Annotated in this window: 230 protein-coding genes, 2 tRNA genes and 2 pseudogenes (1 of these 234 running past the window's edge); 110 read left to right on the top strand and 124 right to left on the bottom strand. The window is 64.7% G+C overall.

All coding sequences use genetic code 11. From position 1 onward, the window contains the following. Positions 1 to 227, bottom strand: partial view of a hypothetical protein gene (locus CK215_RS18850; RefSeq protein ID WP_095831795.1) — the 5' portion only. It extends 247 nt beyond the left edge of the window; only the first 227 of its 474 coding nucleotides appear in the window; its start codon is at positions 225 to 227; its stop codon lies off the left edge, out of view. A gap of 247 nt (positions 228 to 474) precedes the next feature. Between CK215_RS18850 and CK215_RS18845 the strand changes: the two genes are divergently transcribed. Further along, entirely contained in the window at positions 475 to 828 is a 354-nt protein-coding gene (locus CK215_RS18845) for a hypothetical protein (RefSeq protein ID WP_095779929.1), read from the top strand. Here the strand turns inward: CK215_RS18845 and CK215_RS18840 are convergent. Both CK215_RS18840 and CK215_RS18835 read right to left on the bottom strand, forming a co-directional pair. Further along, a pseudogene (locus CK215_RS18840) lies at positions 812 to 2,012 on the bottom strand (GGDEF domain-containing protein). The gene CK215_RS18845 and the pseudogene CK215_RS18840 sit on opposite strands and share 17 nt — an antisense overlap. Before the next feature lie 114 nt (positions 2,013 to 2,126). Beyond that, entirely contained in the window at positions 2,127 to 3,320 is a 1,194-nt protein-coding gene (locus CK215_RS18835; RefSeq protein ID WP_095831794.1) for a GGDEF domain-containing protein, read from the bottom strand. Positions 3,321 to 3,446: 126 nt separating this feature from the next. Here CK215_RS18835 and CK215_RS18830 point away from each other — a divergent pair, with 126 nt between their 5' ends. Continuing rightward, the gene (locus CK215_RS18830) at positions 3,447 to 3,761 is read left to right on the top strand and encodes a hypothetical protein (RefSeq protein ID WP_066991843.1); all 315 of its coding nucleotides are present in this window, start codon (positions 3,447 to 3,449) and stop codon (positions 3,759 to 3,761) included. Between the two features lie 60 nt (positions 3,762 to 3,821). On the opposite strand, the gene leuC is transcribed toward CK215_RS18830, so the two are convergent. The 5 genes from leuC to rplS form a co-directional block, all read right to left on the bottom strand. After that, positions 3,822 to 5,231 carry a 3-isopropylmalate dehydratase large subunit gene (gene leuC / locus CK215_RS18825; RefSeq protein ID WP_066991840.1) on the bottom strand — a complete coding sequence of 470 codons (1,410 nt, stop codon included), beginning with the start codon at positions 5,229 to 5,231 and terminating at the stop codon, positions 3,822 to 3,824. Between the two features lie 280 nt (positions 5,232 to 5,511). Next, on the bottom strand, positions 5,512 to 6,147 hold the full coding sequence (locus CK215_RS18815) for a class I SAM-dependent methyltransferase (RefSeq protein WP_095831793.1): 636 nt from the start codon (positions 6,145 to 6,147) through the stop codon (positions 5,512 to 5,514). 57 nt (positions 6,148 to 6,204) lie between these two features. After that, positions 6,205 to 7,017: an amino acid ABC transporter permease gene (locus tag CK215_RS18810; RefSeq protein ID WP_095799636.1), complete on the bottom strand. Its 813-nt coding sequence runs from the start codon at positions 7,015 to 7,017 to the stop codon at positions 6,205 to 6,207. A 266-nt stretch (positions 7,018 to 7,283) separates the two neighbouring features. Next, positions 7,284 to 8,081, bottom strand: coding sequence for a transporter substrate-binding domain-containing protein (locus CK215_RS18800; RefSeq protein ID WP_095831792.1), 798 nt, complete (start codon positions 8,079 to 8,081; stop codon positions 7,284 to 7,286). 343 nt (positions 8,082 to 8,424) lie between these two features. Then, positions 8,425 to 8,943 (bottom strand): 50S ribosomal protein L19, encoded by a 519-nt coding sequence (gene rplS, locus CK215_RS18790; protein WP_040974610.1) that lies wholly within the window; start codon positions 8,941 to 8,943, stop codon positions 8,425 to 8,427. Between the two features lie 321 nt (positions 8,944 to 9,264). Between rplS and CK215_RS18785 the strand changes: the two genes are divergently transcribed. Beyond that, positions 9,265 to 10,017, top strand: coding sequence for a sulfite exporter TauE/SafE family protein (locus tag CK215_RS18785; RefSeq protein WP_067323718.1), 753 nt, complete (start codon positions 9,265 to 9,267; stop codon positions 10,015 to 10,017). Here CK215_RS18785 and trmD read toward each other — a convergent pair. Together trmD and rimM are read right to left on the bottom strand one after the other, a co-directional pair. Then, on the bottom strand, positions 9,999 to 10,700 hold the full coding sequence (gene trmD / locus CK215_RS18780) for a tRNA (guanosine(37)-N1)-methyltransferase TrmD (RefSeq protein WP_095831791.1): 702 nt from the start codon (positions 10,698 to 10,700) through the stop codon (positions 9,999 to 10,001). The two genes, CK215_RS18785 and trmD, sit on opposite strands and share 19 nt — an antisense overlap. Continuing rightward, positions 10,697 to 11,293, bottom strand: coding sequence for a ribosome maturation factor RimM (gene rimM / locus CK215_RS18775; RefSeq protein ID WP_095831822.1), 597 nt, complete (start codon positions 11,291 to 11,293; stop codon positions 10,697 to 10,699). Before rimM ends, trmD begins: the two co-directional genes overlap by 4 nt. 98 nt (positions 11,294 to 11,391) lie before the next feature. Here rimM and CK215_RS18770 point away from each other — a divergent pair, with 98 nt between their 5' ends. Then, complete coding sequence (locus tag CK215_RS18770) at positions 11,392 to 12,330, top strand: tyrosine recombinase XerC (protein WP_095831790.1); 939 nt, start codon at positions 11,392 to 11,394, stop codon at positions 12,328 to 12,330. 186 nt (positions 12,331 to 12,516) lie between these two features. Here the strand turns inward: CK215_RS18770 and CK215_RS18765 are convergent, their stop codons facing one another. After that, the gene (locus CK215_RS18765; RefSeq protein ID WP_095831789.1) at positions 12,517 to 13,122 is read right to left on the bottom strand and encodes a DUF1236 domain-containing protein; all 606 of its coding nucleotides are present in this window, start codon (positions 13,120 to 13,122) and stop codon (positions 12,517 to 12,519) included. Positions 13,123 to 13,186: 64 nt separating this feature from the next. Next, positions 13,187 to 14,281, bottom strand: a complete 1,095-nt coding sequence (locus CK215_RS18760) for a putative zinc-binding metallopeptidase (protein ID WP_095831788.1) — start codon at positions 14,279 to 14,281, stop codon at positions 13,187 to 13,189. A 467-nt stretch (positions 14,282 to 14,748) separates the two neighbouring features. On the opposite strand from CK215_RS18760, the gene CK215_RS18750 reads away from it, so the two are divergent. Then, on the top strand, positions 14,749 to 15,546 hold the full coding sequence (locus CK215_RS18750; RefSeq protein ID WP_066991813.1) for a lytic transglycosylase domain-containing protein: 798 nt from the start codon (positions 14,749 to 14,751) through the stop codon (positions 15,544 to 15,546). Between the two features lie 112 nt (positions 15,547 to 15,658). On the opposite strand, the gene CK215_RS18745 is transcribed toward CK215_RS18750, so the two are convergent. Together CK215_RS18745 and CK215_RS18740 are read right to left on the bottom strand one after the other, a co-directional pair. Further along, positions 15,659 to 16,150 (bottom strand): hypothetical protein, encoded by a 492-nt coding sequence (locus CK215_RS18745; protein WP_245418733.1) that lies wholly within the window; start codon positions 16,148 to 16,150, stop codon positions 15,659 to 15,661. A 258-nt stretch (positions 16,151 to 16,408) separates the two neighbouring features. Next, positions 16,409 to 17,632: an argininosuccinate synthase gene (locus CK215_RS18740; RefSeq protein WP_095831787.1), complete on the bottom strand. Its 1,224-nt coding sequence runs from the start codon at positions 17,630 to 17,632 to the stop codon at positions 16,409 to 16,411. A gap of 180 nt (positions 17,633 to 17,812) precedes the next feature. Here CK215_RS18740 and CK215_RS18735 point away from each other — a divergent pair, with 180 nt between their 5' ends. After that, on the top strand, positions 17,813 to 18,454 hold the full coding sequence (locus CK215_RS18735) for a LysE family translocator (protein ID WP_095799628.1): 642 nt from the start codon (positions 17,813 to 17,815) through the stop codon (positions 18,452 to 18,454). A 14-nt stretch (positions 18,455 to 18,468) separates the two neighbouring features. Here CK215_RS18735 and CK215_RS18730 read toward each other — a convergent pair whose 3' ends face one another. Both CK215_RS18730 and rlmN read right to left on the bottom strand, forming a co-directional pair. Next, on the bottom strand, positions 18,469 to 18,930 hold the full coding sequence (locus CK215_RS18730) for a hypothetical protein (protein ID WP_095831786.1): 462 nt from the start codon (positions 18,928 to 18,930) through the stop codon (positions 18,469 to 18,471). After that, on the bottom strand, positions 18,927 to 20,162 hold the full coding sequence (gene rlmN, locus CK215_RS18725) for a 23S rRNA (adenine(2503)-C(2))-methyltransferase RlmN (protein ID WP_095831785.1): 1,236 nt from the start codon (positions 20,160 to 20,162) through the stop codon (positions 18,927 to 18,929). Before rlmN ends, CK215_RS18730 begins: the two co-directional genes overlap by 4 nt. A 225-nt stretch (positions 20,163 to 20,387) precedes the next feature. On the opposite strand from rlmN, the gene CK215_RS18720 reads away from it, so the two are divergent. Then, positions 20,388 to 20,687 carry a hypothetical protein gene (locus CK215_RS18720; RefSeq protein WP_067323700.1) on the top strand — a complete coding sequence of 100 codons (300 nt, stop codon included), beginning with the start codon at positions 20,388 to 20,390 and terminating at the stop codon, positions 20,685 to 20,687. Between the two features lie 181 nt (positions 20,688 to 20,868). After that, positions 20,869 to 22,215: a chloride channel protein gene (locus CK215_RS18715; RefSeq protein WP_095831784.1), complete on the top strand. Its 1,347-nt coding sequence runs from the start codon at positions 20,869 to 20,871 to the stop codon at positions 22,213 to 22,215. A gap of 98 nt (positions 22,216 to 22,313) precedes the next feature. On the opposite strand, the gene CK215_RS18710 is transcribed toward CK215_RS18715, so the two are convergent. The 4 genes from CK215_RS18710 to CK215_RS18700 all read right to left on the bottom strand — a co-directional run bounded on the left by CK215_RS18710 (position 22,314) and on the right by CK215_RS18700 (position 23,871). After that, on the bottom strand, positions 22,314 to 22,820 hold the full coding sequence (locus tag CK215_RS18710) for an invasion associated locus B family protein (RefSeq protein ID WP_066991787.1): 507 nt from the start codon (positions 22,818 to 22,820) through the stop codon (positions 22,314 to 22,316). Positions 22,821 to 22,879: 59 nt separating this feature from the next. Next, positions 22,880 to 23,089 (bottom strand): hypothetical protein, encoded by a 210-nt coding sequence (locus CK215_RS30800; protein ID WP_127214559.1) that lies wholly within the window; start codon positions 23,087 to 23,089, stop codon positions 22,880 to 22,882. Beyond that, on the bottom strand, positions 23,086 to 23,448 hold the full coding sequence (locus tag CK215_RS18705) for a YkvA family protein (protein WP_066991933.1): 363 nt from the start codon (positions 23,446 to 23,448) through the stop codon (positions 23,086 to 23,088). The genes CK215_RS30800 and CK215_RS18705 overlap by 4 nt, the downstream gene beginning before the upstream one ends. A 129-nt stretch (positions 23,449 to 23,577) precedes the next feature. Beyond that, positions 23,578 to 23,871: a 4a-hydroxytetrahydrobiopterin dehydratase gene (locus tag CK215_RS18700; protein WP_095831783.1), complete on the bottom strand. Its 294-nt coding sequence runs from the start codon at positions 23,869 to 23,871 to the stop codon at positions 23,578 to 23,580. 49 nt (positions 23,872 to 23,920) lie between these two features. Here CK215_RS18700 and CK215_RS18695 point away from each other — a divergent pair, with 49 nt between their 5' ends. Further along, a complete protein-coding gene (locus tag CK215_RS18695; RefSeq protein WP_095831782.1) occupies positions 23,921 to 24,439 on the top strand; it encodes a low molecular weight protein-tyrosine-phosphatase in 519 nt (172 codons plus the stop codon). On the opposite strand, the gene thpR is transcribed toward CK215_RS18695, so the two are convergent. Beyond that, complete coding sequence (thpR, locus tag CK215_RS18690) at positions 24,343 to 24,939, bottom strand: RNA 2',3'-cyclic phosphodiesterase (RefSeq protein WP_066991784.1); 597 nt, start codon at positions 24,937 to 24,939, stop codon at positions 24,343 to 24,345. The genes CK215_RS18695 and thpR overlap by 97 nt on opposite strands. 121 nt (positions 24,940 to 25,060) lie before the next feature. Then, positions 25,061 to 25,702 carry an arylesterase gene (locus CK215_RS18685; RefSeq protein ID WP_067323694.1) on the bottom strand — a complete coding sequence of 214 codons (642 nt, stop codon included), beginning with the start codon at positions 25,700 to 25,702 and terminating at the stop codon, positions 25,061 to 25,063. A gap of 83 nt (positions 25,703 to 25,785) precedes the next feature. Between CK215_RS18685 and CK215_RS18680 the strand changes: the two genes are divergently transcribed. From CK215_RS18680 to CK215_RS18665, 4 genes are all read left to right on the top strand, one after another. Continuing rightward, entirely contained in the window at positions 25,786 to 26,484 is a 699-nt protein-coding gene (locus tag CK215_RS18680) for an ABC transporter ATP-binding protein (protein ID WP_095831781.1), read from the top strand. Continuing rightward, on the top strand, positions 26,484 to 29,024 hold the full coding sequence (locus CK215_RS18675; protein ID WP_095831780.1) for an ABC transporter permease: 2,541 nt from the start codon (positions 26,484 to 26,486) through the stop codon (positions 29,022 to 29,024). The genes CK215_RS18680 and CK215_RS18675 overlap by 1 nt, the downstream gene beginning before the upstream one ends. A gap of 244 nt (positions 29,025 to 29,268) precedes the next feature. Next, positions 29,269 to 30,009 carry a Bax inhibitor-1/YccA family protein gene (locus CK215_RS18670; protein ID WP_067323688.1) on the top strand — a complete coding sequence of 247 codons (741 nt, stop codon included), beginning with the start codon at positions 29,269 to 29,271 and terminating at the stop codon, positions 30,007 to 30,009. Between the two features lie 113 nt (positions 30,010 to 30,122). Further along, positions 30,123 to 30,698: a GNAT family N-acetyltransferase gene (locus CK215_RS18665; RefSeq protein WP_067323686.1), complete on the top strand. Its 576-nt coding sequence runs from the start codon at positions 30,123 to 30,125 to the stop codon at positions 30,696 to 30,698. On the opposite strand, the gene CK215_RS18660 is transcribed toward CK215_RS18665, so the two are convergent. The 4 genes from CK215_RS18660 to acnA all read right to left on the bottom strand — a co-directional run bounded on the left by CK215_RS18660 (position 30,695) and on the right by acnA (position 35,996). Further along, a complete protein-coding gene (locus CK215_RS18660) occupies positions 30,695 to 31,081 on the bottom strand; it encodes a DUF2794 domain-containing protein (RefSeq protein ID WP_095779977.1) in 387 nt (128 codons plus the stop codon). The genes CK215_RS18665 and CK215_RS18660 overlap by 4 nt on opposite strands. 439 nt (positions 31,082 to 31,520) lie before the next feature. Further along, positions 31,521 to 32,102 carry a GNAT family protein gene (locus tag CK215_RS18655; RefSeq protein WP_095779952.1) on the bottom strand — a complete coding sequence of 194 codons (582 nt, stop codon included), beginning with the start codon at positions 32,100 to 32,102 and terminating at the stop codon, positions 31,521 to 31,523. A gap of 64 nt (positions 32,103 to 32,166) precedes the next feature. After that, positions 32,167 to 32,955 (bottom strand): thioredoxin family protein, encoded by a 789-nt coding sequence (locus tag CK215_RS18650; RefSeq protein ID WP_095831779.1) that lies wholly within the window; start codon positions 32,953 to 32,955, stop codon positions 32,167 to 32,169. Between the two features lie 350 nt (positions 32,956 to 33,305). Next, positions 33,306 to 35,996, bottom strand: a complete 2,691-nt coding sequence (acnA, locus tag CK215_RS18645; protein ID WP_095831778.1) for an aconitate hydratase AcnA — start codon at positions 35,994 to 35,996, stop codon at positions 33,306 to 33,308. A 283-nt stretch (positions 35,997 to 36,279) separates the two neighbouring features. Between acnA and ccmA the strand changes: the two genes are divergently transcribed. From ccmA to CK215_RS18625, 4 genes are all read left to right on the top strand, one after another. Beyond that, positions 36,280 to 36,882 carry a heme ABC exporter ATP-binding protein CcmA gene (gene ccmA, locus CK215_RS18640; protein ID WP_095831821.1) on the top strand — a complete coding sequence of 201 codons (603 nt, stop codon included), beginning with the start codon at positions 36,280 to 36,282 and terminating at the stop codon, positions 36,880 to 36,882. 40 nt (positions 36,883 to 36,922) lie between these two features. Next, positions 36,923 to 37,588 (top strand): heme exporter protein CcmB, encoded by a 666-nt coding sequence (ccmB, locus tag CK215_RS18635; protein WP_095779955.1) that lies wholly within the window; start codon positions 36,923 to 36,925, stop codon positions 37,586 to 37,588. 128 nt (positions 37,589 to 37,716) lie between these two features. Next, positions 37,717 to 37,890: a heme exporter protein CcmD gene (gene ccmD / locus CK215_RS18630; RefSeq protein WP_095779956.1), complete on the top strand. Its 174-nt coding sequence runs from the start codon at positions 37,717 to 37,719 to the stop codon at positions 37,888 to 37,890. Then, positions 37,887 to 38,468 (top strand): DsbE family thiol:disulfide interchange protein, encoded by a 582-nt coding sequence (locus tag CK215_RS18625; protein ID WP_095831777.1) that lies wholly within the window; start codon positions 37,887 to 37,889, stop codon positions 38,466 to 38,468. The genes ccmD and CK215_RS18625 overlap by 4 nt, the downstream gene beginning before the upstream one ends. Positions 38,469 to 38,548: 80 nt before the next feature. Here CK215_RS18625 and CK215_RS18620 read toward each other — a convergent pair whose 3' ends face one another. After that, entirely contained in the window at positions 38,549 to 38,716 is a 168-nt protein-coding gene (locus CK215_RS18620; protein ID WP_082953829.1) for a hypothetical protein, read from the bottom strand. 229 nt (positions 38,717 to 38,945) lie between these two features. Here CK215_RS18620 and CK215_RS18610 point away from each other — a divergent pair, with 229 nt between their 5' ends. Beyond that, positions 38,946 to 39,863 (top strand): SMP-30/gluconolactonase/LRE family protein, encoded by a 918-nt coding sequence (locus CK215_RS18610; protein ID WP_095831776.1) that lies wholly within the window; start codon positions 38,946 to 38,948, stop codon positions 39,861 to 39,863. 12 nt (positions 39,864 to 39,875) lie between these two features. On the opposite strand, the gene CK215_RS18605 is transcribed toward CK215_RS18610, so the two are convergent. The 8 genes from CK215_RS18605 to CK215_RS18570 form a co-directional block, all read right to left on the bottom strand. Beyond that, entirely contained in the window at positions 39,876 to 40,409 is a 534-nt protein-coding gene (locus CK215_RS18605; protein WP_095831775.1) for an NADPH-dependent FMN reductase, read from the bottom strand. A 39-nt stretch (positions 40,410 to 40,448) separates the two neighbouring features. After that, the gene (locus CK215_RS18600; RefSeq protein ID WP_066991742.1) at positions 40,449 to 41,069 is read right to left on the bottom strand and encodes a pyridoxamine 5'-phosphate oxidase family protein; all 621 of its coding nucleotides are present in this window, start codon (positions 41,067 to 41,069) and stop codon (positions 40,449 to 40,451) included. A gap of 24 nt (positions 41,070 to 41,093) precedes the next feature. Next, entirely contained in the window at positions 41,094 to 41,759 is a 666-nt protein-coding gene (locus tag CK215_RS18595) for a septation protein A (RefSeq protein WP_095831774.1), read from the bottom strand. Positions 41,760 to 41,801: 42 nt separating this feature from the next. Next, entirely contained in the window at positions 41,802 to 43,712 is a 1,911-nt protein-coding gene (gene ftsY, locus CK215_RS18590; RefSeq protein WP_095831773.1) for a signal recognition particle-docking protein FtsY, read from the bottom strand. A 13-nt stretch (positions 43,713 to 43,725) separates the two neighbouring features. Further along, the gene (gene mtaB, locus CK215_RS18585) at positions 43,726 to 45,054 is read right to left on the bottom strand and encodes a tRNA (N(6)-L-threonylcarbamoyladenosine(37)-C(2))-methylthiotransferase MtaB (RefSeq protein WP_095831772.1); all 1,329 of its coding nucleotides are present in this window, start codon (positions 45,052 to 45,054) and stop codon (positions 43,726 to 43,728) included. Continuing rightward, positions 45,054 to 45,938: a diaminopimelate epimerase gene (gene dapF / locus CK215_RS18580; protein ID WP_095831771.1), complete on the bottom strand. Its 885-nt coding sequence runs from the start codon at positions 45,936 to 45,938 to the stop codon at positions 45,054 to 45,056. Before dapF ends, mtaB begins: the two co-directional genes overlap by 1 nt. A gap of 116 nt (positions 45,939 to 46,054) precedes the next feature. After that, a complete protein-coding gene (locus CK215_RS18575; protein WP_066991727.1) occupies positions 46,055 to 46,216 on the bottom strand; it encodes a DUF1328 family protein in 162 nt (53 codons plus the stop codon). A 59-nt stretch (positions 46,217 to 46,275) separates the two neighbouring features. Beyond that, positions 46,276 to 47,289, bottom strand: coding sequence for an MBL fold metallo-hydrolase (locus CK215_RS18570; RefSeq protein ID WP_095831770.1), 1,014 nt, complete (start codon positions 47,287 to 47,289; stop codon positions 46,276 to 46,278). A gap of 133 nt (positions 47,290 to 47,422) precedes the next feature. On the opposite strand from CK215_RS18570, the gene CK215_RS18565 reads away from it, so the two are divergent. From CK215_RS18565 to lpdA (CK215_RS18505), 13 genes are all read left to right on the top strand, one after another. Next, the gene (locus CK215_RS18565; RefSeq protein WP_245418732.1) at positions 47,423 to 47,866 is read left to right on the top strand and encodes a VOC family protein; all 444 of its coding nucleotides are present in this window, start codon (positions 47,423 to 47,425) and stop codon (positions 47,864 to 47,866) included. Positions 47,867 to 48,054: 188 nt separating this feature from the next. Next, positions 48,055 to 48,594 carry a protease inhibitor Inh/omp19 family protein gene (locus tag CK215_RS18560; protein WP_095779966.1) on the top strand — a complete coding sequence of 180 codons (540 nt, stop codon included), beginning with the start codon at positions 48,055 to 48,057 and terminating at the stop codon, positions 48,592 to 48,594. Between the two features lie 78 nt (positions 48,595 to 48,672). Next, positions 48,673 to 49,869 carry a cell division protein ZapE gene (gene zapE, locus CK215_RS18555; RefSeq protein ID WP_095831769.1) on the top strand — a complete coding sequence of 399 codons (1,197 nt, stop codon included), beginning with the start codon at positions 48,673 to 48,675 and terminating at the stop codon, positions 49,867 to 49,869. A 410-nt stretch (positions 49,870 to 50,279) separates the two neighbouring features. Continuing rightward, on the top strand, positions 50,280 to 51,248 hold the full coding sequence (mdh, locus tag CK215_RS18550; RefSeq protein WP_040996351.1) for a malate dehydrogenase: 969 nt from the start codon (positions 50,280 to 50,282) through the stop codon (positions 51,246 to 51,248). A gap of 25 nt (positions 51,249 to 51,273) precedes the next feature. Beyond that, positions 51,274 to 52,467 carry an ADP-forming succinate--CoA ligase subunit beta gene (gene sucC, locus CK215_RS18545; protein WP_095779968.1) on the top strand — a complete coding sequence of 398 codons (1,194 nt, stop codon included), beginning with the start codon at positions 51,274 to 51,276 and terminating at the stop codon, positions 52,465 to 52,467. Between the two features lie 5 nt (positions 52,468 to 52,472). Beyond that, complete coding sequence (locus CK215_RS18540) at positions 52,473 to 52,844, top strand: cupin domain-containing protein (protein WP_066991712.1); 372 nt, start codon at positions 52,473 to 52,475, stop codon at positions 52,842 to 52,844. A 4-nt stretch (positions 52,845 to 52,848) separates the two neighbouring features. Then, positions 52,849 to 53,346: a DUF1579 family protein gene (locus tag CK215_RS18535; protein ID WP_066991709.1), complete on the top strand. Its 498-nt coding sequence runs from the start codon at positions 52,849 to 52,851 to the stop codon at positions 53,344 to 53,346. 12 nt (positions 53,347 to 53,358) lie between these two features. Continuing rightward, positions 53,359 to 54,261, top strand: a complete 903-nt coding sequence (gene sucD, locus CK215_RS18530; RefSeq protein ID WP_095779971.1) for a succinate--CoA ligase subunit alpha — start codon at positions 53,359 to 53,361, stop codon at positions 54,259 to 54,261. 127 nt (positions 54,262 to 54,388) lie between these two features. Further along, positions 54,389 to 57,376, top strand: coding sequence for a 2-oxoglutarate dehydrogenase E1 component (locus CK215_RS18525; RefSeq protein ID WP_095782743.1), 2,988 nt, complete (start codon positions 54,389 to 54,391; stop codon positions 57,374 to 57,376). 51 nt (positions 57,377 to 57,427) lie between these two features. Continuing rightward, complete coding sequence (gene odhB, locus CK215_RS18520; RefSeq protein WP_095827415.1) at positions 57,428 to 58,714, top strand: 2-oxoglutarate dehydrogenase complex dihydrolipoyllysine-residue succinyltransferase; 1,287 nt, start codon at positions 57,428 to 57,430, stop codon at positions 58,712 to 58,714. A 34-nt stretch (positions 58,715 to 58,748) separates the two neighbouring features. Continuing rightward, on the top strand, positions 58,749 to 59,261 hold the full coding sequence (locus tag CK215_RS18515; protein WP_095831819.1) for a hypothetical protein: 513 nt from the start codon (positions 58,749 to 58,751) through the stop codon (positions 59,259 to 59,261). Beyond that, positions 59,258 to 60,013, top strand: a complete 756-nt coding sequence (locus tag CK215_RS18510; protein ID WP_095831768.1) for an SDR family oxidoreductase — start codon at positions 59,258 to 59,260, stop codon at positions 60,011 to 60,013. The genes CK215_RS18515 and CK215_RS18510 overlap by 4 nt, the downstream gene beginning before the upstream one ends. Before the next feature lie 24 nt (positions 60,014 to 60,037). Further along, positions 60,038 to 61,444, top strand: coding sequence for a dihydrolipoyl dehydrogenase (lpdA, locus tag CK215_RS18505; protein WP_095831767.1), 1,407 nt, complete (start codon positions 60,038 to 60,040; stop codon positions 61,442 to 61,444). 546 nt (positions 61,445 to 61,990) lie between these two features. Here lpdA (CK215_RS18505) and CK215_RS18495 read toward each other — a convergent pair. After that, positions 61,991 to 63,055 carry a TraB/GumN family protein gene (locus tag CK215_RS18495; protein ID WP_095831818.1) on the bottom strand — a complete coding sequence of 355 codons (1,065 nt, stop codon included), beginning with the start codon at positions 63,053 to 63,055 and terminating at the stop codon, positions 61,991 to 61,993. A gap of 258 nt (positions 63,056 to 63,313) precedes the next feature. Between CK215_RS18495 and CK215_RS18490 the strand changes: the two genes are divergently transcribed. The 5 genes from CK215_RS18490 (at position 63,314) to rpsP (ending at position 68,065) form a co-directional block, all read left to right on the top strand. Continuing rightward, positions 63,314 to 64,255, top strand: coding sequence for a CPBP family intramembrane glutamic endopeptidase (locus CK215_RS18490; RefSeq protein ID WP_095831766.1), 942 nt, complete (start codon positions 63,314 to 63,316; stop codon positions 64,253 to 64,255). A 67-nt stretch (positions 64,256 to 64,322) separates the two neighbouring features. Continuing rightward, complete coding sequence (locus tag CK215_RS18485) at positions 64,323 to 65,264, top strand: glycosyltransferase (protein ID WP_095776703.1); 942 nt, start codon at positions 64,323 to 64,325, stop codon at positions 65,262 to 65,264. Between the two features lie 374 nt (positions 65,265 to 65,638). Beyond that, positions 65,639 to 67,222, top strand: a complete 1,584-nt coding sequence (ffh, locus tag CK215_RS18475) for a signal recognition particle protein (RefSeq protein ID WP_095831765.1) — start codon at positions 65,639 to 65,641, stop codon at positions 67,220 to 67,222. Between the two features lie 7 nt (positions 67,223 to 67,229). Then, complete coding sequence (locus CK215_RS18470) at positions 67,230 to 67,556, top strand: chorismate mutase (RefSeq protein WP_066991680.1); 327 nt, start codon at positions 67,230 to 67,232, stop codon at positions 67,554 to 67,556. A 107-nt stretch (positions 67,557 to 67,663) separates the two neighbouring features. Further along, entirely contained in the window at positions 67,664 to 68,065 is a 402-nt protein-coding gene (rpsP, locus tag CK215_RS18465; RefSeq protein ID WP_066991677.1) for a 30S ribosomal protein S16, read from the top strand. A 77-nt stretch (positions 68,066 to 68,142) separates the two neighbouring features. Here the strand turns inward: rpsP and CK215_RS18460 are convergent, their stop codons facing one another. Beyond that, positions 68,143 to 68,406 (bottom strand): YMGG-like glycine zipper-containing protein, encoded by a 264-nt coding sequence (locus CK215_RS18460; protein WP_066991674.1) that lies wholly within the window; start codon positions 68,404 to 68,406, stop codon positions 68,143 to 68,145. A 235-nt stretch (positions 68,407 to 68,641) separates the two neighbouring features. Further along, on the bottom strand, positions 68,642 to 69,052 hold the full coding sequence (locus CK215_RS18455; RefSeq protein WP_095831764.1) for a DoxX family protein: 411 nt from the start codon (positions 69,050 to 69,052) through the stop codon (positions 68,642 to 68,644). Between the two features lie 141 nt (positions 69,053 to 69,193). Here CK215_RS18455 and CK215_RS18450 point away from each other — a divergent pair. Then, positions 69,194 to 69,600, top strand: a pseudogene (locus CK215_RS18450) (ACT domain-containing protein). A 250-nt stretch (positions 69,601 to 69,850) separates the two neighbouring features. Here the strand turns inward: CK215_RS18450 and CK215_RS18445 are convergent. Continuing rightward, on the bottom strand, positions 69,851 to 70,885 hold the full coding sequence (locus tag CK215_RS18445) for an aspartate-semialdehyde dehydrogenase (RefSeq protein WP_095831763.1): 1,035 nt from the start codon (positions 70,883 to 70,885) through the stop codon (positions 69,851 to 69,853). A 285-nt stretch (positions 70,886 to 71,170) separates the two neighbouring features. Further along, entirely contained in the window at positions 71,171 to 72,580 is a 1,410-nt protein-coding gene (locus tag CK215_RS18440) for a glycosyltransferase (RefSeq protein ID WP_095831762.1), read from the bottom strand. Between the two features lie 147 nt (positions 72,581 to 72,727). Between CK215_RS18440 and CK215_RS18435 the strand changes: the two genes are divergently transcribed. After that, a complete protein-coding gene (locus CK215_RS18435) occupies positions 72,728 to 73,435 on the top strand; it encodes a DUF805 domain-containing protein (RefSeq protein ID WP_095831761.1) in 708 nt (235 codons plus the stop codon). On the opposite strand, the gene CK215_RS18430 is transcribed toward CK215_RS18435, so the two are convergent. From CK215_RS18430 to leuD, 6 genes are all read right to left on the bottom strand, one after another. Next, the gene (locus tag CK215_RS18430; RefSeq protein WP_095831760.1) at positions 73,425 to 73,922 is read right to left on the bottom strand and encodes a GNAT family N-acetyltransferase; all 498 of its coding nucleotides are present in this window, start codon (positions 73,920 to 73,922) and stop codon (positions 73,425 to 73,427) included. The genes CK215_RS18435 and CK215_RS18430 overlap by 11 nt on opposite strands. Positions 73,923 to 73,927: 5 nt before the next feature. Further along, the gene (gene leuB / locus CK215_RS18425) at positions 73,928 to 75,031 is read right to left on the bottom strand and encodes a 3-isopropylmalate dehydrogenase (protein WP_095831759.1); all 1,104 of its coding nucleotides are present in this window, start codon (positions 75,029 to 75,031) and stop codon (positions 73,928 to 73,930) included. Between the two features lie 137 nt (positions 75,032 to 75,168). Continuing rightward, positions 75,169 to 75,522, bottom strand: a complete 354-nt coding sequence (locus tag CK215_RS18420; RefSeq protein ID WP_095831817.1) for a VOC family protein — start codon at positions 75,520 to 75,522, stop codon at positions 75,169 to 75,171. 62 nt (positions 75,523 to 75,584) lie between these two features. Then, on the bottom strand, positions 75,585 to 75,968 hold the full coding sequence (locus tag CK215_RS18415) for a RidA family protein (protein ID WP_066991649.1): 384 nt from the start codon (positions 75,966 to 75,968) through the stop codon (positions 75,585 to 75,587). Positions 75,969 to 76,095: 127 nt separating this feature from the next. Beyond that, positions 76,096 to 77,040: a hypothetical protein gene (locus CK215_RS18410; protein WP_095831758.1), complete on the bottom strand. Its 945-nt coding sequence runs from the start codon at positions 77,038 to 77,040 to the stop codon at positions 76,096 to 76,098. Between the two features lie 72 nt (positions 77,041 to 77,112). After that, positions 77,113 to 77,718 carry a 3-isopropylmalate dehydratase small subunit gene (leuD, locus tag CK215_RS18405; RefSeq protein WP_066991643.1) on the bottom strand — a complete coding sequence of 202 codons (606 nt, stop codon included), beginning with the start codon at positions 77,716 to 77,718 and terminating at the stop codon, positions 77,113 to 77,115. 158 nt (positions 77,719 to 77,876) lie between these two features. On the opposite strand from leuD, the gene CK215_RS18400 reads away from it, so the two are divergent. The 5 genes from CK215_RS18400 to CK215_RS18380 all read left to right on the top strand — a co-directional run bounded on the left by CK215_RS18400 (position 77,877) and on the right by CK215_RS18380 (position 80,519). Next, positions 77,877 to 78,302, top strand: coding sequence for a GNAT family N-acetyltransferase (locus tag CK215_RS18400; RefSeq protein ID WP_095776711.1), 426 nt, complete (start codon positions 77,877 to 77,879; stop codon positions 78,300 to 78,302). A gap of 75 nt (positions 78,303 to 78,377) precedes the next feature. Next, the gene (locus CK215_RS18395; RefSeq protein ID WP_095809696.1) at positions 78,378 to 78,698 is read left to right on the top strand and encodes a metalloregulator ArsR/SmtB family transcription factor; all 321 of its coding nucleotides are present in this window, start codon (positions 78,378 to 78,380) and stop codon (positions 78,696 to 78,698) included. Further along, positions 78,695 to 79,144: an SRPBCC family protein gene (locus CK215_RS18390; RefSeq protein ID WP_095831757.1), complete on the top strand. Its 450-nt coding sequence runs from the start codon at positions 78,695 to 78,697 to the stop codon at positions 79,142 to 79,144. Before CK215_RS18395 ends, CK215_RS18390 begins: the two co-directional genes overlap by 4 nt. Positions 79,145 to 79,178: 34 nt before the next feature. Then, positions 79,179 to 79,679: an SRPBCC domain-containing protein gene (locus CK215_RS18385; protein ID WP_095831756.1), complete on the top strand. Its 501-nt coding sequence runs from the start codon at positions 79,179 to 79,181 to the stop codon at positions 79,677 to 79,679. Positions 79,680 to 79,709: 30 nt separating this feature from the next. Continuing rightward, on the top strand, positions 79,710 to 80,519 hold the full coding sequence (locus CK215_RS18380) for a DUF72 domain-containing protein (protein ID WP_095831755.1): 810 nt from the start codon (positions 79,710 to 79,712) through the stop codon (positions 80,517 to 80,519). On the opposite strand, the gene CK215_RS18375 is transcribed toward CK215_RS18380, so the two are convergent. From CK215_RS18375 to CK215_RS18365, 3 genes are read right to left on the bottom strand one after another with little or no spacing between them, the layout of a single operon-like run. Then, on the bottom strand, positions 80,438 to 81,604 hold the full coding sequence (locus tag CK215_RS18375; protein WP_095777063.1) for an FAD-binding oxidoreductase: 1,167 nt from the start codon (positions 81,602 to 81,604) through the stop codon (positions 80,438 to 80,440). The genes CK215_RS18380 and CK215_RS18375 overlap by 82 nt on opposite strands. A gap of 23 nt (positions 81,605 to 81,627) precedes the next feature. Next, positions 81,628 to 83,199 carry a HAMP domain-containing sensor histidine kinase gene (locus CK215_RS18370; RefSeq protein ID WP_095831754.1) on the bottom strand — a complete coding sequence of 524 codons (1,572 nt, stop codon included), beginning with the start codon at positions 83,197 to 83,199 and terminating at the stop codon, positions 81,628 to 81,630. Beyond that, entirely contained in the window at positions 83,187 to 83,885 is a 699-nt protein-coding gene (locus CK215_RS18365) for a response regulator transcription factor (RefSeq protein ID WP_095782764.1), read from the bottom strand. The genes CK215_RS18370 and CK215_RS18365 overlap by 13 nt, the downstream gene beginning before the upstream one ends. A 537-nt stretch (positions 83,886 to 84,422) precedes the next feature. Here CK215_RS18365 and CK215_RS18360 point away from each other — a divergent pair. Beyond that, a complete protein-coding gene (locus CK215_RS18360) occupies positions 84,423 to 85,304 on the top strand; it encodes a CoA ester lyase (protein WP_245418731.1) in 882 nt (293 codons plus the stop codon). 55 nt (positions 85,305 to 85,359) lie between these two features. Next, complete coding sequence (locus CK215_RS18355; protein WP_095831752.1) at positions 85,360 to 85,566, top strand: DUF1737 domain-containing protein; 207 nt, start codon at positions 85,360 to 85,362, stop codon at positions 85,564 to 85,566. A 25-nt stretch (positions 85,567 to 85,591) separates the two neighbouring features. On the opposite strand, the gene CK215_RS18350 is transcribed toward CK215_RS18355, so the two are convergent. Then, the gene (locus CK215_RS18350; RefSeq protein WP_066991616.1) at positions 85,592 to 86,029 is read right to left on the bottom strand and encodes a metallopeptidase family protein; all 438 of its coding nucleotides are present in this window, start codon (positions 86,027 to 86,029) and stop codon (positions 85,592 to 85,594) included. A 183-nt stretch (positions 86,030 to 86,212) separates the two neighbouring features. On the opposite strand from CK215_RS18350, the gene CK215_RS31830 reads away from it, so the two are divergent. The 3 genes from CK215_RS31830 to CK215_RS18335 are packed head-to-tail and all read left to right on the top strand — an operon-like array spanning position 86,213 to position 92,059. Continuing rightward, a complete protein-coding gene (locus tag CK215_RS31830; protein ID WP_095831816.1) occupies positions 86,213 to 87,313 on the top strand; it encodes a hypothetical protein in 1,101 nt (366 codons plus the stop codon). Further along, complete coding sequence (locus tag CK215_RS18340) at positions 87,255 to 88,730, top strand: DUF6504 family protein (protein WP_095831751.1); 1,476 nt, start codon at positions 87,255 to 87,257, stop codon at positions 88,728 to 88,730. Before CK215_RS31830 ends, CK215_RS18340 begins: the two co-directional genes overlap by 59 nt. Continuing rightward, complete coding sequence (locus CK215_RS18335) at positions 88,727 to 92,059, top strand: error-prone DNA polymerase (protein ID WP_095831750.1); 3,333 nt, start codon at positions 88,727 to 88,729, stop codon at positions 92,057 to 92,059. Before CK215_RS18340 ends, CK215_RS18335 begins: the two co-directional genes overlap by 4 nt. Positions 92,060 to 92,083: 24 nt before the next feature. Here the strand turns inward: CK215_RS18335 and CK215_RS18330 are convergent, their stop codons facing one another. From CK215_RS18330 to CK215_RS18315, 4 genes are all read right to left on the bottom strand, one after another. Then, entirely contained in the window at positions 92,084 to 92,329 is a 246-nt protein-coding gene (locus CK215_RS18330; protein ID WP_066991609.1) for a Trm112 family protein, read from the bottom strand. An 80-nt stretch (positions 92,330 to 92,409) separates the two neighbouring features. After that, positions 92,410 to 93,081, bottom strand: a complete 672-nt coding sequence (locus tag CK215_RS18325) for an LON peptidase substrate-binding domain-containing protein (RefSeq protein WP_095777066.1) — start codon at positions 93,079 to 93,081, stop codon at positions 92,410 to 92,412. A gap of 196 nt (positions 93,082 to 93,277) precedes the next feature. Continuing rightward, positions 93,278 to 94,273: a thioredoxin gene (trxA, locus tag CK215_RS18320; protein WP_095777067.1), complete on the bottom strand. Its 996-nt coding sequence runs from the start codon at positions 94,271 to 94,273 to the stop codon at positions 93,278 to 93,280. 86 nt (positions 94,274 to 94,359) lie between these two features. Continuing rightward, entirely contained in the window at positions 94,360 to 94,857 is a 498-nt protein-coding gene (locus CK215_RS18315) for a prolyl-tRNA synthetase associated domain-containing protein (protein ID WP_066991899.1), read from the bottom strand. Positions 94,858 to 95,065: 208 nt separating this feature from the next. On the opposite strand from CK215_RS18315, the gene CK215_RS18310 reads away from it, so the two are divergent. Then, a tRNA-Gly gene (locus tag CK215_RS18310) sits at positions 95,066 to 95,140 on the top strand. A 7-nt stretch (positions 95,141 to 95,147) separates the two neighbouring features. On the opposite strand, the gene CK215_RS18305 is transcribed toward CK215_RS18310, so the two are convergent. Both CK215_RS18305 and CK215_RS18300 read right to left on the bottom strand, forming a co-directional pair. After that, a complete protein-coding gene (locus tag CK215_RS18305) occupies positions 95,148 to 95,501 on the bottom strand; it encodes a hypothetical protein (RefSeq protein WP_095831749.1) in 354 nt (117 codons plus the stop codon). A gap of 227 nt (positions 95,502 to 95,728) precedes the next feature. Then, positions 95,729 to 96,169 carry an Lrp/AsnC family transcriptional regulator gene (locus CK215_RS18300; RefSeq protein WP_095831815.1) on the bottom strand — a complete coding sequence of 147 codons (441 nt, stop codon included), beginning with the start codon at positions 96,167 to 96,169 and terminating at the stop codon, positions 95,729 to 95,731. A 132-nt stretch (positions 96,170 to 96,301) separates the two neighbouring features. Here CK215_RS18300 and rocF point away from each other — a divergent pair, with 132 nt between their 5' ends. After that, the gene (rocF, locus tag CK215_RS18295) at positions 96,302 to 97,234 is read left to right on the top strand and encodes an arginase (RefSeq protein WP_095827391.1); all 933 of its coding nucleotides are present in this window, start codon (positions 96,302 to 96,304) and stop codon (positions 97,232 to 97,234) included. 2 nt (positions 97,235 to 97,236) lie between these two features. Beyond that, positions 97,237 to 98,295 carry an ornithine cyclodeaminase gene (locus CK215_RS18290; RefSeq protein WP_067323575.1) on the top strand — a complete coding sequence of 353 codons (1,059 nt, stop codon included), beginning with the start codon at positions 97,237 to 97,239 and terminating at the stop codon, positions 98,293 to 98,295. A 170-nt stretch (positions 98,296 to 98,465) separates the two neighbouring features. Here the strand turns inward: CK215_RS18290 and CK215_RS18285 are convergent, their stop codons facing one another. The 5 genes from CK215_RS18285 to CK215_RS18265 all read right to left on the bottom strand — a co-directional run bounded on the left by CK215_RS18285 (position 98,466) and on the right by CK215_RS18265 (position 104,311). Further along, positions 98,466 to 99,467 (bottom strand): substrate-binding domain-containing protein, encoded by a 1,002-nt coding sequence (locus tag CK215_RS18285; protein ID WP_095776728.1) that lies wholly within the window; start codon positions 99,465 to 99,467, stop codon positions 98,466 to 98,468. 16 nt (positions 99,468 to 99,483) lie between these two features. Beyond that, on the bottom strand, positions 99,484 to 100,500 hold the full coding sequence (locus tag CK215_RS18280) for an ABC transporter permease (protein ID WP_095776729.1): 1,017 nt from the start codon (positions 100,498 to 100,500) through the stop codon (positions 99,484 to 99,486). Then, complete coding sequence (locus CK215_RS18275; RefSeq protein ID WP_095776730.1) at positions 100,497 to 101,999, bottom strand: sugar ABC transporter ATP-binding protein; 1,503 nt, start codon at positions 101,997 to 101,999, stop codon at positions 100,497 to 100,499. Before CK215_RS18275 ends, CK215_RS18280 begins: the two co-directional genes overlap by 4 nt. 105 nt (positions 102,000 to 102,104) lie before the next feature. Further along, on the bottom strand, positions 102,105 to 103,076 hold the full coding sequence (locus CK215_RS18270; RefSeq protein WP_095781989.1) for a sugar ABC transporter substrate-binding protein: 972 nt from the start codon (positions 103,074 to 103,076) through the stop codon (positions 102,105 to 102,107). Positions 103,077 to 103,219: 143 nt separating this feature from the next. Continuing rightward, positions 103,220 to 104,311: a helix-turn-helix domain-containing protein gene (locus tag CK215_RS18265; RefSeq protein ID WP_095831748.1), complete on the bottom strand. Its 1,092-nt coding sequence runs from the start codon at positions 104,309 to 104,311 to the stop codon at positions 103,220 to 103,222. 204 nt (positions 104,312 to 104,515) lie between these two features. Here CK215_RS18265 and CK215_RS18260 point away from each other — a divergent pair, with 204 nt between their 5' ends. From CK215_RS18260 to CK215_RS18250, 3 genes are all read left to right on the top strand, one after another. Then, the gene (locus CK215_RS18260; RefSeq protein WP_095831747.1) at positions 104,516 to 105,592 is read left to right on the top strand and encodes a class I SAM-dependent methyltransferase; all 1,077 of its coding nucleotides are present in this window, start codon (positions 104,516 to 104,518) and stop codon (positions 105,590 to 105,592) included. A gap of 112 nt (positions 105,593 to 105,704) precedes the next feature. Then, positions 105,705 to 106,148 (top strand): carboxymuconolactone decarboxylase family protein, encoded by a 444-nt coding sequence (locus CK215_RS18255; RefSeq protein WP_095831746.1) that lies wholly within the window; start codon positions 105,705 to 105,707, stop codon positions 106,146 to 106,148. A gap of 70 nt (positions 106,149 to 106,218) precedes the next feature. After that, entirely contained in the window at positions 106,219 to 106,452 is a 234-nt protein-coding gene (locus tag CK215_RS18250; RefSeq protein WP_095781991.1) for a hypothetical protein, read from the top strand. 100 nt (positions 106,453 to 106,552) lie between these two features. Here CK215_RS18250 and CK215_RS18245 read toward each other — a convergent pair whose 3' ends face one another. Continuing rightward, positions 106,553 to 107,572: an LLM class flavin-dependent oxidoreductase gene (locus CK215_RS18245; protein ID WP_095781992.1), complete on the bottom strand. Its 1,020-nt coding sequence runs from the start codon at positions 107,570 to 107,572 to the stop codon at positions 106,553 to 106,555. A gap of 164 nt (positions 107,573 to 107,736) precedes the next feature. Further along, positions 107,737 to 109,230 carry an aldehyde dehydrogenase family protein gene (locus CK215_RS18240; protein WP_095831745.1) on the bottom strand — a complete coding sequence of 498 codons (1,494 nt, stop codon included), beginning with the start codon at positions 109,228 to 109,230 and terminating at the stop codon, positions 107,737 to 107,739. 204 nt (positions 109,231 to 109,434) lie between these two features. Between CK215_RS18240 and CK215_RS18235 the strand changes: the two genes are divergently transcribed. Then, complete coding sequence (locus CK215_RS18235) at positions 109,435 to 110,196, top strand: COG4280 domain-containing protein (protein ID WP_095831814.1); 762 nt, start codon at positions 109,435 to 109,437, stop codon at positions 110,194 to 110,196. Between the two features lie 91 nt (positions 110,197 to 110,287). Next, positions 110,288 to 110,506, top strand: a complete 219-nt coding sequence (locus tag CK215_RS18230) for a hypothetical protein (RefSeq protein ID WP_095831744.1) — start codon at positions 110,288 to 110,290, stop codon at positions 110,504 to 110,506. A gap of 44 nt (positions 110,507 to 110,550) precedes the next feature. Here the strand turns inward: CK215_RS18230 and CK215_RS31345 are convergent, their stop codons facing one another. Together CK215_RS31345 and CK215_RS18225 are read right to left on the bottom strand one after the other, a co-directional pair. Next, positions 110,551 to 110,691, bottom strand: coding sequence for a hypothetical protein (locus CK215_RS31345; RefSeq protein ID WP_156752598.1), 141 nt, complete (start codon positions 110,689 to 110,691; stop codon positions 110,551 to 110,553). 148 nt (positions 110,692 to 110,839) lie between these two features. Further along, entirely contained in the window at positions 110,840 to 111,472 is a 633-nt protein-coding gene (locus tag CK215_RS18225) for an isoprenylcysteine carboxylmethyltransferase family protein (RefSeq protein ID WP_095831743.1), read from the bottom strand. A gap of 200 nt (positions 111,473 to 111,672) precedes the next feature. On the opposite strand from CK215_RS18225, the gene CK215_RS18220 reads away from it, so the two are divergent. Genes CK215_RS18220 through CK215_RS18210 form a run of 3 tightly spaced genes read left to right on the top strand, consistent with a single transcriptional unit; the run spans position 111,673 to position 114,171 of the window. Then, on the top strand, positions 111,673 to 112,350 hold the full coding sequence (locus CK215_RS18220) for a winged helix-turn-helix domain-containing protein (RefSeq protein WP_095831742.1): 678 nt from the start codon (positions 111,673 to 111,675) through the stop codon (positions 112,348 to 112,350). A gap of 56 nt (positions 112,351 to 112,406) precedes the next feature. Continuing rightward, positions 112,407 to 112,787 carry a YkvA family protein gene (locus tag CK215_RS18215; RefSeq protein ID WP_095781995.1) on the top strand — a complete coding sequence of 127 codons (381 nt, stop codon included), beginning with the start codon at positions 112,407 to 112,409 and terminating at the stop codon, positions 112,785 to 112,787. Positions 112,788 to 112,791: 4 nt separating this feature from the next. Then, the gene (locus CK215_RS18210; RefSeq protein ID WP_095831741.1) at positions 112,792 to 114,171 is read left to right on the top strand and encodes an ATP-binding protein; all 1,380 of its coding nucleotides are present in this window, start codon (positions 112,792 to 112,794) and stop codon (positions 114,169 to 114,171) included. A 10-nt stretch (positions 114,172 to 114,181) separates the two neighbouring features. On the opposite strand, the gene CK215_RS18205 is transcribed toward CK215_RS18210, so the two are convergent. Beyond that, positions 114,182 to 115,048, bottom strand: coding sequence for a helix-turn-helix domain-containing protein (locus CK215_RS18205; RefSeq protein ID WP_067323547.1), 867 nt, complete (start codon positions 115,046 to 115,048; stop codon positions 114,182 to 114,184). A 106-nt stretch (positions 115,049 to 115,154) separates the two neighbouring features. Here CK215_RS18205 and CK215_RS18200 point away from each other — a divergent pair, with 106 nt between their 5' ends. The 5 genes from CK215_RS18200 to CK215_RS18180 all read left to right on the top strand — a co-directional run bounded on the left by CK215_RS18200 (position 115,155) and on the right by CK215_RS18180 (position 121,564). Then, positions 115,155 to 116,423 carry an ABC transporter substrate-binding protein gene (locus tag CK215_RS18200; RefSeq protein ID WP_095831740.1) on the top strand — a complete coding sequence of 423 codons (1,269 nt, stop codon included), beginning with the start codon at positions 115,155 to 115,157 and terminating at the stop codon, positions 116,421 to 116,423. Positions 116,424 to 116,689: 266 nt separating this feature from the next. After that, positions 116,690 to 117,550 carry a sugar ABC transporter permease gene (locus CK215_RS18195; protein WP_066991535.1) on the top strand — a complete coding sequence of 287 codons (861 nt, stop codon included), beginning with the start codon at positions 116,690 to 116,692 and terminating at the stop codon, positions 117,548 to 117,550. After that, positions 117,547 to 118,383: a carbohydrate ABC transporter permease gene (locus CK215_RS18190; protein ID WP_095776742.1), complete on the top strand. Its 837-nt coding sequence runs from the start codon at positions 117,547 to 117,549 to the stop codon at positions 118,381 to 118,383. Before CK215_RS18195 ends, CK215_RS18190 begins: the two co-directional genes overlap by 4 nt. Positions 118,384 to 118,395: 12 nt before the next feature. Beyond that, positions 118,396 to 119,481, top strand: a complete 1,086-nt coding sequence (gene ugpC / locus CK215_RS18185) for a sn-glycerol-3-phosphate ABC transporter ATP-binding protein UgpC (protein WP_095831739.1) — start codon at positions 118,396 to 118,398, stop codon at positions 119,479 to 119,481. 55 nt (positions 119,482 to 119,536) lie between these two features. Next, positions 119,537 to 121,564 (top strand): aldo/keto reductase, encoded by a 2,028-nt coding sequence (locus CK215_RS18180; RefSeq protein WP_095831738.1) that lies wholly within the window; start codon positions 119,537 to 119,539, stop codon positions 121,562 to 121,564. A gap of 132 nt (positions 121,565 to 121,696) precedes the next feature. Here CK215_RS18180 and CK215_RS18175 read toward each other — a convergent pair whose 3' ends face one another. Next, positions 121,697 to 122,125 (bottom strand): Lrp/AsnC family transcriptional regulator, encoded by a 429-nt coding sequence (locus CK215_RS18175; RefSeq protein ID WP_066991894.1) that lies wholly within the window; start codon positions 122,123 to 122,125, stop codon positions 121,697 to 121,699. A 119-nt stretch (positions 122,126 to 122,244) separates the two neighbouring features. Between CK215_RS18175 and CK215_RS18170 the strand changes: the two genes are divergently transcribed. Continuing rightward, entirely contained in the window at positions 122,245 to 123,348 is a 1,104-nt protein-coding gene (locus CK215_RS18170; RefSeq protein WP_095776745.1) for a saccharopine dehydrogenase family protein, read from the top strand. Positions 123,349 to 123,519: 171 nt separating this feature from the next. Here CK215_RS18170 and lpdA (CK215_RS18165) read toward each other — a convergent pair whose 3' ends face one another. The 4 genes from lpdA (CK215_RS18165) to CK215_RS18150 all read right to left on the bottom strand — a co-directional run bounded on the left by lpdA (CK215_RS18165) (position 123,520) and on the right by CK215_RS18150 (position 128,770). Next, entirely contained in the window at positions 123,520 to 124,917 is a 1,398-nt protein-coding gene (gene lpdA / locus CK215_RS18165) for a dihydrolipoyl dehydrogenase (protein WP_095831813.1), read from the bottom strand. 276 nt (positions 124,918 to 125,193) lie between these two features. Then, the gene (locus tag CK215_RS18160) at positions 125,194 to 126,507 is read right to left on the bottom strand and encodes a dihydrolipoamide acetyltransferase family protein (RefSeq protein ID WP_095831737.1); all 1,314 of its coding nucleotides are present in this window, start codon (positions 126,505 to 126,507) and stop codon (positions 125,194 to 125,196) included. 13 nt (positions 126,508 to 126,520) lie between these two features. Continuing rightward, the gene (locus CK215_RS18155) at positions 126,521 to 127,534 is read right to left on the bottom strand and encodes an alpha-ketoacid dehydrogenase subunit beta (protein WP_095831736.1); all 1,014 of its coding nucleotides are present in this window, start codon (positions 127,532 to 127,534) and stop codon (positions 126,521 to 126,523) included. A gap of 3 nt (positions 127,535 to 127,537) precedes the next feature. Then, positions 127,538 to 128,770: a 3-methyl-2-oxobutanoate dehydrogenase (2-methylpropanoyl-transferring) subunit alpha gene (locus CK215_RS18150; protein WP_095782005.1), complete on the bottom strand. Its 1,233-nt coding sequence runs from the start codon at positions 128,768 to 128,770 to the stop codon at positions 127,538 to 127,540. 521 nt (positions 128,771 to 129,291) lie between these two features. Between CK215_RS18150 and holA the strand changes: the two genes are divergently transcribed. Next, a complete protein-coding gene (gene holA, locus CK215_RS18145; RefSeq protein WP_095831735.1) occupies positions 129,292 to 130,335 on the top strand; it encodes a DNA polymerase III subunit delta in 1,044 nt (347 codons plus the stop codon). Between the two features lie 187 nt (positions 130,336 to 130,522). On the opposite strand, the gene CK215_RS18140 is transcribed toward holA, so the two are convergent. The 5 genes from CK215_RS18140 to mnmE form a co-directional block, all read right to left on the bottom strand. Beyond that, positions 130,523 to 131,413 carry a ParB/RepB/Spo0J family partition protein gene (locus CK215_RS18140; RefSeq protein ID WP_095776750.1) on the bottom strand — a complete coding sequence of 297 codons (891 nt, stop codon included), beginning with the start codon at positions 131,411 to 131,413 and terminating at the stop codon, positions 130,523 to 130,525. A 56-nt stretch (positions 131,414 to 131,469) separates the two neighbouring features. Further along, positions 131,470 to 132,267 carry a ParA family protein gene (locus CK215_RS18135; RefSeq protein WP_066991504.1) on the bottom strand — a complete coding sequence of 266 codons (798 nt, stop codon included), beginning with the start codon at positions 132,265 to 132,267 and terminating at the stop codon, positions 131,470 to 131,472. A 17-nt stretch (positions 132,268 to 132,284) separates the two neighbouring features. Next, on the bottom strand, positions 132,285 to 132,926 hold the full coding sequence (rsmG, locus tag CK215_RS18130) for a 16S rRNA (guanine(527)-N(7))-methyltransferase RsmG (protein ID WP_095831734.1): 642 nt from the start codon (positions 132,924 to 132,926) through the stop codon (positions 132,285 to 132,287). Next, positions 132,923 to 134,797 (bottom strand): tRNA uridine-5-carboxymethylaminomethyl(34) synthesis enzyme MnmG, encoded by a 1,875-nt coding sequence (gene mnmG, locus CK215_RS18125; protein ID WP_095831733.1) that lies wholly within the window; start codon positions 134,795 to 134,797, stop codon positions 132,923 to 132,925. Before mnmG ends, rsmG begins: the two co-directional genes overlap by 4 nt. A gap of 387 nt (positions 134,798 to 135,184) precedes the next feature. Next, complete coding sequence (gene mnmE, locus CK215_RS18120; RefSeq protein ID WP_095831732.1) at positions 135,185 to 136,498, bottom strand: tRNA uridine-5-carboxymethylaminomethyl(34) synthesis GTPase MnmE; 1,314 nt, start codon at positions 136,496 to 136,498, stop codon at positions 135,185 to 135,187. A 110-nt stretch (positions 136,499 to 136,608) separates the two neighbouring features. Between mnmE and CK215_RS18115 the strand changes: the two genes are divergently transcribed. Beyond that, positions 136,609 to 138,627, top strand: coding sequence for a thioredoxin domain-containing protein (locus tag CK215_RS18115; RefSeq protein ID WP_095831731.1), 2,019 nt, complete (start codon positions 136,609 to 136,611; stop codon positions 138,625 to 138,627). Between the two features lie 112 nt (positions 138,628 to 138,739). On the opposite strand, the gene rho is transcribed toward CK215_RS18115, so the two are convergent. From rho to hemE, 3 genes are all read right to left on the bottom strand, one after another. Next, complete coding sequence (gene rho / locus CK215_RS18110) at positions 138,740 to 140,005, bottom strand: transcription termination factor Rho (RefSeq protein ID WP_082953824.1); 1,266 nt, start codon at positions 140,003 to 140,005, stop codon at positions 138,740 to 138,742. Between the two features lie 167 nt (positions 140,006 to 140,172). Next, complete coding sequence (hemJ, locus tag CK215_RS18105; RefSeq protein ID WP_095831730.1) at positions 140,173 to 140,709, bottom strand: protoporphyrinogen oxidase HemJ; 537 nt, start codon at positions 140,707 to 140,709, stop codon at positions 140,173 to 140,175. Next, on the bottom strand, positions 140,706 to 141,734 hold the full coding sequence (gene hemE, locus CK215_RS18100) for a uroporphyrinogen decarboxylase (RefSeq protein ID WP_095831729.1): 1,029 nt from the start codon (positions 141,732 to 141,734) through the stop codon (positions 140,706 to 140,708). The genes hemJ and hemE overlap by 4 nt, the downstream gene beginning before the upstream one ends. Before the next feature lie 402 nt (positions 141,735 to 142,136). On the opposite strand from hemE, the gene CK215_RS18095 reads away from it, so the two are divergent. The 5 genes from CK215_RS18095 to dnaQ all read left to right on the top strand — a co-directional run bounded on the left by CK215_RS18095 (position 142,137) and on the right by dnaQ (position 145,880). Continuing rightward, positions 142,137 to 142,958, top strand: a complete 822-nt coding sequence (locus tag CK215_RS18095) for a pyruvate, water dikinase regulatory protein (protein ID WP_067323508.1) — start codon at positions 142,137 to 142,139, stop codon at positions 142,956 to 142,958. Between the two features lie 107 nt (positions 142,959 to 143,065). Next, complete coding sequence (locus tag CK215_RS18090; RefSeq protein ID WP_095831728.1) at positions 143,066 to 143,665, top strand: Maf-like protein; 600 nt, start codon at positions 143,066 to 143,068, stop codon at positions 143,663 to 143,665. Further along, on the top strand, positions 143,658 to 144,491 hold the full coding sequence (locus CK215_RS18085; protein ID WP_095831727.1) for a shikimate dehydrogenase: 834 nt from the start codon (positions 143,658 to 143,660) through the stop codon (positions 144,489 to 144,491). Before CK215_RS18090 ends, CK215_RS18085 begins: the two co-directional genes overlap by 8 nt. A 1-nt stretch (position 144,492) precedes the next feature. Then, positions 144,493 to 145,098: a dephospho-CoA kinase gene (gene coaE, locus CK215_RS18080; protein ID WP_095831726.1), complete on the top strand. Its 606-nt coding sequence runs from the start codon at positions 144,493 to 144,495 to the stop codon at positions 145,096 to 145,098. 74 nt (positions 145,099 to 145,172) lie between these two features. Beyond that, positions 145,173 to 145,880 (top strand): DNA polymerase III subunit epsilon, encoded by a 708-nt coding sequence (gene dnaQ, locus CK215_RS18075; RefSeq protein WP_067323502.1) that lies wholly within the window; start codon positions 145,173 to 145,175, stop codon positions 145,878 to 145,880. A 137-nt stretch (positions 145,881 to 146,017) separates the two neighbouring features. On the opposite strand, the gene secB is transcribed toward dnaQ, so the two are convergent. Together secB and CK215_RS18065 are read right to left on the bottom strand one after the other, a co-directional pair. Continuing rightward, entirely contained in the window at positions 146,018 to 146,518 is a 501-nt protein-coding gene (secB, locus tag CK215_RS18070) for a protein-export chaperone SecB (RefSeq protein ID WP_067323500.1), read from the bottom strand. A 167-nt stretch (positions 146,519 to 146,685) separates the two neighbouring features. Beyond that, entirely contained in the window at positions 146,686 to 147,183 is a 498-nt protein-coding gene (locus CK215_RS18065) for an FxsA family protein (RefSeq protein ID WP_066991469.1), read from the bottom strand. Between the two features lie 202 nt (positions 147,184 to 147,385). Here CK215_RS18065 and CK215_RS18060 point away from each other — a divergent pair, with 202 nt between their 5' ends. The 4 genes from CK215_RS18060 to CK215_RS18045 all read left to right on the top strand — a co-directional run bounded on the left by CK215_RS18060 (position 147,386) and on the right by CK215_RS18045 (position 150,240). Continuing rightward, positions 147,386 to 148,093 carry a Tim44/TimA family putative adaptor protein gene (locus CK215_RS18060; protein ID WP_066991466.1) on the top strand — a complete coding sequence of 236 codons (708 nt, stop codon included), beginning with the start codon at positions 147,386 to 147,388 and terminating at the stop codon, positions 148,091 to 148,093. 131 nt (positions 148,094 to 148,224) lie between these two features. Further along, complete coding sequence (locus CK215_RS18055; protein ID WP_095831812.1) at positions 148,225 to 149,331, top strand: murein transglycosylase A; 1,107 nt, start codon at positions 148,225 to 148,227, stop codon at positions 149,329 to 149,331. Next, positions 149,328 to 149,852, top strand: coding sequence for a Smr/MutS family protein (locus CK215_RS18050; RefSeq protein WP_095831725.1), 525 nt, complete (start codon positions 149,328 to 149,330; stop codon positions 149,850 to 149,852). The genes CK215_RS18055 and CK215_RS18050 overlap by 4 nt, the downstream gene beginning before the upstream one ends. Positions 149,853 to 149,877: 25 nt before the next feature. Further along, the gene (locus CK215_RS18045; protein WP_066991880.1) at positions 149,878 to 150,240 is read left to right on the top strand and encodes a helix-turn-helix transcriptional regulator; all 363 of its coding nucleotides are present in this window, start codon (positions 149,878 to 149,880) and stop codon (positions 150,238 to 150,240) included. Positions 150,241 to 150,250: 10 nt separating this feature from the next. Here the strand turns inward: CK215_RS18045 and CK215_RS18040 are convergent, their stop codons facing one another. The 3 genes from CK215_RS18040 to CK215_RS18030 all read right to left on the bottom strand — a co-directional run bounded on the left by CK215_RS18040 (position 150,251) and on the right by CK215_RS18030 (position 152,962). Continuing rightward, entirely contained in the window at positions 150,251 to 150,868 is a 618-nt protein-coding gene (locus tag CK215_RS18040) for a transglutaminase-like cysteine peptidase (protein WP_066991460.1), read from the bottom strand. A 220-nt stretch (positions 150,869 to 151,088) separates the two neighbouring features. Continuing rightward, positions 151,089 to 152,366: a polyhydroxyalkanoate depolymerase gene (locus tag CK215_RS18035; RefSeq protein WP_066991457.1), complete on the bottom strand. Its 1,278-nt coding sequence runs from the start codon at positions 152,364 to 152,366 to the stop codon at positions 151,089 to 151,091. A gap of 233 nt (positions 152,367 to 152,599) precedes the next feature. After that, on the bottom strand, positions 152,600 to 152,962 hold the full coding sequence (locus tag CK215_RS18030; protein ID WP_066991454.1) for a septal ring lytic transglycosylase RlpA family protein: 363 nt from the start codon (positions 152,960 to 152,962) through the stop codon (positions 152,600 to 152,602). A 945-nt stretch (positions 152,963 to 153,907) separates the two neighbouring features. Here CK215_RS18030 and CK215_RS18025 point away from each other — a divergent pair. From CK215_RS18025 to CK215_RS18000, 7 genes are all read left to right on the top strand, one after another. Continuing rightward, complete coding sequence (locus CK215_RS18025) at positions 153,908 to 155,344, top strand: pyridoxal-phosphate dependent enzyme (RefSeq protein WP_095782019.1); 1,437 nt, start codon at positions 153,908 to 153,910, stop codon at positions 155,342 to 155,344. Next, on the top strand, positions 155,341 to 156,507 hold the full coding sequence (locus CK215_RS18020) for a PLP-dependent aspartate aminotransferase family protein (RefSeq protein WP_095831724.1): 1,167 nt from the start codon (positions 155,341 to 155,343) through the stop codon (positions 156,505 to 156,507). The genes CK215_RS18025 and CK215_RS18020 overlap by 4 nt, the downstream gene beginning before the upstream one ends. Before the next feature lie 138 nt (positions 156,508 to 156,645). Further along, positions 156,646 to 157,755, top strand: a complete 1,110-nt coding sequence (locus CK215_RS18015) for a hypothetical protein (RefSeq protein WP_141245491.1) — start codon at positions 156,646 to 156,648, stop codon at positions 157,753 to 157,755. A gap of 158 nt (positions 157,756 to 157,913) precedes the next feature. After that, positions 157,914 to 158,099 carry an FAD-dependent oxidoreductase gene (locus tag CK215_RS31825; RefSeq protein WP_245418730.1) on the top strand — a complete coding sequence of 62 codons (186 nt, stop codon included), beginning with the start codon at positions 157,914 to 157,916 and terminating at the stop codon, positions 158,097 to 158,099. Between the two features lie 5 nt (positions 158,100 to 158,104). Further along, positions 158,105 to 159,154, top strand: a complete 1,050-nt coding sequence (locus CK215_RS18010; RefSeq protein ID WP_245418729.1) for an FAD-dependent oxidoreductase — start codon at positions 158,105 to 158,107, stop codon at positions 159,152 to 159,154. Between the two features lie 40 nt (positions 159,155 to 159,194). Continuing rightward, complete coding sequence (locus CK215_RS18005; RefSeq protein ID WP_095831811.1) at positions 159,195 to 160,031, top strand: aspartate/glutamate racemase family protein; 837 nt, start codon at positions 159,195 to 159,197, stop codon at positions 160,029 to 160,031. A 102-nt stretch (positions 160,032 to 160,133) separates the two neighbouring features. Further along, complete coding sequence (locus tag CK215_RS18000) at positions 160,134 to 160,316, top strand: hypothetical protein (RefSeq protein WP_170950325.1); 183 nt, start codon at positions 160,134 to 160,136, stop codon at positions 160,314 to 160,316. A 48-nt stretch (positions 160,317 to 160,364) separates the two neighbouring features. On the opposite strand, the gene CK215_RS17995 is transcribed toward CK215_RS18000, so the two are convergent. Then, complete coding sequence (locus CK215_RS17995; RefSeq protein ID WP_245418728.1) at positions 160,365 to 160,880, bottom strand: GNAT family N-acetyltransferase; 516 nt, start codon at positions 160,878 to 160,880, stop codon at positions 160,365 to 160,367. Continuing rightward, on the bottom strand, positions 160,865 to 161,110 hold the full coding sequence (locus CK215_RS17990; RefSeq protein WP_210201676.1) for a DUF1778 domain-containing protein: 246 nt from the start codon (positions 161,108 to 161,110) through the stop codon (positions 160,865 to 160,867). The genes CK215_RS17995 and CK215_RS17990 overlap by 16 nt, the downstream gene beginning before the upstream one ends. Before the next feature lie 414 nt (positions 161,111 to 161,524). On the opposite strand from CK215_RS17990, the gene CK215_RS17985 reads away from it, so the two are divergent. After that, positions 161,525 to 161,716, top strand: coding sequence for a Flp family type IVb pilin (locus CK215_RS17985; RefSeq protein WP_095782025.1), 192 nt, complete (start codon positions 161,525 to 161,527; stop codon positions 161,714 to 161,716). Between the two features lie 100 nt (positions 161,717 to 161,816). Here CK215_RS17985 and CK215_RS17980 read toward each other — a convergent pair whose 3' ends face one another. The 12 genes from CK215_RS17980 to CK215_RS17920 all read right to left on the bottom strand — a co-directional run bounded on the left by CK215_RS17980 (position 161,817) and on the right by CK215_RS17920 (position 174,014). Continuing rightward, positions 161,817 to 162,122, bottom strand: a complete 306-nt coding sequence (locus CK215_RS17980) for a UBP-type zinc finger domain-containing protein (RefSeq protein WP_095831722.1) — start codon at positions 162,120 to 162,122, stop codon at positions 161,817 to 161,819. After that, the gene (locus CK215_RS17975) at positions 162,122 to 163,807 is read right to left on the bottom strand and encodes a cyclic nucleotide-binding domain-containing thioredoxin-disulfide reductase (protein WP_095831721.1); all 1,686 of its coding nucleotides are present in this window, start codon (positions 163,805 to 163,807) and stop codon (positions 162,122 to 162,124) included. The genes CK215_RS17980 and CK215_RS17975 overlap by 1 nt, the downstream gene beginning before the upstream one ends. Positions 163,808 to 163,894: 87 nt before the next feature. Then, the gene (locus tag CK215_RS17970) at positions 163,895 to 164,614 is read right to left on the bottom strand and encodes a hypothetical protein (RefSeq protein WP_095831720.1); all 720 of its coding nucleotides are present in this window, start codon (positions 164,612 to 164,614) and stop codon (positions 163,895 to 163,897) included. 123 nt (positions 164,615 to 164,737) lie between these two features. Further along, positions 164,738 to 164,822 (bottom strand) — tRNA-Leu (locus tag CK215_RS17965). 394 nt (positions 164,823 to 165,216) lie between these two features. Then, positions 165,217 to 165,837 carry a 2,3-bisphosphoglycerate-dependent phosphoglycerate mutase gene (locus CK215_RS17955; RefSeq protein WP_067003230.1) on the bottom strand — a complete coding sequence of 207 codons (621 nt, stop codon included), beginning with the start codon at positions 165,835 to 165,837 and terminating at the stop codon, positions 165,217 to 165,219. Positions 165,838 to 165,936: 99 nt separating this feature from the next. After that, the gene (gene dapB, locus CK215_RS17950; protein WP_095831719.1) at positions 165,937 to 166,758 is read right to left on the bottom strand and encodes a 4-hydroxy-tetrahydrodipicolinate reductase; all 822 of its coding nucleotides are present in this window, start codon (positions 166,756 to 166,758) and stop codon (positions 165,937 to 165,939) included. After that, on the bottom strand, positions 166,755 to 168,620 hold the full coding sequence (locus CK215_RS17945) for an ABC transporter ATP-binding protein (RefSeq protein ID WP_095831718.1): 1,866 nt from the start codon (positions 168,618 to 168,620) through the stop codon (positions 166,755 to 166,757). Before CK215_RS17945 ends, dapB begins: the two co-directional genes overlap by 4 nt. Before the next feature lie 131 nt (positions 168,621 to 168,751). Next, entirely contained in the window at positions 168,752 to 169,771 is a 1,020-nt protein-coding gene (locus CK215_RS17940; protein ID WP_095776772.1) for a glucokinase, read from the bottom strand. A gap of 242 nt (positions 169,772 to 170,013) precedes the next feature. Further along, the gene (gene mepA, locus CK215_RS17935; RefSeq protein WP_170950326.1) at positions 170,014 to 171,096 is read right to left on the bottom strand and encodes a penicillin-insensitive murein endopeptidase; all 1,083 of its coding nucleotides are present in this window, start codon (positions 171,094 to 171,096) and stop codon (positions 170,014 to 170,016) included. Between the two features lie 163 nt (positions 171,097 to 171,259). Then, positions 171,260 to 172,165, bottom strand: coding sequence for an SDR family oxidoreductase (locus CK215_RS17930; protein WP_095831717.1), 906 nt, complete (start codon positions 172,163 to 172,165; stop codon positions 171,260 to 171,262). 3 nt (positions 172,166 to 172,168) lie between these two features. Then, entirely contained in the window at positions 172,169 to 173,341 is a 1,173-nt protein-coding gene (gene queG, locus CK215_RS17925; RefSeq protein ID WP_095831716.1) for a tRNA epoxyqueuosine(34) reductase QueG, read from the bottom strand. After that, the gene (locus tag CK215_RS17920; RefSeq protein ID WP_067003220.1) at positions 173,322 to 174,014 is read right to left on the bottom strand and encodes a glutathione S-transferase family protein; all 693 of its coding nucleotides are present in this window, start codon (positions 174,012 to 174,014) and stop codon (positions 173,322 to 173,324) included. Before CK215_RS17920 ends, queG begins: the two co-directional genes overlap by 20 nt. A 160-nt stretch (positions 174,015 to 174,174) precedes the next feature. On the opposite strand from CK215_RS17920, the gene CK215_RS17915 reads away from it, so the two are divergent. Then, positions 174,175 to 174,981, top strand: coding sequence for an undecaprenyl-diphosphate phosphatase (locus tag CK215_RS17915; protein WP_095831715.1), 807 nt, complete (start codon positions 174,175 to 174,177; stop codon positions 174,979 to 174,981). A gap of 34 nt (positions 174,982 to 175,015) precedes the next feature. Here CK215_RS17915 and CK215_RS17910 read toward each other — a convergent pair whose 3' ends face one another. Together CK215_RS17910 and rsmI are read right to left on the bottom strand one after the other, a co-directional pair. Next, entirely contained in the window at positions 175,016 to 175,393 is a 378-nt protein-coding gene (locus CK215_RS17910) for a YraN family protein (RefSeq protein WP_067003215.1), read from the bottom strand. Beyond that, on the bottom strand, positions 175,386 to 176,282 hold the full coding sequence (gene rsmI / locus CK215_RS17905; RefSeq protein ID WP_095831714.1) for a 16S rRNA (cytidine(1402)-2'-O)-methyltransferase: 897 nt from the start codon (positions 176,280 to 176,282) through the stop codon (positions 175,386 to 175,388). Before rsmI ends, CK215_RS17910 begins: the two co-directional genes overlap by 8 nt. A 153-nt stretch (positions 176,283 to 176,435) precedes the next feature. Here rsmI and CK215_RS17900 point away from each other — a divergent pair, with 153 nt between their 5' ends. Both CK215_RS17900 and CK215_RS17895 read left to right on the top strand, forming a co-directional pair. Continuing rightward, positions 176,436 to 176,633 carry a hypothetical protein gene (locus tag CK215_RS17900; RefSeq protein ID WP_095831713.1) on the top strand — a complete coding sequence of 66 codons (198 nt, stop codon included), beginning with the start codon at positions 176,436 to 176,438 and terminating at the stop codon, positions 176,631 to 176,633. Between the two features lie 7 nt (positions 176,634 to 176,640). Next, complete coding sequence (locus CK215_RS17895) at positions 176,641 to 176,829, top strand: hypothetical protein (RefSeq protein ID WP_095831712.1); 189 nt, start codon at positions 176,641 to 176,643, stop codon at positions 176,827 to 176,829. Between the two features lie 82 nt (positions 176,830 to 176,911). On the opposite strand, the gene CK215_RS17890 is transcribed toward CK215_RS17895, so the two are convergent. The 5 genes from CK215_RS17890 to rph form a co-directional block, all read right to left on the bottom strand. After that, the gene (locus CK215_RS17890) at positions 176,912 to 177,235 is read right to left on the bottom strand and encodes a low molecular weight protein tyrosine phosphatase family protein (protein WP_095831711.1); all 324 of its coding nucleotides are present in this window, start codon (positions 177,233 to 177,235) and stop codon (positions 176,912 to 176,914) included. Further along, the gene (gene hemW / locus CK215_RS17885; RefSeq protein ID WP_095831710.1) at positions 177,232 to 178,410 is read right to left on the bottom strand and encodes a radical SAM family heme chaperone HemW; all 1,179 of its coding nucleotides are present in this window, start codon (positions 178,408 to 178,410) and stop codon (positions 177,232 to 177,234) included. The genes CK215_RS17890 and hemW overlap by 4 nt, the downstream gene beginning before the upstream one ends. Continuing rightward, positions 178,407 to 179,084: an RdgB/HAM1 family non-canonical purine NTP pyrophosphatase gene (gene rdgB, locus CK215_RS17880; RefSeq protein WP_095831709.1), complete on the bottom strand. Its 678-nt coding sequence runs from the start codon at positions 179,082 to 179,084 to the stop codon at positions 178,407 to 178,409. The genes hemW and rdgB overlap by 4 nt, the downstream gene beginning before the upstream one ends. Further along, complete coding sequence (locus CK215_RS17875) at positions 179,085 to 179,495, bottom strand: VOC family protein (RefSeq protein WP_067003201.1); 411 nt, start codon at positions 179,493 to 179,495, stop codon at positions 179,085 to 179,087. A gap of 76 nt (positions 179,496 to 179,571) precedes the next feature. Beyond that, on the bottom strand, positions 179,572 to 180,288 hold the full coding sequence (gene rph, locus CK215_RS17870) for a ribonuclease PH (protein ID WP_067003199.1): 717 nt from the start codon (positions 180,286 to 180,288) through the stop codon (positions 179,572 to 179,574). Between the two features lie 167 nt (positions 180,289 to 180,455). On the opposite strand from rph, the gene hrcA reads away from it, so the two are divergent. The 6 genes from hrcA (at position 180,456) to CK215_RS17840 (ending at position 186,203) form a co-directional block, all read left to right on the top strand. Further along, on the top strand, positions 180,456 to 181,538 hold the full coding sequence (gene hrcA, locus CK215_RS17865) for a heat-inducible transcriptional repressor HrcA (protein ID WP_067003197.1): 1,083 nt from the start codon (positions 180,456 to 180,458) through the stop codon (positions 181,536 to 181,538). Between the two features lie 31 nt (positions 181,539 to 181,569). Beyond that, positions 181,570 to 181,767: a hypothetical protein gene (locus tag CK215_RS17860; RefSeq protein ID WP_067003314.1), complete on the top strand. Its 198-nt coding sequence runs from the start codon at positions 181,570 to 181,572 to the stop codon at positions 181,765 to 181,767. Positions 181,768 to 181,877: 110 nt separating this feature from the next. Further along, positions 181,878 to 183,227 (top strand): sorbosone dehydrogenase family protein, encoded by a 1,350-nt coding sequence (locus CK215_RS17855; protein WP_095831708.1) that lies wholly within the window; start codon positions 181,878 to 181,880, stop codon positions 183,225 to 183,227. A 112-nt stretch (positions 183,228 to 183,339) separates the two neighbouring features. Continuing rightward, positions 183,340 to 183,957, top strand: coding sequence for a LysE family translocator (locus CK215_RS17850; RefSeq protein WP_095776782.1), 618 nt, complete (start codon positions 183,340 to 183,342; stop codon positions 183,955 to 183,957). Positions 183,958 to 184,145: 188 nt separating this feature from the next. Further along, a complete protein-coding gene (gene cysK / locus CK215_RS17845; protein WP_095776783.1) occupies positions 184,146 to 185,126 on the top strand; it encodes a cysteine synthase A in 981 nt (326 codons plus the stop codon). Between the two features lie 447 nt (positions 185,127 to 185,573). Beyond that, positions 185,574 to 186,203, top strand: a complete 630-nt coding sequence (locus CK215_RS17840; RefSeq protein ID WP_095831707.1) for a glutathione S-transferase family protein — start codon at positions 185,574 to 185,576, stop codon at positions 186,201 to 186,203. Between the two features lie 22 nt (positions 186,204 to 186,225). Here CK215_RS17840 and CK215_RS17835 read toward each other — a convergent pair whose 3' ends face one another. After that, complete coding sequence (locus tag CK215_RS17835; protein ID WP_095831706.1) at positions 186,226 to 187,473, bottom strand: DUF6596 domain-containing protein; 1,248 nt, start codon at positions 187,471 to 187,473, stop codon at positions 186,226 to 186,228. Positions 187,474 to 187,477: 4 nt separating this feature from the next. Continuing rightward, a complete protein-coding gene (locus CK215_RS17830; protein ID WP_067003312.1) occupies positions 187,478 to 187,840 on the bottom strand; it encodes a YciI family protein in 363 nt (120 codons plus the stop codon). Between the two features lie 252 nt (positions 187,841 to 188,092). Between CK215_RS17830 and CK215_RS17825 the strand changes: the two genes are divergently transcribed. From CK215_RS17825 to CK215_RS17815, 3 genes are read left to right on the top strand one after another with little or no spacing between them, the layout of a single operon-like run. Then, positions 188,093 to 189,052 carry a TAXI family TRAP transporter solute-binding subunit gene (locus CK215_RS17825; RefSeq protein ID WP_095782044.1) on the top strand — a complete coding sequence of 320 codons (960 nt, stop codon included), beginning with the start codon at positions 188,093 to 188,095 and terminating at the stop codon, positions 189,050 to 189,052. A gap of 38 nt (positions 189,053 to 189,090) precedes the next feature. Beyond that, entirely contained in the window at positions 189,091 to 191,217 is a 2,127-nt protein-coding gene (locus CK215_RS17820) for a TRAP transporter permease (protein WP_095831705.1), read from the top strand. Continuing rightward, entirely contained in the window at positions 191,214 to 191,591 is a 378-nt protein-coding gene (locus CK215_RS17815; RefSeq protein WP_095831704.1) for a DUF1850 domain-containing protein, read from the top strand. Before CK215_RS17820 ends, CK215_RS17815 begins: the two co-directional genes overlap by 4 nt. Positions 191,592 to 191,782: 191 nt before the next feature. Here CK215_RS17815 and CK215_RS17810 read toward each other — a convergent pair whose 3' ends face one another. Together CK215_RS17810 and CK215_RS17805 are read right to left on the bottom strand one after the other, a co-directional pair. Then, on the bottom strand, positions 191,783 to 192,235 hold the full coding sequence (locus tag CK215_RS17810) for a DCC1-like thiol-disulfide oxidoreductase family protein (RefSeq protein WP_067003179.1): 453 nt from the start codon (positions 192,233 to 192,235) through the stop codon (positions 191,783 to 191,785). A 194-nt stretch (positions 192,236 to 192,429) separates the two neighbouring features. After that, positions 192,430 to 192,576, bottom strand: coding sequence for a hypothetical protein (locus CK215_RS17805; protein ID WP_082980733.1), 147 nt, complete (start codon positions 192,574 to 192,576; stop codon positions 192,430 to 192,432). Positions 192,577 to 192,974: 398 nt separating this feature from the next. Here CK215_RS17805 and CK215_RS17800 point away from each other — a divergent pair, with 398 nt between their 5' ends. Next, entirely contained in the window at positions 192,975 to 193,481 is a 507-nt protein-coding gene (locus tag CK215_RS17800) for a ferritin-like domain-containing protein (RefSeq protein WP_067003177.1), read from the top strand. 154 nt (positions 193,482 to 193,635) lie between these two features. Next, the gene (gene ligD, locus CK215_RS17795; protein WP_095831703.1) at positions 193,636 to 196,149 is read left to right on the top strand and encodes a DNA ligase D; all 2,514 of its coding nucleotides are present in this window, start codon (positions 193,636 to 193,638) and stop codon (positions 196,147 to 196,149) included. Positions 196,150 to 196,173: 24 nt separating this feature from the next. Here the strand turns inward: ligD and CK215_RS17790 are convergent, their stop codons facing one another. Continuing rightward, a complete protein-coding gene (locus CK215_RS17790) occupies positions 196,174 to 196,848 on the bottom strand; it encodes a winged helix-turn-helix domain-containing protein (protein ID WP_095831702.1) in 675 nt (224 codons plus the stop codon). A 186-nt stretch (positions 196,849 to 197,034) separates the two neighbouring features. On the opposite strand from CK215_RS17790, the gene CK215_RS17785 reads away from it, so the two are divergent. Both CK215_RS17785 and CK215_RS17780 read left to right on the top strand, forming a co-directional pair. Continuing rightward, positions 197,035 to 197,403 carry an NIPSNAP family protein gene (locus tag CK215_RS17785; protein WP_067003171.1) on the top strand — a complete coding sequence of 123 codons (369 nt, stop codon included), beginning with the start codon at positions 197,035 to 197,037 and terminating at the stop codon, positions 197,401 to 197,403. Beyond that, positions 197,400 to 197,744, top strand: coding sequence for an antibiotic biosynthesis monooxygenase (locus tag CK215_RS17780; RefSeq protein ID WP_095831701.1), 345 nt, complete (start codon positions 197,400 to 197,402; stop codon positions 197,742 to 197,744). Before CK215_RS17785 ends, CK215_RS17780 begins: the two co-directional genes overlap by 4 nt. Before the next feature lie 70 nt (positions 197,745 to 197,814). On the opposite strand, the gene mbfA is transcribed toward CK215_RS17780, so the two are convergent. Beyond that, positions 197,815 to 198,798 carry an iron exporter MbfA gene (mbfA, locus tag CK215_RS17775; RefSeq protein WP_067003167.1) on the bottom strand — a complete coding sequence of 328 codons (984 nt, stop codon included), beginning with the start codon at positions 198,796 to 198,798 and terminating at the stop codon, positions 197,815 to 197,817. Between the two features lie 175 nt (positions 198,799 to 198,973). Here mbfA and CK215_RS17770 point away from each other — a divergent pair, with 175 nt between their 5' ends. Together CK215_RS17770 and CK215_RS17765 are read left to right on the top strand one after the other, a co-directional pair. Further along, on the top strand, positions 198,974 to 199,297 hold the full coding sequence (locus tag CK215_RS17770) for a hypothetical protein (RefSeq protein ID WP_067003166.1): 324 nt from the start codon (positions 198,974 to 198,976) through the stop codon (positions 199,295 to 199,297). Between the two features lie 314 nt (positions 199,298 to 199,611). Next, positions 199,612 to 200,589, top strand: a complete 978-nt coding sequence (locus CK215_RS17765) for a threonine/serine dehydratase (RefSeq protein ID WP_095831807.1) — start codon at positions 199,612 to 199,614, stop codon at positions 200,587 to 200,589. Between the two features lie 15 nt (positions 200,590 to 200,604). On the opposite strand, the gene CK215_RS17760 is transcribed toward CK215_RS17765, so the two are convergent. Genes CK215_RS17760 through CK215_RS17745 form a run of 4 tightly spaced genes read right to left on the bottom strand, consistent with a single transcriptional unit; the run spans position 200,605 to position 204,321 of the window. Then, positions 200,605 to 201,741 carry an ABC transporter permease gene (locus tag CK215_RS17760; protein WP_095831806.1) on the bottom strand — a complete coding sequence of 379 codons (1,137 nt, stop codon included), beginning with the start codon at positions 201,739 to 201,741 and terminating at the stop codon, positions 200,605 to 200,607. Between the two features lie 8 nt (positions 201,742 to 201,749). Continuing rightward, positions 201,750 to 202,670, bottom strand: a complete 921-nt coding sequence (locus tag CK215_RS17755) for an ABC transporter ATP-binding protein (protein WP_095776790.1) — start codon at positions 202,668 to 202,670, stop codon at positions 201,750 to 201,752. Beyond that, positions 202,667 to 203,620, bottom strand: coding sequence for an HlyD family efflux transporter periplasmic adaptor subunit (locus CK215_RS17750; protein ID WP_095776791.1), 954 nt, complete (start codon positions 203,618 to 203,620; stop codon positions 202,667 to 202,669). Before CK215_RS17750 ends, CK215_RS17755 begins: the two co-directional genes overlap by 4 nt. Then, entirely contained in the window at positions 203,617 to 204,321 is a 705-nt protein-coding gene (locus CK215_RS17745; protein ID WP_095782052.1) for a DUF1956 domain-containing protein, read from the bottom strand. Before CK215_RS17745 ends, CK215_RS17750 begins: the two co-directional genes overlap by 4 nt. An 89-nt stretch (positions 204,322 to 204,410) precedes the next feature. On the opposite strand from CK215_RS17745, the gene CK215_RS17740 reads away from it, so the two are divergent. After that, positions 204,411 to 204,884 (top strand): CYTH domain-containing protein, encoded by a 474-nt coding sequence (locus CK215_RS17740; RefSeq protein WP_095776792.1) that lies wholly within the window; start codon positions 204,411 to 204,413, stop codon positions 204,882 to 204,884. Beyond that, entirely contained in the window at positions 204,881 to 205,819 is a 939-nt protein-coding gene (locus CK215_RS17735; protein ID WP_067003154.1) for a CHAD domain-containing protein, read from the top strand. The genes CK215_RS17740 and CK215_RS17735 overlap by 4 nt, the downstream gene beginning before the upstream one ends. A 3-nt stretch (positions 205,820 to 205,822) precedes the next feature. Here CK215_RS17735 and CK215_RS17730 read toward each other — a convergent pair whose 3' ends face one another. Continuing rightward, positions 205,823 to 206,617: a helix-turn-helix transcriptional regulator gene (locus CK215_RS17730; protein ID WP_067003152.1), complete on the bottom strand. Its 795-nt coding sequence runs from the start codon at positions 206,615 to 206,617 to the stop codon at positions 205,823 to 205,825. A 110-nt stretch (positions 206,618 to 206,727) separates the two neighbouring features. Between CK215_RS17730 and CK215_RS17725 the strand changes: the two genes are divergently transcribed. Both CK215_RS17725 and CK215_RS17720 read left to right on the top strand, forming a co-directional pair. Further along, a complete protein-coding gene (locus tag CK215_RS17725) occupies positions 206,728 to 207,588 on the top strand; it encodes an ATP/GTP-binding protein (RefSeq protein ID WP_095831700.1) in 861 nt (286 codons plus the stop codon). 106 nt (positions 207,589 to 207,694) lie between these two features. Next, complete coding sequence (locus CK215_RS17720; RefSeq protein ID WP_095831699.1) at positions 207,695 to 208,624, top strand: DMT family transporter; 930 nt, start codon at positions 207,695 to 207,697, stop codon at positions 208,622 to 208,624. A 23-nt stretch (positions 208,625 to 208,647) separates the two neighbouring features. On the opposite strand, the gene CK215_RS17715 is transcribed toward CK215_RS17720, so the two are convergent. From CK215_RS17715 to CK215_RS17700, 4 genes are all read right to left on the bottom strand, one after another. Then, entirely contained in the window at positions 208,648 to 210,348 is a 1,701-nt protein-coding gene (locus CK215_RS17715; protein ID WP_095831698.1) for a SulP family inorganic anion transporter, read from the bottom strand. A 79-nt stretch (positions 210,349 to 210,427) separates the two neighbouring features. Next, on the bottom strand, positions 210,428 to 210,697 hold the full coding sequence (locus tag CK215_RS17710; RefSeq protein ID WP_067003144.1) for a helix-turn-helix transcriptional regulator: 270 nt from the start codon (positions 210,695 to 210,697) through the stop codon (positions 210,428 to 210,430). A gap of 94 nt (positions 210,698 to 210,791) precedes the next feature. Continuing rightward, positions 210,792 to 211,493, bottom strand: a complete 702-nt coding sequence (locus CK215_RS17705; RefSeq protein WP_095831697.1) for a phosphatase PAP2 family protein — start codon at positions 211,491 to 211,493, stop codon at positions 210,792 to 210,794. Between the two features lie 16 nt (positions 211,494 to 211,509). Then, positions 211,510 to 211,848 (bottom strand): hypothetical protein, encoded by a 339-nt coding sequence (locus tag CK215_RS17700; RefSeq protein ID WP_067003308.1) that lies wholly within the window; start codon positions 211,846 to 211,848, stop codon positions 211,510 to 211,512. A gap of 349 nt (positions 211,849 to 212,197) precedes the next feature. Here CK215_RS17700 and CK215_RS17695 point away from each other — a divergent pair, with 349 nt between their 5' ends. Beyond that, positions 212,198 to 214,192, top strand: coding sequence for a PhoX family phosphatase (locus CK215_RS17695; RefSeq protein WP_095831696.1), 1,995 nt, complete (start codon positions 212,198 to 212,200; stop codon positions 214,190 to 214,192). A 61-nt stretch (positions 214,193 to 214,253) separates the two neighbouring features. Here the strand turns inward: CK215_RS17695 and CK215_RS17690 are convergent, their stop codons facing one another. Both CK215_RS17690 and CK215_RS17685 read right to left on the bottom strand, forming a co-directional pair. Beyond that, positions 214,254 to 214,934, bottom strand: a complete 681-nt coding sequence (locus CK215_RS17690; RefSeq protein ID WP_095831695.1) for a GNAT family N-acetyltransferase — start codon at positions 214,932 to 214,934, stop codon at positions 214,254 to 214,256. Next, a complete protein-coding gene (locus tag CK215_RS17685; RefSeq protein WP_067003136.1) occupies positions 214,931 to 215,437 on the bottom strand; it encodes a MarR family transcriptional regulator in 507 nt (168 codons plus the stop codon). Before CK215_RS17685 ends, CK215_RS17690 begins: the two co-directional genes overlap by 4 nt. A gap of 235 nt (positions 215,438 to 215,672) precedes the next feature. On the opposite strand from CK215_RS17685, the gene CK215_RS17680 reads away from it, so the two are divergent. Beyond that, a complete protein-coding gene (locus tag CK215_RS17680) occupies positions 215,673 to 216,710 on the top strand; it encodes a phosphatidylglycerol lysyltransferase domain-containing protein (RefSeq protein WP_095831694.1) in 1,038 nt (345 codons plus the stop codon). A gap of 15 nt (positions 216,711 to 216,725) precedes the next feature. Here the strand turns inward: CK215_RS17680 and CK215_RS17675 are convergent, their stop codons facing one another. Both CK215_RS17675 and CK215_RS17670 read right to left on the bottom strand, forming a co-directional pair. After that, positions 216,726 to 217,487, bottom strand: a complete 762-nt coding sequence (locus tag CK215_RS17675; RefSeq protein ID WP_067003307.1) for an ABC transporter permease — start codon at positions 217,485 to 217,487, stop codon at positions 216,726 to 216,728. A gap of 14 nt (positions 217,488 to 217,501) precedes the next feature. Next, positions 217,502 to 218,428, bottom strand: coding sequence for an ABC transporter ATP-binding protein (locus CK215_RS17670; protein ID WP_095831693.1), 927 nt, complete (start codon positions 218,426 to 218,428; stop codon positions 217,502 to 217,504). A 262-nt stretch (positions 218,429 to 218,690) separates the two neighbouring features. On the opposite strand from CK215_RS17670, the gene CK215_RS17665 reads away from it, so the two are divergent. Together CK215_RS17665 and CK215_RS17660 are read left to right on the top strand one after the other, a co-directional pair. Then, complete coding sequence (locus tag CK215_RS17665; RefSeq protein ID WP_095831692.1) at positions 218,691 to 220,052, top strand: cytochrome ubiquinol oxidase subunit I; 1,362 nt, start codon at positions 218,691 to 218,693, stop codon at positions 220,050 to 220,052. Positions 220,053 to 220,239: 187 nt separating this feature from the next. Further along, positions 220,240 to 221,244, top strand: a complete 1,005-nt coding sequence (locus CK215_RS17660) for a cytochrome d ubiquinol oxidase subunit II (RefSeq protein WP_067323390.1) — start codon at positions 220,240 to 220,242, stop codon at positions 221,242 to 221,244. Positions 221,245 to 221,456 lie beyond the last annotated feature (212 nt).

The following is a 221,456-nucleotide window of genomic DNA, read 5'->3' as shown; positions in this document are numbered from 1 at the left end:
GTCAAGTCGGTGGTGATTTTGGTTGCGGGTGGCGAAGTTGTTGCCAATGCCTTGGGCGTTGCGGCAGCTCCAGCCCCGGGAGCGACGGGTTGGCTGGTTGGAACGGGCGAGACTGTTGGCGATAAAGTATTCGCCGCCTTCGGCACGCCGTCCTGCGGCACGCAGGCCGTAGCCGCAAGAAGCAGCGGAACAACGAGCGACACCCAAATCGCGCGGCCAAACATCATGTGCTGCCCCTTTCGTGCGCGGCACGCTAGCCACGCAATGCGCCAAAGATCAAGCTCGCCTGGGTCAGCTGGGCCGGGGCGGGGCGATGGACGGAGTGGAGCCAAGGCGCCGAAATTAACCATGTTCATTAAGTTCCCCTCCTGAAGCCTGTCTGCCCCTTAACAAAGGTTAAGAAAGGGTTAATTTCCGATTCGCACGACGTTTGCAGGGCGATCCCGAGGGTCGCACCGTCCAAGGGAGAGCGACATGCGTTCGAATTCAGTGCGGGCAGGCCTGGCGGTCGCGACGCTGGCTGGACTTGCCACCGCCATTGCTGTGCCGGCCGAAGCCGGCCTGCGCCATCATGACCGCGTCTATGCCGATTCCTTCGGCAATCTCGTCATCGACAGCGCCGCCGGCTATAAGCGCATCATCGTCGGCGAGGGCCGGCACGCCAAGCAGCTCTCGAACTTCACCGGCGCCGGCCAGCCCGACGTCATCTACGATTCCGACGCAGCCGGTGCCCCGGGCTGCTACCAGCCGCCGGTCTTCATCAAGGGCCGTTCCTATATGTACGGCCTCTCCGACGGCGAGATGCCCAACCTCAGCCCCTGCCGCTGACCGCCGCCGGGAACTGCCGGCGCGCGGTCCCGAGCGAGACGCGCACGCAGTCGCGGCCGGCATTCTTGGCCGCGTAAAGCGCTTCATCGGCGCGCCGCAGCAGATCTGAAAAATCCTCAGCCACGGCACTCGGCGACGCCGAAGCTCGCGCTGCAGCGATGCTCGGCGGGCAGGCCCTCGATCGGCAGCCCGCCAAACGCGCTGCGCGCGCCTTCCGCGAACAATCGCGCGGCAGTGAGGTTGGTACCGGGCAGGATGATGGCGAATTCCTCGCCGCCGATGCGGCCGGCGACGTGATGCTCGGCCGCCGCCTCGCGCAGCAAGCCTGCGAACGTCTCGATGACACGATCGCCGCAGGCATGGCCGTAGCTGTCGTTGATCCTCTTGAAGTGGTCGAGGTCGGCGATGACCAGCGCCACCGGTACGCCCCGGCGCACCGCATCGCGCAACGCCAGCTCGGCATGGCGTTCGAAACCGCCGCGGTTGAGGAGCCGCGACAGCGTGTCCGTCTCCGATTTCGACATCGCCTCGGCCAGCACGTCGCGCACCAGGATAGCGAGCGCGAGCAGCGCCAGCGCCAGACCGAACACGGTGCCAAGCGACTGCGACACCAGCGCATAACCCGTCTGCACATAGGATTGCGGATTGACGCCCCAGCCGCCCAACGCGCCGGCGATGAAAGGCTTTGATGCGAACTGCAGGGCGCTTGCCGCGAGCACGAGCATCAGGAGGTGATCGAGCCGCTCGAGCCGCTGCCTGGAGGACAGCACGATGCCAAGCGCGGTGCACTGCATGGCCGCATAAGGAAGCTGATAGGCCAACATGCGGGTGAGCGAGTATCGCGGCAGGTCCTGCACCAGATAGACGGCGGCCGAGGCCACGGCCAGGAAGACCAGCATCGGCGCCCAGGGCGGCGTCACGCCATATTTGTGGGCAACCCCGCCGTTGAAGGCGATGGTCGCGCCGAGGAAGACAGCGAAGGCCATGACAACCGGCAGCCGGGCATCGGCAAAAGCGGGGATACTGAACTCGATGGCGAAATAGGCCATGCCGAGCAAATAGCCGAAAGCCAGCCAGCGCGCCGACACACGCCCGACGTCGTGGACGGCGATCGCCACGAAGGCCGCGGCCAACAGCCCGGCGACGACGAGATTGATCATCAGGATGAAATCAGCGCTGCCCATGTTCCCTTCGAAGCCCCCCGGGCAGAAAACCATCGACGGGCGAAAAACACGTTAACGCCGCATGCCTTCGGGCGGGGATGCTGGCTGTTGTCAGGTGCTCTGGAGTCTCCGATTTCAGCCGACGCTCACCGCTTCGGGCACGAAGGCGGTTTCGGGGCGCTCGTAGGAAAGGCGGACGCTGTCACGGCCATTCCTCTTGGCCTTGTAGAGCGCCTCGTCGGCGCGCCGCATCAGCGGCGCCAGACCTTCCGCGCCGCTGCGGGCCGCAACGCCGAAGCTCGCTGTCACCCTGGTGCCGGGCGGCAGGCCGTCGACGGCTCCGGCCGAATAGAAAGTGCGGATCGCTTCGGCGAAAAGGCGCGCCGCGGCGAGATCACTGAGCGGCAGAAGCACGGCGAACTCCTCGCCGCCGATGCGCCCCGCTGCGCCGCGCGCACCGGTGGCAAAGCGCAGCTTGGCAGCGAAATCGGCAATCACTCGGTCGCCCGCCTCATGTCCGTGCTGGTCATTGAGCGCCTTGAAGTGATCGAGGTCGGCAAGCACCAACGCGACGGGAAACCCGGCCTTGGCGCATTGATCGAGCAGAAGTGCTGCCCGGTCCTCGAAGCCGCGCCGGTTGAGAAGGCCGGACAACGGGTCGGTGTGCGTCTCGGCCTTCAGTGCCTTCAGCACATCGAGGGCGGCCGCCGTGAACAGGCAGAGCGCGATCAAAAGCGACAGAAGCGCGTGCGAGAGCAGCGCCGTCGTCCAGTAGGACGAGCCGTAGAAGCCGTCATAGCTTGGGAACGGTCCATGCGCGATGACGACGATCAGGGTACGGGCGGTGAAGTTCAGCGCGGAAAGCAGGGCCAGCGCGAACAGGATTTTCTCAGGGCCATTGTTGCGCACTGTCCTGAGCTCGACGGCGACGAGCAGGCTCAGGCCGCCGAAGCCGAAATTCATGCTGAGCACGCGCCAGGTAAGATCCGGCTCGACGAACATGAACCATGCGAAGGCGGCGAGCCCGCCGCCGGCCATGAGCCCGATGCCGAAATAGGGCACGCGCCGGCCGTAGCGGGCGATGATCGCGCCGGAAAGGCAGCAGGCGGCTATCGTGAAACATATGTTGGAGATCAGCTTGGTCGCCACGATGCCGAGCGGCAGCGTGAAATATTGCAGCAGGAAACCCGACGCCGACAGGCAGTAGCTCGCCGCCAGCACCGCCAGATACGGACGATGGCGCTGATAGAACCACAGCACGAGGAACGCAGCGCCGAGCGCCAGCGCTATCGTCGGATTGAGCAGCGCTATGAGCAGACCGGTGTCCAACGGACCGTGACTTCCCCAAGTTACCCAGGGGGAGATGCTAGTCCGGAAGCACAAACAAGCGGTTAAGCGACGGCACGGAACAGCTCCGGGAGGCCGGCGTTCTCAACACAAAACAGGAGAACGCCTATGGCCGGTACAATCACCCTGACCGAGCACGATGCGATCCGTTCCTGGGCGGCGGCGCGCGCCGGATTTCCGGCCATTGTCGACATTTCGCCCGAGGCCGGCACGCAACCCATGCTGCGCCTGGTTTTTGGCCAGAACGCCTATGAGGACGACGACCGCCCGGAGCGGCCTCCCAACGCCGGCGGCTACGAGCTGGTCGAATGGGACGAGTGGTTCAAGATTTTCGACGAGCAGCAACTGGCGCTGATCGTCGCTGCCGACGAGCCTGGCCGACGTGAGGAGTTCCACGAGATTATCCGGCTCGGCGACCGCTGAGCGACAAAAGGCCCGGAACGCGGTGCGCTCCGGGCCTTTGATCGCCTCCGCGGCAGGCCGTTACTTCCAGTCGCGGATATCGACGAAATGGCCGGCGATTGCCGCCGCCGCCGCCATGGCCGGCGAGACCAGATGGGTGCGGCCCTTAAAACCCTGCCGGCCCTCGAAATTGCGGTTCGAGGTCGAGGCGCAGCGCTCATGCGGCTTCAGCCGGTCGTCGTTCATCGCCAGGCACATCGAGCAACCGGGCTCGCGCCAGTCGAAGCCCGCGGCGACGAAGATCTTGTCGAGCCCTTCGGCTTCGGCCTGCTCCTTCACCAGGCCGGAGCCCGGCACGATCATGGCGTTCACGCGCGGATTGACCTTCTTGCCCTCGACCACCTTGGCGGCGGCGCGCAGGTCCTCGATGCGGCCATTGGTGCAGGACCCGATGAAGACGCGGTCGAGCGTGATGTCGGTGATCTTGGTTCCGGGCGTCAGCCCCATATAGTCGAGCGCGCGCAGCTTCGAGGAACGCTTGTTCTCGTCGGCGATGTCGGCCGGATTCGGCACGAAACCCTGCACCGAGACGACATCCTCGGGCGAGGAGCCCCAGGAGACGATCGGCGGCAGTTTTTGCGCATCGAGCACGACCACCTTGTCGAAATGCGCACCTTCGTCGGAATGCAGCGTCTTCCAGTAGGCAAGCGCGGCGTCCCAGGCGGCGCCCTTCGGCGCGCGCGGCTTGTCCTTCACATAGGCGAAGGTGGTCTCGTCCGGCGCGATCAAGCCGGCGCGCGCACCGCCTTCGATCGACATGTTGCAGATCGTCATGCGGCCTTCCATCGACAGCGAGCGGATCGCCTCTCCGGCATATTCGATGACGTAGCCGGTGCCGCCGGCGGTGCCGATCTCGCCGATGATGGCGAGGATGATGTCCTTGGCGGTGACGCCTTCCGGAAGCTGGCCGTCAACGCGCACCAGCATGTTCTTGGCCTTGCGCTGGATCAAAGTTTGCGTCGCCAGCACATGCTCGACTTCCGAAGTGCCGATGCCGTGCGCCAGCGCGCCGAACGCACCGTGCGTGGAGGTGTGGCTGTCGCCGCAGACAATGGTCATGCCGGGCAGCGTGAAGCCTTGCTCCGGCCCGATGATGTGGACGATGCCCTGGCGGACGTCGTTCTCCGAATAATATTCGATGCCGAAATCCTTGGCATTCTTGGCCAGCGCCTCGACCTGGATGCGGCTTTCCTCGTTCTTGATGCCGAACTTGCGCTCGGGCGAGGTCGGCACGTTGTGGTCGACCACGGCGAGCGTCTTCTCAGGATGGCGAACGTCTCGGCCGCTCATGCGCAGGCCTTCGAAGGCCTGCGGGCTGGTGACCTCGTGGACGAGGTGGCGGTCGATATAGAGCAGGCAGGTTCCGTCGTCCTGGCGGTCGACGACATGGTCGTCGAAGATCTTGTCGTAGAGGGTGCGCGGTGCGCTCATGTGCGTAAATCCGTCGATATGAGAATGGCAAAAGCTGGCGCCGGGGCTTCTGACCGGCGAAGCGATCGGATAAGTCGCCTCAGCTAAGTCGGCTGGTGAGCGCGCCGCAGACGCGCGCGGCAAATCGCGACGGCAGGCGCTTCCTGTCCTGCAGCACGAAACCCTTATAGGCCGGATCGCCGAAAAGCTCTTCCATGGCGCTGCTCATATCAACGTTTTGGCTTTTCGGCAATTGCGGTAGCTTTGCCTTCTCCCCTTGTGGGAGAAGGGGAAGCCGCGCTCACAGCACCTCGAACACAAAAGTCTTCACCAGCGCGCCCGGGTCGCCGATCGCATAGCAGCGGAACCACGGGCTTTCCTCGGCCAGCCGCCATTTCCTTGCCTGCCTGAGTGCGTCGAACACCGCCTGGAAGCCGCCGCTCTCAAAAACCTGGTCGCGCACGGTGAAGATGGCGTGGCCGCCGCTCTTCGTGATGCGCACCAGCTCATGCAGGCCCTCGGCCGGCGCGTGGCCGATGGTGAAGACGCCGGTCGAGAAGAAGGCGCGGAAATGACTGTCGGGCCAGGGCAGCGGACCGCCGAGCATCGCCTTCTTCAGCTCGCTGTATGCATTGCGGCTGCCTGCGATCTTCAGCATGTCGTCGGAAAGGTCGAGGCCGGCGATGTCGCCATAGCCCAGCGCTTTCAATGACGGCCCGGACAGGCCGGTGCCGCAGCCGGCGTCGAGCAGCGGGCCTTCGCCCGCCGGCACATGCCGCGCCACCCAGGCGGTGATGAGGAAGGGCAGCAGATAGCCGAGCGAGGCGGTCTCGCCGTCATAGGTCGCCGCCCATTCGGCATAGGCCTTGGCGAGCGCCTCCGGCGTCTCGGCTGAATAGACGGAGTCCAGCGCCATATTGGCCTTGTCGAAATTCATGGGTCAGTTCCTGGACGTTACCAACCCAGCAAGCGTAGCGCGCTCTTGGCCCGGGGGCTATTGCTCATGCTGCCGTCGCAGCCGTTTCTCGAGCGCCCGCAGCGCCAGCGACAGGCCGACCGTCAAGATCAGATAGATATAGGCGACGATCGAATAGGTCTCGAAGAAGCGGAACGAGCCGGCGGCATAGACCTTGCCGATCTGCGTGATGTCTGCAACGCCCAGCACCGAGACCAGCGAGGAGTCCTTGACCATGGCGACGAAGTCGTTGCCGAGCGGCGGCAGGATGGTGCGGATCGCCTGCGGAAAGACAATCAGCCGGAAGCGCTGCACGCGCGTCAGCCCGAGCGCCTTGGCCGCCTCGATCTGACCCTTCTCGACCGAAAGGATGCCGGCCCGGAACACTTCCGAGATGAAGGCCGAATAGCCGATGGTCAGAGCCATGATGGCGCGCCACAGAAGCGAGATGTCGCGCACCAGGAGCTCGCCGATCCAGCCGGCGCTCTGCAGCGGTGCCGTCAGCGCGTTCCACGCCGCGACGAATGCCGGCGCCCCGGCAAAAGCGATCCAGAACAGCAGCACCAGGATCGGCACGCCGCGGATGATCTCGACGTAGAAGCGCGCGATCTGGCGCAGCCATTGCGACCCCGACAAGGCCATCAGCGCGATGCCGAGTCCAAGCGCCGAGGCCAGCGCGAAGCCGACCACGGTGACGAAGACGGTGATGCCGATGCCCTTGGCGACGGTGGCGAAGACCTCGGCATAAAGGTCGCTGGCGGCGATGGCCAGCGCCGCGGCGAGCGCCAGAACGGCCGCTGCGGCCAGCCACCAGGGGAATTCGGATTTGGCGGTGGACGTCGTGGCGGTCATCAGGATGTGCCGCCAGCATCGTTTCGAAGGCCGCGTTCCGGTACAGCCCCCTCTGCGCTGCCGGGCATCTCCCCCGCAGGAGGGAAGATCAGCAGCTTTGTCGCCGGCGCTCTTCTTGCAACGTCGGCAATTTGCGAAAGCGAAGGCGACAGCCAATCTCCCCCCTTGCGGGGGAGATGTCCGGTAGGACAGAGGGGGGTGGGAAGGAATGAGACTTTCGCGGTTTTCCGCCCGCCGCCGTCGCCGATCATTCGCAGCAAAGGAGCCTACTGCCCCATCTTGTAGTCGAGGAACCACTTCTTGTTCAGCGCATCGAGCGTGCCATCGGCCTTGAGCGCGGCGATCGCGGCGTTGACCGGCTTCACCAGGTCCGAGCCCTTGGGGAAGATGAAGCCGAAATCCTCGCTGCCGAGCGGCCCGCCGATCAGCTTCAGCTTGCCCTCGGAGGCGTCGACATAGCCCTTGCCGGCGGTGCCGTCGGTCAGCACCACGTCGACATCGCCGGACTTCAGCGCCTGCACGCTGGCGCCGAAGGTCTCGAACAATTTTATGCGCGGGTTCTGCTCATTGCCGTCGAGCACGCTGTAGACGGCGGTGTAGAAGGGCGTCGTGCCGGCCTGCGCGCCGATCAGCCCGTCCTTGAAGGCGGCAAAGCTCTTGGCGTCGGCGAAGCGGCTCTCGTCGCCGCGCACCAGCATGAACTGCTCCGAGCGCATGTAAGGGTCCGAGAAGTCGACCTTCGCCTTGCGTTCGTCCTTGATGGTGATGCCGGTCATGCCGATATTGTACTGGTTGTCGGAAACGGCCTGGATCATCGCGTCCCAGGAGGTGTTCTGGTACTCAACCTTGAAATTCAGCCGCTTGGCGATCTCATCCATCGCGTCATATTCCCAGCCGATCTGCTTGCCGGTCTTCTTGTCGATGAACTGCAGCGGCGGGTAAGCGTTTTCGGTCACCACCACGACCTTTCTGGCGCCGAGATCGGGCAGCGTGTCGGCGAGCGCCGCAGCGGGCGCGAGAAGGCAGGCCAATAGGCCGGCCAGCAGCAGTTTCGACTTGATCATGACGAACTCCCGAACGTGACTGGCGGCGCTACGCTCGCCCCAAGAGAAAAACCGGCGCCGACTTTAGCTTTCCGCAAGCGCCTTGCAAGCCGATCCGCTGCACCGATGAGCGCCAAAGCGGATTCCCATGCTCTGATCGGCACGCTTCCCGAACCCAGCCTGCGACGGACCATCCGCGGAATCCGCAACCGCTTCGCGCAACCCGGCGACCAGCCGGGTCAGCGTGCCATGCAGGGCTTTCAGCTCGGCGCGTTCCGGCGGCATGCTGCAGGCAAGCGCCGCTTGCACATCCAAACGAAAAAGGCGGCCGAAGCCGCCTTTCCAAACAATCTGCGGAAGCGCCTTATTCGGCCGACGCAGACTCCGCAGCCTTCTTCTCGGCGGCGTCCTGCGCGGCTTTCTCAGCAGCCAGCGCCTCGGCGGCGGCGACCTTCTCGGCCTCGATGCGGGCGCGTTCGGCGTTCAGCGCATCACGCTCTTCATCGTTCAGCTTGCGGGCGCGCACGCCGGTGTTTTCCGAAATGCGGGCCGACTTGCCGCGACGGTCGCGCAGGTAATAGAGCTTGGCGCGGCGCACCTTGCCACGGCGCACGATCTCGACGCCTTCGACCATCGGCGAGTAGACCGGGAACACGCGCTCGACGCCTTCGCCGTAGGAAATCTTGCGGACGGTGAAATTCTCCTGGAAGCCGGAGCCGGAACGGGCGATGACGACGCCCTCATAGGCCTGGACGCGGGTGCGGCTGCCTTCGGTGACGCGCACCTGGACGCGCACGGTGTCGCCAGGCTGGAATTCGGGCAGCTTGCGCTTGGCTTCGATCTTGGCGGCCTGCTCGGCCTCGAGCTGACGGATGAGATCCATCTCAAATATCCACTTCTTGTTCTTCCGACAGCCAGAGCGTCCTCGACTTGCCTTGCAGTTCCAATGACCGCTCGGCTATGTCCTTTGCCCAGACATTCAAATCGGGGGCATCGGACAGGGACGGCTACACCGCCATTTGTTGACGGGTCCGGAAGATCGTTCTTCCGGTTCGGGCGGCGACATACAGCTATTTCGGCGCTTTGTCACGCCTTTGACGCCTAATTTTTGAAAACTTGGGCCCATCATATTGCCGCCGTGCCGGGTTGCGCGCGCCATGCAAGCTTTCTAAGTCGGAGAAAGCTATTTCCCAGGCCTCCCTCGATGACATTCTTCGATGCCGTCCTGCTCCTCTTCGCGGGCTTTGTCTCGGGCGCGGTGAACGCCGTCGCCGGCGGCGGCACTTTCGTCACCTTCGGTGCCATGACGCTGGTCGGCCTGCCGCCGATCGTTGCCAACGCAACGTCCTCGGTGACACAGTTTCCGGGCTACATCACCTCGACGCTCGCCTATCTCGACGACATCAGGCATTTCTGGCGCCAGGCGCTTGTGCTCTGCGTGATATCAGGCTTTGGCGCGCTGGCCGGTTCGCTCATTCTGCTGGCGCTCTCCAACACGTCCTTCCGAGCGCTTGTGCCCTGGCTGCTGATCGCCGCGACCGCCCTGTTCGCGGCCGGTCCGTGGCTGAAGCCGGCGGCCGGACCGGACCACGAGGCCTCGGTCGGCTCGCTCGCGGGGTCGCTGGCGCAGTTCCTGACTTCGGTCTATGGCGGCTTCTTCGGCGCCGGCATGGGCGTGATGATGCTTGCCACCCTCGGCCTGACGCAGGCCGGCGACTACCACAAGCTCAATGCGTTGAAGAACATGCTGGCGGTGGTCATCGCGGCTATCGCCATCCTGGTTTTCGTTTCGGGCGGCGTCGTCGCCTGGCCGCAGGCGATCGTCATGATCCCCGGCGGGGCGCTGGGCGGCTATGCCGGGGTGTGGATCGCCAGGCGCGTGCCGCAAGGTGTCGTGCGCGGCTTCGTCGTCGCCGTCGGCCTGTTTCTGGCCTTTTATTACTTCACCAAGGGCTGAGCACCGGCCAGCAGATCGGGCCGGCGCTCCCGCGTCAGCTTCTCAGCCTCGGCGCGACGCCACGCGGCGATCTTCTTATGATTGCCGGAGGTCAGCACTTCGGGGATTTGCCTGCCCTCGAACTCCTGCGGCCGCGTGTAATGCGGATGCTCGAGCAGGCCGTTCTCAAAGCTTTCTTCCTCGCCCGAGACGGCGTTGCCCATCACCCCCGGCAGCAGCCGCACCACCGCATCGAGCAGCACCAGCGCGGCCGGCTCGCCGCCCGACAGGATGAAATCGCCGATCGAGACTTCCTCCAGACCGCGCGCCTCGATCAGCCGCTGGTCGACGCCCTCAAACCGGCCGCACAGGATGACGGCACCCGGCCCGGCGGCGAGCTCGCGCACCCGGGCCTGCGTCAGCGGTTTTCCACGCGGGCTCATCAGCAACCTTGGACGTTCATCGCCCTGCGGCGAAACGTGGTCGATCACCCTGGCCAGCACGTCGGCGCGCATCACCATGCCGGCGCCGCCGCCGGCCGGCGTATCGTCGACGGTGCGATGCCGGTCAGTGGCGAAATCGCGGATCTGGATCGCTTCCAGCGACCAGGTGCCGGCTTCCAGCGCCCGGCCGGCGAGCGAAAGCCCAAGCGCACCCGGAAACATCTCCGGATAGAGCGTCAGCACCGAGGCGGCAAAGCTCACCGGTTGCCCCCGGCGTCCTTCGGTCCGCGCGGCCGGCCCTTCGGGTCGAAACCGGGCCGCCCGGCGGCTTCGCTATCCTCGTCCTCGACCAGCCCCGCCGCCAGGGGATCGACCTGAACGAAGCCGTCGGCGATCGACACATGCGGCACCGCGGCTTGCGTGAACGGGATCAGCACGCCCTTGCGGCCCGCGAGCGTGACGTCGAGTATGTCGCCGCCGCCGAAATCATGCACGGCGACGACCCTGCCGATGACGCCGGTATCGTCCCTCACCTCAAGGCCGATGAGGTCGGCATGGTAGAACTCGTCCTCCTCGCCGTCGTCCGGCAGCACCGAACGGTCGACGAACAGCTCCGTGCCGGCAAGCGCCTCGGCCGTGTTGCGGTCGCTGACGCCCTTGAAGCGCACCACCACGACCGTGCCGGCCGGCCGGATGTCGAGGATCTGGAAGGCTCGGCCATCCTTGGCATGCAGCGGCCCGTAGTCGGCCAGCGCCAGCGGATCGCCGGTGAAGGTTTTCACCCGCAACTCGCCCTTGATGCCGTGCGCGGCGCCGATCACGGCCATCTGTACAGGGTTCTCGAGCTTCGACATCGGCATCACTTCCTTTGCCCTGCTCTAACCCTCTGAAGCCGCCATTTCAATGATCGGCTCTTCACCGCTTCCTAACCTGACTGCCCGAAAATGCCGGCATGCAGGAATTCCTCATCCCGGCAAAACCCGACCTCCAGGCGGCGCGCGAGAGCTGGCTCAAGATGCTGGCGCGCGAGCGCCGGCTGTCGCCCGAAACGGTCGAAGCCTATGAGCGCGACACGCGCCAGTTCCTGCATTTTCTGACCGGGCATTGCGGCGGCCCGCCCGGCATCTCCGATATCGCGGACCTGCGGCCGGCCGACCTGCGCGGCTTCCTCGCCGCGCGCCGCCATGGCGGCGCCGGCGCCCGCACGCTCGGCCGCGGCCTGGCCGGCATCCGTTCGCTGCTGCGCTTTCTCGAAAAGCGCGGCTTCGTCAACGCGGCGGGCGCGGCCGCCCTGCGCGCGCCGCGCCAGCCGAAATCGCTACCGAAACCGCTGACGGCGAGCGATGCCAAGCAGGTCGTGACTGTCGAGGGCCAACTGGCGGAGGAACCCTGGATCGCCGCCCGCAACGCCGCCGTGCTGACGCTGCTCTACGGCTCCGGCCTGCGCATCTCGGAAGCGCTGGGCTTGGCCGGGGCCAATCTCGCCACCGAGGCTGACACGGTCCTGCGCATCACCGGCAAGGGCGGCAAAACAAGGCTGGTGCCGGTGCTGCCGGTGGCGCTCAGGGCGGTCGCCGAATACCGGCGGCTGTGTCCCTTCCACATCGATCCGAAAGAGCTGCTGTTCCGCGGCGCTCGCGGCGGCCCGCTCAATCCGGCCATCGTCCAGCGCGAGATGGCGAAGCTGCGCTCGGCCCTCAACCTGCCGGAAACCGCGACGCCGCATGCCTTGCGCCATTCCTTCGCCACGCATCTGCTCGGACGTGGCGGCGACCTGCGCACCATCCAGGAACTGCTCGGCCATGCCAGCCTGTCGACCACCCAGGTCTATACCGGCGTCGATACGGCAAGGCTGCTCGACATCTACGACCGGGCGCATCCAAGGGCGTGAAGCGTTTGGCGAAGCCGCCCGCCTTCCTCGTGCCAAGACGGAACAACGAGCGGAGCGTATCCTGAAATGGTGGCTGCAGGTCGAAATCGGCGGCTGTCGAACAGGTGCAGGTGGCCTGACCCAACCTTGACATTCTTCGAAAGGCGGCCGCCCGTTTCCCGGCGGCCGCCTCTCGAATACCCTAGGTCAGCGCATCACGTAGACAATGCGCCGCGTGCCCGGATCGACCAGCGCCGGCTGGTTGTTCACATAGACATAGCGGTAGTTGTAATCTGGGATCTCGCGCAGCTCGACCGTATCGGGCAGCACCGCGCCGGTCACCACTTCGCCCTCGAGATAGACCGGATCGACCCGGTGCGTGGTGACATAGGTGCCGACCTCGGCCGGCGGCCTGGCGATCGGCTCGATGGCATTGTCGCCGGAAACGATGGCGCCGGTGTAGGTGTCAGTGGTGTAGATATCATCGGTCGGCGGAGCCACGACGGCAATGCCGGCGTCGGCCGGCCGGCGCGTCACGACAACACGGCTGCCGCCGAATTCGGCAGTCACATAGTCGGAATAGACCCAACCTTTGCCGCCGGCTTCGGCGATGGTGCACCATTTGCTGCCTTCGATGCAGCCTCTGAGCGTCGCCGACTGGCCGGCAGCCAGCACGCCGATAACGGGATATTGCGGGCCGGGGCCGGCGCGGACATTCAGATCCGTCACTGCCGAGACGGGCGTGTCGGCAAGCGCCGCGCCCGACATGGCAAGCAGCGCACCGGCAAGTGCCGGAAACAATAGACTTTTCATGATTTCTCTCCGTTCTCAACGCTCCCTCGGGCTCGAAAACGAACCAGAACCTTATGCGTTCCGGCTAAAGTGCCGTCGCCTGCTCACGAATTGTTCCATTTGTTTTGGGCAAGTCGGTCAAAAGCTGGTGAACGAAGGCCAGTTTTTGCGCCGTCACCTCCGAAATGACGAAGGGATAAAGGTCGGGCAGACCCATGCAGCGGTTGATCGAATTGGAGGCCTCCGACAGCACCAGCCAGCGGGCGAGGATCCTTTCGAACGGTTCCGGCGCCGGATCGGGTTCGGCGGGCTCCCGCAGCGGATCTCCCCCTGTATCGCTAGGCGGCAGGTCGTTGGCTTCCACTGTCTCCAGCCGGCCGAGCGGAAAATTCAGCGCATGCACCATCTCCAGCGTGTCGGTGATGTGCAGGTGGTGCGCCCAGGTCTCGGCCCAGTCTTCCCAGGGGTGGGACGCCGCATAGGCCGAGATGTGGCGCTGCTCCCAGTCCGGCGGCGCGCCGTTGGCGTAGTGGGCCTTCAGCGCTTGCTCGTAGTCGACCCGCTCGTCGCCGAACAGAGCGCGAAAGCCCGAAAGTCGCTCGGGATCGTCGCGGATCAGCCGATCCCAGTAATAGTGGCCGAGCTCGTGGCGGAAGTGGCCGAGCAAGGTGCGGTAGTTCTCGCCCATCTCGACGCGCCGCCGCTCGCGCTCGGCGGAATCGGCCTCGGCGACGTTGAGGGTAATCCTGCCGTTGTCGTGGCCGGTCAGGATGCGCTCGCCGCCTGGTCCGCCGCCGATCGGATCGGCGAGGAAGTCGAAAGCGAGCCCGGCCTCGTCCTGCGGTCCGGCCTTGGGCGCGACCGGCAGGCCGAAGGCGAGCAGCGAATAGACGGCGCGTTTCTTGGCCGCCTCGACGCGGATCCAGCGCCGGCGGTTGCCGTCCACCGAAAGGTCGGGGATCAATTGGTTGAGCGCGCAAGCGCGGCAGAAAATCCTGCCCGGCTCGGCCCGCCAGTTGCAGGCGCACTCGTCGGCATTTCCGCATGGAACGGCGTCGCCGCCGGAAAGCACGAAACACGCCCGCCCCGGATCGTAAAGCACCAGGCTTGAACAGTTCAGGCATTGCGCGTTCTCGAAATAGAGACGGTGGCCGCAATGAGGGCAGTCGAACAGCTTCATCGGTCATCGAACCGCGGGAAAAGGTCACCGGAGTTGGGCATCGCCCAAACGCCCGTCGCCGGCCCTCGTTCCGTTTCTATTTCGTCGCGAGCAGGGCGACGCCCCGCCTGGCCACGCTTTCGCCTGACAATGTCGCGCCGCAACAAAGCCTGGGTGAGCGGTCCGGCGACATGCTCGCCGGCGCAGAAGATCTTCTCCGCTACCGCCTGCATCAGTGTGGCGCGCGCTTCGGAACGGCCGGGATGGGCAGCCGCATAGGCGAGCCTGCGCCAATGATCACAATATCGACGTCTTCCCTCAAGACACGCCACAATAAATCCTTGCGCCATAATTTATGCTTGATCGTGGGCAAATTCCCCGGCATTCGCCAGCTTCAAGCGCCGCGCAGCCCGCGCGGGCGGTGACAACCGGGCGCTTCACTGGCAGATTTGCAGCCGGGACGTGATTCAGGCAACCAGGAGAACGATATGGCATTTTTTGCCAAGGGAAGGATTTTCATGGCCGCCGTTGTGGCGGCTTTCGGGCTGGCGACAGGCGCGCAGGCCGCGGCCAGCTGCGGCAAGAACGGCGCCGGCTTCGACGCATGGAAACAGCAATTTGCCGCGGAAGCACAAGCCGAGGGCGTGGGCCAGAGGGGTCTGTCCGCGTTGGCCGGGGCGACTTACGCGACAAGGACGATCGCTGCCGACCGCGCGATCCACAAGGCTTTCAGCGGCTCGGTGGAAGCGTTCATGCAGCGTCGTGGCGGGGCCGCGATCATTTCCAAGGGCCGTGCGTTGAAGAAGCAGAATGCGGCGATGTTCGACAGAATCGAACAGACTTACGGTGTGCCGCCGGGCGTCCTGCTCGCGATCTGGGGCATGGAGACCGGCTTCGGCGCGTCGATGGGCAACCAGAACACGGTCTCCGCCATTCTGACGCTGGCCTATGATTGCCGCCGCCCGGACTATTTCACCCCCCATGCCATCGCCGCCCTGAAGCTGGTCGATCGCGGCGCGCTGACCGCCTCCTCGGTCGGCGCCATGCATGGCGAGATCGGCCATACGCAGTTCCTGCCCGGAAATGTTCTGAAGTATGGCGTCGGCAACGGAAATCTGCGCGACAGGAACACGGCGCTGGCTTCCACCGCCAACTTCCTCAAAGCCCATGGCTGGCAGGCCGGCGCGGGATATGAGGCGAATATGGGCGCCATCGCCGGCTGGAATTCGGCAAGCGTCTATCAGCAGGCCATCGCCCGCATCGCCGAGGCGATCGACGCCAACTGATGCAAAATCTCCATTCCGAGGAGAAGCCCGGCCTGCGCCGGGCTTTTTGTTACGGAGCAAGGATCAAACCCAACCACCCGGAACGACCAGGTTCGATCTCATCACCTAACTCTCAATCATTCGCGTAACCGCTCAATGGACATTTCCGGGAAACGGGAATCTGGAAGGTACCGGTAGTGCCGTTGCATGTACGGAATTTGGGGTTCCGCGGCGCTGGAGTAGCCGCCTTTGGCCTGTCCTCGATCACCGTCGGGACTCCGGCAGCTTGCGAGTAGCTGCCGCCTAAGGGGCATTTCTCGGAAGCGGCAACCTCGAAGGAGCCGGTGATAACATTTGAGCAGGTACGGAATTTAGAGTTCCGCGGCGCCGGTGTGGCCGCAGCAGCCGCCTTAGACTTGCCCTTGATGACCAACCAGATTTCGGTCGGCTGGTCGAGCTGCAGCCTGTTTATGTCGGAGTAGCTGATGCGGCCGCTGCGTATCCCCTCGGCTATGCGCTGGCAGAACAAGGCCGGCATGCGCTCCTGCGAGACGCCCATGAAGGAGGCGATTTCGTGCTTGAACGTGATGCTCCATAAATGGACAGCGGAGATGCACCCGTCCAAATTAGCCGCAGACGCCTGCTTCGTGGCTGCTTGCGAGCGCACGTCATCAAGGTCAACGCCGTCGCGACCAGAAGAGAAATACTACTTTTCACTGTTAAAACCCCCCGCATCCCGCTAGCGAACTTAATTGGAGCGGCGGAAAGGTCAAACGATAATTTCTCTGAAGTAGTCTGAACCTTTCTAGATTAGATACGCGAAATTAAAACCCGGCGTCTCCGCCGGGTTTTCCCGCTTATCTCAACTTTCGACGTTCGGATATCAGCCTTCGCGGTTCCTTGCCGCCAGCGTCCGCAACCGCAGCGCATTGAGACGGATGAAGCCGGCGGCGTCCTTCTGGTCGTAAGCGCCGCGGTCGTCCTCGAAGGTGACCAGCGCGTCGGAATAGAGCGTCTTCTTCGACTTGCGGCCGGTGACGATGACATTGCCCTTGTAGAGCTTCAGCCGCACCGTGCCTTCGACGTCTTCCTGGCTCTTGTCGATCATCGCCTGCAGCATCACGCGCTCGGGCGAGAACCAGAAGCCGTTGTAGATCAGCTCGGCGTAGCGCGGCATGAATTCGTCCTTGAGGTGCGCGGCACCGCGGTCGAGCGTGATCGATTCGATCGCCCGGTGGGCAGCGATCAGGATGGTGCCGCCGGGGGTCTCGTAGACGCCGCGCGACTTCATGCCGACGAAACGGTTTTCGACAAGGTCGAGGCGGCCGATGCCGTTGTCGCGGCCGAGGTCGTTAAGCGTGGCCAGCATGGTCGCCGGCGACAGCTTCTTGCCGTTGAGCGCAATCGGATCGCCCTTCAGGAACTCGATCTCGATCTCGGTGACGACGTCCGGCGCGTCCATCGGCGAGACGGTACGCTGGTGGACGAATTCCGGCGGCTCGCTCCACGGATCCTCGAGCACCTTGCCTTCCGAGGAGGAATGCAAAAGGTTGGCGTCGACCGAGAACGGCGCATCGCCGCGCTTGTCCTTCGGCACCGGGATCTGGTGCTGCTCGGCGAAGTTGATGAGATCGGTGCGCGACTTGAACGACCAGTCCCGCCACGGCGCGATGACCTTGATGTCGGGGTTCAGCGCGTAAGCCGAAAGTTCGAAGCGGACCTGGTCGTTGCCCTTGCCGGTGGCGCCATGCGCGATGGCGTCGGCACCGGTTTCTTTGGCGATCTCGACCAGGTGCTTGGAGATCAGCGGCCGGGCGATCGAAGTCCCGAGCAGATATGTACCTTCATAGACGGCGTTGGCGCGGAACATCGGGAAGACGAAGTCCGAAACGAATTCCTCGCGCACGTCGACGATGCGGATGTCCTTGATGCCCATCATCTCGGCCTTGCGGCGCGCCGGCTCCAGCTCGCCGCCCTGGCCGAGATCGGCGGTGAAAGTGACGACTTCGGCGCCGAGGTCGGTCTGCAGCCATTTCAGGATGATGGAGGTGTCGAGGCCGCCGGAATAGGCGAGCACGACTTTCTTGACGTCTTTGGTCTTGGACATTTTGGCGGTTCCGCGGGAGATGGGCTTTGCGGGCGAGGTATCACGGCCCTTCCGGGCGGCGCAAGAGACGAACAGATGCCTGCCGGTGGCACAGGCTGGGCCAGATGTTTGCCTGAACAGACGCTGGCGACGCAAAAATCGCCGCGTTATAGAGCTGCGCGATCCACTCCGAGGCGACCCATGTCCTTCATTCCCGACACTTCGACGCTCATCCAGTTCGCCATCGCCACGGTCATCCTGGCGATCACGCCGGGACCGGACATGACGCTGTTCGTGTCGCGTACGCTGAGCCAGGGCCGCGCCACCGGCTTCGCCTCGATGGCAGGCGCGCTATGCGGCACGTTGGTCCACACCACACTGGTGGTGGTCGGCGTCTCGGCGCTGATCGTGGCCTCTCCCATGGCCTTCTTTGCGCTGAAGATTTTCGGCGCCGGCTATCTGGTGTTTTTAGCCTGGCAGGCGGTGGCCAAAGGCTCGGCCTTTTCGCCGGAGAAGAAGACGGGACCGCAAATCTCGCTGTTCCGCAGCTGGGCGGCCGGGCTCGGGGTCAATCTCCTCAACCCGAAGATCATCCTGTTCTTCATGACGTTCCTGCCGCAATTCGTCTCCGCGCATGACCCGAACGCACCCGGCAAGCTGTTCTTCCTCGGCATCACATTCATCGTGCTGTCGATCCCGGTGACGGCGCCGATGGTGCTGGCGGCGGAGAAATTCGCGGCGGCGATGAAGGCGAGCCCGCGCGTCACGCGCGTGGTCGACTATCTGTTCGGCGGCGTGTTCTCGGCCTTCGCGCTCAAGATCCTGACGGCACAGGCGAAGTAGAGCCCGCGCCGAGTTCAGGGCTCCGGCAACGGCTCGCGGCGCCAACTGCCGGCAGATCGGCCGGCGGAGAGCCAGTAGAAGATGCCGCCGACCATGCCGCTGCCGATCAGCGCGAGCCTGACATTGTTGTCGGCGACATCGAAATCGCCGTCGCCGATGTTATGCGCGAAGCCGAGGAAGACGACGGCGATCACGGCGCCGCCCAGCGCATAGAACAGCCAGTCGCGGCGGCCGAGCACTTCCGCGATCAGGATGACGATCGCCGCCGGCATGAAGCCGAAATAGGCGACGAACAGTGCCAGGAAAGGCACCGAAAAATAGAGCGCGGGCGCGATCGTCTGATGTCCGGGCTCCGGCGCATAGCCGAAATAGCCGAGGAACAGCACGTTGAGAAAGGCGCTCGCCGCCAGCGAGGCGATGACATAGCCGATCAGGATGGCGGCGAAGCGGACGAGATAGGCGATGATACGCCTCACGCTTCGCCGTGCCCCGCGATCATCATCGCTTCAAGCGCCAGCCGGTCCACCTTGCGCATGCGTTCCGATTCCGACTTGAGCTGGCCGCAGGCGGCGAGGATGTCGCGGCCACGCGGCGTGCGGATCGGTGAGGCATAGCCGGCACTGTTGATGTAGTCGGCGAACTTCTCGATCGTCTCCCAGTCCGAGCACTGATAGTTGGTGCCGGGCCAGGGGTTGAACGGGATCAGGTTGATCTTGGCCGGAATGCCCTTGAGCAGCTTGACCAGCGCCTTGGCGTCCTCGAGGGAATCGTTGACGTCCTTCAGCATCACATATTCGAAGGTGATGCGGCGGGCGTTGGAGAGACCCGGATAGGCGCGGCAGGCAGCGATCAGCTCCTTCAGCGGATACTTCTTGTTGATCGGCACCAGCAGGTCGCGCAGGTCGTCATTGGTGGCATGCAGCGAGATCGCCAGCATAACGCCGATCTCCTCGCCGGTGCGGGCAATCTCCGGCACGACCCCCGAGGTCGACAGCGTGATGCGTCTTTTCGACAGGGAAAGTCCGTCGCCGTCGGAAGCGATCAGCAGCGCCTTCTTCACCGCCTCGAAATTGTAGAGCGGCTCGCCCATGCCCATCATGACGATGTTGGATACCTTGCGGCCCTCGGCCGGCACGATGGCGCCGTCCGGCGTGTCGCGGTCGGGGAAGTCCCCGAGCCGGTCGCGCGCGGTAAGCAGCTGCGCCAGGATCTCTTCCGTCGTCAGGTTGCGCACCAGCTTCTGCGTGCCGGTGTGGCAGAAAGAGCAGGTCAGCGTGCAGCCGACCTGCGAGGAGATGCAGAGCGTGCCGCGGCCTTCCTCCGGAATATAAACGGTCTCGATCTCGACCGGACGGCCGGCGCCGCGCGGCGGAAAGCGAAACAGCCATTTGCGCGTGCCGTCGGAAGAGATCTGCTCCTCGACGATCTCGGGCCGCGCGACGGTGAAATGCTTGTCGAGCTCGGCGCGCAGATCCTTGGAGATGTTGAACATATGGGCGAAGTCGGAGACCCCGCGCACATACATCCAGTGCCAGAGCTGCTGGGCGCGCATCTTCGCCTGGCGCTCCGGCACGATGCCGGCCTCAACCAGAGCGGCGCCAAGCTCGGCACGCGTCAGACCGATCAGCGACGGCTTTTCGGCCGGCGTGGCGCGGGCGCGCAAGGCGTCGCGAGCGCCTTCGGCGGTCAGATCGAATGAAAGGGTCATGGTTGCGCCAATATAAGCGGTTTGCGGCCGATTTCAGCATCGTGCCTGAAATGAAACGCGCGCATAGCACAGCTTGCGACCGGAGTCATGTCGGCGGCACAGGCGGCCGGTGTCGCTATTCCCGCCCCGGCTGAGATCACAAATTCGTGTTGACGTAACAGCTCGAAGCGCACCCGCGAACCTGAAAGGGGCGAGCATGCCCTTGCAGAAATGGGAGTACGCGGAATGCATTCGATCAAGCTTGTTGCCATCGCCGGTCTCGCAAGCCTTTTTGCCTCGCAGGCGTTTGCCGAGGATACGATGGGCACGATGACCATGATGAAGGGTGGGCAAATGACGGCGATCATGCCCGACGGCCATATGGGCACCATGATGCCTGACGCCAAGATGAGCGCCGAAATGATGAAAATGGCGAAGCCGATCAAGCATTGCATGATGATAATCACCGACGCCAAAGGCAAAGCCTACATGATCGATACGTCGACCAAGAAGGCCCAGGCCGAATGTGAAAAGATGGCGATGTGAGAGTGGTCGGACTCGCCAACCCTGCTGCCCGCCGGCGCAGGCCGGCGGGATATCCAAACCGCGGTCCTGCCCTGGCTCCTCGATCTCCGATTTTCGTCGCTCGCCTCGACCTGACCTGACCTCGCAGGCTTGATCCTCCCTCTCAGTGTGCTAGGGGCGGGTCATCACCCAGAGGACAGGCATGGCCGGCATATCGCGTAGATACCCGATGCTGCGGCGCTCGCAGGCTATGTGGGCGTCGCGCCGCGTCTGGCAGCCGCGCCTTGTGTTCTGGGCCGGCGCCATCTCGATCGGGTTGATCAGCGTGCTGTTCGCCATGCTGGCCGACCGGGCGCAGGCGCTGTTCCACGTCGTCACCGGCGGCGATAGCGGCAGCTGGCGCTTTTATTTGCCGCTGGTCATGACGCCCGCGGGCTTCGTGATTTGCGCCTGGCTTGCCCATTCCTTCTTTCCGGGATCGCAAGGCAGCGGCATTCCGCAGGCGATCGCTGCCCGTCACCTGCGCGATGACGAGGATCGCGGCCATCTTCTTTCGCTGCGCCTGGCAGCGGGCAAGGTTGCGCTTACCGTCATCGGTCTCGCCTGCGGCGGATCGATCGGCCGCGAGGGCCCGACGGTGCAGGTCGGCGCCTCGCTCATGCTTCAGGCGGCGCGCTGGGGCGGCATGGCGCAGGCGCGCGGCCTGATCCTGGCCGGCTCGGCTGCCGGCGTCGCCGCCGCCTTCAACACGCCGCTCGCCGGCATCGTCTTCGCCATCGAGGAGATGGGTCGCGCCTATGAGTCGCGCACCAACGGGCTGGTGCTGACGGCGGTGATCCTCGCCGGCCTCGCCTCGCTCGGCCTGCTCGGCAACTACACCTATTTCGGCGTCGCCAGGGACACGGTGGCCTTCGCCACCGACTGGCCGCTGGTGATTGCCTGCGGCGTCATCGGCGGCGGCTTCGGCGCGCTGTTTTCGCTGTTGGCGCTGAAGATCACGCGACGCGTCCGACGCTGGAATGGCCTGCAGCCATTGTGGCGCGCGCTGCTCGTGGCAGGCATCTGCGGCCTGGGGGTTGCCGCGATCGGTCTCGTCTCGGGCGGCCTTACCTTCGGAACCGGCTACGCTCAGGCCCGCGGCGCCGTCGAAGGCGCGCCGCTACCGGCGTTCTTCTTCCTGGAAAAATTCGCCGCCGGCGTGCTGTCGATGGTGTCGGGCATTCCGGGCGGCATCTTCGCGCCGTCGCTGGCGGTGGGCGCCGGCCTCGGCAGCACGCTTGGCCTGGCGTTCGGCGCAGGCACAGGCCTCGCCGCGCTGCTCGGCATGGCCGGCTATTTCGCCGGCGTCGTGCAGGCGCCGATGACGGCCTTCGTCATCATCCTCGAAATGACCGGCAACCACGACAACGTCATCGCGCTGATGTGCGCGGCGATGCTGGGCTACGGCACGGCGCGGCTGATTTCCAACGAGCCGCTCTATCACGCGCTGTCACGCGTGTTCATCGCCGAGGCGATCAGGCGGCGCAGGGCCGTCGAGCAGCAAGGCTGAATGGCGAGCTTGGCGCTGTCGCCTTAGTCGCTTGTCCCTGGCCGCATTTGCGGAACACGGACTTCGATATTGCTATCCTCCGCCAAGGGAGCCTCAGCCTATTTGCACTTGGCGATCGAGGCCAGCGCGGCCGAGATGCCCTTCAGCGAAAAGACGTAGGAAGTCGGGTTGCCGCGGCCGGACTTCGCCTGCACCTTCATGTCGGTGCCCGTCTTCATGGCGGCGATCAGCACCGGCTCTTCAGCGGCGTTCTCGACCCAGGCCGACTTGCCGCGGGTGAACATCGAGAAGGACTTCTTGTCGATGGTGACGGTGGCCTTGGAGCCTTCCTGGAAGTTGTAGCCGGCGATGAACTGCGGCTCATAGGACACCTGCTGCCCGGGCCGCTGGCTGACGAAGAAGAACATGTCGCCATGGTCGAGCTTCGGCGGCTGCTTGTCGGTCGGCACCGTCAGCACATAACAGACCTTGCCGCCTGCCGACTGATAGCTGTAGGTGCCCCACGCGTTGTGCTGGCCGATCTTGGTCGCCTGCTGCGCCAGCGCCGGCGCCGCGAAGGCGGCCGCCAGGACCAGGCTGGAAACTGTAGCAATCAATCCGCGCATCGTTCTTCCCGTATTCCGAAATGGTGCGGAGGCCGGCCGCATGGCGTCCTGCCGTCGCTTCATTTTGATTTAATCAGGGTTACCAAACGGTGAATTTTTCCCAACAAAAGGAACTCACCCCAGGAAACCGCCGCCATTCGCGCCGCCGCTTCCACGCGGCGGTCGCGATGTCCCGGCGCGAACTTGGAGGGCACGAAAGCGGCAAGAGTTTGTCTTTTCGCGCGGGCGGTTTCGCGGTTTCGTTGTGGCGAAAAGTCAGCCAGGATCAACCTTTGTCGGCGAGGGCGTCCCTGGCGGCCTGCCGGTGCGCCGGCGTGATATGGGCGCTGACGGCGGTGATCGCCGCGGTAAGCACGGCAAGGTCATCGGTGAACCCGAGACCGAGTACGAAGTCGGGGATGAAATCCACCGGCAGCACGAAATAGCCGAGCGCGGCAAGCAGGGTACCCTTGGTGCGCAGCGGCGTGTCCTTGTCCATGGCGCAATAGTAGGCGGCGACCACCTCCTCCATGAACGGTATCTGCCGGGCAGCCTTCTTGGCGGTGCGCCAGAACTTCTCGCGCACCTCGCCTTCGCCGGCGAGCCTGTCGCCGAAGCCAAAGAAATCGAAACGGGATTCCTGCGCCATCAATCTCTCCTCGGCCACGCGCCAGCTTGCGTTGCGGCCACCGCGGAAGATGTGGTGAAAGCGGCACCCCCCTGCAAGAGTCTCCACCGTTGCCGACCCGGAAAATCGGAACGGACTTATCGGCAGTCGTTAGCCGAAATAGCGGTTCATTCGCTTCGCCAGTTCGATGTCTAGCGCCGTGACGCCGCCGGCGTCATGCGTGTTCAGCGTGACGTCGACGGTCTTGTAGACGTTCGACCAATCGGGGTGGTGGTCCATCTTCTCGGCGGCCAGCGCCACGCGGGTCATGAAGGCGAAGGCCTCGGAGAAGTTCTTGAAGCGGAAGCTGCGCTTGATGGAGGCGCCGTCGGCGGCCATCGACCAGCCTTCGAGTTCCGCCAGCGCTGCAGTGATCGCTTCCTTGTTGAGTTTTTCCCTGGTCATGTCGGGTTCCCGTGCTATTCGGAGGTAATCCAACCATAGCGCCGGATCGATGAGCGCAAAGCCCATAAAATCCATTCTGTTCGTCTGCCTCGGCAACATCTGCCGCTCGCCCTTGGCCGAAGGCGTCTTCCGCGCCGTGTGGACCGAGCGCGGGGAAGGCCGGGACATCCTGCTCGATTCGGCCGCGACCAGCGGCTGGGAGGTCGGCTCCGCGCCCGATCCGCGTTCGATCGCGGTTGCCACAAGGCACGGCATCGACATTTCCGCGCAAAGGGCGCGCAGGATAGCGCTGGACGATTTTTCGCGCTTCGACCTGATTCTCGGCATGGACCGGACGAATGTGCGCGATCTGAAGGCGTTGGCGCCGCTGGCCGCGCGCGACCGCATTCATCTCTTCCTGGACTTTGCCAGCGGAAATGCGCGCGACGTGCCGGACCCTTACTACGAAGACCAGCAGGCCTTCGTTTCGGTCTACCGCATGATCCGCGAGGCGTCGGAGGCGCTGGCGAAGCGGCTGGAAGCGAGCGGATCGGCGCCGACCAGCGGCCAGGCTTCCTCGACGATGTAGGGGCCGCCGCCGACCGAATCGCGCGACGACATCAAGACGAAGCGGCCGACCCGGAAGGGCAGCGTGGAAAAGTTGCCGCGCGCCGACAGATATTGCGCGACGTCCGCCGGGCTCGAATTGCGCAGGCGCGCGAGCGTCACATGCGGCGAGAATTTGCGCGGATCGGCCGGCAGGCCGAGCCGCTGGCAGATGCGGTCGATCTCGCCCTGCAGCGCCACCAGGTCCGGCGAGGCGGACACGCCGGCCCATACGGCGTGCGGCTTCTTGCCGCCGAAAGCGCCCACGCCGGAGAGCGCCAGGGGGAAGGAGGGACGGTTGACGCGATCGAGCGCATTGGCGATGTCGTCGGCGATATGGCCCTCCACATCGCCGATGAAGCGCAGCGTCAGATGATAGTTTTCGACGTCGATCCAGCGGGCTCCGGGCAGGCCGCCCCGGAGCAGCGAGAGTGAAAGCGCGGCATCACGCGGAATTTCGAGGGCGGTGAAAAGACGTGGCATGGGAAGCCTCCTGTCCTCGAATCGAAACTCTCGCCCCTAGCGAATCATCGATAGCCATGCGGGGCAAGCGGTTTGTTGTCCACAAGCTTTCCCCTGGGGAAACCGTGGCGTTTTGGTCTCATCACGCGCCGCCCTTGGCGGCGATGGCCTTTTCCACGACCGGTAGAATGCCTTTGACCATGACGTCTATTCCCTTCGGGTTGGGATGAAGACCGTCCTCCAGCTGCATGGCCGGGTGGCCGGCGACCCCGTCAAGAAAAAACGGATAGAGCGGAACGGCGTATTTCGCGGCAAGCTTCGGGTAGATGGCGTCGAAGGCCTTCTGGTACTCGGCGCCGAGATTGGGCGCTGCAAGCATGCCTGCCAGGAGCACCGGGATGTTCCGTTGCTTCAACTTGGCCAACATAGCGTCGAGATTTTTCTCGGCGATCTCGGGCGAGACGCCGCGCAGCATGTCGTTGGCGCCGAGCTCGAGGATGACGAGCCCGGTGCCGTCGGGCACCGACCAGTCGAGCCGCGCGAGGCCGCCGCTTGTGGTGTCGCCGGAAACCCCGGCATTGCCGACGGCGACGTCGAGGCCTTTTGCCTTCAAGGCCGCCTGCAATTTATCGGTGAAGCCCTCATCGGGACCAAGGCTGAACCCCGCCATCAGGCTGTCGCCGAAGCCGACGATCTTGAACGTATCGGCGCGCGCCGGCGAAATGGCACCGCAAACCACCAGGAGAAGAGTGAGGGCTGCGGCAGCTGAGTGTTTGAAAGCCATGCGGCGAGCCCCATATGACCGACACGATTCATGCAAAGGAGACATTTTTGCCTCCTTCTTCCACCATATAGGGCGCATTCATTGTGACAGAAGCCGTCATCGCATTGAGGGATGTCTCGCTGACGCTCGGCGAGGGCGCTTCCTCCGTCCATGTACTGAAGGGTGTCAGCCTCGATGTGGCCGCCGGCGAAGCCACCGGGATCGTCGGCCCGTCGGGATCCGGCAAGTCCACCTTGCTGATGGTTCTGGCCGGGCTGGAAAGGGTCGATTCGGGCACGGTTCGGATCGCCGGAGAATTGCTCAACGGCAGAAGCGAGGACCAGATTGCTTCATTTCGGGGGCGAAACATCGGCATTGTCTTCCAGTCCTTCCACCTTATCCCCAACATGACGGCGCTTGAGAATGTCGCGGTGCCGCTGGAGCTCGCCGGGCACAACGACCCGTTCGGGGTGGCCGCGCAGGAGCTCGCGGCGGTCGGCTTGAGCGACCGCGTGACGCACTATCCGGGAGAGCTTTCGGGCGGCGAGCAGCAGCGCGTGGCGATCGCCAGGGCCCTGGCGCCTTCGCCGCGCATCCTCATTGCCGACGAGCCGACCGGCAACCTCGACCAGGCGACGGGAAAGCAGATCGCCGACCTCCTCTTCGCCAAGGCGACGGAGCGCGGCATGACGCTGGTGCTGGTCACGCACGATCCGGCGCTTGCGGCCCGCTGCTCGCGCCAGGTGTCGATGCGCTCGGGACGCATCGAGGACGCGCCAAAACAGGCTAAGGTGCCGGCCTGATGCGGACTTTGAGACTGGCCCTCCGCTTCTCGCTGCGAGAGATGCGCGGCGGGCTGTCCGGCTTCATGATCTTCCTCGCCTGCATCGCGCTTGGCGTCGCGGCGATCGGCGGCGTCAATTCGGTGGCGCAGGCGATTACCGCCGGCGTCGCCAACCAGGGCCAGACGCTGCTCGGCGGCGACCTGCGCTTCCAGATCAACCAGCGCAGCGCTTCGGACGCCGAGCTCGGCTTCATCAAGAGCCTCGGCACGGTCTCGCTGAATTCCGGCATGCGCTCGATGGCGCGGCTCGAGGACGGCTCCGACCAGGCGCTGGTCGAAGCCAAGGCGGTCGACGACGCCTATCCGCTTTACGGCACGCTGGAGACCGATCCGCAGCTGCCCAGGAATGAGTTGTTCGGCGAGAGATCCGGCATCTTCGGCGCCGCCGCGCCCGATCTCTTGTTCGATCGCCTCAATCTGCATATCGGCGACCGCTTGAAGCTTGGCGGCACAACGTTCGAGCTGAGGGCCCGATTGGTCAGCGAACCCGACGCGATTTCCGACGGTTTCGGCTTCGCGCCGCGGCTGATGATTTCGCACGACGGGCTGGTCGCGTCAGGGCTGGTTCAGCCCGGCAGCCTGGTCGAGAACGCCTATAAGATCCGACTGCCCGATGGCGCGAGCGAGGCGCGCATCAAAGGCATTCAGGCCGAAGCGGCGAAGGATTTTCCGCAGGCCGGCTGGTCGATCCGCACGCGCAGCAACGCAGCGCCGGCGCTTTCCGCCAACATCCAGCGCTTCTCGCAGTTCCTGACGCTGGTCGGGCTGACGGCGCTTGTGGTCGGCGGCGTCGGCGTGGCGAATGCGGTCCGCGCCTATCTCGACGGCAAGCGCGGCGTCATCGCCACCTTCAAGAGCCTCGGCGCCTCCGGGGGCTTCGTCTTCACCATCTATCTCGTGCAGATCCTTTTGATTGCCGGCCTCGGCATCGTGCTTGGCCTGATCCTGGGTGCGGCAATGCCGTTCGTGGCGAGCGCGCTCCTGCAGTCGGTCATTCCGGTGCCGGCGCAAGGCGGCTTTTATCCCGGCGCGCTTGCGATCGCGGCCCTGTTCGGCCTTTTGGTGACGCTGGCCTTCGCGCTGCTGCCGCTCGGCCGCGCCCGCGACGTGCCGGCAACGGCGCTGTTTCGCGAAATGGGGTTCGAAAGCCGCGGCCTGCCGCGCCTGCCCTATGTCGGCGCCGCGCTGACGATCGTGCTCGCGCTGGCGGCGCTCGCCATCCTTTTCGCCGACGCTCGGCGCATCGCCTCGATCTTCGTCGGCGCCACCGCCTTTGCCTTCCTGGTGCTGCGGCTGGTGGCTGCGCTGGTCCAATGGCTGGCCCGGCGAAGCCCGCGGCTGCGCTCGGTCTCTCTCAGGCTGGCGCTCGGCAATATCCACCGGCCCGGCGCGCTGACGCCATCGGTGGTGCTGTCGCTCGGGCTCGGCCTGACGCTGCTGGTGACGCTGGCGCTGATCGACGGGAATCTCAGACGCCAGATCTCCGGCAGTCTGCCGGAGCGGGCGCCCAACTTCTTCTTCGTCGACATCCAGAGCAGCGATGTCGATGCCTTTGCCGGCCTGGTCGAAAAGGAAGCGCCGCAAGGGATGCTGGTCAAGGTGCCGATGCTGCGCGGCCGCATCATGGCGCTCAACGGCATCGACGTCGACAAGGTGAAGGTCCCCGCCGACGGCGCCTGGGTGCTGCGCGGCGACCGCGGGCTGACCTATGACGCAAAGCAGCCGGAAAACGCTACGCTGACCGAAGGCAAATGGTGGCCGCAGGACTATTCCGGCGAGCCGCTGGTGTCGTTCTCGGCCGAGGAAGGCAAAGCGATCGGGCTGAAGCTCGGCGACACGGTCACGGTCAACGTGCTCGGCCGCAACGTGACGGCAAGAATAGCCAGCTTCCGCCAGGTCGAGTGGGAAACCATGGGTATCAATTTCGTCATGATCTTCTCGCCCAATACGTTCGCCGGCGCGCCGCATGGCTGGCTGGCGACGCTGACCGACAGAAAGGCCACCACGGCCGACGACGCGCGGCTGCTCAACGCTGTCACCCGCGCCTTTCCGGCAGTGACGACGGTGAGGGTCAAGGACGCGCTCGACATCGTCAACCGGCTGGTCGCGCAGCTGGGCACTGCGATCCGCGCCGCAGCCGGCGTGGCGCTGATCGCCTCCGTGCTGGTGCTCTCCGGGGCTTTGGCCGCCGGCAACCGGGCGCGCATCCACGACGCGGTGGTGCTGAAGACGCTCGGCGCGACAAGGAGGACGCTGATTGCGGCCTTCTCGCTGGAATATGTGCTGATCGGTCTTGCAACCGCGCTGTTCGCGCTTGCCGCGGGCGGCGTCGCGGCATGGTTCGTGGTGGCCCGCATCATGACGCTGCCGTCGCACTTCATGCCGGAAGTTGCGGTGGCGACGATCCTCGTCTCGCTCGCCGTCACCGTCGGCATCGGCCTTGCCGGCACCTGGCGGGTGCTTGGCCACAAGGCGGCGCCGGTGCTGCGCGAGCTTTGATCCGGCAGCGCCCTTCGGTGGCCTGTCTGCGTTAAATCTTGGTAAGAATGCCGGCGGGAAAAGGCTGAAAATCGGGCTTTTGCCTTCTCACGAAGCGTTACCGCTCGTTACCGTCTTGTTCTTGAGGTCGAGAACGCTCATATTTCGCGCTAGGCATGCTGGAGTCCCGCCAGCGGCGCCTGGTCCAAGGAGGTCGCTCCAAGGACCTGTCACCGGACGGGGCAGAAGCAATAGAGGATTTCCAATGGCTGATCCCATTCGCAACTACCAGACGTCCGCCGCCTCCGGCGCGCGCGTCGATATCGATCAGGGCCTGCGGGCCTATATGATCAAAGTCTATAACCTGATGGGGCTTGGCCTGCTCATCACAGGCATTGCCGCCTGGGGCGCATTCCAGCTTGCCGTCACCGGCGACGGCCAGCTCACCGCCTTCGGCCAGCTCATCTATGCTAGCGCGTTCCGCTGGGTCGTTATCCTGGCGCCTCTCGCTGCCGTGATGTTCCTGTCCTTCAGGATCCAATCGATGAGCGTGGCTGCGGCGCAGACCACGTTCTGGGTTTATGCCGGCCTTGTCGGCCTGTCGCTGTCGACGATCTTCCTCGTCTACACCGGCACCAGCATTACCCAGACCTTCTTCGCCACGGCCGCGGCCTTCGGGGGCCTGTCGCTCTACGGCTACACGACCAGGCGCGACCTGAGCGCGTTCGGCTCGTTCCTGATCATGGGCGTGATCGGGCTGCTGATCGCGATGGTCATCAACATCTTCCTGGCGTCGTCGGCGCTGGCCTTCGCCATTTCGGCGATCGGCGTGCTGGTGTTCGCGGGCCTCACCGCCTACGACACGCAGCGCATCAAGGAGATGTATTTCGAGGGTGACGTCGCGGATGTCGCCGGCCGCAAGGCGATCATGGGCGCCCTGCAGCTCTATCTCGACTTCATCAACCTGTTCATGTTCCTGCTGCAGTTCATGGGCGACCGCCGCTAAACGGTAGCCGTCCGGCTGGACCATAGACTTCGGAAAGGGCGGCCCAACGGCCGCCCTTTCCTTTTGTGCGCTCCTCTGCTGATATTGAGGCAACAGGAAGAACTGCACAAATTATGAGCAATCTGGCGATCAGAGCCGCTACTGCGGCCGACCTCGACCGAATAACCGAAATCTATGCGGACGCGGTCACGCACGGCACCGCAAGCTACGAACTGGAGCCGCCCAGCCGCGCCGAAATGGGCGATCGATTCGACAGTTTGGCACGAGGCGGCTTTCCCTATCTTGTGGCTGAAAGGGAGGGCGTCGTGCTCGGCTACGCCTATGCCGGACCGTTCCGGCCCCGGCCCGCCTATCGCTTCACCGTCGAGGACTCGGTCTATGTGGCGCCCGAGGCCAAGGGCCAGGGCATCGGCCGCCTGCTGATGCTGGCGCTCATCGAGGCGGCACGCCTGGCCGGCTTTCGCCAGATCGTCGCGGTGATCGGCGACGGCCATGCCGACAGCGCCTCGGTGCGCCTGCACGAGAAGCTCGGCTTTCGTCACTCCGGGCGCCTGGAAGGCTCCGGCTACAAGCATGGGCGCTGGCTGGACACCGTGTTCATGCAGCTGCCGCTCAACGGCGGCGCGGAAGTGCCGCCGGATCCGGAGTCACTGCCGGAGCGGAGATTTCGCGGCAAATTGGATAGTTAAGCTTCGACCAGCTTCAGCTTGGGATCGAATACGCCGAGCACGCGGCCGAGTTCCTGACCGCGCTTGAGGATCCGTCCGCCGGCGGCGATGACGGCGAAGGCGCCCTGTCGGCGCGCCAATTTCGGGTCCTTGACGATCTGGAACAGCGGCACTTCGCTGGCGCGGCGGAAGACCGAAAAGACAGCGCGATCGGAAAGATGGTCGATCGCATAGTCGCGCCATTCATTGGCCGCCACCATGCGTCCGTAAAGCCTTAGGATCTGGTCGAGCTCGCGCCGGTCGAAGCGCACCGGCTGGTCGAGGCGTGCGCTGCGCGCCTCATGCAGCGGGATCAGTATTCCGGATGCTTCCCCATCCTCCGTCCCGCTGCTGTGATCGGTCATGCCGCGATCCTTCGATTGAATCTTGCGCCGGCCAAGGTTCGCGCTTTCGCGGCCGAATTGCAAGGGCCGGCGAAGCAGGCTTGCGGTCCGCCGTTTCCGAAAGGTCCAGTCACGTTTGCAAAACGCGTGTTGGAATTGGTGATGCTCTGCCACATTGTCGCCACAAATTATCCGCGCTCATGCCCCAATGTCCGACGAGTTTACCCGCGTTGCCTGAGACGGTTCGGTCCGGCACCGGCTCGTAAACCCCAAGCCCCCCGCCCACGGGTCAGCGTCGGATCGAACCAACCTCGGTTTTTCCTTGGAAAAATCAGGTGCGACGATCCCAAAACCTGAATACCGGCGTCAGAAGCAAGCTGACGCCGGTTTTTTCATGCCTGTCCGCTCTGGCCCGCCGGCCCCTGTCTCGCGGCCAGACGGGCGTCATCACAATGCACGATCAGGGAATGAGAGCTGGAACCGCTGCGCTGGATGAGCGACCAGTCCTAAGGAGCGCATACAGGATCTCATCGCGCCAGATGCCGCCGACACACAGATGATCGCGCAGTAGGCCTTCGCGCCCGAATCCGAGTTTCTCGACCAATTTGCGCGACGGGGTGTTGTTGGGATCGATGAACGCCTGCAGACGGTGCAGGCCGAGATCGTCGAAACAGAAGTCGAGCATCGCCGAGACAGCCTCGGTGGCCATGCCCCGGCTCTGATATGCGGGGTTGATGAAATAGCCGATGGCCGCACGCTTGTTGCGGATGTGGCCATCGTGATAGCTGACGAGGCCGAGGCAGCGGTCAGTCTCAATGTCGGCGACCGCCCAGTGCCGATGGTAGGACGGAGTGCAGGCGACATATCTGAGCACGGTGCGCTCGGTCTCGGTCCGCTTGGTGTGGACTGGTGCGTTCCAAAACCGCATCGCCTCCGGGTCGGCAAAGCATTCGTGCATCGCATCCGTGTCCTCAGCCCTGAACTGACGCAGGCGTAGCCGCGTCGTCAGGAGAATCGGGTGCGGCTCGGGTCGCTTTGCCATGGATGCTCTGCTTCGTGGGCCCCGGCCGGCTTTCGTCGGCGATCAGGTTTTGTCAGCGGAGCCGTCAGAGCCGGTCAGGCTTGCGGATGAGCGCGGCGCCGAGAATCGGTCCCGGGACGCCGTCCTTGCCGACGGACTGCAGCAGCACGGCACAGCCGCCCTTCTTCGCAATCTCCGTCATCGGCAGCTCGTAGCGCTGCGCCTTGCCGTTCCACATGCCAGCGATCTGGATGTCGGAAACGGCGTTCCAATAGGTCATGTTGCGGCCGCTGTTTTCGCCCTGGCCGATCTTCACCATCTGCGGCGGATCGAAATAGACGATCACCACATGGGCGTCGGTCGGCCCATTGCCGGCATCGCCGGCGTCAATCATGACCCGATCGCTGGTGCGGCTCACCTTGATGCCGACCCGCATGCCCTCGCCGGTCCTGTCCATGCGGACCAGCGCGCCGTCTATCTCCTTGCGGTTGGCGCCGTTGACATGGCTGCGGCCGTTGATGACGGCTTGCGGGGTATAGACCGAACGGCTGCCGAAGGCGCGCATATAGTCATACTGCCGCTCGGTGTTCTCTTTGTTGCTCAGCGTGTCCTGCCAGCCCAGATAGTCCCAGTAATTGACGTGATATGCGAGCGCGACGACATTTTCCTTCGCCGCCAGCTCGGCGAAGAATTCATCGGCCGGCGGACAGGAGCTGCAGCCCTGGCTGGTGAACAACTCGACGACGCCCAAAGGCTTTTCAGTCTGCGGCTTGCCGGTCGCGACTTTCTCAAGCTCGGCTGCTGAGGCCACGCGGCTCAACGCCGTGAGGACCAGCGCAACTGCCGTAAGCCGCAATGGTCCTCGCAATGCCATGACCGTTCCAATTCCCGCCGGTCACGCCGGCCTTGTTCTGGTTGCTAAAATATGTGGCAGAACGGACAGTCAACGGGAAGTCACGTTGCGGTGAAATTTTGTCGCCGACCGCAGGTAAGGCGGCGACAGGAGGGGCCACTGCATTCTTCGACCCGGTTCGATTTCGGGACCGCATCGCCGCGAAGGGGTAAGTTTGCTGCTCCGGAGGATTTCTATTGCGCGCCAATCGGACTTGGACTTTGAGCCGGGCCGGAGAATGCTTGGCCTGCCGCAGTTTAACTAGGACGTCAGCAGGCACCAGGCAGTGGGAAAATCTCCCCCTGCCTATGCCTACCGCCTATTCCCTGTCGCTACGCAGCCAAATCGCGCAGCACGTATTGCAGGATGCCGCCGTTCTTGAAGTAGTCGAGTTCGTCCAGCGTATCGATGCGACAGATGATCGGCACGTTCTTCAGCGTACCGTCGCCATAGGTGACCTTGGCCGTCATCTTCTGGCGCGGCTTGATGGCATCCAGGCCGTCGATCTCGACCAGCTCGTCGCCTTTGAGGTTGAGGGAAGCCCATGAGGTGCCGTCCTCGAAGACGAAGGGGATGACCCCCATGCCGACCAGGTTCGAGCGGTGGATGCGCTCGAAGGACTGGGCGATGACGGCGCGGACACCAAGGAGGTTGGTTCCCTTGGCTGCCCAGTCGCGCGAGGAGCCGTTGCCATATTCGACGCCGGCGAAGATGACCAGCGGCACGCCTTCCTTCTTGTATTCCATGGCGGCATCGTAGATCGACATCTCCTCCTTCGAGGGATAGTGGATCGTGTAGCCGCCTTCGCGGCCGTTCTCGCCCAGCATGTGGTTGCGGATGCGGATGTTGGCGAAGGTGCCGCGCATCATCACCTCATGATTGCCGCGCCGCGTGCCGTACTGGTTGAAGTCGGCGACGCCGACGCCGTGCTCGGTGAGGTACTTGCCTGCCGGCGAAGCCGCCTTGATCGAGCCGGCCGGCGAGATGTGATCGGTGGTGATCTTGTCGCCGAAGAGACCAAGCACGCGCGCGCCCTTGATGTCGCCCACTTTGCCGAAGGCGCGGCCCATGCCGGCGAAATAAGGCGGGTTCTGCACATAGGTCGAATGATCGTCCCAGGCATAGGTCTGGCCTTCCGGCGCCTTCACCTTCTGCCAATATTCGTCGCCCTTGAAGACGTCGGCATATTTGCGGGCGAAAAGCTCGCGCGTGACGTTCTTCTCGATGAACTCCTGGATCTCGGCCGAGGTCGGCCAGATGTCCTTGAGATAGACCGGCTTGCCGTCGCTGCCCTCGCCGAGCGGCTCGGTAGTGAGGTCCTTGGTGACGGTGCCGGCCAGCGCATGCGCCACCACCAGCGGCGGCGAGGCGAGATAGTTCGCCTGGACGTCCGGAGAAACGCGACCTTCGAAGTTGCGGTTGCCGGACAACACCGCGGCAGCGATCAAGCCTTTGTCGTTGATGGTCTTGGAGATCGGCGCCGGCAGCGGGCCGGAATTGCCGATGCAGGTGGTGCAGCCGAAGCCGACCAGGTTGAAGCCGATCTGGTCGAGTTCCTTCTGCAGGCCGGATTTCTCGAGATATTCGGCGACCACCTGGCTTCCGGGCGCCAGCGAGGTCTTCACCCACGGCTTCTGGTTCAGGCCGCGCCGGTTGGCATTGCGAGCCAACAGGCCGGCGCCGATCAAGACGCTCGGGTTGGAGGTGTTGGTGCACGAAGTGATGGCGGCGATCACGACGTCGCCATGGCCGAGATCGTGAGCGGTGCCTTCGACGGCGTAGCGCTTCGAGATCTCGACGGCCTTTTTGTACTCGGTCTCCATCGCCTTGGTGAAGCCGGCGGGAATGTCCTGCAGCGCGACGCGGCCTTCCGGGCGCTTCGGGCCGGCCATCGACGGCACGACGTCGCCGAGATCGAGCTCGAGCAGATCGGTGAAGACCGGATCGGCCGAGCCGGCGTCGCGCCACATGCCCTGCGCCTTGGAATAGGCCTCGACCAGCGCGATGCGGCTTTCCTCGCGGCCGGACATCGTCAGATAGCGGATGGTCTCGCTATCGACCGGGAAGAAGCCGCAGGTGGCGCCATATTCCGGCGCCATGTTGCCGATGGTGGCGCGGTCGGCCAGCGTCATGTTGGAGAGGCCTGGGCCGAAGAACTCAACGAACTTGCCGACGACGCCCTTCTTGCGCAGCATCTGGGTGACGGTGAGCACCAGGTCGGTGGCGGTGACGCCTTCCTTGAGCTTGCCGGTGAGGCGGAAGCCGATCACTTCCGGCAGAAGCATGGAGACCGGCTGGCCAAGCATTGCGGCCTCGGCCTCGATGCCGCCGACGCCCCAGCCGAGCACGCCCAGGCCGTTGATCATGGTGGTGTGCGAATCGGTGCCGACGCAGGTGTCGGGGTAGGCTGTGGTCTCGCCCTCTTCCGCGTTGGTCCACACGACCTGTCCCAGATATTCGAGATTGACCTGGTGGCAGATGCCGGTGCCCGGCGGCACGACGCGGAAGTTGCGGAAGGCCTGCTGGCCCCACTTCAGGAACTTGTAGCGCTCCTCGTTGCGCTCATATTCGAGCTCGACATTGCGGGCGAAGGCCATCGGCGTGCCGAATTCGTCGACGATGACGGAGTGGTCGATGACGAGATCCACCGGCACCAGCGGGTTGATCTTCTCCGGATCGCCGCCGAGCGCCCTGATACCGTCGCGCATGGCCGCGAGATCGACAACGGCCGGAACGCCGGTGAAATCCTGCATCAGCACGCGGGCCGGGCGGTAGGCGATCTCGACACCGGCAGTGCCCTTGTCGGTGAGCCATGCCGCGACCGCCTGGATGCTTTCCTTGGTGACCGAGCGGCCGTCTTCGTTGCGCAGCAGGTTCTCCAGCAGCACCTTCATCGAATAGGGCAGCTGGGCAATGCCGCCAAGGCCGTTTTTCTCCGCCTCTGCGAGGTCGAAATAGACATAGTCCGCGCCACCCACGGTCAGGGTGCGGCGGCAGTTGAAACTATCGAGGGATTTCGTCACGGCGATCCGTCCTTGTCTGTTCAGCCTGAAAGGGAACGGACGCCGTTGGCATGCAATCACGCGCAAAGGTGCGGGTACGGCCATTTCCGCTGTCCGCTCCCGAGCAACCCGAGCCGTTGAAGGCGGCGCGTGCGCTGGTTCGGCGCTAATTCTGTTCCCGCGCCGACCGCTGGCACGGATGAACCGCATATAGAGAATTTTCTGGAATAGTTCTAGACAGTCGAAAAGCAAATTTGTGCGATGCGGCGGCGGCCGCGAAACGGTGCTTTCGGGACGGGCAAGGATGCGGCTGATCGCCGAAAATCTGGGCGGCGAGCGCGGCGGCGAGACGGTTTTTTCCGGTATCGAATTCGCCCTCGACAGGGGCGAGGCACTCGTCGTCACCGGGCCGAACGGCGCCGGCAAATCGACCCTTTTGCGGGTCATCGCCGGCTTGCTGCCGCCGGCCGAAGGCAAGGTGAATGTCGAGGGCGGCGGCGACGAGTTTCCATCGGTCGCTTCGGCCTCGCACTATCTCGGCCATCTCAATGCGATGAAGACCGCCCTCAGCGTCGAAGAAAACCTGGGCTTCTGGCGCGCCTTCCAGGGCGAGGCTGGTTTGAGCGTGGGGCAGGCGCTGGAGACGGTCGGACTGGATGGGCTCGGGCACCTGCCGTTCGGCTACCTTTCGACCGGGCAAAGGCGGCGCGCCTCGATCGCGAAGCTCCTGGTCAGCCGCCGGCCGGTCTGGCTGCTCGACGAACCGACCGCAGGGCTGGACAAGGCTTCGGAGGAACGATTCGCGGGATTGATGAGAGGGCATTGCCGAGAGGGAGGCATCATCGTGGCGGCCACGCATTTGCCGCTCGGGCTCGAGGGAGCCAAGACGTTGAGGATGGGTGACTGATGTCGGCGCGAGGCACCCCTGGGCGAAGGCATACCAAGTCATGCTAGCCCTCTTCCTCCGCGATATCCGCCTCTCCATCCGCGCCGGCGGCGGCGCGCTGATCGGCGTCATCTTCTTCCTGGCGGTGATTGCCACAATCCCGTTCGGCGTCGGGCCCGACCTCAACCTGTTGTCGCGCATCGGTCCGGCGATCCTGTGGATCGCCGCCCTGCTCGCCTGTCTGCTTGGGCTCGATCGCCTCTTCCAGGCCGACCGCGAGGACGGCTCGCTCGATCTTCTGGTGCTCAACAGCGACCGTCACATGCTGGCGTTGACGGTGCTGACCAAGTGTCTGGCGCATTGGGCGGGCAGCGTGCTGCCGCTGGTGATCGCGGCACCTTTGCTCGGCCTGTTCATGAACATGGAGCCGCTCGGTATCGGCGCGACGGCATTTACGCTTCTTGTCGGCACGCCGGCCATAACCTTCATCGGCGCCGCCGGAGCGGCCGTGGCTGTGGCGCTGCCGCGCGGCGGGCTCTTGATCTCCGTGCTGGTGCTGCCGCTCACCATTCCGGTGCTGATCTTCGGCGTCTCGGCGAGCTATGGCGCGGTGGCCGATCCCGCGCCGTTCCTGCAGCCCTTCCTCATTCTTGCCGCGCTGACGCTGTTTCTTGCCGTGGTCGGACCGCTGGCCGCGGCGCTGGCGTTGCGGCACGGGACGGATTGAGGCGCTGGGGCGTTTCTCAACTGCGGCGCCGCGCCTGATTGCGCGGCATGTGACGCAGAGTTAAGGGAAGGCATGGTCGAACGGATTGGCATGGCAGGCGCGGAAGGTGCGCAGATGGAGCGGCTGATATGAGCGCGCATGCTCTCTATGTCGCCGCCGCCTATGCCATCAGCGCGATCGTGCTCGTCGGGCTGATCGGCTGGATCCTGATTGACCGGCGGGCGCGCAAGCGTGAGCTCGCGGCGCTCGACGCGGCCGGCGTGCGGCGGCGCTCCGACAAGGCCGGGACGGCGAAGCCGTGAGCGCCGAAACCGGAGTCCCGGCGTCGCCCCGTCGCCGCCTGTTCGTGCTGCTTCCGCTGCTGGTTTTCCTGGGCTTGGCGGGGTTGTTCCTGTCGCAGCTTTTGTCCGGCCGCGACGAGTCTGAAATTCCCTCGGCCCTGATCGGCCTGCCGGCGCCGCAGACGAACCTGCCGCCGCTCGAAGGCTCGAACCTGCCGGGGCTGGACTCCAAATACTTCGCCGGCAAGGTGACGCTGGTCAACGTCTTCGCATCATGGTGCGCGCCGTGCCGGGAAGAGCATCCGGTGCTTTTGGCGCTGTCGCAGGACAAGCGGTTCACGCTTGCCGCGCTGAACTACAAGGACGAGCCGGCAAACGCCCGTCGCTTCCTTGGCGATCTCGGCAATCCCTACCAGGCGATCGGCGTCGATCCGGCCGGGCGCGCGGCGATCGACTGGGGCGTCTACGGCGTGCCGGAGACCTTCGTCATCGGCAAGGACGGCAAGATTGCCTACAAGCATGTCGGGCCGCTGACGCCGGAATCGGCGAAGGATTTGCTGTTGCCGCAGATCGAGAAGGCCCTGGCGGTTTCGGGTTAGGCGCCCCTTGCGTCGTCATTCCAGTGCGAGGCAAGGAGCGAAGCGACGCGGCGCAAAGGCCGGCTCGACCGGCCTCGGACTCAACCGTAAATCTGCTTGTGGATCTGGTAGAGCATCTCGGAGCGGTCGGCACGCAGATCGGCGAGATCGCGGCTCGACAGGTTCTCGATTTCTGCGACGAGACGATTGTAGTGGCGGCGCTTGGCGAGGTTGGTGCGAGCGCGGGTGACGAGGTTATCGAAGATCATGACGAGGTTCCTTCTGAGTTATTCCTCCCTGATCGATTGCGAGAATGACATAGGAATGGTGCATTGCAAAAGAAAGATGTTGCAATGCACCATTGCAAGCAGCGCATAGCCGGTTAATGGCGTCTTAGCCCCTCCACGCGTCAACATGCCGTGAGAGGCATCCGCGATCTTGCCTTCTCCGCTCTGTGCTGGCTTGATCGCGCGTCTTTTGATTGCCGGGAGGGAAAGCATGACGGCCGCTGACTATGAACTTCTCGATCCGCGTTTCTCGCGGCTGTTCAACGCCAATGAGCGGGTTGAGAAGCTGTTCACCGGGTGCCGCTGGGCGGAAGGCCCGGCCTGGTTCGCCGCCGGCCGCTACCTCATCTGGTCCGACATCCCCAACAACCGCATGCTGCGCTACGACGAGACCGATGGCAGCGTCAGCGTCTTCCGCCAGCCGTCCGGCAATTCCAACGGCAACACCGTCGACCGGCAGGGCCGGCTGATCACCTGCGAGCATTCGGGCCGCCGCGTCAGCCGCACCGAGCATGACGGTTCGGTCACCACCATCGCCGACAAATGGCGCGGCAAGCGGCTCAACTCGCCCAACGACGTCGTCGTCCGTTCCGACGGCTCGATCTGGTTCACCGATCCCGCCTACGGCATCGACAGCGATTATGAAGGCGACCACGCCGAGAGCGAGGTCGGCGCCTGCAATGTCTACCGCGTCGACCCCGGCACGGGCGAGATCGATGCCGTCATCACCGACATGGTCAGGCCCAATGGGCTCGCCTTCTCGCTCGATGAAAGCCTGCTCTATGTCGCCGACACGGGCCGCACCCATGGCGCCAAGAACCCCGCGCATATCCGCGTCTTCAATGTCGGCAAGGCCGGCAAAAAGGTCTCGGGCGGCAAGGTCTTCGCCGACTGCACGGCCGGCCTGTTCGACGGCTTCCGGCTCGACGAAAGCGGGCGCATCTGGACGAGCGCCGCCGACGGCATCCATTGCTACGATCCGGACGGCACGCTGATCGGCAAGATCAAAGTGCCGGAAGTCGTCGCCAATTGCGCCTTCGGCGGCGCCAAGCGCAACCGCCTCTACATCTGCGGCACCACCTCGCTCTATGTGGTCTGGCTGATGGTGAATGGGGCGAAGACGTATTGACCGGCAACGGCGTCAGCGGGGGCGGATAAAGCCGGCGAAATCCTGAAGTGCTTTGCGCATCGCCTGTCGGTTCGACGGCTCAGCCAGGATTTCTTCCACCTCCGGCGGCTTCTTGCCGAGCAGCGCGATCTCGAGCGCGGCCTTTTCGTAGAGCGCGAAGGACATCGTGCGCATGATCTCGGCAAGGGCGGCGCGGGCAAAGAGCGACCGCGGCGAGGCGTGCACCAGCATCGCCGGCTTGCCGACGGCGGCATCGCGCGACACCAGCCAGTCGAGCGCATTCTTCATGCCGCCCGGCACGCCATGGGCGTATTCGGGACAGGAGACGACGACGCCATCGGCGCGGCTGACGGCCTCGATCAGGTATCTTGCCTCACACGGCGTGCGCTCGCCCTCTTCATCCGGGTTGAAGATCGGCAAGCGGCCGAGACCGTCATAGACGGTGACGCGGCAATCCGCGGGCACGTTGGCGGCAAGCGCCGCGACAAGGGCCGAATTGGTCGAGGCGGCGCGCAGGCTGCCGGATATGGCGAGGAGGTTCAGCAAGGGTGACGGGGGCGGTTCGGACGAATCGTGCCCGGGAGCCTACCACATGGTCTGCCGGTAATCGTCGTCCAGTTCGCGGTCGATCTCGCCGGCGCTCTCTGTAAGCGCCAGCTGGTCGCGGATGATCTGGCCGAGCGTCGGCAGGCTCGCGCGGTCATACCAGGTCTCCGGCTCCCACAGCTCGGAGCGCATAAAGGCCTTGGCGCAGTGCATGTAAGCGGCCTTGACCGTCACCACGATGACGCTCAGCGGCTCCTTGCCGTCGACGGCCAGGCGGGCGCGCAGTCCGGCGTCGATGGTTATGTGGGCTTCGCCGTTGACGCGCAGCGTCTCGTTCATGCCGGGAATGAGGAAGAGCAGCCCTACCGACGGGTAACGAACGATGTTTTCCAGCGTGTCCAGCCGGTTGTTGCCTGGACGGTCAGGGATGGCGATGGTGGAACTGTCGAGGATGGCGGTGAAGCCGGGCTTGTCGCCCTTCGGGGTCACGTCGGCATTGCCGGCGCCGTCGGAGGAGCCGATCAGCACGAATGGGCTCTTGCCGATGAAGGAACGGCAGTGGCCATCGAGCGCCTTGAGTTCCTTGCGGATCGACCCGTCGGTCGGCCGCGGCGTCTTGTAGATCGTCCTCAGCTCATCGCGCGTGGTGAGGAATTCCATGCCGCCCCCTCCCCGGAACCTGCTCTATTTACTCGCCTGCTCTTCCTTGGTTTTTTCCTCCAGCGAGTGGCGCATGATCAGCGGCATCTGGCTGAAGGTGAAGAGAAGCGTGATCGGCATGATGCCCCAGACCTTGAAGGTAACCCAGGCATCGGTTGAAAAATTCCGCCACACGACTTCATTGACGAGGGCCAGGAAGAGGAAGAACAGGCCCCAGCGGAAGGTGAGCTTGCGCCAGCCTTCGGCATCGAGGCTGAAAGCCGAGTCGAAGACATAGCCAAGCAGCGACTTGCCGAAGAAAAGGCCGCCGAGCAGCACGCCGCCGAACAGCGTGTTGACGATGGTCGGCTTCATCTTGATGAAGACGTCGTCCTGCAGATAGAGCGTCAGCGCGCCGAAGATAAGGACGACGACGCCCGACACCAGCGGCATGATCGGCAAGGTGCGGGTGAGCAGCCACGAGGCGATCAGCGCCAACGCGGTGGCGGCCATGAACAGGCCGGTGGCGACGAAGATCGGGCCGCCGAGCTCGGCCAAGGCCGGAAATTTCTGCGCCAGCCATTCGCCGCGCGCATTGGCGAAGAAGAAGACCAGCAGCGGCCCGAGCTCGAGCACCAGCTTGAGCGGCGGGCTGATGCCCTCCTTCTTCTGTTTCTGCGGGTCGGACGGGTCGCGTTCGAGGATGTTCATGAAAGTCCTTGTTGTCCCGAAAGTCGGCGCTTTTGGGATCGTTCAAGCAACGCCGGCGATCGCTCTGGCGAATTCGCTGGCCGAGAAGGGTTCGAGGTCGTCGACCTGCTCGCCGACGCCGATGAAATAGACCGGCAATCTATGCTTGGCGGCGATCGCCACCAGAATACCGCCGCGCGCCGTGCCGTCCAGCTTGGTCATCACCAGGCCGTTGACGCCGGCGACGTTGCGGAAGATCTCGACTTGGCTGAGCGCATTCTGGCCGGTGGTGGCGTCGACGGTCTGCAGCACGGTGTGCGGCGCCTCCGGATCGAGCTTGCCCAGCACGCGCACGATCTTTTCCAGCTCCGCCATCAGCTCGGTCTTGTTCTGCAGGCGGCCGGCCGTGTCGATAATCAGCACGTCGGAGCCTGCCTCCTTCGCCTTCTCGAAGGCATCGTAGGCGAGGCCGGCGGCGTCGGCGCCAAGCTTGGTGGCGATGACCGGCGACTTCGTGCGTTCGCCCCAGATCTTCAGCTGCTCGATGGCGGCCGCGCGGAACGTGTCGCCGGCCGCCAGCATGACCGAAAGCCCGCCTTCGGTCAGCTTGGCCGCCAGCTTGCCGATGGTCGTGGTCTTGCCGGTGCCGTTGACGCCCACGACCAGGATGACATGCGGCTTGTGGCTGAGATCGAGCTCGAGCGGCTTGGCGACCGGGGTCAGGACTTTTTCGACTTCCGCCGCCATCACGGCGCGGACCTCCGAGTCGGAAACGTCCTTGCCGTATCGGCTTGAGGCGAGAGAATCGGTGACGCGCAGCGCCGTCTCGACGCCAAGATCGGCGCGGATCAGCACATCCTCCAGATCCTGCAGCGTGTCTTCGTCCAGCTTGCGCTTGGTGAAGACGCCGGCGATGTTGCCGGTGAGCTCGCGCGAGGAACGGGCAAGCCCGTCGCGCATGCGCTGGAACCAGGAGCGCCGCGGCGCCGGCTCCGGTGCCTTCTGCGGCTCGGCCTTCTGCTCGACCTTTTTGGCGACCGTCACCTTGCCGGCAGAGGGGGTCGGCGGCGGCGCGGGGACAGCTTCCGGCTCGGGCGCGATCTCGGCAAGGATCCGCCCCGGCTCGACCGGCGCAGCCTGGCGAATGGGAGGCAGGGCTTCCGCCGGCGGAGCCGGCTCCGGTGGCGGCAAATCCTCCGCAGGCTGACGCTGCGCCTCACCCTCATCCTCTCCCCGTGAAGAACGGGGAGAAGGGGGCGTCGGCGTTGGCGCTTCTTCCTTCTCCCCGGCACTATACGGGGAGAAGGTGCCGGCAGGCGGATGAGGCGCGGCGCCGACCTCTAAAGATGGCTCGATAGAAGGTGCCTCGCCCGGTGGAACTTCGATCGGCGCTGGCGCCTCGGCCGGGACTTCGCTGGGCGTCGTCGGCACTTCGACGGGCCCCGGCACCGGCTGCGGCTCCGGACGCGAAGGCTCGATCTCCGGCTCGGCCGGCGCGGGTGCAGGCACCTCCTGCGGTGCCGGCGCGGGCACCGGCTCAGGTGCAGGTTCGGGCGGAGCGGGCACTTCCACCGGTGCCGGTGGCTGCGGCTGCTCCGGGGCGGGCCGCGGCTCTTCTTCCGGCTGGGGCTGCGGCAGCGGCTCCGGCTCGGATGGAACGACCGGCTCCGGTGCCGGCGGGATGACGGGTTCCGGCGCCGGCGGAATGTCCGGTGCGGGTTCGGGCTTCGGCTCCTCAGGAACCGGTTGGGGCGCAGGTCCTGCCTCCCCCTCGATGGGGGAGGTCCCGAGCGCAGCTCGAGGGTGATTGGCGCCGGCGTCGGCGCTGCGGGACGCAGGCTCCTGCTCGGTTTCCGGTTTCACCGCCTCGAGCGCGTCCCATTTGATCGGCGGCAGGGGCGCGGTCTCGTCGACGCGCTCCTCGACGACTTCCTTCTTGCCGAACGAAAATATTTTCTTGAAGAAACCAGCCATACGTCTTGCAGTCTCAGGCGGCTTGCGCGGCGAGCGGCGCCGCGATCAGCCGGGCGCCGTCATGGCCGGTGACAACCGCCTCGACGATCTCACCCGGCTGTCCAACGCCAATCGCGGCAAGCGTAAAACCTTCGGTGCGGCCGAGCCCGTCGCGCTCGATCAGGATCGACTGCCGCGTGCCTGCAAGGGCAGCCAGATGGCGGCGATAGGCGGCCTCGCCGGCGGCACGCAGCCGTGCGGCGCGCTCTTTCACCACCTCGCGGCGCAGTTGCGGCATGCGCGCGGCGGGCGTGCCCTCGCGCGGGCTGAACGGGAAGACGTGAAGATGCGTCAGGCCGCATTCCTCGACGATTTTCTCCGAGTTTTTGAACATCGCTTCGGTCTCGGTCGGGAAGCCGGCAATGATGTCGGCGCCGAAGACGATGCCGGGACGGAGCTTCCGGACCTCCTCGCAGAAGCGGATCGACTGATCGCGCAAATGCCGGCGCTTCATGCGCTTCAGGATCATGTCGTCGCCCGATTGCAGCGACAGATGCAAATGCGGCATCAGCCGCGGCTCGGTGGCAATCGCGTCGAGCAGCTCGTCGTCGGCTTCTATGGAATCGATCGACGACAGCCTCAGACGCTTCACCTCGGGCACCTGGCGCAGGATCGTCTTCACCAGCTTCCCAAGCTTCGGGCTGCCCGGCAGGTCGGCGCCGAAGCTGGTCATGTCGACGCCGGTGAGCACGATCTCGGCATAGCCGTTGCCTGCGAGACGCTTGACCTGCTCGACCACGGCACCCATCGGCACCGAGCGCGAATTGCCGCGGCCGTAAGGAATGATGCAGAAGGTGCAGCGATGGTCGCAGCCATTCTGCACCTGCACGAAGGCGCGCGCCCGGCCCTCGATGGCGTCGACCATGTGGCTCGCCGTCTCGCGCACCGAGAAGATATCGTTGACGCGCGCCTTCTCGGTATCGTTGACGCCGAAGTCCGGCAGCGCGCGGTAGGAGTTCGCCTTGAGCTTCTCCTCATTGCCGAGCACCAGGTCTACCTCGTCCATGGCGACGAAGTTCTGCGGCTCGGTCTGCGCGGCGCATCCGGTGACGATGATGCGCGCTTCAGGGTTCTCGCGACGGGCCTTGCGGATCGCCTGCTTGGCCTGGCGCACGGCTTCGGCGGTGACGGCGCAGGTGTTGAAGATGACGGCGCCGCCTTCCAGCGCGCCGAGGCCGGCGCTTTCGGCCTCGCGGCGCATCACCTCCGATTCATAGGTGTTGAGGCGGCAGCCGAACGTGACGACGTCGATACCGTTGCCGATAGGCCCTTCGGGCGCCGGGCCCTTTTGAAGAGCGGACATCAGGCGGCGCTTTCGGTGTCGCGGGCCCAGGCGCCGGTCGAAGGGTCGAAGCTGCCGGAAAACTCCCATTCGGCGGCGCCGGTCAAAATGACGTGATCGTCGTCGCGCCACTCGACATTGAGCTCGCCGCCGCCGGGCGTGATCAGCGACACGCTGCGGCCGGTGCGCTTGGTGCGGGCGGCAGCCACCACGGCGGCGCAGGCCGCGGAGCCGCAGGCCTTGGTGAGACCCGCGCCGCGCTCCCAGGTGCGGATGATCATCGTCTCGGGCGAGGTGACCTGAGCGATGGTGATGTTGGCGCGCTCGGGAAAGATCGGATGGTTCTCGAGCAGCGGACCGAATCGGTCGAGCTCGTAGGACCAGACGTCGCGGTCGACCCAGAAGATCGCGTGCGGATTGCCCATCGAGACGACCGAAGGCGAATGCAGCACCGGCGCATCGATCGGGCCGATCTGCAGTTCGATCATGCGAGTGTCGCGGAACTCCTCGGCAAGCGGGATTTCCTGCCAGCCGAAACGCGGCTTGCCCATATCGACCGAGATCGAGCCGTCGGCATGTTGCTGAGTATTGAGAATGCCGGCGCGGGTTTCGAAGGTGAAGGTCTTTTGGCCGGTCTCGGCCGCAAGCGCCTGCACGACGCAGCGCATGCCATTGCCGCAGGCCTGCGCACCGGTGCCGTCCGAATTCAAGATGTCGACATAGTAAGCGGTGCCGGTCGTGCGCGCATCATGGATCGCCATGATCTGATCGAACTTGGTCGCCGCGTCGGCATTGAGGGCAATCGCCGCGGCTGCGGTCACCTTGTCGGCACGGCCGCGCATATCGGCGACGATGATCTCGTTGCCGATGCCGTTCATCTTGGCGAATGGGGCAGTGCCTGCCATCTAACCGGTCGTTCCAATTCCGTTTGGCGCTATATGGCGGAAACGGGCGGGAATTACCAGTGCAACGCGACGCCCGGCCAGGACGCGGCTCTGGCCTGCCGCGGCGAATATGCGAGCTAAGTCACGGCGAAGACGCCGAGCACGATCAGCAGGAAGATGATCAGCACAATACCGATCAGGATGCGGGCACCTGTGGCGGCGGCGCCGGCGAGCGCGGGCATGCCAAGCAGGCTTGCCGCAGCGGCAACGATAAGAAGGATGATGATCCACTTGATCATGGAAGGCTCCGAGGCGGATTTGCGTTGTGCAACCAACGCGTTTGCCCGGGCTGGGTTCCTTAGCCAGGCGGCGGCACATCCCATGCTTCGCCCGGGCGCATGGCGCGAAAACGCTCCGGCGAAATGCCTTCGGCCGCCAATGCCTCGGCGAGCTTTTGCGCCGGCTCCTCGATCGGTTCGTCGGTGAGCTGAAAGGTGCCCCAGTGGCAGCCGGCAGCATGGACGGCGCCGCACAGCCTCATGCCCTGGACGGCTTCCGCCGGATTCTGGTGCTGCGGGGCCATGAACCAGCGCGGCTCATAGGCGCCGATCGGCAGGATGGCCAGCCGAAACCCGCCATGCTTTTCCGCCATTCGGCGGTAGTTGGTGCCGCCGTGGAAGCCCGTGTCGCCGGCGAAATAGACCTTGCCGCCCGCCGTATCAATGACGAAGCCCGCCCACAGCGCCATGCAGCGGTCGCGCCCGCCGCGCGCCGACCAGTGATGCACCGGCTCGATGTGGATGATGCCGCCGCTGGCGACTTCGACGCTGTCGCCCCAATCATGTGCCGACACGCGCATGCCGGGCACGGCAGTGCCGATGATCGCATCGTTGCCGAGCGGCGTGATCACCATCGGGTCGTGGCTTTGCTTCAGCCGCTTGAGGGTCGCGAGGTCGAGATGGTCGTAGTGGTTGTGACTGAGCAGCACCACGGCGATCGGCGGCAAGTCGGAAAAGGCGATGCCCGGCGCGTTGACCCGCTTCGGTCCGGCGAAGCCGAAAGGCGAGGCACGCTCGGACCAAACCGGGTCGGTCAGGATATTCCGGCCGGCTGTCTGGATGAGCAGCGAGGCGTGACCCACCATGGTGAGCCGAAGCGCGGCGCCTTCGATCCGTTGTTCGGGCTTCGCCTGCGGATATGGGCTCGGCCAGGCCGCCGGCCATTTCGAGCGCCCACCGCTCAATTGCCATTTCAGCAAATCGGTGAAGCGCGCCGGCGGCCTGCCGTCGGGATTGAAAAAGAGCCTGCCGTCGAAATGATCGCTGAGTGGGCCGCTATAGTAGCGATTGGCTGCTCTTGTTCTTGCGGCCATCGTTTCTCCGCCCACTCCCTGTCGCTTGTCCTGAAATAAGGACGCCGCCACCTGGCGCAAGCATTTTGCTGGGGGAATGCCAAGGGCCAACGGTCGGCTTCGACTAGGATCGACGATGTGGAGGGTCAAGACCGTGGCCAAGAAACGGACCGGGACACCGTGGATGAAGGCCGATGATTTCGGCCGCTCGCTGCCGCATGGGCTGGGCGTCAACTTGCTTGTCACCGACATGGCGGCGATGGAGGCTTTCTGCCGCGATGTGCTAGGCGCGTGCATCATCTATGCCGACGAGGATTTCGCGGCCATCGAGCTGCTGGGCTCGATCTTCATGCTGCATGCCGACCATTCCTATCTCGACAATCCGATGACCGGCGTCTTCGCCGGAGCCGAAACGCGTGGCGCCGGCATCGAGCTGCGCCTCTATGGCGCCGATCCGGATGCGGTCGAAAAAAAGGCGGCAGCACTCGGCCACATCGTGCTGGCCGGCTCGATCGACAAGCCGCATGGCTTGCGCGAATGCTATATCGTTGGTCCGGACGGGTATGTCTTCGTGCCCAGCGCGCGGCTGCAAGCCTGACATTTCAAGAGGTTACGGTCCAACTCTCGGTTGGCGCCCCGCTGAGGAAGCCGTCGCGACAAATTTGCAACACCAGCTCCGAAAACCCTATTTTAACCATATCGGGTTGAAATTCTGCCACCTTCGCCATCTTGGTGAAGCGAGTGTTTACGCGGACGGCGCCCCCACCGGATCCGACGGAGGTTGGAATGACTTTTTCGAAGACTGGCCTTTTGGCCGTATCGCTGGCCGCGCTCGTTGCGAGCGGCTGCTCGACCTCGCGCTTCTCATCGATGGACGATCAGCAGCCGGCGCCGCTCACGCCGGCGCCCTCCGGCACGGTGACGCAGAACCAGCTGCCGCCGCCGGCTGCTCCGGGCACCACCGACCCGTCGCAATTCCCCACCGCGCCGAAGAACAGTCAGATGGCTTCGCTGCCGCCGGACGGTTCGGCGCCCACGGGCGCCGCGGACCTGACCGCGGCCAGCGTCGCCGGCGTCTGGAATGTCAGTGTCTCCGGCCAGAGCTGCAAGGTGGCGACGCCGCAGACCAAGTTCGGCGCCGGCTACCGCGCCGGTCCGCTGCATTGCCCGGCTCCGATCGACGGCATCAAGTCGTGGAATGTCGCCGGCAAGCAGCTGACGCTCTACGACGAAAACGGCGGCACGCTGGCCAGGCTCTATTCCTCCGGCGGCGAAAAGTTCGACGGCCAGACTTCCAACGGCCAGCCGATCTCGCTTACAAGGTAGGGCGGACCCTCCCCTATTGTTTCACGCAGTTTCGGATGGCAAGCCGCTTTCCGAAATTGCCCGAGAACGACGTGACCTATGCACCTGCGTGACGGCCTTCAGACGCATGCGACCGTCAGGCAGCGCTACGACCACCTGGTGGAAACCGGCGTGGTCGAACGCGATCCGGCGCAGGAGCGCGTCGTCGCCGCGCTCGACCGGCTGACCGACGAGATCTCCGCAAAAAGGCTGGCGCAGAAATCGAGCGCGCTGGGCTGGCTGTTCGCGCGCAGCAACAAGCCGCGCGAGGCCGTCAAGGGCCTTTACATCCATGGCGGCGTCGGGCGCGGCAAGACGATGCTGATGGACATGTTCTTCGATCTCCTGCCGGTCAGGCGAAAGCGCCGCGTCCATTTCAACGATTTCATGGCCGACGTGCAGGACCGCATCCAAAAACACCGGGCGGCGCGCAAGAACGGCGATGTCAAGGAAGACGATCCGATCCCGCCGGTGGCGCGGGCGCTGGCCGAGGAGGCCTGGGTGCTGTGCTTCGACGAGTTTTCGGTCACCGACATTGCCGATGCCATGATCCTGTCGCGCCTGTTCTCGGCGCTGTTTTCCAAAGGCGTCGTGCTGGTCGCCACCTCCAACGTCGCGCCTCATGACCTTTATCGAGACGGCCTCAACCGGCAGCTTTTCCTGCCCTTCATCGGCCTGCTCGAACGCAATGCGCATGTGCTGACGCTGGATGCCGAAAAGGACTACCGGCAGGAAAAGCTCAACCGCCTGCCAATCTATGTCACGCCGGCCGACGCCGCGGCCGACCGCGCGCTCGACGACGCTTGGAAGACGATGACACATGGCAGGCCGACCGAGGCGATGACACTGACGCTGAAAGGGCGTCAGCTTGTGGTGCCGCGCGCTGCCGGCGATGCCGCCCGTTTCTCCTTCGCCGATCTCTGCGAAAAGCCGCTCGGCGCGCGCGACTATCTGGCCATCGCCGACCGCTTCGCGACCGTCTTCATCGACCATGTGCCGGTGCTCGGCGAAGGCAAGCGCAACGAAGCCAAGCGTTTTATTCTGCTCATCGACACGCTTTACGACCACCACATGCGGCTGGTTGTGAGCGCCGCCGCGCCCCCCGAGGGGCTCTACACCGCCAGGCGCGGCACGGAAGTCTTCGAATTCGAGCGCACCGCCTCGCGGCTGATCGAAATGCAGAGCCGCGACTGGCTGGAAGGCTGGGCGGAGAGGCGGCAAGTCGGGTCGGAGCCCGCGGAGGCGCGGCAGGCGTGAACGTAGCCGCGTCCAGTCCTCATCCTAGGCGGAGCGAGCCGCGGAGCCAAGACCTGGGATGAGCAAGCGATAAGCACTTCCTCGCTTGAATGGGCACCTCCCGAACCGCTCAGCCGCCCCACTTGGCTCTGTCCGCCCCTCCTAAAATCACAACGGCGTCATCGCCGGGATGAAGGCCTTCTGATTTCATCGTTTATTGTATAAATTCTGTTCAGTTAGCTCGAAAATTTTGACGTTTACGTAATTCCCAATGCATCTAACCGATTGAAAACACTGGGCGCAAAATAACCGTTTGAATTTTCTCCATGCCGGAGCTATTGGGTTCGGCGAAATCCCGCGGTTTCCCGCATTCCTTCCGGCCCCCGGCCCCCGTCACGGCACCGTCACAGACAAAGGGAAAACATCCTGACATGGCACGCAACAAGATAGCGCTCATCGGCTCGGGCATGATCGGCGGCACGCTCGCCCATATGATCGGCCTGAAGGATCTCGGCGACGTGGTGCTGTTCGACATCGCCGAGGGCATTCCGCAGGGCAAGGGTCTCGACATCGCCCAGTCCTCGCCGGTCGACGGATTCGACTCCAGACTGACAGGCGTCAACGACTATGCCGGCATCGAGGGCGCGGATGTCTGCATCGTCACCGCCGGCGTCCCGCGCAAGCCTGGCATGAGCCGCGACGATCTTCTCGGCATCAATCTCAAGGTCATGGAACAGGTCGGCGCGGGTCTCAAGAAATACGCGCCGAAGGCGTTCGTCATCTGCATCACCAACCCGCTCGATGCCATGGTCTGGGCGCTGCAGAAGTTTTCGGGCCTGCCGACCAGCCATGTCGTCGGCATGGCCGGCGTGCTGGACAGCGCCCGCTTCCGCTACTTCCTGGCGGAAGAGTTCAAGGTCTCGGTCGAGGACGTCACCGCCTTCGTGCTCGGCGGCCATGGCGACTCGATGGTGCCGATGATCCGCTATTCGACCGTGTCGGGGATCCCGCTGCCCGACCTCGTCAAGATGGGCTGGACCTCCAAGGAGAAGCTCGACCAGATCGTGCAGCGCACCCGCGACGGCGGCGCCGAGATCGTCGGCCTCTTGAAGACCGGCTCAGCCTATTACGCGCCGGCGGCCTCGGCCATCGCGATGGCGGAATCGTACCTGAAAGACAAGAAGCGCGTGCTGCCCTGCGCGGCGCACCTGTCCGGTCAGTACGGCGTCAAGGGGACCTATGTCGGCGTCCCGGTGGTGATCGGCGCCGGCGGTGTCGAGCGCGTCATCGAGATCGACCTCTCCAAGGCCGAGCAGAAGATGTTCGACAATTCGGTGGCGGCCGTGCAGGGCCTCACCGAGGCCTGCACCAAGATCGCCCCGCATCTCGCCGGCAAGTAATCGTCCCTCTCCGGAGACCAAGCGCATGAACATCCATGAATATCAGGCCAAGGCGCTGCTGAAGTCGTTCGGCGCGCCCGTCGCAAGCGGCGTCCCGGTGTTCAAGGCAAGCGAGGCGGAAGCCGCCGCCAAGACGCTGCCCGGCCCGCTCTATGTGGTGAAGAGCCAGATCCATGCCGGCGGCCGCGGCAAGGGCAAGTTCAAGGAACTGCCTGCCGACGCCAAGGGCGGCGTTCGGCTGGCGAAGTCGGCGGCGGAAGTGGTCGCCAACGCCAACGAAATGCTCGGTCATACGCTGGTCACCAAGCAGACCGGACCCGCCGGCAAGCAGGTCAATCGCCTCTATATCGAGGACGGCGCCGATATCGACCGTGAGCTCTATCTGTCGATCCTGGTCGACCGTTCGGTCGGGCGCATCGCCTTCGTCGTCTCGACCGAGGGCGGCATGGATATCGAGGCGGTCGCGCATGACACGCCGGAGAAGATCCTCACCGTCGCCATCGATCCGGAAAAGGGCGTGACGGCCGATGATGTGAAGAAGCTCAACGCCGCGCTGAAGCTCGACGGCGATGCGGCGCAAGACGGCGGCACGCTGTTCCCGCTGCTCTACAGGGCCTTCGTCGAGAAGGACATGAGCCTGCTCGAGGTCAATCCGCTGATCGTCATGAAGAACGGCCGGCTGCGCGTGCTGGACGCCAAGGTGTCGTTCGACAACAACGCTCTCTTCCGCCATCCCGACGTGATGGAGCTGCGCGACACCACCGAAGAGGACGAGAAGGAGATCGAGGCGTCGAAATACGACCTCGCCTATGTCGCGCTCGACGGCAATATCGGCTGCATGGTCAACGGCGCCGGCCTCGCCATGGCGACGATGGACATCATCAAGCTCTACGGCGCCGAGCCGGCCAACTTCCTCGATGTCGGCGGCGGTGCCTCGAAGGAGAAGGTGACGGCGGCCTTCAAGATCATCACCAAGGATCCGGCGGTCGAAGGCATCCTGATCAACATCTTCGGCGGCATCATGAAGTGCGATGTCATCGCCGAGGGCGTGATCGCCGCGGTCAAGGAAGTCGGGCTGAAGGTGCCGCTGGTCGTGCGGCTGGAAGGCACTAATGCCGAGCTCGGCAAGAAGATCATCAACGAAAGCGGCTTGAACGTCGTCTCGGCAGACGATCTCGACGACGCGGCCAAGAAGATCGTCAAGGCGGTGAAGGGCTAAAGCGGATGCCTCCGCGCAAGATAAATCTGGTCGAGGCGGCGGATGCGAAGATCGCCAAGGTCTTCGATCCGCACATCGCCGGCGACGTCAACGACAGCCAAGCCAAGGTCGCCAAGTTCGGCGAGGTCTTCGACTGGCACGCGCATGATGACGAGGACGAGGCCTTCCTCGTGCTGCGCGGCAAGATCGCCATCGATTTCCGCGATGGACCGGTCGAGCTCGGCGAGGGCGATTTCATTGTCGTGCCGCGCGGCGTCGAGCATCGGCCGCGGTCGCTGACGGTCGAGCCGGTGGTGCTTATGTTCGAGCCGGCAACGACTCTGAACACCGGCAATGCCCAAAGCGACCTCACCGTCGCCGATCTGAAGCGGCTCTGAACCAATGAACGCGACGCCTTTCTCATCGCTTTCGGCCGGTCACCAGCGCCTGCAGGCGCTGGTCGGCGCGTGGCGTGGCGAGGAAGATGTCGCGGCGACGCAATGGACCGATGCCGGCGCCGCGACTTCGGAAGTGCTTGCGGACGCGCAGTTCGGCGGCCAGTTCGTGGTCCAGCGCTACCGCCAGCGCCGCGACGGCACGATCTCGTTCGGCGCGCACAATGTGTTCGGCTTCGACCAGCCGAACGACGTCGTCACCATGCATCAGTTCGACTCGATGGGCTTTGTGCCGGCCTCACCGGCTACGGGCACATGGAACGGCAACGAGCTTGTGCTGGAACGGTCGTCGCCGCGCGGCTCGGCTCGCGTGACTTACAGCTTTGACGGCACTGATACTTACCGCATGCGATTGCACTACAAGCCCGCCGGCAGCGACGCCTGGCAAGACATGGTGAGCGGCCTCTACCGGCGCGTTTCGCCTTCCTCGATCAACGGTTTTTAGAAGAGGGCCGCGATGTCCATTCTCGTCGACAAGAATACCAAGGTGCTGGTGCAGGGCCTGACCGGCAAGACCGGCACCTTCCATACCGAGCAGGCGCTGGCCTATCACGGCACCAAGATGGTTGGCGGCGTCCATCCGAAGAAGGGCGGCGAGACCTGGACCGGCGCGAAGGGCGAGACCCTGCCGATCTTCGCCACCGTCGCCGAGGGCAAGGACAAGACCGGCGCCAACGCCTCCGTCATCTATGTGCCGCCGGCAGGCGCGGGCGATGCGATCATCGAGGCGATCGAGGCCGAGATCCCGCTGATCGTTTGCATCACCGAAGGCATCCCGGTTATGGACATGGTCAAGGTCAAGGCGCGGCTCGACCGTTCCTCCTCGCGGCTCATCGGCCCGAACTGTCCGGGCGTGTTGACCCCCAACGAATGCAAGATCGGCATCATGCCCGGCAACATCTTCCGCAAGGGCTCGGTCGGCGTTGTTTCCCGCTCGGGAACGCTTACCTATGAAGCGGTCTTCCAGACCAGCAATGTCGGCCTCGGCCAGACCACTGCTGTCGGCATCGGCGGCGACCCGGTCAAGGGCACCGAGTTCATCGACGTGCTCGAGATGTTCCTCGCCGACGACGAGACCAAGTCGATCATCATGATCGGCGAGATCGGCGGCTCGGCCGAGGAAGACGCCGCGCAGTTCTTGAAGGACGAGGCAAAGCGCGGCCGCAAGAAACCGATGGCGGGCTTCATTGCCGGGCGCACGGCGCCCGCCGGCCGCACCATGGGCCATGCGGGCGCGGTGATCTCCGGCGGCAAGGGCGGCGCGGAAGACAAGATCGCGGCGATGGAATCGGCCGGCATCAAGGTTTCGCCGTCACCGGCGCGGCTCGGCACGACGCTGGTCGAGGCGATCAAGGGTTAAGGGAGTAGGGAGTAAGGGAATAGGGCAGCAGGGAAAGATCAGCGGCAAAAAATGCCCTACTCCCCTACTGCCTTACTCCCCTACTCCCTTCCATAAAAGGAGACGGAGCCAGGCTCCGCAGACGAAAATGGCAAGACAAGATCAGGCCAACGACCAATTCTCGCTCACCTCATTCCTCTATGGCGGCAATGCCGACTATATCGACGCGCTCTATGCCGCCTATGAGGACAACCCCGGCTCCGTCGATCCGGAATGGCAGGACTTCTTCGCCGCGCTGAAGGACGATGCGGGCGACGTGCGCAAGAACGCCAAGGGCGCGTCCTGGGCGAAGCCTTCCTGGCCGATGCAGGCCAATGGCGAGCTGGTTTCGGCGCTCGACGGCAATTGGGGCCTGGTCGAAAAGCACATCGAAAAGAAGGTGAAGGAAAAGGCGGTCGTCAACGGCGCGGCCCTTTCCGATGCGGACGTTCACCAGGCGACGCGCGATTCCGTGCGTGCCATCATGATGATCCGCGCCTTTCGCATGCGCGGCCACCTGCACGCCAATCTCGACCCGCTGGGCATCGCCAAGCCGCTCGAGGACTATAACGAGCTGTCGCCGGAGAATTACGGCTTCACCGAAGCCGACTACGACCGGCCGATCTTCCTCGACAATGTGCTGGGGCTCGAGTTCGGCACCATCCGGCAGATGCTGGATATCCTCACCCGCACCTATTGCTCGACGCTCGGCGTCGAGTTCATGCACATCTCCGACCCTGAGGAAAAGGCTTGGATCCAGGCGCGCATCGAGGGCGCCGACAAGGAGATCACCTTCACCGCCACCGGCAAGAAGGCGATCCTGTCGAAGCTGGTCGAAGCCGAAGGCTTCGAGCAATTTATCGACGTCAAGTACAAGGGCACCAAGCGCTTCGGCCTCGACGGCGGCGAGTCGCTGATCCCCGCGCTGGAGCAGATCATCAAGCGCGGCGGCCAGCTCGGTCTGAAGGAGGCCGTGCTCGGCATGGCCCATCGCGGCCGCCTCAACGTGCTTTCGCAGGTGATGGCCAAGCCGCACCGCGCTATCTTCCATGAGTTCAAGGGCGGCTCGGCCGCTCCCGACGACGTCGAGGGCTCGGGCGACGTGAAGTACCATCTCGGCGCCTCGTCGGACCGCGAGTTCGACGGCAACAAGGTGCACCTGTCGCTGACCGCCAATCCTTCGCACCTGGAAATCGTCGACCCGGTGGTGATGGGCAAGGCGCGCGCCAAGCAGGACCAGCTCGCCGGCCGCGAGCGCGGCGAGATCGTGCCGCTGTCCGAGCGCGCCAAGGTGATGCCGCTGCTGCTGCATGGCGACGCAGCGTTCGCCGGCCAGGGCGTGATCGCGGAGATGTTCGGGCTCTCCGGCCTGCGCGGCCACCGCGTCGCCGGCACGCTGCACTTCATCATCAACAACCAGATCGGCTTCACCACCAATCCGCGCTTCTCGCGTTCCTCGCCCTATCCGTCGGATGTGGCCAAGATGATCGAAGCGCCGATCTTCCACGTCAACGGCGACGATCCGGAAGCGGTGGTGCATGCCGCGAAGGTGGCGACGGAATTCCGCATGAAGTTCCACAAGCCGGTGGTGGTGGACATGTTCTGCTACCGCCGCTTCGGCCACAATGAAGGCGACGAGCCGTCCTTCACGCAGCCGATCATGTACCGCAACATCCGCAGCCATAAGACGGTTGTGCAGGTCTATGCCGACCGGCTGATCGCCGAGGGTCACATCACCCAGGCCGAGGTCGACAAGATGCGGGCCGACTGGCGCGCGCATCTGGAACAGGAGTGGGAAGTCGGCCAGTCCTACAAGCCGAACAAGGCCGACTGGCTGGACGGCGCCTGGTCCGGCCTGCGCACGGCCGACAACCAGGACGAACAGCGGCGCGGCAAGACCGCGGTGCCGGTCCGCACGCTGAAGGAAATCGGCAAGAAGCTGACCGAGGTGCCGAAGGATTTCGAGGCACACAAGACGATCCTGCGCTTCCTCGAAAACCGCCGCCAGGCGATCGAATCCGGCGACGGCATCGACTGGTCGACCGCCGAGGCGCTGGCCTTCGGCGCCATCCTGCTCGACGGCAATCCGATCCGGCTCTCCGGCCAGGATTCGGAGCGCGGCACCTTCTCGCAGCGCCATTCCGTGCTCTACGACCAGCGCGACGAGACGCGCTACATTCCACTCAACAATCTGTCGGCGGCACAGGCCGGCTACGAAGTCATCAACTCGATGCTCTCGGAAGAGGCGGTGCTCGGCTTCGAATATGGCTACAGCCTCGCCGAGCCCAAGGCGTTGACGCTTTGGGAAGCGCAGTTCGGCGATTTCGCCAACGGCGCCCAGGTGGTGTTCGACCAATTCATCTCGTCCGGCGAGCGCAAGTGGCTGAGAATGTCGGGTCTCGTCTGCCTCCTGCCGCACGGCTATGAAGGTCAGGGGCCGGAGCATTCCTCGGCCCGCCTCGAGCGTTTCCTGCAGCTCTGCGCCGAGGACAACATGCAAGTGGCGAACGTCACGACGCCGGCTAACTATTTCCACATCCTGCGCCGGCAGTTGAAGCGTGACTTCCGCAAGCCGCTGATCCTGATGACGCCGAAGTCGCTGCTGCGCCACAAACGGGCGGTGTCGACGCTGTCGGAAATGGCGGGCGAAAGCTCGTTCCACCGGCTGTTGTGGGACGATGCGCAGCTCTTGGCCGACCAGCCGATCAAGCTGGTGAAGGATTCCAAGATCCGCCGCGTCGTGCTCTGCTCCGGCAAGGTCTATTACGACCTGTATGAGGAGCGCGAGAAGCGCGGCATCACCGACATCTACCTGCTGCGCGTCGAGCAGCTCTACCCGTTCCCGGCCAAGGCGCTGATCACCGAGCTGTCGCGTTTCCGCAACGCCGAGATGGTGTGGTGCCAGGAGGAGCCCAAGAACATGGGCGCCTGGTCGTTCATCGATCCTTATCTCGAATGGGTGCTGGCGCATATCGACGCCAAGCATCAGCGGGTGCGCTATACCGGCCGGCCGGCCTCGGCCTCGCCGGCCACCGGGCTGATGTCGAAGCATCTCAGCCAGCTTTCCGCCCTGCTCGACGACGCGCTGGGCGAATAAGCAGACCCGGACCAAACAGACCTCAAGAAGACAAGAGAACGGACAGGCATAATGGCTACCGAAATCCGCGTCCCCACTCTCGGCGAATCCGTCACCGAGGCGACCGTCGGCAAGTGGTTCAAGAAGGTCGGCGACGCGATCGCCGCCGATGAGCCGCTGGTCGAGCTCGAAACCGACAAGGTGACGGTGGAGGTGCCCGCCGCGGGCGCCGGGACGCTCTCCGAGATCACCGTCAAGGAAGGCGAGACGGTCAATGTCGGGGCGCTGCTCGGCTCGATTTCGGCCGGCGGCGCAGCCTCCGCTCCCGCCACCAAGCCGCAGGCGGTGGCGCAGGCGTCCAGTCCGGACGCCGCATCCACGACCAAGCAGGCTGCCGCCGAAACCGCCAAGATGGCCGGCGACGCCGGCCCGGTCGAGCCGCGCACCATGCCGCCGGCGCCGGCCGCGGCCAAACTGATCGCCGAGCACAATCTCTCGGTCGAGCAACTGACGGGCTCCGGCAAGCGCGGCCAGGTGCTGAAGGGCGACGTCCTTGATGCCATCGCCAAGGGCGCGCCCTCGCAGCCGGCCGAGACGCCGAAAGCGGCTCCTGCTCCCGCACCGGTCGCGGCCCGCGCGCCGTCGACGGCCGACGATGCTTCGCGCGAGGAGCGCGTGCGCATGACCAAGCTGCGCCAGACGATCGCGCGCCGGCTCAAGGAGGCACAGTCGACGGCCGCCATGCTCACCACCTTCAACGAGGTCGACATGAGCGCGGTGATGGCGCTGAGGGCCAAGTACAAGGACGTGTTCGAGAAGAAGCATGGCGTGAAGCTCGGCTTCATGGGCTTCTTCACCAAGGCCGTCACGCATGCGCTGAAGGAGATCCCGGCGGTCAACGCCGAGATCGACGGCGCCGACATCATCTACAAGAACTTTGCCCATGTCGGCGTCGCCGTCGGCACCGACAAGGGCCTGGTGGTTCCGGTGGTGCGTGACGCCGACCAGATGTCGATCGCCGAGATCGAGAAGGAGATTGGCCGGCTGGGCCTCGCCGCGCGCGACGGCAAGCTCTCGGTCGCCGACATGCAGGGCGGCACCTTTACGATCTCCAACGGCGGCGTCTACGGATCGCTGATGTCGACGCCGATCCTGAATGCGCCGCAGTCCGGCATCCTCGGCATGCACAAGATCCAGGAACGGCCGGTGGTGGTCGGCGGCCAGATCGTCATCCGGCCGATGATGTATCTGGCGCTGAGCTACGACCACCGCATCGTCGACGGCAAGGAAGCGGTGACCTTCCTCGTCCGCGTCAAGGAAAGCCTGGAGGATCCCGAGCGGCTGGTGCTCGATCTCTGAGGTGGAGCATGAAGGCTCGCGGGCGGGGCGGCGAGTGAAGGCCCGTTGGCTCAGCACCGCGAGACCGGTCGCGCTTGCCGCCGGTGCGGCTCTCGTATCAGCCGATGCCCAGGCCGCCTGCCCGATCCAGCTCGCCGTCTATGGCGAGGCGAAAAGCGGCGCCGAGATCGATTTCAGCCCGACGGGTACCTCGGCGACGATCACCAACACATTCCGCATGATACTCGACAACAATACCGTGCTCGATGGCATCGCCATGTGGACCGAGGGCTCCGCCGGGCGGCCGCATGGCTCGCTGATGTACAAATGCCCGACCGGCGACGTCACCGGCGAGGAGCTCGCCGCCTGCACGGTCTGGGAAGGCGTGATCTATAGCGCCGATGAGAAGGGCGTCGTGGGTCTGCTGCCGTCCGAGGGCGCGGATGCACCGAACAGCCTGATCTTTCCCGATCTCGGACCGTCGCTCGAAATGTCAGCCCCTTACGGTCCGGCGGGCTTCTCAAAAGTACCGTGGGACGTCTTTGCCCTGAAAGGCTGCCAGGAATGAATGCCGACAAGAAGACGCTGCTGGTCACCGGCGGCAGCCGTGGCATCGGCGCCGCGATCTGCCGGCAGGCCAGTCGGGCCGGTTACCGGGTAGCGATCAACTATGTCTCCAACCAGGACGCTGCCGGGGCGCTTGCCGCCGAGCTCGAATCCGTGGGCGGCGAGGCCTTCGCGGTCAGGGGCGATGTCGGCAACGAGGCCGATGTGGTGGCGATGTTCGAGGCGGTGGACAAGGCTTTCGGCCGGCTCGACGCCTTCGTCAACAATGCCGGCATCGTCGACGTCAAGGCGCGCGTCGACGAGATGAGCGCCGAGCGGGTCGAGCGCATGATGCGCATCAACGTCGTCGGCTCCTTCCTCTGCGCCCGCGAGGCCGTCAAGCGCATGTCGACACGACAGGGCGGCAAGGGCGGCGCCATCGTCAATCTGTCCTCGGCGGCGGCACGACTGGGCTCGCCCGGCGAATATATCGACTACGCCGCTTCCAAGGGCGCGATCGACACGCTGACCGTTGGTCTGGCGCGCGAGGTGGCGCTGGAAGGCATCCGCGTCAATGCCGTCAGCCCAGGCATCACCGAAACCGACATCCATGCCTCCGGCGGCCAGCCCGAGCGCGTGGCGCGGATGCAGGATCTGCTGCCGATGAAGCGCGCGGGCACGGCCGACGAGGTCGCGAGCGCGGTTGTCTACCTTTTGTCGGACGCGGCCTCCTATATAACGGGCGCGATCCTGAATGTGAGCGGCGGCCGCTGAAGGCCAGACCAGAAGGACACCATCATGGCTTATGACGTCGTAATCATCGGATCGGGACCGGGCGGCTATGTCTGCGCTATCAAGGCGGCACAGCTCGGCCTGAACACAGCGGTGGTCGAGAAGAGCGCCACCTTCGGCGGCACCTGCCTCAATATCGGCTGCATCCCGTCGAAAGCCCTGCTCCACGCCTCCGAGATGTTCGCCGAAGCCGGCCATGCCTTCGATACGCTCGGCATCGAGGTCGGCGCGCCAAAACTCAATCTGAAGAAGATGCTGGCGCATAAGGATGCGACCGTGGCCTCCAACGTCAACGGCGTCGCTTTTCTCTTCAAGAAGAACAAGATCGACTCTTTCCGCGGCACCGGCAAGGTGATCGGCGCCGGCAAGGTGTCGGTCACCGGCGAGGACGGCAAGGTCGAGGAGATCGAGACCAAGAACATCGTCATCGCCACCGGTTCCGATGTCGCCGGCATTCCGGGTGTCAAGGTCGACTTCGACGAGAAGGTGATCGTGTCCTCGACCGGCGCGCTGTCGCTGGCCAAGGTGCCGGGCAGTCTTGTGGTGGTTGGCGGCGGCGTCATCGGGCTCGAGCTCGGCTCGGTCTGGGCCAGGCTCGGCGCCAAGGTTACCGTCGTCGAGTTCCTCGACACCATCCTCGGCGGCATGGACGGCGAAGTCTCGAAGCAATTCCAGCGGCTGCTGTCCAAGCAAGGGTTCGAATTCAAGCTCGGCGCCAAGGTCACCGGCGTCGCCAAATCCAAGAAGGGCGCCGGCGTGACGTTCGAGCCGGTCAAGGGCGGCGCGGCGGAAACGATCGAGGCCGATGTCGTGCTGGTCGCGACCGGACGGCGCCCCTACGCCGACAGCCTTGGATTGAAAGACGCCGGCGTCGAGATGGACGAGCGCGGCCGGGTCAAGACCGACGGGCATCTGAGGACCAACGTGCCCGGCATCTATGCCATCGGCGACGTCATTGCCGGGCCGATGCTGGCGCACAAGGCCGAGGACGAGGGCGTGGCGGTAGCCGAGACGATCGCCGGCCAGGCCGGTCATGTGAACTACGACGTTATCCCGAGCGTCGTCTACACCAGCCCCGAAATCGCCTCGGTCGGCAAGACCGAAGAGGAGCTTAAAAAGGCCGGCATCGACTACAAGGTCGGCAAGTTCCCTTTCAGCGCCAATGGCCGCGCGCGGGCCATGCTGCACACCGACGGCTTCGTGAAGATCCTCGCCGACAAGACGAGCGACCGCGTGCTCGGCGTTCACATCGTCGGCTTCGGCGCCGGCGAGATGATCCACGAGGCGGCGGTGCTGATGGAGTTCGGCGGCTCCTCGGAAGACCTCGCCCGCACCTGCCACGCCCACCCGACCATGTCGGAGGCGGTCAAGGAAGCGGCATTGGCCACGTTCTTCAAGCCGATCCATATTTAGGTGCTCGTCACGGCCGGCGCCGAACGCCCGAGGATGGCGAAGGTTGTAGTTAAACAAAAACGGCCCGCCTTTCGGCGGGCCGTTCGTCGTGGAGCTATAGCCTGATCACGGAGACGGCGCAGGTGCCGGAGCCGGGGCAGGCGTCGGAGTCGGCGCGGGCGCCGGGGCTGGCGTCGGAGCTGGAGCAGGCGTTGCGGGCGCAGGTTCAGGCGTTGCAGGCGCCGGGGCCGGCGTCGTCGCGGCCGGCGGCTCGGAAGTCGCGGGGGCGTGCTCGCCGCCGGTTCTGCCAAAAACATAATACGCAACAATGGCCAGGATGATGACAACTAGGGCGATCAGCCACCCGCTGCCGCCACCACCGCCCCTCGAGGGCGGCGTGCTCGACGGGGTGTAGGGGTCGTTAGGGTTCGCCATGAAACGTGTCCTCCTTGGAATGAAAGGCATCAAATAGCAGCCATCAACGCGCGGATCCCCTAATGGGTTTCACGCAGGCGGACGGAAAGCGCTGAAAAACCGGCATTTTCCGCTCCCCAGCCGCCAGACGACTCAGTTGACGGCGGTAACACTATACCCCGCTTTGCGGAAATCTTCGACCAGTCCGTCAGGGCCGGGCAGATGCAGCGCGCCGACCGCCATGAAGGCATTGCCCCTGGCCAGGATAGGCATGGCATGCGCGACCATGACCTTGTTGCGGCTGGTGATCATGGTCTGCTCGAAGGCGGCGTAGCCGGCCTGGTCATCCGCCGTGTCGGGCAGCACGGTGCGAAACAGCGGCCAGAACATGCCGACCTCGCCGCGTTGGTAGAGCACGATCATGGTTTCGTTGACGTCGTTCACCTTGTCGCCGAGCTTCAGCGTCTCGACCAACCCCTTCATGTGGTAGGCGAGCGGCAGCGAAGCCATGGCGCGCAGTTGGTCGACGGCGGTTTCCAACCCCTCGACGTCCTTGCCGGATGCTTTGGCGTCGGCGGCCAGCTTGACGTCCAGCACCGGCGCGCCGGCGCTCTGGCGCGCCACCTCGCAGGCCGGTAGCGCCACCATGGCCGACAGGATCCACGGCTTCATCTTGGCCACCGTCAGAGGCGGAATGCCGCGTGCATCGAGCCCCTTGTTCAGTACTGCCGCATCCTCGGGCGACAGCAGCGAGGACAGCGTCGTGTTGTCCGTGAACATCATCAGGCCAGGCTCGGCGGCCATGGCGGCCATCATCTTGGCCTTGTCGAGGGCGTCGGTGGTTTCGATGATGATGGTGTCGGCGCCGTCATAGGCTTTTTGGGCCGCGGCAGGCAGCGTGGTGACGCGCGCGTCCGTCATGTGCATGGTGCCGAAGAGATAGGACGGCTTCTCGCCCGGTTTCTCGAGCTTCCACAACAGCCCCCGGCCGTTCGGAACGGCTGCGGCTTCGGTCTGGACCTTCTTGAAGGCGGCGGGATCGCTCTTTGCAAGACCTGCCAGCAGGTCGCTGCCGCCGCAGGCGGGCGCTTCGGCATGCGCGCGGCCGGCCAGCAGCAGCACGAGCAGGAACGAAAGGAAAAGCAGCACGTTGAGCGCTGCGAGCAGCTTCAACGAGACGAGGGCCGCGCGGTCGGCGATGGCGATAACGCGTTTCATGGCAAGCGTCTTACGCGCAAAAAGCGGCAAAACGGTTAATCGAGAGCCGAAATTGTTGTCGACCGGCTCGGATTCGCGGCAGCAGCGTTAGACGGGTGGCCCTGCGCCGGTGGAAGGCGTGGCTGATCTGCCGCCAGTTTCGATGATCCCCGCGGTCGAGCGGCCCAACTGGTTGCTGGATCTGACGGGAGCGATTGCGCCGAAAACGCCGATCCCCTAGATCATGCGACCGTAAAGCGCCCGGCAGGGGACCCCCGTGTGATCATCGACAACGCCGCCTTCGAGCGCTACCGGCGCTCGCCGAACGAGAAAACCACCCTGCTCCGGCTCCTGCTCGGAACGGCGATCGTCGTTCTCTTCTGGCTCGCCGTGACGCTGGTCGTGCTCGTCGCCGGCACCGCCGCCTTCATCGTCTTGCGCCTCCCGGGTCCGGCGACCGGACAGCCGATCCAGGATTTCCTTGCCTCTCCCGCCGGCATCCTCACCGCGCTGGCGTCCTTTGCCGGCATCTGGATCGGTCTTTGGGCCGCGATGCGCTTCGTTCATGGCGAGCCGCTCTCGGCGCTGATCGGCCCAGACCGCCGCATCTCGCGCGGCGGGTTTCTCAAAGGCCTGGTCGCGGTTCTGACAACCTCCTTGTTCTCCGAGGTGCTGCTCTATTGGCTACAGCCGGAGATCGTCCGCGGATCGATCGCGTTCTCGTCCTGGCTGCTCTTGCTTCTCGCGATCGTGCCGCTCGCCTTTCTGCAGACCTCATCGGAGGAGGCTCTGTTCCGTGGCTATCTGCTGCGTGGCCTCGCCAGCCGCTTTGGCAGCCCGCTGATCTGGGCCGCGCTGCCGGGCCTTCTGTTCACCGCCTTGCATTGGAGCCCGGCCTCGACGCTCGCCATCAATGCCAGCGTGCTGGTCTCGATCGCCGCCTTCGCGCTGCTGCTGACGCTGCTGGTCTATGTGACCGGCAATCTCGGCGCTGCATTCGGCGCCCATCTCGGCAACAATCTGATCGGCTTCCTGCTGATCTCGCACCAGCAGAGCTACAATTCCTTCGCCCTGTTCAACGCCAAGCCGCTGGAAGGCCCCGGCTGGACCAATTGGGACGCCGTTCTCATCGCCGCGATCGGCATCGTAAGCACGCTGCTGACGATGCTCCTGCTTCTGCATCGCCGCTCCCCCCTGACGGTCGGGCCGGACGAGCCATGATCCAAAAAAGCGGAAACCGGTTTCTTGATCGGATCGTGGTCAGGCGGAAAACCGACGGGCTCGCCTGATGCGCATCACGCTGGTGGCGGAACGCACCATTCCCTGCAAAGGCTATGGCGGCACTGAGCGGCAGGTCGACTGGCTGGCAACAGAGCTTTCGCGTCTCGGCCACAAGGTGGTCCTGATCGCCGGTCGCGGCTCGAGCCATCCGCTGTGCGAAGTGCGGCAGGCCTCTTCGGCCGCCGAATGCCGCGCTGCGATCCCGGCCGACACCGACATCGTGCATTTCAATGGCTGGTACATCGAGATTTCGCGGCCGGCGCTCTATACGATGCACGGCTTCGACCCGGAATTCACGCAAAACAGGCCAAACTGGAACTTCGTCAGCGCCAGCCATGCGCGCAACCACGGGCGGGAAACCTTCGTCCACAACGGCTTTCCGGTCGACGCCTATCGGCTGTCCGTCGGCAAGACGGACAGGCTTCTGTTTCTGGCCGGCATCGCCCGCGCCGGCAAGAACCTCAACCGGGCTGTCGATCTCGCCCGTGCCTTCGATTTCCAGCTCGATATCGCCGGCGGCTCGCGCTGGCAGCTCCTGCAGCGCACCAAGGTTCGCCGCCAGGGTGTCTTCTTCAAGAGCCTCGGCCGCCGCTTCCGCTACCACGGCATCGTCGACGGCGACGAGAAGCTGCGCCTGCTGGGAGAGGCCAGAGCTTTTCTCAACCCGATCGCCTGGGAAGAGCCGTTCGGCATGGCGCCGGTCGAAGCGATGCTCTGCGGCACGCCGGTGTTGACGACACGGCGCGGCGCGCTGCCCGAAATCGTCGACGACGCCACCGGACGCCTCTTCGACACCGATGCCGAGTTCGCCAAGGCCTTGGCCGACATCGCCGGCTTGTCGCCTGAGCAGTGCCGCGCATCCGCCGCCGCGCGATTTCCCATCGCGAGGACGGCAAACGGCTATCTCGATCTCTATACGCGCATCCTGGATGGCGAAAAGCTGCCCTGAACCGCCTCTTTTGCTCTTGAAAACCGCCCCAGCCTTGACTCTGCCGCCGATTTGCTGTCTAGACGCGCACGAATTCCGCGACGAGACCCTCTCCGCGAAAGCCGACCAGGACGCCGAAGCCTCTTTGAGGCGAGAGCTGTAAACCGATCCTGGAGGCCAACACCCGGCAGCGCGATGCGCCCCCGGGTGCTTTTTGGCTTTGCGCTTTGGCTTGGCGACCCGGCGCGAACGCACTACCTCTCGGGTCGAATGAACCGAGATCGAAGGAAGCAAGATGTTTGAATCACTGCAGGAGCGCACAAGAGGCGTGGAGGGCCGCAGGGCCGACAGGGATCGGCATGAATCCAAGGCGCTCTCGCACGGCGGTTTGATCAATGTTTGAGTCCTTACAAGAGCGCCTTGGCTCCATCCTGAACGGCCTGACCGGCCGCGGTGCGCTGTCGGAGGCGGACGTCTCTGCGGCGTTGCGCGAGGTGCGCCGGGCACTGCTTGAGGCCGATGTGGCGCTCGAGGTGGTTCGCTCTTTCACCGACAAGGTGCGCGAGAAGGCGGTCGGCGCCGCGGTGCTGAAGTCGATCAAGCCCGGACAGATGGTCGTCAAGATCGTCCATGACGAGCTGGTCGATATGCTCGGTGCCGAGGGCGTCGCTATCGACCTCAACGCGCCCGCGCCCGTCGTCGTCATGATGGTCGGCCTGCAGGGTTCCGGCAAGACGACGACCTCGGCCAAAATCGCCAAGCGCCTGACCGAGCGTCAGAACAAGAAAATTCTGATGGCCTCGCTCGACACGCGGCGTCCGGCCGCGCAGGAGCAGCTGCGCCAGCTCGGCGAGCAGACCAAGGTCGCCACGCTGCCGATCATCGCCGGCCAAAGCCCGGTCGATATCGCCAAGCGCGCCGTGCAGGCGGCAAAGCTCGGCGGCCACGACGTCGTCATCCTCGACACGGCCGGCCGCACCCATATCGACGAGCCGCTGATGGTCGAGATGGCCGACATCAAAAAGGTGTCGTCGCCGCACGAAATCCTGCTGGTAGCCGACTCGCTGACCGGCCAGGACGCGGTCAACCTGGCGAAAAGCTTCGACGAGCGCGTCGGCATCACCGGCCTGGTGCTGACCCGCATGGACGGCGACGGCCGCGGCGGCGCCGCGCTTTCGATGCGCGCCGTCACCGGCAAGCCGATCAAGCTGATCGGCACCGGCGAAAAGATGGACGGGCTGGAGGAATTCCACCCCAAGCGCATCGCCGACCGCATCCTCGGCATGGGCGACATCGTCTCGCTGGTCGAGAAGGCCGCCGAGACCATCGACGCCGAGCAGGCGGCGGCGATGGCCAAGAAGATGCAGTCAGGCAAGTTCGACCTGAACGACCTTGCCGCGCAGCTTCAGCAGATGTCGAAAATGGGCGGCATGGGCGGCATCATGGGCATGATGCCCGGCATGGGCAAGATGAAGGACCAGCTCGCCGCAGCCGGCTTCGACGACAAGATGTTCCGCCGGCAGCTCGCCATCATCTCCTCGATGACCAAGGCCGAGCGCGCTAACCCCGATATCTTGAAGCACTCGCGCAAGAAGCGCATCGCCGCCGGCTCCGGCACCGACGCGGCCGAGATCAACAAGCTCTTGAAGATGCATCGCGGCATGGCCGACATGATGAAGGCGATGGGCGGCAAGGGCAAAGGCGGCGGCATGATGCGCGGCATGATGGGAGGCCTGGCTTCGAAGATGGGCCTTGGCGGCATGATGCCCGGCGGCGGCATGCCCGACCTTTCCAAGATGGATCCGAAGCAGCTGGAGGCCTTGCAGAAGCAGGCCCAGGCTGCCGGTCTCGGCAAAGGCCTGCCGGGTGGACTGGCCGGCGGACTTCCCGGCGGCGGGTTGCCGGGCCTGCCCGGCGGCATGAAACTGCCGGGCCTTCCCGGTCTCGGCGGGCTGCCTGGCCTTGGCAAGAAGAAGTGAGGGGGCGATGAACGAGGAGAAGGATATGGCCGAGGCACGCGCCGTTCTGGCGGGCTACCGCGCTTCGATCGACAACATCGACGCCGCCCTCATTCATATGCTGGCCGAGCGCTTCCGCTGCACCAAGGCGGTCGGCGTGCTGAAGGCCGAGCATGGCCTGCCGCCAGCCGACCCGGCGCGCGAGCAGCAGCAGATCGCCCGCCTGCGCCAACTGGCGAAGGATGCGCATCTCGATCCGGATTTCGCGGAGAAATTTCTGAACTTCGTCATCCGCGAAGTCATCCGGCATCACGAACAGATCGCCGCTAACAACGGCGTGACGAAAACCGGCTGAAGCTGGTGCATGTCGCCCAAACTGCGCAGCGGTCTTGGGATTACGACTTGCACAAGGCCAAAGCCGCAACCCAATCAACGAACTCAGAGCTTGTTAGGAGATAAAGAATGGCACTGAAGATCAGACTGGCCCGTGCGGGCTCGAAGAAGCGTCCCTATTATCACGTCGTCGTCGCCGACGCCCGTTCGCCGCGCGACGGCCGTTTCATCGAGGCGCTCGGCTCGTGGAACCCGCTGCTGCCGAAGGACGGCGAACGCGTGAAGGTCGATGCCGACCGCGTCAAGCACTGGCTCTCGCACGGCGCCCAGCCGACCGACCGCGTGCTGCGCTTCCTCGACGAGGCCGGCATCGCCAAGCGTCCGGCCCGCTCGAACCCGAACAAGGCCCTGCCGGGCAAGAAGGCGCAGGAGCGCGCAGCCCTGCTGAAGAAGGCCCAGGAAGACGCCGCCGCTGCCGTTGCGGCCGCGTCCGCAGCACCCGCCGAGGCGGAAGCCGCGACCGCCGAGTAATCTCGGCCCCCGGTCAAAACAGGTCAAAAGAACGGCGGGCCAACCCCGCCGTTCTTTTGGTCGGGCCTGTTGATACCTCAATATCCCGACGGGCAACGAGCAATATAAACGCGCCCGTAGCGGTCCCGATAACGGCACTTGCCGCTTTCGCTGGCACGGCCGATCAACGCGCCGGCCACGGCGCCGACAGCGCCACCGACCACTGCGCCCTCGACCGGGTCATTGGCAACGGCCGCTCCGACCGCAGCACCGCCCAAGCCGCCGATCGCCGCTCCTTTTTCCGTCTGCGAACAGGCGCCCAGCGCCACCGTCAGCACCAGAATGGTAATCGCTTTCTTCATTTCAGTTCCTCTCTCACGGGATCGCCGTCCTCGCCGCCAAGCTTTAACTCGCAAACGGCTAATTTGATCCCGAAGGGAACGAATATTGCTGTTTCGAAGGCAGGCGCGGGTTGCGCCAACCGGCCTCGACAGCATTGAGAGTGCTCACGAATTAGCGTTCGGTAACGCAGCTTGGCAACCCGGCTTCGAAGCCTTGCGGTCGCCGCAGCCGGTGGAATCACCAGAACGAACCACCTCAGCGGCTGAACGGGATCAGCGCGCGCACTCTGGGGTCGCGCAGATAGAGCCCGCCCCACAGGACAACAGCGAGATAGACGCCGAACAGCGTGTGCGAGAGCAGCGGGTTACCGATGCGCACATGCGTGGAAATGGCGCCGCCCATATAGGCGGTGAGCAGGATGGCTCCGAGCACGGACGTGCGCGGCAGCGCATAAAGCACAGTCGAGATCAGGCCGACGATGCCGAGCAGCCGCGCGGTGTTTGGGTCATCTGGCCAGCCGAGCTGCGTCATCGTCTCGGTGACGATCTGCAGCGGCGGCAGCTTGATGACGCCGTCGAAGATCATGAAAAGGATGACAATGGCGCTAAGCGCGCGCCCGGTCCGCAAGGCGCCGTTCGAGACGGGAGCGGCTTCTGAAATGCTCATTGGTGTTCCCTCCTTGGCTGGAGCCTGGCTGTTTTGCCAGCTTCGAGCCAAGGACGGGGGGCAGGGCGGCGATCCGACAAGGGTCGGTGCGCTTTTTTCGAACGCATGATTGAGTGAGAATGCATGACCGAAGGAGAGAGAATGACCGGCGAGACCAATCTCCAAAGACTACTGGCGTCGATGACGCCGCAACTGCTCCCCGATGTCCATGTTTTCGCGACGCTGGCGCCCGGTACAGCCGTACCGGACGGTCTTGATCCGGTCATGCAGTTTCGCGAGCGGAAGGTCTGACGTTGATCGTGTCGGAGGACCAAGCGAAGCTAGCCGGCCTCGCCGGCACGTTCCGCTGCCGGATGATCACGCTCGACATCCATTCGTCGCTCGACGCCGTCGGCTTTCTGGCCGCGATCACGACGCGGCTCGCCGCTGCCGGCATGGGCGTCAATCCGGTCTCGGCCTTTTACCATGACCATCTGTTCGTCCCGGCGGAGCGGGCGGACGAGGCGCTCGGCCTCCTGCGGCAGCTGGCTGCGGAGAGCAGTGGCTAGCGCCTCAGCACATGGAAGCAGCGGGCATCGCTCGTCACACCTGGATATTCCGGCGCCACCCTCATCCTCCTGCCGCGACCTCTCCCGTGAACGGGGAAAAGAGAGCTATCGGCGGAAGGCCGCCCGCGACGCGCGGCCCGTGAGCGAGAGCCCAACGGCCGAAGGCCGAGCCCGCGACCGCGGGCCGCCGGTCGTCCGGCGCCCTCGCGGAGGGCCAGCCGCGAAGCGGCGGTGCGGCCCGTGAGCGGAACTAAGCCGCCTTCTTCTTCGGCTGGATCAGGCCCCGCTCGACCAACAGCTCGGCGATCTGGACGGCGTTGAGCGCCGCGCCCTTGCGCAGATTGTCGGAGACGACCCACATCGACAGGCCGTTATCGACGGTCGAATCCTCGCGGATGCGCGAGATGAAGGTGGCGTCCTCGCCGGCCGACTCGAGCGGCGTGATGTAGCCGCCGTTCTCGCGTTTGTCCAAGACCTGGCAGCCGGGAGCCTCGCGCAGGATCTCGCGCGCCTCGTCGGCGGTGATCGGCTTCTCGAACTCGATGTTGACGGCTTCCGAGTGGCCGATGAACACCGGCACGCGCACGCAGGTCGCCGTCAGCTTGATCTTGGGATCGAGCATCTTCTTGGTCTCGGCGACCATCTTCCACTCTTCCTTGGTGAAGCCATCGTCGAGGAAGACGTCGATATGCGGGATGACGTTGAAGGCGATGCGCTTGGTGAACTTCTTGACGTCGACCTGGTCGGCGACGAAAACCGCGCGGGTTTGCGTGAACAGCTCGTCCATGCCTTCCTTGCCGGCGCCGGAGACCGACTGGTAGGTGGCGATGACGACGCGCTTGATGGTGGCGACATCGTGCAGCGGCTTCAGCGCTACGACGAGCTGCGCCGTCGAGCAGTTCGGATTGGCGATGATGTTCTTGCGCGAGAAGTGTTCGACCGCGTCCGGATTCACTTCCGGCACGATCAGCGGCACGTCAGGGTCGTAACGGAAGGCCGAGGAATTATCGATGACGACGCAGCCCTGCTTGCCGATCGTGGGCGACCACTCCTTGGAGACATTGCCGCCGGCCGACATGACGCAGATGTCGGTGTCGGAAAAATCGAAGGTGTCGAGCGCCTTGACCTTCAGCGTGCGGTCGCCGAAGGACACTTCGGTGCCCTGGCTGCGCCGCGAGGCCAATGCCACCACTTCGCTCGCCGGGAAGCCGCGCTCGTCCAGAATGTTGAGCATTTCGCGGCCCACATTGCCCGTGGCGCCGACTACCGCAACCTTGAAACTCATCGAAATCTCCTGTCCCTCTCCGCTCGGTTGTTGGAGAAAACCCGCCGGCCTCATGCGGGTTCTGTCCCCCGGGCCGAACCCGGGAGAGGGTGGTTAGGCCAAGGGAATCACACCGTTTTGGTGGTGGTTTTGGCCGTAGTTTTGCGAGAACGGACGGACGCGTCGAAACGCCCGGCCCGATGCTGTGCATCGTGGCTGGGGGCATCGAATGCCAGAAGAGCCAAATGGCCGCGCATTGAAGACGATCCCGTTCGCTGCCGGCTTTTACGCGCTTTGCGTAAAGAGTCAATTGGCGCAGGCTGCTGCCGCCTTGAGCCCGGCCTTTATCGCCGCCCAGCTTTCGGCAGGCGATGTCGGCCTGTGCTCTTCGGCGATACGGCCGGCCAGCAAATCGCGCCAGGCATCGTCGTCTGTCATCCGTCGGATTGCGCCATACCAGCCGATCTGATCGGTCGAACCGACCGCGGGCATCAGGCCGCCGGTCGCTTCGATCAGCGACGGCGTGGTCGATACGATGACCGGGACCCCGAAATCCAGACACTCCGAAGCGGCATAGCCCCAGCCTTCGATATGCGAGGGGAAAACGCCGAAGCTGGCACTTCGATAATAGCCGATAAGCTCCTCGTCGCTGACCGGACCCGCGAAGACGATCTGCTCTTTCAGCCCCGGATGAGCCTTGAGATAGGCGCTGAGCTCCTCGACCATCCAGCCCCATCGGCCGACGCAGACGAGCTTCGGCAACCGAACGCCTTCGTCGAGCGCCTGCTGCCAGATGCGGGCGAGCATGATGTGGTTCTTCCGGATCTCGACGGTCGAGCAATAAAGGATGTAGGGCTCGCCAGCCTCGAGCCGCGACGTCATCCTCAGCCGCGCGGCCTTCTCATGCAGCAGCGACGGCATCGGGAAGCGATGGACGACCGGCAGATCTATGCCGGCCTTGCGCATGTGATCGCCAAGCATCGTCGCCGCGGTGTCGGAGGTGCAGAAGGCCGCCGCGCCGGACCGCACCAGCCGTTCGAGATTGGGCCCGAAGGCGGCCTGCCATCTGTTCTTGGCGACAAGGTCGGGCCGCATGGTCGGGATCATGTCGTGGCAAAGAAAGGCTATATTGTCGGGGCCGGCGCAAACCGCCGCTAACTTTTCGCCGACCAGCAGCTGGTTGCTGATCAGCACCGTTCGAGGCCCGACATCCTTCGTCGGCTGCGCCGCATCGCCGCGAAGCAAACCCGCCCGGAGACCGGCTCGCCTAGAGAAGCGATAGGCCCGCAGCAACACCTTCGACACCGTGAAGGTGAAGCCGGGACGGCCGTTCGTCACCATTCCCGCAAGCTGGCGATCGGCTTCACTCTTGGCCATTGGATGGCGCCGCACCGATTGGAACCCCTGTCGCAGCGCGGCAGCGGCTTGCAGTCGTGGCCGCTGCCGGAACGGCGCGATCTCGCTGACATCCAACTGCTCCATCTCGAATTTTTCGAGCACCCGGAAACGATGGCTGGAGAGATCGAGCGTCACCACCTCGACATCCGGGTCGGGATCGGTGAGCGCTGCCCTGACCATGAAGTCTTCCAGCCGCTGGATGCCGGCCAGCGCGCCGCGCCAGGCGAGCAGGCCGGTCGCGTCGATGCAGATTTTCCGTCTTTGGCCGCCGGGAGCGTCGGCCGCTTCTGGCAGCAGTGTCGAGTCCTTCTGGGCCATTGCTTCGCGGTCTGTGAGGCGACTTGCGGCTTCTATCCCGATTTGCCGCCCCTAAGATAGCCGGCTGAACGCCATCGCTCTTGCCCGCCGGCCGGCGCTCATGTCAAATCGAGCAAAGGGAAAGAATTCGACGCTCGGGGGGATCTGATGCATGGCGAAGTTCTTCACTATGACGAGCACCAGGGCTTCGGCTTCATCAGCGGCGCCGACGGCAGGCGCTACAGTTTCGCGCGCGAGGACCTGCGTCGCGAGACAACGCTTGCCAGGGGAGCCCAGGTCGAGTTCCAGCCGAACGGCGAACGTGCCGGCAATGTCTTCTCGGTCCGCGGCCGGATGATCGATCCGGTTGACAACGCCGTTCCAGTTCCTGCCCGTCCGCTGCCGGGTAGCTCGCCTGCGGGGCAGCCGCATTTCGGCCGCAACGCCGAGGCCGAAACGGTGGAATCGACCGGCCTCTGGAGCTATTTCTGGCGTGGCGTGACGACGAACTACGTCAACTTCTCCGGCCGCGCCCGGCGCAAGGAGTTCTGGGGCTTTTGCCTGTTCTGGACGATCGGTCTTGTCGTCGCCATCGGCGTCGGCTTCTCCGCGGACCTGTCGCGCGGCAACGTCGAGGGCGGCGGCGATGAGCCGGTCGTCATGTTCAGCCTGCTCGGTCTTTCCGTCCTGCTCACGTTCCTGCCGTGGGTCGCGCTCGTCGTGCGCCGCTTGCATGATCTCGGCCTGACCGGCTGGCTCGCCATCCTCTGCTTCGTGCCTTATGTCGGCTGGCTCGCCACCCTGGTCTTCGGCCTGATCCCGACCCAGGCCGGCGACAACAAGTGGGGGCCGGTGCGGGGCGGAGTCAGATTCTAGCCGCCGCCGTCCTTAGTGCCTCGCCCGACAGCCTGAGGAAGATCTTCTGGCCATGGCGTTCGGCGCCGAGCCGCTCGTAGAAGCGCAGCGCACCCTCGTTCCAGTCCTCGGCGGTGAGGTCGATGCGGCCAATGCGCTTGTCGAGGCAATAGCCGGCGAGAAAGCCGATCAGCGCCTCACCCACTCCCGCGTTTCGTGCCTCTTGGCGTACGAACAGGTCTTTCAAGAACATCAGCCGGTCGAGATCAATGCCCGGATGCGCGATCGCGACCGAGGCCAGGCCGGCCACCTCGCCACCGGCGAAGGCCAGCGCGAAATGCGGATAGGCCGGGCTTTCCTCGCCGAGCCACTGCTTTGCCGTGGCCGTCGCCCGGGCATGGTCGAGCGGTGACTGCCGATAATGCGCCGCCCTTGCGCAAAGCACGGTGGCGAGCGCCTCGGCGTCTTCGGTCGTCGCCCAGCGGACGTCGACCGCCGCCTCTGCCATGGGGATCAGCCCAGGAACTTGGCGATGATGGCGTCGCCCATCTCGGTGGTGCCGACCTCGGTCATGCCCTCGGACATGATGTCCTTGGTGCGCAGGCCGTCGTCGAGCACGGCGGCGATCGCCGCTTCGAGCTTGTCGGCTTCCACCGTCATGCCGAAGGAATAGCGCAGGCACATGGCGAAGGAGGCGATCATGGCGATCGGATTGGCGACGCCCTTGCCGGCGATGTCGGGCGCCGAGCCGTGCACCGGCTCGTAGAGCGCCTTGCGCTTCTTGGTCTTGACGTCCGGCGCGCCGAGCGAGGCCGACGGCAGCATGCCGATCGAGCCGGTGAGCATGGCGGCGATGTCCGAGAGCATGTCGCCGAACAGATTGTCGGTGACGATGACGTCGAACTGTTTTGGCCAGCGCACCAGCTGCATGCCGCCGGCATCGGCCAGCATGTGGTCGAGCTTGACGTCGGCATATTTCGCCTGATGCGTCTGGGTGACCACCTCGTTCCACAGCACGCCCGACTTCATGACGTTGCGCTTTTCCATCGAGGTGACATGGTTCTTGCGCGTGCGTGCCAGCTCGAAAGCGACGCCGGAGATACGCTCGATCTCGAACGTGTCGTAGACCTGGGTGTCGATGCCGCGCTTCTGGCCGTTGCCGAGGTCGATGATCTGCTTCGGCTCGCCGAAATAGACGCCGCCGGTCAGCTCGCGCACGATCAAGATGTCGAGGCCCTCGACCACCTCCTGCTTGAGCGAGGAGGAGGCGGCCAAAGCCGGATAGCAGATCGCCGGACGCAGGTTGGCGAACAGCTCCATGTCCTTGCGCAGGCGCAGCAGGCCGGCCTCGGGGCGCACCTCGTAGGGCACCTTGTCCCATTTCGGCCCGCCGACGGCGCCGAACAGCACGGCATCCGCCACCATCGCCTTTTCCATGTCGGCATCGGAGATCGCCGCGCCATGCGCGTCGTAAGCGCATCCGCCGACCAGCCCCTCGTCGGTGGCAAAGCCGCTGCCGAGCTTCGCGTTCATGGCCGCAATCAACTTCTTCACTTCGGCCATGGCCTCGGGGCCGATGCCGTCGCCGGCGAGCAGGAAGAGATTTTTCGAAGCCATGGAGAACCGTCCTGGGGAGAGATTGAACCGCGGCCTTGCTAAACGCCGGGCGGGCTGTGCGCAAGGGGACGAGCCTCGAGATCCTTCACACCCCCTCTGCCCTGCCAGCGTCTCGCAAGAGGCCGGTAGGCGCGCCATCACCGATGCGACAGGATATTCACCAGCCGCCCGAACGGATCGCGCACATAGAAGCGCCGCACGCCCCAGGGCTCGTCGGCCGGGCCGTATTCGACGGCAAAGCCAGCCTTGCGCATGCGGTCCAGCGCATCATCGACATCGTCGACCTCGATCGAGAGGTCCGGCACCGGCGTGCCCGACCCGCCTTGCGACATGAAGCTGATCTGGACGGCCATGGTCTGCTGGGAGCCGTACGTGGCGATCCAGCCCATATCCATGAGCAGATCGAGGCCAAGCACGCCCTGATAGAAGCGCTTTGCCGCCGCAATGTCGGGCGTTGCGATATTGGCGACGATGCGTCTGACCTTGACCATGGGCCGCTCCTCGCTCCACGCCGTCGTTGTGCCCAGCCGCTTCGCAGCCTGGGCGACAGGCATCAGACAGTGCGCCTGAGCGCCGTCACCTCGATCTCGATCTTCATCTCCGGCTTGTTGAGCTGGCAGACGATCATCGTCGCCGCCGGGCGGATGTCCCCGAACGCCTCGCCGAGGATCGGGAAGACCACGTCAACATAGGCCTGGTCGGTAATATAGTAATGCGCCCGCACCACATCGGCCATGTCGAAGCCGCCGTCGGCAAGGGCCTTGGCGATGGTGGCAAGACAATTGTGCGTCTGCGCCTCGACCGTGTCGGGCATCGTCATCGTGGCATAGTCGTAGCCGGTCGTTCCGGAGACGAAACACCAGTCGCCCTGCACCACCGCGCGCGAATAGCCGGCGGTTTTCTCGAAGGGGGAACCGGTGGAGATCAGCTTGCGCATGGGGGCCTCGCAGGATTTGTTCGGTAATTCTGAAACGCATCCACAGCCCAGTCGTGAGCCAGACAACGCGATGCTGGCGGGACAGAGGGGAGGCGCGAAGGACGCAACCTGGCAATTGACGCTCGGGCTAATTCCCCTGCGCGTCGTCATACGCCTTCTTGATATCCGCCGGCCAGTCCTTCACCGGCGGCCAGGCATTCGGCTCGCCATTGTCGCCGCGGCGGGCGAAATAGACCTTGTGCTTGACCGGGTCGACCGCCATGAAGCCGTCATTGCCGCCGCAGTCATGCGGCACGCAGCCGGTAGCATAGAAGGCGCCGGAAGCGGTCTTTTCGGTGCCGCCGCCGACCAGCAGGCTGGTCGCCATGTCGGGCATATCGTCGCCCAGCAGCGCCTGCGCCGCCTTGTAGACCCCTTCGTTATGGAACGCGTCGATGATGTTGTCGTATTTCGACGCATCGACGTCCTTCCAGGCGGTGCCGGGTTCCGGCGTGTAGGTCAGGTTTCCGGAGGTCGTCAGCCCCTCGGTCGGCGACCATTGCAAGGCCGGCTTGGTTGCTCCGGGCAGCAGGAAAGGCACGAAATAGATGGCGTCGTCGGAAACCGCGGCCGGTGGCGCGCCGCATTCGTCCTGCTCGACCGTCGTGGTCCGGATCTCGCCGTCCTTCGGCTTCCAGACGATGACCTTGGCCGGGCCGCACTGGTTGCCGCCGTCGCCGACATCGACCAGCGCCACGTTGACGTCGCCGATCTTGACGATCCTGTCGAAGGAGACGTCGTAATTGCTGGCCAGCTGCTTGCCGTCATAGGCCAGCACCTTCTCGCCGTCCTGCTCCGGCTGCGTGATGGTGAGCTGGCCGCCCTCGAACGGGATCGGCGCCTGTTTGTCAGCGTCGGCGGGAGCGGCGTCGGAAGTGCTCGATGCGCCTTGATCGGCCGCCCCTTGATCGGCGGCGGGCTGGTCGGAAGGCGCGGGGGCCTGCGGCGCCGTCTGGCTCTGCGCGGTCGGCCCGGACACCGCCAGAAGGATCGCCGCCAAGGCGCAGGCGCCGGCCAGAAGCGGGCGTGTCATGACTGTCCCTCCGTTCAGCCACACGAACCCGGCCGCTTGCGGCCGGGCTATCTATCACCGTGCCTCAGCCGTTCAGGCCCAGGGGCGCAGCTCGGCGTTCTTCTTCTCGAAGGACGCGATGGCGCCGGCCTTCTCCATGGTCAGCCCGATGTCGTCGAGGCCGTTCAAGAGGCAATGGCGCTTGAAGTCGTCGAGATCGAACTTGACCACGCCGCCATCCGGGCCGCGGATCTCCTTGGCTTCGAGGTCGATCGACAGCGTGGCGTTGGAACCGCGCGAGGCGTCGTCCATCAGCTTGTCCAGGTCTTCCGGGCTGACCGTGATCGGCAGGATGCCGTTCTTGAAGCAGTTGTTGTAGAAAATATCGGCGAACGACGTCGAGATGACGCAGCGAATGCCGAAATCGAGCAGCGCCCAGGGCGCGTGCTCGCGGCTCGAGCCGCAGCCGAAATTGTCGCCGGCGACCAGGATCTGCGCCTTGCGATAGGCCGGCTTGTTGAGCACGAAATCCGGGTTCTCCGAGCCGTCGTCCTTGTAGCGCATCTCGGCGAACAGGCCGGTGCCAAGCCCGGTGCGCTTGATCGTCTTCAGATAATCCTTCGGGATGATCATGTCGGTATCGACGTTGACGATCGGCATGGGCGCCGCGACGCCGGTGAGCTTGGTGAATTTGTCCATGGTCCTTACCCGTCTTCTCTCCGCGGGGAATTTTGCGCACGCTTTACACAAAGCCGGCGGCAAATGAAAGGCAACTGTTGTCGCGTGGCTTGGGCGATCGAACACAAGATCGGGATCGGCTGCTTTCAAAATCCCGGCCGATCGGGCACCTTGGCTGCATGGCGCCGACTTCGAAGGTCCTCTACGCAAGCGAGCCCACGCTCGATGTCGGCGAATTCCGCCGCGTGCTGGTGGAATCCGGCCTCGGCGAAACACGGCCGGTCGACGACGAAACTCGGCTGAAGGCGATGCTCGGCAATGCCAATCTGGTGCTGACGGCTCGGCTCGATATCGACGGCAGTCCGCTTCTCGGCGTCGCGCGCGGCGTCACGGACTTCTCCTGGGTGTGCTACATCTCCGAGCTCGCCGTATCGGCTTCGGCGCAGGGGCTCGGCATCGGCAAAGGCCTGATGGACGAGGCACGCCGCCAGCTCGGCACGTCCGTCGCCATCAGCCTGATCTCGATGCCTGACGCGGTCGGCTTCTACGAGCGCATCGGCATGAAACGCATGCCCGACGCCTTCTGGTTCTCCCGCAAGCGCTGATGCCATTCACTGGCAAGTGATCGGTCGATCTGTCGCGACGCTTGACATGCAACCAAATGGTTGCATATTAAGGCCATGAGCATGGATGCCGTCTTTCGCGCTTTGGCCGACCCGACCCGCCGCCAATTGCTGGACAGCCTCTATGCCAGGAACGGACAGACGCTGAACGCGCTCTGCGAGCGGATGGACATGACGCGCCAGGCGGTGACCAAGCACCTGGCAATTCTCGAGGAGGCGAACCTCGTCACCACCGTTCGCCGTGGCCGCGAGAAGGAGCATTACCTCAACCCCGTTCCGATCAACGAGATCGCCGAGCGCTGGATCGGCAAATTCGAGCGCCATCGGCTGGATGCCTTGAGCGACCTGAAGAAACGACTTGAAAGGGAAGAGCCGTGAGCGACAACACTTTCGTCTACGTCACCTACATCCGCACCACGCCCGAAGAGCTTTGGACGGCGCTGACCGATCCGGAGTTCAACCGGCAGTTCTTCCTCTGCTCCTACCAGGAGAGCGACTGGAAGGTGGGTTCGAGCTGGAAGCTGATCTTCCCGGACGGCCGCGTGGCAGACTCGGGCGAGATCCTCGAGATCGATCCGCCCCGGCGTCTGGTCATCAAATGGCGCAACGAATGGCTGCCCGAAGTGAAGGAAGACGGCTACACGCGCTGTACCTTCACCATCGAAAAGGACGGCGAGCTGATGAAGCTTGCCGTCACCCACGAGGCCGACGGCCCGCACCGGCTGATCCCGAACGTGTCCAAGGGCTGGCCGCTGGTGCTGGCGAGCCTCAAGAGCCTGCTGGAGACCGGCAAGGGTTTCGAGCGCCCGCCATCGAAGGGCTGAACGACGCATCGAACGGCCGCGGAGGAGGTTGGCAATGATACTGCCGCATAGCTGGCCGCGCGCCATGGCGAACACCAAGACGGTCATGGCTTCGGCGGAACTTCCCGCTTCGCCGCAACAAGTCGTCACCGCGCTTCTTACCAGCGACGTCGAGCGCTGGTGGGGGTCGGCCGAGACCTACCGGATGATCGGCTGGGCCGCCGATCTGCGCGTCGGCGGATCGTGGCGCGTCATCGTGAGGACGGCCGACGGCAGGACCCTGCCCGCCAGCGGCAGCTTCCTCGAGATCGCGACGGGGCTCAGGGTCGTGCAGACGAGGCGCTACGATTGGGATCACCCGACGCTCGGCCGTCACGAAACGACGGTTGCCTATCTGCTGGAGCCGACCTCTGCCGGCACGCGGCTCACCGTGTGCCATGGCGGCTTCGCCGGCTTCCCGGACGCCGCGGCGGAGCACGCCGAAGGCTGGGCGCGCGTGCTCGGCTGGCTACAGGCACATCTGGGCTGCCGCCTCGCCGCCCGAGCCCCGCCTTGACCTGCAGGCGCGCCTGTCCAGATTGTCGACATGGCCGAAAACAAACCTTTTGTCGGAACAGCCGGATGGACCATACCGGCAGCGCACAGGTCCTCTGTTCCGGCGACGGGCTCGCAATTGGAGCGTTACGCTTCGCGTCTTCCTGTCGTGGAGATCAACTCCTCCTTCTACAAACCGCATCAGCGCGAAACCTATGAGCGCTGGGCGTGCTCGGTCCCGGATCTTTTTCGGTTCTCTGTCAAAATCCCCAAAGCCGCGACCCATGAGCGCCGCCTGGTAGATTGCCATGATCTTCTGGATGCTTTCATGGGTGAGGTCGGAGGTCTAGGTGAAAGGCTGGCCGCGCTCTTGGTCCAGCTGCCGCCCAGTCTGCAGTTCGACAGGCAGATAGCCAAAAAGTTCTTCGCCTTGTTGCACGACAAGATCGACTGCCGCTTGGTCTGCGAACCGCGTCACGCCAGTTGGTTCGAGCCGGGGGCGGATGCTTTGCTGAGCCGCCTCCATGTCGGGCGCCTGGCGGCCGACCCTGCCTCAGTTCCCGCCGCTTCCGCGCCCGGTGGCTGGCATGAGCTCGCCTATTTCCGCTTTCATGGCGCGCCGCATGTCTATTTTTCGGACTACGACGCCGGCCGGCTGTTGGAGATCAGCGCCCAGCTCGCCAGCGCGGGCGCGTCAGCCACCGAGGTATGGTGCATTTTCGACAATACGGCGCGCGGGCATGCGCTCGGCAACGCGCTGGCGGTCGATGCGATTATGCGTCAGATGACGTTCAATTCCCTGAACGCCCGCCCCGCCGCGACGCGCTCATATCCGAACGCCGTGCAATCGATCGTCCGATAGCCGCCATGCACGATGAGTTCCGAGAGCGCCTTGCCCACCGCCGGCGCCTGCTGCAGGCCATGGCCGGAGAAGCCGTTGGCGAAGAGGAAGTTTTCCACCTCCGGATGCGGCCCGATCACCGCGTTCTGGTCGAGGGTGTTGTAATCATAGTGCCCGACCCAGGCGCGTGTCGGCTTGATTGCCTCGAAGGCCGGGACGCGGGTGGCTAAAGTCGGCCAGATCACGTCCTCGAACAGCGGCCACTCGACCTCGAAATCCTTGGGATCGGGTGCATGGTCGCCTTCCTCCGGCTCGGCGCCGCCGGTGAGATAGACCGAGCCTTCCGGCCGCACATAGATGCCGGAGGGATCGACCAGCAGCGGCATGTCGGCATATTTTTCCCGTGCCTCGAAGACGAAGACGTTGCGCTTGCGCGGCTCGACCGGCAGTGCGAGCCCGGCAAAGGCCGCCACCTTGCCGGCGTTCGGGCCGGCGGCGTTGACGATGATGCCCGCTTCCAGCGTCTCGCCATTGTCGAGGGCGACGCCGGTGACCCGACTGCCCTGGCGCGTGATACCGGTGGCCGACGCGGTGATGAAGTCGATCCTCCTCTCGCGCAGCGCTTTGCGGAACAGCATCAGCAGCGCATGCGCGTCGAACCAGCCCTCGCCGCCGCGGCCATAGGCGCCGGCGGAAATGCCTTCGGTCGAAAGCCAGGAGAAGCGGCGGGCGAGCTGGCCTGCATCCTCCAGCACGATATCGGCGCCCTCGGCGATCTGCGCCTCGTGATTGGCCTTGAGGATCGGCAGCCCCGCCTCGCCGGCGAGGATCAGATAACCGCCCTCGCGAAAGCCGATGTCGGCATCGGCGCCGAAAGTCTCTTTCAGCCGCCGGAACAGCTTCAGCGTGAATTGCGACAGGCGGATGTTTTCAGGAATGGAAAATTGCTGGCGGATCGAGGCCAGGGACAGCGTCGTCGCCGCTTGCGAGAATTGCGGATCGCGCTCGATCAGCGCGATGGAGCCGGTAAAACCTTCTTCGCGCAGATAGTAGGCGACCGAGGACCCGACGATGGCGCCGCCGATGATGACGATGTCGTAACGCACTTTGTTCTCCGATTCGCCGGTCCTCACGCGACCGGCAAATTGATCTCGAAGCGCGCGCCGCGTTCGGAGTCAACCAGCGTTATCGTGCCATCATGCGCTTTCAGGAGGGCCAGCACGATGCCGAGGCCCATGCCGGTGCCGCCGGCCTCGCGCCTTGTGGTGAAGAACGGCTCGAAGATTTTTGCGCGATTGGCCGCCGAAATGCCGCCGCCGTCGTCGCCGACATGGAGAGCCACCCTTTCGCCCGCCTTTTCGGCGCCGACCGTCACCTGCTTCGCGCCGTGCCGTGCGGAATTGTCGACGAGGTTGGCGAGCACGATCGCGAGATTCTCGCCCGAGATGCCGAGGCCGATATCGCTGCCCGATTCGACTCGTACCTCCAGCCTGGCGTCGACCGGCAGCAGCGCCAGCGCCGCGCCGATTGTCGTGCTTTCGCCGCTCGGCGCCAGGTTTTCCGCGCGCGCCAGTTCGAGCAGCCGGCGCACCAACAGATTGAGCCGTCCGGCATCGGTGACGATGTTGTTGGAAAAACGCCGTCGCTCGGCCTCGTCCATCGTCCCGCCGGAATCCCTGAGCAGCTCGGCCGCGCCCTGGATCGCCGTCAGCGGCGATTTCAGCTCATGCGAGACATGGGTGGCGAAGGTCTGGATGCTGTCGGAGCGCGCCTGGAGTTTTTGCGCCATGTCGAGGAAGGCGGCCGACAGCGCCGCCATCTCGCGCGTGCCGTGATGGGCGAGCGGCCGCATTGCCTCGCGGTCGCCGGCGGCGATGCGTTTGGTGCGCTCGATCAGCGCATAGATCGGCCGGCTGACGGTGCGGATGAACACCAGCGCGATCAGCAGCGTGCCGCCGAGAATCGCGATCGCCGCGAGCGTGACCTTGCCGCGCTCGCCATAGAGATGTTTCACGATGTTGTTCGGCGTCCGCGACATATAGACCACGCCGGCGACCCTGCCGTCGAGCTCGACCGGCAAGGCGACGAAGACGCGCACCTTGGTGCCGCGACTCACCGAATAGAGCGGCGGCGGCGGCTGGTCGGGAATCCGCAGGCGAAGCTCGCTTGCATAGGCGCCTGCGAGCGCCTGCCGCACCTCCTCGACCTCACCGAAAGACTGTCCGACCTCACCGCCGCCGGCAATCACCACGCCATGCGGATCGAGCAGCCGGAAGCCGGCAAGCGTTGTCTTCTGCGCCTCGTCCAGAATGCCGTCGAGCTTTGCGCCTATGGCCGCGAAGTCCGGATCGGCGGTGGCGGGAACGGCCGCGGGTCGCGACGGCATGACATTGTCGGAGGCAAGGTCGAGCTGCGGCTCGATCGGCTGATAGGGGTAATTATTGTCCTTTGCCGGATCCGCCGAGATCGGCGTTCCCAACCGTTCCGGTGCAATGCCGGCCGCGCGCACCGCATCGGCATAGACGGCGGCAATCACCGCGCCCTGTGCGATGAGCTCGCCCTCGGTCTGGCGGATCAGCTGGTTTTCATAGAGCCGGAAGAAGAACAGCCCGACCAGCGGCAGCGCCATCACCACGATCAGGATGGCGACGACCACGGTGGCGAGCCTGGGCCGCCATTTCTCCTTGCTCAGCCACCGCATCGGCCGAGCCGGAAGCCGACGCCATGCACGGTCGCGATCGCATCCGAACAGCCGACCGCCGCCAGCTTGGCGCGGATGTTGCGGATATGGCTGTCGACGGTGCGTTCCGAGACATGGATGTTGGACTGGTAAGCATTGGCCATCACTGCATCGCGGCCAAGCACATGCTGCGGGCGGCCAAGAAAACCTTTCAGAATCGCGAACTCGATCGCTGTTAGGGTGAGCGGCCTGCCTTCAAAGCTCGCCGCATGGCTTGCCGGAACCAGCACCAGCTTGCCATGCGCGAACCGACGGTCGTCAGCGTCTTCCTCCACCACCGCCGGGCGCGCCCGCCGCAGGATGACGTTGACGCGGGCAACCAGCTCGCGTGGGCTGAACGGTTTCGTCACATAGTCGTCGCCGCCCATTTCAAGGCCGAGGATGCGGTCGATTTCTTCATCGCGGGCCGACAGGAACAGCACCGGCACGTCGGAGCGCTGCCGCAGCCTGCGGCAGACCTCCAGCCCGTCCATTTCCGGCATGCCGATGTCCAGCACGATGAGGTCGGGCGCGCGGCGCTCGACCGCTTGCAGCGCGGCGGCGCCGTCAGCGACGGCGGCCGTCTTCATGCCGGCCTTTTCCAGCGCGAAGCAAATGATCTCGCGGATATGCGGATCGTCGTCGGCGACGAGGATGTTGTGCGGCATGGAATCGGCAGCTCGCTGAATACGGTTTTGTCATGACAGGATTAGCAAGCGGGCCGTGCTTGTCGAGAGCGCGCAAAGGCCGCCAGTCGTGAAAGCTGGCGTCAAGACCGAACCGTCCCGAGCGCCGCCGCTCGCATGGCATGCCGCAGCCGTGATCTTGGGATGAAAGGAAGCATGACCGCCGTTATGCGCGGCCTCTGCGGCTCGACCAACCACCAGCCTTCGTTGCGGAGGCGCCGGGGCAGGGACCAGCGGGATCTGTGATGTGTTCGCATGCCGCCTGTTTCGCCGGCGGCTGCGGAAAGCGCGCGGCGGATTGGAGGAGGTTTTCCGCAAGGATTTGCAGATTTCGTGCAGGAGCAAAGTCGTTTCAGGCTGGCGCCGCCCCTCACCTGCCTGCCGGCATCCTCTCCCCGTATAGTGACGGGGAGAGGGGCGCTGCCATCGCCGGCTTCGCTTCGACAATTAGCCAGAACGCAAATGAGTTCTATGGTGCCGCGCCTTGCCTCACTCGTCTCCAGCCTGCATAGATCGGCCATGACCTCTGACACCTACCGCCCGCGCCGCTCGGTGCTCTACGTGCCCGCTTCAAACGACAAGGCGCTGGCCAAGATCGCCTCGCTCGCCTGCGATACCGTCATCATCGACCTCGAGGATGGCGTGGCGCTGGCCGACAAGGTTTCCGCCCGCCACAAGCTTACCGGCATCCTCGCCGCGCGGCCGGCGCGCCGCTGCGAGATGGTGGTGCGCATCAATCCGCTCGGCAGTGAATGGGGCATCGACGACCTGTTAACCGTCGCCAAGGCAGAGCCCGACGGCATTCTTTTGCCCAAGATCGGCACGCCGCGCGACATCCTCGAGGCCGGCGACCTGCTCGACGACAATTTCGCGCCGGATATCGTTAAACTGTGGGCAATGATCGAGACGCCCAAGGCGCTGCTCAACGTCGGCGCCATCGCCGAGCTTGGCCGCGATCAGGCGTCTCGCCTGGCTTGTTTCGTTGCCGGAACGAACGATCTGGTGAAAGCGACCGGCATTCTGGCAACGCCCGACCGACGCTATCTCACGCCCTGGCTGCTGCAGCTTGTGCTCGCCGCCCGCGCCGGCGGCCTCGACGTGATCGACGGCGTCGCCAACGACTTTCGCGACCTGGACGCCCTGGCGCGGGAATGCGCCGAGGCGGCCGCCATGGGTTTCGACGGCAAATCGCTGATCCACCCCGCCCAGATCGAGCCCGCGAACCGCGCCTTTGCGCCGGCGCCGGAGGCGCTGGCCAGGGCGCGCGCGATCAGGGAGGCGTTCTCACGGCCCGAAAATGCCGGCAAAAGCGTCATTGCGCTGGACGGCCGCATGGTCGAGCGGCTGCATCTGGCGGAAGCCGAGAAACTTCTGGCGAAGGCCGCAATCATCGGCGCATGATACGCTCGAGCGATTCCAGGAAGATAGACAAGCATTGGTCACGACAGGGTCGAAAATGAAACTCTACCGCTTTCTGTCCGGTCCGGACGATTCCACTTTCTGCCATAAGGTGACTTCGGCCCTGAACAAGGGCTGGCACCTGTTCGGCTCGCCGACCTATGCCTATGACAAGACGACCAAGTCGATGCGCTGCGGCCAGGCCGTGGTGAAGGATGTCGAGGGCCAGGAATATACGCCCGACACCAAGCTCAGCGATTGGTAGGAAAGGGCGGCAGCCCTCTCAGTCGTCACCCCGCCGCTGCCTGCTCCGCCGCTTCCTCGATCCGCTCCATGTCGTCGTCCGACAGGCCGAAATGGTGGCCGATTTCGTGGATCAGAACGTGGGTGACGATGTCGCCCAGCGTCTCCTCGTTCTCGGCCCAATAGTCGAGGATGGCGCGGCGGTAGAGCGTGATGCGGTTCGGCCCCTCGCCGGTCTGCGGGTTCCAGCGCTCGGCGATGCCCCGCCCCTCGAACAGGCCAAGCAGGTCGAAGGGCGTCTCCAGCGACAGGTCGTCCATGATCTCGTCGGTCGGAAAATCGGCGATCTGGATGATGATCTCGCCGGTGAGCTTGCGGAACTCCTCCGGCAGATGGGCGTAGGCCTCCAGCGCCAGAAGTTCCATCTCATCCATCGATGGCGAGAGTTGGTCGTGCCAGATGCGGGTCTTGTAGATGCGGGCCATGAGGTTTCCTTTGACCTCGGCATATAGGCTTTCGCGCCGGTCGAGGCAAATGGACCTGGCTGGCTGGGTCTTGGAAGCTGAAAGCCGAAGGAATAAATTCCTTGCGACTCCGCTTGACTCTTCCAGGCCCCTCTGGAATCTATAAGAACATAACAGGAACAACTGCTGCCGGAAGTGAACGTCATGGCGATAAGCGCCGTGGCGCGGGAAACTGTTTTTGCCCTGCGCCGCCAGATCGCGAAGATCGAGGGAACGCTGCCCGAGCGCCTGGAAGCGCCGGCTTCCGGCGCGCCAAAAGCCATTCCAGGAACAGTGCGAAGCGGTTTTCCGTCCGGACTTGCAAAAAAACAAATAGCTGGCGATGCCGCGGGATCGGACGCTACCCCCGAAATCACCATCGTCCGGCGCGGCCTTGCTGTGGCCTCGCCGGATGCCTTCCTGCACACCGGCATAGAACGCCTCGACACCGCCCTCGGCGGGGGCGTGCCCAAGGCGGCGCTCAGTGAAATCCATGGGCTGGAGACCCGCGATGCCGGCGCCGTGGCCGGCTTTGCGCTGTCGCTCGCCAGCCTGATCCTCAAACAGAAGCAGGGCCTGCCGGTCCTCTGGATCGGAACGGCGGAGATTTTCCGCGAGGCCGGCTTTCCCTATGCCAGGGGCCTCCACGCCTTCTTCGGCATCGAGCCCGAACAATTGCTGTTTTCCGAAGCGCCGAAACTGGTCGACGCGCTGTGGATCGCCGAGGAGGCCGCCCGCATGACGGCCTTCGCCGCCGTCATCCTCGAGATCCGCGGCAGCCCCCGGCTTCTCGACCTTACCGCGACGCGGCGGCTGCACGCCCGCGCCCAGAGCGCCGGCCGGCCAGTATTTTTGCTGCGTCAGGCCGGCCAGGCCGAGCCCACCGCGGCGCCCGTGCGCCTCATTGTTTCGGCAGCGCCCGCGGCGAGCCGCGAAACGCTCGCCGGCGCGCTGGCCGGCTCGATCGGCCGCCCCGCCTTCACCGTCGATATCGGCAAGAGCCGCACGGCCCTGCCCGGACAATTCACACTGGAGTGGAACCCCGATGAGCACGCTTTTGCCGAAAGAAGGCCCGAGGAAGAGCGGGCAACGAATTCTGTCGCTGTGGTTCCCCTATCTTTGCGCGGAGCGGATCCTGCGCCAGCGTCTGGGGCGGTCCTGGCGTTCCCGGCCCTCGCATCACCTGCCCTCATCTTACCCACCGCTTGTGATCAGCCATCGCGACAGCAACGCCCAGCGCATCGCAGCCCTCGACGAGCGGGCTGAGGCGCTGAAGCTGAAGCGCGGCATGGGCATTGCCGACGCCCGCGCCATGCATCCGTCGATCGATGTGGTGGAGGCCGATCCGGAGGCCGACCGCCGTCTGCTCGAAGGCCTCGCCGACTGGTGCGACCGCTACACGCCGCTGGTGGCGATCGACGGCGAGGACGGGCTGTTTCTCGACGTCACCGGCTGCACGCACCTGTTTGGTGGCGAGCGGGCCATGCAAGACGAGATCCTCACCCGTTTCTTCCAGCAGGGTTTCGATGTTCGCGCCGGCCTCGCCTCGACGCCGGGCGCCGCCTGGGCGGCGGCGCGCTTCCACGGCGACCGCATTGTTGCCGGCGGCGAGGAGGCGGCGCTGCTTTCGCCCCTGCCGCTTTCGGCGCTGCGCATCGCGCCCGAAACCCGCGCCAGCCTGGAAAGCGTCGGCCTGCGCACGGCGGGCGCGGTGATGGCCGCACCCCGCGCGCCGCTCGCCCGCCGCTTCGGCGCCACCTTGCTTCTGCGCCTCGACCAGGCGCTCGGCCGGCTCGACGAGGCGGTGTCGCCGCGCCTTCCCGTGGCACCGCTCTCGGTCGAGCGCCATCTTGCCGAGCCGATCGTGCTCACCGACGACATCGAGCGGCTGGTGAGCCGGCTTGCCGTTGCCTTGAAGGCCGACCTCGAGCGCCGCGGCGAAGGCGCGCGGGCGCTCGCCCTTCTCCTCTTTCGCGTCGACGGCCTCGTCAGCCGCATCGCGGTTGGCACCTCGCGCCCCATGCGCGAGCCGCAGCTGATCCGAAAGCTGTTTCACGAACGGCTGACCGCGCTGGAACAGACCATCGATGCCGGCTTCGGCTTCGACCTCGTGCGGCTGTCGGTGCTTTCGGTCGCCGCCTTCGACATGCTGCAGGGCGACCTTGCCGGCGAGACAAGCGACGATGACGCCGACATCGCTTTATTCGCCGACCGCGTGCGTGCCCGTCTCGGCGAAGCCGCCGTGCTGAAGCCGGTCATCGTCGATAGCCACCTGCCGGAGCGCGCCGTTACCACGGTTCCTTTCGCGGAGGCGCCGCAAAGGCGCATGCCGCCGAAGCCCGACCGGACAGCACCTCCGATGACCATCTTCCCGCCGGAGCGGCCGGTACGGCTGTTCCGCTCGCCCGAGCCGATCGAGGTGCCGGCGACCGAGATCCCCGAGGGCCCGCCGATGAATTTCCGCTGGCGGCGCGCGCTTTACCGCGTCGCCCGCGCCGAAGGGCCGGAGCGCATCGCCGCCGAATGGTGGCGGCAGATGCCCGGCGAGGAAGAGGCGCCGACGCGCGACTATTACCGCATCGAGGACAGCGAGGGGCGCCGCTACTGGCTCTACCGCCAGGGCCTCTACAGCAGCGCCTCGCAGGCCGCGCCGCGCTGGTTCATGCACGGCGTCTTCGCATGAACGCGCTGACCGCCATCCCCTATGCCGAGTTCGGCATCCAGTCGAACTTTTCCTTCCTGCGCGGCGCCTCGAAGCCCGAGGAGCTGGTGGTCACGGCGAAATTCTATGGCTTTTCCTCGATCGGCCTTGCCGACCGCAACACGGTCGCCGGCGTCGTGCGGGCCTGGCAGCAGGCCAGGGTCGAGAAGCTGCCCTATCATCCCGGTTGCCGCCTGGTTTTTTGCGACGGCACGCCGGACATTCTGGCTTACCCCCGCAACCGCAAGGGCTGGGGACATCTCTGCCGCATGCTGACGCAGGCCAATCTGCGCGACGAGAACGAGAAGGGCGCGACGCTGCTCGAACTCAACGACCTTCTCGAATGGGGCGATCTGATGTCGCTGGCGATCCTGCCCAACCTGTCGGGAGGCGCGGAAGACAATCTGACGCTCATTAGCCGGCTTAAGGATCGTTTCGGCGCCGCGCTTCGGCTTGCCGTGGCGCCTGATTACGGCGGCAACGACCGCTTCCGCATCGAGCAGGCGGCGGCGATGGCCCAACATCTGCACATCCCGCTGATGGCGACCAACGACGTGCTCTATCATGCCGCCGACCGCCGCCCGCTGCAGGACGTGCTGACCGCGATCCGCCTCAACACGCCGGTTTCCGAGGTCGGGCTGGAGCTGACGGCAAATGCCGAGCGTCATCTGAAGACGCCGCTGGAGATGGCGCGGCTTTTCCGCCGGCACCCTGAAGCGCTGGCGGAGACGCTGCGCTTCGCCGACGAGCTCACCTTCTCGCTCAGCGACCTCGAATACAATTATCCGGACGAGCCGACGGAATCCGGCCTCGGACCGCAGGCCGAGCTCGAACGCCTAGCGCGGGAAGGAGCGGCCGTGCGCTATCCGGCCGGAATCCCGGAAGAAGTGCTGCGGCGCATCGGCAGCGAGCTCGCTCTGATCGAGCGGCTGAACTATGCGCGCTATTTCCTGACCGTCTATGACATCGTGAAATTCGCCCGCAGCAAGGGTATCCTTTGCCAGGGGCGCGGCTCGGCCGCCAATTCGGTCATTTGCTTCTGCATCGGCATCACCGAGGTCGGCCCTGACCGGATCGATGCCCTCTTCGAGCGCTTCATCTCCGAGAAACGTAACGAGCCTCCCGACATCGACGTCGACTTCGAGCATGAACGGCGCGACGAGGTCATCGCTTATATTTACGAGAAATACAGCGCCAAGCGCACGGCGCTGGCCGCCGCCGTCATCAGCTATCGCGGCCGCTCCGCCCTGCGCGAGGTGGCGAAGGCCATGGGCTTGTCCGAAGACGTCAGGAGCGCCCTGTCGAGCACCATCTGGGGCTGGTCGACCTCGGAGCTCGGCGAAAGGGAAGCCAATGCCGGCGGCCTCGACCGCGCCGATCCGCTGTCGCGGCAGGTGCTGGAACGCGCCAACGAGATCATCGGCTTCCCCCGCCATCTCTCCCAGCATGTCGGCGGCTTCGTCATCACCCGCGACCGGCTCGACGAGGTCGTGCCCATCGTCAAGACGGCGATGGAAGAGCGCAAGATGGTCGAGTGGGACAAGGACGATCTCGACGCGGTCAAGATCCTCAAGGTGGATGTGCTGGCGCTCGGCATGCTGACCTGCCTGAAGCGAGCCCTGACCTTGCTCACGCATCATTATCCGCAGGCGCGTGACAAATACGGCCGGCCGCATCAGTTGAGCTCGCTGCCGCCGGAGGACCCTCGCGTCTACGACATGATCTGCCGGGCCGACACGCTGGGCGTCTTCCAGATCGAATCGCGCGCCCAGATGTCGATGCTGCCGCGGCTTCAACCGCGTGAATTCTACGATCTCGTCATCGAGGTGGCGATCGTGCGGCCCGGCCCGATCCAGGGCGACATGGTGCACCCCTATCTGCGTAGACGGCAGGGCAAGGAGAAAGCCGAATACCCGAAGCCGGAATTGAAGGAGATTCTCGGCAAGACGCTGGGCGTGCCGCTGTTCCAGGAGCAGGCGATGAAGATCGCCATCGTTGCCGGCGGCTTCCAGCCGGGCGAGGCCGATGAGCTGCGGCGCGCAATGGCCACCTTCAAGCGCACCGGCACGATCGGCAACTACCGCCAGCGCATGATCGACGGCATGGTCGACAAGGGCTACCAAAAGGAATTCGCCGAGCGTTGCTTCAAGCAGATCGAAGGCTTTGGCGAATATGGCTTTCCGGAAAGCCACGCCGCCTCCTTCGCGCTGCTGGTCTATGCCTCCTGCTGGTTCAAGACCTTCTATCCCGACGTGTTCTGCGCCGCGATTTTGAACTCGCAGCCGATGGGGTTCTATCAGCCGGCCCAGCTCGTTCGCGACGCGCGCGACCATGGCGTGGAGGTGCGTGAGGTCGATATCAACCATTCCCTCTGGGATTGCACGCTGGAGAAGTCCGGTTTCGATCCTTCGCGCATCCTCGAACGCCATGCCTCGATGCGCGGCGTCATCGAGACGGCTCATGCGGTGCGGCTTGGCTTCCGTCAGATCAAGGGGCTTTCGGAGGAAGGGATGGAGGCCGCCGTCGCCCGGCGCGGCGACGGCTATCGATCGGTCAGGGATGTCTGGCTGCGTTCAGGCCTCGATGTCGGCGAGATCGAAAGGCTGGCCCAGGCAGACGCCTTCCGCTCGCTCGGCCTCGACCGACGCGCGGCGCTCTGGGAGGTGCGCGCGCTGGACGGCAGGAGCGCTGCCGAGAAACTGCCGCTGTTCGACCAGCCCACGCTCCGACTGCGCGAGCTGGAGCCCGAGACGAAGCTGCCGAAAATGCCGCTCGGCGAGCATGTCGTCCACGACTATCGCTCGCTCGGCCTGTCGCTGAAGGAACATCCCGTCGCCTTCCTGCGCGAGCGGCTTGACCGCGCCGGCATCACCCCTAATGTCCGCCTGCCGTCGGTGCGCGACGGCCGCCGCGTCACCGTCGCCGGCCTGGTGCTGGTGCGCCAGCGCCCCGGCAAGGGCAATGCGATCTTCCTAACGCTGGAGGACGAAAAGGCGATCGCCAATGTCATCATCTGGCCGCGCGTCTTCGACCGCTTCCGCTCTATCGTGATGGGCGCACGCTTCATCCGCGTCACCGGCAAGCTGCAGCAGGAATCGGATGTCATCCACATCGTCGCCGACAGGATCGAGGATTTGACGCCCTGGCTGAGCGTCCTCCTGCAGGAGCCGCCCACCATCGAGCATCAGCCCGCCGGGTCATCGAATGGACCGGAGCGCTCCGCGAACCGCGGCCTGCCGGGGCGGCAGCATGTCGACGCCCTGTCGGGCGCGGCGCAACAGGTCATGCCCAAGGGGCGCAATTTCCAGTAGCGGCAACCGGTCCGCCAGCGCGATTCACGACGGCCCGCCGAGCCGCGGCGGCGGCTTGAGCGCGTCTTCGGCCGAGATCGTGCGTGCTTCCGAAGGCAGCATGATCGGGATGCCGTCACGCACCGGATAGGCAAGTTTCGCCACGCGCGAGATCAGCTCGCTGCGCTCGGCGTCCCAGGTCAGCGGTCCTTTGGTCAGCGGGCAGGCGAGCAGTTCCAGCAATTTCGGGTCGACCGTGGCTTTGCGCCCGTCACGTCCGTCCGCCGCCATCGCACTTTTCCATTGTCCAACTGCCGCCGGCCTAAGTGTTGAGATTCAGGTCAGGCCGATTTTCACCTGAATCATTACGCTTACTGCAGGCTCGAGCCAAAATCCTCATCCTCGCGCGCCAGCGTAATTTCGGTGATGGCGATCAGCGTCTCGGCGCGCGTCTTCAGATCCGCCGCCTCGAGCAGGGCCTGCTTCTCGGCCGGCCCATAGGGCGCCATCATCGACAGCGCGTTGACCAGCATGGCGTTCTCGGCGCGGCTCACGCTTTCCCAGTCGGCCTCAAGGTCATTGGCCTGCAGATAGGCGCGGAACGCCTTGAGCAGGGCAGGGCGGTCGACCTCGGCACCGGCCGGATCCTCCTCGAGATCGGCGAGGAAGGGCGCCATCCGGCATTGCCGGAACGGCGTCTTGACCGCCAGCTCATCTGTGACGCGGAAGCGGCAGACGCCTTGCAGCGAGATCAGGTAGCGCCCGTCGCCGGTCTCGGCAAGCGAGATGATGCGCCCGGCACAGCCGACGCTGCAAAGCTCGGGCTCGCCGTCGTCGCGCAACGCGCCGTCGAGGCTGGGCTGGATCATGCCGATCAACCGCGGCCCGGCCATCGCCTCATCGATCATCTCCAGGTAGCGCGGCTCGAAAATGTTGAGCGGCATGCGGCCGCCGGGCAGCAGCAGCGCCCCGGCGAGCGGAAACACCGGGATCCTCGACGGCAGATCCCTGGCGAGCCGGTAGCGGGCGTTTCCGACCTGCACCTCAACCCTCCGCCTGCGCTTCAACTCTCGAAAGCGTCGCCGGGCAGCGTATCAATCTGCGATCTCCTCTTACGCAACCCAGCCTGTTTAAACCCTTAACCGGCAGGGGCAAGCCGCTGCCGCCTATCTGGCGCAGTCGCCGCCTTGCGCAAGACCCTCCTGGCAAAAGGGGCCGGCAGCAAAGCCGGCAAAACGCTCAGGAGAACAACAGCGACGACAGCTTGCGCCGCGCCGACAGCGTCGCCTCGTCGGTCATCCCCCATGCCTCGAAGAACTTCAACAGCTGCGCACGCGCGCCATCGTCGTTCCACGTCCGGTCGGCCCTGACGATCGCCAGCAGGTTGTCGGCGGCCTGCATCCGCTCGCCGCGCGCATTCTGCACCATCGCCAGGTCGAACCGCGCCTGGTGATCGTTTGGATTGGCGGCGAGCCGGCGTTCGAACTCGGCCGGATTGCCGAGCGCGGCGGCTTCCGCCGCGAGCGTCATCTTGGCGCGCAGCGCGGCAAGCGCCGGCGCGTCCTTCTTGTCCTCCGGCGCCTTGGCAAGCACCGTCTCGGCGCCTTGGCTGTCGCCGGCCTCGAACAGGATCTCCCCGAGCCCGGCGATGGCCTCGATGGTTTCGGGCGACTGCTCGAGGATCGCATCATAGATGTCGGCCGCGGTCTGGGTGTCGCCTGCCTCGCGCGCCTCGGCGGCCGCGGCCAGCGCTTCGGTGATCTGCGGCGCGCCGCCGCCGCCCTTGCCGCCGACCTTCTGGATGAACTGCGTGATCTGGCTTTCCGGAATGGCGCCCATGAAGCCGTCGACCGGCTGGCCGTCCTTGAAGGCGATGACCGCGGGAATCGACTGGATGCCGAGCTGGCCGGCGACTGAGGGATGGTCGTCGATGTTCATCTTGACCAGCTTGACCTTGCCGCCGGCAGCCTTGACCGCCTTTTCGAGCTGCGGCGTCAGCTGCTTGCACGGCCCGCACCAGGGCGCCCAGAAGTCGACCAGCACCGGCTGGCGGCGCGATTCCTGGATGACGTCGGCCGCGAACGTCGCGGTCGTCGTATCCTTGACGAGATCCGCGGCCGCAGGCGCCTCGCCGAGCGATACCTTGCCGCGGTCGCCCCCGCCATATTGCACGGATTGGGCGTACTGGCCGGCATTGCCGCCAAATGAGCCGCTGAACGGATTGTTGTCACTCATGTCGTCGCCCTTTCGGTCGCGTCGTCGCCGGCTTCGGGGGTGCGGCGCGTTATTGTCGGATTTCGGTTTCGCCATCCATGTGGCGATCAGCCCGAGACTTTCAAGATAACAGGATCGTGGCCGGTTGCCTCGACGAATTTGACGAGATCGGCAGCGGCGATGGCCGTCGTCGCCTCATTGGTCAGGGGATGGCCGTTGATGACCTCGTGGCTCATCAATTCCTGGTCCAGAACCACCTTGATCCGCCCGGCCGTGTCGTTGATCAGGCCGAAGATGGTAACCGCGCCGGGAATGACGCCGAGCAGCTCCATCAGCATTTCCGGCTTGCCGAAGGAGACGCGGCTGGCGGCGCCGATCAGATGGTGGATCTGCTTGAGATCCACCACGGCCTCCTCGCCGACGGTGACGAGAAAGTAATTGTCCTTCTTGTCCTTGAGAAAGAGGTTCTTGGTGTGGCCGCCCGGGATCTCTCCGCGCAGCGCCTGCGAATCGGCGACCGTGAACAAGGGCGGGTGGCGCACCGTCGAGACGGAAATGCCGAGATCGGCAAGAAAGGCATAAAGCTCGGCTTCGGTCTTCGGCATCGGTCCTCGCATCATCTGGAAAGCTTGTGCCGTTTACGGCGAACGATGCCCTTGGGGCAAGATCGCCCGGCTGGGCCAACGCAATCCGCCGGTTCGAAACCAACCTTCCCTATAGGAAGAGCTAGCTCCAAAAAGACCGTCATTTCCCTGTTGCAATCGCCGCGCTCTTCGGCCATATAGGCGCGGCTTGCGGCCCAAGGCCGCGCGAGCGGGTGTAGCTCAGGGGTAGAGCACAACCTTGCCAAGGTTGGGGTCGGGCGTTCGAATCGCCTCACCCGCTCCAGTTTCCTTCAGGGAATCAAGCAAACGAAAAAGCCGCGGTTCGCCGCGGCTTTTTCGCGTTTGTAGCCTTCAGAACAAGATTCCGTTCTCCCCATCCCCCATACCGTGGCGGCGCAGTGAACGATCCCGATCGGCAGCGCCAGCAACGGCTTGGAGCGGATCAGAAGGATATAGATCGTGAATTGGGCGCATGCGGCGAGCAGCCCAGGCAAAGCGCCAACGCCTGCCATCATCAGCAGCATCATCCAGGGGACCACGATGAAACCGGGAACGTTCGTTCCGTGCCCTGCGCCCATCGTGAAAATCGCGATGAGGAACCCGACAAGGCCCAGGCCTACCCCGGCCGCGATCGTCTTCAGCATTGCGCTGCTCTCCGCGATTTGTGGCTCGGCTCATGCTGGCCGGGCAAAATAGGTCGCGACGGAAAGGAAGCGCCCTGCCGCCTGATCCTGACGGTTTGGCGCCTTTGCTGGAACAATTCCAGGAAAGTCCCTAACGGCTCGCCGCTCTCGCCGAAGCCTCAGTCCGGAATTGCGCAAAAACAAGAAAAGTCGAGCGGTTCGGCGTTTCCATGAAACCTTGAACCGCGCTACCCCAACCTAGCCCTCGTCGTCCTCGGCGTCGCCAGCAGCAGGCTCGTCTCGCTGCCAGTGATCCCGGCGATCAGCCTTATCCGCCGCAGCACGGCGTCGAAGTCCGTGAGTGAGGCGGTGCCGAGCTCGACCACCAGGTCCCAGCGGCCGTTGGTGGTGTGGATGGTCGACACCTCGGGAAAACCGCCAAGCGCCCTGATCACGCGGTCCGCGGCATGGCCCTCGATCTCGATCATCATCACGCCGCGGATGCGCTGGTCGACCGCATCGGCGCGCAGCACCACCGTGTAGCCGATGATCTCGCCGGATTTCTCCAGCCGCTCCATGCGCGCCCGGACCGTCGCGCGCGAGACGCCGAGATCGAGCGCGAGATCGGAGACGCTGCGCCGCGCATCGTGCCTCAGAAGCGTCACCAGTCTCTCGTCGAGCGCGTCCATTTTGACCATTTCGAGCAGCCGATATGCCCACTATGATAAATCGACCTTTTCGAAATGCCAATTTATCCTGTTCAAACCGCCAGGCAGCGGTGGTTCACTTCGGCAAATCAAACGCAAAAGCGGAAAGAAGTGATGCGCTGCAGGATCGTCGGCGCGCCGGTGCAGGACGGCGCGGGCAGGATGGGATGCGAGATGGGGCCGAGCGCGCTGCGCACAGCGGGGCTTGTCGCGGTGCTGTCGGAGCTCGGCCATGAGGTCGAGGACTGGGGCGCGGTTGAGAAGGCGGCGGCGCGCCCTGTCGCTCATGGCAATCTCGCCCTGAAGGCGCTGCCCGAAATCTCCGCCTGGACGGCGGCGATTTCCGAGACCGCCTACGCGGCGTCGAGGGATGCCATGCCGATCTTCCTCGGCGGCGACCACTCGATCTCCGCCGGCACCGTCTCCGGGGTGGCGCGCCGCGCCGCCGACCGCGGCCGGCCGCTCTTCGTGCTGTGGCTCGACGCCCACCCGGATTTCCACACGCTCGACACCACCACCAGCGGCAATCTGCACGGCGTGCCGCTCGCCTATGCCAGCGGCCGCCCCGGCTTCAACGGCTATTTCCCCGACCTGCCCGCCGCAGTCGACCCGGCCCGCGTCTGCACCATGGGCCTGCGCAGCGTCGATCCGGCCGAGCGCCGCGCGCTGAAGGACGCGGGTGTGACCGTGCATGACATGCGCGCCATCGACGAGCACGGCATCGCCCCGCTGCTGCGGGCTTTCCTGGCCAGGATCGAAGAGGCAAACGGGCTGCTGCATGTCAGCCTCGACGTCGACTTCCTCGACCCCTCGATCGCGCCGGCCGTCGGCACCACGGTTCCGGGCGGCGCCACCTTCCGCGAGGCGCATCTGGTGATGGAGATGCTCTCCGACAGCGGCCTGGTCTCCAGCCTCGACCTGGTCGAACTGAACCCGTTCCTCGACGAACGCGGCCGTACCGCGACCCTGATGGTCGACCTTACCGCCAGCCTGATGGGCCGCCGCATCATGGATCGCCCGACCCGCAGCCATTCCGGAAGCCTCTGATCATGACCCAGCCGTCCCGCCTTGCCATCGTCCCCTTCGTCAGCGTCGACCGCATGATGAAGCTGGTGCTCGCCATCGGCCTCGAGCGCTTCCTCACCGAGCTTGCCGGCTATATCGAGGAGGATTTCCGCCGCTGGGAGCTGTTCGACAAGACGCCGCGCGTCGCCTCGCACAGCCATGACGGCGTCATCGAGCTGATGCCGACCAGCGACGGCCGCCTCTACGGCTTCAAATATGTCAACGGCCACCCGAAGAACATGCGCGAAGGCCGCCAGACCGTCACCGCCTTCGGCGTGCTCGCCGATGTCGGCTCCGGCTATCCGATGCTCTTGACCGAGATGACGATCCTGACGGCGCTGCGCACCGCCGCGACCTCGGCGGTTGCCGCCAAATATCTGGCACCGAAAGGCTCGCGCGCCATGGCCATCATCGGCAACGGCGCCCAGTCCGAGTTCCAGGCCGTCGCGTTCAAGGCGCTGCTCGGCATCGACCGGCTGCGGCTCTACGACATCGACCGCTCTGCTTCCGAAAAATGCGCCCGCAACCTCGCCGGCAAGGGCTTCGACATCACCATCTGTTCGACCGGGCAGGACGCGGTGGAAGGCGTCGACATCATCACCACGGTGACCGCCGACAAGCAGTACGCCACCATCCTCACCGACAACATGGTCGGTTCCGGCGTCCACATCAACGCCGTCGGCGGCGACTGTCCCGGCAAGACCGAGCTGCACCGCGATATCCTTTTGCGCTCCGACATCTTCGTCGAGTTTCCGCCGCAGACGCGCATCGAGGGCGAGATCCAGCAGCTCGATGCCGATCATCCGGTGACCGAGCTGTGGCAGGTCATGACCGGCCAGGCCGAGGGCCGCAAGACGAAGGAGCAGATCACGCTGTTCGATTCCGTCGGCTTTGCAACGGAGGATTTTTCCGCGCTGCGCTATGTCCGCGACCAGCTCCAGGCGACCGGCCTCTACGAGGAGCTCGACCTGCTCGCCGACCCCGACGAGCCGCGCGACCTGTTCGGCATGCTGCTGAGGGCCGCCATGCAACCGGCGGCGTGAGGGAATGAGCGCGTAATCTCCCCCCTTGAGGGGGAGATGGCCGGCAGGCCAGAGGGGGTCGCCTCGCGTGGAGAGCCAACCTCCATCTGCCGCAGCAGGCCGAGCCCAGTCGGACCGACCCCCTCTGTCGCCTTCGGCGACATCTCCCCCTCAAGAGGGGAGATTACACGCTACTTCTGCACCGCCGCGCAGCTTTCCCTCTCCACCAGCACTGGCGCCAGCACCTCGCGGCGCGACGGCGCCTCGGGCTCGCCGACGCGCTCGAGCAGCAGGCTGACCGCCCGCGTTCCGATCTTTTCGACCGGCTGCGCGATCGTCGTCAGCGGCGGCCATGTGGTGACCGCATAGGGGATGTCGTCGAAACCGATCAGCGACATGTCGTCGGGCACCCGCAAGCCGCGCGTGCGCAGCGCGGTGATGGCGCCCATGGCCATCAAATCGTTGCAGGCGAACACCGCCGTGATCTCCGGCGCCTGCGTCATCAGCCGCTCCATCGCCAGGCGTCCGCCGGCGAAATGATAGTCGGAATCGACCACCGACGAAGCAGGCAGGTCGATACCTGCCTCCGCGAGTGCCCGGGTAAAACCGCGCAGGCGGGCCGGGCTGGAGCTCGAATCGCGCGGACCGCCGATGACGCCGATTTTGCTGTGGCCGAGCCCGACCACATGGCGCCCGGCGAGATAGCCGCCGTGATCGTGGTCGACCAGCACGGAATCGACATGGACAGAATGGATCTCGCGGTCGAGCAGCACCGCCGGCAGGGCGGCGGACAGGTGCGAGAACACCCGCGCATGGTCTGACGAACCGGCGAAGATCAGTCCGTCGATCTGCTTTGCCATCAACACCGACAGATAGCGCTCTTCCTTCTCGGCGCTGCCATCCGAGTTGCACAGGATCACCGTATAGCCGGCCACGAAGCCGGCATCCTCGATCTGGCGCGCCACGCTGGCGAAGAACGGGTTGGAATTGTCCGGGAGCAGCAGGCCGATGGTCTTGGTCTCCCCGCGCCTCAGACTCCGCGCCAGCGAGTTCGGGCTGTAGCGCAGGGCGGTGATCGCCGCGCGCACGCGCTCGGCCGTCTCCGGCTCGACATGGCGCGTGCGGTTCATCACATGCGAGACCGTTGCGACGGACACCCCCGCATAGCGCGCGACATCGGCAATTGTGGTCATGGTTCCCTCTGACCCTCTAGCGGATCCTCCGCAACAGCCTCTCCCGATAAGCGTCTAGGATGACGGCGAGCACGATGACAAGGCCAATCACGATCGGTTTGAAATTGTCGCCGACGCCGAGCAGCTGCAGCCCGGTGCTGAGCACCTGCAGGATGCAGGCGCCGACCAGCGTGCCGATGATCGAGCCCTTGCCGCCGCTGAGGCTGGTGCCGCCGATGATGACGGCGGCGATTGCATTGAGCTCGTAGCCGACGCCGGCGATCGGGCTGCCGATGTTCAAGCGCAGCAGATAGACCATGGCCGCGATGCCGGCCGTCAGCCCGCTGATGGTGAAGGCCGCGACCTTGTAGAAATCCGGATTGTGGCCGGAGAGGCGCACCGCCTCGTCATTGGTGCCGACGGCGAAGATCATGCGGCCGAACACGGTGAAGCGCAGCACGAACCAGCCCGCCGCGATCACCAGCACCGCGACCAGGAAGATCGACGGCAGGAAGCCGCCGATGATCAGATTGCCGAAATCGACGAAACTCTGCGGCAGCCCGGTGATGGTCGAATTGTCGCTGACCACGCGCGCGGCGCCCGCCGCCATGTTGAGCATGCCGAGCGTGACGATGAAGGACGGGATCTTCCAGCGCGTCGAGATCCAGCCGTTGAGGAAGCCGCAGGCAGCACCGGTCGCCATGCAGGCGAGCAGCGCCAAAGTGATCGCGACGGCCGGCGACAGGCTTTCGTCGATCATGACGGTGGCGCCGACCACGGTGCAGAGCGCCAGCACCGAGCCGACCGAAAGGTCGATGCCGCCGGTGAGAATGACGAAGGTCATGCCGGCGGCGAGCACCGTGTTGATGGCGATCTGCACGAAGATCTTCAGCGCGTTGCCGGGCGTGGCGAAGTAAGGCGCTGTGAGCGAGAAGAACAGCGTGATCAGCACCAGCGCCAGAAGCACGCCGGCGTCGCGGATCAGGAAGCGCAGGAACTTCGCCCTGCCGGGAGAAACAGGCGCCGACACGAGGGTTTCGGACGTCTCGCTCATGGTCGCACATACTCCTGGTAGGCGAGCGACAGGATGCGCTCCTGGTCGAATTCGGCTCGCGGCACCTCGCCGACGATCTTGTTCTTGGAAAAGACGATGATGCGATGGCACATGCCCATCAGCTCCGGCAGGTCGGAAGACACCATGATGATGCCTTTTTGAGCCGCCGCCAGCATCCACAGAAGCTGGTAGATCTCGCGCCGCGCGCCGATGTCGACGCCGCGCGTCGGCTCGTCGAGGATCAGCGTCGAGGTGCCGCGGAACAGCCATTTGGCCAACACCACCTTCTGCTGGTTGCCGCCCGAGAGATTGCGCACCGCCTGCTCGATCGAGCTTGCCTTGACGCGCAGCTGGCCGATGAGATCGTTCGCTGCCGCGGCTTCGGCCCGGCGGTTGACCAGCCCGTGGCGCGACACCTTGCCGAGATCGGTGATGGTGATGTTCTTGTCCACGGCCAGATCGAGCAGCAGGCCCTGGCCCTTGCGATCCTCGGTAAGCAGGCTGAGCCCATGCCGCACGGCATCCTTGGGCGCCGTGATCGCCACCGGCTTGCCGTCGATCTCGACGACGCCGTCGAGCCTCGGATCGGCGCCGAACAGGGCCCGCATGGCTTCGGTCCGGCCGCTGCCGACCAGACCGGCGACGCCCAAGATCTCGCCGTGGCGGACGTTGAAGGAAATTTCGGGCGTCACGGCGCTGCGCTTCAGATTGGTGACGCTGAGCGCGACCTTGCCCGGCACGATCGAGGCGTCGAAGCCGAATTCGTCGGCGATGTCGCGGCCGATCATCATGCGCACGACATCCGGCACGCTGAGGCCGTGGAGGTCGCGGGTCGCGACCAGCCTGCCGTTGCGCAGGATGGTCACCCGGTCGCCGATCTCGAACACTTCGTGCAGCCGGTGCGAGATGTAGATGATGGTGACGCCCCTGGCCTTCAGCCGCTTGATGATGGCGAACAGCCGCCCGATCTCCGGCGGCGTCAGCGTCGCCGTCGGCTCGTCGAGCACCAGCAGCTTGCTGTCGTAGCTCAGCGCCTTGGCGATCTCGACCAGCTGCATCTGCGCGAGGCCGAGCGCTTCGACCCGCGTCCTCGGATCGACGTCGAGCCCGACCTCCTTGAGCAGCGCGACGGCGCGCCGGTTGAGCGCCTTGCGGTCGACGATGCCGAAGGCGCGGCGCGGCAGGTTTTCCAGCATCAGGTTCTCGGCGATGCTGAGATAGGGCAGAAGGTTCAGCTCCTGGTGCACGATGCGGATGCCGCTTAGCTGCGCATCATGCGGCGTCTTCGGCTGATAGGGCTGGCCGTTGAAGGCGATCGTGCCGCTGTCCGGCTGGTAAATGCCGGCCAAGAGCTTGATCAGCGTCGATTTGCCGGCGCCGTTCTCGCCGAGGACGATATGCGTCTCGCCGCGCGCGAACGACAGCGAGACGTCGCTCAGCGCGACCACGCCGGGAAAGATCTTTCCTACCCCTTCAAGGGAAAGAACCACATCGTCCATGCAGCAATCCTGAACGGCGCTCATCGCCGCCGGCTGCTTGCCGGCGGCGATGATGAGACAAGCGAATGGATGGCGCCAGAGGGAGTCCCGGCGCCTCTGCTCGCCTCAGGCGGTGATCAGCTTGACGTCGGTCTTGACCCAGCCGGAGAACTTCTCGCCGGCAAGCTCGCGCAGGCCGTAGTCGATGCCCATGGCCGCCATCTGCGCGCCATACTGCTCGACCGTGGCGAGCATCTTGCCTTCCTTGAGCAGCGGGCCGACCGCCGGTATGTTGTCGAAGCCGACCACCTTGATCTGACCCGACTTGCCGGCCGCGTCGATCGCCTTGACGACGCCGAGCGCCATCGAATCGTTCGCCGCCATCACGCCCTGGATGTCGGGGTGCTGGGTGAGGAAGTTGGTCATCAGCGTGTTGGCTTCCTCGGTCTCCCAATGCGCGGTCTTCGAATCGAGCAGGTCGAGGCCGTGCTCCTTCACCGAATCGTCGAAGCCGAGCTTGCGCTGCTTGGCGTTGTCGGCTTCCGGATTGCCTTCGAGGATGACGACCTTGCCGCCCTTGCCCAGCGCCTTGCCGAGCGCGTCGCCGGCGAGCTTGGCGCCGGCGCGGTTGTCCGGCCCGAAGAAGGCAAGGTCGATGCCGGCCTTCTTCTTGGCCTCATCGTCGAGCGCGACGTCGATGTTGATGACCTTGATGCCGGCCTTCAGCGCCTTGGCGATCGGCGTGACCATCGCCTTCGAATCGGCCGGCGCCACGACGATGATGTTGTAGTTCTGGGTGATGAAGTTCTCGATCGCATCGACCTGCGCGGCGAAATCGCGCTCGTCCTTCATGCCGACGGCGGCGAAATCGAACTTGTCCTTGTTCTTGGCCGCATAGTCCTCCGCGCCGGCCTGCATCTGCTTGAAGAACTCGTTGGCCAAAGACTTCATGACCAAGCCGACCTTCGGCTTGTCGGCCGCAAACGCCGGACCGAACGGCAGCGCCAACGCGCCGGCCGCCAGCGCGCCGGTCTTGAGAAACTTGCGCCTGGAGACCCGGCCTAGATCGAGCCCATGCGAATTTGAAACCTTGCTCATGCTTTCCTCCTCCTGAAGAGCGTAATCGGTTACGTAACCGATTACGCAAAAACTACTGCTTGTCTTCGTCGGATGTCAACACGCTCGCGGAGGAAGCGTACCCGAGCAGCCTGCCGGGCGGATATCGCAGCGTCGGCCCCGGCTTAGGTCTGCCGCTGGCTATTTCCCAGCCGGAGTTCGACGCTCTCGTCGGGCAAATGCCTTTGCGCATAGGCGGGGATCTTGAACCGCTTGCGGTATGCGCCGGGCGCCAGCCCCGTCACACGTTTGAACAAGCGACGGAAGAACGCAGGCTCTTCGTACCCGACCTGCCAGCTCACGTCGTCGATTGACGCGTCGGTGCGCTCCAGTCGGCGCTTGGCGTCCTCGATCCTCAAGCGCTGTACATAGGCGATCGGGCTCAGGCCGGTTGCGCTCGTGAACCGGCGTTTGAAGGTGCGCTCCGTGAGCTGGGCGCAGCGGATCATCTCTTCTATGGGATTGGCGACCGAAAATCGGGTGGCGATCAAGTCCTGCGCCGCCTGAACGGCAAGATCGCCATGATCCTTGCGACCCTCAAAGATGATGTAGGGCGCAAGACCGTCCTGATGCCACTGCAGCGCGAATGAGCGCGCCACGGCCTGGGCTGCGGTCGCGCCGGCGTGTCGGGCGATCAGGTACAACACCAGATCATGCCAGGTCATGGAAGCACCCGAGGAGATGAGCTCCTCCCGCTTGCCCGACACCACCAGCACACGATCCGGGTGGATAGGCACTTGTGGAAACGTCCGGCCGAAGTCGCCGGCGTAGCCATAATGCACGGTCGCGTCCACGCCATCGAACAGACCGGTTTCGGCAAGCAGGAAGATGCCTGAGCACGCCGAGCACAAGATCGCGCCGCGGCCATGCATGGCGCGGAACCAGTCGATCAGTTCCGGATGCAGGTCCTTTCGCCAGCCGTTCGGCCCAAGCAGGATCGAAGGAACAATGACGATGTCGGTCATATCCACCTCCGCCACACTTCGCTGAACCATGACCGGCACGCGGCTGGCCAGTTCCAGAGCGCCCGTTTCTAGGCCGACGATCTCAATCTCGAAGGGCGGAGCCTGGCGCGGCTCGCTGCCCGGCAGCGGCATTATTTTGAAAGCATTCATCACGTCGAAGATGCCCGACAACGTGGACACCACGGCCTCTGGAATGGCCACCAGACTCACGTGAAGCGGCTCGGATGCGGCAGTGGTGAAGTGACGATGCATGTCGGCTAATCCATGTCGCAGGCGCCGCAACCATAGCGCCCGGCGCGCGCGGCCGCCAGTTTCTCTCCTGTTTCTCTCCTGACGACGGGCCAGTGGCACAAATGGCCCGATTCTGGAGAGTCGCGCTCTCCCGTTTCTTCCCTGTTCCTGCGATTCAGCCGCTGCCTCGGGGGTTGCCCGAGCGATTGGACAGGAGACTTGGACATGGAGCATACCCACAACCATAAGATCGATCCGGCAAAACTCTATGCGCTCGTCGCGCGAGCGATCGGTGATATTTCGGCCGGCTACGGCGGAGTCATGATCAGCCTCGGCCACCGTCTCGGTCTTTACAAGGCCATGGCGGGCCTCGGACCCCTCAGTGCCCGCGCGCTCGCGGGGCGCGCCGGCTGTGCCGAACGTTACGTACGCGAATGGCTCAATTCCCAAGTGGCGGGCGGCTATATCGTCTACCACCCGGTCAGCGACACCTACGAGTTGACAGCCGAACAGGAAGTCGTGCTCGCCGACGAGGACAGCGCCGTCTTCATTCCCAACGCTTGGGCGGTGCCCGCTTCGATGTGGGCCGACGAAGAGAAGGCCGTGGAGGCTTTCCGCACCGGCAAGGGCATCGCCTGGGGAGATCATGACGGACGCCTGGCCTGCGGCGTGGCCGCCTTTTACCGGAACGGCTACAAGGCCAGTCTCGTCAGCGAATGGCTGCCATCCCTGGAGGGCGTCGTCGAGAAGCTCAGGACTGGTGCGCTTGTCGCCGACATCGGGTGCGGCCACGGCCATTCGACGGCGCTCATGGCAAAGGCCTTTCCGGCTTCCCGCTTCCATGGCTTCGACAATCACGAAGACTCGCTGGTGGAGGCCCGTCGCGGCGCCGCCAAGCAGAGCTTGGAAGGGCGCGTGGCGTTCGAAAAGGCGCGGGCCGACGACTACCCGGGCAGCGGCTACGATCTGATCTGCTTCTTTGATGCCCTGCATGACATGGGCGATCCTGTCGCCGCGGCAGTGCATGCATCAAAGGCGCTGGCGCCGGACGGGACGGTGATGCTGGTCGAGCCTTTCGCCAATGACCGGGTCGAGGACAACATCTCGCCGGTGGCGAGAATGTATTACGCGGCCTCCACCACCATCTGCTGCGCCCACGCTATTTCGGACGGCGGCCGCCTCGTGCTGGGCGCCCAGGCCGGCGAGGCACGGCTGGCGGAAGTGTTCCGCAAGGCCGGGTTCACCCGTTTCCGTCGTGCCTTCGAGACGCCGTTCAACTTGGTCCTCGAGGCCCGGCTCTGACCTTCGAAAGCTAACACCCGTCGGTCGCAGCGGACGACTTCCGGCCTCGCGGCGCAAAGGGGGCGCGGGGCGGGTGGCAATCCCTTCGATCCCAACAAACAGGAGACTGATCATGAAAAACATTCTCGCAGGCATAGGCTTCGCCATCGCTACCGTACTTGCCGCACCGCTCGCCGTTGCGCAGGAACTGCCGGCGGCCGAGCAGACCTACAAGGAAATCGAGGCGACGCTCGGCATCGTGCCGAGCCATATCAAGGCCTATCCAAAGTCGGCAGTCGCCGGCGCTTGGACGATGTTCAAGGGTCTCGAGCTTCAACCCAAGAACAACGCTCTCGAACCGAAGGTAAAGTCGCTCATCAACGTCGCGGTGGCGGCGCAGATTCCGTGCCGTTACTGCATCTGGCTGGAAACCAAGATGGCCAAGGACCGCGGCGCCACCGACGAGGAGGTCGCCGAAGCCGTGGCCCATGCCGGCTACGTCCGGCACTGGAGCGCCGTGCTGAATGGCCTGCAGATCGACTTCGAAACCTTCAAGACCGAATTTGGCGGCGACTGACGGCAGGCGGTGCCCGGCGTTTCAACCGGGCACCGCCCCTTCCTGCACGCCCCACCACATGGGAACTCTCATGGAACTGCTCATCAACGCGGCGAACATTCTTTACGTGATTGCCTACTTCACGATGGACATGCTGCGCCTGCGAATACTCACCCTGACGGCGGCAACCTGCCTGGCAGTATACTTCTACGGCCAGCCCGTCCCGATGTTGAACGTCGTGGCATGGAACGTCTTCTTCATCGGCCTGAACGTGGTCCACATCACCCGGATCGTGCGCGCGCGGTACACTGGCGCAGCGACCTGATTGCCGGTGGCAGTGCCTCAAAGCATCGGGTGCACCGATTCGATCATGGCCCCGAAATCGAGTTTGGTCTCGCCTCGCGGCCGTCGAATCGCTCGATTGATCACCGCCAGCCGAGTGCCGGCGCGACGTGCTTCAGGATCGCCTCGATGACATGGGCATTGTAGTCGACGCCGAGCTGGTTGGGCACGGTGAGCAGCAGCGTGTCGGCCTCGGCGATCGCCTGGTCTTGCCTGAGCTGCTCAACCAGCACATCCGGCTCGGCGGCGTAGGTACGGCCGAACACGGCGCGCTTTTCCGGCTCGATATAGCCGAAATGGTCCTCGCCCTCGCTGCCGCCGAAATAGGCGCGGTCCATGTCGTTGACCAAGGCGAAGATGCTGCGGCTGACCGACACGCGCGGCTCCCTTGCGTGGCCGGCTTCCTTCCAGGCGGCGCGGTAGGCGCGGATCTGCTCGGCCTGCTGGATGTGCAGCGGCTGTCCGCCCTCATCGAATTTCAGCGTCGAGCTCTGCAGGTTCATGCCGAGCTTGGCCGCCCATTCGGCGGTGGCGTTGGTGGCCGCGCCCCACCAGATCCGTTCGCGCAGGCCCGCCGAGAACGGCTCGAGCCTGAGCAATCCAGGCGGATTGGGAAACATAGGCCGCGGATTGGGCTGGGCAAAGCCTTCGCCGCGCAGCAGATCGAGGAAGATCTCGGCGTGGCGGCGCGCCATCTCGGCATCGGTCTTGCCCTCTTCCGGCACGTAGCCGAAATAGCGCCAGCCATCGATCACCTGCTCGGGCGAGCCGCGGCTGATACCGAGCTGCAGCCGGCCGCCGGCGATGAGGTCGGCCGCACCCGCATCTTCGGCCATGTAGAGCGGGTTCTCGTAGCGCATGTCGATGACGGCGGTGCCGAGCTCGATACGCTTGGTCTTCGCGCCGGCCGCGGCAAGCAGCGGAAACGGCGAGGCGAGCTGGCGGGCGAAATGGTGGACGCGGAAATAGGCGCCGTCGGCGCCGAGCTCCTCGGCCGCGACGGCAAGGTCGATCGACTGCAGCAACGCGTCGGCGCCCGAGCGCGTGCCCGATTGCGGGGCGGGCGACCAGTGCCCGAACGACAGAAACCCGATCTTCTTCATGCGCTCCGTTCCGAGTCAGGCGGCCCGCTGAACCGCTCGTGTTCTTGTGTTGCTCCAGCGCAATACCAGCAAAAAACGTGCGACCGCTTTCTGCTCGGAATTGGCGCAACGCAAATAGTTGAAGCCGTGCGGCTATTCAACGAAACGCGACCGGATACAGACCGTCAATCGATCCGGATCCAGACGCCCTTGGTGTTGAGATATTCGTCGAGATGCTCGGCGCCGCCCTCGCGGCCGTAACCGCTCATCTTGTAGCCGCCGAAGGGCACGGCCGGGTCGATCGCGTGATAGGTGTTGACCCAGACCGAGCCGGCGCGCAGTCGGTTGGCGAGCTGGTGCGCCTTGCCGACATCCTTGGTGAACACGCCGGCGCCGAGACCGTAGGGCGTGTCGTTGCCGCGCCGCGCCGCTTCCTCCAGCGTGTCGAAGGGCAGCGCCGAGATGATCGGCCCGAAGATTTCCTCGCGCGCGATGCGCATGCCGTCGGTGACGCCGGAAAACACGCCGGGCGTCATGAAATTGCCTGCGGCCAGCGCGCCCTTGGTGATGCGCTCACCACCTGTCACCAGCCGCGCGCCCTCGCGCGCGCCGTCCGCGATGAAGCCTGAGACGCGCTCGAGCTGTCTTGGCGAGATCAGCGGTCCGATCTCGGTCTCGGGGTCGGCGCCGTCGCCGATCCGCAGCTTTGCCGCGAAGGCCGCGACGCGTTCGACGAATTCGTCATAGATCGGCCGTTCGACGAAGAGCCGGGAGCCGGCGATGCAGACCTGGCCGGAATTCGCGAAGACCGACATGGCCGCCACCGACACGGCGCGCTCGATGTCGGCATCGGCGAGCACGATCACCGGCGATTTGCCGCCCAGCTCCAGCGACACGCGCTTCATGTTGGCGGCCGAGGCGCGCAGAATCTCCTGGCCGGTGGCGGTCGAGCCGGTGAAGACCACCTTGTCGACATCCATATGCGCCGCGAGCGGCGCCCCGGCTTCCGCGCCCGTGCCGGTCACGACGTTGACGACGCCCGGCGGCACGCCGGCCTCCTGCATCAGGTCGGCGATCAGGAGCGGCGTCAGCGGTGCCTCTTCCGACGGTTTCAGCACCATGGTGCAGCCGGTGGCCAGGGCTGGGCCGATCTTCCAGATCGAGGCGGCGGTGGGCGCATTCCACGGAATGATCGCGCCGACCACGCCGACCGGCTCCTTGCGCGTGTAGGAGACGATCTCGCCGGGCAGCGAATTGCCGATCGTCTGGCCGTGGATCGACGTCGCCATGCCGGCATAGAAGCGCAGCATGCCGAGCACGCGGTTGCGGTTGGCCAAAGTGCGGGTGATCGGCATGCCCATGTCGGTGGTGTCGGAAAGCGCCAACTCTTCCCAATGCCGCTCCATGAGATCGGCGATCTTCAACAGCAGCAGCTGGCGCTCATAGGGCTTGAAGCGGCTCCACGGTCCCTCGAAGGCGCGCCGCGCGGCGGCCACCGCCAGGTCGACGTCCTCGGAATCCGCAAGCGGCACGGTGCCCAGCACCGCGCCGGTGGCGGGGTTGCGCGTCTCGAAAGTCCGGCCGCTCACCGCATCGCGCCACTCACCGTCGATCATCATCTGCCGGTGCCGGCCGTCGATCGGCGTGCGCAGGGGAAGGTCTCTCACCGATAACGTCATCTGAAGCCGCTTTCTCTGATGAGCATGGCCTTATGCCACCGGCCTGCGCACGGGCGCAAGTTCGCCGCGGCGGTGGAGAATGTGCAGCCGGCGACGGCTGATTTGTCCATCCGCCATACTTTGTGCGTCATCGCCTGTTGAACAAGGCTGGACCGGCCCCGCCTTCCCAAAAGGGCGGCGAAACACGGACCTCGGTGCCCATTGATGCACGAACTGACGCCCGTTCTCTCCACCGTGGCCGCTTCCTTCCTGGCGTCCTTTGTCGAGGTGGTCGAAGCCTTCACCATCGTGCTGGCCGTCGGCGTGACGCGCGGCTGGCGGCCGGCGCTGACAGGCGCCGTCTCGGCGCTCGCCGTGCTGGCGGCGCTGGTGCTGGCTTTCGGACCGCTGCTGCAGCTGATCCCGATCACGCTCCTGCAATTCGCAGTCGGCGTGCTTCTTATCCTGTTCGGCATGCGCTGGCTGCGCAAGGCGATCCTGCGCAGCGCCGGGATCATCGCGCTCCGCGACGAAGAGGCAGCCTTTTCCAGGGAAACCGACGCGCTGACCCGCCATGCCAACGACCGTCGCGCCGGCTATCTTGCCGGCGTGGCGGCCTTCAAGGCGGTGCTGCTCGAAGGGGTCGAGGTGGTGTTCATCGTCATTGCGGTCGGGACCGCGCATGGCCAGACGCTCTATGCCGGTCTCGGAGCGCTGGCCGCATTCGTGCTTGTGATGCTGATCGGCCTCGCCGTGCACCGGCCGCTGGCGCGCGTGCCGGAAAACGCGCTCAAATTCGTCGTCGGCCTGATGCTGACCAGTTTCGGCGTGTTCTGGACAGGCGAAGGCCTCGGCGCCGAATGGCCGGGCGAGGATTTTGCGCTGCTTGCCATCTTCGTCGTCATCGCCGCGGCATCCTTCGCCATGGTGCGCTGGCTGCGCAACGCCCACGTGGCTGCTGCCAAAGCAATTCCAGGAAAAGTGTGAAACGGTTTTCCGTCCGGAATTGCGGTCAAAGAAGAAACAGAGCGGCTTGCCGTTTCCGTGAAATGGTGAACCGCTCGAAGGGAATTGCCCGATGAAAATCGTCCGCCTCGTCCTGAAGGAGCTCGTCTGCATGTTCGTCGACGACGGCAGCCTTGCGCTTCTGGCGCTGCTTCTGATCGCTTTGGTCGCCGGCGCCGTGAAGCTTCTGGCGCTGCCGCCGGTCGCCGGCGGCGTCCTGATCCTGATCGGCTGCCTGGCGATCCTTTGGGAAAGCACGAGGCGCGGCGCGCGCGGCGGAGGCAAAGGCTAAGCCGGCCTGATGGGTGGCGCGGGCCAAATTCGACGCGACGCGCTTTAGGCTCGGAGGGCGCGACTTTTCTTGCCGATCGCGCGTTTGACGAAAAGCTCGGCGTGCTCGGCCCACCGGATTTCCGTGACGTTGTTCTCGCGCACCGATCGCTTGAAAGCTTCTCGCAACGCGTCGAGTTCAAACACCGACAACCGTCCGAGCGTATCGTGTTTCGATCTGCGAACGTCCATCACGCAGCCCCCAACTCATAAAGAGGTATATGCTTCGCCAGCTCGGACTCAAGGCGTTGCCGCTGACTTCTTTTGGGTGCAATCGGCAAACGCCCAATCGGAATCAGTAGATTGTGAACAAGGTCGGCAGCATGCCGATCAGACGGAAATGCTCGACCGCCTCGATAAGCGGAAACAAGGCCAGGAAATAAAGCCCGTCGCGGAACGTGCTTTTCAGCGCGCTGGTGGAAAAGATCCTTTGGTCCTGGTCGCGGTAAATCATCGGATTCGGCCAGAAGCGCGGCGTCCGCTCGGCATAGGCGGTGTAGGCGGCGCCGAACTTGCCGGACAGGAACTCGGCCTCCCGGGCGGCGGTGAAGCGGAAAACGAGGAAGCTTGCAAGACCAAGCATGGCGGCGGCCAGCACCGATCCGAACATCAGCCCGATGCCGACCACTCCGATGGTCGAGAAGAAATAGAGCGGGTTGCGGGTCATCGAGAACGGACCGGAGACGACCAGTTCGGCGTTCTTCTTGCCGCCGACATAAAGGATGCTCCATAGCCGGCCGAGAAAGCAGACGAGCACGAGGCCGAAGCCGGTGGTCTCCATCAGCTCGTGTCCGATCGAGCCCTCACCGAGGAACGGCTTGGCAAACAGCAGCAGGACGATGGCCGTCACGGCGGCGACCTGGACGACGATCAGGCGCTTGCGCTGGTCGAAGGCTTTTGGCGCTGGCTTGAGCGATCTGTAAGCCATTCGGTCTCAGTCACTCCGGCCCGGGGCGTCGCGCTCGCCTTAGCCCTTCTCGTGCCCGGCGGCGAGGCCTTCCCAGTATTTTCGATCATTCTTACGAATTTGTAAGGACGCGGACAGGCCTGCGTAAGTCCGGCTTGTGGGAATGGGTCCGCGCCGATGCTACCGTGCCGCTTGAACTCGACACCGGACGATAGGCCAAGATGCGACTGCTGCTGGTTGAGGATGACCCAAGGACTGCCGACTACATCGTCAGGGGACTGAGCGAGGCTGGGCACGCCTGCGATCTCCTGCGCAATGGCCACGAAGCGCTCGCCGCGGCAACCCGCAATGCCTATGACGTCATCGTGGCCGACCGTATGGTCCCCGGTCTCGACGGCCTGTCGATGATCAAGGCGGTGCGAGCGGCGGGCATCAACACGCCGGCCATATTCCTGACCTCGATCGGCGGCGTCGACGACCGGGTGGAAGGGCTGGAGGCCGGCGGCGACGACTATCTGGTCAAGCCCTTCGCCTTTTCCGAACTGCTTGCCCGCATCAACGCGCTCGGCCGGAGGCCGGCGGCGCAGGAGCAGAAGACCAGCCTTCGCGTCGCCGACCTCGAAATGGACCTGATCATGCGGCGCGTGACCAGGCAGGGCCGGACCATCGACCTGCAGCCCCGGGAGTTCAGCCTGCTCGAAGTGCTGATGCGCGGCGAGGGCCGGGTGATTACCCGCACCATGCTTCTGGAGCGCGTCTGGGACTTCCATTTCGACCCCAAGACCAGCGTCGTCGAGACCCATATCAGCCGGCTCCGGGCCAAGGTCGACAGGCCGTTCGACGTGCCGCTCATCCATACCGTGCGCAACACCGGCTACAGCCTGCACGCGCAGGGTTGACGATCCATGCCTGATCGCATCTCGCGCCTCCCGCCGGCTCTCCGTATATAAGCGACATGGCGATGCTGGACTCCGCAAGGCAATGGGCGCTTCGCATGAAGCGCGACGTCGTGGCGCTCTGGCTTGCCGCCCGCGATCCACGCGTCCCGTGGTACGCGAAGGTCGTGGCCGGCGCGGTCGCGGCCTATGCGCTGAGCCCCGTCGACCTCATTCCGGATTTCATTCCGATCATCGGCTATCTGGACGATCTTGTGATCGTTCCGCTCGGCATCCTGCTTGCGGTAAAGCTGGTTCCGGCCGGGCTCATGCGGGAATTCCGCGACACCGCCACGCGCAGCACCAAGCCGGTCAGCCTGGCCGGTCTGATCTTCATGATTGCCCTCTGGATCGTGGCGGCCCTGGCCTTGCTATGGCTGTTCTGGCCGAACCCCGCCTGAAACGATGAAGGACGCACGCCCAAGCCTGCTGCGCAGCACGCCTTTCCGCCTGGCACTGACCTTTGCCTTCCTTTTCGTGCTCGCCTTCATCCTGTCCGGGGCGGTCGTCTACCAGCTGATGAGCGCCGATCTGGCGAGACGTCTCGATAAATCCATCAAGGAGACCTATTCGGTCGTTGCCCTGACCTATGCCGCCAACGACAAGGAAGATCTTGTCGCCTCGGTCAACAACAACGCCGACCTCAGCCCCGACAAGGACCAGCTTTTCTCGCTGACCGACCCCGCCGGCAACCGTCTGGCAGGCAATTTCACCGCCTCCGGCCTGCCCGACGGTTTCTCGATGTTCGCCGCCAGATTGCCGGGCGTGCCGCCCGACACGATGTACCGCGCCTATACCGGCGAGGTCGGCGGCAACAATCTGACGGTTGCCTTCTCGCTTGCCGAGACGGACGAGTTGAAGACCATCGTGCTGATGAGCTTCGGCTGGGGCACGCTGTTTATCACCGGGCTCGCCATTGCCGGCGGCGCCCTGCTCGCCTCGCGCGTCCAGCGGCGGCTCGACGGCATTGCCGCCACCATGGTCGACGTCTCGCACGGACGGCTCGACGCGCGCATCCCGTTGACCGGCAATGGCGACGACATCGACGCCGTGTCCACCCAGGTGAACGCAGCCCTCGACCGCTTGTCGGGCCTGGTCGACGGCATGCGGGAGGTGAGCGCCAACATCGCGCACGACCTGAAGACGCCGCTCAACCGCCTGCAGATGATCCTGGAGCAGGCTGCCGACAAGACCGCCTCCGGCGAGACCGTTTCAGCCGAGCTGGCCGATGCGCGCAGCGAAAGCCGGCAGATCAACGACACCTTCGATGCGCTGCTGCGCATCGCTCAGATCGAGGCCGGCGCGCGCAAGGCCCGCTTTGTCGATCTCGACGTCGGCAGTGTCGTCGACACCATCGGCGAGGTCTATGCCGACGTCGCCGAGGACGACGGAAAATCGTTGTCGACGACGCTCGTTCCGGACACCAAATGGTACGTCCACGGCGACCGCGACCTGCTGATGCAGATGCTCGCCAACCTGGTCGAGAACGCGCTTAGGCATTGTCCCCCCGGCACAGCGATCGAGCTGTCGGTGACAAAGCAGGGCGACCGTGTCCTCGTCCATGTCCGCGACGATGGGCCCGGCATTCCGGCCGGCGAGCGCGAAAAGGTCTTTCAGCGGCTTTACCGGCTGGATTCCAGCCGCACGACGCCGGGCAGCGGCCTCGGCCTAAGCCTCGTCAAGGCGGTCGCGGACCTGCATGGCGCGTCGATCACGCTGGAGGACAACCATCCAGGGCTCGCCGTCATCGTCGACTTCCCCGCGGTGAGGGAGCCGGCCGCTTGACGGGCAGGTTTCAGCGCACGCCCGCCCTGCGGAAGTCGGAGGGCGACATGCCGGCAAGCTTGCGGAACGACTTGTTGAAGGCGCTGAGCGAGCCGAAGCCCGAGTCCATGGCGACCTTCAGCACATTGGCGCCCTCATGCATCAAAAGCGCCTGCGCGTAGCTCAGTCGCAGCAGATTGACATATTCGTTGAGCGTCATGCCGGTCGATTTCTTGAACAGGCTCATGGCGTATTTCGGATGGATGTCGGCCGCCGCCGCGATGTTCACGCAGTCGATGTCGTAGAGGAAATTCTCGGCGATGAAATCGCACATGCGCCCGACATTGCGCGAGGACTGCTGGTCGAAGGCGCTGCCGGCCCCGTGTCCGGACGCGGTTGCCGGCACCAGCCGGTACGGCTCGAAGCGCACCCGCTCCAACCGCAAGAGCAGCTCGTTGACGGCGTGTTCGGCCTTGGCCGCATCGCCCGAGCGCGCATACTCGTTCCAGCGCTTGAAGTTGTCGTTGTCGGACTGGTCGGTGGCATTCGTCACCAGCGTCGCGCCCGTCATCAGCCGGTGCCGGACATCGGCCGGCAGATGCAGCCTGAAGAAATGCACCAGCGGCAGATGCGCGCCGGCATAGATCGCGTCGTCCGTGAGATCATCCATCTGGTGCGGCAGCCCGCCCCAGAACAGGCACATCTCACCGGCCGAGAGCGCGATCTCATGCTCGGCCATGCGGTAATGCACGCTGCCGCGCACGATGAAGTTGACCTCGACCTGGGCGTGCCAATGCGGCTTCAGCATCACCAACGGCTGGTTGTGGAACATCTGCAAGGCCAGCGGCAGGCCTTCGACGCTGCTTGCGCCTGGCTGGTAGAACGGACGCTCCGGCATCTTACTTTCCGCCAATTTCTTATTCCCTTTGTCGGGGACAAGCCTTCCGCGCCGCATAATCTAGCCAGGCTCACGGTGAGAGAGCAAACGAAATGGGAGGATTTCAATGCGCACCACACTGACCTGCGCCGCGCTTTTGCTTGCCCTGGGCTCCGGCCCCGCTTTGGCGCAATCCGGCGAACTCACGATCTGGAGCTGGAACATCGCCGCTTCGTCGCTGAAGGCCACCGTCGCGGGCTTCAACAAGAAGTACCCCGACATCAAGGTCACCGTTCAGGACCTCGGCAACCAGCCGACCTATGACAAGTCGATCGCCGGCTGCGCCGCCGGTGGTGTCGGCCTGCCCGACATCGTCTCGATCGAGAACGGCGAGGCCGAGAACTATTGGAGCCAGTTCCCGGACTGCTTCGTCGACCTGCACACGCTGGGCTACAGCGCGGAAGACCAGAAGAAATTCCCCGATTTCAAGCGCACCGAGCTCGAAGTCGGCGACAAGGCCTATGCCATGCCCTGGGATTCCGGCCCGGTCGCCGTCTTCTACCGCCGCGACTTCTACGAGAAGGCCGGTGTCGACCCCGCATCGATCAAGACCTGGGATGATTTCATCGCCGCCGGCAAGAAGATCCAGGCCGCCAACCCCGGCGTCACAATGACCAACGCCGACTTCAACGGCGATACCGAATTCTTCCGCATGATCTCCAACGAGCAGGGCTGCGCCTATTTCGCCGAGGACGGCCAGTCGATCACGGTCAACCAGCCGAAATGCGTCGACGCCATGACCAAGGTCAAGGAAATGAAGGACGCCGGCATCGTTTCGTCGGCCGACTGGTCGACCAAGATCACCAACAACACCGCCGGCACGGTCGCCACCCAGGTCTATGGCGGCTGGTATGAGGGCACGATCCGCACCGAATCGCCGAAGGAAAGCGGCAAATGGGGCGTCTACCTGATGCCGAGCCTGACCGCCGACGGCCCGCGCGCCGCCAATCTCGGCGGCTCCTCTTTGGCCATCACCTCGGCCAGCAAGAACAAGGAAGCGGCCTACGCCTATCTGAAATACACGCTGGAGACCAATGAAGGCCAGATCACCATGCTGAAGGATTTCGGCCTGGTGCCGTCGCTGATTTCCGCGCTCGACGATCCTTACGTTGCGCAGGGCCAGCCCTATTGGGGCGGGCAGGCGGTCTGGAAGGATATTCTCGCCACGCTGCCGAAGGTCGTGCCGAGCCGCGGCACGCAGTTCCAGAGCGATGCCGAGATCATCGTGCGGGCCGTGCAGACCAAGTATCTTGCCGGCGGCTATCCCGATGCCAAGGCCGCGCTCGACGACGCCGCCAGCCAGATCGCCTCTGCGACCGGCCTGCCGGTTAAGTGAGCGTCGCTTTTCCTTCTCCCCTTGTGGGAGAAGGTGGATTGGCGCGTAGCGCCAAGACGGATGAGGGGGGTTGGACGGATTGCCGTCGTTGCCAAGCTGGAACACCCCTCATCCGGCCGCTTCGCGGCCACCTTCTCCCACAGGGGAGAAGGCAAGACAGGGCAGCGCCTGCATCGACCATTGGCACTGCTCCAGCAATTCAACACATGATCAACACCGCGCCCGCTAGGAAGGCGCGACCCGAAACTGGAAGGAGGAGGAACACGATGCGCTACCGCAACGCCACCGCGTATCGCTTCCTCACGCCTTATCTCCTGATCTTCGCCATCTTCTGGATCTGGCCGATCATCAGCTCCTTCCTGATCTCCTTCCAGGCGACCCGCACCGTGCCGTGGCGCTTCGCGCCGGCCTTCAACTGGGGCCGCCTGATCGGCGACCCCGCCTTTTTCAACGCGCTGAAGAACACGCTGCTGATTCTCGTCATCCAGGTGCCGGTGATGATCTCGCTGGCGGTCGTGATGGCGGTGCTTTTGAATTCGCCGCTGCTCAAGGCGCGCGGCCTCTATCGCTTTGCGTTCTTCGCCCCGGTCGTGGTCGGCGAGGTCGCCTATTCGGCGGTGTTCCGGCTGATGTTCAGCCTCGATTTCGGCATCGTCAACAAGCTGTTGAACAGCGTCGGCCTGGAGAAGATCGACTGGTTCTCCAACGTCACGCCGGCCATGGCGCTGATCATGATCGCGGTGACCTGGCGCTGGGCCGGCTATAACGCCATCATCATTCTTGCCGGCCTGCAATCCATTCCCGATGACGTCTACGAGGCCGCCACGCTCGACCGCGTCAGCAAGCTGAAGCAGTTCTTCTACATCACCCTGCCGCTGTTGAAGCCGGTCATCGTCTTTTGCGCCGTGCTGTCGATCATCGGCACCATGCAGCTCTTCACCGAGCCCTTCCTGATCACCGAACGCGGCGGGCCGGGCGGCGGCACTGAAACCCTTGGCCTCCTGCTTTACCGCCAGGGCTTCCGCTCGCTCAATTTCGGCTATGCCTCGGCGATCGCCTACACCATGGCGGGCCTCGCCATCGCCATCACGTTGGTGCAGCTCTGGCTGACGAGGGAGCCGAAATGACCTCACGCTCGCAAAGGCGGCTCGGACGCAGCATCCTGCTGCATCTCGTCCTGACGCCGCTGGCGCTGATCTGGCTGTTCCCGCTGTGGATGATGGTGGTGTTCTCCACCATGCCCGACAACGGCATCTTCAGCCCCGGCATCGAGCTTCTGCCGCATGACAGCTTCCTCGACAATTTCAACAATCTGCAGCGCGACACCAATTTCGTCGGCGCGATCGGCATCTCGGTCTCGGTGGCTGTGACCTACACTTTTCTCTCGGTGCTGCTGACCTCGATGGCCGGCTGGGCGCTGGCGCGCTACGACTTCCTCGGCAAGGGCGTGGTGGTGGCGATCATCTTCGGCACCATCACGCTTCCCTACGCCGTGGTGCTGATCCCGCAATTCATCATGGTGGCGCGCGACTTCCAGCTCGCCAACACCTGGATCGCGCTGATCGTGCCGCCGCTGTTCAATTCGCTCGGCGTGCTCTTCATGCGCCAGGCCTTTTCGATGATGCCGGCCGAGCTGTTCGACGCGGCGAGGGTCGAAGGCGTGAAGGAATGGCGCATCTTTCTGTTCGTGGCGCTGCCTTTGGCGCGGCCGATGCTGGCGGCCCTCGCCATCATTCTCTTCCTCGCCTCGTGGAATAACTATCTCTGGCCGCTTTTGATCAACAGCCAGCCCGGCGCGATGACGGCGCCGGTGGCGCTCGGCACCCTGATCGGCCTGACCAAGGTGTCCTGGGGCGGCATCATGGCCGGCGCCGTCATGCTGACCGTGCCGATGCTGATCGTCTTCGTGCTGCTGCAGCGCCATTTCATCGCCGGCATCGCCGCCGGCGCGGTCAAATAGGATAGGAACGAGATGGCGGCCGTCACCCTCACCAATGTCGTCAAGCGTTTCGGCACCTTCGAGGTCGTCCATGGCGCCAATATCGACATTACCGATGGCGAGTTCGTCGTCTTCGTCGGCCCCTCGGGATGCGGCAAGTCCACGCTTCTTCGCATGGTCGCCGGGCTGGAGGACATCAGCGGCGGCGAGATCGCCATCGGCGGCAAGGTGGTGAACGATGTCGAGCCGGCCGACCGCGGCATCGCCATGGTGTTCCAGTCTTACGCGCTCTATCCGCACATGACGGTGGAGCAGAATCTAAGCTTCGGCCTGCGCATGAACGGCAATCCAAAGGCCGACACCGAACGGCGGGTCAAGCGCGCCGCCGAAATCCTTTGCATAGACGAGCTGATGCAGCGCCGGCCGAAGCAATTGTCCGGCGGCCAGCGCCAGCGCGTCGCCATCGGCCGCGCCATCGTGCGCGAGCCGCAGGTCTTCCTGTTCGACGAGCCGCTTTCGAATCTCGACGCCGAACTGCGGGTGCAGATGCGGGTCGAGATCTCGCGCCTGCACAAGGAGCTCGGCGTCACCATGATCTATGTGACGCACGACCAGACCGAGGCGATGACGCTGGCCGACCGCATCGTCGTGCTCAAGGCCGGCAATGTCGAGCAGATCGGCGCCCCGCTCGACCTTTACGACGATCCGGCCAACCGTTTCGTCGCCGGCTTCATCGGTTCCCCGAAGATGAATTTCATCGCGGCGAAGGTCGTCGATTTGTCCAACAGCGCCGCGACCATCGAGCTCGTCAATCATGGCGGCGCCAGGCTGCGCAAGCCGCTCTGCGGCCCCTTGCCGGCGCCCGGCGCGGAAGTCGTGCTCGGCGTCAGGCCGGAGCATTTCTTCGAGGCCGGCGAGGGCGACTGCGACATTCCGGTGAAGGCCGACGTCGCCGAGCATCTGGGCTCGGTCAGCTATGTCTACGCCGATGCCGGGCCGGAGGAGCTGATCATCGAGCGCGAGGCCAGGCGCCAGCGCGCCGGCAGCGACCACTTCACCGTCTCGATCAAGGCCGAGCGCTCGCTGCTCTTCGACAAGACAGGCGCCAGGATTCGCTGACTTTCCTTTCTGCCCGATCGCGAAGGCGTGGCGGCGACCGCATGGAGAATTCGACATGACATTCGGAAAAATTCGCTGGGGCATTCTCGGACCCGGCAGCATCGCCAAATCCTTTGCCGGCGGCCTGGCGCAGTCGCGCACCGGCGAACTGGTCGCGCTCGGCGCCCGCGACCCCGGCAAGCTGGGCCTTGCCGAGACTTTTCCGGGCGCGCGCATCCTCGACGGCTATGACGCGCTGCTTGCCGACGAGGACGTCGATGCGGTCTATATTTCGATCCCGCATCCAGGCCACGTCGAATGGGCGATCAAGGCGGCAGAAGCCGGCAAGCATGTGCTGTGCGAAAAGCCGCTGGCGCTCACCGCCTTCGAGGCCGACGCCATGATGCATGCGGCGCGAAAAGCGGGCACCTTCCTGGGCGAAGCTTTCATGTACCGGCTGCATCCGCAGACGCTGCAGCTGGTCGAGCTGATCAAATCGGGCGCCATCGGCAAGGTCCGCATGATCAAGTCGAGCTTCGGCTTCGCCATGCCGGGCTTCATGCCGGAGCACCGACTCTACGCCAACGAGTTGGCCGGCGGCGGCATCCTCGACGTCGGCGGCTACCCGGTCTCGATGGCGCGGCTGATTGCCGGCGCCGCGGCGGGAAAGCCTTTCCTCGAGCCGGACAAGGTCGTAGGTGCGGGCCATCTCGGCCAGTCCGGCGTCGATGAATGGGCCTCGGCGCTGCTCCATTTCCCCGGCGGCATCGTCGCCGAGGTCTCGTGCAGCATCTCGCTTAACCAGGACAATGTCCTGCGCATTTTCGGCACCAACGGCCAAATCGAGGTGCCGGACTTCTGGTTCGCCGGTGGCAACCGCGATGTCGGACCGGGCCGGATCGAACTGATCCGGTCCGGCGGCACGCGCGAGGTGATCAGTGTCAACGAGACTCGCCACCTCTATTCCTTCGAGGTTGACGCCGCCGGCGAGGCGATCCTGGCCGGCCGCCAGGAATTCGCCTGGCCGGGCATGGGCTGGGCCGACAGCCTGGGCACATTGCGCGTTCTCGACAAATGGCGCGCCGCCGTTGGGCTGGAATACGAGATCGAAAAGCCGGCTAAGCGCGTCAACACCGTCTCCGGCCGGCCGCTCGGCGCCAACGGCACAGCCATCGGCAAGCGCGCGATCCCGGGCCTATCGAAGCCCGTCTCGCGCCTGGCGCTCGGCTTCGAGGATTTCCGCACCTTCTCCTCGGGCTCGATCCTGCTCGACGCTTATTTCGAAGCCGGCGGCAACCTGTTCGACACCGGCTTCGTCTATGGCGCCGGCTACACCGAGACGCTGCTTGGGCAATGGCTGAGCAATCGCGGCGTGCGCCAGCAGTCGGTCATCATCGCCAAGGGCGCGCACACGCCGCTCTGCTACCCCGACGTGATCGGCAAGCAGCTTGCCCAGTCGCTCGACCGGCTGCAGACCGACCATGTCGACATTTATTTCATGCATCGCGACAATCCGGACGTGCCGGTCGGCGAGTTCGTCGATGCCATGGACCGCGAGGTCAAGGCCGGCCGCATCCGCGGCCTGTTCGGCGGCTCCAACTGGACGATGGAGCGTATGGACGCGGCGATCGCCTATGCCGAACGCACCGGCAAGCAGAAGCCCGGCGCGCTTTCCAACAATTTTTCGCTGGCCGAAATGCTGGAGCCGATCTGGGCCGGCTGCATCACCTCTTCCACCGACGATTGGAAAGCTTGGCTGACGGCGCGGCAGATGCCCAACTTCGCCTGGTCGAGCCAGGGCCGCGGCTTCTTCACCGACCGCGCCGGCCGCGACCGCACCGACAATGAAGAGCTGGTGCGGGTCTGGTATTCGGAAAAGAACTTCGGCCGCCGCGACCGCGCCATCGAACTTGCAAGCAGGCTCGGCAAAAGCCCGATCCATGTCGCGCTCGCCTATGTCCTGGCGCAGCCCTTCCCGTCCGTTCCCCTGATCGGCCCGCGCACGCTGGATGAGCTGGAGGACAGCCTCAAGGCGCTGGATATTGCGCTGTCGCCGGACGATCTGGAGTGGCTGGACAACGGGCCGGAGAGACGGAGGGCGTAGCGCCAGAGGGGGTCGGTCCGACTGGGCTCGGCCTGCTGCGGCAGATGGAGGTTGGCGCTCCACGCGAGGCGACCTCCTCTGGCCTGCCGGCCATCTCCCCCACTTGGGGGGAGATCACCAGTTTCGCTGCCCTCAGCGATCAACCCGCGTCGACAAAATAATCGACGACGACGTCCGCTCCACTCCCTCCATTGCCCCGATCTGGTCGAGCAGCGCGTCGAGATCCCGGATCGACGGCGCGTCGACGATGACGATCATGTCGAAATTGCCGCTCACCGAATGCACCGTCCGGACCGGCGGCATTGCCTCCAGGCTACGCACCACCTTGTCGGCGAGTTTCGGCGTGACGGTGAGCAGCACATGCGCCTTGACCAGACCCTGCTCATAGTCGGGCGACAGCCTGACGCCGTAGCCGGCGATGATGCCGCGCTGCTCCAGCCGCTCGATCCGGCTCTGCACCGTGGTGCGCGACACGCCGAGCTTTCTCGCCAGCTCGGCGGTGGAGGCGCGCGCGTTGGCGCGCAGCAGCGTCAGCAGGGCCTGTTCAGCTTCACTGATCATTTCGACGAAACCCTTCGGCAAATTGCACATATTCAGCTTCACTTTGTCAGATTCCGAGCTTCCTTTCGACAGGCAAGCTGCGATGATTCCTGCCAATTCGAACTGGCAGGGGTATCGTCATGAAAAACATTGTTGTCGTCGGCGCCGGCAAGATCGGCTCGACCATCGCTGAAATGCTTACCACCACGGGCGACTACCGCGTCACGGTGGTCGACCGCTCGGCGGCCCAGCTCGCCGCAGCCGAATTGCCGGCCGGCGTCGAGAGCAAGGAACTCGACATCGCCCTGCCCGGCGCGCTTGAGGCAGCGCTTGCCGGCAAATTCGCCGTGCTGAGCGCCGCGCCCTTCCACCTCACCACCCGCATCGCCGAGGCTGCGGCGAAGGCGGGCGTGCATTATCTCGACCTCACCGAGGACGTCGCCAGCACCCGTCGGGTCAAGGAGCTGGCGCGTGAGGGCAAGAGCGCCTTCATCCCGCAATGCGGCCTGGCGCCGGGCTTCATCTCGATCGTCGCCAACGATCTGGCCAGCCGCTTCGACACGCTCGAAAGCGTGCGCATGCGCGTCGGCGCGCTGCCGCAATATCCGTCGAATGCGTTGAACTACAATCTCACCTGGAGCACCGACGGCGTCATCAACGAATATTGCGAGCCTTGCGAGGCGATCGTCGAGGGCGAGCTGGTCGAGGTGCCGCCGCTGGAGGAGCGCGAGGAATTCTCGCTCGACGGCGTCACCTATGAGGCTTTCAACACCTCCGGCGGTCTCGGCACTCTGGCCGAGACGCTGAAGGGCAAGGTGCGGACGCTGAACTACCGCACCATCCGCTATCCCGGCCATGCCGCGATCATGAAGGCGCTGCTCAACGACCTCGGGCTGCGCCACCGCCGCGACGTGCTGAAGGACATTTTCGAGAGCGCCCTGCCGGCGACGCTGCAGGATGTCGTCATCGTCTTCGTCACCGTCTCGGGCCGCCGCAACGGCCGCCTGCTGCAGGAGACCTACGCCAACAAGATCTATTCGCACCGCGTCGGTTCCGTCGTTCGCAGCGCCATCCAGATCACCACCGCCTCCGGCATCTGCGCCGTGCTCGACATGCTGGCCGACGGCACGCTGCCGGCGAAAGGTTTCGTCCGGCAGGAAGACATCGCGCTCGACGCATTTCTGGCCAACCGCTTCGGCCGCGCCTACGCCCAGCACGAGACGGCGAGCCGCCTGGCGGGCTGAGCTGTGTGATCTCCCCCCTTGAGGGGGAGACGTCGCCGAAGGCGACAGAGGGGGTCCTCTCAGCCAGTGCAGCGCATGTAAAAGCCAAAGAGGGAAGTCGGCGCTTCACGCGCGGCGACCCCCTCTGGCCTGTCGGCCATCTCCCCCTCAAGAGGGGAGATCACGCTCCCTCTAAACATGCAGCGCGTGCCCGAGCGCCTTCAGCGCCGCTTCCTGGAAGCCCTCGCCCTGGGTCGGATGCGCATGAATGGTGCCGGCGATGTCTTCAAGCCGCGCGCCCATTTCGAGCGCCAGGCCAAAGGCCGCGGCCAGCTCCGAAACGCCCTGCCCGACCGCCTGGATGCCCAGCACCAGATGATTGTCCGCGCGGGCGACGATGCGCACGAACCCATCCTCGCCTTGCTTGGTCATGGCGCGGCCGTTGGCTGCGAACGGAAAATGTCCGATCTTGATCTCGCCGGCGAGCGCCTTCGCCTCGTCCGGCGACAGGCCGGCGGTGACCAGCTCGGGATCGGTGAAGCAGATCGCCGGGATCGCGCGCTTGTCCCAGCCTCGTTTGTGGCCTGCGACGATCTCGGCCACCATCTCGCCCTGCGCCATCGCCCGGTGCGCCAGCATCGGCTCTCCGGTGACATCGCCGATAGCGTAGATGCCCCGCATCGAGGTGCGGCACTGGTCGTCGATGCGGATGAATCTTCCGACCATGTCGAGGTCGATCTGCTCCAGCCCCCAGCCCTCGGTGAGCGGCTTGCGCCCCACCGTGACCAGGACCTTGTCGGCGGCGACCTTGGCGTTCTTGCCATCTGCCGTCTCGACCAGCAGCGCATCGCCCTTGGTCGACAGCCCCTTGGCCTTGGCACCCAGCATCACCTCGATGCCGAGCTCGCCGAGCCGCTTCAGCACCGGCCGCGTCAGCTCGGCATCATATTGCGCAAGCACGCGCGGCAGGGCTTCGACCACGGCGACCTTGGCGCCCATCTTGGCGAAGGCCATGCCGAGCTCGAGCCCGATATAGCCGCCGCCGACGACGGCGAGCTTGTCCGGCACCTCGCTCAGCGCCAGCGCTTCGGTCGACGAGATGACTGGGCCGCCGAAGGGCAGGAACGGCAGTTCGGCCGGCACCGAGCCGCTGGCGATCACCACCGCCTCGGCGCGGATCACCTGGCTTCCCGTCTCGGTCTCGACCTCGACGGTCTTGCCGTCACGGAACGTCGCCCAGCCCTGCACGGTCTTGACCTTGGCCTTCTTCAGCAGGCCAGCGACGCCGCTGTTCAGCCGGCTAACGATGCCGTCCTTCCATGCGACCGTCTTGGTCAGGTCGAGCGTCGGCGGGGCGACCGCGATGCCGAGCGGCCCCTTGCCGCCGGCCATGTGCGCGATCTTCTCGAACTCTTCCGCCGCGTGAATGAGCGCCTTGGACGGGATGCAGCCGACATTGAGGCAGGTGCCGCCCGGCTTGCCGAACTCGACGATCACCGTGTCGATACCGAATTGCCCGGCGCGGATGGCGCAGACATAGCCGCCCGGACCGGCGCCGATGACGAGCAGCTTGCAGGAGATCTCTTTCATGGGCTTCTCGTTGCTGAGCACGGGGATTTTGGCAGAGGGTTAGGGCCTGGCGAACGCAGACCGTGGCGATTGGCCGATATCCTTGGAATCTCGTCATCCTGGGGCGGAGCAAGGAGCGTAGCGACGCGCGTAGATCCCAGGATCCATGCCGTGACGTGAAGGCGTTGCAACGCTCCAGAATTCTGGTCCGCCGCGCCCTTCGGGCGAGGTCGCGGCATGGATCCTCGGGTCAAGCCCGAGGATGACGAGGGGGCAACGTCGTCCGTATCCATACGACTAATCCACGAAGATCAGCGCCGGCGTCTCAAGCAACGTCTTGATCCGCTGCACAAACACCGCGGCATCCCAGCCGTCGATGACGCGATGGTCGAAACTGGACGACAGGTTCATCATCTTGCGCGGGATGAACTGCGTGCCTTCCCACACCGGCCGCACCATGATCTTGTTGACGCCGACGATCGCCACTTCCGGATAATTGATGACCGGCGTGGTCGCCACGCCGCCCATCGCCCCGAGCGAGGTGATGGTGATGGTCGAGCCGGAAAGCTCATCGCGCGTCGCCGTGCCGGACTTGGCCGCGTCGGCAAGCCGGTTGATCTCGGCGGCGCTTTCCCAGAGGTCGCGGGCCTCGGCATGCTTGACCACCGGCACGACGAGCCCGGTCGGCGTCTGGGCGGCGATGCCGACATGGATGCCCGCGTGCTGGTGGATAACGCCGGCCTCGTCGTCGAACAGCGCGTTGAGGTTCGGCTGGTCGGCGATCGCCTTGACCATTGCCCGCATCAGGAACGGCAGCAGCGTCAGCTTCGGCCGGTCTTGCCGCTTCTCTTTGTTGAGCGCGGCGCGCAGTTCTTCCAGCGCCGTGACGTCGATCTCCTCGACATAGGTGATATGGGGAATGTGCGACTTTGCCAGCGCCATCTTCTCGGCGATCTTGCGCCGCAGCCCGACGACCTTGATGTCCTCGACGCCCTCCTTGCGCGCAAGGCCGGTCGCGCGCGCAAGCTGCGGGCCGCGCGCCAGGAAGGCCTCGATGTCCTCATGGCTGATGCGCCCGGCCGGACCGCTGCCTGCAACCTGGCGCAGATCGATGCCGGCTTCCTTGGCGCGCAGCCGGACCGCGGGGGAAGCCAGCGGCTTTTCGCCTTCCGCGCGCGGCGCGCCGATGACGGACGCCGGGCGCCCAGCCTTCGGTGCCGCGACGGAATGCTGGGCCGGGATCTGTGCCGGTTTCGGCGCCGCTTTCGAGGCGTCCGACAGCGGTTGGGACTTTGCCTGCACAGGCTCGGCCGGCGCTTCTGCCTTCGGCGCGGCCTTGGCACCGCTGCCTGCTTTCACATTGCCTTCGCCGGCTATTTTAAGCCGCACGATCGGCGAGCCGATCGCCACCGTGTCGCCGATCTCGGCGCCGAGCCAGAGGATCTCGCCATCGACCGGCGAGGGGATCTCGACCGTCGCCTTGTCGGTCATGACGGCCGCCAGCACCGCATCCTCGCGCACCAGGTCGCCGATCTTGACATGCCATTCGACAAGCTCGGCCTCGGCGACGCCTTCGCCGACATCGGGAAGCTTGATGACATATTCGCCCATCGTCCGGCCCCCCTCAGGCTTCCATGGTCTCGACGAGCGCGCGCCCGACTCGCGCGGGACCGGGGAAATACTCCCACTCCTGCGCATGCGGATAGGGCGTGTCCCAGCCGGCGACCCGCGCCACCGGCGCCTCCAGATGGTAGAAGCAGTTCTCCTGCACCAGCGCCGCGAGCTCGGCGCCGAAGCCGGAGGTCAGCGTCGCCTCATGCACGACGACGCAGCGCCCGGTCTTCTTCACCGAGGCGACGATCGTGTCGAGGTCGAGCGGCAGGAGCGTCCTAAGGTCGATGATTTCGGCATCAATGCCGGTTTCCGCGGCCGCGGCCTGCGCGACATAGATCATGGTGCCGTAGGCGAGCACGGTGACCGCCGAGCCTTGCCGGCGGATCGCCGCCTTGCCGAGCGGTATGGTGTAATGGCCATCCGCCACCTCGCCGAGCTCGTGCTTCGACCAAGGCGTCACCGGGTTGTCATGATGGCCGTCGAAGGGGCCGTTATAGAGCCGCTTCGGTTCCAGGAAGATGACCGGGTCCGGATCCTCGATCGCGGCGATCAATAGCCCCTTGGCGTCATGCGGGTTGGACGGCACCACCGTCTTAAGGCCGGAGACATGCGTGAACAGCGCTTCCGGGCTCTGGCTGTGCGTCTGGCCGCCGAAGATGCCACCGCCGGTCGGCATCCTGACGACAATCGGGCAGGTGAAATCGTTGTTGGAGCGGTAGCGCAGCCGCGCCGCCTCCGAGACGATCTGGTCGTAAGCGGGATAGACATAGTCGGCGAACTGCACCTCGACGCAGGGCCTCAGCCCATAGGCGGCCATGCCGATGGCCGAGCCGACAATGCCGGATTCGCTGATCGGCGCATCGAAGCAGCGGTTCTTGCCGTATTTGGCCTGCAGACCCTGCGTGCAGCGGAACACGCCGCCGAAGAAGCCGACATCCTCGCCATAGACGATGACGCGCTCGTCTCGCGCCATCGAGACATCCATGGCGTCGCGGATCGCCTCGATCATGGTGCGTCTGGGCATCGATCAGACCCCCGCCTGCTGGCGTTGACGCCTGAGATGCGGCGGTGTTTCGGCATAGACGCCCTCGAACATGTCGCGCGTCGACGGCTTGCCGCCGGCATGCAGCGTGCCGTGGCTTTCGGCTTCCTTCTGCGCCGCGATCACGGTTTCGAGGATCTCGGCTTCCGCCTGGATGTGGCGCTGTTCCGTCCAGACTTGCTTGTGGATGAGATGGTTCTTCAGCCGGATGATCGGGTCGCCGAGCGGCCAGGCGTCCGATTCCGCCTTCGGCCGGTAGGCCGACGGATCGTCCGAGCTCGAATGCGCGCCGACGCGATAGGTGACATATTCGACCAGGGTCGGCCCGAGATTGCGACGCGCCCGCTCGATCGCCCATTTGGCTACCGCATGGACGGCGAGATAGTCGTTGCCGTCGACGCGCAGCGACGGGATGCCGAAGCCGAGACCGCGCGCGGCGAAAGTGCCGGAGCCGCCGCGGGCAATGCCCTGGAAGGTGGAGATGGCCCACTGGTTGTTGACGACATTGAGCACGACCGGCGCCTTGTAGGTCGAGGCGAAGACCAGCGCCGCATGGAAATCGGACTCCGCGGTCGAGCCGTCGCCGATCCAGGCCGCGGCGATGCGGGAATCGTTGGAGATCGCCGAGGCCATCGCCCAGCCGACCGCCTGGATGTACTGCGTCGCCAGATTGCCGGAGATCGAGAAGAAGCCGTGCTCCTTCGAGGAGTACATGATCGGCAGCTGCCGGCCTTTCAGCGGATCGGCCTCGTTGGAATAGATCTGGTTCATCATCGCAACCATCGGGTAGCCGTCGGCGATGAGCAGGCCGGCCTGCCGATAGGTCGGGAAGTTCATGTCGCCAGGCTGCAGTGCCTTGCGGAAGGCGCAGCTCACCGCCTCTTCGCCCAGATGCTGCATGTAGAAAGAGGTCTTGCCCTGGCGCTGCGCCATCTGCATGCGCGCATCGAAGGACCTGAGCGTCATCATATGGCGCAGGCCTTCGAGCAGTTCCTCGTCGGTGAGCAGCCCGGCCCATGGCCCGACCGCTTCGCCGGCGCGGTTAAGCACGCGGATGATGGAGAAGGCCATGTCGCGGATGGTGCGCGGATCGACATTGACCTCCGGCCGCGGCACCGATCCGGCCTTGGGAATGGTCACATTCGAGAAGTCGGGCGTGCCGCCGGGCCGAACCTCGGGCTCGGGGACATGAAAGCGCAACATTCCAGCATCGGCCATGACCTTCGTCCTCCAATGTTGCCGGTGCGATACTTGCACATCCGCGCCGCCATTTCATCGGGCGAGATGGCGGCCGCCCTCCCGGTCATCAGCCTCGTCGAGCCGATGCGGCACATGGCCGACAAGATGCAGATATGGCGCTGAAATTTCTTGTCGATGTTTGCAAGCGTCGCGCAATTTGGCGGAAGTTTGCGGAGCGTTTGCCGCCACAAAAGACAACCAAGGCATGCGCGCCGGCCGACGCAGCTAATCTCCACCCTCGTGGGAAGATGCTCGGCAGGGCAGAGGGGCGTGACAGACTCTGCTTCAGGGTCGTCATTCTAGGGCGGAGCAAGGAGTGGAGCGACGCGCGCAGACCCTGGAATCCATGCCGCGACGTTGACGCGTTGCGGCGGTTGGAGAATATTCTGCACCCCGGCAAAAGTCACGGCATGGATCCTGGGGTCAAGCCTGAGGATGACGAAGAGAGGCCGGCCGCTTCTCCGTTCACTCCGTCTCCGCCTCATGCTAACTCACCCCGCATGGCACAGAAGAAGGGATACGAGGTCGATTCGTGGCTGGCGCGGCCGGACCCGGCCATGGCCATCGTCCTGCTTTACGGCCCCGATCGCGGCCTGGTCGCCGAGCGGGCCAAGACCTTCGCGTTGAAGACCGGGCTGCCGCTCGACGACCCTTTCTCAGTGGTCAAGCTGGATGGCGCGGAAGTCGACCGCGACGAAGGCCGTCTGCTCGACGAGGCGCGCACTGTGCCCATGTTTTCCGACCGGCGGCTGCTTTGGGTCCGCAACGCCAGCGGCCAGAAGGCGCTGGCCGACGACATCAAGGCGCTGACGGCGGAGCCGGCGCCGGATGCTCTCATCCTCATCGAGGCGGGCGACCTGAAGAAGGGCACTGGCCTGCGGGCCATCGTCGAGGCAGCCGGCAATGCCATCGCCTTGCCCTGCTATGCCGACGAGGCCCGCGATCTCGACACGGTGATCGACGACGAGCTGCGCAAGGCCGGCATGTCGATGGCGCTCGACGCCCGCCAGGCGCTGCGCCGCAATCTCGGCGGCGACCGTCTGGCCTCGCGCGGCGAGATCGACAAGCTGGTGCTCTACGCCCATGGCAAGAAGGAGATCGACCTCGACGACGTCAACGCCTTGTCCGGCGATGTCTCCGGCGCCTCCTTCGACGGCGCGGTCGACGCGATGCTCGACGGCAAGGTCGGAGATTTCGACATTGCCTTCACCCGGCATTGTGCGTCCGGCGGCCATCCTTTCCTGGTGCTGTCCTCGGCGATGCGGCAATTGCAGGCGATTCAGGTCATGCGCGGCCAGATGGAATCGGGCGGCCGCAATGCCGCCTCGGTCGTGGCGGGAGCGCGTCCACCGGTCTTCTTCTCGCGCCGCAAGCTGGTGGAGAAGACGCTCGAGCGCTGGAACAGCGAAGCCCTCGGCCGCGCGCTGAACCGGCTGCAGACGGCTGTGCTGCAGACGCGCAAGCGGCCCGATCTGTCGGAGGCGCTGGCCCGTCAGGCGCTGCTCGGCATCGCGGTGGAAAGCGCGAGATTGGCGCAGAGGTAGGCGATCAGCCAACCTCCCCTTGTGAGGCGATTGGCCGGCGCCTTCGGCTTTCGCCTATCGCGGGCGCCGCAAAAAAGAAGAGGCCGGCGCAGCGGCCGGCCCTGGTGTGCCTATCACCAATATATCAGCCTAGATCTAATCTTAAGCGAGAACTTTATTAGTCGGCTAATTCCACCTAATCAGCAACTTATCGCTCATCCTTCAGCCGCCGGCACAACTCGTCGAGCTGATCCAGCGAGCGGTAGTCGACCCGGAGCGTCCCGCCCTTGGCTTTATGCTCGATCGAGACGATCATGCCGATTGTGTCTGTCATCAACTTTTCCAAGGCCAGCGTGTCGGGATCCTTTTCCGGCGGGCTCGGCGCAGACCTTACTTTGGCCGGTGTCGGTCCGGCGGGCATTTGCGCCAACGCCTCGGCCTGGCGCACCGAAAGCCCTTCCTCGACGATCCGCTTGGCGAGCCCCGCCGGATCGCCGGCCGTGACCAGCGTGCGGGCATGGCCGGCCGACAACGCGCCGTCGACCAGCATGTCGCGGATGACGTCAGGCAGCTTAAGGAGCCTCAGCGTGTTGGCGACATGGCTGCGGCTCTTGCCGATCACCTGGCCGAGATCGGCCTGCGTGTAGCCATGCTCGTCGATCAGCTGCTGATAGCCTTGCGCTTCTTCGACCGGGTTGAGATCGGCGCGCTGCACGTTCTCGATGATCGCCAGCTCCAGCGCGGTACGGTCGTTGACATCGCGCACGATGAGCGGGATCTCGGTCAGCCCCGCGCGTTGCGCGGCGCGCCAGCGCCGCTCGCCGGCGATGATCTCATAGCGGCCGGGCTGCGACGGCGAAGGCCGCGCCACCACCGGCTGCACCACGCCATGCTCGCGGATCGACTGGGCGAGGTCGGTGAGTTCGGCGTCGCCGAAATGCCGGCGCGGGTTCTTCGGGTTCGGGCTGACGAACTCGATCGGCACCTTGCCATCCGCCGCGACCGCGCTCGGCTTTTCGGGCGCGACGGGACGATCGATCTCGCCGATCAGCGCGGCCAGGCCGCGGCCCAGTCTTTTTCTCGATTGGTCTTCACTCATTCTTCTGTCCAGATCGTTTCGGAATCGAATCGGCTATTGGAAATTGCCTGGGCTATTCAGGCGGCGCGCAGCTTGCGCTCGCGGCGGATCACTTCCGAGGCAAGCTGCAAATAAGCCTGGCTGCCGGAACATTTAAGATCGTAAAGGATTGCCGGCTTGCCGTAAGACGGTGCTTCGGAAACGCGCACGTTGCGCGGGATGATCGTCTCGTAGACTTTGTCGCCCATATGCGCGCGCACATCCTGCACCACCTGGTTGGCGAGGTTGTTGCGGCCATCGAACATGGTGAGCACGATGCCCTGGATGGTGAGGTCCGGATTGATCGTGCCGCGCACCTGCTCGACCGTTTCGAGCAATTGGCTAAGGCCTTCCAGTGCGAAGAACTCGCATTGCAGCGGCACCAGAACGGAATCGGCCGCCGCCATTGAATTCAAAGTCAAAAGATTGAGCGAAGGCGGGCAGTCGATCAGCACATAACCGAACGGCGCCGCGCGCGCGGCTGCCGCACGCAGCGCATTGCGCAGGCGCAGCACCCGGTCTGGCGCCGAGGCGATCTCCATTTCGATGCCGAGCAGATCGAGGGTTGAGGGCACGATGGACAAGCCCGGCACCGCCGTCGGCACCGCGGCCGCCTCAAGCTCGAGTTCGCCGGTCAGCACGTCATAGGACGAGACGGTGCGATCCTTGCGTTCGATGCCGAGCCCGGTGCTGGCATTGCCCTGCGGATCGAGGTCGACGATCAGCACGCGCTCGCCGATTGCGGCCAGCGCCGTCGCCAGATTGATCGCCGTGGTCGTCTTGCCGACGCCACCCTTCTGGTTGGCAACGGTGATGATACGCGGTCCAGTTTTCATGGGTCGATGCCAGTGATTCATTGCGGGGTCGCCGGGTGCAGATCGGTGATTTCCAGAATGACGCCATGAGCGTCGGTCATGCTTGGATGTTCTACCAGATCGAAGGTCCAGCGGTGAGCGCTTTCTTCCACTTCGGCCCGGTAATCCCGGCCTTTGTGAAAAAGCGAACGCGCGCCCTTGGTCAGCCAGGGCGCGGCAAGATCGAGCAGGTCCGGAAGCGCCGTCAATGCCCGCGCGGTAACGACTTCCGGTGCAGAAACAAGTGGATAGCTATCATCAATGCGTCGCGCCAGCACGCGCGCCGGCAGGCCGAATTGGCCGACGACCGATTGCAGGAACGACGCCTTCTTGCGGTTGCTTTCAACCAGATCGATCGTGGCGCCCGGCCGCTCTGCAAGCAGAAAACCGAGTACCAATCCGGGAAAGCCACCGCCCGAGCCGAGGTCGACCCAGCGCATTGCGGTCGGCGCGATGCGCACAAGCTGGGCGCTGTCCAGGATGTGGCGGCGCCAGACGTCGTCTAACGTCGATGGCGCCGCCAGATTGATGCTGCGGTTCCATTTTTGAAAATGCCGCTCGAAGGCCTGCAGCCGCTCGAATGTTTCACGTGAAACCGGACCCGCTGCCTTCTGCAGGTCCGCCCAGGCATCGCCACTCACGCGACCGACCTTCGTGCAGCCAGCTCGGCATTGCGAACATGCGCGACAATGATCGCCAGTGCCGCTGGCGTCATCCCTTCCATGCGCTGCGCGTCGGCAATCGAGCGCGGCCGGCGTGCCTTCATCTTCTGCTTCAGCTCATTGGAAAGGCCTGGCACGTCCGCGAAGTCGATGGTCTCCGGAATGAGCCGCGATTCCTCGTGCCTGATCTGCGCCACGTCAGCCTGTTGGCGCTCGAGATAGACGGAATATTTCGCCTCGGTCTCAAGCCGCTCTGCCGTGTTGGGGTCGAGTTCGCCAAACCGTGGCTCGATCCGCGTCAACCAGACCATATCGACGCCGGGATAGGCGAGAAGGTCGTAGGCGGAACGCCGAACGCCGTCCCGGTTGATCTCCAGTCCATGCCGCGCGGCTTCATTCGGCGTGAAGGCGATCGACTTTGCCAGCGCGCGGGCAGCGTCGAGCTTCACACTGATCGCGCCGAAACGTTGCATCCGCTCGGAGGAGACGATCCCCAAGCGGTCGGCCAGCGGCGTCAGCCGCTCGTCTGCATTGTCGGCGCGCAGCGAAAGCCGGAACTCCGCCCGCGAAGTGAACATGCGATAGGGCTCGGCAATGCCGCGGCTGGTGAGGTCGTCGATCATCACGCCGATATAGGCTTCGGTGCGGCTGAGCACGACCGGCTCGCTTGACGATGCCCTGCGCGCGGCGTTGATGCCGGCAAGCAGGCCTTGCGCGCCGGCTTCTTCGTAGCCCGTGGTGCCGTTAATCTGCCCCGCCAGAAAAAGCCCGGCGACGCGCTTCGTCTCCAGCGTCGGCTTGAGCTCGCGCGGGTCGACGTGGTCATACTCGATGGCGTATCCCGGCTGCAGCATCGTCGCCCGTTTCAGCCCGGGGATCGTCTTCAACATGTCGAGCTGCACCTCTTCCGGCAGCGAGGTCGAGATGCCGTTCGGATAGACGGTGTCGTCGTCGAGGCCCTCCGGCTCGAGGAAAATCTGGTGACCCTCGCGATCGCCGAACTTGACGATCTTGTCCTCGATAGATGGACAATAGCGCGGCCCCACGCCTTCGATCGAGCCGGAATACATCGCCGAACGCTTCAAATTGAGGCGAATCAACTCATGTGTCGCCTGCGTTGTGCGAGTAATACCGCATTTGATCTGCGGGTTCACGATGCGGTCTGTCATCAGCGAGAACGGCACCGGGTGATCGTCCGCGGCCTGACTTTCCAGCGACGCCCAATCGATGGTACGGCCGTCGAGGCGAGGGGGCGTCCCGGTCTTCAGCCGCCCGAGCTTGAAACCGGCACGCGTCATCGTCGCCGAGAGCCCATGGCTCGCCTGCTCGTTCATCCGGCCGGCGACGATCTTCTTCTCGCCGATATGGATCAGCCCTCGCAGGAATGTACCGGTCGTCAGCACCACGGCGCCGCAGGCGAGCCGCCTGTCACCGGAGACCAGCACGGCCGCAACCCGACCGTTCTCGATCTCGAAGTCCAGGACTTCGCCTTCTACCACGTCGAGATTGGCCTGCTCGCCGATCGCCGTCTGCATGGCAAGACGATAGAGCTTGCGGTCGGCCTGGGTCCGCGGCCCACGCACCGCCGGGCCCTTGCGGCGGTTCAGCAGGCGGAATTGGATGCCGGCAGCGTCCGCAATGCGGCCCATCAACCCGTCCATGGCGTCGATCTCGCGCACGAGATGACCCTTGCCGAGGCCGCCGATGGCCGGATTGCAGGACATGACGCCGATCGTCTCGAAGCGCAGCGTCACCAGCGCCGTCCTGGCGCCGGCGCGCGCAGCCGCGCCCGCCGCTTCGCATCCGGCATGGCCGCCGCCCACCACCACCACATCATAGTGATTGGTCATTGCAAGAATCCGTTTCAAAGATGCTTTGACACATGTCCCCGCCAGCCTCCGCTGTCAAGGATGCAGTCCCCGTTGCGAAGGTGGGATGGGCTGCGTGCCAGTGATTTTGGGAGACGGCGCTGCCCCTTACTGCCTGTCCGTCCTCGTCCCGCAAAGAAGCGGAGGCGGTTAATTCACGGACGATTTTTCACCAATCTCAAGCGCTGCGAATCCGCGCTGTTGCTTTGGTGGCCAGCCGGCAATCAGGGGCAGTGCTGTTGGCGCTTGATCAAACAGGCCACGTAGCTGTAGCCGGGACTCGTTTCACGTGAAACACCATCCGCCGCATCCTGCCGTTGTTTCACGTGAATCATCTGGCGCGCACAGCCGCCCCGCGTTTCACGTGAATCACTTGCCGATGCAGAACTGGGAAAAGATGACGTCGAGCATATCCTCGACATCGACAGCGCCGATAATTCGCCCAAGCCGGTCCGTGGCCACCCGCAACTCTTCTGCACGCAGCTCCAGGCTTTGCCCCGACAGCGCCGCCAAGAGAAAATCCTTCGCCTCCTCCAGCAGCTCGACATGGCGGAGCCTCGACGGGAAGATATCACCGGCCCCTCCGACTGCGGCAGCGGCGCGACCCGCAATCTCGTCCAGCAGTTCCGAAATTCCGGTACCTTCCTTGGAAGAGATGGCCAAATCATAGGCCCCTCTGCGCGCTCCCTTGAGATCGGTTTTGGTCCCGATCCTCAGGAGCGGAACACCTGTCGGAACCGCGCCGACGGGCTGTGGATCGACCATATCCTCCAGCAGCAAAACCAGGTCGGCGCCACCGGCCTTGGCACGCGCTCGTTCGATGCCGATCGTCTCCACCTTGCCGGCCGCCTCGCGCAGGCCTGCCGTATCGACGACCCGAACTCTCATCCCGTGGAGGTCCAGCACCACCTCCAGCAGGTCGCGCGTGGTGCCCGGCTCGTCGGTGACGATTGCCGCCTCGCGTTGGGCCAGGGCGTTGAACAGACTGGACTTGCCGGCATTCGGCGCGCCGAGGATGACGACCTCGAAGCCATCGCGAATGATCTCGGCCGCCTTGAACCCCTGAATGTGGCGTTCGATCTCGTCGGCCATCGTCGCCACATCGGTCCAGACCGCCTTCGAGACCGAACCCGGCACATCCTCCTCGTCAGCGAAGTCGATTTCCGCCTCGATCATTGCTCGAGCATGGATCAACCGCCGGCGCCACCCCGAATAGAGCTCGCTCTGCGCGCCCTCGGCGTTACGCACGGCAAAGCGCCGCTGCGCCTCCGTCTCGGCATTGACAAGGTCCGCCAGCGCCTCGGTCTCGACCAGATCGAGCTTGCCGTTGAGAAAGGCGCGCCGCGTGAATTCGCCAGGCTCGGCATGTCTGACGCCGGCAAAGCCGGTGAGCGTTTCCAGCATTTTTGCCGCAACGGCGCGGCTGCCGTGTACATGGAACTCGCCAACGTCCTCGCCGGTGAAGCTGCTAGGTCCGGGAAAGAACACGACAAGCCCGTGATCGGTGACCGAACCGTCCGGTGCCATCAGCTTGCGCAACGTGGTAAAGCGATCCTTAATACCGCCGCCGGCAATCGTTTCGAGTACGAATCGAGTCTTGGGGCCGGAGATGCGAATTACGGCGATGCCGGCGGGCAGGCGACCGCTCGAAAGCGCTACGATAGAATCCTTCGAGGTTGCCATTTGCCCGACCTGCCGAACCACCCTAGGTATCTTCTTTCAGGCGCCGTTCCGGACGTCAGCCGTAGCTTTCCCGGAATTGCCTGCTCATCAACGAAGCCGAGCCGCTCATTGTGACCTTGCCCGCGCGAAACCTGCTTGCCGAAGAGGCCAGCCCCTATCTGCAGCAGCACAGCGAAAATCCCGTGCATTGGCGGGGATGGTCGCCGGACGCCCTTGCCGAGGCGAAGGAACTCGGACGGCCGATCCTGCTGTCCATCGGCTATGCCGCCTGCCACTGGTGCCATGTCATGGCCCATGAAAGCTTCGAGAACGATGCCGTCGCCGCCGTCATGAACCGCCTCTTCGTCAATATCAAGGTCGATCGCGAGGAGCGCCCGGATATCGACCAGATCTACATGGCGGCACTCCATGCCATGGGCGAGCAGGGCGGCTGGCCGCTGACCATGTTCCTCACGCCCGATGGCAAGCCTTTCTGGGGCGGCACCTATTTTCCGCGCGACGCGCGCTATGGACGGCCGGGCTTTGTCCAGGTGCTGGAGGCGGTCGACAAGGCCTGGCGCGAGAAGCAGGAGAGCCTTGGCCAAAGCGCCGACGCGCTGACCACCCATGTCGAGCAGCGGCTGGCCGGCGCGAAGGGAAAGGCGGTGCTCGACCGCGGCACGCTTGCCGATTTTGCCGGCCGCATCGAGGGCATGATCGACCGCGATCTCGGCGGCTTGCGCGGCGCGCCGAAATTCCCCAACGCGCCCTTCATGCACAGTCTGTGGCTGTCCTGGCTGCGCGAGGGCCAGACCGCCCATCGCGACGCCGTGCTCATCAGCCTGGAAAAAATGCTCGCCGGCGGCATCTACGACCATGTCGGCGGCGGTCTCAGCCGTTACTCGACCGATGCCGAATGGCTGGTCCCGCATTTCGAGAAGATGCTTTACGACAACGCCCAGCTCATCCGCATGTGCAATTGGGCCTTTGCAGCAACAGGCAATGAGTTGTTTCGGAAGCGAATCGAGGAAACTGTGGCCTGGCTGCTGCGGGAAATGCGCGTCGAGGCGGGCGCCTTTGCCGCCAGCCTCGACGCCGACAGCGAAGGCGAGGAGGGGTTGTTCTACACCTGGAGCGGGGAAGAGGTTGAAGCCGCACTCGGTGCTGATTCCGCTCGCTTCTTCCAATATTTCGAGCTCGCCGCTCCGCATGGCTGGGAAGGCAAGCCCATCATCCGCCAAAGCGAGGCACAGCAGCGCCAGGGGATCAGCCATGACGCTCAGCTCGCAGCGCTGAAGGCGAAATTGCTAGCTGCCAGAGAAAATCGCGTCAGGCCCGGCCGCGACGGCAAGGCGCTTACCGATTGGAACGGATTGATGATTACGGCCCTCGCGGAAGCGGGCCGCTCCTTCGGGCGAGCCGACTGGGTGGACGCCGCCGTCAAGGCCTTCGCCCACATCGTCGAAGCCAGCAAGGACGGCCGCCTGCCGCACTCGATGCTCGGCGACAAGAAGCTTTTCCCGGCGCTGTCGAGCGACTATGCCGCCATGACCAACGCGGCGATCGCGCTGTTCGAGGCAACCGGCAGTTCTGCCTATATGGACCATGCCCGGCAGTTCATCGATCGGCTCGACCGCTGGCATCAGGATCCTGAAAAAACCGGCTATTATCTGACGGCGTCCGACAGCGTCGATGTGCCGATCCGTATCCGCAGCGATGTCGATGAGGCAATCCCCTCCGCCACGGGCCAAATCATCGAGGCGCTGGTCCGGCTCTCGTCCCTTACCGGCGATCACGGTCTTTGGGCAAAGGCATGGACGACAGCCGAACACGCCATGGGTCGCACCGCGCAGCAAGCCTACGGCCAGGCCGGCATCATCAACGCCTGCGCGCTGGCGCTCGAACCGCTGAAGCTCGTCATCATAGACAAGCTTGATTCCTCAAGCCTTGTTCCGGTGGCGAATCGAAATCCGGATCCACGCCGGGTCGATATCGTACTGCCCATCGGTACGGAAGCGAATCAACCGCTTTTGCCGGGCGGCGTGCTGCCGCCGACGGACAAGCCTGGAGCCTGGTTCTGCAGCGGACAGACATGCCTGCCGGCGGTTACGGATGCGGGCGAGTTGGAGAAGCTGTTGCGGCGGGAATAAACAGCTTCGTCTCCTCGGCAACAACGGCATGGACTTAGGGTTCTGCGCAGCGTCGCCTCGCTCCTTGCTCCGCCTTGTATGCCGAGGAAAGGACCGGTCCCTCGGCGCCCGATCAGGTATTCATCGAATCGAAGAAATCCGCGTTGGTCTTGGTCTGCTTGAGCTTGTCGATGAGGAATTCGATCGCATCGGTCGTTCCCATCGGCGCAAGGATCCGGCGCAGCACGAAGATCTTCTGCAGATCCGAACGCGGCACCAGAAGGTCTTCCTTGCGGGTCCCGGACTTGAGGATGTCGATCGCCGGGTAGATGCGCTTGTCGGCCACCTTGCGGTCGAGCTGGATTTCACAGTTGCCGGTGCCCTTGAACTCTTCGAAGATGACTTCGTCCATGCGGCTGCCGGTGTCGATCAGCGCGGTGGCGATGATCGTGAGCGACCCGCCTTCCTCAATGTTGCGGGCGGCGCCGAAGAAGCGCTTCGGACGCTGCAGCGCGTTGGCATCGACACCGCCGGTCAACACCTTGCCGGATGACGGCACCACGGTGTTGTAGGCGCGGCCGAGGCGGGTGATGGAATCGAGCAGGATGACGACATCGCGCCCATGCTCGACCAGGCGCTTGGCCTTCTCGATCACCATTTCGGCGACCTGCACATGGCGCGCCGCCGGTTCGTCGAAGGTCGAGGAAATGACTTCGCCCTTGACCGAGCGCTGCATGTCGGTGACTTCCTCCGGACGCTCGTCGATCAGAAGAACGATCAGGTAGCATTCCGGATGGTTGGCGGTGATCGAGTGCGCGATGTTCTGCAACAGCACCGTCTTACCGGTGCGCGGCTGAGCGTTGATCAGCGCTCGCTGGCCCTTGCCGATCGGCGCCACCAGGTCGATCACACGCGGCGAGATGTCCTTGGTCGGGGGATTGTCGACCTCCATCTTCAGCCGCGAGGTCGGGTAGAGCGGCGTCAGGTTGTCGAAGTGGATCTTGTGCCGGATCTTCTCCGGATCATCGAAATTGATGGTGTTGACCTTGAGCAGCGCGAAATAACGCTCGCCCTCTTTGGGGCTGCGGATCGGCCCCTCGACGGTGTCGCCGGTCTTCAGCGAAAAGCGCCTGATCTGCGACGGTGAAATATAGATATCGTCGGGACCCGGCAGGTAATTGGCGTTGGCCGAGCGCAGGAAGCCGAAACCGTCCTGCAGTACCTCGACCACGCCTTCGCCGATGATCTCGACGTCCTGGATGGCGAGCTTTTTCAGGATCGCGAACATCAGCTCCTGCTTACGCATGACGCTGGCGTTCTCCACCTCGAGCGATTCGGCGTAAGCGATCAGCTCCGGCGGCTTCTTATTCTTGAACTCTGCGAGTTTCATTTCTTGCATTAGATGGACTCTGGGTAGGCTTTGGGGAGAAAAAATCGGCTGGATGCGACAAATGCCGGGCGCGGCCGAAAGCGAGAAAGGGGCGGCGCATGACGGGAAGGAAGACCCGTCTTTTATCGTCGGTCGCCTGAAAGAGCAAGCCGCCTTTTGCCGGGTGTGGGGAAGCCTCAGAACGGCTTCACGATGACCAGGATGACGATGACGATCATCAGCAATGTGGGGAGTTCATTGACGATCCGCCAGTGCCTCGCCGGCTTTTCGTTCTTGTCCTCGGCAAATTTTCTCACCGCGCCGGCGAGATAGCCGTGCAGACCCGAAAGCAGCAGCACGGCGAGGATCTTGGCGTGCAGCCAGCCGCCCTGGAAACCGAAGCCCTTCCAGGCGAGCCAAAGCCCGAACACCCAGGTCACGGTCATCGCCGGGTTGATGATGGCGCGCAGCAGCCGGCGCTCCATCACCTTGAAGGTCTCGGACTGCACGGAGCCTTTCTCGGCGTCGACATGATAGACGAAAAGCCGAGGCAGATAGAGCATCCCGGCCATCCAGGCGATGACGGCAATCACATGGATTGCCTTCGCCCAGGGATAGAAGCTGTCCGGCGCCACAAGGAAGAGCAGGGCGGTCAGGACGACCAGCAGAACGATGCCGATCAACATGCGCTTCATCGCCTGGCCGGCGCTGTTCTCGTTGGTCGTCCCGGTCATCGATGGCTCCGCACCATTTTCACCATGGCCTCGACATGCGCCACAGGCGTTTCCGGCGTGATGCCGTGGCCGAGATTGAAGATCAGCGGCCCGTTGCCCAGCGTGCGAAGGATGGCGTCGACGCCGTCGGCCAGCGCCCTGCCGCCGGCAACCAGGCGAAGCGGATCGAGATTGCCCTGCACCGCGCCTTCGCTTTGCAATTCCTGCGCCATCGACAGCGGCACGGTCCAGTCGAGACCGAGCCCGGTGATCCCGGTCTTCTTCCTGTAATCGCGATAGCGCTCGCCGGCGCCCTTGGGGAACCCGATCACCGGAACATCCGGACGAGCGGCCTTCACTTGCCGGACAATCTCCGCAACGGGCTCGATGCAAAACGCCTCAAAGGACGCTTCATCGAGAACACCCGACCAGGAGTCGAAAATCTGCACCACATCGGCGCCGGCCTCGATCTGGCGGATGAGATAGGCGGCCGAATGGTCGGCCAGTATCTTCAGGAGCCGCGCAAGGGCCTCCGGCTCGCGATAGGCAAAAAGCCTGGCCGGTCCCTGGTCCGGCGTGCCGTGGCCGGCAATCATATAGGTCGCCACCGTCCAAGGCGCGCCGCAGAAGCCGATCAAGGTCGTTTCAACCGGAAGCTTCTCACGCAGACGGCGGACCGTTTCGTAGACCGGTTCGAGATTCACGTGAAACGTTTGGCCGTCCAGGGCCTCGATTTCGGCCGCCGCAATCGGCTTGAGGATCGGCCCGTGTCCCTCTTCGAATCGGACATCTCGTCCCAGCGCATCGGGCACAACCAGGATATCGGAAAACAGGATAGAAGCATCGAAGCCGAAGCGCTCGATCGGCTGCAGCGTCACCTCGACGGCAAGATCCGGATCATAGCAGAGATCGAGGAAAGAACCGGCCCGCTTCCGGGTCTCGCGATACTCCGGCAAATAACGCCCTGCCTGACGCATCATCCAGAGCGGCGGCGGTGAAACCGTCTCGCCCTTGAGGACGTCCAGCATGATCCGTTTCCCAGCCATCCAGTGCTCGCCCTCTCCAGGTCTCTTAAATCAAATATCTATTTTAAAAGAGTCTTCTGATTCTAAGAGTCTGTTGGTTGTGGTGGTTGCGACCTGTCCCGCCTGCCGCTCGAAAAGGCCAGTCAGCATATTGTCGCGCAGCCGCTTTCTCAATTTGGAGGGATCTGGGGACGAAGCGGATTCAGGCTTTCGAGTCAGCGGCTTGGCTCTTCTGCTCCGGGCCTCGAGCTGTGGACGATATCGGCCAAGAAAAGTTGATCCCCGGTTTTGTCCCCAGTGCGCCGACAAAGCCTACAGCGGGGCGAATTGTGGACAAGGTGGCATCTGATACAGTCGCCTTCGACGTCACGACCTTTCTGTCCAACCTTGTCCACATCTGCCCACAGTCTGGAACCAACTCTTGTGAACAAACCCCAGAGCTTCTTCCATCTGCATCTGATTTCCGACGCCACCGGCGAGACGCTGCTGGCGGCAGGCCGCGCCGCCTCCGCCCAATATAAGGACGCACGCGCCATCGAGCATATCTATCCGCTGATCCGCACGGAAAAGCAGGTCGCCAAGGTGTTCGAGGATATCGAAGAGGAGCCCGGCATCATTCTCTACACCGTGGTCGACCAGAAGCTCGCGCGCAGCATCGACGAGCGCTGCGCCGCCATGGGCCTGCCTTGCGTTTCGGTGCTGGAGCCGGTGCTCAGCGTCTTCCAGTCCTATCTCGGCACGCCGGCCGGCCGGCGCGTCGGCGCCCAGCATGTGCTCGACGCCGAATATTTCCGCCGCATCGATGCGCTGAACTTCACCATGGAGCATGACGACGGCCAGTTGCCGGCCAACATGGACGATGCCGATGTCGTGCTGATCGGCATCTCGCGCACCTCCAAGACGCCGACCAGCATCTATCTCGCCAATCGCGGCATCAAGACCGCCAACATTCCGATCGTGCTCGGCGTGCCGCTGCCGGAAAGCCTGATTAACGCCAGGACGCCGCTGATCGTCGGCCTCGTCGCCACGGCCGAGCGCATCTCGCATGTTCGCCAGAACCGCATCCTCGGCAACAGCAACAACTACGTGCCGACCGACTATGTCGACCGCGCCGCCATCGCCGAGGAGCTCGCCTATGCGCGTCAGCTCTGCACCAGGCACGGCTGGCCGATGATCGACGTCAGCCGGCGCTCCATCGAGGAAACCGCGGCGGCCATCGTTGCCCTGCGGGGAAAGACGCGCTAGGGGAGGCGATATCAGCGAGCATTCCGTCCTGAGAGAAGGTGGCTCGGCGCATAGCGCCGAGACGGTTGAAGGGCGCTGGACGGATCGCAACCGTTGGGTGAACCAGTATGGCCGGCAAAATCGTCCTCGCTTCGGGCAGCCCGTTCCGCAAGGCAATGCTTATCAATGCCGGGCTCGACATCGAGGCGGTGCCGGCAGATGTCGACGAGCGCGCGCTCGAGGCGCCCTTGCAGGACAGCGGTGTCTCTCCCGAAGATGTCGCTTCGATCCTTGCCGAAGCCAAGGCGACCGAGGTCAGCGAGCGCCGGCCGGGCGCGCTGGTGCTCGGTTGCGACCAGACGCTGTCGCTTGGCGACGAAATTTTCCACAAGCCGGCTGACATGGAAGGCGCGCGGAGGCACCTCCTGGCCTTGTCGGGCAAGACCCATCAGCTGAACAGCGCCGTCGTGCTCTGCCGCGATGGCGAAGTGCTGTGGCGGCATGTCGGCATCGCCAGCCTCACCATGCGCAAGCTCGATCCCGCCTTCATCGGCCGCCACCTGGCGCGCGTCGGTTCCAAGGCGCTGGCGAGTGTCGGCGCCTACCAGATCGAGGGCGAGGGCATCCAGCTCTTCGAAAGGATCGAGGGCGACTATTTCACCATCGTCGGCCTGCCGCTGTTGCCGGTGCTGAAGGAGCTGCGCGCATTGGGAGCGATCGATGGTTGAGAAGCGGGCCTTCGTCACCGGCCACCCGATCGCGCATTCGCGCTCGCCCAAGATCCACCGCCACTGGCTGGAGGAATACGGCATCGACGGCAGCTACCAGGCTATCGACGTTCGGCCGGAGGATTTCGCAGCATTCCTGAAATCGCTGGACGAGAATGGCTATCGCGGCGGCAATGTCACCATCCCGCACAAGGAAGCAGCCTTCGCCTTGGTCGCGCGCCGCGACGAGGCCGCCGAAGCCATCGGCGCGGTCAACACGCTGTGGCTGGAAGACGGCGTGCTGTGGGGCGGCAATACCGACGCTCTCGGCTTTGCCGGCAATCTCGATGAACATGCCCCCGGCTGGGCGGCGAATGGTCCGGCCGTGGTGCTGGGCGCGGGCGGCGCCTCCCGCGCCGTCGTCCACGCGCTGAAGGACCGGGGTATCAACGACATCCGCATCGTCAACCGTACGCTGGCAAGGGCTGAGGAACTCGCCGACCGGTTTGGCGCCGGGGTTTCGGCGCATGGCGCCGGCGCGGTCGGCGAATTGCTTTCCGACGCTGGCCTGCTCATCAACACCACCGCGCTCGGCATGCATGGCAACGAGATCCTCGCCGCCGATCCGGCCGGTCTGCCTGGCCACGCCATCGTCACCGACATCGTTTATGTGCCGCTGGAGACACCGCTGCTAGCTGCCGCCAGGGCGCGCGGCCTGAAGACCGTCGATGGCCTCGGCATGCTGCTGCACCAGGCCGTGCCCGGCTTCGAGCGCTGGTTCGGCAAGCGACCTGAGGTGACGCCGCAATTGCGGCGCATGATCGTCGCCGACATCGAAGCGCATTGACATGATCGTGCTCGGCCTCACCGGATCGATCGGCATGGGCAAGTCGACCACGGCAAAGATGTTCGCCGAGGCCGGCGTTCCGGTGCATGATTCCGACGAGACCGTGCATCGCCTCTATGCCGGCAAGGCAGCACCCCTGGTCGAACGAGCCTTTCCCGGCACGACAAAAGCGGGCGTGGTGGATCGTGCAAGGCTCGCCGAGACAGTGCTGGGCGATTCCGCCGCGCTGAAACAGCTGGAGGCGATCATCCACCCGCTGGTGCGGGCCGACGCCGACGCCTTTTTGGCCCGCCATCGTGCGGCCGGGGCGCCGATTGCGGTGCTCGACATCCCGTTGCTGTTCGAGACCGGCGGCCGCAACCGGGTCGACAAGGTCGTGGTCGTCACCGCGCCGGCCGAGATCCAGCGCGCCCGCGTGCTCGCCAGACCCGGCATGAGCGAAGAAAAATTCGCTTCCATCCTCGCCAAGCAGGTGCCTGACGCCGAGAAACGCCGTCAGGCGGATTTCATCGTCGACACCGGCCAGGGTTATGATGCCGCACGTGCGGCGGTGGCAGCCATCGTCAGCGAATTGACCGGGGATAAGTCCGGCAAAAACGCTTCCTGACGGCCGCCGTCAGCAGTCCCCATTGCCATTTTGTTCCGGTTTGTGATTCTGCTCTTTAGAGCGGACTGATTCGAATGCGTGAGATCATCTTCGACACCGAAACCACCGGCCTCGATTTGCGCGACGACCGCATCATCGAGCTCGGCGGCGTCGAGCTGGTCAACCGTTTCCCGACCGGCCGCACCTTCCACAAGTTCATCAATCCGCAAGGCCGCGCCATTCACGCCGAGGCGCAGGCCGTGCACGGCATCAGCGCGGCGGATCTGGCCGGCAAGCCGACCTTCGCCGAAATCGCCGAGGAATGGCTGGCCTTCACCGACGGTGCCAAGCTGATCGCCCACAACGCCACTTTCGACCTTGGCTTCCTCAACCTCGAATACAGCCGGCTCGGTCATCCGGCCATCGATCCCGGCCGCATCGTCGACACGCTGGCGATCGCGCGCCGCAAGCACCCGATGGGTCCGAACTCGCTGGACGCGCTCTGCCGCCGCTACGGCATCGACAATACCCGCCGCACCAAGCACGGGGCGCTTCTCGACTCCGAATTGCTGGCCGAAGTCTATATCGAGCTCATCGGCGGCAAACAGGCGGCGCTGGTTCTGGAAACCGTGGCCGTGCAGATGAACGGCAGCGGCGAAGTCGCCGATATCGATATCTCGATCGGCGCAAGGCCGATCGCGCTGCCGCCGCGCCTCACCGAGGCGGATCGGGCGGCACATGCCGGGCTTGTCGGCACGCTCGGCGAAAAGGCGTTGTGGCTGAAGGTGGCGTCTGCGGGTTGAGCGGGGGGCGCTCCCTGAACCGACGCGATTAGCCGAGCCGCCCATCCCTTCGTCATGCCCGAGCTTGACCCGAGCAACCCTTAGCAAAAAAGCCCGGCGCGAAGCCGGGCTCTCGATACGAGGGGTGGTGAGTCTCCTCAGCTCACCTGGACCTTGCTTGCGGCCTGGTCCTCGGCGATGCGCTGCTGGAACATCTGCGCGAAATCGATCGGGTCGAGCATCAGCGGCGGGAAGCCGCCGTTGCGGGTGGCGTCCGCGATGATCTGGCGCGCGAAGGGGAAGAGCAGCCGGGGGCATTCGATGAACAGGATCGGCAGCATATGCTCCTGCGGGAAGCCGCTGATGGCGAAGACGCCGCCATAGACCAGTTCGACGTTGAACAGCACTTCCTGGTCGAAGGAGGCCTTGGCATTCAATGTGAGATTGACGTCGAACTGCTTGTCCGAAAGCGGGTTTGCGTTGACGTTGACATTGATGGCGATGCCAGGGGCCTTGTCGCGGCCGCGCAGCGAATTCGGCGCGCCGGGGCTTTCGAACGACAGGTCCTTCACATATTGCGCAAGCACGTTGAGCGAGGGCTGTTCCTGTTTGCCGTTGCCGTTGGCGGCGGCTGCCGCGGCATCATCATTGCTGGCCATTAGCCTTTGTCCTTTTGCCTGGGCAGCATTGCTGACCGGATTGAAATCGGGGGTTCGCTATCATGCTCGGCAGGACAAGACAAGTTTTGCGCGCCGCCTGAAACTGCGCAGCCGTTTCGGGGCGACGGCGCGCATGAGACAGCTATTCGAGCGGACCCTGAAGAGAGCTAGTCGTCTTTCAGCCGCCGCCAAGGGGAATTGTGATCCGGCCCGCGCTTGTAGTCGTCCTGGCGCGAAAAGTCGCTGTCATCGAGATCGATGACCCTGTCGCGGCGGCGGGCCGAAAAGCCGCTGCTGAAGCTGGTCGCCATCACGATGCGGTTCTTGAGCAGGCGCCAGGCAAGATCGCGCACCGGCGGCAGGAGCAGCAGGATGGCGATAATGTCGGTGATGAAGCCCGGAATGATGAGCAGGAGTGCCGCCAGCACGATCATCGCGCCATGCGCGAGTTGGCGGCTTGGATCGCGCCCGGCATCCATTTCCGTCCGCACCCGCGCCATCACGCCGAATCCCTGGTGCCGAAGCAGGAGGCTGCCGGCAATGGTGGAGAGGATGACGAGCCCGATCGTCGCCAAAGCGCCGACTTCGCGGCCGACGATGACGAAGCCGGCGATCTCCAGAAGCGGCAGCAGGAGCAGGAACAGGGGAATGAACGAAATGCGCAAATTGAGACCGGTCGCTTTCTTCTTTGGGGGCCTCGCGGGAAATCGCCGCTGGCACTAGGACCTTTAGATAGGTATGGCTGGCTTTGATTTGAATGATTGCGCCCGCCGTTCTATATGCTTTGGGTAATGAACGCTATGCGACCGCCGCCATTCTAGGGGCTCTGGTGGTCCGGCCTGGACAGGGATCGAATTGGCGGAAGATATGGGTTTCTTCGACTTCGGCACGATTTTCTTTTTGATTGCGGCGGTTGTGATCTTCTTCCAGCTTCGCAACGTGCTGGGCCGTCGCACCGGAAACGAACGCCCGCCCTTCGATCCTTATTCGGCAAGCCGCACGCGCGAGCAGGATGCGGCGCAGAAGTCCGAGAATGTGGTGTCGCTGCCGCGCAAGCGCATGCCGGGCGAACCGGCGGCGGAGACCTATGCCGCGATCGACGCTTTCGCCAAGCCGGACAGCGATCTCAACAAAGGCCTGCGCGCGATCAAGGACAACGATCCGTCCTTCGATCCGAAGACCTTCATCGACGGCGCCAAGATGGCCTACGAGATGATCGTCATGGCCTTTGCCGACGGCGACCGCAAAACGCTGAAGAACCTGTTGTCGCGCGAGGTCTATGACAGCTTCGTCGCCGCGATCGGCGAGCGCGAGGCGAAAGCGGAAAAGATCCAGTCTTCCTTCGTCGGCATCGACAAGGTCGATGTCGTGGCCGCCGAGATGAAGGGCACCGAGGCGCATATCACGCTGCGCATCGTCAGCGAGCTGATCTCGGCGACCCGCGACAAGGTCGGGGCCGTCATCGACGGCGATCCGGAAAAAGTCGCCGAGGTCAAGGACGTCTGGACCTTCTTCCGCGATACCCGGTCGCGCGATCCGAACTGGAAGCTGGTCGCCACGGAAGAAGAAGATTGACCTAGAGCATGATGCCGAAAAGTGTGGAGCGGTTTTCGGACGCCATCATGCTCCATCTCTTTAATATGGAGCCGGATTCAGATTTCAGGTCGATCCGGCCTGAAATCATCCGGCTCTAGGTGGCGGCTGTCATGTCGCTGTCTTCGGCATTCAAGGAAAAATCCTTCGGCGACCTGCCCGGCTGGGACGAGGATGATCAACTCGCCGCCTTCGCGGCGTTCAAACGTTCGGCTTGCCACGTCCTGACCAAGCCCTATCGAACCGGTTCGCTCGGCGTCGCGTTCGCCGCTTTCGCCGAGGCCTATACTGAGGCGCGCTCCGTTTCGCCGCAGACTCGGTCGGAGGCGCGGTCCTTCTTCGAGCGCCATTTCGCTCCCGCTTTGGTGGCGGCCGAAAGCGGCGGTGCCGGCCTCGTCACCGGCTTCTACGAGCCGGAGGTCGAGGCCTCGCCGGTGAGGACGGAGCGGTTCACGGTGCCGCTGCTCTCCCGTCCCGCCGATCTGGTCGACATCGACGATAAAAATCGGCCCCTCGCAATGGATCCCTATCTCGCCTTCGCGCGCGCGACGACGACAGGTCCGGTCGAATATTTCGATCGCGGCGCCATCGAGCGCGGCGCGCTGTCCGGGCGGAACCTCGAGATTGCCTGGCTCGCCGACAAGGTCGATGCCTTCTTCATCCATGTGCAGGGCGCGGCGCGGCTGAAGATGGCAGATGGTCGGCTCTGCCGCGTCACCTATTCCGCAAAATCCGGCCAGCGCTTCACTGGGCCGGGCAGGATCCTGAGCGAGACCGGCGAAATCCCGCTGGAACAAGTGACGATGCAGTCGATCCGCGCCTGGTTCAAGGCGCATCCTGAGCGGGTCGACGAGATCCTCTGGCAGAACCGCTCCTACATCTTCTTTCGTGAGGCGCCGGTCGACGACCCGGAGCTCGGTCCCATTGCCGCCGCCAAGGTGCCATTGACGCCCGGCCGCTCGGTCGCCGTCGACCGGCTGCTGCACACCTTCGGCACGCCCTTCCATATCGTTGCGCCAACGCTCACCGCTTTCGGCGGAAAACCGTTCCGGCGGCTGATGATCGCGCAGGACACCGGCTCGGCCATCACCGGAGCGGCGCGAGGCGATCTCTTCGCCGGCTCGGGCGATGCCGCGGGCGAGATCGCCGGCGTCGTGCGCAACGCGGCCGACTTTTATGCGCTGGTCCCGCGCGGGCTGGTCGACAGGGGGCACGCGTGAACCGCCGCCACGACACGCTGAGCGACGACGATCGCATCCTCTGGAGCCTGGTGGCGCGCACGACGCGGCCCCTCAAAGGCAAGGCCGCGGTCGAGATTCCCGATATTGTCGAGCCGACGCCGGCGCCGGCGCCCACGGCGGCCAATGGCGTTCCCACCGCTGCCGCGAAGCCGAAGCCGCAGCACGTCGCGCATTCGCTTGACGACCAGACCCACGAGAAACTGAAAAAAGGCCGGCTGCCGATCGAGGGCCGCGTCGATCTGCACGGCATGACGCAGGACGAGGCCTATTCGCTGCTCCTCACCTTCCTGCACCGCGCCCATGCCGGCGGTATCCGCTATGTGCTGGTCATCACCGGCAAGGGCTCGTCGTCCGGCGGCGACGGCATCCTGCGCCGCTCGGTGCCGCACTGGCTGTCGACCCCGGCTTTCCGGCATCTGGTCTCGAGCCACGATCACGCCGCCCGCAACCATGGCGGCTCGGGCGCGCTCTATGTGCGGCTCAGGCGGACGCGCGCATGAGGATGCCGGCCATGAGGACGCAACAGTGACCCCGTTCGGCGAAAGGCTGAGGGCGCTGCGCGCCGAGCGCGGCGTCAGTCAGAAGGCGATGGCGCAGGCCATCGGCGTCAGCGCCGCCTATCTGTCGGCGCTCGAGCATGGCCGCCGCGGCGCGCCGACCTGGACGCTGATCCAGAAGATCATCGGCTATTTCAACATCATCTGGGACGACGCCGAGGACCTTGCCCGCCTCGCCGAAACCTCGCATCCACGGGTCAGGATCGATACGTCGGGCCTGTCGCCGGCCGCGACCGAACTGGCCAATCTTCTGGCCGAGAGCATCGAGAAGCTGGACGAGGCGGAGCTGCGCCGCCTCAGCGCGTCGATTCGTGCGGCGCTGAGAAGGTAGTTCCGGAGATCTACTGCACCGAGCCGACCAGCAGCTGCTGGCCATCGCGGATCGACACCCAGCGGCCGGTGTTGTCGATCGCCTGGCGCTTGAGATAACGGTAGCCGGTCTCGTCCCAGGCTTGGACCTTGTCGGTCAAATTGTCGAGGATGTAGTCACCCTTGTCGGTGCGCACCGTCAGCACGGAATGGCCTTCGCCGTCCGGCTTGCGCACGACGGTGATCAAGAGATCCGCAAGCGAGATGCCCATGCGGTAGAGCTGGCGCCGCTTCTCCAGCACATAGTCCTCGCAGTCGCCAAAGCCGTTGTCCGGATAGGTCCAGACCTCGTCCTTGCCGTAATTGTCGAGATCGCTCATCGGCTTGACGGCGGCGTTGACCTTGGCGGTCACGTTGATCAGCTTGCGCCACAGAGCATCGGTCAGCTTGGCCGGCGCGAGATTGGCCGGGCGAATGTTGCATTCGCTCGGATGCGTCTTGCAGAAGTCGTAATGTCCGATCGGCTGCGAGGTCAGGCCGCCGGTGGCCATGGCGCCGGCAGCCCATGCCGGAACCGCCCAGTGGGCCGAGATCGCCAGCCCTGCGACTGCACACAAACGCAGCATCCGCGCCATCGGTGAGGAAGTCATTGTCCCCCGGGGTCCGCCCTTGTTTATTAACGAAACGTTAAGGGGGATTTACAGTCCGTGTCAATTGAAGACAACGGCTAGTTTGGTGGCATGGTTACCCGCCAGGCCCGCATAGCGGCAGTTTGGCAACAGCGGCGTCGGGACGCCGGTCAGCCCTGAACATTGGTTGCACGGAAAGGTCACTCGCTTCGAGCGGCGCCGAGCCGCGTCCGCTTCCCGCTCAGCTCTTGGCGGAACGGACCAGCTTTGGCTTCGCCGCCAGGCGGGTCTGGCGGCCGTAGCTGGAGATGAAGTCCAGGATGCGCGGCACGATCTCCGACCGGAACCGCGAGCCGTTGAAGACGCCGTAATGGCCGACGGCCGGCTGCATGTAGTGGGCCTGCCGGTCGGCCGGAATGTTCACGCAAAGCTCATGCGCGGCCTGGGTCTGGCCGAGCCCGGAGATGTCGTCGTTCTCGCCCTCGACGGTGAACAGCGCGACATTGCGGATCGCCTGGGGATCGACGGCCTCGCCGCGATGCGTCATCTCGCCCTTCGGCAAGGCGTGGCGCACGAACACCGTGTCGACCGTCTGCAGGTAGAACTCCGCCGTCAGGTCCATCACCGCCAGATATTCGTCGTAGAAGTCACGGTGCTTCTCGGCGCTGTCGCCGTCGTTTTTCACAAGGTGCATGAAGAAGTCCTTGTGGGCGATGATGTGGCGATCGAGATTCATGCTCATGAAGCCCGAAAGCTGCAGGAAGCCGGGATAGACATCGCGGCCGAATCCAGGCACCGGCCAGGGCGCCTGCATGATGACGTTCTCGCGAAACCAGTCGGTGCCCTTTTCCCCGGCGAGCAGATTGACCGCGGTCGGATTGCGGCGGGTGTCGATCGGCCCGCCCATCAGCGTCATGGTTGACGGCACGAAGGGGTCGCCGCGCTTTTCCATCAGCGCCACCGCCGCCAGCACCGGCACCGAGGGCTGGCAGACTGCCATCACATGGGTATCGGGACCAAGCGCGTGGAACATCTCGATGACATAGTCGATATAGTCGTCGAGATCGAAGCTGCCCTGCGACAGCGGCACCATGCGGGCGTCGACCCAGTCGGTGATGTGCACGTCGGCGTGCGGAAGCATCGCCTCGACCGTGCCGCGCAGCAGCGTTGCATAATGGCCGGACATCGGCGCCACGATCAGGAGCTTCGGATCTGGCTTGCGGCCCGCGGGAAGCTGGCGCTCGAAGCGGACGAGGTTGCAGAACGGCTTCGACCACACGGTTCGTTCGGCGACGTCGACGCTCTTCCAGTCGACCACCGCCTTGGTCAGGCCGAATTCAGGCTTGCCGTAGCGGCGCGTCGTGCGCTCGAAGAGTTCCGCGGCTGCCGCGACCGAACGGCCGAGCGCCGTATGCGAAACCGGATTGAGCGGGTTGGAATAGAAAAACCGCACCGCATCTGCGTAAAGGCGGGCGGGCTGCAGCGCCGCATGGTTCAGTTCGTAGAGCTGGTAGAACATCAAGAACCCCGTGCTGCCTGACGACCAAAGGGCCGACGAGCAGCGCCGAGCCTTGAATGTCTCGCAGTGAGGTTAACAAGATATTGTTGCGATGCAATACGTCAACTGGCGTGACGAATGCTGCTTTGGTCCAAACTGTTGAAAACTCGCCACGTATGGCGGAGCCGGCTCACTGTGCGCTGCCGCAATGTGTAGGAAATATGTCCGGCTCCCTCTTGCCGGACACCGACATCTTAAACGCGCGCCATGCAGACTGCGGTGTGGCCCGAGCCGATGAATCCGAGCTGGGTGGCGGCGCCGCGGGAGAGGTCGAGCACGCGGCCCCGGACGAACGGGCCGCGATCATTGATGCGCACGACGACGCTGCGGCCGTTGTTCTTGTTGGTGACCCTGAGCTTGGTGCCGAACGGCAAGCTGCGGTGCGCCGCAGTCAGCGCGGCGGGGTTCATGCGCTCGCCGGAGGCGGTTCTGGAATGCAGCGCGTACCAGGAAGCGCGGCCGCATTGTGCGGCGGCTGAAGAGGCGGAAGAGGCGCCAGCCATCAGGCCAGCCGCGATCGTTGCCGCGACAAGCGCGGTGCGGTTGGTTTTATTCATCTTTTAGGGGTGGGCTCCGTTATAGACAACCCGCCGTAAGTGCCGAATGAGGCATGAAATGCGGCAAGCGTCTGGCGGTTCCATGGCAAAGGCACACGTTTGGAGTCGCCGCGAAACAGTTTGTCATGACATCTCCCGCGAGCGCCAGCGTATTCTTCATGGAGATCGACCCGGTTTTGCAGGAAGTCCCGAGTAGGATCGGCCCTCGGGGCGCAAGTAAAAGCGGAAACGATTGCTTCGCTTCCTTCTGCTGCTTTATTGCGCGCGCGTTCCGGTGAAGGATCGACTTTGCGCGGGGATTTCGCCGATGCGACTGATCAGGAATTTACTGGCGCTGATCGGCCTCCGTTGGGCAAACCGCCCGCGCGTTTGATCCGACCGGCAAGATGGCGCCGCGCGTCCGCTTGGACGGGCGAAGCGACGCGCGCAGACCCCTCGCCGTCCGACCGCTGACGCCGGGCACCTCTTAGCGATCGACGCCATCCCGACATTCGCGCGCAACGCGCGAAGCTCAGCAAGCAGTTGCTGGGGTGAAATTTCTGCTGAGGTCGGCGCTCTACGGCGCCCCCCTCTGGCCTGCCGGCCATCTCCCCCCACAGGTGGGGAGATCAGATGTCGCGTCGGCTTTCGCCAATCGCCAACATTTGCAAGCAAGGGCGCCAAGGGTCGAGCTCCAATCTCCCACCTTGTGGGGGAGATGTCCGGCAGGACAGAGGGGGCGCTGTCCCGCCGGCTTTCAACATTGAGAGGCGGTGCTGCGCCGCCCGTGAAATTCCATTCCGCCACTCGTCGCCGGAATGGCACGATCTATCTTCTTTCCGGATGAAAAGGGCTGGAAAAGACAAAGGCGTGTGATCTGCGAACCCGGCATGGAGTTCGGCGGCCATCATGCGCAGACTGGTGACGGCCGATCCCGTCGGAACTGCTTCCCATGGAGGGTCCGAGATGAGCGTGCACAGGAAAGCGGCGCCGGACGGCGCGGAAAGCGCCCTGTCGCGGTTGCGTCCGCCTTACGCCTCCGTCCTCGACCTGATCGGCCAGACGCCGGTGGTCGAGCTCACCAAATTCGACACCGGCAAATGCCGGCTGTTCATCAAGCTCGAGAGCCAGAACCCCGGCGGCTCGATCAAGGACCGCATCGCGCTGTCGATGATCGCGGCCGCCGAGAAGGATGGCAGGCTGAAGCGCGGCGGCACCATCGTCGAGGCCACCGCCGGCAACACCGGCCTCGGCCTCGCCCAGGTCGGCATTCCCAAGGGCTACCGCATCATCCTCGTCGTGCCCGACAAGATGTCGCGCGAGAAGATCCAGCATCTGCGCGCTTTAGGCGCCGAGGTGCGCATGACCCGCTCCGATGTCGGCAAGGGCCATCCCGAATATTACCAGGACATGGCCGAGAAGATCGCCGCCGAAATTCCCGGCGCCTTCTATGCCAACCAGTTCGCCAATCCCGCCAATCCGCTGGCGCACGAAAGCACCACCGGCCCGGAAATCTTTTCGCAACTCGAAGGCGATGTCGACGCGGTGGTGGTCGGCGTCGGTTCCGGCGGCACGCTCACCGGTGTCGGCCGCTTTTTCGCGAAGCATTCGCCGAAGACCGAGATGGTGCTTGCCGATCCGGTCGGCTCGGTGCTGGCGCCGTTGATCAAGACCGGCAAGATGACAGAGGCCGGCAGCTGGACCGTCGAAGGCATCGGCGAGGATTTCGTGCCGCCCAATGCCGATCTGTCGCTGGTCAAGAAGGCCTATTCCATTCCCGACAAGCAGAGCATGCTGGCGGTGCGCGACCTGCTGTCCAAGGAAGGCATCCTGGCCGGCTCGTCGTCCGGCACGCTTCTGTCGGCGGCACTGCGCTACTGCCGCGATCAGACGACGGCCAAACGCGTGGTCACCCTGGTCTGCGACAGCGGCAACAAATATCTGTCGAAGGTCTTCGACGACATCTGGCTCGCCGAGCAGGGCTTGGCCGACCAGGAGCAGCACGGCGACCTGCGCGACCTCGTCATGCGCTCGCCGCGCACTGGTGACATCGTGACCGTTGGTCCCGAGGAAACCCTGCTCAACGCCTATGGCCGCATGCGCCGCTCCGATGTCTCGCAGCTACCGGTGCTGGATGACGGCAAGCTCGTCGGCATCGTCGACGAGAGCGATATCCTGGCCAAGGTCGACGGCCCCTATGACGGCCGCTGGGATCGCTTCAATGCGCCGGTGCGCACGGCCATGACCTCCAACCTGCACACGCTGCAGGCCAGCCAGGCGCTCGATGCACTGCTGCCCGTTTTCGACCGCAACGAGGTCGCCATCGTCTTCGACGGCGACGAATTCATCGGCCTGATAACCCGTATCGACCTGATCAACCATCTGAGGCGTCGCGCAAAATGACTTCGAACGGCAAGAACCGCCTGGCCTTTTCCACTCGCACCATCCATGGCGGCCAGAGCCACGATCCGCTGACCGGCGCGGTGATGGTGCCGATCTACGCCACCTCCACCTATGGCCAGCAGTCGCCCGGCGTGCACAAGGGTTTTGAGTATGCTCGCAGCCAGAACCCGACGCGCTTCGCCTTCGAACGGGCCGTCGCCGACCTCGAAAGCGGCACCGCGGCCTTCGCCTTCGCCTCAGGCCTGGCCGCGATAGCCACTGTGCTGGAGCTTTTCGACGCCGGCGCCCATGTGGTGGCCACCGACGACATCTATGGCGGCTCGTTCCGGCTCATGGAGCGGGTGCGCAAGCGTTCCGCCGGCCTGCAGGTCAGCTTTGCCGATTTCACCGATCTCGCCGCGGTCGAGAGAGCGATCCGCCCTGAGACAAAGCTGCTCTGGGTCGAGACGCCGACCAACCCGCTGCTGCGTGTCGTCGACCTCGAAGGCCTGGCGGCGCTGGCCAAGCGCAAAGGCTTGCTGACTGTCGCCGACAACACTTTTGCCAGCCCCTACATCCAGCGGCCGCTGGAGCTCGGCATCGACATCGTCGTCCACTCGACGACGAAATACTTGAACGGCCATTCCGACATGGTCGGCGGCGTGGCGGTCGTCGGCGACAACAAGGATTTGGCCGATCGGCTGAAATTCCTGCAGAACGCCATCGGCGCCATTTCCGGCCCGTTCGACAGTTTTCTGGCGCTGCGCGGTATCAAGACGTTGGCGCTTCGGATGGAGCGCCATTCCGCCAACGGCCTGAAGATCGCGCAGTGGCTGGAAGCCCGCAAGGACGTGCGCCGCGTCATCTACCCCGGGCTGGCGAGCCACCCGCAGCACGAGATCGCCAAGCGCCAGATGCACGCCTTCGGCGGCATGATCTCGGTCGACCTCGACCTCGACCTCGCCGGCACCAAACGCTTCCTCGAACGCACGCAGCTTTTCACGCTCGCCGAAAGCCTCGGCGGCGTCGAAAGCCTGATCGAGCATCCGGCGCTGATGACGCACGGATCGATCCCGGCGGAGAAGCGCGGCGCGATTGGGATATCGGATTCGCTGGTCAGGCTGTCCTGTGGAATCGAGGATGGCGACGATCTGATCGCGGATCTGGAGCAGGCGCTGGGCTAAAGGAAGCGCTCGGAGCATCGGCACACCTCTGCGTTATGCCAGCTCGATCAACCAGGTCGGCGAATATTTGTCGGCAGCCCTTGCAAACAAAGGTGGAGTGATGCCTTAATGCGTAGTTGCTCATCGGGGGAGGGTAATTTGGCTAAGCTATGGATAAGCTTCTTTTGCTCACTTTTGTGGCCTCTTTCTAGCAGTGGTTTCGCAGCCGACTGCGACACAGCTCTCGTCATTGCTACCTACAACAAAGTGGATTTTGCGTACAGCGACTGGCGTTCTGCAAAGAACGTCAGCCAGGGCCAGTACGATACTATAAAGCAGTCTGCTGGCGCGAACGCCGTGATATATGGCGTTCCTATGGGAGCCGATTGGAGCAGATTTCAGCAGAATATTAAGACGCTGAGCAATAACAGTAACGAATCGCTCACTAAGCAATCTTTCACGAACATAGCCTGGACGGGCCTCGACGATAATTCATTGGCGGCATATCAGGCGTGTCTTAAAGAAGAGGCTGCTTCTCAGCGCAGAGCAGTGTCGATCATTCCCGAGAGAGCCACGAAAAACGAGGTGACCTTCAGAGTTATATACAATCCTTCCGGTAAAATGCCGAACCCGATCAAAGTTAAGTGGTCTGGTAGTGCGGCGAAGCGCGCCAAAGGGCTTCCCAAATCCCTGACTGCCGACACTCAACTCATCACGGTAAGGCGCCCGAAACCAGGCGGAGACGACGAGCAGCTAATTGTGAATGCTGCCGCAGCGGGTGCTGGCGACGTAGTTGTTTTGACAGCCCTCCCGAAGACGATTCCCCCGGAGGACCGCCTCGCTGCGGAGTGCAACATTAGCGAAACATCCGACCCGTTGCCTAGTTTTGGGGTCCCAGGCTCTGCGAATTGGGCCTGCCCTCTTCCGACACAAGCCGGCCAATACAGAGTGACCGTAAGCATCAAGCCGACGGCGGATTCGCCCCTACGCGCAAACTACTCTCTGGCGTTGGTCGTTGCGAAGTTGAACGGCGAGTCGGCTACGCTTGATATTACGCAAGCCAATCAGATGGATACCATCGAAGGACCCAATCTGCTCAATCCTAATTTCTACAACAATGGGGGGACGTATTCATTGCCGGCAGGCAAGGTAACCTTTCAGGTGAACGTAAGCTCTTCGGCGAATCACTGTTGTTTCGACACTTCCGGTGGCCGAGATGGAAACTTCACGATGCCGAAGGCGGTCACTTTGCGACTGGAAAAGCTGTAGCGCACTCTGATACAGACGGCCCACGGAAGCACGGACCGACCAAATTGTGTCGGTCCAAGTTAATTGCTGGGCCACGCTAGTCAGTCTGGCGGCTTCCTCCTTTGCAAATCCCGATTCCCCTCTAAACTGCCTAACAACATGCGATCTCCGGAGGCGTGATGCGCGTGATCGTGTTGGGTGGCGGCGTTGTCGGCGTCACCACTGCCTATCAGCTGCAGAAGGACGGGCACGAGGTGGTAGTCCTCGAGCGCCAGAGCCAAGTCGCCGCCGAGACCAGCTGGGGCAATGCCGGCATGATTGCGCCGGGACATTCCTTCGTCTGGTCGTCGCCCAGGGGCCATTAATCCTGTTGAAATCGCTGGTGCTCAAGGATCAGGCGCTGCGCTTCAAGCTCTCGGCCGATCCGACGCTCTACAGCTGGTCGTGGCTGTTCCTGATGGAATGCACGGCCGAGAAGGCCAGGCGCAACACGCTGCTCAAGCATCGGCTTGCCGTCTATTCGCAGAGCGTGCTGCACGAGGTGATTGCCCACGAGCAGATCGACTACGACCGCAACGATCGCGGCATCCTCTATTTCTATCGCAGCCAGCAGGCGCTCGATAAAGGCGTCGAGCACATGCGGCTGCTGGAATCGGACGGCCAGCTGATCAAGGTGCTCGACCGCGACGCCATCGTCGCGCTCGACCCGTCGCTGGCTTCCGCGCGGGAAAAGATCGCCGGCGGCATCCATTGCCCGACCGACGAGACCGGCGACCCGGCGAAGTTCACCCGGGCGCTTGCCGCGAAGATCGTCGAGCGCGGCGGCGAAATCCGCACCGGCACGACCATCATCGGCATCGAGACCTCGGGCGATGGCGTCACCCAGGTGCTGACCGACAAGGGCAGCGTCAAGGGCGACGCCTATGTGCTGGCGCTCGGCTCCTACAGCCCGCTGATCGCGAAGACCGTCGGGATCAACCTGCCGATCTACCCGATCAAGGGTTATTCGCTGACCATTCCGATCGGCAACCGGCCTCGGCCGCCGGCCATCGCGGCGATCGACGAGCACAATCTGGTCGCCGTGTCGCGCTTCGGCGACCGGCTGCGCGTCACCGCCACGGCCGAATTCGCCGGCTACGACATCAGCCACAGGCCGGCCGATTTCGCCTTCATGAAGGGCGTGACGCAGGAGCTTTATCCCGAGGGCGCCGACTATGACCGCGCCGAGATGTGGGCGGGCTTGAGGCCGATGACGCCGAACAATCTGCCCGAATTCGGGCGCCGCCGCCTCGGCAATCTCTATCTCAACACCGGGCACGGCCATATCGGCTGGACCATGTCGCATGGCTCGGCGCGCATCACCGCCGACCTGATCGCCGGCCGCAAGCCGGCCATCTCGATGGACGGTCTTTTGAATTGAGAGCATGATCCCGGAGCGATCGCCCAAGAAAGGGAATGCCATGTCCATCAGCGCGGCTGCTACCCGCCCTCAATCTTCGGGACCGGTCGATCCCAAGCCCGTCGATCCCAAGCCGGTCGATCTGGGCGTGCTTCCGTCCGAACTCGACGGCGGCCTTGCCTCGCGCGCGGCGATCGGGCTTGCGATCCTCGCCACCGACCAGACGCTGGAGCATGAGTTCCGCGCGTTGGTGCGCATTCCGGGCGTCGCCTTCTACGAGGCCCGCCTCTTCAACGACAACGACATCACCCCCGACACGCTGCGCGCCATCGGCCCGCGCATCGCGCCGACCGTCGACCTCATCCTGCCCAGCATTCCGCTCGACGTCGTCGGCTTCGGCTGCACCTCGGCCACCATGACGCTCGGCGAGGAAGCCGTCTTCGCCGAGATCAGGAAGGCGCGGCCGGGCGTCGCCTGCACCACGCCGGTGACGGGCGCGCTTGCCGCCTTCAAGGCGCTCGGCGCCAAGGGCATCGGCCTGCTGACGCCTTATGCCCCCGAGATCAACCAGGGTCTCGTCACCTATTTCACCGGACGCAGCCTCGATATCGCCGCCGTCGCTACTTTCGACCGGCGCGACGACCGCGAGGCGGCCCGCATCTCGCTCGCCTCGATCGAGGCCGCGGCCGAGCGCATGGCGGCGGCGCCCGGCGTGGAAGCGATCTTCATCTCCTGCACCAGCCTGCGCGTCGCCGAGGCGGTGGCGGAACTGGAGCAACGCATCGGCATTCCCGTCACCTCGTCCAACCACGCCATGGCTTGGCACTGCCTGCGTCTCGCCGGCATCGACGACGTCGTGCCTTCCGGCGGCCGGCTGTTCGCGCTGCCGATTGCCTGATCCGATTGGCAGATTGGCCGGTTCGAAGTCGCCGGTTAACGTTTGCGGAAAAGGTTGCTTAACGCTTCGCTACTATGTCCTGCCCTCGGGAGGCAGGACAGAGTGAGCGCGATGAATGACAGCCCCGAAAAGCGCAATGAATGGCGCGCCATCTTCTACGTGCAGGCACGTGTGGCAATCCTGTTCGTCCCGATCATCGTCAGCCTGCTGATCATCGGCGCGCTTGCCGGCAACGACCGCGATCGCGTCGTCATCGACCGGACCGTCACCAGCTCGGTGAAGTAGGCAGTCAGCCATTGCGTTCTGCCACTTCAGCTGCTTTCGCTGGCCAGGCTATCCCTTTGGTCTGATCGCCTCCCGCAAATCGGCGAGGGATATCACCAGCGTCGTCGGATCGAGGGGCGAGGCATCGAACCCCAGCGCCGTGTAGAAGTGTCGCGCTTCATCCGAGATCGCGTGGACCAGGATGCCGCGAATGCCGACTGATCCGGCCGCATTCATCACGCGGCGGGCCGCGTCCTGAACCAGCGCGCGGCCCAAGCCTCGGCGCTGATGGGAAGTATCGATGGCAAGCCGGGCAAGAATGGCGACCGCAATCGGATCGGGCATATTGCGCCTTAAGCGGGCCGGCACATGGCTCCCCACCACACCGCCCGAGGCGAGCGCGTAATAGGCCACGACCTTGTCTCCATCGCAAGCAACAAAGGTGCGCGCCGTGCCGCTGTCTTGACTGGTGAGCGCCCGGCGTTTGAGCCAGTCATCCGACCCCGGCACGCCGGATGAAAAGAACGACAGATCGTGGGTACGGTCCAGCGGTACCGGCGCCCGAAGCGTCACTTCGTTTCCCATGGGAGGGACGCGTTCATCAGCTTGGACAGTCGCTCGTTCGACTTGGCCGGTGCGTCGAGCAGGGAGAGGAACTCGGCCTGTGCCTGGGGCGAAACCCTCAGAAGTGTCCGGTCGAGCAATGTGTCCTCGGCCATTCGCCGAGCGGCATCGAGGATGAAATCCGTTCGGGTTTTGCCAAGCGTCCGCGCGGCTTCGTCGATCAAGCCGCGCTCCTCGGGCTTGATACGCATGTTCAGCGTGCTTCTCTTCGAGGCGTCTGCAGACTCGTGCTTCATTGTTCCAGAGTAGTATCCTGTAATGACGTTGTCATTATAGTGAGAGTAGGTTTTGTTTAGCGCCGAAGCGAATGTAGATGCCAAAAGTTGCATTCTTGGCGCGGTATAAGGAAGGAGTGTGGGCGAAGCAATTCGAAAAACATCAACCGAGGGGTCTAATGGCGCTGGCGATCACCGTACATGACCCGCTGATTAAGCCAAACATTAGATGTTGCTGAATTACGATAAGCAATAGTTGTCGCAACATAATCGAAGCTATATTGAAGATATAGCGGCTGTAACCGAATCCTAACTGTTTCGATTAAGGTCTTCAAAATTGTTTCTTCGTAGGTTGAGCAGGTCACCAACGGGGCAACAAGGAACCCTTCAATGCTCAAACTAATCAAGCGGTTCAATAACGACGAATCCGGTGCAACGGCTATCGAATACGGCCTGATCGCGGCGCTGATCGCACTGGCGATCATGGTCGGGGCTACTTCGCTCGGCTCGGCGTTGAACACAAAATTCGGCTTGATCGCCGACTGCGTCGCGGACCCGAAAGCATCTGGATGCCCGCAATAAGCTCAGCCTACAGGTTACAGCACGGACTTTTTTGGGGTCGCCTCGGGCGACCCCTTTTTTTCCGGCGCGCCGGAGCGGCGAGACGCGAACGCGGCGCGGCTCAAACAAAGCGCGGGATCGGGCCGTTCTGCGGGGTCGTGCGGTTGCCGAGGTCGATGAACACCTCGTCGACATAGCACCAGCCCCAGCCTTCGGGCGGATCGTAGCCTTCGATGACCGGATGCTGAGTGGCGTGGAAATGCTTGGTGGCGTGGCGGTTGGGCGAGTCGTCGCAGCAGCCGACATGGCCGCAGGTGCGGCAGAGTCTGAGATGCACCCACCAGGAGCCGCTCTTCAGGCATTCCTCGCAGCCGAGGGCGCTCGGCACCACATCCTTGATGTCGTCCGTATGCCTGCATTCGTCCATCACGGTCTCCTTTCGGGCTGAGCAGCACGCCCGCCGTTCCGCGCAAGATGGGCATGCAGCGCGGCCACCACCTGAGCGCCTTCACCGACGGCGGCCGCGACACGCTTGGTCGAGCCGCAGCGCACATCGCCGATGGCAAACACGCCGCTGCGGCTGGTCTCCATCGGGCCGTGTCCCGGCGCCACATCCGGTCCGGTGCGCACGAAGCCCTTGGCGTCGAGCGCCACGTCGCAGCGCGCCAGCCAGTCGGTGTTCGGGTCGGCGCCGATGAACAGGAAGAGGTGGTGGATGGTCCGCGTCGTCTCCACGCCGGTGACCCGGTTGCGCCAGCACAGCTGGTCGAGGTTGCCGTCATGGCCGTCGAGCGCCTCGACCTCGGTTTCCGTCAGCACCTCGATGTTCGGCTGCGCCACGATCCGCTCGACCAGATAGCGCGACATGGTGGCATCGAGGCTGTCGCGCCGCGCCAACAGCGTCACCTTGCGCACTTGGCTGGCGAGAAAGACGGCCGCCTGGCCGGCCGAGTTGCCGGCGCCGACCAGCGCCACTTCCTGGTCCCGGCAGAGCCGTGCTTCGATCGGCGAGGCCCAGTAATGCACCGACGTGCCCTCGAACTGCGCGATATTGGCGATGTCGAGGCGACGGTAGCGCGCGCCGCTGGCGATCACCACCGTGCGCGCGCGCAAGGTCTCGCCGTCGCCAACGTCCAGCCGGTAGCCGGCCATGTTGTCGGCGGCGCCGAGCAATTTGGCTTCATCGGGGATCACCATCTCGACCCCGAACTTCTGCGCCTGGTTGTAGGCGCGCGCCATCAGCGCCATGCCCGTAATGCCGGTCGGAAAGCCGAGATAGTTCTCGATGCGCGAGGATGCCCCCGCCTGCCCGCCGAAGGCGCGGCAGTCGAGCACGATCGTCGACAGCCCCTCGGAGGCCGCATAGACCGCGGCCGCCAATCCCGCCGGCCCGGCGCCGACGATGGCAACGTCGTAGATCTTGCCGGCGTCGAGCGGCCGCAGCAGCCCGACGCAGCGGGCGAGATCGCTTTCGCCGGGATTGTGCAGCAGCTTGCCGTTGGGACAGAGCACGATCGGCAGATGGTGCGGATCGACATGAAAACGCTCGATCAGCGTCTTGGCGCAGGGATCGGTGTCGGAATCGAGCGCGCGGTGCGGCAGGCCGCTGCGGGTGAGGAAACCCTGCAGCCGCAGCACATCGCCATTGCCGGGACGGCCGATGACGATCGGCCCGCTGGTGCCGCTCTCGAGCAGGCCGACACGGCGCAGGATCAGCGCGCGCATGACGCGCTCGCCGAGATTCGCCTCCTGCACCATCAGATCGCGCAGCCGCTGCGAGGGGATGACGATGGCTTCGACCGGCGCGGTCGCCTCGGCATTGACCAGCGACGGCCGGCTCGAAAGCTGCGCCAGCTCGCCGATGAAATTGCCCGGACCATAGGTGATGATCGCCTCGCGCGGGCCAAGACCTCCGGCCTGCGTGATGTCGACCTTGCCCGACAGGATGACGACCAGTCCGGGCGAGACCGTGCCGGCCGTCACGATATGCTCGCCGGCGCCGTAGGCTCTTGGCACGCCGAAGCGGCGCATGCGCTCGATGTCCGCATCGGCGAGCACGGGGAACATCTGGTCGCGGCGGGCGGCGATCGTCGGGCTGACGGAGGGGGCCATGACCGGACCGTAGCGCCCGGGGCAGCGGGTTTGAAGCGGTTTGTTCGGGGACTGGCCGGAAGGGCAGGTTGGCCGCTACGCTTTCATCTATCCGAGCGACCTCGCCAGCTTGCGCAGCGCCCCCTGCGGATCATCGGTGATGACGGAGCCATGCGAGACAAGGATGCGCTTGAGCGCCGGCAGGTCCGCCCATCGTCTCAATTGCACTGCGAGTGCCGCCTTGTCGCCGACCATCGTCAGCTTGACCGGCCAGGGTATACGCGGCTCATCACCGGCAAATCCCATCATGCGCAATGCCCAGCCGGCAAAACCGGATGCGCCGCGGATGTTGCCGACGATATCATTGAGAACCAGCGTCGTGCCGTTCGGTCCGTCGATTTGCAGCGCCGCTTCGCGATCACGGGTTCCGGGGACGGTGACGAGCTTGACGTCAGGATCGCCAAAGTCGCCGCGGGCCGCATCGACATGCACCGCCTTCTCGACGCTGTTGCGCGCGCCCGCCGGTGCAATCACCTGCAGGGTGGGATAGCGATCTTTCCATGGCTTTGCATCGAGCCGGTGATGATCGTTAGGGACGATCAGGAAGGCCGGCTGGCCGAAGGCCTCGATCGCGCGCATCTGTTCGTCATCGAGCGCGATGGCGCTGAAGATGACGAGCCGTCCGTCGCGCAATCGCACCACGGTCATGCGCCGTTTCAGGTTGCCGACCGGCATCGGTATGTCGCCCGTCACCGTCAGAATATCGTCGTCGACAGGAGAGAGCCTGCCATGCGGCAGAACCTTCCACTCCTTGAACGGCGCGGGCATCACGGAACCTCGGCTTAACAGACAAGATAGGAACGGTTTAATCCGAGACGAGTTGCAGGCACAAAAAAGCCCGGAAAATCCGGGCTTTTTGCTCATCGCGTCAGATCGTCTGAAACGGGAATTTGGTGCCCAGAAGAGGACTCGAACCTCCACTCCTTGCGGAACACGGACCTGAACCGTGCGCGTCTACCAATTCCGCCATCTGGGCTGGTGGGCGCTCATGTAAGCGGGCAAACGAAGCGTGTCAACGCGGTTTTTTCGAGGAGCTCAAGACTGACCAGAGGGCAGCTGGGGTTCATTTCAGGCACGGACGGCAATTGTCGGCGTCGGCTCCGCCCCTCATCGCCCTGCCGGGTACTTCTCCCCGTATAGGACGGGGAGAAGGGGCTGGCCGCGGCGTTGGCGTCCTCTTGAGACGCTGGCGATTGGCGAAATCGGCGGCCGGAGCTTCCCTCTCCCCGTCACTATACCGGGAGAGGATGCTGGCAGGCAGGTGAGGGGCGGCGCCGACGCTGGTCTTTAACGGCGAGACGGAATTCCGCCTGAAGCGGTTGTCCCGAGACGGCCACCCGTTCCGAGCGGGGCCGGAACAATGGAATCCCTCACCCCTCCAGCACTTCCTTCTTTGCCACGGTGGAATCGGCGTTGAGCTTGTAGATCACCGGCACGCCGGTGCCGAGCTCCAGCTTGACGATCTCTTCGCCCGACTTGCCGTCCAGCGCCATGATCAGCGCCCGCAGCGAATTGCCGTGCGCGGCGACCAGCACCGTCTCGCCGCGCAGCACATGCGGCTGCACGTCGTGCAGGTAATAGGGCCAGACACGCGCGCCGGTGTCCTTCAGGCTTTCGCCACCGGGCGGCGATACGTCGTAGGAGCGGCGCCAGATGTGCACCTGCTCCTCGCCCCACTTCTTGCGCGCGTCATCCTTGTTGAGGCCGGAGAGATCGCCATAGTCGCGTTCGTTGAGCGCCTGGTCGCGGACGGTCTCGAGCTTGCTTTGGCCGACCACGTCGAGAATGTGCTGGCAGGTCTTCTGCGCCCGCTTCAGCGCCGAGGTGTAAGCGATGTCGAATTTCAGCCCGCGCGCCTTGAGCTTCTCGCCGGCGGCAAGCGCCTCCGCATTGCCCTGGTCGGTGAGGTCGACATCGCGCCAGCCGGTGAACAGGTTCTTCAGGTTCCATTCGCTCTGGCCGTGGCGCACGAGCACGAGAGTTCCCGACATGTTTGCTCCTGATACGTGGTTGGATTTGAGCAATTCCAGGAAAAGTGTGTAGCGGTTTTCAGCCCGGAATTGCGGAAGAAAAGCAGAAAAAAAACCGCCTCAGCCCAGGCCGAGCACGTCCCGCATGGAATAGAGGCCCGGCTTCTTGCCCCGGCCCCAGAGCGCCGCCTTGACCGCGCCGCGGGCAAAGATCGCCCGGTCCTCGGCCTGGTGGGCCAGCGTGATGCGCTCGCCGGTGCCGGCCAGGATCACGCTGTGCTCGCCGACCACCGAGCCGCCGCGCAAGCTGGCGAAGCCGATCGTGCCGGGTTTGCGGACGCCGGTATGGCCGTCGCGCACACGCACGCTGTTGTCCGCGAGCGCGATCTCTCGGCCTTTGGCCGCTGCTTCGCCGAGCAGCAGCGCCGTGCCGGACGGCGCGTCGACCTTGTGCCTGTGGTGCATCTCCAGGATCTCGATGTCGAAATCCTGCGCATCGAGCGCGCGCGCCGCCTGCTCCACCAGCACCGCCAAAAGATTGACGCCGAGGCTCATATTGCCGGATTTGACGATGGTCGCGTGGCGCGCCGCCGCCGCGATCTTCGCATCGTCACCGGCCGAACAGCCGGTCGTGCCGATGACATGCACGATGCGCGCCTGCGCCGCATAGCCGGCGAATTCGACGCTTGCGCCCGGGGCCGTGAAATCGAGCACGCCGTCGGCCTTGGCGAAGGCCGGCAGCGGGTCGTCGGCGATCGGCACATTGATGCTGCCGATGCCGGCGAGCTCTCCGGCATCCTTGCCGAGATGCGGCGAGTCCGGCCGCTCGACGGCACCGGCAACGCGCGCGCCGGGAATGGAGTGGATGGCGCGGATCAGCGTCTGACCCATCCGGCCGGCGGCGCCCACCACCACCAGGCCCATATCGCCCGTATCGCTCATGCGCTTCTCCCGACGGTTTTCTTGGCGCGGCTGCGCGGCGCCGGGGCCGAAGTCTGGCTTGCCTTGGCGTCATCGACAAGCCCCAGCCCCTTCTTGCCCTGCACCCGGTGGAAGCGGGCGTAGACGCTGTGCGGGTCGGCCATCAGCGAGGCGTGTGTGCCTTCCTCGACCAGCCGTCCCTCTTCCAGCACGATGATGCGGTCGGCATTGACCACGGTCGACAGCCGATGCGCGATGACGATGGTGGTGCGGCCTTCCATGACATGGGTGAGCGCTTCCTGGACGCGCGCTTCGGCCTCGTTGTCGAGCGCCGACGTAGCCTCGTCGAGCAGCAGGATCGGCGCCTGGCGCACGATGGCGCGGGCGATCGAGACGCGCTGGCGCTGACCGCCGGAAAGCGTTGAGCCGCCTTCGCCGACCGGCGTGTCGTAGCCTTGCGGCTGCTGGCGGATGAACTCGTCGGCGGCGGCCTGTTTCGCCGCCTGCTCGATCTCCGCATCGGTGGCCGAGAGCCGGCCGTAGCGAATGTTGTCGCGGATCGTGCCTTCGAAGAGATACGGCGCCTGCGAGACATAGGCGATCGATTGGCGCAGCGACCGCTTCGTCACCTTCGAGATGTCCTGGCCGTCCACCTCGATGCTGCCCTCGTCGACGTCATAGAAGCGCTGCAAGAGCGCCACCAGCGTCGACTTGCCGGCGCCCGAAGCGCCGACGATCGCCGTCACCTTGCCGGCGGCGGCGGTAAAGCTCAGATCCCTCAGCACCGGCATGTCGGCGCTATAGCCGAACGTCACATTGTTGAAGGTCACTTCGCCGGAAATGATCTTCGCTTCGGCGGCGTCGGACGCGTCGCTTTGTTTCGGCTCGAGGTCGAGCAATTCATAGATCATGCGCGCGTTGACCAGCGCGCGTTCCATCGCCACCTGCATGCGCGCCAGCCGCCGCGCCGGATCATAGGCCAAGATCAGCGCGGTGATGAAGGAAAAGACCGCGCCCGGCGGCTGACCGAGATACAATGCCCGATAGCCGGAATAAGCGATGACGGCGGTCACGGCGAGGCCGGCCAGCATGTCCGAAATCGGCGACAGCCGTTCCGAGACGCGGGCGATCTTGTTGCTGCGCTGTTCGGCCGTGTCGGCCATGATGCCGATGCGGCGCGCCAGCTCGTCCTCCAGGGTGAAGGCCTTGACGATGGCGATGCCTTGGGTGGCCTCCTGCACCGACCCGCTCAGCCGAGAATTGATCAGCACGGATTCCCGATTGATCTTGCGCACCCGGCGCGTGATGTAGACGACGGCCCAGATCAGCGGCGGCCCGATCAGCAGCGAGCTCAGCGACAACACCGGATCCTGGTAGACCATGAGGCCGACCAGGCCGACGAGCGTCACTGCGTCGCGAGTGATCGAAATCAATGTCAGCGACAGCAGGTCGCGGATGCCGCCGATATTCTCGTCCAGCTGCGCCGCCAGTCGACCCGAGCGCGTGTCGTTGAAGAAATTGACGCCGAGCTTCATCAGTTGGTCGAAGCTGCGCTTCTGGTAGCGGGCGACCAGATTGTTGCCGATCGTGGCCAGCATCACCGCCTGGCCGTAGCCGGCGAAGCCGCGCACGAGGAAGGCGCCCATGAAGCCGGCGCAAATCCACCAGACGGCGTCGCTGCTCCGCTCGTAGAATATCTGATTGACCATCGGCGCCATGACCCAGGCCGAGAAGGCGGTCGCGCCGGAAACCAATAACGAGCAGACGATGACGATCGCGTAGGACCAGCGATGGTCATAGCCGTTCTCGGCGATGATACGGCGCAGTACCGCCGTGACCTCGCCGGGCCGGGCCTTTAGCTTGTTTGGATTTTGAAATGTCAAATCGGCAGCGCTTCGTGGGTTCTCGTCAAAGGTCAGGGAGCATTTCGGCACCCTCTTATCGCTCCGGCTACGGCTTGCCTATGGCGAAACTTCGTCGCGGTGGCCGATTGCCATCCCGCACCCGGGCGCGCTCATGCCCGCCAGTGCCGTCCGGCGGTCTGAACGCCGAACAGCGACGGAGTTCTGGCATAGGCGGCCAGCCCGAGAAGCGCCGCCAGCGGGTGGGTGATGACATAGACCGGCATCGTGCGCATCAGCGCGCTGTGCGGCGCCTTGTCCTCGAACGCGGCGCGGAAATTGCCGGCTTTCAATGCCGGCACGATTTTTTGCGCGATGCCGCCGGTCAGGAACACGCCGCCGCGGCTCATGAACACCAGCGCGAGATCGCCCGCGGTGCGGCCCAGGCAGGTGACGAACAGTTCCAGCGCTTCCTGTGCCACCGGATCGGATTTGGCGAGCGCGGCCGCCGTAACCTCCGCCGGCGTCGTGAAAGACGTCGGCTTTGCGTCGGCCCTGGCCACCGCGCGATAGACATTGACCAGTCCGCGGCCGCACAGGATCTGCTCGCCGGAGATGCGACCCTCGAGCTTTTCGATATGCGGAAACACTTCGAAGTCGCGCGGCGTGCGCGGGCCGATATCCATATGCCCGCCCTCGCCCGGCACCGGTATCCAGCGGCGAAGCGCGTAGATCAGCCCCGCGACGCCGAGCCCCGTCCCCGGGCCGAGCACGACCCGGCCGGCATTCGGCTCCGGCGTCCCGCCGCCGATCTTTTCCATATGCTCTTCGCCCAGCGCCACCACCGCCAGCGCCTGCGCCTCGAAATCGTTGAGCACGACGATCTCGCTCAAGCCCAGATTGGCAAACATCTGGTGCGGCTTGACCACCCAGGGGCAGTTGGTCAGCCGGATCTCGTCGCCGTCGACCGGCCCGGCCACCGCCAGCACCGCCGAATGCGGCTGGATCGACGAGCGGTCGAGCACCGCCGCCTGGATCGCCTCGTCGATGGTCTTGAAATTGGCCGTCTGGACGATTTGCGGCTCGGTCGCTTCCGAATTGGCGTCGAGCACGATCGAAAAACGCGCATTGGTGCCGCCGATATCGCCGATCAGGACCGGAAACCGCAGCGCTGTATCGTCTTCGCCAACCATGCTTTTTGTCCCGTTCGTTCCCGCTCCGTCGCTGACTAGCGCATGGTCCTGCAAAGGGAAAGCGGCTTCGGCGCCTATCTCGAGCGTCGGCGCCGCCCCTCACCTGCCTGCCGGCATTCTCTCCCCGTCAGTGACGGGGAGAGGGGCACTGTCGCCAATGGTTTCGCCAATCGCCAGTTGCGGCAGCCAGGCGGATGTGGGGCGCCGCGGGCCTCGACCATCTGGACGCCGTGGCGCGGCCCTCAGTTCCCCGGCCTTGGCCGGGGCACTGGAATGCCGATTTTGGGCGTCGGCGCAAAGGAGCTCGCCGCCGCCGGCAGCGTCGCCGCATCGCTGGAGATCGTCTCCGCCGGCTCGGTCGCTTTCGATTTGGCCGCCGCCACCGCTGCCGCGCCGCCGCCCTGATAGGTAACGGCTTCCAGAGAAGGCGCGTCCGGCGCTGCAAGCACCGCCTGGCACTCCTTCGGCAAATTGGCCATGGTCATCAGGTCGCGCGCTTTCGGCGCATCCGGATTCTTGTTGGGCCGCCACGGCTCCTCGGTGAACCACCAGGCAAGCGGTTTGCCGCAGCCGTCATCGGCCGGCGTCGCCTCCTGCCCCTTGCAGCCGGGCGAGCCCGCCTGGCAGCCGATGCGCATGTGGAAATGATAGTCATGGCCCCAGAACGGCCGGATCTTGCGCAGCCAGGAGCGATCGCCGGTGACCGTGTCGCAAAGTTTCTTCTTGATGCCCGGATTGACCAGGATGCGCTCGACCTCAGGGTAGCTCGCCGCACGCTTCAAAAGCCGCGTATGGGACGGCGTCCACAGCGCGTCCTTCACCAGATGCGTCTTCTCGTCGACCATCAGCGTCGCGCTCATGCTCTCGCGCTGCGCCATGGTCAGCGGGCGCCGCGGCATCGGCGTCAGCCAGATGTCGGCATCGAGGCCGATCTGGTGCGAGGCGTGGCCGGTCGTCATCGGGCCGCCGCGGGGCTGCGAGACATCGCCGACCAGCAGCCCCGGCCAGCCATCCGCCTGGGCGTCTCGCGCGAGCTTCTCGATCAGCGCAATCATCGCCGGATGGCCCCAGCGGCGGTTTCGCAAGGGGCGCATCACCTCCCAGCTCGGCCCGTCCACCGGCAAGGCGACGCCGCCGGCGAAGCAGCCTCTTGAGTAAAAGCCGAAGGATTGCGCTTGCGCCACCGCCGGCAGCTTCTTGGCGCCGAACAGGTCTTTTGCGCGCGGTTCGGCCGAGATCGCGGCCGCCGCCAGCCCGGCTAAGGTCACCAGGGCAAGCGCGGCGGTCAGGAACGGCTTCCTGTCGGGCAGCGGTCGCAACGTCATCAGGTCGGGTCCCCTCTCCAGTGGCACGACGCAATCTCAGGCGGCATGCTAAAACATGTCTCCCGAAAGTGGGACCCGGTTTCGGGACAAAGACATGCATAAATCAAACCTTGGCGACGCAGTTCAGGCGCGAATCATATCACGCCAATGCACGTCGCTTCGCTCACGAGCGTTTCATCGGACTGCGCGGCTCTCCGTCCCGCCAGTTGCCGTCGGCCCACATCCGCTCCAGCGCCACCCGATAATTTGGCAAGCGAAAGCTGTAGCCGGCCGCTTTGATCGCTGCGTTGGCGACGCGCTTGTTTTCGCCGTAGAAGGACCGCGCCATGGGCGAAAGTTGCGCCGTCTCGAAGGGGATTTCCGGCGGCGCCTCCACGCCCATCAGCCCGGCGGCGTAGGCGACGACATCCTGCGGCGGCGCCGGCTCGTCGTCGGTGACATTGAAGATGCCGCCGCGGTTCCTATCGGCCAGGTGCCACAGGGCCCCGGCGATGTCCTCGCAATGGATGCGGTTGAAGACCTGGCCGGGCTTGACCAGGCGCCTCGCGGTGCCGTCCTCGAGATTAACCAGTGCGTTGCGGCCCGGGCCGTAAATGCCGGAAAGCCGCAGGATCGCTATCGGCTTGCCGATTTCCCGCCCAAGAGCCAGCCATTCCTGTTCGGCCGCCACCCGCATTGCCGAGCGCTTCGAAACCGGCCTGCATTCGGCGCTCTCGTCCACCCAGGCACCGCTATGGTCGCCGTAGACGCCGACGGTTGAAAGATAGCCGATCCATTGGAGCGCCGGCATCTTGTCCCGGATCGCCTCGCCGGCCGCATTGAGCACCGGATCGCCCGCTTCGTCCGGGGCGACCGAGATGATGAGATGTGTTGTGTGCCGAAGCGCGTCGCTGATTTCCGCCGTCAACGAACCGTCGAAGCTTGACGGCTCGATGCCCGCCTCTCGCAAGGCCTCGAACTTTCCCGGCGATCGCGTCGTCCCAAGGATCGGCGCGCCATCTTCATTGGCTCTCGCAAAAGCCTTGCCGGAATAGCCGGCGCCGAAAATGAAGAAGCGTCTCTCGCCCATTAATTAAATCCTCTTCTTCAATGGTTCCTTTGCGGGAACCGGCAGCGCTGACAGCCATTCCTCGCGCACCGTTGCATCGCCTTCGGCCTGCAAGGCCGATGCGGCGAGCTCCGCAAAATCGCGCCGCGGCATCAGTCGCGATAGCGCCCATACTGCCGCACCCCGCACCAGCGGCGAGCCGTCGTCGATTAGGCCGCGCGCGACCGGCGTCAGCGAAGCATCGCCCGAATTGCCGGCGGCGATCAGCGCGTTGCGGATGAAACGGTCGCGGCCGATGCGCTTGATTGGCGAGCCCGAGAAAAAGGAGCGGAACGTCGCATCGTCGAGCAACAGCAGCTCCGACAGCCGCGGCTCGCGCAGATCTTCGCGAGCGGCAAGCTTGGCCTCGGCGGCGACGCTGGCGAATTTGTTCCACGGACACACGGCGAGGCAGTCGTCGCAACCATAGACGCGGTTGCCGATCGCCTCGCGAAATTCGCGCGGGATCGGCCCCTTGTTCTCGATGGTGAGGTAGGAGATGCAACGCCGCGCATCGAGCCGGTAGGGCGCCGGGAAGGCATCGGTCGGGCAGATGTCGAGGCAGGCGCGGCAGGAGCCGCAATGGTCGATCTCGGCTTTGTCCGGCTCAAGCTCGGCCGTGGTGAAGATGGTGCCGAGGAACAGCCATGAGCCATGCTCGCGGCTCACCAGGTTGGTGTGCTTGCCCTGCCAGCCCAACCCCGCGGCTTCGGCAAGCGGCTTTTCCATCACCGGCGCCGTGTCGACGAAGACCTTCACGTCGCCGCCGGCCCGCGCGACGATCTTGCCCGCGATTTCCTTCAGCCGACCTTTCATCACATCGTGATAGTCGCGATTTTGCGCGTAGACCGAGATCGCACCGCGATCGTGTTTGTCGAGGACATCGCGCGGATCCCGGTCCGGACCATAGTTCATGGCGAGCACTATGATCGAACGCACTTGCGGCCACAGCGTCGAAGGCTCGGCGCGCCGCCCGATCGTCTCGGCGATCCAGTCCATCGAGCCGTGAAATCCCTCGGCGACAAACTCGGTCAGGCGCGCGGGAGCCAGCGGGATCGCGTCCGGCCGGGTGACGGCAACGGCGTCGAAGCCGGCGCGGCGCGCCTCCGCGTCGATCAGCGCGCGCAGCTTCGTCGTGTCAGAAATCGAGGTCCGCATAATGCGATACCGGCGACAGGCCGCGCACGCGATCGGTGAGCAGCGGCCGGAACGACGGCCGTGATTTCACGCGAGTATACCATTCGCGCGCCGCCGCGTGCTCGCGCCAGTCGATCTCGCCGAGATAGTCGAGCACGGAAAGCGTCGCGGCCGCGGCGAGGTCGGCATATGTCACCTTGTTGCCGGCCAGCCAATGACGGGTGCCGGCCAGCCAGTTGGTGTATTTCATGTGCTGGCGGATGTTGGCGCGCGCGGCGCGGATCGCGCCCGAATCGGGTGAGCCGCCGCCCGCCGTCTCCGGCATCACCGGCTTCAGCACCCGCTCGCGCACCAGATGGCGGGTGACCTCGCTTTCGGCCTTGCTGAGATACCAGTCGGTCAGTCGCCGGATTTCGGCGCGCTGCATCGGGTCCTCGGCAAACAGCCGCCTGTCGCGCTTCAGCACCCCGCGTGTCTCGTCAAGATATTCGGCAATCACCATGGCGCCGACGATCGGCACATCGCCTTCGGCCAGCAGGATCGGCAGCGTGCCGGCCGGATTGAGCGCCAGAAACTCCTTGCGCCGGGTCCAGGGCTTCTCCTCGATCAGGGCCAGTTCCTCGCCATACTCGCCGAAGGCGAGGCGGACGAACCGGCAGGTGGCGAACATCGGGTGGTGAAAAAGCGTCAGCATGGTTCCGCGATGATAGGGCGCACTGGCAAATTGGTGTGAGCGCCGGTAAGTCTTGGCGGCCCGATTCCAGGGACTGTCATGTGTTGCGACCTATAGGGGCACTTCCGCGCCATGACAAGCAAGCCCTTCCCCTTAGCCGTCACTCGAAGCAGAGGTTGCCATGGAAAGCCAGACCATCGTCGAAGCACTGCTGCTTGGGCTGATCGAGGGCCTGACCGAATTCATCCCGGTCTCGTCGACCGGTCACATCCTGCTCGCCGGCCATTTCCTCGGCTTCCATTCGACCGGCAAGGCCTTCGAGATCCTGATCCAGCTCGGCGCGATTCTTGCGATCTTGAGCGTCTATTTCCGCCGCCTCTGGAAGATGCTGCTCGAACTGCCGCATGACCGGCTGACAAGGCATTTCGCCATCGGCATCCTCATCGCCTTCCTGCCGGCGGCGCTCATCGGCGCGCTGGCGCATGACTTCATCAAGACCTTCCTGTTCGAATCGCCGCGCCTGATCTGCATCATGCTGATCATTGGCGGCGTGGTGCTGCTCGCCGTCGACCGCATGAACCTCAAGCCCGTCTACCGCGATGTCGAGCGCTTCCCGACCAGGCTTTACCTGCAGATCGGCCTGTTCCAGTGCCTGTCGCTGATACCCGGCACCTCGCGCTCCGGCTCGACCATCGTCGGCGCGCTGCTCTTGGGCGTCGACAAGCGCGCGGCGGCGGAGTTTTCCTTCTTCCTCGCCATGCCGACCATGGTCGGGGCCTTCGCCTTCGATCTGTTCAAGAACCGCAACGTGCTGACCTCGGCCGACCTGCCGATCATTGCCGTCGGCTTCATCGCCGCCTTCGTCACCGCGCTCTTCGTGGTGCGCTTCCTGCTCGATTACGTCTCGCGCAGGGGCTATTCACTGTTCGGCTGGTGGCGGCTGGTGGTTGGCGGGCTCGGACTGGTGGCGCTGATGATCTGGGGGTGAGCTTACCTCCCCACAACTGCGGAGGGTGAGCCCCTCAATTCCGCCCATAAAACGCATTCTCGACATGCACCGGCCAGCGCCAGGGCAGCACCGCCACCATGTCGAAGCGTACCGACAGCCGGCCATAGTCCGGCTGTCGCGACAGCCAGAGGTCGGCGGCACCCTCGATGCGCCGTTCCGAGGCGTGGGCGATCGCTTCCATCGCCTCCATCAGCGTCCGCCGCGCCTTGACCTCGACGAACAGTACAAGGTCGCCGCGCCTGGCGATCAGGTCGATCTCGCCGAGCTTTGTGCGATGGCGGCGCGCAAGGATGCGATAACCCTTCAGCATCAGCGCCAGCGCCGCCAGCCATTCGCCGCGATGGCCGCGCCGATAGGCTTTTCGCCGATAAACGACGGTGCGCTCAGCCACCGCCGTCCGCCTTCAGCTCGATCAGCCGGCGGTAGAGCGCCTGTTTCTGGCCACCGGTCATTTTCGCCGCTTCCGCCGCCGCTTTGGAGGCCGGCATTTCGGCGGCTAAAGACAACAGCAGCCGGTCGATGTCGGCCGGCTGGTCCTCGGCCGCCTCCGGCGGGCCGACGCAGACCACGATTTCGCCTTTGGGCGTCTCGGCCGCCGCGTAGTGATCGGCAAGCTCTCCGAGCGTCCCCGTTCGCATCTCCTCAAACGCCTTGGTCAGCTCGCGGCCGATCGCCGCTTTGCGCGCTCCGCCAAGCACTTGCACCATCGCGCCAAGCGTCTCGGCCAGCCGGCGCGGCGATTCATAGAAGATGAGCGTCGCCGGCACCTGCCTGAAGCTTTCGAGCTTGGTGAGCCTCTGGCCTGCCTTGACCGGCAAGAAGCCGGCGAACAGAAAGGCGTCGGAAGGCAGGCCGGAAGCGGTCAGCGCGGCAAGCGCCGCCGACGGTCCGGGCACCGGAATAACGCGGATGCCGCGCTCCAGCGCCTCGCCGACCAGCCGGTAGCCGGGATCGGAAACCAGCGGCGTGCCGGCATCCGAGATCAGCGCCACGCTCTGTCCGGCAGCGAGCGACTCGATCAGCCTCGGCCCGGCCTCGGCGGCATTGTGCTCGTGATAGGCCGTGGTGCGCCGGCGAACGCCGTAGCGTTCGAGCAGCACGCGCGAGACGCGCGTATCCTCGCAGGCAACGATGTCGGCGCCGGCCAGCGTCTCCAGCGCACGCAGCGTGACATCGGCGAGATTGCCGATCGGCGTCGCCACCAGATAGAGCGCCGGCTCCAGCGGCCGCGCCGCAATCTCGGTCTGCCCGATCACATAACTGCGTTTGTCGCCGGTCAATTGAGGCCCTCCCCACGCGCCACTGTTTGCCACGGCTGATCTGCGGTTGCAAAACGTGATGGCGACGCGGGGGAATCGCCATGCCTTTGCCACGATGCGGAACCAAACCGCGTAAGGCGGATTTTACCCCTGATTCCCGAGGAGGAGGACAGGATGGACAGCCTGATCATTCAAGACGCTTTCACGCCCTATTATTCGGGCTGCAAGCGCTTTGCCGGATCGGAGAAGGCTGCCGGTTCGGAGAATCGGGAACCTTCCGCCAGAACAAAGGACAAGGAAGTGATGAAGCCGCTTCCAAGCCCCGCGGTTCAAGACGCCTCGACCGAAACCGAAAGCACGACGGAGCACTGACCGGACGATGCCCAATCGCTTCGACATTTTCATCACACGACTCGAAAGCAAGACCGCCCGCGAGGGCATTCCTTCCCATCCGATCGCCGCCCAGCACGGGAACCGCCGCGACAAGACCGACCTGAAGCAAGGCCGTTCCGGCGGCGCGCATGCGGAAAAGGATCGCGGGAAGCACCGCCAGAAGCACGACGCCTAGAGCAGTTGCGACGCTTCGCGATCTCTCGCCTCATCCCAGGCGGAGCGAGGAGCGAAGCGCCATGCTTGGCGCCTGACGCCATTCAGCCCAGATATTTAGTGACCTTCGCCTCGAGCAGCCGCACCAGTTCCGGATCCATGAACGCATAGTTGTCCGGGATGTCGAGGCAGATCACCCGTGCCCGCATCAGGCTTGACCGGAACTTCTTCTGCAGCTTGACTCGATGCGCCTTCTCCATGACGAAGATGATCTCGGCCCACGCGACCAGCTCATGCGTCAGCGGGTTGTCCGCGTCGTGATTGGTGCCGGCCGATTCGACCTCGAGGTCGCGGCGCCTGGAAAACACCTGCTCGGCGGTGGCGCTGCGCAGGCGGTTCTGGCTGCAGACGAAGAGAACCTTTTTCACCGCGCGAGGTCTGCCACCACCGCATCGAGCACGATCATGCCGGCGGTCGTGGCGCGGAGGCGGGCGTTGCCGACCGGCGCCACCAGCCCCTCTTCCTGCAGCACCGACAATCGGTCGCTCGCCAGACTACGCCCGGCAAGCGTCTCGTAGCGCTGGAGGTCGATGCCTTCGGCCAGCCGCAGCCCCATCAATAGGAACTCGTCGGCTTCTTCGGCGCGCGTCAGCACCTCGCCGCCGGTGACGCCATGGCCCCTGGCTTCGACCAGGTTGGCCCAGGTCTCAGGCATCTTTTGCGCGACCGTCACGGTGCGGCGGCCGTCCTCGACGAAGCGGCCATGCGCGCCCGGTCCGACGCCGACATATTCGCCGTAGCGCCAATAAGTCAGGTTGTGCCGGCTTTCCGCGCCCGGCCGCGCGTGGTTGGAGATTTCGTAGGCCGGAAGCCCGTGCGCCGCGGTCACCTCCTGCGTCAGCGCGTAGAGGTCGGCGGCATGGTCGTTGTCGGGCAGGACGAATTTTCGCGCTGAGTGGAGTGCATGGAACGGCGTGCCCTCCTCGATGGTGAGTTGATAGAGCGACAGGTGGTCGGCGGCGTGGCCGATCGCCTGTTCAAGCTCTGAAGCCCAAGCCTCCGGCGTCTGGCCGGGCCGCGCATAGATCAGGTCGAAGGAGAGCCGCGGAAAGATTTCCCGCGCCAGCCCGATGGCGTGCAACGCCTCCTCGACATTGTGCAGCCGGCCGAGGAAGCGCAGGTCCTTGTCGTTCAGCGCCTGCACGCCGAGGGAGACACGGTCGACGCCGGCCGCCCGGTAACCGCGGAAGCGCTCCGCCTCGACCGAGGACGGATTGGCCTCCAGCGTCACCTCGATCCCGGCAGGCACCGTCCAGTTCTTCGCTACGGCTTCCAGAACCGCTGACACCGTTTCCGGCTTCATCAGCGACGGCGTGCCGCCGCCGAGGAAGACGCTGGTCACCTCGCGCGGCCCGGTGCGGGCGCGCATCGTCTTGAGCTCCGTCTCGAAGGCCCGCGCAAAACGCTCCTGGTCGACCGGCTGGTGGCGAACGTGGCTGTTGAAGTCGCAGTAAGGGCATTTGGCCGCGCAGAACGGCCAATGGATATAGACGCCGAAGCCGGGGCTGCGGTCGAGCGGCATGGTCTGGCCTGTCCCAATCATTTTGACCCGAGCCGCGCCGGATCCAGCCGCGCCAAATCCAAGCGGGCCTGGGCAAACTTCTGGAAGGCGCGGGCGCGGTGCGACAGGGCTGTTGCCTGGCCGGGCTTCCAGCCATGCTTTTGCTCGGCGCTCATCTCGCCAAAAGTCTTGGCGAAGCCGTTGGGCAGGAACACCGGATCGTAGCCGAAGCCGAGCGTGCCGCGCGGCGGCCAGACCAGCGTGCCTTCGGCCTCGCCGCGGTAATATTCGGCCTCGCCATCGGGAAAGGCGAGGCAGATGACGGCGACGAAACGGCCGGTGCGCTGCGCCGGCTCGGTCGCGCCGACCTCCTGCAACGCCACTTCGGTGCGCTGCATGGCCATGCCGAAATCGCGTGTGCCGTCCGCCGTCTCGGCCCAGTTGGCTGTGTAGACGCCGGGCGCCCCGTCGAGCGCGTCGACGCAGAGCCCCGAATCGTCCGACAGCGCCGGCAGGCCGGTGGCCTTGGCGGCGGCATAGGCCTTGATATAGGCATTCTCCTCGAAGGTCGTGCCGGTCTCGTCCGGTTCCGGGAGGCCGTAATCCTTGGCCGACTTCGCCTCGAAGCCGAACGGGGCCATCAAGTCGGCGAATTCGCGCAGCTTGCCTTCATTGTGGCTGGCGACGACGATCTTTTGTCCGTTCAAAGAATGCATTCAGAGACCCCAGATCCTTGGTTCGGCGAACTCGATCGAATTGCCCGAAGGGTCGCGGATATAGATCGAATGTCCGCCCTGCGGCCACTCGAAATCGCTTTCGATGGCGATGTTCTTGGCCGCCAGATGCTTGCGCCATTCGGCAATCTCGGCCGCAGTCGCGGTGAAGCAAAGATGCCCCTCGCCGACCGTGCCGTGCGGCGGCACCTTCAGCCTGGCGTCGGGCGCCGGCGGAATTTTCGTCGCCTCGGCATTGAAGATGAGCAGCACGCCGTTGCCGCAGCGGAAGAAGACGTGGCGGCCTTCGACCTTGCCCAGCGGATCCAGGCCGAGGATGTCGCGGTAGAAGGCTTCGGCAGCGGTTAGGTCTGTGACGTAGAGCGCTGATTCCAGAATCGCGGAGGGAGTCACGAAGCACCCCCCTCTGCCCTGTCGGGCAGATGGCCGGCAGGCCAGAGGGGGGTGCCTAGGCTCGGCATTCGAAAACCTACGCCACCGCCATCTGCTGCAGGCTGACCAGCCGAGAAATACCCTTCTTGGCCAGTCCCATCAGTGCCGAAAACTGCTCTTCGGAGAAGGGCTCGCCTTCCGCCGTGCCCTGGATCTCGACGATGCCGCCCTTGCCGGTCATGACGAAATTGGCGTCGGTGCCGGCCGAGGAATCCTCGAGATAATCGAGATCGATGACCGGCTGTCCGTCATGGATGCCGCAGGAGATCGCCGCGACATGGTCCTTGAGCACCTTGGAAACGCTGGCCATCTGGCGCGCTTCCATCCAGCGCAGGCAATCGTATAGCGCCACCCAGCCGCCGGTGATCGAGGCGGTGCGGGTGCCGCCGTCGGCCTGGATGACGTCGCAGTCGACGGTGATCTGCTGTTCGCCCAGCGCCTGCAGGTCGACAACGGCGCGCAACGAACGACCGATCAGCCGCTGGATCTCCAGCGTGCGGCCACCCTGCTTGCCGGCGGAGGCCTCGCGGCGCATCCGCTCGCCCGTCGAGCGCGGCAGCATGCCGTATTCGGCCGTAACCCAGCCCTTGCCGGAATTGCGCATCCAGGCCGGCACCTTTTCCTCCAGGCTCGCCGTGCACAGCACATGCGTGTCGCCGAACTTCACCAGGCACGAGCCTTCGGCATGCTTGGAGACGCCGCGCTCGAAGGAGATGGCGCGCATTTCGTCGGGCTGGCGTTTGGAGGGGCGCATTCGGCCTTCTTTCCTATCGTTTTGGATTCGTCGGCGGCTTGTAGACGCATGCGATGGATGGCGCAAAGGAAAAGGGCGCCAAGGAAACTCCGCGCAAAGGGAAAATGGCCCGGGTTGCGCCAGGGAGGCTTAAGTCTATATCTTCCAATAGGAGGTTTTTCGCTGGAATGAACAAGGCAGTCGATCCCGCATCGCAGCCGCCCGTGCTTCAGTCGCTCGACATGCGCTCGCGCGACATCTTCCGGCGGATTGTCGATTCCTATCTGCGCGACGGCGAGCCGGTCGGCTCGCGCAGCCTGTCGCGCATCCTGCCGTCGTCGCTGTCACCGGCCACCATCCGCAACGTGATGAGCGACCTCGAGCATCTGGGGCTGATCTACGCGCCGCATATCTCGGCCGGGCGCCTGCCGACCCAGACCGGCCTGCGCTTCTTCGTCGATGCCTTTATGGAGCTCGGCGATCTGTCGGACGACGAGCGCCGCGTCATCGAGGCGCAGGTGCGTGCCTCGGGCTCGGGCGCGACGCTGGAGCATATGCTGACAGAGGCCAGCCAGATGCTCTCCGGCATGTCGCGCGGCGCCGGCCTGGTGCTCGCCGCCAAGAACGAGGTGGCTCTGAAGCACATCGAGTTCATCCAGTTGGAACCCACCAAGGCGCTCGCCGTCCTCGTGTCGCAGAGCGGCGATGTCGAGAACCGCGTTGTCGACCTGCCGGCCGGTATCACCGTCTCGCAGCTGCACGAGGCCTCGAACTTCCTCAACGCCCATATCCGCGGCCGCACGCTGGCCGAGGCCCGGGTCGAGATCGCGCGCATCAAGGACGAGACCAGGGCGGCTCTCGACACGCTGTCGCAGGAACTGGTCGAGAAGGGCCTCGCGGTCTGGGCCGGCGCCGAGAGCGGCCTGCCGGCGCGCCTCATCGTGCGCGGCCGCGCCAATCTTCTGGAAAACGTCACCGCCCAGGCCGATCTCGAATTGCTGCGCCATCTGTTCGAGGATCTGGAAACGCAGGACGGACTGCTGCAGCTCCTCGACCTCGCCGAGGAAGGTCCGGGCGTGCGCATCTTCATCGGCTCGGAGAACAAGTTGTTTTCGCTGTCCGGTTCGTCGCTCGTGGTCGCGCCCTATCGCGACAAGGATGCGCGCGTCGTCGGCGCGCTCGGCGTCATCGGCCCGACGCGATTGAACTATGCCCGCATCGTCCCGATGGTCGACTATACGGCCCAGTTGATTTCGCGCATGCTGAGGTAGGCGAGCGGGAAACGTCGCAAGGAGGGTGGAAATGGCGCTGGAATCGTTCAAGGCCCAGATCAGCCTGCTGCTCGAGGAGATGGTGAACCAGCCGGAAGACGATCACGAGATCCAGGAGCTACTGCGCGAGAAGCTCAGGGAAATGCGCGCCATGGGCCTGCCGCTGCCGGCCGATCTGGTCGCGCTGGAAAAGCAGCTCGACGACGATCTGGATATCGAAGAGAGCTGAACTGCCGGCGTTTCCCGTCAAAATCCGCATGCCCGGCTTCTCTTTTGGAAAGCCTGCCCGATATTCGCTGTCTGGTTGCTGATGCACGTTGGCGAATAACGGAGAACAGCATGATACGCATTGCCGGCCTTGCCGCCCTCGCTTTGTTCCTGGCCTCCGGCGCCGTCGCGCAGCAGGCCGACCAGCCCCTGCTCACCGGCAAAAAGGCCTTCGGTGACTGGAAGGCCGACCGGCCCGGCGTGCGGCGCCTCATCAGGCCCGACGATCTCCCGAAGCCGAATGTCGCCGAATCCGCCTCGAACGGCGGCGGTGTCACCGATCGCCCCGAGGATGCCACGCCAGCCCTCCCACTCGGCTTTTCGGCCGAACTGGTGGCTTCGGGCATCAGCAGCCCGCGTGTCGTGCGCACGGCGCCGAACGGCGATCTCTTCGTCGCCGACAGCAGGGCGAACCAGGTCCGCGTCTATCGACTGGCCGAAGGCAGCGCCAAGCCCGCCGAGAAGTCGGTCTTTGCCAAAGGCCTGACCCGGCCCTACGGCATCGCCTTCTATCCGCCGGGCGACAAGCCGCAATGGGTCTATGTCGCCAACAGCAACAGCGTCGTCCGCTTTGCCTATCGCGACGGCGACCTCAAAGCTTCGGGCAAGCCCGAAACGATCGTCTCGGACATCCCGTCGAGCCATCACTGGACGCGCGACATCGCCTTTTCGCCCGACGGCAAAACGCTCTATCTCTCGGTCGGCTCGGGCTCGAATACCGCGGAGGGCATGGGAGCGAGGCCGAAGGGCGGCGTCGAAGAATGGGCGAGATCGGCACCGCTCGGCGCTACCTGGGGCGCGGAGGAAGGCCGAGCGGATGTGCTCGCTTTCGATCCTGACGGCAAGAACCGCAGGATGGTCGCCACCGGCCTGCGCAACTGCTCGGGCATGACGGTGCAGCCGGCCACGGGCGCGCTCTGGTGCGTCGTCAACGAACGCGACGAGCTCGGCGACAACGTGCCTTTCGAATATGCGACTGCCGTCAAGGAGGGAGCCTTCTATGGCTGGCCCTGGTACTATATCGGCGACAACGAGGATCCGCGCCACAAAGGCGCGCGGCCCGATCTCGCCGGCAAGGTCACGGTGCCGGACGTGCTGATCCAGGCACATTCGGCGCCGCTCAACATCGCCTTTTACGAGGGCGGCAACTTCCCGGCCGACTATAAGGGCGACGCCTTCGTCACCCTGCACGGCTCGTGGAACCGCAATGTCCGCACCGGCTACAAGGTGGTGCGGCTGAAGTTCAAGGACGGCAAGCCGACCGGCGAGTATGAGGATTTCGCCACCGGCTTCGTCATCGCGGACGATGCGGTCTGGGGCCGGCCGGTCGGTGTCGCGGTGGCGAAGGATGGATCGCTGATCCTGACCGAGGACGGAAACGGCACGATATGGCGCGTCACCTACGGCGACGGCCGGTCCTGAAGCGGCGCTGGTGCAACCGAATCCGGCCGCAAGGCAATTAACGCCGCCCCGACGCCGTGGTAGGAGGCCGCCGCTCTGGATCCCGATCTCGGGATAGCGTTGGGTTCAAACCATGACACTGACAGGATTTCTCGCCTACAGCGCCGCCCTCGGCGTCGCCGCCGCCATTCCAGGCCCCGGCGTGACTGCGCTTGTTGCCCGCGCGCTCGGCTCCGGCTTCCGTTCGTCGCTGGCTATGTCGTTCGGTCTCATGCTCGGCGACATTACCTACCTCACCGCCGTCGTGCTTGGCCTCGCCTTCGTCGCCCAGACCTTCGGCATGGTGTTTCTCGCCATCAAATGGGCGGGCGTCGCTTATCTCGCCTTCCTTGCCTGGCGCTTCTGGACGAGCGGCATCTCGCCCGAAACGGTCGAGGCGCGGAAGAGCAAGAGCGGCCTGGCGTCGAGCTTCATCGCCGGGCTGACGGTGACGCTCGGCAACCCGAAGACGATGATCTTCTATCTCGCCATCACGCCGACCATCGTCAATCTGAAGACGATCACGCCGGCCGACTACGGTATCCTCGTCGCGCTGACCGTCGTCGTCCTGTTCGTGGTGCTGGTCCCCTATCTGGCGCTGGCTGCCAAGGCGCGCTGGTTCCTGAAGTCGCCGCGCGCGCTGAAGGTGCTGAACCGCACCGCCGCCGGCTTCATGATGGGAGCGGCAGCCGCCATCGCGGCCCGTCAATAAGGCCCATTCTCAACCGGCCCCCATTTCGGGGAAAGCGTCCCCAAAACGGGCCGATCCAAAAAATGCATTTCCGGCGCGGGGAGGTTTTCAGCAATCGCCCCACTCGGAAATTTTGGGCGAGCAGCCTATCTTGCGCGGCTGAAAGCCTTATTCTGTTTGCCTATGCCTTTGCCTTGGGAGCGAAACCAATGAACAAGCCCGTCACCTCCGCGCGCGTCCCCGGCCGCGGCCGCATCTTCAACTCGATCACCGAGACGATTGGAGACACGCCGCTGGTGCGGCTGGATAAATTCGCCAAGGAGAAGGGCATCGTCGCCAACCTGCTGGCCAAGCTCGAATTCTTCAACCCGATCGCCTCGGTCAAGGACCGCATCGGGGTCTCGATGATCGAGGCTCTGGAGGAGGCCGGCAAGATTGCGCCGGGCAAGACCACGCTGATCGAGCCGACCTCCGGCAACACCGGCATCGCGCTGGCCTTCGCCGCCGCCGCCAAGGGTTACAAGCTGATCCTCACCATGCCGGAGACAATGTCGGTCGAACGTCGCAAGATGCTGGCGCTGCTCGGTGCCGAATTGGTGCTCACCGAAGGCCCGAAAGGCATGAAGGGCGCCATCGCCAAGGCCGACGAGCTTGCCGCGACGCTGCCCAACGCCATCATCCCGCAGCAGTTCGAGAACCCGGCCAATCCGGAAATCCACCGCCGCACCACGGCGGAGGAGGTCTGGAACGACACCAATGGCGAGGTCGACATCTTCGTCGCCGGCATCGGCACCGGCGGCACGATCACCGGCGTCGGCCAGGTGCTGAAGAAGCGCAAGCCTTCGCTGCATGTGGTGGCAGTCGAGCCGGAAGCCTCGCCGGTGCTCTCCGGCGGCCAGCCCGGCCCGCACAAGATTCAAGGCATCGGCGCCGGCTTCGCGCCCAAGATCCTCGACACCACGATCTATGATGAGATCGTCAGGGTCTCGAACGAGGATTCGGTCGCCAATGCGCGCCTCGTCGCCCGCCTCGAAGGCGTGCCGGTCGGCATATCGTCGGGTGCCGCGCTGCAGGCGGCGATCGTCGTCGGCTCGCGGCCGGAAAACAAGGACAAGAACCTCGTCGTCGTCATTCCGTCCTTCGCCGAGCGCTATCTCTCGACGATCCTGTTCGACGGGCTGGGGGCCTAGGCGCTCATAGCTCGAGGAATGTCTTCAGCCCCTCACGGTCGTAGTCCCAGGGCGAAGCAGGAGCGAAGCTCCGTCGCGTCGATCCTGGCATCCACGCCGTGACCGTGGCCAGGAAATGCCACGGTCCAGAATGGATACCACCCGTCTTATCCGAGATTAACGGAGCCGCTGTTCCTCCGCAGAAAGACCCGCAAAGCTTGTGACGTGGAGACGTCGCGGCATGGATCCTCGGGTCTGCGCGCGTCGCTTTGCTCCTTGCTCCGCCCGCGGATGACGAAGTCGGGAACGCCACAGCCAATCTCAAGAGCTTGCGGCCAGCGGCGCTCCCGGGATGATGCAAGCTGGATCGCTCAAAAAGCGTCTGTGGCAAGCGGAGCCCGGCTTGAGGAAGGCGCCGCTTCCGGTTCAAATCGCCGCCGGCCTCGAATCGGCCGGCGGGAGGATTTTATGTACAAGCTTTACACGCGTCCCGGCAGCGGCGGCTTCGTCGTCGAGGCGGCCCTGGCCATGGCCGGCGCGCCTTTCCGGCAGATCGACGTGCCGAAGAAGGATCCGCCCGATCCGGCTTTCCTCGCCATCAGCCCGTTGAACCAGGTGCCGGCGCTGACATTGCCCGACGGTCGTTCGATGACCGAATCGGCGGCGATCTGCATCCTGCTCGCCGAGCGTCATCCAGAAGCGCATCTGGCGCCGCAAGCGGGCTCGCCGGCGCGCGCCGATTTCCTGCGCTGGATGGCCTTCATGTCGTCGGCGCTCTATCCGGCGATCCTGAGGCTCTATTACCCCCACCGCTACACGGCCGACGCCGATAGCGTGCAGGTGGTCAAGGAGGCGGCTATCGCGGAAATGGATCGCGGCTTTGCCATTCTCGACAGCGCGCTCGCCGACCGTGAGTGGCTGGCCGGTGAGGAACTTTCGCTTGCCGACATCTATCTCGTGATGCTGGTGGCCTGGCATCCCGACACCAAGAGCGCTCGCGTGGCCTGGCCGAACATCGAACGGCTGTGGGGCAAGTTGCGCCAGCATGCGATCATGCGGAAACTGAACCTTTCTCATGAGATGTGGCCGCAGGACTAGTTGCGAGAACTGGTGTCTCGCCTCAGTTGCGGACCAGCTTCCCCCGCTCGGCCTGCAGGAAGCGGCGCAAGGCCGGATCGCGCTCGAGGCCGATCGCCCGGCCATAAGCCTCGGCGGCCTCGGCTGTCTTGCCGAGCCTGGCCGAGAGCTCGGCCCGCGCCGCCCAATAAGGCTGGTACTCGCTAACCCGCTTGTCGCCGCCGATCTCGTCGAGCGCGGGAAGACCCTCGGCTGCGCCCTCGGCTTCGGCGATCGCCACGGCGCGGTTGATCGCCACCACCGGCGAACCGGCAATCGCCATCAGCGCGTCGTAAAGCTGGCGGATCGCGGCCCAGTCGGTGCGGCCGCTCCGCCGCCTTGCCGTGTGCGCCGACTGGACCGCAGCCTCCAATTGGTAGCGGCCGATGGTTCCCCTGATCGCGGCGCGCCTGAGCAGCGCTTCCGCCTCGTCGATCAGCTTGTCGTCCCAAAGCGCCACGTCCTGCTTCGCCAGCGGCACGAAGTCGCCGTCGGGGTCGCGGCGTGCCGTGCGCCGCGCTTCGGCGAAAAGCATCAGCGCCAGGAGCCCGAGCGTTTCCGGCTCGTCCGGGATCAGCGACGCGACCAGCCGGCCGAGCCAGATGCCTTCCGTGGCCAGGTTGCGCCGGCGCGTCTCGGTGCCGGCCGGATCCGACCAGCCCTCGGCGAAGGTGGCGTAAATCGCTTCCAGCACCGCCTCGAGCCGCTCGCCGAGCTCGGCCCGCTCCGGTACCCGGAAGGGGATGGCGGCCTCGCGGATGCGGCTCTTGGCGCGCACCAGGCGCTGGCCCATCGTCGTCGGCGAGACCAGAAAGGCCGAGGCGATGGTTGCGGCGTCGAAGCCAAGCACGGTCTGCAGGATCAGCGGCGCGCGTACGCTGGCCTCGATCGCCGGATGTGCGCAGGCAAACATCAGCCTCAGCCGCTCGTCGGGCAAATCCTCGTGCGTCATGCGCGCCTCCGCCTCTTCGGCAATCAGTTGCAGGTGGCCGCGGGCCGCCTCGCCGGTCAGCCGCCGCCGCACGGCGTCGACGTCGCGGCGGCGCGCCACCGCCAGCAGCCAAGCCTCCGGCTTTTCGGGCACGCCGCTCTTCGGCCAGCGCTCCAGTGCGGCGGCGAACGCGTCGGCCAGCGCGTCCTCGGCGCCGGCAACGTCGCGCATGCGAGCAGCGAGATAGGCAACCAGCTTGCCGTAGCTCTGCCGGGCGGCCGCCTCGGCCGCCGCCCGCGCCGTCTCCGGGCGCTTGTCCATATTGCTAGGACCGGTAGTCGGTCATTTCCCAGATCGGCCGCACCTCGACCGTGCCGGTGCTGGCTGCCGGGCAGCGCGCGCCCCATTCCATCGCGGTGTCGATGTCGGTCGCTTCGATCATGTAGAAGCCGGCAAGCTGTTCCTTGGTGTCGGCATAGGGACCGTCGAGCACATTGGTCTTGCCGTCGGCGAGCCGTATCGAAGTGGCCGCCTGGGTCGGACGCAGCCTTTCGCCGGCGAGGTACGCGCCGGATTTCTTCAAGGCTTCGGTATAGGCACCGTAGGCGGCAAGCGTCTGTTCGGTCTTGTCGCGCGGCGCATTCGCCATTGCCGCTTCGTCATTGTAGATCAAAAGCATGTATCGCATCGTCTTCTCCGTTTTCTCGAAGGCCGCGTCGTCGCGGGCCGACCTATGTCGTGCGGCCACGGCCGATTTCGACAGGCGCCGCGAAAATCTTTCGCCTCCAAAGCAATCGAGCGCAAGCCGGCGCTTTCGCCACCCCTCGATCGTTCGTCTAATGGCTGCAATTGCGGGTTGGCATTTGGCGTCTCCTGTCTAAACTCCCAGCTTCGCGCCGGCAGAGGCGGCGCGGCGCGACCATCAGGAGGAGGAAACCAAATGCTCGATTTCAGGACGAAATTTGTTGCCGCCGGCGCTTTGGCATTGTCGCTCGGCCTCGGCGCCATGTCGGCCGGGGCACAGGAATTCATCACCGTGCTGACCGGCGGCACGTCGGGCGTCTACTATCCCCTCGGCGTCGCGCTGTCGGAAATCTACGGCAAGGGCATCGAAGGCGCCCGCACCCAGGTGCAGGCAACCAAGGCATCCGTCGAGAACCTCAACCTGCTGCAGCAGGGCAAGGGCGAGATCGCCTTCGCGCTCGGCGATTCCGTCAAGCTCGCCGCCGAAGGCAACACCGAAGCCGGCTTCCCCGGCAAGCTCGACAAGCTGCGCGGCATCGCCGCCATCTATCCGAACTATATTCAGATCGTCGCCAGCAAGGAGTCCGGCATCAAGACCCTCGCCGACCTCAAGGGCAAGAGCCTGTCGGTCGGCGCGCCCGCCTCCGGCACCGAGCTCAACGCCCGCGCCATCTTCGCCGCCGCCGGGCTGAAATATGAGGATCTTGGACGGGTCGAGTACCTGCCATTCGCCGAGTCGGTCGAGTTGATCAAGAACCGGCAGCTCGACGCCACGCTGCAATCGGCGGGCCTGGGCGTCGCCTCGATCCGCGATCTGGCAACTTCGGTGCCAATCAACGTCGTCGCCGTGCCGGCCGAGGACATCGCCAAGATCGGCTCGCCCTATCTTTCGGTGATCATTCCCAAGGGCACCTATGAGGGCCAGACCGAGGATGTCGCCACCGCCGCGGTCGGCAATTTCCTTGTCACCCGGGCCGATGTTTCCGACGAGACCGCCTATCAGATGACCAAGCTGATGTTCGAGCATCTCGACCAGCTCGCCGCCGCCCATGCCGCCGCCAAGGCGATCGATCCGGCCAAGGCGCTGGACGGCATGCCGGTGCCGCTGCATCCCGGCGCGGAGAAATATTACAAGGAAAAAGGGCTGATCAAGTAAGCGAGGATGGCGCGGCAGTCTGCTATGGAGCGCGTCGGATGAGCAAAGCAACGTCTGGAACAACGACCGACGGCAATTCGACCACTTTTCATCTCCCTGTCGCCGAAGAACAGGTCGAAGGCCTGCCGCCGGGCTTCGGCGGCGGCACCGCCGGCAAGGCAGCCTTCCTGATTGCCGTCGCCTTCTCCGTTTTCCAGATCTACATCGCCGCCTATGGCAGCCTGCCCAGCCAGGTGGTGCGCGCCATGCATGTCGGCTTCCTGCTGCTGCTCGGCTTCGGCCTGATCGCCAACCTGCGCGCCACCGGCGTAGCGGCGAAGGCCGCGTTCTGGTCGCTCGGCGCGCTCGGCTTCGGCACCGGCCTCTACAACTGGGTCTTCTACGCCGACCTCATCCGTCGCTCCGGCTTCCTCACCACGCCGGACCTGATCGTCGGCACGCTGCTGGTGGTGCTCGTCTTCGAAGCGGCAAGGCGGCTGATGGGGCTGCCGCTCGCGGTGATCGCCTTCATCTTCCTCGCCTATTGCTTCGTCGGCAATCACCTGCCGCCGCCCTTCATCCATCGCGGCTACGATTTCGCCCAGCTCGTCGACACCTTCGCCTTCGGCACCGAAGGCATATACGGCACGCCGGTCTATGTCTCGGCGGCTTACATCTTCATCTTCGTCGTCTTCGCCGCCTTCCTCGAACGCGCCGGCATGATCGCGCTGTTCAACGATTTCGCGCTTGGCCTGGTCGGCTCCTGGCGCGGCGGTCCGGCCCAGGTCTGCGTGCTCTCTTCGGCGTTGATGGGCACCATCTCCGGTTCGGGCGTCGCCAATGTCGTGGCGAGCGGCCAGTTCACCATTCCGCTGATGAAGCGCTTCGGCTTCCGCTCGGCCTTCGCCGGCGCCGTCGAGGCAACGTCCTCGATGGGCGGCCAGATCATGCCGCCGGTGATGGGCGCGGTCGCCTTCATCATGGCCGAGACGCTGAACGTCCCCTACGCCGAAGTGGTGAAGGCGGCGATCATTCCGGCGCTGCTCTATTTCGGCGCCTGTTTCTGGCAGGTGCATCTGGAGGCGGGCAAGGCCGGCCTGCACGGCATGGCCAAGGCTGAGCTGCCCAATCCCTGGGACGCGGTGCGGCAGCACTGGCCGCTGGTGCTGCCGCTTGCCGTGCTGGTTTACCTGCTCTTCGCCGGTTATACGCCGATCTTCGCCGGCACCATGGGCCTGGCGCTGACCATCGTGCTGATCCTCGGCACGCCGCTGGCGGCGCTGATCGGACCGTTCGCCTTCCGCGTCGTCTTCTGGCTGGCGCTCGGCCTTGCCGCCGCCTCCTTCATGCGCTTCGGCGTCAACATCCTCGGCCTCGTCATCGCGGCGCTCATTGTCGCCTGCGTCACTTTCAAGGGCGGTCGCGAGACGCTGCGCATCTGCGTCGAATCGCTTGCCGAAGGGGCAAAGAACGCGCTGCCTGTCGGCATCGCCTGCGCCATCGTCGGCATCGTCATCGGCACGCTGACGCTGACCGGCATCGCTTCGACCTTCATCGGCTGGATCATCTCCATCGGCGAGAACAATCTGTTCCTGTCGCTGCTGCTCACCATGCTCACCTGCCTGGTGCTCGGCATGGGCATCCCCACCATCCCCAACTACATCATCACCTCCTCGCTCGCCGGCCCGGCGCTGCTGTCGCTCGGCGTGCCGCTCATCGTCAGCCACATGTTCGTCTTCTATTTCGGCATCATGGCTGATCTCACCCCACCAGTGGCGCTCGCCGCTTTCGCCGCGGCGCCCATGGCCAAGGAAAGCGGGCTGAAGATCGGCATCCAGGCGACCAAGCTCGCCATCGCCGGTTTCGTCGTGCCGTTCATGGCCGTCTACACGCCGGCGCTGATGCTGCAGGATGCAGGCCCGATCGCGGCTTCGTTCGGCTATCCGGTCGAGGTCGCCTACATCGTCGCCAAAGCCTGCATGGGCATCGTGCTCTGGGGCGCCGCCGCCGTCGGCTTCCTCGCCCGCCGCATGGCCTGGTGGGAGCGCCTGGTCGCCTTCGCCGCCGGCGTGCTGCTGGTGGCGGCGCTGCCGCTCACCGACGAAACCGGCTGGGCGCTGGCGCTGCTCTGGATCGGCTGGCACTGCTGGCGCGCGCGCCAGGCATCCGCGGCCGGCCCTGCATGAGCCTGTGCATCCTCGCAGCCGGCAAGACGGTGACGCTTGCCGTTGCCGCCTTTACCTTGTCCTGGACGCATTCGGTGGAACGGACGCGCTGGCAGGAGGACTGGAAGGTGACGCCGGCAGGTCTGCGCGTCGTCGAAGCGCGCGTCAAGGGCTCCGGCGCCGGCATGGAGCCGCCGGATGGTTCGGTGCTGCGGGACGGCTGGTGGGTCTATGCTCCCAGGGTCCGGTCACAGCCGCGTCTGGTGCTCGCCGCATCCGGCGCAACCGGGGAAGGCTGGACCTTGTGCACGGTCACGAGTTGCCTGGAACTTGGCGGGACGGCCGGGGATTCGGTCGTGCTCGAAGCCTGCGCGGGTTCGAGCCAGCCGCGATAAAATCCGCGTCGCGATCGGCACGAGCCTGGACTTGGTGCCGCCTCGTCCTTTGCAATAGGCCTCGGCCTTGGCGAGCGAGCGGCCGGCGACGAGCAAGGTCAGACGCGGCTCGCTCTCCAGCAACTGCACGATGCGTCCGCCGAAGGTGCCGTAGCCGCGGACAATCAGAAGCTTCATCCGACCCTCCGATCTCAACTGATCAGCCGCTGCCGCAGCTCGGCGGAGGGGATCTCGCAGCTGTGTTTGCGGCCGAACAGCGCATAGCGGTTCTTGGCGATGCGGTCGTACAGCCAGTCGCGCAGCGGCCGCGGCAGGACGAGCAGCAATCTCGCGGCGCGCCACGGCCAGCCGAGCGCCGCCATGACGGCGACGAAACTGTCGAGCTTCGTGAAGGCGGCGCCGTCGATGATGGCGAGGTTGCTGTCGTAATCCTCGGTCGGCAGGCCGTGCTCACGAAACAGCGCCTCGCCGAGCGGCGATTGCGCGGTGGCGAAGCGGAAGCGTTTGTTCCGGTCGATCTTGAGGACGATCTGGACGAAGCCCGAGCAGAACACACAGACGCCGTCGAACACGAGCAGCGGCTGGCGGGCATCGTAAGCTTGGCCTGGGAGAAGGGGACGTTTCTGTTCGGACAGGTCGGTCATGTCGGCCCCGGCTGCTTGTGCCCCTAGGCACTAAGCTAGGGGACACTAAGCCAGCCGGCGGCGGCGTCAAAGTCGCGGCGTTGTCGCACGCCTGCCGTCGATGACGGCGGGGCGCTCGTCACGATAGGTCGTGGCGCGGGTGTCGGCGACCGGCTTGCAGATCCGGCTGTTGTGGCGGCTGTCGAGCATCGTGGTCAGTGCGTGCCGATGCCGAGCGAGTTGCCGCGGCGTGCGCAGGCCGGGCCCGGGCCGCGCATGTAATAGCGCTCGGGCCGATAGGTCGGCGCGACGAATTCGCGGATGGCGGCGGCATAGCCGGCGATGTGGTTCCAGAAGTTCATTTTCCCTGTCCCTGTCCCGTTTTCGGATGTCCCTTCCGAATTGCGGGGATCATAGCTTCGAGGCGTGAATAGTCGGTGAACGCCATGTTAATTTCTGGTCCGAAACGCGTTGCATCGTGGCCGGAATGCGGCTGATTCGCGGTCTTTCCACGCCTTTTGTCGCGTTTCCGGCTCGTGTGACTTTTGCATCACATATGTTTCGTCTCGATGTCGCTTGGGCGCGCTTCTGTTTCACGCATCGAAGGGTGGCTTGAAATTTCCGTGCGGCGTCGTCCGCCGGCAGGAACCTGCCCTGCGCGGTGACGTTGATCGATCAAGGCCGGGGCCGAACCCGGCCGCGTTGGCGGCGGACCGGCCGCGCAACGTCCGGACAACACCAGACATGGAAGGCAACCGCCATGGGTTTCTTTTCGAAAGACATCAAGACGCTGGACGACCTCTTCGTCCACACGCTGCGCGACATCTACTATGCCGAAAAACAGATCGAGAAATCGCTGCCGAAGATGATCGACAAGGCGACGGATTCGCAATTGAAAGCCGGTTTCGAGAAGCATCTCGCGCAGACCAAGGGCCACATCGAACGGGTCGAGCAGGTATTCGAGCTGCATGGCGTCAAGGCCAAGACCGTCAACTGCCCCGCCATCGACGGCATCCTCGAGGAGGCTGACGACGTGAGCGGCGACGTGGAGGACAAGGAGGTCCTCGATGCCGCGCTGATCGCCTCGGCTCAGGCCGTCGAGCACTACGAGATAACGCGCTACGGCACGCTGATCGCCTGGGCCAAGCAGCTCGGCCGCAGCGACTGCGCCAATGTGCTGGCCAAGAACCTCAAGGAAGAAGAGGCGACCGACCGCAAGCTCACCGAGATCGCGGAAAGCAAGGTCAACCTGCAGGCTGCCGAATAGCTAGTTGTGAGCCCGAAAGGCCGGCGGACAGCCGCCGGCCTTTCGCCTGCCCGGAACCGAAGCGGAGCCTTCGCCGTTGCGATGGCACCCGCCTGCCAGGGAGGTCGCCGTGGCGTCTACGTCCAGGCGCAGATCCGCATAGGAGCACGATGTCATGGCCGGCCTCGAGCAATACCACGCCAAGCGCGATTTCCGGAAAACCTCGGAGCCGGCCGGCCAGCTCGCGCCCCGCAAGAAGACCGACGGCGGCGGCATCTTCGTTGTCCAGAAGCATGCCGCGACGCGGCTCCACTATGACTTTCGGCTCGAGCATGATGGCGTGTTGTGGAGCTGGGCGGTCACGCGCGGACCGAGTCTCGACCCGCACGAGAGGCGGCTGGCGGTGCATGTCGAGGACCACCCGATCGACTATGCGTCTTTCGAGGGCACCATTCCGAAGGGCGAATATGGCGGCGGTTCCGTCCTCGTCTGGGACGAAGGCCGGTGGATCCCCGACGGCGACCCGGCCAAGGGGATGAAGAAGGGCCATATCGACTTCGAGCTCGAAGGCCAGAAGCTCAACGGTCGCTGGCATCTGGTCAGGCTGAAGCCCCGCCCGCGCGAAAAGCGCGACAACTGGCTGCTGATCAAATCCAATGACGTCGCCGCCCGCCCTGGTGAAGACATACTTGTAGAGGCACCGCAATCGGTAAAGTCGGGCTTGACCATCGAGGAGATCGGCGAAGGCAAGACGGCCAAGGGCGCCAAACCAAAGGTCTGGCATTCCAACAAGCCGGCTGCAGGCAAGGCAAAATCCGCACGCCTCGAATTCATCGAGCCGCAGCTGGCGACGCTCGAAAAGAATGCGCCTTCCGGCGAGGAATGGGTGCATGAGGTGAAGTTCGACGGCTACCGCATGCAGGCGCAGATCGCCGGCAGCGATGTCCGGCTGCTGACCCGCACCGGCCTTGACTGGACGAAGAAGTTCGAAGGTCCGGTCGTGGCCGAGCTTGCCGGACTGAAATGCCGCGACGCCATCATCGACGGCGAGATCGTCGTGTTGGCCGACAGCGGCGTGTCCTCCTTCGCCATGCTGCAGGCGGATCTCTCGGCCGGCCGCACCGACCGCTTCATCTACTACGTCTTCGACCTGATGCGGCTTAATGGCGAGGACCTTCGCCGCGAGCCGCTGGTCGAGCGCAAGCAGGCGCTGGCCGAACTGCTCGGCGAGCGGTCGGAGCAATCCGCCGTCCGCTTCAGCGATCATTTTGCGGAACCCGGCAGCGTCATGCTGCAGCACGTCTGCCGCATGGGTCTCGAAGGCGTGGTGTCGAAACGCGCCGACGCGCCCTATCGCAGCGGCCGCGGCCTCGCCTGGATCAAATCGAAATGCACGCTGCGCCAGGAATTCGTCATCGGCGGCTACTTGCCGTCGGACAAGACCGGGCGCGGCCTGCGCTCGCTGCTGGTCGGCTATCATGAAAGCGGCAGGCTCAACTATGCCGGCCGCGTCGGCACCGGCTTTTCCGGCAAGGTGGCTGCGGACCTTAAGAAAAAACTCGACAGCCTCAAGACGACGAAGTCGCCTTTTTCTGCCGCCGTGCCGAAGGGCAAGGGCCTCGTCTGGGTCAAGCCCGAGCTTGTCGGCGAAGTGGAGTTCCGCAGCTGGACATCCGACCATATAATCCGCCACGCCTCGTTCCAGGGGCTGCGCGAGGACAAGCCGGCGGAGGACGTGGTGCAGGAAAAGCCGAAGCAAGCCGACGGCAAGACAAAAAGCGGAGCAAAGGCGAGCAGCGGCAGGACCGAGACAAAAACCTCGGCCGGAACGGCGAAGACCTCGGTGAAGCTGTCGCATCCCGACAAGCTGCTGTGGCCCGACGAAAAGGTCTCCAAGCAGGATCTCCTCGATCACTACGCCCTGGTCTGGCCGCGAATTGAGCCATTCGTCGTCAACCGGCCGCTCAGCCTTGTGCGGGCGCCCGACGGCATCCATGGCCAGCGCTTCTTCCAAAAACATGCCTCACCGGGCATGAGCGACAAGATCGCCAGGATGAACGATCCGACCGACGGCGAGGAGATCTTGTTCATCAGGGATTTCGACGGGCTTGCAGCCCTTGTCCAATACGGCGTCGTCGAGGTTCATATCTGGGGCTCGACCGTCGACGAACTGGAAAAGCCGGACCAGATCATCTTCGACCTCGATCCGGACGAGGGCATCGGGGTCGAGGCGGTGCGTGCCGCTGCCCTCGACATCCGAGCCAAGCTGAACGACCTGTCGCTGCCGACGCTGGTCAAGACGTCGGGCGGCAAGGGCTATCACGTGCTGGTGCCGCTCAAGCCCTCCGCCGAATGGGACGAGGTGAAGGACTTCGCCCATGATTTCGCCCGCGCCCTGGAGCAGGCCGCGCCCGACCGCTACACGGCGACGCTGTCGAAGAAGGCGCGCACCGGCAAGATCTTCGTCGACTACCTGCGCAACGGCCGCGGCGCGACCACGGTCGCGCCCTATTCCTCGCGCGCCAAGAAGGGCGCGACGGTGTCGATGCCGGTGACCTGGCTGGAGATCGAGAAGGGCCTGCCGCCCAATGCGTTTCCGCTCGGCGACGCCACGACGCTAAAGCAGCTGAAGAAGGCCGATCCGTGGGCGGATTTCTTCAAGCTGGGCAAACCGCTCAAACGGGCTTAGCCAACAGCCGAGCCGGCCAGTCCGTCACGCCAGAAATACCCTCTCGAACTTCTGCTTGCCCTTCGGCGAGAACACCACAGCGCGGCTGTCCTTGTCGCGCCGCGCCCATTTTTCGACGATGACCTTGTCGAGGATGGCGGCGCCCAGCGCGCCGGCCAGATGCGAGCGCCGCACGCTCCAGTCGAGGCAGGCGCGGCAGATCGGCCGCTTCGCTTTGCTGTCGATCTCGATGCCGAGCGCGGCGAAATGCGAAATGGCTGACGGCGACAGCCTGATCTCGTTCTCCTGGCGCAGCAGCAGCTTCCGGTCGACCAGACGGTCGAGCATCGCCACCGCCTGCTCGCCGGCAAGATGGTCGTAGCACACCCGCGCCACGCGCATGGCCGCGTCGCGCGGGCCGGGCCGCACCCGCTTCGGGCCGACCGCCTCGGCGACGCCGATGATCGCCTCGAGCATGCCCGCCACCTGCGGGCCGGCAAGGCCGTAGTAGCGATGCCGGCCCTGGCTCGCCAGCGTCAGCAACCCGCCGTCCATCAGCTTGGACAGATGCGAGGACGCGGTGGGCAGCGACACGCCGGCTTCAAGCGCCAGCTCCGACGCGGTCAGCGCCGTGCCGCCCATCAGCGCGTTGAGCATGTTGGCGCGGGCCGGGTCGCCGACCAGGCTGGCGATGCGGGCGATATCGGGTCCTTCACGCATAGTTCGATCCTCATCGAAGCATCCCCGTGAGGGAAGCACTATTCTCGGGCGAGCTCAAGGAGCGCGGCAAACGCTGCTGACACCAGAACGTCTAGCACAGCCGGTGAAGCGATGTTTCGACCGTGGTCGAACCGTCGCCGCCAGCAAGCCCACCGACCCAGTAAGCCAACCGACGAGGAGACCGAAATGACCGTCACCTGCTTCATCCGCTACGAGATCGACCCTTTCGGCAAGGCCGCGTTCGAGCAATATGCGCGCGCCTGGGGACAGGCCATTCCGCGCTGCGGCGCCGAGCTGATCGGCTATTTCGCGCCGCATGAGGGTTCGGCCACCACGGCTTACGCGGCCTACAATATCGAGAACCTCGCAGCCTACGAAGCCTATCGCGCGCGGCTTGCCGCCGACCCGGCCGGCAAGGCAAACTATGAGTTCGCGCGGCGCGAGAAATTCATTCTCAAGGAAGACCGGATCTTCCTGAAACTGGTCTCGGCACCGCATGGCCCGAGGCAGGTCTTTCGCACCGACGTAACGGTCAAAGAAGGGATAGAGGCATGATCGCCGTCATCTTCGAAGTCGAGCCGGCGGAGGAAAAACGTGACGCCTATCTTGGCATCGCCGCCGAGCTCAAGCCCCTGCTCGACGGCATCGATGGCTTCATCTCGGTCGAGCGCTTCCAGAGCCTGACAGATCCGAGGCGCGTGCTCTCGCTGTCCTTCTGGCGCGACGAGGAAGCCGTCAAGGCCTGGCGCAACACCGAGGAGCACCGGCAGGCGCAGAAGGCCGGCCGTGGCGGCATCTTTGCCGGCTATCGTCTGCGCATCGCCCATGTGGTGCGCGATTACGGGCTAAATGAAAGGGCTGAAGCGCCCGAAGACAGCCGCATCGTGAATGGGTGAAACGCGGCTCTCCCTTCCCCTGTGGGCCTGATGCGTAATTGGCCCGCAAGGGGAGAAGGAGGGTCGACCCTCACGCATTGCCGATCAGCACACCCGCTCCGAACACCAGCGCGCCGCCCAGCACCACCTGGAAGGCGGCGCGCCAGAACGGCGTCTGCATATAGCGGTTCTGGATGAAGGCGATCGCCCACAGTTCGAAGAACACGACGATCGCGGCAACGATCGTTGCCGTCCAGAAATAGGGAATGAGATAGGGCAGCGCGTGGCCGAGTCCCCCCAGCGTCGTCATGATGCCGACGGTGAGCCCCCGCTTCACCGGCGAGCCGCGCCCCGAAAGTTTGCCGTCGTCGGAAGCCACCTCGGTGAAGCCCATCGAGATGCCGGCGCCGATCGAGGCGGCGAGGCCGACGAGGAAGGTCTGGAAGGTTGCATGGGTGGCGAAGGCGGCGGCGAAGATCGGCGCCAGGGTCGACACCGACCCGTCCATCAGCCCGGCCAGCCCCGGCTGCACATAGGTGAGGATGAACTGGCGCTGCTCGGTTGTCGCTTCCTCCTCCTTCACCTCGCCCGGGACGTGCTCTTGTTCGAGTTCATGCGCGGAGTTCTCGTGGCCGAGTTCCGCCGCCGCCAATTCGTCGAGCAGCTTCCGGGTCGACGCATCGGTGGTGCGCTTGGCCGCCTCGACATAGAAGCGATAAGCCTGCCGCTCCATGTCCTCGGCCTGACGGCGCACATGCTCGATGCCGAGCGGCCGCACCAGCCAGTCGGGCTTGCGTTCGTAGTAGCCTCGCACATGCTCGCGCCGGATCAGCGGGATGCGCTCGCCGAAGCGCTTGCGGTGAAGCTCGATGAGGGAATCGCGGTGGCCGTCTTCCTCCTCCGCCATGGCCTCGAACACCTTGGCCGATTGTGGAAACTCTTGTGCCAGCCCGTCGGCATAGGCCCGGTAGATGCGTCCGTCGTCCTCCTCCGACGAAATCGCCAGCGCCAGGATTTCCTGCTCCGACAGCGAATCGAAGGAGCGGCGGCCAAAGCCGAAAACACGGGAAAGCATGAGAAAATCACCCTAGTTTAGAACGATTCTAAACTAGGGAATCGTTTGCCGAGGGTCAATCGCGAACGCCGCGGGACAGGCAGAATTCGTCGATCCAGCTTTCCGCTTACACCCTTCATTATTGCCGAATGTTCACCTATATGGAACGCATCGGCCAAAACGAAGGAAACACGGGATGACGGACAAGAAGCCCCCGCATGCATTCGATCCAAAGCCTGTTCTCGATCTCATCGCCAGCATCGAGGCCGACCTGCAGCGGCTCAAAGGCCTGGTCGAGCAGCAGGCCGAAAAATTCGACCCCGCCAATCCGCACAACAAGACGCTGGACGGCAAGCTGACCGAGGAAGGCGTCGAATGCTGCTACCGCATGTTCGACGACGGCAAGTCGCGCTACACGGTCGCCCAGCAGATGAAGATCTCTTTTGCTGCCGCCACGCATCGTTTCAACAGCTGGCGCAAGCTCGGCGGCAAGAAGCGGACGCGCGCGCTGCTGGGGTGAGCAGCGGCCGCCCTTCGCTTCGTCATCCTCGGGCCTGACCCGAGGATCGATGCCGCGAGCGCTATTACGGAATGCAGAAGCGAGAGCGCGCTCTGGAGGACCCTGCGAAGAGTGTCCGTTCTGCTTCGGCTGCCCGCATCGCGAAGGTGCCGACATGGATTCCCGCGTCGCCTCGCTCCTTGCTCCGCCTGAGACTGACGAAGGTGACGGCCGTCGACGCTATCATCGCCAATATTGTCTCCATCACATTTTTTCGTTGGCGCGCCGCGGCGTTTTCCGTGCAGCATATGTGCATCATTCTCACGAGGCCCACCATGACCGCCCTCCCCGGCATCTCCGACATCCACGCCGCTGCCGCCAGGCTTTCCGGGCTGATCGTCGAAACGCCGCTGATCGAATCGCCGGAGCTCAATAAGCGCTATGGCGGCCGCATCCTGTTCAAGCCGGAGACGCTGCAGCGCACCGGTTCCTTCAAGATCCGCGGCGCCTACAACAAATTGTCGTGCTTGAGCGAAGAAGAGCGCAGCCGCGGCGTCGTCGCCTTTTCGTCCGGCAATCACGCGCAGGGTGTTGCCGCTTCGGCCGCCATGTTCGGCGTCAGGGCGGTCATTGCCATGCCCGCGGACGCGCCGGCGCTCAAGGTCGGCAATGTGCGCAAGATGGGCGCCGAGGTGGTGCCGTTCGACCGCTTCAACGACGACCGCTTGACGATCGTTCGTCCCTACATCGAAAAGGGCATGGCGCTGGTGCCGCCTTTCGACGATCCGGCCATCATTGCCGGCCAGGGCACGATCGGGCTGGAATTGGTGCGCCAGGCGAAGGCGCTGGGCGTCAGCCTGGACGCAGTTGTCGTGCCCTGCGGCGGCGGGGGTCTGTCGAGCGGCATTTCCGTCGCTGTGAAGGACGCCTCGGCACGGACGCAAATCTGGGCGGTCGAGCCGGAGCATTTCGACGACACGCGCCGCTCGCTCGCCAAGGGTGAGCGGGTCTCGAATCGACCCGGCCACGCCTCTATTTGCGATGCGATCCTGACCGCCGAGCCCGGTGCCATCACCTTCGAGATCAACCGCAAAAACCTCGCCGGCGCCATCGCCGTCTCGGACAAGGCCACGGCGCAAGCCATGCGCGACGCCATGGCGTGCTTGAAGCTGGTGGTCGAGCCCGGCGGCTGCGTCGCGCTCGCGGCGCTCGCGTCCGGCGAGATCGATCTCGCCGGCAAATGCGTCGCGGTGGTGCTTTCCGGCGGCAATGTCGGTTTCGGCACCTACGCGGAGATCATGGCGGGGGCCTGATCGGCCAGTCGCCGCTCAATCCAGCGTCCGCCGGAACCGCACCAGCGCAACGCCGGCGAACAACGCCACGAACACCACCAGCCAGCCGATCTCGGTCGCCACAGCCGGCAGTTCCGCGCTCTTCAGCATGACGGCGCGGGTGATGCGCAAGAAATGCGTCAGCGGAAAGATCTCGCCAAGGATCTGGGCCCAGCCAGGCATGCCGCGATAGGGGAACATGAAGCCCGACAGCATGATCGAGGGCAGGAAGAAGAAGAAGGTGAGCTGCAGCGCCTGCATCTGCGTGCGCGCGATCGTCGAAATCGTGTAGCCAAGCAGCACCAGCGCCAGCACGAACACCAGCACCGCCGAGAGCAGGAGCGACAGCGATCCCATGAAGGGAATGGAAAACAGGAGCTTCGCCGCCGCCAGCACCACCACCACCTGCACCGCGCCGACCACCAGGTAAGGCAGCACCTTGCCCAGCATGATCTCAAGCGGGCTGGACGGCATGGCCAAAAGGTTTTCCATCGTGCCGCGCTCGGTCTCGCGCGTCAGCGCGATCGAGGTCATCATCACCATGGTCATCTGCAGGATGACGCCGAGCAGGCCGGGAACGATATTGTATTGCGAGATGCCTTCCGGATTGTAGCGCCGGTGCACGACGACATCGAGCTGGCCGCGCGCCGCCTCCTTGGCCGCTTCCTGCATGCCTTGCGCTCTCAGCAGCGCCTGGCCGGCGACGGTGCTCAGCGTCGAGATGGCGCCGCTCGCCACCGCCGGATCGGTGGCGTCGGCCTCGATCAGGATCTGCGGATTGTCGCCGCGCTCCACCCGCCGCGCGAAATCGGCCGGGATGGTGACGACGAAGGCGACATCGCCGCGCGACATCAGGAACTCGGCTTGCAACGCACTTTGCGCCACATGGTCGAAACGATAGTAGCCGGTGGTCTGCAGCGCCGAGACCATCGCCCGCGTGTAGGGATCGCTGCTGGTCGCGACGAGTGCTGCCGGCAGGCTCTTGGGGTCGTTGTTGATGGCATAGCCGAACAGCACCAGCTGTATCAGCGGCACGCCCAGCATCATGGCGAAGGTGATGCGGTCGCGCCGCATCTGGATGAATTCCTTGATCAGCAGCGCGCCGAGTCTCGCGAATGAAAAGATCGCTCTCACGCCATCTCTCATGCCATGTTGTCCTTCGAGCCGGACATGAACTGGATGAAGACATCTTCCAGGCTGGTCTCGCCCGGCGCCACCGTCACGCCCTTGTGCTTCTTCTCGACATCGGCGAGCGCCTTTTCGAGGGCTGCCTTGTCGGAGCCGACGACATGCAGCGTGGCGCCGAACGGCGCCACCTGGTCGACGCCCGGACGCCCCTGCAGCGCCTCGGCCACGCGGTCGAGGCGCGGTCCCTGCAGCACGAAGGTGGTCAGGCCGGCATTCCTCACCACCTCGTCCACTGTGCCGGTGGCCAGCATCTTGCCGTAGGAGATGTAGCTGATGCGGTGGCAGCGCTCGGCCTCGTCCATGTAATGGGTGGAGACCAGCACGGTGAGCCCGCCGCTGGCCAGGCGGTGGATCTCGTCCCAGAACTCGCGCCGCGCCTTCGGGTCGACGCCAGCCGTCGGCTCGTCGAGCAGCAGCAGCTTCGGCTTGTGCATGATGCAGGCAGCGAGTGCCAGCCGCTGCTTCCAGCCGCCGGAAAGCGTGCCGGCGAGCTGGTTGCGGCGCGTCGTCAGGCCGAGTTCCTGCAGGGTGTGCGAGACATACTCCTCGACCGGCTTCAGCTGGTAGAGCCGCGCCACGAATTCGAGATTCTCGCCGATCGTCAGATCCTCGTAGAACGAGAATTTCTGCGTCATGTAGCCGACTTCGCGCTTGATCTTGAGCGCGTCGGTAAGGATGTCGAAGCCGAGCACCGTGCCTTCGCCCGCATCCGGCGTCAAAAGCCCGCACATGATGCGGATGGTCGTCGTCTTGCCCGAGCCGTTCGGCCCGAGGAAACCGACGATCTCGCCCTCGGCGACCGTCATCGTGACATGGTCGACGACGGTCTTGTCGCCGAAGCGCTTGACCAGCCCGCGGACGTCGATGACGTTCATCTGCCTATATCCGCCAGGTCGACATCGACGATCTGGCCGGGCTGCAAGGGATGAGCATCGCCCTCCGGCCGCGCCTCGACGAGATAGACCAGCTTCTGCCGGTTCTCGAGCGAATAGATCACCGGCGGGGTGAACTCGGGATCGGGCGACACATAGCTGACGCGTGCCTTCAAATCCGGCCCGCAACCGTCGCAACGGACGCTGAGCAGCGTGCCGACCTTGACCGAGGAGAAGGCCGTCTCCGGCACATAGACGCTGAGTTTTACCGCGCCGTCGGGCAGCATCGAGATCACCGGTGCGGTCGGTCCGGCCGTATCGCCCGGATTGCGGATCACGTCGTCGATGCGGCCGGGCGAAGGCGCCGCCAGCACGCGCTTGGACAGGCGCCACTCGGCTTGCCCCAATTCCGATTGCGCCTGCTTGACCTGGTTCTCGGCAGCTCTGATCGTTTCGGCCCGCGCCGGCAGGCCGCCGACGGCAAGGTTCGCCTCCGCCTGGCCGACCTGCGCGTTGGCGGTCTCCAGCGAAGCCGAGGCCGTGTCGTAATCGGCCTGGGTGCCGGTGCCGCGCTTGTAGAGATCGCTGGCGCGGTCATATTTGCGTTTGGCGTCGGCAGCCTGCGCCTTCGCCATGTCCACCTGCGCCTTGAGCACGGCGATCTCTTCCGGCCGCTTGCCCACCTTGAGGTCGGCAAGCTGCGCCTGCGCTTGGGCGAGCGCGGCCTGGGCTTGCGCCACGGCGATCTTGGCATCGGCGCTTTCCAGCGTCACCACCGGCGCGCCCGGCTCGACACGGTCGCCGCGCTTGACTGTCACGGTCTCGACCTGCGCGACTTCGATCGGCGCCAACAGCACATATTCGCCTTCGACATAGCCGACGGCAAGCGGGGCGGCCGGTGCGCAGGCGCCGAACAGCTGGGCCGCGAGCGGCAGCGAACAGAGTAAGCTCATGATTTGACCTTCCTGCCGGCGGCTGCGTCGCGCGCCGCCAGCATTGCCCTGAGGTTGTCGGTCGCGACCGCCACGACCTTGGCGGCCTCCCTGTCGCCGATCTCGCGCCAGCCCATCCTGCGCATCACCGCCTCGCGCCCGATGCGGAAATAGATGACCTGCCCGATGATGGTGAACACGGTGAGCCTGGTGGCCTCGCTCTCGGCCGGCTCGCCGGTCGCCTGCTCCCAGATCTGGCACAGCCGGCGATGCGTCGGTTCGAACACGCCGGCATAAATGCGGTCGAGCGCCGCCGTCGGGTGCGAGAGCTCGCGCAGTACGAATTGTACGATCTCGCCGGCCTGGGGACTTGCCACGACAAAGCCGACCATCCGCGCCAGCGCGACAAAGAGCTGCGCCCGGGCGGCTTCCGGGCTCGAAGGAGGCCCCGCCTGGGGTGCGCCCAGCGCCTGGCCGGCGATCCCCTGGATGGTCTCGACGATGAAGTCGGCGGCGGCGGCACGCAGCCCCTCCTTGCCGCCGAAATGATAGGCGATCGAGCCGATATTGGCCTTGGCCTCGGCCGCGATCTCGCGCGTCGAGGTGCCGTCGAAGCCCTGCCGGCCGAACAGCTTCAGCGCGGCCTGCACCAGCGCCGCGCGCGTTTGATCGGCGGGAGAGGCTTCGCGTTGCGGCCTTTTGGCGTTCGTTTGTTTGCTCATCCCCTTCATTTAATCAATCGATTGATTAAGTCAAGTTGAATTCCAACGCGGCTTGCCATCTTCCTGCGGGCGGGCTTTAGTGCGCGGCCATGGGCAAGGAAGTCGAGCGCAAGTTCCTGGTCGCTGATCCCGCCTGGCGCAGCCTGGTCGAGGCGCATATCCGCATTCGCCAGTTCTACGTCGCCGCGCAGCCCGGACGCACGGTTCGCGTACGCATCAGCGACGGAGGCTCCGCCGCGCTGACGCTGAAGTTCGGCAACAAAGCGCGCGAGCGCGACGAATTCGAATATCCGATCCCGCTCGCCGAAGCTGAGGAATTGATGGCCTTCGCGATCGGGCGTGTCATCGAGAAGACACGTCACCATGTTAGGCACCGCGGCTATCTCTATGAAGTCGATGTGTTCGGCGGAGTGCTCTCGGGGCTGGTGGTCGCGGAACTGGAGACGCCGGAGGACGTATCTGACGAAATGCTGCCCGACTGGCTCGGCCGTGAGGTCACCGGTGAGTCGAGGTTTTACAACGCGTCGCTGGCCCTCGGGGGGATTCCGGAGATAGCCGCATGAGCTTTCGCATCGATCCGCGCTTGCCGCTGACCGGCGAGGTCAGGCGCATATTGGCTGACGAGATCGGCAAGGCGCTTGGCCAACTCGAGACGGCGCGCGACAAGCCGGAGCAAGGACTGCACAAGTGCCGTAAGCGGCTTAAGTGCGTGCGTGCCTTGCTGCGCCTGGTTCGTTCCGGAGACGAACCGTTCTGCCAGACCGAGAACGAATGCTACAAACAAGTGTCGGCGCTGCTTGCCGGCCCGCGCGAGGCGACCGCTCTCATCGAGACCATAGACCGTCTGGCCTCTGCTTTTCCGGATGAGACCGCGGCCGGCGGGCTCGATCCCGTCCGCGAGCGGCTGGTGCTGCGCCAGCATGAGCTCCATGCCGGCCCCGGTCTCGACGCTGCCATAAACGCCGCGGTCGCTGCCTGCCGGGAAGGGCTGGAGCGTGTCGACCGGCTGTCGCTCCCCGATCAGCCCGAGCAGGCGGCCGACATACTGGCCGAAGGCGCCCGCGCCGCCTTGCGGCGGGCGAAAAAGGCGCTGGATAAGGCGAGCTCGCGCGGCGAGGCCGATGACTTTCACGACCTGCGCAAGGCGTGCAAGACGCATTCGATGCATCTGTCGCTGCTCGGCCGCCTGTGGCCGGCGCCGATCAAGGCGCGCCGCAAAGCGGTTGACAAGCTTGGCGAACGGCTGGGCGAGCTGCATGACGTCTTCGTCATGCGCGCGCTGCTCGCCGCCGCTGGCGAGCCGCTCGGTCCGCCCGAAGACACCAAGCTTCTGCGCAAGCTCTTGAAGCGTGCGGAAAAAAGCCTCAGCAAGACCTGTCTTGCCGATGCCGCCGAATTGTTCGGCGACAGCCCCAAGCGCTCGGCCAGAAAGCTCGCGCGCAAGGTGCGCGACGACCTCGCGCCGCCGCATGGGGAAGCCGGCTCGGCCGCGGCCTGACGCCTACGCCGGCAGCGGCCGCCTTGCTTTCGCCCCGGCATCCGTCCGCGCGCCGGCATCGCGCGGATGCGGCCCGATCGGCATGATCGCCGGAAACGGCGTCGCGCCGAAGGCGAAGGTCCATTTGTAGCCGATGAGCTGCTCTTCCGGCGTGGTGTGCTGGTCGTGATGGGCAAGCAGCCTGGCGCGCTCCGCCAGCTCCTCCGCCTCGCGCCGCACCATCTCCGCCGTTTCCGGCCGCATGCGCCGCGAGAAGCTGACGAAGGTCGCTTCCCGTTCCAGATGGGTTATCGCCCAGCCGACAAAATTCTTGTTGGTGGTCTCGAAATGCGGCCGCAGCGGCCCCTCGAAATCCCACTGGATCGGTGTCTCGACCAGCAATCTTGCCGACAGGCCGCGCCCGAGCGCCACCAGCCCAAGCTCTTCCAGGTCGCGCAGATAAAGAAACATCGAAGCTTCGCTGAGACCCTGTGAGCGCATGATGCCTTCGGGCGTGAATTTTTCGGACAGCATGATGAAGACGAAGAGCAGCGCCGGCCGCGCGGCGAGCTTGCGCTCGATCTCCGGCGCGACGTGGTTGGCCGGTCCCGGTCCCCGGTTCATCGAGCCCAGCACATTCTCCAGTTCCACGTCCGCAGCGGCGCAGATTTGCATCAGCCGATCGAGCTTGCAGTTGCGCTCATGGAAGATGCGCTTCACTGTCGGCTCGGAAACGCCCATGCGCTCGGCCAGCGCCCGGTAGGTCAGGCCCTTGGCCTTCAATGTCCGTTTCAGCGCCTCGAAGATCGGCCCGTTCATGGAATGCACCTCGTTTGCGCGAATTCGTATCGCTCCTCGATACTACGCTCGAACCGCCTTCCGGAAAAGTATCGAAAAACCTAGCTCTTGGCCGTACACAGGAGAGCATCATGAAAAACCTCATCGCTTCGACCTTTCTCGCCATCGCCGGCATCGCAACGGCTGCCACCGCCGAGGCCGGCGAGATCTGGCGCGCCGGCGGCTTCGAGCAGCCGGAATCGGCGCTGGTCGATGCCGCCAACAAGCGCATCGTCGTCTCCAACATCGTCGGCAATCCGGGCGAAGCTGACGGCAACGGCTATTTGTCGCTGCTGTCGCTGGACGGCAAGGTCATCAGCCGCCATTGGGTGGACGGCATGGACGCGCCCAAGGGCATGGCGATCGCCGGCGGCAAGCTTTACGCCGCCGACATCACCAAGGTCCGCGTCGTCGATCTTGCCAGCGGCAAGCTGGTCTCTACCATCGATGTGCCCGGCGCCGTCTTCCTCAACGACATGACCGCCGATGCCTTGGGCAAGGTCTATTTCACGGATATGCTCGCCGACACGATCTACCCTATCGACGGCGACAAACCGGAGCTGTTCATCAAGGATGCGCTGCTCGCCTCGCCCAATGGCGTCTTCGCCGACGGCGCTCGGCTGATCGTCGCGTCCTGGGGCAAGGGCATCAAGCCCGATTTCAGCACGGCGGCGCCGGGCGGCTTGCTGGCCGTCGACCTCGCCAGCAAGAAGGTGACGCCGCTGCCGGGCGCGCAAAACTTTGCCGACCTCGACGGCGTCGTCGCCATCGGCGACACGATCTATGCCACCGCCTACATGACCGGCACGCTCTATCGCTACAAGGGCGGCGCCGCGCCGGAAGCGATCGCCACTTTCAAGCCGGGCAGCGCCGATATCGGCACCGACGGCAACTCGACCATCTATGTTCCGCTGATGAACGAAGGCGCGGTCGCGGCGCTGAAGCTCGACTGAGGACGATTGCGGCGGGAACGAGGTCGATCGGGGCTGGACCGCCATATCGACGGGGCTGCCATCTGGTTCAGCCGCTCGCTCCGGGATATCCGGCAGCAACCGTCACATGGGCCAAGCCGTGAAGACATCCAGCCTGACCGGCGCCGCCGTTTCACCAATGATCCCGGTGCTCGTATGCGCACTGGCGATCTTCCTTTTGTCCGGGATGGACGCGGCAATGAAGTCCCTGGTCATCGCGGTCGGTGTGTACAACACGGTGCTGTGGCGCAGCCTGGTCTCGACCTTGATCGCGGGCGCGGCCTGGTCGGCGGGGCCGCGCTCGAAGCCCGCTCTTCCGGTGCTGGGGCTGCATGCGCTGCGCGCCGTGGTCGTCGGCATCGTCCTGGTTTCGTTCTTTTGGGGTCTCGCCAGATTGCCGCTCGCCGAGGCGATCGGGCTCAGCTTTGTCGCGCCCCTGTTTGCGCTTTTTCTCGCAGCCTTGTTGCTGGGCGAGAGAATCCGGCGCCAGGCGGTGTGGGCGTCGCTGGCCGGCATCGCCGGCGTCGCGATCATTCTGGCCGGCCAGTTCGGGCAGGCCGGCCACTCGCAGGATGCGCTCCTGGGCACGGCCGCGGTGCTCGTATCGACGGTGTTCTACGGCTACAATCTGATCCTCGCGCGGCGGCAAGCGCTGTTGGCCAAGCCGGTCGAGATCATGCTGTTCCAGAACCTCTGCATCGCTGTCGTCCTTGGTCTCGCCGCGCCGTGGCTCGCCGTGGCGCTGCCGAGTGACCTGTGGCTTCACCTCGTCGGGGTGGCTATGCTGTCGCTTGCCGGGCAATTCCTGATGAGTTGGGCCTACGCCCGCGCCGAAGCGCAATATCTCATCCCGACGGAATACTCGGCCTTCATCTGGGCGATCGCGCTCGGCTGGTTCTTCTTCGGCGAGGAGGTGGCCTGGACCACGCTGACCGGGGCTTGCCTGATCGTCGCCGGCTGCCTGATCGCGGCGCGCGCCAACCCGAAACTTGCCGAGCCGATCGAAGCGGCAGTTTGACAGAACATGTCGCTCTACGCGGACTACGATTGTCCTTTCAGCTGCGCCCGCGCGTCGCGAATCGAGGCGGCATAGGTGACCAGCGGCCGCTTGAGGCCGTGGTTGATCAGCATGCGCCGTGTCTGCGGCGCGGCGCCCGCGATGATGAAGCGCACGCCGGCGCGTCCGGCCTTGTGTGCGGCGCCCTCGATGACGTTTGCCGCCGTCGAGTCGAGGAACGGCACCGCCGAGCAATCGAGGATGAAATTCTTGCGCTGGTCTGCGATGCGGTCGAGCACGGCGCCGACGGTCGAGGCGGCACCGAAGAAGAATGCCCCGGAGATTCGATAGATGACGGTATCGGCGTCGGCCGCCTGGCTTGAATCATAAGTGGCGGCGCGATCGGCGACGTCCTCCGGCACCAGCGGCAGATCGGCCTCGACGGCGATGGACTTGGCCATGCGATCGATGAACAGGATCGACCCGAGCGCGAAGCCGACGACGATGCCTTCCGTGAGATCGCGGAAGATGACGATCAGGAACGTCGCCATCAGCACCAGCGCGTCGCCACGCGAGGCTCTGAGGAGCGTGACGAAAGCCTGCTTCTCGAACATGTTCCAGCACACGACGGCGAGTACGCCGGCCAATGCGGCGAGCGGGATGTAGCTGGCCAGGGGCGCCGCCGCCAGCATCAGGACAAGCAGGATCGCCGAATGCAGCATGCCGGAGACGGGGCCATGCGCGCCGGCCCTCACATTGGTGGCCGTGCGAGCGATCGTGCCGGTGGCACATATGCCGCCGAACAAGGCTGACGCGATGTTGGCGAAGCCTTGCGCCACCAGTTCGCAATTGGAGCGGTGCCGCCTTCCGCTCATGCCGTCGGCGACCACGGCCGAAAGCAGCGACTCGATTGCTCCGAGCAGCGCGAAGGCGATCGCGTCCGGCAGCACGTCGATCATCCTCTCAGGGCTGACCGGCGGCAGGGCTGGCCATTGCAGGTTCCGCGGGATGCCGCCATACCTCGTGCCGATCGTTTCCGCAGGCAGGGCGAACAGCCCCACGACCAGCGAGGCGATGCCGATGGCGATCAGCATCGCTGGCCATCTCGGCCGCCAGCGCCGCAGAAAGACAATGGTGAGGACCGTCAGCATCGCCACGAAGGTCGCGGCCGGACTGATCGTGCCGATCGCCTCGCCGATCGCGGTCAGCTTCGGCACCAGCGGCCCGGGCTCCCTGCTGGCGAGTTTCAGCCCGAGCAACTCGACGATCTGCCCGGAGAAGATGATGACAGCGATCCCGGCGGTGAAGCCGACGGTCACCGGATAGGGAATGAACTTGATGTAGGTGCCAAGCCTGAGATAGCCGATGGCGAGCAGGAAGACGCCGGCCATCATCGTTGCGAGCAGCAGCCCGTCGACGCCGACGCGCGCCACCGTCGCCGCTACCAGCACGATGAAGGCGCCGGCAGGACCGCCGACCTGGAAGCGGCTGCCGCCAAGCGCCGAGATGATGAAGCCGCCAACGATCGAGGTGTATAGGCCTCGCTCCGGCGTCACGCCGGACGCGATGGCGATCGCCATGGACAACGGCAGCGCGACGATGGCCACCGTCAACCCGGCGACGGCGTCAGCCCTGAAATGCGCCAGCGTGTAGCCTTCGCGCAGCACCGTGACCAGCTTGGGCGTGAACAGCTCGGCAAAGGCCGGCCGCGCCTGGGGGTGGATTGACCGCCGGACCTGATCCATGGACTGCCTTCCGCTCCGTAAGGGCGGCGGGATCGTCGGCAGGGCTGTCGGCGGTCGCCGTCGCGACTTCTTGTGCGGCTCAGCCTTGGGAGTTCTGCGGCGTGGCAGGCTTGAGGCGCACGCCCCTGCCGCCGCGCTCGCTGGCCTGGTTCTCGCCGATCAGCTCCACCCCGGCCTCGTCGAGTGCCTGGATGACCTTCATCAGCGTATCGACCACGCCTCTGACGACACCTTCACTCGCTTCCATGCGTTGGATGGTCGGAAGCGAAACCCCGGCGCGCTCGGCGAGCGTTTTCTGGTCGATACCGGCCAACGCCCTCGCGGCGCGCATCTGCGCGGCAGTGATCATTGGCCAGAACCCCTGTCTGAGTCTGCAGTATCAATGGATAATCCAAATATCATGATGTTTCAAGCATCATAACAAACAGTTTAAACATGAGCACTCATTCGCTGTCCGCCACCACTTTGCACCGCTGCAGCAGGCGCGCTGCAAGCCAGCACAACATGGCCCAGGCAAAGCCGGCGCACCAGCCGGCAAGCACGTCGGACGGCCAATGCACGCCGAGATAGACGCGGCTGGTTCCGACCAGCACCGTGGTGAGCACGGCGAGGCCGAGCACGAAGATCTTCATCCTGCGGTTCGGTAGGAAGCGCGCGGCGAGCGAGCCCAGCGTGAGATAGGTCACCGCCGACAGCATCGCATGGCCGCTCGGAAAGGAGAGCGAGGTCTCGTTGACGAGATGCGAGACGAGATCGGGGCGGGGCCGGTCGACCTCGAACTTGAGCAGGCTGGATGCCGCCTGGCCGCCCGCCACCGAAACGAACACGAACAGTGCGGTCGCCGGTCGGCGCATCAGCAGAAAATAGACGATCACCGCAGTCGTGATCAGCACCAGCACGCTGGTGCTGCCGAGCGCGGTGATATCGCGCACCGCGCCTTGCAGCCAAAGCGGACCGATCGGGCTGTCCGGCTGCCCGGCATGGCGGAAGGCGAGCAGGATTTCCGTGTCGAAGGCATGCGGAGTCGTGGCACGCGCCACCCCCATGAGTTCCACCAGGCCCCATAGCCCGCAGGCGATGGCCAGCCCGGCCACAAGCACCGGGAATTCTATTCTGTTGAGCAGCGCCTTGGCGGTCGATTTCATGCCGGGCCTGCTCCAACTACAGCCGCTGCATATAGGGTCCGAGCGTGATCAGCGCGACGGCGGCGATTGCCAGCACGACGCCTGTCGCTTGGAAAGTGTTGAGGCGCTCTCCAAAGAAGACCAGCGCCACGACATTGACTGAGACCAGCTGGATCACTGCCGACAGGCTGAATGACACTGACATGCCGAATTCGCGGATCAGCCTGAGCATGATCAGATTGCCGGCGGAATAGAGCGCCAGCGTCAGCACGATCTTGCCGAGACTTGGCGCCAATCCCCATTGTTTGGCCGCCATCGCGGCCAGCAGGAAAATCACAGTCGAAACGCCAAGCTGCGCCAGTCCCCAGAGACTCACCTTCATCCCTCCCGAAGCGGCCTTCGCCGCGCCGCTCGCCGCTTTTGTTTCCGAAGCGCGCGAAGCCGTCAAGCTGATGGCGTCGGGCAAGCTACGCTGCGACGGGATCGAAGGCGGAATCTCGCAAGGCAAGCCCCGCAGCCATGGTTGGCGTTCTTGCGCCGAGGCCGCTCGGGAGTCTGCTCGCCGTGTGTTGTGGGCCTCGTGTGGCGCCAATGCGTGGGCGAACACTCATCAGCCGGCAAATTGGCGTTGCTTAATGGAGCTGATGTCACGAAAATGTGATCGGCCGCCTATAGGGATCGACCGGTTACACGTTCCAGCCACCTCAAGAGCCAGAGGACAGCCCATGACCCAACCTGAGATCCGCTTCCGTACCAGCCAGCTCGAGGAGAATGACGGCCCGCCCGTCAATCCTACCGACAACCGCACGATGGGCGAGATCATCGCCGCGCGCTTCTCGCGCCGCGACTTCCTCAAGGGCTCGCTGGCTGTCTCGGCCATCGCCGCCACCGTGAGCCCGCTGGCGCTCGTCGCGGCAGACGAGGCGCGCGCCGCCGAGGCCTCGGCCTTCAAATTCGACGAACTCGAGGCCGGCATCGACGACAAGCACCACGTCGCGCCCGGCTACGATGCCGACGTGCTCTTGCGCTGGGGCGACCCGCTCTTTACCGATTCGCCGGAATTCGACCCGGCAAAACAATCGGCCGAAGCCCAGGCAAGACAGTTCGGCTACAACAACGACTATATCGGTTATATCCCGATCGAAGGCTCGGCCGAGCATGGCCTGCTGGTCGTCAACCACGAATACACCAACCCGCATCTGATGTTCCCCGGCATCGTCAAGATCGTCGACAAGGACGGCAAGAAGGCCGCCGAGGTGGCGCCGCTCAGCAAGGAGCAGGTCGATGTCGAGATGGCGGCGCACGGCGGCAGCATCGTCGAGATCCGCAAGGAGGGCGGCAAATGGCAGGCGGTGCGTGACGGCAAGCTCAACCGCCGCATCATGTCCACCACCGAGATGGCGCTGTCCGGTCCGGTAGCCGGCCATGATCGCGTCAAGACCAATGCCGACCCGTCCGGCACCAAAGTCTTCGGCACCCTCAACAACTGCGCCGGCGGCGTCACGCCTTGGGGCACCTATGTGATGGCCGAGGAGAACATCCACGGCTATTTCTCGGGCGAGCTGCCGGAAGGCCACAAGGAGGCCGCCAACTACAAGCGTCTCGGCATTCCGGAGGGCGCCTATGAATGGGGCGCGCATTACGATCGCTTCAACCTCGCCAAGGAACCGAACGAGCCCAACCGCTTCGGCTGGGTCGTCGAGGTCGACGTCAACGACCCCAATTCGGTGCCGAGGAAGCGAACCGCCATGGGTCGCTTCAAGCATGAGGGCGCCGAATCGATCGTCACCAAGGATGGCCGCGTCGTCTTCTATCTCGGCGACGACGAGCGCTTCGACTATGTCTACAAATTCGTCACCAAAGGCACGTTCAATCCGAACGACCGCGCCGCCAACATGAACCTACTCGACGAGGGCACGCTGCATGTCGCCAAATTCGCCGAGGACGGCTCGGTCGAATGGATGCCGATCGTGTTCGGCGAAGGTCCGCTGACGGCGGAAAACGGTTTCGCCAGCCAGGCCGACGTTCTGATCGAGACGCGTCGCGCCGCCGACCTGCTCGGCGCCACCAAGATGGACCGGCCGGAAGACATTCAGCCCAATGCCGGCAACGGCAAGGTCTATGTCATGCTGACCAACAATTCGAAGCGCAAGGCCGACCAGGTCGACGCCGCCAATCCGCGCGCGGCGAACGCCTTCGGCCACATCATCGAGATCGTCGAGGATGGCGGCGACTTCGCCGCCATGAAGGGCAAGTGGGAAGTGCTCCTGAAATGCGGCGATCCCTCGGTGGCCGACGTCGGCGCCACCTTCTCGACCGCCACCACCGCCAATGGCTGGTTCGGCATGCCGGACAACTGTGCCGTCGACTCGGCCGGCCGCCTCTGGGTCGCGACCGACGGCCAGGGCCCGAAGGCCACCGGCCGTACCGACGGCCTGTGGGCGGTCGACACCGAGGGCACGGCGCGGGCGACTTCAAAGCTGTTCTTCCGCGTGCCGATCGGCGCCGAGATGTGCGGCCCGCTATTCGCGCCGGACGACCAGACCGCCTTCGTCGCCGTCCAGCATCCGGGCGACGGCGGCGAGGACTGGGAAGCTTTCGGCCGCCCCTCCTATTACGAGGATCCATCGACCCGGTGGCCGGACTTCAAGCCGGACATGCCGGTGCGTCCGGCGGTCGTTGCCATCACCAAGCAGGGCGGCGGCAAGATCGCGGTCTGATTGGCGACTCGCTTAAGCAGGGGGAGGGTTGCGATGATCCGCGACCCTCCTCACCTTGCGATTACTCCACGCCTCGGACCACGGCCATGTTCAGGGTGGTTCTCAACCGGAAGCCGATGGCCTCGTAAAGGCCGACGGCCGGAGCATTGCTGGCGTAGGCGTGCAGGTATGGAACCTCGCCCCGCGCCATGATCCGGTTCGCCACGAACAGCGACAGCAGCTTGGCAAGGCCGCCGCCGCGGAAATCCGGATGCGTGCACACGCCGCTGAGCTCGGAGTAGCCGGGCTGCTTCATGCGCTCGCCGGCCATCGCCGCGAGCCTGCCGTCGATCTTCACGCCCCAGAACTCGCCGAGGCTCAAGGCCTCGAGCGTGAACGGGCCGGGCTTGGTGAGCGATGCCAGAGCGAGCATCTCGGCCGCATCGTCCGGCGTCAGTCGCTGCACGCGCTCGTCGGAGGCGGCTTCAACCGGCTGCTCGGCAACCATCTGCACCAAGGACGCGGTCGAAACCGCGGCAAGTTCCGAAGGCAGGGCGATCGGGTCCGTCTGAACCAGGATGGCGCTTTCAAGCGGCGGGAGCAGCTTGCCCAGGGCTTGCAGGCTTTCCGCATCGTCCGCAACGGTGGCGGCGAAGGGAACGATCGAGGGCCGGTACCGCCTGGCAAGGGTATCGCCTTCCGCAAAGGCCCGATGGCGCGTCGCCAATGCGCTCCAGATCGGACGGTCGAGAACATGTTTCATTGTGCGACGGCCTTGGGTGCGACTGTCTTGGCCTTGTCCGCCCGGCGGTCGAGCGGGGTCGCCGCCAGTCGATCCTCGATGGCGGCGAGCTGGCCAAGCAGCGGCCCGGAGAGGTCCGCGCACAATTCCGCGACCGCGCCCTCGATGCGCGGCCAGACGTCGTGCTTCGCGGCGTCGACCAGCCGCTGGCCGTCCGCTGAGAGGGAAACGATCCGGCGCCGCTGGTCGTCATCCGATGGTGTGACTTCGACCAGGCCGAGCTCGGTGAGCAGCGACACGGCCCGCGTCACGCCTGGCTGCGCGATGCCGAGCGACTGCGCCAGTTCGCCGACCGGCAGCGGCCCCAGCCTGTCGAGCGCGGCGAGCAGCGGATACTGACTCGACTGGATCCGCACATCCAGGCGATCGAGCACGCGCTGCGTGTCGGCCTGCAACTGCTCGCCAATGCGCTTCAGCCTGCTGCCGAGGCAGAGAAAGCCGAGGGACCGCAGAACATCTTCCATCGTCGAACTGCCGGAACAAAAAGGATAACATGATATATAACATCGCATGGAAATTGGCAATATGGTTTCACGATGCAGCCGGAGCGCCGGTTTTGGCCGGTAGACATTCCCTCTTCATTCGCCGCCGATAGCATCCTATATGGCGCTGGCGCGACATGACCGATCCGTCGCGCCAAGGCGACTGATTCGAGGCCCGTGGGCTCCGGGTCCTTCTTCATCGGCATGCGGACGCTTGATGCCATCCCTGCGCATCCATATCGACAGGTTTCTTGACGGCGCGGCGCCCAAGGTGCCGCGGCGCGAGCTGACGCATCTCGAGCGCCTGGCGCTGGTGCGGCGCCATGGCGACTTCTCGCTCGCCTATTCCACCGCCGTGCAGCAGAAGCTGTCCTACTTCAGCGAAGGCGATGGCTACATCGCATTCGGCACCAAGATGAAGCACCATTTCGCGCTGGGCGATCCGGTCGTCGATCCGCCGGACCGGCCGGGCTACATCAAGCGCTTCGTCGAGGCCGCCGGCGGCCCCTGGTTCGTTCAGATAAGCGCCGCCACGGCAAAGGTGCTGGCCGGGCTCGGCTATCAGATCAATCGGCTGGGCGTCGACACAAGGCTGCAACTGCCGGCGCATGATTTCTCCGGCAAGCGCAACGAGACCGTGCGCTATTCGGAGCGCTGGCTGGCGAAGAAGGGCTTCACCTTCGCCGAGGACAGGGCCAACATGCTGCTCGACGAGGTCTCGCGGCTGTCCGAGAACTGGCGCGGCGAGCGCATCGTCAAACGTTGGGAGATGGGCTTCCTCAACCGCCCTTTCGCCGATCATCTCGGCGCCGACATGCGCCGCTTCGTCCTCCACGGCCCACGGGGCGAGCTCGTCGCCATCCTCGATTTCGATCCGCTGTTCAGCAATGGCGAGGTCATCGGCTATACCACCGCCTTCAAGCGCAAGCAGGTCGACGCCACGCCGCATGCCGAGATCGGCCTGACCAAATTCGCCGTCGATCGCTTTCGCGAGGAGGGCGTTTCGGTGGTCACGCTTGGCCTGTCGCCGCTGCTTGACGTCGAACCGAGCGGCTTTGCCGAATCGAGCTTCTGGCGCAGCACCTTCCGGCGCGCCTACGAGTCGCCCTGGGTCAACCGCTCGCGCTTCAACCTGCAGGGCCAGGCCGCCTTCAAACGCCGCTTCCACGGGCTGGAGGAGCCGACCTACATTGCCTTCCGCAAGGGAACGCTGATGGAGATGCTTGGACTGCTGCGGCTGATCAAGGCGATTTGAAGCAAGCCCTGTTCGTCAATTCCTCAGCCGATACCCGGTCCTGAAAATCCACGCCACGATTGCGATGCAGGCGGCCAGGAACACCAGCGTCATGCCGAGGCTGACGCCGACCGAGACGTCCGCTTTGCCGTAGAAACTCCAGCGGAACCCGCTGATCAGGTAGACGACCGGGTTGAACAGCGTGATCGTCTTCCAGATGCCGGGCAGCATATGGATCGAATAGAAGCTGCCGCCCAGAAAGGTGAGCGGCGTGACGATCAGCAGCGGCACCAGCTGCAGCTGCTCGAAGGTCTTGGCCCAGATGCCGATGATGAAGCCGAACAGGCTGAAGGTCACTGCCGTCAGCACCAGGAAGGCGATCATCCAGAACGGGTGCTCGATCCTGAGCGGCACGAACAGCGCCGCGGTGGCCAAGATGATCAGCCCGAGCATGATCGATTTGGTCGCCGCGCCCCCGACATAGGCGATGATGATCTCGAGATAGGAGACCGGCGCCGACAAGAGCTCGTAGATCGAGCCGACGAATTTCGGGAAATAGATCGCGAAGGAGGCGTTCGAGATCGACTGCGTCAAAAGCGAAAGCATCATCAGCCCCGGCACGATGAAAGCGCCGTAGCTGATGCCGTCGATCTCGGTGATGCGCGAGCCGATCGCCGAGCCGAAGACGACGAAATAGAGCGAGGTGGAAATCACCGGCGAGACGATGCTCTGCAGCACCGTGCGGAACGCACGCGCCATCTCCATCCGGTAGATCGCCCACACTGCACGAAGGTTCATGGCCGCGCGCGGGTTCATGGCTCTTGCCTCAGCAGATTGACGAAGATCTCTTCGAGCGTGCTGTTTTTGGTGTCGAGATCGTGAAACTGAATGCCTGCGGCCTCGAGATCGCGGATCAGCGAGGCGACGCCCGGCCGATCGCTCTGGCTGTCATAGGTGTAGGTGAGTTCGTTGCCGTCCGCCGACAGTTCCAGCGCATAGCGCGACAGGCCCACGGGCAAGGCGGCGAGCGGCGCGCGCAGCTCCAGCGTCATCTGCTTGCGGCCGAGCTTGCGCATCAGCTCCGCCTTGCCTTCGACCAGGATGATCTCGCCGCGGTTGATGACGCCGACCCGGTCGGCCATGGCTTCGGCCTCCTCGATGTAATGCGTCGTCAGAATGATGGTGACGCCGTCCTCGCGCAGCCGCCTGACCATCGCCCACATGTCCTGGCGCAGCTCGACGTCGACGCCCGCCGTCGGCTCGTCGAGGAACAGCACGCGCGGTTCGTGCGACAGCGCCTTGGCAATCATCAGTCGGCGCTTCATGCCACCCGATAGCGTGATGGCCTTGGCGTCCTTCTTGTCCCAAAGCGAGAGATCGCGCAGCACCTTCTCGACGAAAGCCTTGTCGGGCGCCTTGCCGAACAGGCCGCGGCTGTAGTTCACCGTCGCCCAGACCGTCTCGAAGGCGTCGATGGTGAGCTCCTGCGGCACCAGCCCGATCAGGCTGCGCGCCGCGCGGTAGTCCCTGCCGATATCGTGACCATCGACGGTGACGCTGCCCGACGAGCGGTTGACGATGCCGCAGACGATCGAGATCAGCGTCGTCTTGCCGGCGCCGTTCGGCCCGAGCAGCGCGAAGATCTCGCCGCGCTCGATGTCGAGGTTGATTTCCTTCAGCGCCTTGAAACCGGTGGCATAGGTTTTCGTGACGCCGGAGATGGAGATGATGGGTGACATGCTGAAATATGGCCGGCTGGAAAACGTGACCTGATATAGGTCGGATGTCGTTTTATGCAAATCGGCAATCGACCGTGCTCCTGACAGTTCTCGACAGTCGCCGCCATTCGCGACGTCGAACGGCGCGGGCAAGCGGTCAGGCGATGCGTCTGTCCATGACCGCCCGGCGCTGCGACAACGCGCCTCGCGTGACGCCGCGCCGCTTTGACCGATGCGTGTTCGAAGCCTATCCTTCAAGCCTGAATTGCAGCCGGAGCCCAGCATGGACCCGCTCATCCTGTCGCGCATCCAGTTCGGCGCGAATATCTCGTTCCATATTCTGTTTCCGGCGATCACCATTGCACTTGGCTGGGTGCTTCTCTTCTTCAAGCTTCGCTACAACGCCACCGGCGACTCGGCCTGGATGCGCGCTTATTTCACCTGGGTGAAGGTGTTCGCGCTGTCCTTCGCCATGGGCGTGGTTTCGGGCGTCACCATGAGCTTCCAGTTCGGCACCAACTGGCCGGGCTATATGGAAACGGTCGGCAACATCGCCGGGCCGCTGCTTGCCTATGAGGTGCTGACCGCCTTCTTTCTAGAGGCGGCCTTCCTCGGCATCATGCTGTTCGGCTTCCGCCGCGTCTCCAACCGCATCCACACGCTGGCGACCGTGCTGGTCGCGGGCGGCACCACGGTTTCCGCCTTCTGGATCATCGCGCTGAACTCCTGGATGCAGACACCGGCCGGCTTCGAGATGATCGACGGCAAGGCGCATGCCCTCGACTGGTGGGCGGTCATCTTCAATCCGTCCATGCCCTACCGGCTGGTCCACATGCTGCTCGCCTCCGGGCTCACGGTCTCGTTCCTGATCGCCGGCTGCTCGGCGCTGCGCTACCTTTATGGCGACCGCTCGGAATCGATGTGGAAGGCGCTGCGCACCGGCGTCTTCGCCGCCGCCATCCTGATCCCGATCCAGATCTTTGCCGGCGACCAGCACGGCTTGAACACGCTCGAGCACCAGCCGCAGAAAATCGCCGCCATGGAAGCGAACTGGAACACCGGCGCCCACGTGCCGCTGGTGCTGTTCGCGCTGCCCGACGAGGCGGCCAAGGAAAACAGGTTCGAGCTCGCCATTCCCGACGGCGCCAGCCTGATCCTGCGCCACAGCACAAGCGGCGTCGTGCCCGGCCTCAACGACTATCCGGGCAACCACCCGCCGGTCTTCCCGGTGTTCTGGGGTTTCCGCGTCATGGTCGGCACCGGCATCCTGATGCTCATCGTCTCCTGGTCGGCGGCCTTCTTCCTCAAGCGTCGCCGCAGCCTGCCTAAGCCGCTGGCCCTCATCATGGTGCCGATGGCGCTCTCCGGCTGGCTGGCGACGCTGGCCGGCTGGTACACGACCGAGATCGGCCGCCAACCCTGGCTGGTCACCGGCGTGTTGAAGACGGCCGATGCCGTCGGTCCGGTCGCCGGCAGCCATGTCGCGCTGACCCTGGCCGTTTATCTCATCCTCTATGTGCTGCTCTTGATCGCCTATCTCGGCGTGCTGATGCATCTGGCGCTGAAGGCGGCCAAGGAAGGCGACACCTCGCCGTTGCCCGGCGTCATGAACGCCGCGATGTCGCAGCCGGCCGCGGGAGAATGAACATGCAGGAGCAAGACAAGCGGTGCGGTCGGTTCGATGCGCGGCTTTCTTCTGAGGTCGGCGCTGCCCCTGGCGTTGCGGCCGGCAGGGCGATGAGGAGCGGCGCCAACCTTCGCAATCGATCTGAAACGGTTGCTTCAAACAGTATGGCCGCAAGTCGGACCAATCTCGGTTGGAGGAAAGAAAGATGACCTTCGACTGGCCCACCGCGCTTCCGCTGATCTTTGCCGGCCTGATGGGCCTCGCCATCCTGATTTACGTCATTCTCGACGGTTTCGACCTCGGCATCGGCATCCTGTTCGCAGGCGCCGAAGATGCCGAGCAGGACACGATGATCGCGGCGATCGGCCCGTTCTGGGACGCCAACGAGACCTGGCTGGTGCTGGCGGTCGGGCTCTTGCTGGTCGCCTTTCCGATGGCGCACGGCACCATCCTCACCGCGCTCTATATCCCGGTGTTCCTGCTGCTGGTCGGCTTGATCCTGCGCGGCGTTGCCTTCGATTTCCGCGCCAAGGTGCCGGCCGGCAAGAAGCACCGCTGGAACCGGATCTTCTTTTTGGGCTCCACCATGGCCTCGCTGGCGCAGGGCTATATGCTCGGCGTCTATGTGCTCGGCCTCGATGTCGGCATTGGCGGCATGGCCTTCGGCGCGCTGGTCGCGCTCTGCCTGTCGGCGGCCTACGCGGCGATGGGCTCGGCCTGGCTGATCTACAAGACCGAGGGCGACCTGCAAGGAAAGGCGGTGCGCTGGCTGCGCGTCACGCTGGTGCTGACGGCGCTCGGCATGGTCGCGGTCTCTTTGGCCACGCCCTTCGCCAGCCCGCGCATCTTCGACAGATGGTTCCTCTGGCCGGAGATCCTCTATCTCTCGCCGCTGCCGATCGTATCGGCGCTTTTGTTCCTGTGGCTGTGGCGGCAGACGTTTCATCTGCCCAAGCCCGACGACCGGCATGCGCTGCGGCCCTTCCTGACCCTGGCCGCTATCTTCGCGCTCGGTTTCGCCGGGCTCGCCTGGTCGTTCTATCCCTATGTCGTGCCCGACAAGCTGACGATCTGGCAGGCCGCCTCGGCGCCGGAGAGCCTGGCCTTCATCCTGGTCGGCACCGTCGTCGTGCTGCCGATCATTATTTTCTATTCGTTCTACGCCTATCGCGTGTTCGGCGGCAAGGCGACGGATCTGACCTACGATTGAGCGCATAATCTCCCTCCTCGAGGGGGAGATGGCCGGCAGGCAGAGGGGGTCGGTCCGACTGGGCTCAGCCTGCTTTGCTGCAGACAGTCGGCGCTCCACGCGCGGCGACCCCCTCTGTCGCCTTCGGCGACATCTCCCCCTCGAGGGCAGGGCTATCGCATATGAGTAAAGAGTTCATAGAAGAAGTCTTTGCTCCAGTTGGCCCTGCGCAT

Source organism: Mesorhizobium sp. WSM3864 (assembly GCF_002294955.1).
Classification (GTDB): Bacteria; Pseudomonadota; Alphaproteobacteria; order Rhizobiales; family Rhizobiaceae; genus Mesorhizobium.
This window is presented reverse-complemented; position numbering and strand designations above follow the sequence as displayed.

Coding starts and splice junctions, on each gene's coding strand:
- CK215_RS18845 (WP_095779929.1), top strand. CDS start 475: ATGCGTTCGAATTCAGTGCGGGCAGGCCTGGCGGTCGCGACGCTGGCT.
- CK215_RS18830 (WP_066991843.1), top strand. CDS start 3,447: ATGGCCGGTACAATCACCCTGACCGAGCACGATGCGATCCGTTCCTGG.
- leuC (WP_066991840.1), bottom strand. CDS start 5,231: ATGAGCGCACCGCGCACCCTCTACGACAAGATCTTCGACGACCATGTC.
- CK215_RS18815 (WP_095831793.1), bottom strand. CDS start 6,147: ATGAATTTCGACAAGGCCAATATGGCGCTGGACTCCGTCTATTCAGCC.
- CK215_RS18810 (WP_095799636.1), bottom strand. CDS start 7,017: ATGACCGCCACGACGTCCACCGCCAAATCCGAATTCCCCTGGTGGCTG.
- CK215_RS18800 (WP_095831792.1), bottom strand. CDS start 8,081: ATGATCAAGTCGAAACTGCTGCTGGCCGGCCTATTGGCCTGCCTTCTC.
- rplS (WP_040974610.1), bottom strand. CDS start 8,943: ATGGATCTCATCCGTCAGCTCGAGGCCGAGCAGGCCGCCAAGATCGAA.
- CK215_RS18785 (WP_067323718.1), top strand. CDS start 9,265: ATGACATTCTTCGATGCCGTCCTGCTCCTCTTCGCGGGCTTTGTCTCG.
- rimM (WP_095831822.1), bottom strand. CDS start 11,293: ATGTCGAAGCTCGAGAACCCTGTACAGATGGCCGTGATCGGCGCCGCG.
- CK215_RS18770 (WP_095831790.1), top strand. CDS start 11,392: ATGCAGGAATTCCTCATCCCGGCAAAACCCGACCTCCAGGCGGCGCGC.
- CK215_RS18765 (WP_095831789.1), bottom strand. CDS start 13,122: ATGAAAAGTCTATTGTTTCCGGCACTTGCCGGTGCGCTGCTTGCCATG.
- CK215_RS18760 (WP_095831788.1), bottom strand. CDS start 14,281: ATGAAGCTGTTCGACTGCCCTCATTGCGGCCACCGTCTCTATTTCGAG.
- CK215_RS18750 (WP_066991813.1), top strand. CDS start 14,749: ATGGCATTTTTTGCCAAGGGAAGGATTTTCATGGCCGCCGTTGTGGCG.
- CK215_RS18740 (WP_095831787.1), bottom strand. CDS start 17,632: ATGTCCAAGACCAAAGACGTCAAGAAAGTCGTGCTCGCCTATTCCGGC.
- CK215_RS18735 (WP_095799628.1), top strand. CDS start 17,813: ATGTCCTTCATTCCCGACACTTCGACGCTCATCCAGTTCGCCATCGCC.
- rlmN (WP_095831785.1), bottom strand. CDS start 20,162: ATGACCCTTTCATTCGATCTGACCGCCGAAGGCGCTCGCGACGCCTTG.
- CK215_RS18720 (WP_067323700.1), top strand. CDS start 20,388: ATGCATTCGATCAAGCTTGTTGCCATCGCCGGTCTCGCAAGCCTTTTT.
- CK215_RS18715 (WP_095831784.1), top strand. CDS start 20,869: ATGGCCGGCATATCGCGTAGATACCCGATGCTGCGGCGCTCGCAGGCT.
- CK215_RS18710 (WP_066991787.1), bottom strand. CDS start 22,820: ATGCGCGGATTGATTGCTACAGTTTCCAGCCTGGTCCTGGCGGCCGCC.
- CK215_RS18705 (WP_066991933.1), bottom strand. CDS start 23,448: ATGGCGCAGGAATCCCGTTTCGATTTCTTTGGCTTCGGCGACAGGCTC.
- CK215_RS18700 (WP_095831783.1), bottom strand. CDS start 23,871: ATGACCAGGGAAAAACTCAACAAGGAAGCGATCACTGCAGCGCTGGCG.
- CK215_RS18695 (WP_095831782.1), top strand. CDS start 23,921: ATGAGCGCAAAGCCCATAAAATCCATTCTGTTCGTCTGCCTCGGCAAC.
- thpR (WP_066991784.1), bottom strand. CDS start 24,939: ATGCCACGTCTTTTCACCGCCCTCGAAATTCCGCGTGATGCCGCGCTT.
- CK215_RS18685 (WP_067323694.1), bottom strand. CDS start 25,702: ATGGCTTTCAAACACTCAGCTGCCGCAGCCCTCACTCTTCTCCTGGTG.
- CK215_RS18675 (WP_095831780.1), top strand. CDS start 26,484: ATGCGGACTTTGAGACTGGCCCTCCGCTTCTCGCTGCGAGAGATGCGC.
- CK215_RS18670 (WP_067323688.1), top strand. CDS start 29,269: ATGGCTGATCCCATTCGCAACTACCAGACGTCCGCCGCCTCCGGCGCG.
- CK215_RS18665 (WP_067323686.1), top strand. CDS start 30,123: ATGAGCAATCTGGCGATCAGAGCCGCTACTGCGGCCGACCTCGACCGA.
- CK215_RS18660 (WP_095779977.1), bottom strand. CDS start 31,081: ATGACCGATCACAGCAGCGGGACGGAGGATGGGGAAGCATCCGGAATA.
- CK215_RS18655 (WP_095779952.1), bottom strand. CDS start 32,102: ATGGCAAAGCGACCCGAGCCGCACCCGATTCTCCTGACGACGCGGCTA.
- CK215_RS18650 (WP_095831779.1), bottom strand. CDS start 32,955: ATGGCATTGCGAGGACCATTGCGGCTTACGGCAGTTGCGCTGGTCCTC.
- ccmA (WP_095831821.1), top strand. CDS start 36,280: ATGCGGCTGATCGCCGAAAATCTGGGCGGCGAGCGCGGCGGCGAGACG.
- ccmB (WP_095779955.1), top strand. CDS start 36,923: ATGCTAGCCCTCTTCCTCCGCGATATCCGCCTCTCCATCCGCGCCGGC.
- ccmD (WP_095779956.1), top strand. CDS start 37,717: ATGAGCGCGCATGCTCTCTATGTCGCCGCCGCCTATGCCATCAGCGCG.
- CK215_RS18620 (WP_082953829.1), bottom strand. CDS start 38,716: ATGATCTTCGATAACCTCGTCACCCGCGCTCGCACCAACCTCGCCAAG.
- CK215_RS18610 (WP_095831776.1), top strand. CDS start 38,946: ATGACGGCCGCTGACTATGAACTTCTCGATCCGCGTTTCTCGCGGCTG.
- CK215_RS18600 (WP_066991742.1), bottom strand. CDS start 41,069: ATGGAATTCCTCACCACGCGCGATGAGCTGAGGACGATCTACAAGACG.
- CK215_RS18595 (WP_095831774.1), bottom strand. CDS start 41,759: ATGAACATCCTCGAACGCGACCCGTCCGACCCGCAGAAACAGAAGAAG.
- ftsY (WP_095831773.1), bottom strand. CDS start 43,712: ATGGCTGGTTTCTTCAAGAAAATATTTTCGTTCGGCAAGAAGGAAGTC.
- mtaB (WP_095831772.1), bottom strand. CDS start 45,054: ATGTCCGCTCTTCAAAAGGGCCCGGCGCCCGAAGGGCCTATCGGCAAC.
- dapF (WP_095831771.1), bottom strand. CDS start 45,938: ATGGCAGGCACTGCCCCATTCGCCAAGATGAACGGCATCGGCAACGAG.
- CK215_RS18575 (WP_066991727.1), bottom strand. CDS start 46,216: ATGATCAAGTGGATCATCATCCTTCTTATCGTTGCCGCTGCGGCAAGC.
- CK215_RS18570 (WP_095831770.1), bottom strand. CDS start 47,289: ATGGCCGCAAGAACAAGAGCAGCCAATCGCTACTATAGCGGCCCACTC.
- CK215_RS18560 (WP_095779966.1), top strand. CDS start 48,055: ATGACTTTTTCGAAGACTGGCCTTTTGGCCGTATCGCTGGCCGCGCTC.
- zapE (WP_095831769.1), top strand. CDS start 48,673: ATGCACCTGCGTGACGGCCTTCAGACGCATGCGACCGTCAGGCAGCGC.
- mdh (WP_040996351.1), top strand. CDS start 50,280: ATGGCACGCAACAAGATAGCGCTCATCGGCTCGGGCATGATCGGCGGC.
- sucC (WP_095779968.1), top strand. CDS start 51,274: ATGAACATCCATGAATATCAGGCCAAGGCGCTGCTGAAGTCGTTCGGC.
- CK215_RS18540 (WP_066991712.1), top strand. CDS start 52,473: ATGCCTCCGCGCAAGATAAATCTGGTCGAGGCGGCGGATGCGAAGATC.
- CK215_RS18535 (WP_066991709.1), top strand. CDS start 52,849: ATGAACGCGACGCCTTTCTCATCGCTTTCGGCCGGTCACCAGCGCCTG.
- sucD (WP_095779971.1), top strand. CDS start 53,359: ATGTCCATTCTCGTCGACAAGAATACCAAGGTGCTGGTGCAGGGCCTG.
- CK215_RS18525 (WP_095782743.1), top strand. CDS start 54,389: ATGGCAAGACAAGATCAGGCCAACGACCAATTCTCGCTCACCTCATTC.
- odhB (WP_095827415.1), top strand. CDS start 57,428: ATGGCTACCGAAATCCGCGTCCCCACTCTCGGCGAATCCGTCACCGAG.
- CK215_RS18510 (WP_095831768.1), top strand. CDS start 59,258: ATGAATGCCGACAAGAAGACGCTGCTGGTCACCGGCGGCAGCCGTGGC.
- lpdA (WP_095831767.1), top strand. CDS start 60,038: ATGGCTTATGACGTCGTAATCATCGGATCGGGACCGGGCGGCTATGTC.
- CK215_RS18495 (WP_095831818.1), bottom strand. CDS start 63,055: ATGAAACGCGTTATCGCCATCGCCGACCGCGCGGCCCTCGTCTCGTTG.
- CK215_RS18485 (WP_095776703.1), top strand. CDS start 64,323: ATGCGCATCACGCTGGTGGCGGAACGCACCATTCCCTGCAAAGGCTAT.
- ffh (WP_095831765.1), top strand. CDS start 65,639: ATGTTTGAGTCCTTACAAGAGCGCCTTGGCTCCATCCTGAACGGCCTG.
- CK215_RS18470 (WP_066991680.1), top strand. CDS start 67,230: ATGAACGAGGAGAAGGATATGGCCGAGGCACGCGCCGTTCTGGCGGGC.
- rpsP (WP_066991677.1), top strand. CDS start 67,664: ATGGCACTGAAGATCAGACTGGCCCGTGCGGGCTCGAAGAAGCGTCCC.
- CK215_RS18460 (WP_066991674.1), bottom strand. CDS start 68,406: ATGAAGAAAGCGATTACCATTCTGGTGCTGACGGTGGCGCTGGGCGCC.
- CK215_RS18455 (WP_095831764.1), bottom strand. CDS start 69,052: ATGAGCATTTCAGAAGCCGCTCCCGTCTCGAACGGCGCCTTGCGGACC.
- CK215_RS18445 (WP_095831763.1), bottom strand. CDS start 70,885: ATGAGTTTCAAGGTTGCGGTAGTCGGCGCCACGGGCAATGTGGGCCGC.
- CK215_RS18440 (WP_095831762.1), bottom strand. CDS start 72,580: ATGGCCCAGAAGGACTCGACACTGCTGCCAGAAGCGGCCGACGCTCCC.
- CK215_RS18435 (WP_095831761.1), top strand. CDS start 72,728: ATGCATGGCGAAGTTCTTCACTATGACGAGCACCAGGGCTTCGGCTTC.
- CK215_RS18430 (WP_095831760.1), bottom strand. CDS start 73,922: ATGGCAGAGGCGGCGGTCGACGTCCGCTGGGCGACGACCGAAGACGCC.
- leuB (WP_095831759.1), bottom strand. CDS start 75,031: ATGGCTTCGAAAAATCTCTTCCTGCTCGCCGGCGACGGCATCGGCCCC.
- CK215_RS18420 (WP_095831817.1), bottom strand. CDS start 75,522: ATGGTCAAGGTCAGACGCATCGTCGCCAATATCGCAACGCCCGACATT.
- CK215_RS18415 (WP_066991649.1), bottom strand. CDS start 75,968: ATGCGCAAGCTGATCTCCACCGGTTCCCCCTTCGAGAAAACCGCCGGC.
- CK215_RS18410 (WP_095831758.1), bottom strand. CDS start 77,040: ATGACACGCCCGCTTCTGGCCGGCGCCTGCGCCTTGGCGGCGATCCTT.
- leuD (WP_066991643.1), bottom strand. CDS start 77,718: ATGGACAAATTCACCAAGCTCACCGGCGTCGCGGCGCCCATGCCGATC.
- CK215_RS18400 (WP_095776711.1), top strand. CDS start 77,877: ATGGCGCCGACTTCGAAGGTCCTCTACGCAAGCGAGCCCACGCTCGAT.
- CK215_RS18395 (WP_095809696.1), top strand. CDS start 78,378: ATGAGCATGGATGCCGTCTTTCGCGCTTTGGCCGACCCGACCCGCCGC.
- CK215_RS18385 (WP_095831756.1), top strand. CDS start 79,179: ATGATACTGCCGCATAGCTGGCCGCGCGCCATGGCGAACACCAAGACG.
- CK215_RS18380 (WP_095831755.1), top strand. CDS start 79,710: ATGGCCGAAAACAAACCTTTTGTCGGAACAGCCGGATGGACCATACCG.
- CK215_RS18370 (WP_095831754.1), bottom strand. CDS start 83,199: ATGCGGTGGCTGAGCAAGGAGAAATGGCGGCCCAGGCTCGCCACCGTG.
- CK215_RS18365 (WP_095782764.1), bottom strand. CDS start 83,885: ATGCCGCACAACATCCTCGTCGCCGACGACGATCCGCATATCCGCGAG.
- CK215_RS18360 (WP_245418731.1), top strand. CDS start 84,423: ATGACCTCTGACACCTACCGCCCGCGCCGCTCGGTGCTCTACGTGCCC.
- CK215_RS18355 (WP_095831752.1), top strand. CDS start 85,360: ATGAAACTCTACCGCTTTCTGTCCGGTCCGGACGATTCCACTTTCTGC.
- CK215_RS18350 (WP_066991616.1), bottom strand. CDS start 86,029: ATGGCCCGCATCTACAAGACCCGCATCTGGCACGACCAACTCTCGCCA.
- CK215_RS31830 (WP_095831816.1), top strand. CDS start 86,213: ATGGCGATAAGCGCCGTGGCGCGGGAAACTGTTTTTGCCCTGCGCCGC.
- CK215_RS18335 (WP_095831750.1), top strand. CDS start 88,727: ATGAACGCGCTGACCGCCATCCCCTATGCCGAGTTCGGCATCCAGTCG.
- CK215_RS18330 (WP_066991609.1), bottom strand. CDS start 92,329: ATGGCGGCGGACGGACGTGACGGGCGCAAAGCCACGGTCGACCCGAAA.
- trxA (WP_095777067.1), bottom strand. CDS start 94,273: ATGAGTGACAACAATCCGTTCAGCGGCTCATTTGGCGGCAATGCCGGC.
- CK215_RS18315 (WP_066991899.1), bottom strand. CDS start 94,857: ATGCCGAAGACCGAAGCCGAGCTTTATGCCTTTCTTGCCGATCTCGGC.
- CK215_RS18305 (WP_095831749.1), bottom strand. CDS start 95,501: ATGCTGAAGACGATCGCGGCCGGGGTAGGCCTGGGCCTTGTCGGGTTC.
- CK215_RS18300 (WP_095831815.1), bottom strand. CDS start 96,169: ATGGACGCGCTCGACGAGAGACTGGTGACGCTTCTGAGGCACGATGCG.
- rocF (WP_095827391.1), top strand. CDS start 96,302: ATGCGCTGCAGGATCGTCGGCGCGCCGGTGCAGGACGGCGCGGGCAGG.
- CK215_RS18290 (WP_067323575.1), top strand. CDS start 97,237: ATGACCCAGCCGTCCCGCCTTGCCATCGTCCCCTTCGTCAGCGTCGAC.
- CK215_RS18285 (WP_095776728.1), bottom strand. CDS start 99,467: ATGACCACAATTGCCGATGTCGCGCGCTATGCGGGGGTGTCCGTCGCA.
- CK215_RS18280 (WP_095776729.1), bottom strand. CDS start 100,500: ATGAGCGAGACGTCCGAAACCCTCGTGTCGGCGCCTGTTTCTCCCGGC.
- CK215_RS18275 (WP_095776730.1), bottom strand. CDS start 101,999: ATGGACGATGTGGTTCTTTCCCTTGAAGGGGTAGGAAAGATCTTTCCC.
- CK215_RS18270 (WP_095781989.1), bottom strand. CDS start 103,076: ATGAGCAAGGTTTCAAATTCGCATGGGCTCGATCTAGGCCGGGTCTCC.
- CK215_RS18265 (WP_095831748.1), bottom strand. CDS start 104,311: ATGCATCGTCACTTCACCACTGCCGCATCCGAGCCGCTTCACGTGAGT.
- CK215_RS18260 (WP_095831747.1), top strand. CDS start 104,516: ATGGAGCATACCCACAACCATAAGATCGATCCGGCAAAACTCTATGCG.
- CK215_RS18255 (WP_095831746.1), top strand. CDS start 105,705: ATGAAAAACATTCTCGCAGGCATAGGCTTCGCCATCGCTACCGTACTT.
- CK215_RS18250 (WP_095781991.1), top strand. CDS start 106,219: ATGGAACTGCTCATCAACGCGGCGAACATTCTTTACGTGATTGCCTAC.
- CK215_RS18245 (WP_095781992.1), bottom strand. CDS start 107,572: ATGAAGAAGATCGGGTTTCTGTCGTTCGGGCACTGGTCGCCCGCCCCG.
- CK215_RS18240 (WP_095831745.1), bottom strand. CDS start 109,230: ATGACGTTATCGGTGAGAGACCTTCCCCTGCGCACGCCGATCGACGGC.
- CK215_RS18235 (WP_095831814.1), top strand. CDS start 109,435: ATGCACGAACTGACGCCCGTTCTCTCCACCGTGGCCGCTTCCTTCCTG.
- CK215_RS18230 (WP_095831744.1), top strand. CDS start 110,288: ATGAAAATCGTCCGCCTCGTCCTGAAGGAGCTCGTCTGCATGTTCGTC.
- CK215_RS18225 (WP_095831743.1), bottom strand. CDS start 111,472: ATGGCTTACAGATCGCTCAAGCCAGCGCCAAAAGCCTTCGACCAGCGC.
- CK215_RS18220 (WP_095831742.1), top strand. CDS start 111,673: ATGCGACTGCTGCTGGTTGAGGATGACCCAAGGACTGCCGACTACATC.
- CK215_RS18215 (WP_095781995.1), top strand. CDS start 112,407: ATGGCGATGCTGGACTCCGCAAGGCAATGGGCGCTTCGCATGAAGCGC.
- CK215_RS18210 (WP_095831741.1), top strand. CDS start 112,792: ATGAAGGACGCACGCCCAAGCCTGCTGCGCAGCACGCCTTTCCGCCTG.
- CK215_RS18205 (WP_067323547.1), bottom strand. CDS start 115,048: ATGCCGGAGCGTCCGTTCTACCAGCCAGGCGCAAGCAGCGTCGAAGGC.
- CK215_RS18200 (WP_095831740.1), top strand. CDS start 115,155: ATGCGCACCACACTGACCTGCGCCGCGCTTTTGCTTGCCCTGGGCTCC.
- CK215_RS18195 (WP_066991535.1), top strand. CDS start 116,690: ATGCGCTACCGCAACGCCACCGCGTATCGCTTCCTCACGCCTTATCTC.
- CK215_RS18190 (WP_095776742.1), top strand. CDS start 117,547: ATGACCTCACGCTCGCAAAGGCGGCTCGGACGCAGCATCCTGCTGCAT.
- ugpC (WP_095831739.1), top strand. CDS start 118,396: ATGGCGGCCGTCACCCTCACCAATGTCGTCAAGCGTTTCGGCACCTTC.
- CK215_RS18180 (WP_095831738.1), top strand. CDS start 119,537: ATGACATTCGGAAAAATTCGCTGGGGCATTCTCGGACCCGGCAGCATC.
- CK215_RS18175 (WP_066991894.1), bottom strand. CDS start 122,125: ATGATCAGTGAAGCTGAACAGGCCCTGCTGACGCTGCTGCGCGCCAAC.
- CK215_RS18170 (WP_095776745.1), top strand. CDS start 122,245: ATGAAAAACATTGTTGTCGTCGGCGCCGGCAAGATCGGCTCGACCATC.
- lpdA (WP_095831813.1), bottom strand. CDS start 124,917: ATGAAAGAGATCTCCTGCAAGCTGCTCGTCATCGGCGCCGGTCCGGGC.
- CK215_RS18160 (WP_095831737.1), bottom strand. CDS start 126,507: ATGGGCGAATATGTCATCAAGCTTCCCGATGTCGGCGAAGGCGTCGCC.
- CK215_RS18155 (WP_095831736.1), bottom strand. CDS start 127,534: ATGCCCAGACGCACCATGATCGAGGCGATCCGCGACGCCATGGATGTC.
- CK215_RS18150 (WP_095782005.1), bottom strand. CDS start 128,770: ATGGCCGATGCTGGAATGTTGCGCTTTCATGTCCCCGAGCCCGAGGTT.
- holA (WP_095831735.1), top strand. CDS start 129,292: ATGGCACAGAAGAAGGGATACGAGGTCGATTCGTGGCTGGCGCGGCCG.
- CK215_RS18140 (WP_095776750.1), bottom strand. CDS start 131,413: ATGAGTGAAGACCAATCGAGAAAAAGACTGGGCCGCGGCCTGGCCGCG.
- CK215_RS18135 (WP_066991504.1), bottom strand. CDS start 132,267: ATGAAAACTGGACCGCGTATCATCACCGTTGCCAACCAGAAGGGTGGC.
- mnmG (WP_095831733.1), bottom strand. CDS start 134,797: ATGACCAATCACTATGATGTGGTGGTGGTGGGCGGCGGCCATGCCGGA.
- mnmE (WP_095831732.1), bottom strand. CDS start 136,498: ATGGCAACCTCGAAGGATTCTATCGTAGCGCTTTCGAGCGGTCGCCTG.
- rho (WP_082953824.1), bottom strand. CDS start 140,005: ATGCAAGAAATGAAACTCGCAGAGTTCAAGAATAAGAAGCCGCCGGAG.
- hemJ (WP_095831730.1), bottom strand. CDS start 140,709: ATGACCGGGACGACCAACGAGAACAGCGCCGGCCAGGCGATGAAGCGC.
- hemE (WP_095831729.1), bottom strand. CDS start 141,734: ATGGCTGGGAAACGGATCATGCTGGACGTCCTCAAGGGCGAGACGGTT.
- CK215_RS18090 (WP_095831728.1), top strand. CDS start 143,066: ATGGCCGGCAAAATCGTCCTCGCTTCGGGCAGCCCGTTCCGCAAGGCA.
- CK215_RS18085 (WP_095831727.1), top strand. CDS start 143,658: ATGGTTGAGAAGCGGGCCTTCGTCACCGGCCACCCGATCGCGCATTCG.
- coaE (WP_095831726.1), top strand. CDS start 144,493: ATGATCGTGCTCGGCCTCACCGGATCGATCGGCATGGGCAAGTCGACC.
- dnaQ (WP_067323502.1), top strand. CDS start 145,173: ATGCGTGAGATCATCTTCGACACCGAAACCACCGGCCTCGATTTGCGC.
- secB (WP_067323500.1), bottom strand. CDS start 146,518: ATGGCCAGCAATGATGATGCCGCGGCAGCCGCCGCCAACGGCAACGGC.
- CK215_RS18060 (WP_066991466.1), top strand. CDS start 147,386: ATGGGTTTCTTCGACTTCGGCACGATTTTCTTTTTGATTGCGGCGGTT.
- CK215_RS18055 (WP_095831812.1), top strand. CDS start 148,225: ATGTCGCTGTCTTCGGCATTCAAGGAAAAATCCTTCGGCGACCTGCCC.
- CK215_RS18040 (WP_066991460.1), bottom strand. CDS start 150,868: ATGACTTCCTCACCGATGGCGCGGATGCTGCGTTTGTGTGCAGTCGCA.
- CK215_RS18035 (WP_066991457.1), bottom strand. CDS start 152,366: ATGTTCTACCAGCTCTACGAACTGAACCATGCGGCGCTGCAGCCCGCC.
- CK215_RS18030 (WP_066991454.1), bottom strand. CDS start 152,962: ATGAATAAAACCAACCGCACCGCGCTTGTCGCGGCAACGATCGCGGCT.
- CK215_RS18025 (WP_095782019.1), top strand. CDS start 153,908: ATGAGCGTGCACAGGAAAGCGGCGCCGGACGGCGCGGAAAGCGCCCTG.
- CK215_RS18020 (WP_095831724.1), top strand. CDS start 155,341: ATGACTTCGAACGGCAAGAACCGCCTGGCCTTTTCCACTCGCACCATC.
- CK215_RS31825 (WP_245418730.1), top strand. CDS start 157,914: ATGCGCGTGATCGTGTTGGGTGGCGGCGTTGTCGGCGTCACCACTGCC.
- CK215_RS18005 (WP_095831811.1), top strand. CDS start 159,195: ATGTCCATCAGCGCGGCTGCTACCCGCCCTCAATCTTCGGGACCGGTC.
- CK215_RS17995 (WP_245418728.1), bottom strand. CDS start 160,880: ATGGGAAACGAAGTGACGCTTCGGGCGCCGGTACCGCTGGACCGTACC.
- CK215_RS17990 (WP_210201676.1), bottom strand. CDS start 161,110: ATGCGTATCAAGCCCGAGGAGCGCGGCTTGATCGACGAAGCCGCGCGG.
- CK215_RS17985 (WP_095782025.1), top strand. CDS start 161,525: ATGCTCAAACTAATCAAGCGGTTCAATAACGACGAATCCGGTGCAACG.
- CK215_RS17980 (WP_095831722.1), bottom strand. CDS start 162,122: ATGGACGAATGCAGGCATACGGACGACATCAAGGATGTGGTGCCGAGC.
- CK215_RS17975 (WP_095831721.1), bottom strand. CDS start 163,807: ATGGCCCCCTCCGTCAGCCCGACGATCGCCGCCCGCCGCGACCAGATG.
- CK215_RS17970 (WP_095831720.1), bottom strand. CDS start 164,614: ATGCCCGCGCCGTTCAAGGAGTGGAAGGTTCTGCCGCATGGCAGGCTC.
- CK215_RS17955 (WP_067003230.1), bottom strand. CDS start 165,837: ATGTCGGGAACTCTCGTGCTCGTGCGCCACGGCCAGAGCGAATGGAAC.
- dapB (WP_095831719.1), bottom strand. CDS start 166,758: ATGAGCGATACGGGCGATATGGGCCTGGTGGTGGTGGGCGCCGCCGGC.
- CK215_RS17940 (WP_095776772.1), bottom strand. CDS start 169,771: ATGGTTGGCGAAGACGATACAGCGCTGCGGTTTCCGGTCCTGATCGGC.
- mepA (WP_170950326.1), bottom strand. CDS start 171,096: ATGACGTTGCGACCGCTGCCCGACAGGAAGCCGTTCCTGACCGCCGCG.
- CK215_RS17930 (WP_095831717.1), bottom strand. CDS start 172,165: ATGGGCGAGAGACGCTTCTTCATTTTCGGCGCCGGCTATTCCGGCAAG.
- queG (WP_095831716.1), bottom strand. CDS start 173,341: ATGCGGACCTCGATTTCTGACACGACGAAGCTGCGCGCGCTGATCGAC.
- CK215_RS17920 (WP_067003220.1), bottom strand. CDS start 174,014: ATGCTGACGCTTTTTCACCACCCGATGTTCGCCACCTGCCGGTTCGTC.
- CK215_RS17915 (WP_095831715.1), top strand. CDS start 174,175: ATGGAAAGCCAGACCATCGTCGAAGCACTGCTGCTTGGGCTGATCGAG.
- CK215_RS17900 (WP_095831713.1), top strand. CDS start 176,436: ATGGACAGCCTGATCATTCAAGACGCTTTCACGCCCTATTATTCGGGC.
- CK215_RS17895 (WP_095831712.1), top strand. CDS start 176,641: ATGCCCAATCGCTTCGACATTTTCATCACACGACTCGAAAGCAAGACC.
- hemW (WP_095831710.1), bottom strand. CDS start 178,410: ATGATTGGGACAGGCCAGACCATGCCGCTCGACCGCAGCCCCGGCTTC.
- rdgB (WP_095831709.1), bottom strand. CDS start 179,084: ATGCATTCTTTGAACGGACAAAAGATCGTCGTCGCCAGCCACAATGAA.
- rph (WP_067003199.1), bottom strand. CDS start 180,288: ATGCGCCCCTCCAAACGCCAGCCCGACGAAATGCGCGCCATCTCCTTC.
- hrcA (WP_067003197.1), top strand. CDS start 180,456: ATGAACAAGGCAGTCGATCCCGCATCGCAGCCGCCCGTGCTTCAGTCG.
- CK215_RS17860 (WP_067003314.1), top strand. CDS start 181,570: ATGGCGCTGGAATCGTTCAAGGCCCAGATCAGCCTGCTGCTCGAGGAG.
- CK215_RS17855 (WP_095831708.1), top strand. CDS start 181,878: ATGATACGCATTGCCGGCCTTGCCGCCCTCGCTTTGTTCCTGGCCTCC.
- CK215_RS17850 (WP_095776782.1), top strand. CDS start 183,340: ATGACACTGACAGGATTTCTCGCCTACAGCGCCGCCCTCGGCGTCGCC.
- cysK (WP_095776783.1), top strand. CDS start 184,146: ATGAACAAGCCCGTCACCTCCGCGCGCGTCCCCGGCCGCGGCCGCATC.
- CK215_RS17840 (WP_095831707.1), top strand. CDS start 185,574: ATGTACAAGCTTTACACGCGTCCCGGCAGCGGCGGCTTCGTCGTCGAG.
- CK215_RS17835 (WP_095831706.1), bottom strand. CDS start 187,473: ATGGACAAGCGCCCGGAGACGGCGCGGGCGGCGGCCGAGGCGGCCGCC.
- CK215_RS17830 (WP_067003312.1), bottom strand. CDS start 187,840: ATGCGATACATGCTTTTGATCTACAATGACGAAGCGGCAATGGCGAAT.
- CK215_RS17825 (WP_095782044.1), top strand. CDS start 188,093: ATGCTCGATTTCAGGACGAAATTTGTTGCCGCCGGCGCTTTGGCATTG.
- CK215_RS17820 (WP_095831705.1), top strand. CDS start 189,091: ATGAGCAAAGCAACGTCTGGAACAACGACCGACGGCAATTCGACCACT.
- CK215_RS17815 (WP_095831704.1), top strand. CDS start 191,214: ATGAGCCTGTGCATCCTCGCAGCCGGCAAGACGGTGACGCTTGCCGTT.
- CK215_RS17810 (WP_067003179.1), bottom strand. CDS start 192,235: ATGACCGACCTGTCCGAACAGAAACGTCCCCTTCTCCCAGGCCAAGCT.
- CK215_RS17805 (WP_082980733.1), bottom strand. CDS start 192,576: ATGAACTTCTGGAACCACATCGCCGGCTATGCCGCCGCCATCCGCGAA.
- CK215_RS17800 (WP_067003177.1), top strand. CDS start 192,975: ATGGGTTTCTTTTCGAAAGACATCAAGACGCTGGACGACCTCTTCGTC.
- ligD (WP_095831703.1), top strand. CDS start 193,636: ATGGCCGGCCTCGAGCAATACCACGCCAAGCGCGATTTCCGGAAAACC.
- CK215_RS17790 (WP_095831702.1), bottom strand. CDS start 196,848: ATGCGTGAAGGACCCGATATCGCCCGCATCGCCAGCCTGGTCGGCGAC.
- CK215_RS17785 (WP_067003171.1), top strand. CDS start 197,035: ATGACCGTCACCTGCTTCATCCGCTACGAGATCGACCCTTTCGGCAAG.
- CK215_RS17780 (WP_095831701.1), top strand. CDS start 197,400: ATGATCGCCGTCATCTTCGAAGTCGAGCCGGCGGAGGAAAAACGTGAC.
- mbfA (WP_067003167.1), bottom strand. CDS start 198,798: ATGCTTTCCCGTGTTTTCGGCTTTGGCCGCCGCTCCTTCGATTCGCTG.
- CK215_RS17770 (WP_067003166.1), top strand. CDS start 198,974: ATGACGGACAAGAAGCCCCCGCATGCATTCGATCCAAAGCCTGTTCTC.
- CK215_RS17765 (WP_095831807.1), top strand. CDS start 199,612: ATGACCGCCCTCCCCGGCATCTCCGACATCCACGCCGCTGCCGCCAGG.
- CK215_RS17755 (WP_095776790.1), bottom strand. CDS start 202,670: ATGAACGTCATCGACGTCCGCGGGCTGGTCAAGCGCTTCGGCGACAAG.
- CK215_RS17750 (WP_095776791.1), bottom strand. CDS start 203,620: ATGAGCTTACTCTGTTCGCTGCCGCTCGCGGCCCAGCTGTTCGGCGCC.
- CK215_RS17745 (WP_095782052.1), bottom strand. CDS start 204,321: ATGAGCAAACAAACGAACGCCAAAAGGCCGCAACGCGAAGCCTCTCCC.
- CK215_RS17740 (WP_095776792.1), top strand. CDS start 204,411: ATGGGCAAGGAAGTCGAGCGCAAGTTCCTGGTCGCTGATCCCGCCTGG.
- CK215_RS17735 (WP_067003154.1), top strand. CDS start 204,881: ATGAGCTTTCGCATCGATCCGCGCTTGCCGCTGACCGGCGAGGTCAGG.
- CK215_RS17730 (WP_067003152.1), bottom strand. CDS start 206,617: ATGAACGGGCCGATCTTCGAGGCGCTGAAACGGACATTGAAGGCCAAG.
- CK215_RS17725 (WP_095831700.1), top strand. CDS start 206,728: ATGAAAAACCTCATCGCTTCGACCTTTCTCGCCATCGCCGGCATCGCA.
- CK215_RS17720 (WP_095831699.1), top strand. CDS start 207,695: ATGGGCCAAGCCGTGAAGACATCCAGCCTGACCGGCGCCGCCGTTTCA.
- CK215_RS17715 (WP_095831698.1), bottom strand. CDS start 210,348: ATGGATCAGGTCCGGCGGTCAATCCACCCCCAGGCGCGGCCGGCCTTT.
- CK215_RS17710 (WP_067003144.1), bottom strand. CDS start 210,697: ATGATCACTGCCGCGCAGATGCGCGCCGCGAGGGCGTTGGCCGGTATC.
- CK215_RS17705 (WP_095831697.1), bottom strand. CDS start 211,493: ATGAAATCGACCGCCAAGGCGCTGCTCAACAGAATAGAATTCCCGGTG.
- CK215_RS17695 (WP_095831696.1), top strand. CDS start 212,198: ATGACCCAACCTGAGATCCGCTTCCGTACCAGCCAGCTCGAGGAGAAT.
- CK215_RS17690 (WP_095831695.1), bottom strand. CDS start 214,934: ATGAAACATGTTCTCGACCGTCCGATCTGGAGCGCATTGGCGACGCGC.
- CK215_RS17685 (WP_067003136.1), bottom strand. CDS start 215,437: ATGGAAGATGTTCTGCGGTCCCTCGGCTTTCTCTGCCTCGGCAGCAGG.
- CK215_RS17680 (WP_095831694.1), top strand. CDS start 215,673: ATGCCATCCCTGCGCATCCATATCGACAGGTTTCTTGACGGCGCGGCG.
- CK215_RS17675 (WP_067003307.1), bottom strand. CDS start 217,487: ATGAACCTTCGTGCAGTGTGGGCGATCTACCGGATGGAGATGGCGCGT.
- CK215_RS17670 (WP_095831693.1), bottom strand. CDS start 218,428: ATGTCACCCATCATCTCCATCTCCGGCGTCACGAAAACCTATGCCACC.
- CK215_RS17665 (WP_095831692.1), top strand. CDS start 218,691: ATGGACCCGCTCATCCTGTCGCGCATCCAGTTCGGCGCGAATATCTCG.
- CK215_RS17660 (WP_067323390.1), top strand. CDS start 220,240: ATGACCTTCGACTGGCCCACCGCGCTTCCGCTGATCTTTGCCGGCCTG.